Origin of the sequence: Flavobacterium notoginsengisoli, from assembly GCF_042686225.1 — a bacterium.
Lineage (GTDB): Bacteria > Bacteroidota > Bacteroidia > Flavobacteriales > Flavobacteriaceae > Flavobacterium > Flavobacterium notoginsengisoli.
On record NZ_JBHUOT010000005.1, the window covers coordinates 57672 to 288357 of the forward strand.

Sequence of the window (230686 nt, forward strand, 5' to 3'; positions counted from 1 at the left end):
GAGAAGGATTATTAAACCTCATCGGTATTGACGTACATTCATTTGCAGTTGCAGGTTCGTTTGTTTTATTCTTTCTTGCTCTGGAAATGATTTTAGGAATTAGAATCTATCGTGACGAAGAACCCGGTTCTGCTTCAATTGTACCATTGGCATTTCCATTGATTGCCGGAGCAGGAACTATGACCACTCTATTGTCGCTTAGATCTCAATTTCATACCATTAATATTATAATTGCAATTCTGCTCAATATTATCTTGGTTTATATTGTTTTGAAATCTTCAAAAAAGATTGAAAATTTGTTAGGAGAAAACGGACTTGGCGTTGTTCGTAAGACATTTGGTGTGATACTTTTAGCAATTGCTGTTAAATTATTCGCTGCTAATGTTAAAGGTTTGTTTGTCTAAAATTTATTTTTATAAATTTACCCCGTAAAATATTCTAAAATATAACTCTTAGTCATTTTTCAGGAGTTCTACTTTATTATTTTAGACCAAACAGAAACAATCTTATGAAAATTTTTACTTCAATCTTAGTGCTTTTAGCATTAGCTTTAATTGTTTTTAATATTACGTTATTAGACTTTAAAAATCCTTTCCAGGGTGATAGTATGGTAGCTTTTATTGGAATCGCCGCTTCATTTTGCGCCGTTTTAATTCTTTTGATCTTTAGAATTTCAAAAAGAATTGAGGAAAAAATGAATGAAAACAGATAATATGTTTGATGTTTTAATTATTGGTGGCGGAGTATCAGGAATGTCTTGCGCTCTTGTCTTAGGTTCCGCAAAAAACAAAGCTTTTGTAACCGATAAAAAAATCGGAATTTTTACACATCAAAAAACTTCTTCTTTACAAGAAGCAATCTTTTACAATGCTTACGGAATTACGCCGGGCAAACTAGGTTCTGAATTACTTACAGAAAGCACGCAAGATTTAGCCTCGACTTATCCTCATATTGAACAGATTCCAAATGAAAAGGTAATTAAAGTAGAAGGAACTTATCCTGAATTTACTGTTACTACTAATAAAAACTCCTACCAAACAAAAAATATCGTTGTGGGAATTGGCTCTGCCAATACTTTTGACATTGAAGGTTTAATACAATACATTGAACCTCATAAAAAAGCACTTCCGGAAAAACAACGTATTCAGCTTAAAAACGAAGATCATAAAGTTGCAGACGGAATTTACGTTATTGGAACTTTAGCCGGATGGAGAAGCCAATTAGCCATTGCTGCAGGAAGCGGTGCTGCCGTAGCGACAGATATTCTTACTTTATGGAACAATGGTGTACAAACTCACGCACACGATAGTATTCGATAAATTATATTTAAAAACCATATAAGTGATATAAGTTCATTTAATCTATGCACGAAGCATATATGAACTTATATCACTTATATGGTTTATTTTTTAATCTTTGACTATTTTACCGAAACGATTTCTGTTACTTTAATATGGTTTTCGTCATCGGTTTTCCATTTTTCTCCTTTTACAGCAACTATATCTCCAATTTTTAATTGTTTATAGTTTTGAGGCCCGCCAACATTTACAATACTGATTGTGGCGAAATATACTTCTTTTGCATCTGTAGTGATTTTTGCAGTGTAACCGTCTTTTCCTCCTTCGATAGATTCTACTTTTCCTGAAACTGGGGCATTAGAATCGTTTTTCATAGAGGTACAAGAGATTACAAAAGTCATTATAAGTAAAAGGAAACTTATTTTTTTTAGATTTTTCATATTTTGAATGTTAAACCGCGAAGTTCGCAAAGGTTTACGCTAGGTTCGCTAAGTTTTATTTTAAGTTTATATTATTTATTCTTTCCCAAAATTTATGCCAGCTGAATACAGCTTCCCGCGATCACTTTTAGATTATTTTCAAATTGCTTCCAAACCCTGATATATTTGAAAACACCATTTATTGGATTTTTTTCGTAAGTTCCTTTTAATGAAATGGTAACAGCAACCACAGCAGCATCATCAATGATATTAATAATTTGATCGAAGCTTCCAAAGAATCTATTTTCATTTTCCCTGAGCGATAAGAATTCAAATCAAATTCTTTAGTTATCGTTTGTCCATCCGGAAGGTTGAATAATAAATCGTCATGGAGCATTTTTTCCAAAACCAAAACATCCGAACTCTTAACTGCAGTCAGAAGTCCTATTTCTGCATTAATAACGGCTTCTATTTTCATGATATAAAAATTGAAATTATTTCTTCGGATTGAGAATTGTCTTAATCATGGCGTCGTCTTTTAAGATTACGTCATAATAATACAATTCCCCAAACAATTGTCTGGCAAACTCAGCAGTAATATGTCGGTTTACCAATGCTTTTGTTTTGTCTAGTTTTAAGTCTAAACCAGTCATTAAAATGTAGTTTTTAAACTTTTTGAAGTATACATCTGAATTCTTCATTTTTGCTAAAAACGTATTGAAATTATCTCCTTCAAAAGCATTTCTATTTTTATCCAATTCCTCGAAAACAAAATGACCAACAATTCCTGTCTGCAACAAATAGCCAACATTTTCATTTCCGTGCTCCGCTTCCATTGGGACAAAAACATCAGGAACGATTCCGCCGCCGCCATAAACGATTTTACCTTTTGGGGTTTTGAATTTTAGCGAATCGGCTACTTTTATACTGTCTTTTGCATACAATTCACCTGTCGCAATTCTGGATTCTGACTCTTTAAAATAATCTTCGTTTCCTTTTTTATAAGGCTTCTGAATTGATCTTCCTGTTGGCGTATAATAACGCGCTACAGTCAAACGAACAGCTGATCCGTCGTTAAAATCCATTTCTCTTTGAACTAAACCTTTTCCAAAAGAACGTCTTCCCACGATTGTTCCTCTATCATTATCCTGAATTGCTCCGGCCAGAATTTCACTTGCAGAAGCACTATTTTCATTAATTAAAACATATACTTTCCCGGTTTCAAAACTTCCGGCTTTTGTAGCAAATGTTTTATCAATCGAGCCATTTTTACTTTTTGTAAAAACGATAAGCTGTTTATCTTCTAAAAATTCGTCGGCAATTGCAATTGCTTCTTCCATATAACCTCCACCATTATCACGAAGGTCAATTACAAGTGACTGAATACCTTTTTGTTTTAATCTCGTTAAGCCTGTTTTGAACTCATTAAAAGTAGTTTCTGCAAAACGATTTATCTTGATGTAACCAACATTATTTCCAATCAGTAACGAAGCATCGACGCTTTTGATTGGAATAACATCTCTTTTTACTTTAAATTTCAGTTTCTTCTGTTCCGATTTTCTAAAAACCGTCAATTCAATTTCGGATCCCTGCAAACCTTTTAGTTTCGAAAACAAACTATCCGAAGGCAGTTTTCTTCCGTACAATTTAGTTTTTCCGGCAAATAAAATTCGGTCTCCCGATTTTAATCCCGCTTTCGCTGAAGGTCCATTTTCAATTGGTTTTATAATCGCAACCGAATCTTTATACATATAAAAATTGATTCCGATTCCGACGAAATCTCCTTTCATGCTTTCCGCAACCTCAGCCTGTTCGCTTGGCGGAATATAAACAGAATGCGGATCTAATTTGGAAAGAATATTATCTACCGTAAGATTTACAATAGAATCTGTATTGATACTGTCAACGTATTCGTTATTGATAAAATCAATCAGTTTGTTGAGTTTGGTTTTAGAGTAATTTTTAGCCAAAAGCTGATCATCGGCGGGAGCATTCATAAGGCTTCCGACAACCGTTCCCAGAGCAAAGGTCGCTCCGATTATTATGGGTAAATATTTCGAATTAAATTTCATTTACTCTTCTAAGTCAGGAATATGATGTACCTCAACTCCTGCTTTTATTAAAAATTGAATTCCGGAATCGTCACGATATCCATCTTTATAGACCACTCTTTTTATTCCAGACTGATGTATCAATTTACTACATTCTTTACAAGGCGAAAGTGTAATATACAATGTTGCACCTTCACAAGATTGTGTTGATCTTGCTACTTTCAGGATGGCATTTGCTTCGGCATGTAAAACATCCCAGCGCGTTAATCCGTCTTCGTCTTCACAGCAATTTTCAAATCCGGATGGTGTTCCGTTGTAGCCGTCAGAAATAATCATTCTGTCTTTTACAATAATAGCTCCAACTTGTTTTCGTTTACAATACGAGAGCTGACTCCATTCTTTTGCAATTCGCAGATAAGCTTTATCGTATTTATTCCCTTTTTTTACTTCCATTTATTTTATCTGTTCCAAATCGGACTTTCGATAATCATCGGAATTACAACTCCAATAACAAAAGCCGACATTACCAGTGCCCAATCGCGTTTTGAAAAACGAAAAACGGTCTGCACTATATATGATATTACCAAGACCACAAAAACCACTACTAACTGAGCCGCTTCAATTCCTAAAGCAAACTCTCCCAAAGGTAACAATTTTGAAGTTGCAGATCCTCCTAAAATTGTTTTGAAATAATTAGAGAATCCTAAACCGTGAATAATACCAAAGAATAAAGTTATAAAAAATACCAAATTTACACTATCGTTTTTTGAAGTCTTTCCTGCCGTAAACAAATGATACAAAGCCGTTACCAAAATTGTAATAGGTATTAAGAATTCTACAAGGTTTACTTTTATTGTAATTATTCCATAAACAGACAGAATTAAAGCCAATGTATGTCCAATTGTAAACAACGAAACCAGTAGAAAAATTCTTTTCCAGTCTTTAAATAAATACGGAACAGTTAAGGCGATTAAAAAAAGAACGTGATCGTATGCATTGATATCTAAAACGTGTTTTAATCCTATTTGAAAATAAATCCAAAATTGCGACATAGGTAATCTATAATTTAAATAATTAGGGGCTGTAAACTTACGATTAATTTTCAGAATTAAAGATTTCAATTATTAAATCCTACAATAAAAATAAGTTAAATTTTATGAGAAATTTAAAATTAATAATTTAAAAATAGGACTATATTTGTTCAATAAAAACTTATTAATTATGCCATTTTCAGAATTATTTGATAACGAATTCAAACAAAGAAACAGAGGTCATTTCTCTGCAATTGTGCGTGTAGCTTTTGCTGACGGAAAAGTAAGCCCGGAAGAGCAGGAGTTTTTGGACAAACTTGCATCAAGATTAGAAATTTCAGAAGACGAATACAAAGAGATCCTTAAAGATCCGTGGAAACACCCTATAAACCCACCTTATTTATATACACAGCGTTTAGAGCGTTTGTATGATTTAGCCAGAATGGTTCACGTGGATCATCATTTAGGAGATCAGCAGGAAGTTATGTTAACCCGTATGGGATTAGCTCTTGGATTTACTCCAGGAAACGTAAACTATATTATTTCAAAAGCATTATCTCTAATTGATAAAAAAGTAGATTTAGATACTTTCCTTTTCGAAATGGAGAATATGAATAAATAGTATTTCAGTATACACTTTTCAGTTTTTAGTGTTCAGTTTATAGCTGATAAAAAATTGAAACGAATTTTAATTATAAACCCGACAGGTTTTGAAAACCTGTCGGGTTTGTTGTTTTTAATCCTAATGATATCTTGAAACCAAAAAACCTGTTAGGTTTGCGCAGTGACTGAACACTAAAAACTGACTACTGAATACTGTTATTCAGCTGCCATAAATTCCTCTGCTTTTTCTACCATATTATAGCTTCCGCAGAAAAATGGAACCCTTTGGTGCAGTTCTGTTGGCTGGATTTCCATAATTCTGTTAAATCCGTCTGTTGCTTTTCCTCCTGCTTGTTCTGCAAGAAACGCCATTGGATTACCTTCATACAATAAACGCAACTTTCCTTTTGGCGCTTTAGAACTTGTTGGATAAATATAGATACCGCCCTTAATCATATTTCTATGAAAATCTGAAACCAAACTTCCAATATATCTTGAAGTATAAGGTCTGTCATCTTCTTCACGCTGACAATATTTAATGTAATTTTTTACTCCCTGCGGAAAATGAACATAATTCCCTTCGTTGACCGAATAGATATGTCCATCTTTTGGAAATTGCATATTCGGATGTGAAAGATAAAAAGTCCCTATTGCGGGGTTTAAAGTAAATCCGTTTACTCCATGTCCTGTAGTGTAAACCAGCATGGTTGAAGTTCCATAAATTACATAGCCTGCTGCCACCTGATTGATTCCCGGTTGTAAAAAATCCTCGCTAGTTACCGGAGTTCCAATTGGCGTTACTCTTCTAAAAACAGAAAAGATAGTTCCTACTGAAACATTTACATCAATGTTTGAAGATCCGTCAAGCGGATCCATTAAGATCACGTACTTATTATTATGACAGTTGTCGCTCCCCTGAACTGTAATATAATCGTCGTTTTCTTCAGAAGCAATACCACAGACAATCTCACGGTTTATTAACGTCTGGATAAATACTTCGTTGGCATAGACATCTAATTTTTGCTGGTCTTCTCCCTGGATATTCTGCTCGCCCGCGGCGCCAATAATATCCACCAAACCCGCTTGGTTTACCTTATGATTGACCACTTTTGCCGCCAATCTAATAGAGTTGATGATTCGCGAGAGCTCTCCCGACGAATACTGAAATGCTTTTTGGTTCTCAATAATAAACTCTCCCAGTGTTTTATTGCGTTCTTCCATTGCTAAATCGTTATAGTTTTAATTTTAAGTCACAAATATCGCTTATTTTGTGAGAATGATTTAAAAATTATTTTGTTAGTTTGCCCTTATTGTATATTTGCTAATATTTAGCGAAAAGCAACTTTTAAAATGATTTTTATTTGATAATAATTACTTAAAAATACGAATACATAAAATTGCTACTTTAAATGTTTGTGAAAACAAATTCTATATTAGGAAAAAGCAATACTATAAAGGACAAAAAAATAAAGTTTACCAATTATGAATATTAGAAAAGGAAATCCTGAGGACATGAAATCGGTTTTAGGGTTAATTCAGGAGCTGGCAATATTCGAAAAAGAACCTGAAGCTGTTGTCATTACAGAAGAGGATTTAGTACGTGACGGATTTGGAGAAAAACCGCTTTTTCAGGTTTTTGTAGCAGAGATTGAAAACGAAGAAAAACAAAAAGAGATTGTTGGAATTGCTTTATACTACTACCGTTATTCTACCTGGAAAGGAAAAACAATCCATCTTGAAGATCTGATTGTAAAAGAGAAAATGCGTGGTACCGGTTTAGGATCTGCGCTTTATGCCGAAATCATGAAACAAGGAAAAAGAGACGGCGTACGAAGAGTAGAATGGAATGTTTTAGCATGGAACACACCAGCTGTTAATTTTTACAAAAACTCTGGCGCAAAAATCCTTGACGATTGGCAGGTCGTTCAAATGGATGAAGTTGGAGTGAATGCGTTCTTAGAAAAATTATAAAAATTTATTTTGGCACGAATTCCACAAATTTCCACTAATTAATATTCGTACTAATTCGTGAAATTCATGGCAAACCGACACAGATTATAAAATCATTTTAATCCTTATAATCTGTGGCAAAAAATCAAAAAATACTAGATTTCCTCAAATCTAAAATCTAAAATCTAAAAAATCTAAAATTAAAAATGAGAGTATTTAAATTTGGTGGAGCATCGGTAAAAGATGCTGATGGAATTAAAAACGTATACGACGTTTTACAAAAAGTAGGTTACGAAGATGTGATTCTTGTAGTTTCGGCTATGGGAAAAACAACAAATGCTCTTGAAGTTGTAATTAAGAATTACTTCGAAAAATCGACAGAGTTAAATTCTTCTGTACAAGAAATAAAAAAATATCACAATCAAATCTTATTGGATTTGTTTGAAGATGAAAACAATGACGTTTTTGCTGCTGTAAATACACAGTTTGCTGAATTAGAATATTTTTTAGCGCACAATAAATCTCCAAATTACAACTTCGTTTACGATCAGGTGGTGAGTTTTGGAGAATTGATTTCTACCAATATTTTAAGTCATTATATGAATTTCAGAGGAATTCAGACACAATGGCTTGATGTTCGTAATTTCATTAAAACCAATGCCAATTACAGAGATGCAGAAGTAGATTGGGAAACTACACAGCAAAATATCAGTAAAAATGTTCCAAGAAAACAGCTGAATATCACACAAGGATTTTTAGGTGCTGACGAAAACAACTTTACCACAACTTTAGGTCGCGAAGGTTCTGACTATACTGCCGGAATTTTTGCATACTGCTTAAATGCAGAAAGCGTAACGATCTGGAAAGACGTTCCCGGAGTTATGAATGCCGATCCTCGTTATTTTGAAAATGCAAGTTTATTAAACCAGATTTCGTATCGTGAAGCTATCGAATTAGCATTTTACGGAGCAACGGTTATTCACCCAAAAACGTTACAGCCTTTACAGAAAAAAGAAATTCCTTTGTATGTAAAATCGTTTGTGAATCCTTTATTAAAAGGAACCTGCGTTTCTAAAGGTGTTGATTTGGAACCGCAATATCCATGTTTTATTGTAAAAAGAGAACAGCTTTTAATCTCTCTTTCTTCTATTGATTTCTCTTTCATTATGGAAGAAAACATTAGTGAAATTTTTGGTTTGTTTCACGAGTTTAAAATCAAAGTAAACTTGATTCAGAACTCTGCCATTAGTTTCTCTGTTTGTGTAGAAGATAAATTTGGAAATTTCCCTGAATTAAATGCTATTCTTTCTAAAAAATTCAAAGTTGAATATAGTGAGAATGTAACATTATATACGATTCGTCATTTTACAGAAGAAGCTGCAGAAACTGTTGAAGCTAATAAAGAAGTTTTATTGAAACAAGTTAGCCGTGAAACCATGCAGATTGTGACTAAAGAACTTAATTAATATTGCTTTATAAAAGGTAATTATTTCAATTCAACTATATTTTAGAAAGGCTCTACTTGATTGTAGAGCCTTTTTAGTTTTTCCCCTTATTTAACTCACTAATAATCATTTTCAAATCTTCTATTTGCAGCTCGTATTGTCTTATTATTTTTCTATAAAAATGAAGCGCTTCACTTTCCGTTTGGAGTTCTGTACCTATTAAATTTTCATATACAGAATCTCCCACTCCCCTTCTTACTAATTCTTCAAGAGTTATATCAAACATTTGACAGATTTTATTAAAATGAATAGTCCAAGAAGTACTTTCGCCTCGCTCCATTCTAGCATAGGCAGACTGCGAAATTTTTAACCGATCTGCAACCTCTTCCTGCGACATATTTTTTGATTTTCGCAGCATTTTCAAATTATCTCCTACAATTTTATTCATAATTAACCTTTTAAAAACAAATATAAACATAAGAATTAATTTACAATTAGTCGAATTTAGGTTTTTAATAACCGATTTTAGGGTAAGAGTTTTTTTACAACTCTTATAAATTTGTAACACAATTAACTCAAATATTGACTGATTTAATCTGAAGAATTATGAAAAAAACATTCTGGATTTTTTTATTAGTAAGTACTAATATCCTTCTTTGTGATATCTTTTTTAACATCTTTTCACAAAATGTAAAGAAGCTAAATTTTTGGATTTTCATAACAATCTGTTTATGCTTTCACTTTAAGTTAAAATCGAAACAGAAAATAATATAACTTTTTTTGCCTGTTATATTCTATTTAAAAATCACAACAAAAGTTTTTTAATCCTTTTTTATTTATGAAATATTGGATTTATCATTTTACACTTCTGATTTGCAAATAAAAACTACATCATAAACACTTAAAGATTAATACTTTATTAATTCCTTATAAATTCATAAGTATAATAATTCACTTATATGCATAAAAATAATTAAAATGAAAAAGACTATCTACATTCTTATTCTGTTGAATTCTATTTTTTTATTGTCCCTCATTTTTACAAAATCAGAAATAAAACTAATTCTTTCAAGTATATTAACAAATGTGGTGTTTTATTTAATGTACAAAAAGAATAATTCTAAATCTCTTAAATAAATATACTTATAATAAAAAAATCGTCTAATTCTTTTTAAATAACTGAAGAATATTATGTTAAAACTAAACTTTAAAATAAAAAACAACCGATTTTTGGTTGAGGCTTTTTTTAAACTTCTTATCAATTTATAAGTGAAATAAATCAAAATATTAACCAATAAATTTAAATCATTATGAAAAAACTAAAATTAAACAAAATGGAAAACTTAAATGGGGGAAGAATTAGTGGTAGAAACTGCATGCTAATGGGAGCTGCTATTACAGTTTTAGCCGTAGGATCTGGAGGAGCCGCATTTGGCTCTATTTTTGCCGCTGGCGCAATTGGAGGTTTTTTTACAGCCGCCGCCTCTGACTGTTTTTAATTTTCAAATGAAACTAATTATGAAAGTCCCAGCTTCAATTATCATAGTTCTATTTAATGTAATTGGGTGTTTTATGTTGTTCCTATTTAATTTAAAGCTCATTTCATTCGATCAAATTTGGGTCGATTTATTACATAATATTCTATTCATCGAAAATGTATTACTATTAAATATTTTATGGAAAAAAAAAGAAAAATTATAATCCAAAAGACAACAATAGTTATCATTAAAAAATGTCTTCAAAGTAAATTAAAAGGCAATAAAAACTTTTAATTGGTTTCAACTGAAAAAACAATCATTAACTAATAAATTTAAATCATTATCAAAAACTAGAATTAAAACAGATGGAGAGTTTAAGTGAAAGGATAAGAATAGAGGTTGCATGCTAATTGGAGCAACAGCACTAATGAAATGCTACATTTCTGGAGGCTTTTTCGCCAGTATCGCGTTTTTGCACTTGGTACTGCACAAGATTACTTCTAAGGCCATCTGTGTAATCTTTTAGATTTAAAAATCATCTATAAAAGTCTCAAAATTCTTATCTGGTCAGTTTTATTCATACTTGCCCTAAACTTAAACAAGCATTTTCTTTCAGATAAAATATCTGAATATCTAACAATGACAATGTTTATAGCTGTATGTGTAAACTTAATAGGGATTATAACAACAAACAAAGAGAAGCATAATGAAAAAAGTAAGCAAAAATAAATTAGAAAAAATAAAAGGCGGTGCAGTCCCTTGTGGTTGGATTGGAATGTTTGCGGTTGTAACATATGGTTATCCTGGAGGAGCCTTAATATCAAGTGTCAGTGGACTAAATAGTGAAATTGGCAGATGTTGGAATAGCTAAAAAAATTAACCCAGAGTAAAATGCTTTATTCTGGGTTAATTCATAAATCTTATTTTCATGAAATTTGCCATCTTAAAGTTTCTAATTGCTATTATAGCTAATATCTATCTAATTTATTACTATTATACAAATCAAAATTCATATTCAGACATGCTAAAAACAGCAGGAGCACTGTGTTTAGCAATTGTTATCACAATGTCTCTTATTGATAAAATAAAAAAATCATAATTAAAATCAACAATTCTTGATATGAATAGTGCTGTTTTAAAGTACTTATTACTTTGTAGTTTATCCATTATACTAAACCATTTTTTCAAAGAAATAGTTGATTTAGATAAGTTATTATATAATTCACTCTCTGAACAATTTACTTCTAATCAAATTGATAAATTTTTCAAATTTCAAAAAAAATGGGAATGGATAGGTTATATTTTTATTCCAATACTATTATTAATTAAAACCTCAATAATAGCTTCAATACTTTATATAGGTTTGTTTTTTTCAAACAGAGATTTAAAGTTTAGCATCATCCTAAATTTCGTCTTGAAAGCAGAATTTATCTTTTTATTAGTGCCAATTTCTAAATTGATTTGGTTTTATTTTTTTGAAACCAATTTTATTTTAGAAGATATTCAAAACTTCTACCCGCTTTCTGCCCTAAATATTGTGCGTTATAAAGAATTAGAAATTTGGTTTATTTACCCTTTTCAGGTTCTTAATTTATTTGAATTTTTTTACATCATTTATTTAGGATATGAAATTGGCAAACACACTCAGACCAATACAGATTATGGATTAAAAGTTGTTGGTTTAAGCTATGTCCCCAGCTTATTCTTATGGGTTGCAACAATTATGTTTTTTACACTAAATTACAACTAAATTAATACAATGAAAAAAAACATAAAGACAATCCTCACCCTATTATTTATTAGTAGTGTAATCTTTTTAACATATCAAATAGTCTCAAAAATAAACCACAAAATAGAGATACAACAAAATATAAAAACCATTCCTCAATTCAATTATCAGGATATAAACGGAAAAAGATTCACCAATAAAAACCTAAAAAAAGTAACACCTGTTATCTTTATTTACTTTAATACTGAATGTGAATATTGTAATGAAGAAGCCATTATGATTCAGGAAAACATACAAAAATTCAAAGATTGTCAAATCATTTTTATTTCATTTGAAAAGCAAGAACAAATCGAAAAGTTTTCTAAACATTATAAACTCGATCTTTATAATAATGTTCATTTTCTCCATGACAGCAAAGTTACTTTCGCAACTACTTTTGATGTACATTCTTTACCCTGTATCGTATTATATGATAAAAACCAAAACTTAATAGAGAAAATAAAAGGACAGATAAAACCTGTAATTCTGTTTAAAAAATTGAATATTCAATAAAATTGGTAAGTCTAAAACATATCTCAAAAACTCATACTTTGCAACTTGATCAATCAGATTGCGGTGTAGCTTGTTTGCTGTCTATCATAAAACTACACAATGGTAATAACTCTTTGGAAAAAATTAGAGAGTTAAGCGGGACCACAAAGCAGGGAACAACAATGTTGGGTTTGTATCAGGCTGCTAATCAACTAGGTTTTGTTGCTGATGGCTGTGAAGCCGACATCCAGGCATTAATAGATCACAAACAACCTGTTATCTTACATGTATTAATAGAAAATGAGTTGCAGCATTACATTGTTTGTTATCAATATAGTGAAAAAGAAGGTTTCTTAATTGGCGATCCGGCAAAAGGAATTTATACTTTAAGTATTTCTGAATTAGAAAAAATATGGATTTCTAAAACCTGTTTGGCACTCGAACCAAATGCCAATTTTGCCACTCAAAAAATGCAACTAAACAGTCAAAAAAAATGGTTCTTAAATCTCTTAAAAGAAGATTACAAATTAATCTGGATTTCTGTTTTACTTGGATTTTTTGTGGCTGGGTTAGGATTGGCAATGGCATTATTTTCTCAAAAATTGATTGATGATATATTACCATCAAACAACATCAACAAACTCATTTCTGGAATTATATTGTTAACCTTATTGCTTTCTTCCCGTGTAGGCATAACTTTTTTAAGACAATACTTTGTGTTGCAGCAATCAAAAAATTTCAACAACCGGATAAATAATACCTTTTTCTCTTCATTAATACAGTTGCCAAAATCATTTTTTGACACTCGAAAAACAGGAGAGCTTGTGGCTAGGCTAAATGATACACAGCGTATACAAAATGTTATCAGGATGCTTACGAGCTCATTAACAATAGATATACTCGTCGCTCTTATTTCGTCTGTTTTCTTATTTTCTTATTCTTGGAAACTAGGACTAATCTGTATTTTAAGTTTACCTATTTATTTCTTCATCATCTATCGCAGTAATCGAAAAATTGTTTTATCTCAAAAAGAGGTAATGCAAAATTCTGCTTCAGTCGAAAGTAATTTTATCAATACAATTCAAGGAATTTCTACGATTAAAAATGACAACAAACAAGATATTTTTAATCGACTCAACCAGTATATTTTTTTTAAATATCAGGAAAAAATATTCAATCTTGGGAAAATCAACATGACTTTATCCTGGCAATCCGGTATAGCCAGTGTTGTATTTGTCATTGGTATTTTAATTTACACTTCAATACAGGTTTTCAATAAAGAAATTAAAATTGGAGAATTAATGGCAATTTTAGGAATTGTTGGTTCATTACTTCCTTCTATTGCAAATTTGGCTTTAATTTCTATCCCGATAAACGAAGCTAAAATAGCTTTCAACAGAATGTATGAATTTGCTTCTGTCGAAAAAGAAAAAACTGAGGGAATTGAAATTTCTGAACTGAAAAATATTAAGATTCAAAATCTCTCTTTTAGGTTTGCAGGAAGAAGCGAGCTTTTCCATCATCTAAATCTTCAAATCGAAAAAGGAAAAATTATTGCCTTTGTTGGAGAAAGCGGTACCGGAAAAAGTACTTTAGGACAGATTTTACAACGTTTTTATACTTATGAAAATGGAAATATTATGGTAAACAATCAATATCAGCTTCAGGAAATTAAACTCGAAAATTATCGCGATTTCATAGGTGTAATCCCACAAGAAATTACTATTTTTAACGGAAATATCATAGACAACATTCTTCTGGGAACTAAAGATTCTTCAGAAAATGTTTTGAGTTTTATTGTCGAATATGGCTTCGAATTCTACTTTGATCAATTGCCACAAGGCTTAATGACCGTAGTTGGAGAAGAAGGAATTAATTTGAGTGGCGGACAAAAACAGCTTATTGCATTGGCAAGAGCTTTATATAAAAAACCACAATTTTTAATTTTGGATGAAGCTACTTCAGCGATGGATCGGAAAACTGAGAATTTCACTATTCAGCTACTCCAAAAAATAAAACGAGATTGCGCTGTTTTATTCATTTCGCATCGCCTACATAAATTAAAAAATATTGCTGATACGATTTATATATTGGAAAATAAAACTATAACAGAATTTGGAAATCATGAAGAATTAATGAAAACAGATAATTTTTATAGTGAATATTGGAAAGAAAACAATTAAAATCAAACTATGAAACCAAATCATACTAATGCATACATAGCAATCAATTACATTTTGCTCCCCTTGTATGCATTATTAATGTTTCGAATTCTGTTTTTTGAAGACAGTGATTCTTTCGTTGAAAAAATAATAGCTAACAAAACCAATCCTATGATGTATTTAGCACTTTTGTTATCAATCCTTACTTCGTTATGCCTTCGATGGGGTACAAAATTTCCAAAACAAACCAATTAAAAATATGGAAGTAATAAATCTTTTATCTAAAAATCCAACCGTTATCATTGTATTGTTTGTTATGCTTATAACCAAATTATTTCCTCCAAAGAATATAAATTCTTTATATGGATATAGAACCACTCGCTCAATGAAAAATAAATCCAACTGGGACTTTGCTCAAAAATACAGTACCAATCTTTTTTTAATTCTATTAACTCTTTTGCTTCTTATTCAAATTACATTATACATAATTTATAGCAGTACCCGATTCACCGAATTGTCTGTCCTTATAGGTTTAGTATTATGTGTTGTAATTGTTTTGTTTAAGACGGAAAGGAATTTAAAATTAAATCAATCCAAAAATCATGAATAACACAGCCTTAATAACATCTTTACTTGTAATTATAATTGCATTAGGATATCGCTACAATAGTAAAAAGAATAATTCTTCTAAAAAATGAAACACGATCAAGAGCCTTCTGAACAAGAACAAAACAATTGGAGCCAGGATCCAGACAATTGGGTTTGGGGACTTTTCTATTATAATCCGAAGGATAAAAGAATATTTCCTCCAAAAAAAATAAAAGAAATGGGATGGACAATAAATTTTGCCAATCCTAATTCGGTTTTTCTTTGTGTTATTATGATTCTCATTTTAATGATTTTATGTGAAAGTGTAAAAAGATAAATTATTCTATTAATTACAATTATATGGTAGCTCGAAAAAAATTCTTAATTATTTTTTTAATTCTTGTTCTATTATTCATTGGCTTTGATTTAGCTCCTTTACTTCAAAAGGAAAGTTTAAAAGAAATTTCGTTTTCGGATTTTAGATTATCCATTGGACCATTTTTATCCGGTATTGCTGTTTTTATGAGTTACAGAGCAGGAATTAAGAAAGAAAAAAGCGCTATGAAACAGCATAATCTATAGCATTAAAAAAACGCCTTATACTATTCTACTGATAAACAGATTAATTTTATTCTCAATTGTATTCTTGTCATGTATAAAAATATGGTAATTCGAAATAAAAAAAATTAAATAAAACAATTATGACTGAAATCTTTAAAGGCTCTTATATAGAAGTAATGAATGTTAAAAATCTATTAGAAAATGCCGGAATTCAAACTTTCATTGCCAATGAGAATATGTCAATCATTCAACCATGGTCAATTTCTTCCGGAGGTTATAATCCTGCCATTTTAAAAGTTCAAAAAGAGGACTATGAAATTGCCGGAAAAATAATAAAGAATTATCATAATGGAGAATATAGTCTGGAAGAATAATTCTAATTCGTCTTATCTGAGAACCAAAGCGAAACTACTGCCACCTTGTATTATCGAAAAAACACTTAAGATTTATGAGTAATTGAAAGACTTATATATCAATTTAGACATCTAAAATATCCTCCTCAAGATTTCCCAATTATAAATACTACTTTTGGCTTTTTAGAGTTAAGGTATTATGTTGAAAAAATTACTGTTTTTGACGGTTTTCATTTGGTTTTCTGCCCTTCAGGCTCAGGAAACTGAATCGTTATACAAAACCAAAAAAATAGTACCGACAAAAGACACTATTCGGATTGAAAATGTCAGTATTAATTCTGGTTTCTTTCAGCTCTTAAACACTAAAAAAGAACCTATAGATTCATCTTTTTATAAAATAGATTTCCAAAAAGGCTTTTTACTTTTAAAGGAAAATTTTCCATCTGCTTCTGATACTTTAATTGTCAATTACCTCAAATATCCAGATTTCTTAACTAAAGAATATAGTCTTTATAATTCGGATCAAATCGTAAACAGCGATGTTGGAACCGAAAAACTGTATCGAATAGACAATAACTCCAACGCAAAAAAAGTAACTCCTTTTGACGGATTAAATACTTCCGGAAGCATTACGCGAGGCATTACAATTGGGAACAATCAGAGTACGGTTTTAAATTCTAATTTGGACTTACAGATTACCGGTAAAATTTCAGATAAAGTCAGTTTACGAGCTTCTCTTCAGGACAATAATATTCCGTTGCAGGATGGCGGCTATTCGCAAAAACTGGATCAGTTTGATAATATTTTCATGGAACTTTTCAGTGAGGACTGGAGTATTCGCGCAGGCGATGTCTTTTTAGAAAACAGGAAAACCCAGTTCATGAATTTTAATAAAAAAGTACAGGGACTTTCGGCAAGTTTTGATTTTGACACCGAAAAAAGCAAGACCAATGTCTTTGCTTCTGTAGCTTTTGTAAAAGGACAATATGCCAAAAGTACTTTTACAGGTCAGGAAGGAAATCAGGGTCCATACAAATTGAAAGGACAAAACGGCGAATTGTATGTTCTCGTAATTTCAGGTTCTGAGCGAGTGTATGTAAATGGCGTTTTATTGAAACGCGGTGAAAACAACGATTATGTAATAGATTATAATGCAGGAGAAATTGTATTTACTTCGCTTTTTACCATAACTTCAGAAATGAGAATTAATGTCGAATACCAATATTCTGAACGAAATTACAATCGTCTGGTAACGTATGCCGGCGCGACGCATGAAAACAATAAATGGAGTTTTGGCGGTTATTTGTATTCTGAAAACGATATGAAAAATCAGCCGTTACAGCAAAATCTTTCTCCAGAACAAGTTCAGATTTTAAGTCAGGCAGGAGATGATATTAATTTAATGAAAGCACCATCTGCTTACGAAGATAAATATGCCGACAACAAAATTCTATATAAAAAGATTCTTGTAAATTCGGTTGAAGCTTATGAATATTCGAACAATCCGCAAGATGTTTTATACAATGTGAGATTTAGCCTGGTTGGCGCCAATGCAGGAAATTATATCATTCAAAACAACAATTCGGTAGAACGTATTTATCAATATGTAGAACCTATAAATGGTATTTTACAAGGAAATTATGAACCCATTGTGCAACTTGTTGCTCCAATGAAACTTCAGGTTGCTACTTTTTTAGGAAAGTATAATCCGAACGAGAAAACTTTGGTTGATTTTGAATTGGCTGTCAGCAATAACGATCAAAATTTATTTTCCGGAATTGACGATTCGAATAACGAAGGAATTGCTTTTAAAACCAATCTGAAAAAACGTCTTTTTTCCCGAAGCTGGAGTTTAGATGCTTTTGCTAATTACCAATATGTACAGCAAGATTTCAAGTCAATTGAACGCTTATACAATATAGAATTTAATCGTGACTGGAATTTAACGGGAACACTTTTGGGCAATCAGAGTCTTTTGGTTACGGGTTTCAATTTTAATTTATTTTCTGAAAAGAAAACTTCAAATATCGGCTTGGTCACTTATCAATTTGAGAAGCTTGATTTTAGTGAAAGTTATGCAGGATCCAGACATACGACTTCGGCTTTATTCAAAATAAAAAAATGGACAATCGAAAATAATGGAAGCTTTCTAAATTCGGATGCTACGGCTTCGACTTCAAAATTCATTCGAAACCAAACCAGAGCGAAATATCATTTTGGCAAAAACTGGGTTGGTGGAAGTATGCAGCTAGAAGACAATCAGGAAAAAGATAAAATTACCAATCAGTTTTCTGCTTTAAGCCAAAGATTCTCAGAATATGGTGTGTTTACAGGAAGAGGCGACAGCACCAAAGTTTTTGTAGAAATTGGTTATCTGCAAAGACGAAATGATAGTTTACAAAATGGATTGTTACAACACGTTAACAATTCGCAGACCTATTATTTGAAGTCGAAATTAATTCAAAACAAAACAACCGATTTGGCGGTTTATGCGAGTTATCGAAATTTGGATTTTACCGATAATACAAGAAGTAATGAGCCTTCCTTAAATTCGAGAGTTTTATATAATGATCGTTTCTTTAACCAATTAATGCAGATTGGAACTACTTATGAAACCAGTTCCGGAACTATTGCACAGCAGGAATTTACGTATGTCGAAGTGCCAACGGGACAAGGAGTTTATACATGGAATGATTACAACGGCAACGGAATTCAGGAATTGCAGGAATTTGAAATCGCCATTTTTCAGGATCAGGCCAAATATGTGAGGATTTTTCTTCCGAATCAAATTTACATCAAAACCAATCAGAATAAGTTTTCTCAATCTTTGACTTTGAATCCATTGCAATGGCAGAATGAAAAAGGATTTAAAAAATTATTATCTTATTTCTATAATCAGACTTCGTTTATAATGGATAGAAAAGTAAAAAGCGAAGGAGAAAAACTAGAATTGAATCCGTTTAATTCTTCAGAAGAAAATATTTTAGGGTTGAATTCTAGTTTCAGAAACAGCTTATTTTACAACCGAGGCCGTCAAAAACATTCGGTTACCTATTCTTATCTTGTTAATAAAGGAAAAAGTCTTCTTTCTATTGGATCACAAAATGTCCGTAATTATTCTCACCAAATTCAATATACGCATTTGTATCAAAAAAGCTGGTTATTTAATCTCTTTACTAAAACCATTAAAACTGATTTAGTTTCAGAAGATTTTGATGAAAAAAATTATGATATCGACGGCTGGCAATTGGCGCCAAAAATCAGTTATTTGTTTTCTAAAAACACCAAACTGGATTTCTTTTATGAACTGCAGAACAAGAAAAATCAAATAGGAAATTTTGAAACTTTAAAACAAAACCGAATCGGAACTTCATTTTCATATGCCGGCGAAAAGAAAGTTACGGTAAATGGCGAATTTTCTTTTTATGAAAATAAATTTAATGGAAATGAATTTTCATCTGTTGGTTTCCAAATGCTGGAAGGACTTCAGGCAGGATCCAATTTAGTTTGGAAACTGCTTTTGCAAAAGAACATTACAACTTTTTTAGATGTTAATTTAAACTATCTGGGACGCAAAAGCGAAACGGGAAATACGATTCATACGGGCAATATTCAGCTTCGTGCATATTTTTAATGCACTGCGAAAAAGGAGAGAAAAAATTGTTTAATTTTAATTGAAATTTAAACGTATAACCTTATGAAAAAATTAGTATTATTCTGTTTATTAGTTGTTTTCTCTTCCAATTTCTACGCCCAGGAAACAACTACGAAAGCGGCGAAAAGCAAAACAGAAGCTTCAGCAAAAAAAGCAAAAGCAAGTGCAGATAAAGCTTCGGCTGATGCAAAAAAAGAAGCAACGAAATCTAAAAAAGCAGCAGATGATGCCAAAGCAGCTTCATCTAAAGCAAAGAAAGAATCTGCTGATGCAGCCAAAAAAACTGCCGATAAAGAAGCAGCCAAAGCAAAAGCTGATGCTAAAAAAGCAACAGCTGCATCTGACAAAGCTAAAAGTACAGCAGACAAAGCTAAAGCCGATGCTAAAAAAACAACGGCAAAAGCTGATAACGCAAAGAAAGATGCCACAGCTGCTAAAAAATCTGCAACAAAAACTTTAAAAGAAACAAACGAAAAAGCACCGTCTGTTCCAGATAAAGTGACTGGTGAATACAATGGTAAGAAAGTATATACAGGTCCAAGAGGCGGAAAATACTATATCAACAAAAATGGTAATAAAACGTATATTCAGGATTAATTTTAAGATGCTGAGATACTAAGATACTAAGATGCTAAGGTTCTGAGATAACTTAGATTCTAAGCATTGCTAAGAATAAATTCAAAAGGAGCTGCTCGAAAAAGACAGTTCCTTTTTTTGTAAGCTTCGGAGAAGCGTAATATTTATAGAAACAATATATGTTTACAATATAAAGCTCCAGCGGAGCGACATATTTTTTTCACAATTCAAATATATCGCTCCGCTGGAGCTTTTTTATTTGTCTTATTGTAATTCTATAAATATTTTCCCCCGCTAGGGTATTACTGGTTAGAAGACTTTTATAAATACCTCACTTGATAGAAGAAATTATCCTTTTCCAGACAACCTGTTTTTTTTTTATATTATAACTAAACTTACAAAGTTCCTTATTAAGGTCATTTCTAAAAATCGAAAATTACTTAACATAGAGATAATCTTATTTAGTGAAATAAAATTATTTTTGAAACACCCCTGTAAATCCCTAGTGTTTGTGAGAATATAGAGTTAATAATTTAGTAATACCCTCGAAATAGCATGGAAAACATATTTCTTTATCTTCGTTTTTAAAAAGCATTAAAAATGAGCATTGATTATTCTGCGAATAAAACTATTTTAGTTGCTCCATTAAATTGGGGACTTGGCCATGCAACTCGTTGTATTCCTATCATAAAAGCGCTTCAGGAGAATAATTACATTCCGATTATTGCCTCAGATGGTGTTGCGCTTGCTTTATTAAGAAAAGAATTTCCTTACATACAAACTTTAGAACTTCCTTCTTATCATATTGAGTATGCAAAGAATGGAAAAAATTTTAAATGGAAGATGATTAAAAATCTTCCAAAGATGATTACTGCCATTTTGGATGAGAAAAAAATCGTTAATACCTGGATTAAAAAACATGGTATTGATGGTATCATTTCAGACAACAGACTAGGCGTTTTCAGTAAAAAAGTGCCATCAGTTTTTATGACACATCAATTGAATGTAATGACAGGAAATACAACTTGGTTTACCAGTAAATGTCATCAGAAAATCATAAAAAAGTATACCGAATGCTGGGTTCCGGATACTAACGAAGAAGTGAATCTTACAGGAGATTTAGGTCATGTTAAATCAGAAGAACTAAATTTAAAATATATCGGTCCGCTAAGTCGCATGCGAAAAAAAGATACTCCTAAAATATATGATCTTATGATTATATTATCCGGACCGGAACCGCAGCGTACTTTCCTGGACGAAAAACTGCAGAAAGAAGCGGCAAAATATCCGGGAAAAGTGGTTTTTGTGCAAGGAATTGTAGATAAATCTCAGGAAAAGTGGCAAGCAGGAAATGTGACTTATTATAACTTTATGAATTCGAAACAACTGGAACAAACTTTTAACGAAAGTGAATTTGTTCTTTGCCGCTCGGGTTACACCACTGTAATGGATTTAGCGAAATTGGGTAAAAAAGCTTTTTTTATTCCAACTCCGGGGCAATATGAGCAGGAATATCTGGCCATAAAACTTCAGGAAGAAAATCTTGTGCCTTATGCCATGCAAGACGATTTTACTATTGAAGATTTATCAAAAGTAAAGTCTTTTAAAGGATTATCCCAATTTAAAAATGATATCGACTGGGATTCGTTATTTGCTGTTTTCGAAAATAATTCTCAACAATAAAAAATCTGTATTTATCCGTGCTTTTGTAAAAGCTTAGATAAATACAGATTTTATTTTTTCCTTTTTTAGAAGTTAAACTGCGCTTGCAATCTTAAAACATTTCCTTGTTGTCTGTTTATTGGAAGTGCACTGTCTTCAAAAGTTCTGTCAGCAATTACATATTGTGCTGTTAACTCAAAAGCTTTAATGGGTTGCCATTCAACACCAATCTCATAATCTCTTACAACATAGCTTCTGGCATCTTTCTCATATTTTTTTCCTCCGTCATAATATTGAAATTTAACGAAAGGATAAATATGCTGTTTTTTAATATCCCATTTATAATTTAACAAAACATAACCTCCATTTAGATCTGTTTCATCTACTGTATTTGTAGCTGTATTGTATCTCGGTCCTTTCCCGATATTGTATTCTGTCTGAATTCCGAAAGGTCTTGGATATAAAACAAATGTTGCTCCTACTCTTTGATCTTTTACATACTGCGGATCGTTTACAATAACCCCTGAGGAAATTTCTCCGGTAAAAGCCCATTTTCCTGTATAAGCCTGGATTCCCGGTTCGATAATCTGGCTTCCAATTACAAATGGATAAGTTACTCTCGTAACCACATTTAGATCTCTGTTTCCATCCATTTTATTGGCGATCTGTCCGTTGTAAACTCCAAAAGCAAATACACCAAAATCGCCTGAACCTTTATATCCGTCTCTAACCAGCATTTCAAAACGTTTTCTTATTTCGGCCGGAGCCCAATAAAAGAAGATTCCTAAATCACGCTCATTTGCTATAGAACTGTTAATTGCATCGGCACGATCTAAACTTAAACGCTGTGAACTGGACTGCATATTTTCAAATCCGTATGGAATTTTACTCTGTCCTACACGAACACGATATTCTTTTTTCTTATCGAAAGAAAGATCAAAATACAAGTCTCTGATTTGAACGAAATTCTGAATTCCGGTACTTGGCGAACTGGCAAAGTCCGGCTGGAAATAGAAAAACACATTTGGATGAACCTGTCCTGAAAACACTAAACGGGCACGGCGAATAAAAAGTCCGTTATTTGCTTTTGCATCCGCAGCGGTAGAAGTTGTTCCCCAGGATTTATCGCACTGATCACAGGAAACTTTATCATTTGTAGAAAACAGACCATTGTATCGAATTTGCGCATAACCTCTTAAAGAGATCCTGTCATACCAATGTTCTTCAATTCCTCCCCCAGATTTAGTATCCGGAAGTTTTGCTTTGTTGATAGAATCTAAAATACGCATTACTTCGTTTTTTACATCCTTTTTATTTAATTCTTGTTTATTTGGCTCCTGCGCATTGGCAGCAAAGGTTAACAGCAATAAAACGGCTAACAGGTTTCTTTTTATCATTAGTTCTCTAAATCCCTTAATTTCAGGATGCAAAGATGGAGCACCTATGTTAAGAAATCATTAACCAGATGTTACTATAATAAAAATTTAATGTTATCGACCAAATCGATATGTTTATTTATTGTTAAAACCCTTTGTTTTAGGGCTCCCAGCAAAAATGACGTTACTATTTTTTAACATCCGCTTTTTGATTTTTGAATGCTTTTTCGAGTGTAAAAGAGAATTCTGAACCAATTCCGAACTCACTTTCTACATAAACTTTCTCTTTATGTGCTTCAATAATATGCTTTACAATCGCCAAACCTAAACCAGAACCGCCTTCAGAACGGGTTCCGCTTTTGTCAACGCGATAGAAACGTTCAAAAAGTCTTGGAATGTTTTGTTTTTCAACTCCTTCTCCATTATCACTAATACGAATTAAGACTTTTTTCTTCGTCAAATTGACAACGCCAACCTCAGTTAATCCACCTTCTTTTCCATATTTAATAGAATTGACAATCAGGTTTTCTAAAACCTGCTGAATTCTGTCCTGATCTCCGCGAATTATGACTGACTGAACATTTTTGCTTTCAAAAGCCAGTTTAATCTTCTTTTTATCGGCTTTCATTTCCAATAAATCAAAAACATTCTGAATCAGCTCAACGATATCAAAATCAGTCATATTTAAATCTAAATCACCTGATTCCAGTTTGGTAATCATATCCAGATCTTCTACTATATAAATCAAACGCTCCACTCCTTTTTCGGCACGTTTTAAATATTTTTTTCTGATATTTTTATCGTCCATTGCTCCATCCAACAAAGTGGAGACATAACCCTGAACAGTAAATAATGGTGTTTTTAATTCGTGCGAAACGTTTCCTAAAAACTCTCTTCTGTATTGTTCACGAATTTCTAACATTTCGATTTCCAGCTTTTTATCAGTTGCAAACTTTTTCACTTCACGTGAAAGCGTTTCCATATCCGTATTAATCGGCTGATTGATTAAAGTTGTGGATTCTAACAACGAAACCTCATCGTATATTTTCTTTACTCTTCGATAAATAAAACGTTCTACACGATATTGCAAAACAAGGAACGAAAAAATATAAATGACAATAATGAAAATTATCCCAAACGCAACCTGATGTTTTAATTGATTTTTATAAAATAATGACATTAACATCAGTACAAATGCCGTTGTAAAGAGACTAATATACAATGCCGATTTTATGGCGAATTTGTATGTTTTTTTAAAATTAATTTTCATTGATAATTTTAACCATTAAGAGATTAAGAGAAATTAAGTGTAACTCAAAAACCATATAAAAAACTGAAGTCACGTAAACTTCAGCTCCTTATATGGTTTAAATGTATTGAATATTATTAAAAGAATTTGGATGGTTTTAAATCTTTACAAAAATTCTAAAATCACTTAACAACTTAGTATCTCAGAATCTCAGTATCTTAAAATCTAAACTTCAAATTTATAACCAACTCCTTTTATGGTTTTAAAAAGATCTTCTCCTATTTTTTCGCGTAGTTTTCTAATGTGAACATCAATTGTTCTTCCTCCAACTACCACTTCATTACCCCAAACTTTATCCAGGATTTCGTCTCTTTTGAAAACTTTTCCCGGTTTTGAAGCCAACAAATAAAATAATTCGAATTCTTTTCTTGGCAAAGCAATTTCTACATTGCCTTTTATAATTTTGTATTCTTCACGGTTAATCTCGATTCCTCCTACATTTAATGTATCAGTAACCACTTCTTGTTCTTTTAACCTTCTTAACAGCGCCTTTACTTTAGATACCAATAATTTTGGTTTAATAGGCTTTGTAATATAGTCATCAGCACCAGCATCAAAACCAGCCACTTGAGAATAATCTTCACTTCTTGCCGTAAGGAATGTTATGATAACATTATTTAGTTCAGGAATTTTTCTAATATGCTCGCAAGCTTCCATTCCGTCCATTTCCGCCATCATCACGTCCATAATAATTAATTCCGGCAATTCTTTCTGAGCTTTAGCTATAGCATCTTTTCCATTAGAAGCAGTAACAATTTGATAGCCTTCCTGAGCTAGGTTATAGCCAACGATTTCTAAGATATCTGGTTCGTCGTCAACTAATAAAATCTTAGTTTGTGTTTTTTTCATAAATAGCAAAAATTGAGATTTTTACATCAAATCTTTTTAATTATTTATCCGATGTTTTTTATTTCACGGGGTAAATATACTAACAAAAGAACCTTTAAAAATTGGTGTTAACGGTAATTTAATCTGGTAACAATTTGATAATCTTAAGTACACAAAATCATAACAAGTTGGTAACATCGACTTCACGGTGCGGTTCTTTCTTTGCACCAAAATAAATTAACACAACACTGAACAATGAAATTCAATTTAAGATTTCTATTTATCGCATTATTTATCTGCACGGTTTCAATCGCGCAAAACAAAGGTACGATTTCTGGAGTTCTAACCGACAAGGATATGAACAATGATCCGTTACCATTTGCTAATGTTTTAATTAAAGGTACAAATATTAGCGTAAACACCGACGTTGACGGAAAATATTCTTTGAGCGTAAATCCAGGAAACTATACTCTTGTTTTTAGCTTTTTAGGATATGAATCTGTAGAAGCTCCAGTTGCTATTAAAGGAAGCGAAACTGTAGTGGTAAATCAGGCTCTTTCTTCTGGAAGTTATACTCTAAAAGATGTCGTAGTTCAAGCGGCAGCTGTAAGTAAACAAAAAGAAACTGCTTTACTTTTAGAACAAAAAAACGCTGTAGATATTAAGCAAACTATCGGCGCGCAGGAACTTTCCAGAAAAGGAGTTGGAGATGTCGCTGCTGCTGTTGTAAAAACAGCCGGTGTTTCTAAACAAGAAGGCAACAGCAACATTTTTGTTCGAGGACTAGGTGACCGTTACAACTCAACTTCTATGAATGGATTACCAATTCCTTCTAGCGATCCTGAGCGAAAAAATATTGCTTTAGATATTTTCTCAACAGATATTGTTGAATATATTTCAATAGACAAAGTTTACAGCCCAAGAATTTATGGCGATTTTGCTGGAGGAAATGTAGATATCATTTCTAAAGACTATCGTGGAGATGGTATGCTTGAAATTTCACTAGGATCAAAAACAAATACAAATACTTTAGGACAAGCCAACAACTTTATGTTACAGCAGGGACCAAATAAGTCAGGCTATGTTTCTTACGGTGTTCCTAATGATCCACTATCAGGATATAATTTCGAAAACAGTTTAAATCCAACAAAAGAAGCACCTTTTGGCGGAGAATTTGGAATTAAAGCAGGTAAAACATTTCGTATTGGTGAAGAAGGAAAGATTTCACTTTTTGGTACAGCAAGTTTCAACAGTGGATATGAATTTAGAGAAGGTTCAACGAAAGCAGTTAGTGCTCAGGCAGCTGAACAAAAATCATTCTTTCAACAAAAATACAGCTATAATACCAATACAACAGGTATGTTTAATGCTAACTATCGTATAAACAGAAATCATAAAATTGGCTACAATCTATTATATGTAAATTCTTCTGAACAAACCAGAGATACTTATTTAGGAAGCGATCGTGATTATGATAATGCCGCTGCTGACTTATCCATTCAAAGAGGGACATTTACTCAAAATACAGTTTTTATCAATCAGTTGCTGGGGAATCATAAATTAACTGATAAAATTGATTTCAACTGGGGAGCTTCTTATAACACTGTTGAAGGAAGCATGCCTGACAGAATTCAAAATATGTTATTCCATTACAGAGACGATAATTATTATTCTCTTGCCCAGGCAACTATCACAGACAATCAAAGATATTTTCAAAACCTAAAAGAAGATGAAATTGCCGCTAATTTGGCTTTCACCTATAAATTAGGAGACTCAGAAAATGGAAATTCAAAAGGTAAAATTGTTGCTGGTTATAATGGTAAATTCAAAAAACGTGATTTTGAAGCCATACAATTCAACTTCCGCATAACAGAAGCAGGTTTGACAGAAAGAGTTGATCCCAATAATTTAGATGCCTTTTTCAATCAGCAAAATTATGATAATGGTACATTCTCAATAACTTCATTTGCCGGAATGACTCCACAAACTTATAGCGGAAATCAGGATATTCATGCGGGATTTGCAAACTTAGAATATAAATTAACAGATAAATTAAGTTCGGTTTTCGGAATCAGATATGAAAATATTGCACAGACTGTTGAATGGAGAACACAATTTGATGCAGGTGGAGGAATCAATACCTTTGAAAGAAATGAGTTTTTACCAAGTTTAGTTTTAAAATATGAATTGAACGAGAAACAAAATCTTCGTTTAGCTGCAAGTAAAACGTATACTTTGCCACAATTTAAAGAACGTGCATTATTTGTTTACGAAGATGTTATGGAATCAAAAATTGGTAACCCTTATTTATATCCTTCTCAAAATTACAATTTGGATATAAAATGGGAAATGTTCCCAAAAAGCGAAGAGTTACTTTCTGTTACTGCTTTTGGTAAATATATCTTAGACCCAATCAATGAAGTTATAATCGCATCAGCCTCAAACGACATTTCATGGGTAAATATTGGAGATACAGGATATGCTTACGGAATTGAACTGGAAGCAAGAAAAAACATCTTTGACCTGGATGAAGAACTGACAAACAAACTTTCTTTTGGATTCAATGCTTCTTTTATGAAAACTCATCAGGATATTGACAGACAGAAAGTAATTGATGAGACTGACTTAAACATCAATCTTACAGATAGTAGTTCAGGATTTACCGGCGCTTCAGATTTGATTTTAAATACAGACTTATCATATGCTAAAAACTGGAAAAATGATGCTGGTATTATAGCAACATTATCATACAATCACTATTCTGACAAACTTTATGCAATTGGAAGTCAGGAAAAAGGAAACCTAGTTGATAAAGCTATGGGATCATTAGATTTTGTTTTTAAAACAAAACTAAACAAAAAACTGGGTATTGATTTTGGTGCCAGAAACATCTTAAATCCTGAATTTAAAAGAGTACAGGAAAATGCTGGTGGAGACGTTCTAGTATTTAACTATAAAAAAGGAGTTACTTTCGGATTGGGCATGAATTACCAATTCTAGGAAACATTAAAGAAACATTGCGTTATCATTTGCGTAATGTTTCTTTAAAATACAAATAACAAACGCGTAATAACGGCTTAACGTTTATTGCGTCTTAAGTTCTAATCTTTGCATAAACACAAACTAATTAAAAAAGTAATGAAAAAAACAATTTCAACAATTTTCGGTTTAGCGGCATTATCGCTTGCAACTTTGACAACATCTTGTTCTAGTGACGACAACAAAACAGAGGGACCAAAATCAGATTTCGTAGTGGTTAGAGAAAATCTTCAAGGAGAAATTAAAAGTGGAGAAGTTATTTTAGAATCAGGAACTTATAAACTTACAGGTAAATTAATCGTTAATAGTACTGCTAAGTTAACTATCAAGCCAGGGGTTACCATTTTGGCTACAGCAGTAGCAAAAGATAAATTAGAAGAAGTACGTTATATTGCAGTCGCTCAGGGAGGACAAATTGATGTTCAGGGAACTGCTGCAACTCCGGTAATTATGACTTCTGAATTGCAGGAGCCTGGTGCTTGGGGAGGATTGGTATTATGCGGAAAGGCTCGTATCAACAAAGGAACAACTGCTCAGGCTGAAGTTTCTAATTTAACTTACGGTGGTACAGAAGACAATGACAACTCTGGATCAATCAAATATTTAAGAATTGAATATCCTGGTTTTTCTTATAGCTCTTCTAAAGAATTTAATGGTCTTTCATTTTTCGGAGTAGGAAAAGGAACAACTATTGATTATGTTCAGGTTTATGAAAGTTCAGATGACGGATTCGAGTGGTTTGGTGGAACTGTAGATGCTAAGCACTTAGTAGTTTCTAACAAAGCAGCTCAATTAGGTGATGATTTATTCGATTGGACTGAAGGATGGATTGGTAATGGAGAAAACTGGTACGGAATCAGAACAAATGCTGGAAACAGAGGTATCGAAGCAGATAACAATTCTGACAACCACAAAGCTACTCCAGTTTCTTTCCCAAATCTTAAAAACATTACTTTAATTGGTACAACAGCTTCAACAAATGGAGAAGCTCAAGCTATAAAATTAAGAGTTGGTACTAAAGGTAAATTGGACAATGTTGTTTTAAAAGGATGGGCAACTGGTTTTGATGTTCAACACGACGAAAGTATCTCATTCGCTGGAACTGACTTATTAGCTACTAACGTTAAATTCGAAGATGTAGCTGTTAAATCAAAAGCTACTGCTACAACTGCTGGTGGATCTGTTGATATTTCTAAATTATTCACAGAATCTGCAACTGCAACTGGAGCAGGAAACGGATCAGGAATTCCTACTTGGACTGCTGGATGGACAAAAGGTCTATAATCTTGTAAGACAAACAATATTCAAAAAACACTCTAATTTTATTAGGGTGTTTTTTTGTTTGTAATAGTCATTAACAAACTTTGGACTTCTAATAACTTCAAAAACATAATGTTAAAAACATCATAAATTTCAGGATATTTATTTTTGGCGTACTTTTTGTATTTTTTTTTGTATATTTACGATATCCAAATACACGCGATGGCAAAAAACTACTTTTATATTACTTTCTTATTGGCTTTTTTCTTTACTGTAAGCGTCTCAGCGCAAGACAGCAGGCAATTACCAAAACCTCAGGAATCTACTTCTATTGAGGGACTAAGTTTGTACCCTAACCCTGTTACAAATGGAAAAGTATATATCTCTTCTAAAAACGATTTAGAGAAGGAAATTATTGTGTTTGACATCTTAGGTAAAAAAGTACTTCAGGCTCATTTAGTCACAAAAGAATTAAATGTTTCAGAATTACCTCCAGGCGTTTATATCATCAAAATAAGTGAACAAAACGCATCAACAACACGAAAACTCATTATACGATAAAAGCTCCTTTGGAGCTTTTTTTAGTTTGCAGTCTCAGTGACGGTTTCAGTTTATATACTTTGCCGAAAACTGCGACTGAAAACTGTGACTGAACACTAAATATAATATCTTTGCAAAAAAAAAGTTTTGATTACAGCCAGCGATATATTTACCATTTCGAGTCAGAAACAATTTGAAAAAACAGCACTAAAGGTGTTTCGTTTTCAGCACGAGAATAATAAAGTATATCGTGATTTTTGTGATTATCTAAAAGTGAATCCGCAGCAGGTAAAATCATTACAGCAAATTCCTTTTTTACCCATTCAGTTTTTCAAAAGTCATGACGTAGTTTCAAATACAGATCCTGCACAAGTGACTTTTACAAGCAGCGGTACAACCGGAATGATTACCAGCCGACATTTAGTTACTGATGTTTCCCTATATGAGGAAAGTTACCGCAAAGGATTTTCTCAGTTTTACGGCAATATTGAAGATTACGTTGTTTTAGCCCTTTTGCCGTCTTATTTAGAGCGCGAAGGCTCTTCGTTAATTTACATGGTAGAAGATTTAATAAAACTCTCCAATCAGCCTGAAAGCGGGTTTTATTTACATAATCATGATGACCTAATCAAAAAGCTTATTGAATTAGATGAAGCAGGTCAAAATGTAATCTTAATTGGGGTTACTTATGCTTTATTAGATTTAATTGAAAAACACCAATTCAACCTTCAAAATACCATTATTATGGAAACCGGAGGAATGAAAGGAAAACGCAAAGAAATGATTCGTGAAGAATTGCACGAAATCCTATGTAAAGGTTTTGGCGTTTCATCCATTCATTCAGAATATGGAATGACTGAACTTTTAGCGCAGGCGTATTCGTTAGGCGAAGGTGTTTTCGAATGTCCATCCTGGATGAATATTTTGGTTCGTGATCCGGAAGATGCACTCAGTTATGTGAATGATGGAAAAACCGGCGGTATAAACGTTATTGATTTAGCCAATATAAATTCTTGCTCTTTTATCGCAACGCAGGATTTAGGCAAAAAAAATCCCAACAACTCTTTCGAGGTATTAGGACGTTTTGATAATTCTGATATTCGCGGTTGTAATTTGATGGTGCTTTAGAGTGGGTTAATCGTTAATTCAATGCTTTAATCAAACATTCCTACGGAATGATTTTTCTTCAATAAAAAATCCCAATATTCTTTTCGAACATTGGGATTTATATATTTAACTTAAAAGATTCTGATGGATCGATTTAACAATTAACCGATTAAACAGTTAAACTATTTACACCACTCTTATCACAAAATAATTTTTCTTTCCACTTTGTAATAACACAAACTGATTATTGATTAGATCGTTTGTTGTTAATGTAAAATCCTCTTTTATTTTTTCTCTGTTAACCGAAATAGAATTTGCTGTTAAAGCTCTTCTTGCTTCTCCGTTAGACTTAAAGAAACCTGTTTTTTCGTTTAAGACAGAAATAATATCCAATCCGTTTTCTAAATCAGCTTTTGTGATTTCCGCTTGTGGCACTCCGTCAAAAACTTCCAAGAAAGTTGCTTCGTCCAGTTTCTTCAAATCTTCAGCAGTTGAATTTCCGAATAAGATATTCGAAGCCTGAATTGCTTTTTCTAATTCTTCTCTGTTATGAACAAAAACAGTAATTTCTTCAGCCAGTTTCTTTTGTAAAACTCTTAAATGTGGAGCAGTTTTATGTTCTTCTATTAAAGCATCAATAGCATCTTTATCTAAGAAAGTAAAGATTTTAATGTATTTCTCTGCATCAACATCTGTTGTATTTACCCAAAATTGGTAAAATTTGTAAACCGAAGTCTTGTCAGCATCTAACCAAACATTTCCTCCTTCAGATTTTCCGAATTTAGATCCGTCCGCTTTTGTAATCAAAGGAGTTGTCAAGGCGTAAGCTTTAGCATTCTCTCCTCCCATTCTGCGCACTAATTCTGTTCCTGTGGTAATATTACCCCATTGATCAGAACCTCCCATTTGAAGAACGCAGTTATTATTTTTGTATAAATGATAAAAATCGTAACCCTGAATTAATTGGTAGGTAAACTCTGTAAAAGACATTCCCTCTCCTTCTCCACTAAATCTCTTTTTTACAGAATCTTTAGCCATCATATAATTTACAGTGATACGTTTTCCAACTTCACGTGCAAAATCGATAAAAGAGAATTCTTTCATCCAATCGTAGTTATTTACCATTACTGGTGCATTTGCTTCGTTTGAATTAAAATCTAAGAAACGAGACAGAACGCTTTTGATTCCGGCAACGTTTTTAGCCAAAGCTTCTTCATCAAGCAAGTTTCTTTCATCAGATTTACCAGAAGGATCTCCAATCATTCCAGTTGCCCCACCTACTAAGGCAATTGGTTTGTGACCAAAATTCTTTAAGTGAACCAATAAAATAATCTGAACCATACTTCCGATATGCAGTGAATCTGCCGTTGGATCAAAACCGATATACGCAGAGGTAGCTTCTTTTAGTAATTGTTCTTCCGTTCCAGGCATACTATCATGATATAACCCGCGCCATTTTAATTCTTCAACTAGATTCTTCATTTTTTTAAAATAATTTGCGCAAATGTAATCAATGTCAATCGCAATGGCAAAAAAGTCTGCCACGAAGACACTAAGGCGCAAAATTTATTGAAATAAAAAACTTTGCGCCTTAGCGCCTTTGTGGCAAAACCCAAAAAAGCTATCTTTACAAAATGGTATTAGTAACTGGAGGAACTGGTTTAGTCGGCGCACATTTGCTACTTCATTTAATTGAAAATGGAGAAAATGTTCGGGCTATTTACAGAAGTCAAAGCAACATTGCGAAAACCAAATCGGTTTTTGATTTTTACAAAAAAACTGATTTGTTTGAAAAGATTAATTGGCTTGAAGCCGATATTATTGACGTCCCTTCATTAGAAAACGCTTTTATAGATATTACACAAGTTTATCATTGTGCCGCTTTGATTTCATTTGATCCAAAAGACGAAGAAAAACTTAGAAAAACCAATATCGAAGGAACTGCAAACATGGTTAATTTTTCGATTGCCAAAGAAATTGAAAAATTTTGCTTCATTAGTTCTATTGCTGCTTTAGGTGACATTGCACCACACGAAACATACATTACTGAAGAAACCGACTGGAATCCTGAAAAACCACACAGCGATTATGCGATTTCTAAATATGGTGCAGAAATGGAAGTCTGGCGCGGACAACAAGAAGGTCTAAAAGTTATCATTGTTAATCCGGGAGTCATTTTAGGCCCACCTAAAATGATGGCTACTTTTGAACAGGGAAGTAGTGAAATTTATCAAAAAGTCTCCAAAGGTCTTTCGTTTTACACACTTGGAAGTACTGGTTTTATTACTGTTGATGATGTTGCCAGAATTACTTTTGAATTAATGAAAAGTCATATTACAAACGAGCGTTTCACACTCATAGCAGACAATATTGTATTCAAAGATATTCTAAATACTGTTGCAGATCATTTAAAAGTCAAAAGACCACACATCCATGCTACCCCTTTTTTCATGAATATATTATGGATTTGTGATGGAATATTCTCGACTTTATTTTTCAGAAAAAGAAGTATTACCAAGGCAACCGCAAAAGCATCTTATTCTAAAAATTTATATTCTAATGAAAAAATAAAAACCGCTCTAAAAACGGTTTTTACTGATGTTCATCATTATATTAAAAAAGAGATTTAACGAATCTGTTTTCTATGTTTCATTTGCTCCATTTTAATCGAATCTATATTGATCTTTGGAATGTTTTTACGAACTGAATCTTTTGAAACTTCTTTCAATTCTTTTGGTTTATTCTTATTCGCTTTAGCTGCTTTTTTTTCATCGATTTTAGCCAGAGAATCTGCTGCCCTTTGATCTACAGCTATTCTTTTATTAACTTCATCAAACATGTCTTTATACGTTTCATAATCTGAAGCATAATACATATTATTCTGAGCAAACTGAAGACTGTCTACTTTGTATTTTCTCAAAATAAACTTTCTTGGATCACTTTCTATAGAATCTAAAGACAATGGTTTTTGATAACGCATGGCTTCCAAAAGCGACAAATCATACATAATATCAATCATTTTCTCTTTTTCAATAAGCTTCGCCGGCTCTTTTACGAGCTCTTTTTTACAGCTTATAGAAAGAAATAAAACCAACACTATTACTACAAAATTCTTCATAGTTGTTTTTTATCTGTCAAACAATAATCTTTTTCCGGCTCTGGTATCTTTCACTTTGAAATTATTATAAACCAATTCTCCGTTTACAAAAGTATGTGTAATTCTGGATTTAAAAGTAAAGTTCTCAAACGGAGACCATCCGCATTTGTATAAAATATTATCTGGTTTTACACTCCACGGAAGACTTGGATTAACGATAACTAAATCGGCATAATAACCTTCTTTTATAAATCCTCTTTTTTCAATTTTGAAAATTTTTGCCGGATTGTGGCACATTTTTTCCACGATTTTCTCCACACTAATTTTTCCCTGATGATGTGCTTCAAACATAGCCACAACCGCATGCTGTACCAATGGACCGCCAGAAGGCGCATTCAAATAAGACTGTTGTTTTTCTTCTTTAGTATGAGGCGCATGATCTGTTGCAATAACATCAATTCTTCCATCATTCAAAGCTTTCCAAAGTTCTGCACGATCTTCAGCAGTTTTAACGGCCGGATTCCACTTGATGAAATTCCCTTTAGTCTTATAATCTTCATCAGTAAACCAAAGATGGTGTACACAAACCTCTGCAGTAATCTTTTTATCTTCTAACGGAATTTTATTAGTAAACAATTCCATTTCTTTCGCAGTTGAAAGATGGAAAATATGCAATCTCGCTCCGGTTCTTTTTGCTAAAGCCACTGCTTTTGAAGAAGAAATATAACAAGCCTCTGCGCTTCTTATTAAATTATGCGCTGTTACCGGTACATCGTCACCGTATTTTTCTTTAAATTCAGCTAAGTTATTTTTAATAGTAGTTTCATCTTCACAATGCACAGCGATTAACATTGGTGTGCTTGAGAAAATTTTTTCCAAAGTTTCTTCTCTGTCAACCAACATATTCCCTGTAGAAGAACCTAAGAAAATCTTAATTCCCGCAACATTTTTTGGATTGGTTTTTAAAACTTCTTCCAGATTATCGTTTGTTGCTCCCATCATAAACGAATAATTCGCAAATGATTTTTGAGAAGCGATTTGATATTTATCTTCTAATATTTCCTGAGTAACCGCATTTGGAACGGTATTGGGCTGTTCGATAAAAGAAGTAATTCCTCCGGCAACCGCAGCTCTAGATTCCGATTCTATATCTCCTTTATGCGTTAATCCCGGCTCTCTAAAATGAACCTGATCGTCTATTGCGCCAGGCATTAAATAACTCCCTTCAGCATCAATTACAATACAATCTGAAGTTTTTAATGAAATGCTGTCTGCAATTTCAACAATCAGATCATTTTCAATTAAAACATCACCTTCAAAAATTGTCCCTTCGTTTACAATTTTGGCATTTTTTATTAAAATCCTGTTCATTCTGGTTGGTTTATAATGAATTGACTAATTTTCTTAATCTTAGCGAAATTACTCCAAGTATAGCTTCTTTAATGATAGCATTACTCATTTTAGAAACGCCTTTTGTTCTATCTGTAAAGATAATAGGAACTTCTGTAATTTGGAATTTGGCGCAGTATGTTCTGTACTTCATTTCGATTTGAAACGCATACCCGACAAATTTTATTTTATTTAAATTGATTTTTTCCAATACTTCTCGTTTGTAACACACAAAACCTGCCGTGGCATCATGAATTTTCATTCCAGTAATAAATTTTACGTAAACAGATGCAAAGTAAGACATCAAAACGCGGCTTAAAGGCCAATTTACAACATTTACACCAGTTACGTAACGAGACCCAATTGCTAAATCTGCTCCACCAAAATGGCAGGCATCATATAACTTTTCCAGATCATTTGGATTATGCGAAAAATCGGCATCCATCTCAAAAATAAATTGATAATCACGTTCCAAAGCCCATTTAAAACCATGAACATACGCAGTTCCTAAACCTGATTTTTTAGTTCTTTGTTCTAAGAAAAGTTTATCCGGAAATTCTTCTTGCAAAGCAATTACTTTCTTTGCTGTATGATCAGGAGAATTATCATCGATAATCAGCAAATGAAAAGATTTATGCTGTGAAAGTACGGCTCTTATGATACTCTCTATGTTCTCGATTTCGTTATATGTGGGAATTATGACAATACTATCATTCATTTTTTCTGGGTAATTTCACGGCAAAAGTAAACTTTTTATAGCATTTGATTCATAATAAATATATAATAAAAGTATTGCATCAAAAAATTACTAATTTTGTAACGCTATGATTGAACAACTTCATCCTCGAATTCTGGAAAACAAAGACTGGGCAACACTTTTATTTGTGCTGACCTTTGCTGTTGTTGCCATGACAAAATCTGCTTACGAAACCAGATTCAGTGAATTTAGTAAGCTTATTTTTTCTGACAAATATGCTAAGATTTACCGCGACAACAGTCACATGAAAAGCAGCTTTACTGTGGGCTTATTTTTTGTACAGATTATCTCGTATGCTTTTTTTATCCTGCTTACGATGAATATCTTTGGACACGCTTCTAAAACCGACTGGATTTTGTTTATTCAGATTGCTACTTTCTTACTTTATTTCATTTTAGGAAAGTATTTGATTGAGAAAATTGTAGCGACTTCCTTCAATATTGACGATTTTGTAGAACTATTTAACCTACAAAAGGTAACTTACAGGACTTATATAGGCGTTTTGATCCTTCCAATCAACGCTATTTTGTTCTATTACAACAATATTCCGCAAATAATACCGCTTGGAATCATTGGTATTTCGCTGTGTATTAGTGTATACTCCTACTTTATTTCAATTAAAACGTATCAAAACGTAATAATCGGCAAGTTATTTTATTTTATTTTATATCTTTGCGCTCTCGAAATAGCCCCTTATTATTTTCTTTATTACTGGATAACAAAAGGGAGTGCTTAGAAAATGTTTATAATATGAAAGTGAAAACAATTTTGGTGTCACAGCCTGAACCTAAAGTGGAGAATTCTCCTTACTTTGAGCTCCAACACAAACACAAAATAAAAATTGATTTCAGACCATTTATTCATGTGGAAGGGGTTAGCGCAAAAGAGATTCGATTACAAAAAATCGATCTTAATCATTACACTGCGATCATTTTAACAAGTCGAAATGCTGTAGATCATTTTTTTAGAGTTGCTGATGAAATGCGTTACAAAGTTCCAGAAGGATTGAAATATTTCTGTCAATCTGAAGCCGTTGCATTTTACCTTCAAAAGTATGTTGTGTACAGAAAACGTAAAATTTACGTTGGAGCAAAAGATTTTGCAGATTTATCTCCGCTAATTAAGAAGTACAAAGACGAGAAGTTCTTACTTCCTGCATCTGACCAATTAAATGCTGATGCTCCTGTAACATTAAACAATCTAAAAGTAGATTGGGCGCAGGCTATTTTTTACAGAACTGTAATGAGTGATTTATCTGATTTAGCAGACGTTTATTATGACGTTTTAGCTTTCTTCAGTCCAACCGGAATCAAATCATTGTTTAAAAATTTCCCGGATTTTAAACAAAATGATACTCGTATTGCTGTATTTGGAAGCACAACTCAGAAAGAAGCTTTAGACCACGGATTAAGAATTGATATTCTTGCTCCAACTCCTGAAACTCCTTCTATGACAATGGCTTTAGAAAAATACGTTGCCGAAGCAAACAAAGGAAAATAAACCTAACCAAGAGAAAAATATTTAAATTCCAAATTCCAACTTAATCAATTGGGGTTTGGAATTTTTCTTTTTCACCACCTTTCGTTTCCCGTGGTTGAAACCATGGGCTATGTTTTTGAAATTTGAAATATAAAAAATTACAATCTCTCTTTTCAAGTAAAAACTTAGTGTTATATTTTTTTGAGAATTTGGAGTTTATAATATTGAAATTTTATTTCAGCTTCATTTTAACTACATTTGATTTCTATTCTAAACCCAAATCACAAAAAACACTTTCAAATTGTAAGTTATGAAAATCAACTCCCTCTTAATTGAAATTGACGGAATCGACAAAGAGATCCTCCGCTATCTAATGGATGACGCCCGAAAACCGATTTTACAAATTGCCAATAAAATAGGAATTTCAGGAGCAGCTATTCATCAAAGATTAAAAAAACTGGAACAATCCGGTGTTATCTCCGGATCTAAATTCACAGTAAACCCAAAAGTTTTAGGCTACAACACTATGGCTTTTATTGGAGTTTATCTGGATAAAGCTTCCAGAAACTCTGAAGCCGTAAAAGAATTGAGAAAAATCCCTGAAGTTTTAGAATGTCATTATACTACCGGAAACTGGTCTGTTTTAATTAAAATTATCTGTCGTGATAACGAACATTTAATGCAGCTTTTAAACACCAAAATACAGGCTATTGAAGGGGTTTCAAGAACTGAAACATTTATCTCACTAGATCAGCAGATTGATAGGCAAATTCAGCTTTAGAAAAAAAGAAATTCCAATTTTCTAAAACCCAAATTCCAAAAACATAGCCCATGGTTTCAACCACGGGAAACGAAAGGTGGTAAAAAAGAAAAATTCCAAACCCAACAAAATTGGAATTTGGAATTTTATGATATTGAAAATTAAATTTATTTAGTTCCTTCTATTCCCTGCGTAAATCGAGATATAGTACAACAACGTTGCTATAGATCCAATTGCCGCCACTACATAAGTTCTCGCTGCCCATTTCAATGCATCTTTTGCTCCAGCTTGTTCCTCTTGCGTAAGCATATGTTTATTTTCCAGCCAGGCTAATGCTCTGTTACTTGCATCATATTCAACTGGAAGTGTAATGATTGAAAACAAGGTTGTTGCTGCAAAAATGACAATTCCAACCAACAACAAACCTGGAAAAACTTTGATCATTAAAATTCCAGCAATTAAAATCCATTGTACGTAGTTTGAAGCTACACTTACAATCGGCACCAATTTAGAGCGCATGGTCAGCCACTCATACCCAATTGCATGCTGGACAGCATGTCCGCATTCGTGTGCTGCAACTGCCGCCGCCGCCGCGTTTCGATGATTGTAAACCGCTTCACTTAAATTTACTGTTTTATCTGAAGGATTATAATGATCTGTTAACTGCCCCGGAGTCGAAATAACACGTACATCTGTAATTCCGTTATCTGCAAGCATTTTTTCAGCGATTTCTCTTCCGCTCATTCCGTTTCTTAATTGTAATTTCGAGTATAATTCAAATTTACTCTTTAGCTGAGAGCTTACCAGCCAGCTGAATAACATGATAGCTCCAGCAATAATTAGGTATCCTGATCCCATTTTTTTTGTGTTTTTAGATTGATTTTTAAATTTACAAAACAAACATCAAATTACGAACCATTTTAACATAATGCCATTTTGACATTTTTGCACCAATTTTGTCTCAATTCAGCATATTGTTCTTCAATAAAAAAGCAATTAATTCTGCTACATTTTTCATTTTGTATTTCTGAAGAATATTTCTGCGATGTGTCTGAACCGTTAAAAAACTCAAAAATAAATCGTCTGCAATTTCCTGAGTCGATTTTCCTTGCGAAAGCAGCAATGCAATATCACGTTCTCTTCGGCTTAAAGCCGGAATACGTTCTAAATCTTCAGACAATGGCTGACTGATTATCGTTTTCACTTCTTCACTAAAAACAATCTCGCCATCTATCGCTTTATAAATACAATTTTTGAATTCATCAAAAGAAGCATTCTTCAAAATATAACCATTCCCGCCATTTTGAATAAACTGCATCACCAAACTTCTTTCAGACTGACTACTCATACCGATAATTACAATTTTAGGATGCTTTTGCTTGATTGTTTTACACAAATCAACTCCATTAATTACAGGAAGAAAAATATCCATTAAAATCAAATCGACTGTATTGTCTTCGATATAATCCAAAAGTGCGATTCCCGACTCGAATTTTTCTACAATCCTGATATTCTCTAAATCGGACAACAAACCTGCAATACCCGAAATCACTATCGGATGATCGTCTACAATTACTGTTTTATATACCATAATTTATTAGCTGTAATTAATTTTTCAACTCAATATAAGTCGAAGTTCCTTTACCAATAACTGAATCCATTTCCAGTTTTCCATTCAAAAATGCTACACGGTTTTTTATATTTCGCAAGCCCATTCCCTCTCGTTTTTCAGCATGTCTGACATTAAATCCTACACCATTATCTTCTACAGTAATATAGTACACATCTTTATTCTGCGAGCAGGAAACCAGAATCTCCGAAGCTTTAGCATATTTCAATGCATTATTCAGAAGTTCCTGAATGATTCTAAAAATCGTTACTTTAAAATGTTCCGGCACACTGGATTTTTTAATCAGGTATTGCAATTCAATTGTAGTTTCAGGATTAGAATGCGAAACACATAAATCTTTTAATGCATGTTCCAATCCTAATTTCATTAAACTTTCCGGCATTAAATTTTGAGAAATATTACGGAGCTCTTTTATGGAATCGTTTAGCATTTCGTTAATATTCGGATTATTTTCTTTCTCCCGATCCGCAATATTCAAATGCATTTTCAACCCCGAAAGCATACTGCCAAGTCCATCATGCAGATCTCTGGCGATTCTTTTTCTCTCGATTTCTTCCCCTTGAATCAACGCATTTGAAATAGATAATTTTTTTTCATTTTCCAGCACATCCAGTTCTTGCTTATGATTGACTTCTTTCTGGAAACTTAGCTTTTTCTGATAATTATTCCAGCTCCACAAAAACAAGACAGTCAAAAACAACAAAAATGAAAGCACAGCAAAAAGCATCGAATTCAGCCTGTTGTTATTGACCTGTAATACTGCTTTCTCATTTTCTGACTGAAGCAAAGAAATTTTTTTCTCGCTTTCGGCTTTCTTGTATTTTGCCTCTAATTCAACAATTTCATTTTTTAGCTTTGCATCATTCAGACTATCGTTAATTACATTGTATTTATTAGAATAATAATAGGCTTTTGAATATTCTTTTGTCGCATTGTAAACTTTGGAAAGTTCTTTATAGTAATTTTTTTTATCAACTATAAAAGGTGTGTTTTCAATTAAATATTCGACATTACTTTTTGCCTTATCATAATTTTTAAGCTTAAAAAGCACTTCATATTCAGCAAATTTTAAACGGTTTAAAGCAACCAGATTTTTATGCTTTGCAGATGATTGTATTCCTTTGTCAAAACTTATCAAAGCTTCGTTATGTTTATTTTGTTTGGCATAATAAATTCCTTCTGAATAAAAATAAGAATCGTTCAGATTGGATTCCGGATACTCTTTTAAAATTTCAAATGCTTTATCCAAAATACTTTTGGCATCATAAAAATGCTTGAGCTCTACCAAATTCTCAGCATTTATAATATAAGTCTCCATTTTGGATTCTGCCAGAGTTGCCGATTTTTTAGTCGTACTTTCAATGTATTTTTGCGCCTGATCAAGGTATTCTGAAGCTTTTTCTCTTTCATTATTATTCATAAAAATAATAGCAACCGCCTTACTCAAACCACTGATTAATTCATAATCACCGCTTTTTTTTGCAATTGGAATGGCCTCATTTACCAAAAGTCGCATATAAGCATTTTCGTTATTCTTATGTTGCTGAATAATTCCATAATTCTGCAATACAATAGCCCGAAGCCTGTAAGCTTCTTTGTATCGGTATTTTTTTAGTTTTTCATTAGCTTCCAGCAAAGCTTTTTCGTAACCGTTTAAATCTCCTTTTTCAATAAAATTGTAAGCATTATAATAAAGGGCAGCATCTTTTACAAAGGGAAATTTCGTTTTCAGTCTGTTTCCCTGTTTCAGATATTCTTTATAATTTCTGGTATCCTGAACCATCAAAAACAATTTGGCCAGTCTAAAACTATTTAAACTCTTTAGACTGTCTGATTTTACATTTTTAGTATAATTTACGATACTGTCAATATATGCCGTATCATCATCTAAAGAAAGAATTACCTGAGAATAGGAAATAGCAGAGAAACTTAAAAAAAGTAGTAAGGCGTGGATTTTCTTCATAAATGGGGCATTTACTCAAAGTTATTAAAGCTTAATGACTTTCAAAAAGAAAACACTCACTTTTACCTGATATCAGGTAATAAAAAATACATTTTATCAGGTATTGTTGTCCGGCAAATAAGGATCTAACTTTGTTCTGTTATGAATTTTAATTAAAGAATTTTACTATGAAATCAATTTTGAAAACCTTAGCAATTGTATTGACTCTTGCTTTTACAGCAGTTTCTTGCAGCAGCGATAACGACGATAAAGGCTCCGGAAAAAACTCAAGAGATGTGAGATATGAAATTACAGGAAATTATACAGGAACAGCTTCTGTTACATATTTTGAAAAAGGCGGAAATGCTTTAAATGAAGATCTTACTAAACTTCCGTGGACTAAAGAATTCACTGCAGAAGCAAAATCTGTAGGAGCATCATTAAGCGCTAGCGGATACGGTGGTGTTGCCGGGCAAACATTAACCGGAAAAATTTACATTGGAGGGAAATTAGAGAATGAATTAACTGCGACAGCAAATAGCGACGGAATAATTGTATTACCGCTTACACCGTACGTTTTTCCTCTTTAAAGGTTAGTTTTAGAATTTAGATTTATGTTTTTGGTAAAAAGAAAGCTTCGTAGGGGAAATTACGAAGCTTCTTTTTTTTATAATTCGAATTGATCTTTTACTTCTTCAAACTTTTCAATTAAACCATTTATTTTGTTTTGCTGTTTTTTAATTTGTTTCGGGCGAATGTAAAACCAGTTAAACAACATCCAGAGTAAAGTAATTCCATACGTCAAGCCTGCACCTAACGTACTCATTCTGCTAGCGTATTCATACATGTACAAACAAATTCCAACTGTAAGCGCTATAAAGTAGAAACTCATCATTTTGGTTTGTAAAAACTGCTGTTTCTTTTTAATCAAAATCAGCTTTTGTAAATACTCCTGATTGCTTTGTGTAGAATCAATATCTTTATAATTAGCCAATAATTTATTATACACAAACATATAAATTGCCATCGCCAAAATGGTAAATATGATTCCTATCTTGGTCGAAATTAACTGCGGCTGATAATACATCCATACAAAAATTATAAAAGCGCTTGTTGCAAAAAGCAATACATTCATAATCCACAAACTCCTTAAAGCTGCTTTTTTAAATTTACTAACCCTCAAAAGTAAATCTTTCATATCGGGCTGACTTATGGATTGTTTTTTCCATAAATCTCTAAAATCTATATTATTATCGTTGTTCATTTTCTTTAAATTTTTGGGTCAGTTTTTCTTTAATTCTGTGAATTTTCACTCTAATATTGGCTTCAGAAAGTCCGACGATTTTGGCAATTTCTGCTTGCTTTATATCTTCTAATTCCAGAGAAATAATGATACGTTCTGTTTCGGGCAGTTCTGTAATACATTGATATAAAAACTGAATTTGAGGTTCTAATGAAGTTTGTTTTTCTTCTGAAAGATGAATCGGCAATTCTGATTTTAGAAAACGCTTTTGTTTCTCTATCTGCTTCAGACAATTATTAGAAGCAATTCTGAAAATCCAGGTTCCAACAGAAGACTCATTTCTAAAAGTTTCGAGTTTCTGCCAGACAATTATAAAAGTTTCCTGAGCTAAATCCTGCGCCGCATCATAATCATTTACAAATCCCATGCAAAGTCTGAAAATTCTATCCCAATAAGTTTTGTAGATTTCTTCGAATTCCATTTTAAGATTTTAAAAAATTGTTTAGCTGCCCCATGTACCAAGCGGTATCATCGTACATAATAAAGTGCAGACCAGTTGTGGCATACTGAAAATTAGCAGTCTTTAAATTTTTATACTGACCTTCAATTGCTGGTTTTAAATTTATAAAATAAGATTCTAATAGAATTAATGCCGGACATTTAATCTGTGCTATTTTTTCTCTTAAATCGATATTGAAAAAGTCACAATACATTTGTCCAAAAGTTGTTCTATCTGATTTTACACTCCAATCTACCACCATATCCAGCTTAGACGCATCAGCTAAAAGTCTTGGCATTGTCTTCTTTTGCATATCGTAAAACTGATCATTGGTCATTCCTGTCATTTGATTTACAGTTGCTGAGCAATCATTATTTTCTTTTGATATAAATGCGGAATCATTCAAAGCTGCCAAACAAGGAATCGCATCCACCACCACAATTTTACTTATCAAATCTGGATAATCGGCGGCAATTGCAAGCGCAAGTCCTCCACCCATGCTATGACCTACTAAGATTGGCTTTTCAATATTATTTTCTTTGATATAATTGGCAATTCCGTTTTTCCAGTTTTCAAATGAAGCATTTGGTTGTGCTTTTCTTCCTGCAAAACCAGCCATTGTGAGTGTATAACAAGTAAAATCACTTTCGAAAGTAGCTTTGGTTTCATTCCAAACATCTCCGGAAGAAGCAAAGCCAGGAATAAATATAATAGATTGATCTCCATTTCCAGTTTTTAAAACCTCAAAAGGAAATTCTTTTGTTTGTCCAAAAACATTCAAACATAATGCAGAGAATAAGAATGCGATAATTAAGATGATATACTTTTTCATTTTTAATAGTTTTAAGTTGTTAATTAAATCGGATCCATGCTTTTGATACGACAACTATTAAAATGTTACAAAAGTTTTTAAAATTTTTAATGATAAAATTTAAAATTCCAATATTGGTGCGGATTTTTAACCGCAAAGGGCGCAAAGGTTTACACAAAGAACGCGAGTTTTTTTGCTCACAAAGATGCGAAGTCGCAAAGTTTTTTCCCCAATCTTGTCATCCTGAGGAACGAAGGATCACACAAGATATTCCGCAAACTGAATCACCAATCTTTGTCGAGTTTCGCGTGTGATCCTTCGTTCCTCAGGACGACAAACTAAGCGTTTTTAAAAATAAAAATTCGTGTAAATTAGTACAATTTGTGGCGGAAAAAAATAAGCACAAAAAAAATCCCAAACCCCAATCGTAAAATTGGAATTTGGGATTTTTAATCTTTAAAATCAAATCGGTTTATCCAACCAAATTAATGATTTTCCCAGGAACAATAATCACTTTATTTGGTGTTCTACCGTCTAATTGTTTTTGCGTTCTTTCGTCTTTCATAACGATCTCTTCGATTTGTTCTTTGGTTAAATCCAAAGGCAATTCGATGGTGAAACGCATTTTTCCATTGAAAGAAACCGGATATTCTTTATTCGTTTCAATTAAATGTTTCTCATCAAAAGCTGGGAACGCCACTTCAGAAATTGAAGTTGTATGTCCTAACTGTGCCCATAATTCTTCTGCGATATGCGGTGCATACGGCGAAACCAAAATAGCTAATGGTTCTAAAATCGCTCTTGAATGACAGTTTTGAGAAGACAATTCATTCACACAAATCATAAACTGAGAAACCGAAGTATTGAAAGAGAAATTCTCGATATCTTCCGCTACTTTTTTGATGGTTTTATGCAATGATTTCAAGTTGTCTTTTGTTGGTTCGTCATTGTTTACAATTAAACCGTTATCATCAAAATACAATCTCCATAATTTTTTCAGGAAACCAAATACACCAGAAATTCCGGCAGTATTCCAAGGTTTTGCCTGCTCTAATGGCCCTAAGAACATTTCGTATAAACGTAATGTATCTGCACCGTATTCTGCACAAATATCATCCGGTGTTACCACATTGTAGTATGATTTCGACATTTTTTCTACTTCACGACCTACAATGTATTTTCCGTTTTCATCCAAAATGAATTCTGCTGTATTGAAATCTTCTCTCCAAGCTTTGAACTTTTCGATATTTAACTCATCTGAAGAATTAACAAAATTTACATCAACACGAATTGGCTGTACATTTTGACCTTCAATCTTATTTTTAGATACAAAAGTATTTGTTCCTTCCAATCTGTAAACATAAGCCGTTGTACCCAAAATCATTCCCTGATTAATCAGTTTTTTGAATGGCTCTTCGGTTGGAGCAAAACCTTTATCTTTTAAGAATTTGTTCCAGAAACGAGAATATAATAAGTGACCTGTTGCGTGCTCGCTTCCTCCAATGTATAAATCTACATTTTCCCAGTAAGCTAAAGCTTCTTTGCTTGCAAATTCATTCTCATTGTGAGCGTCCATGTAACGCATCCAATACCATGAACTTCCCGCCCAACCTGGCATTGTATTCAATTCTAAAGGAAAAATCGAAACATTGTCAACTAAATCTGTATCGACAACTTTATTTTGTTTTGTATCCCAAGCCCAAATCGCTGCGTTTCCTAATGGAGGTAAACCGTCTTCTGTTGGCAAATATTTCTCTACTTCTGGCAAAATAATTGGCAAATGCTGTGTGTCGATCATTTTTGGAAGACCATTCACATAGTAAACTGGGAATGGTTCGCCCCAATAACGCTGACGAGAGAAAACAGCATCACGCAAACGGTAATTTGTTTTACCTTTTCCTTGTCCAATTTCTTCTAATTTATAAATCGCTTTTGCTGTTGCGTCTTTGTAATTTAATCCGTTTAAGAAATCAGAACCAGCAATTTCAACGTTATCTTTTGATCCGTAAGCTGCTTCAGAAATATCAACATTTGCGAAGATATTTTTGATTTCCTGCATTCCGTTTTGACCTTTAAAGAAATTAGCAAAAGCGTAATCTCTTTCATCGCCGCAAGGAACCGCCATTACAGCTCCCGTTCCGTAACCTGCCAAAACATAATCTCCAATCCAAACCGGAATAGCTTCTTTTGTAAATGGATGCTCAGCATAAGCTCCTGTAAATACTCCTGAAATGGTTTTTACATCGGCCATACGCTCACGCTCAGAACGTTTTGCTGTTTTTTCGATATAAGCCTCAACTGCTTCTTTTTGTTCCGGAGTTGTAATTTTAGCTACCAAATCATGTTCTGGTGCCAAAGTCATAAAAGTTACTCCAAAGATTGTATCAGGACGAGTGGTAAAAACTTCGATTACTTTATCATGATTTTTCACATTAAAAGTTACCAAAGCACCAACCGATTTTCCGATCCAGTTTCTTTGCGATTCTTTGATGGACTCGCTCCAATCAATATCATTTAAACCTTGAAGCAAGCGTTCGGCATAAGCAGAAATTCGCATACTCCATTGTGTCATTTTTTTTCTGATAACAGGAAAGCCTCCACGTTCGGAAACTCCGTTAACAATTTCGTCATTTGCCAAAACCGTCCCTAAGCCCGGACACCAGTTTACTTCTGTTTCTGCCAAATACGTCATTCTGTATTGCAACAAGATTTTTTCCTTTTGATCTTCAGAATACGAATTCCATTCGTCTGCAGTAAAAATCGCAACGTTGTCATCGCAAACTGCTTCAACCAATGCATTTCCGCTTTCTTCAAAAACAATTACAAGCTCTGAAATATCAAATGCTTTTCCTTGTTTTCTGCAATACCAGGAATTGAACAATTGGATAAAAATCCATTGTGTATGTTTGTAATAATCAGGATTTGATGTACGCACTTCACGCGCCCAGTCAAATGAGAAACCAATTTTATCTAACTGTTTTCTATATCCCGCAATTTGTTTTCCTTCTTTATCTACACCACCGTCAATATTTACACGCGTTGTATCTTCCGGACGCTGTCCTGTCTGAATCGCATATTGTTCTGCCGGCAATCCGAAACTATCGTAACCCATTGGATGCAAAACATTGAAACCCTGATGTCTTTTGAAACGAGAATACACATCTGAAGCTATATAACCCAGTGGGTGCCCAACGTGCAGTCCTGCTCCAGATGGATAAGGAAACATATCGAGAACATAATGTTTCGGTTTTTCAGAATTATTCTTTGCTGCAAAAGTTTGATTTTCTGCCCAATATTTTTGCCATTTGGCTTCAATTTCGTTTGGATTGTACTTCATTTCTAAGTGACTAAGATTCTAAGTTACTAAGGTTCTAAGCTTTTCACTAAATTAATTAAGCCGCAAATTTACATTTATTGTCGTTTGTTCCAAAGCTATTTCACTGACAAACAAATAAATTTGCGTTTTACTTATTTTCAATTAAGTAAAAACACGTATTATTGTAATTATTAATACTTATTTACATTGAAAACTGATGTCAGAAAATAAGAAATACAAGGTTGAAGTTCGTATTTGGATTGAAGAAACTGAAGGCGCTTTTCTTGGAATCGGCAAAATCTGGCTTTTAGAAAACATTAGAAAAACGGGTTCGATTACGAATGCTGCCAAAGAAATGAAAATGGCATATCGTCAGGCGTGGCAATTGGTTCAGGAAATGAACCAGCGTGCCGAAACTCCGCTTGTCGAAAAATTACTTGGCGGAAAAGGCGGCGGCGGTGCACGATTGACTGAAGCAGGCGAAAAAGCCATTATAGTTTTTTATGAAGTCGAAAAGCGTATTAAAGAGTTTGCTCAGAAAGAAACTCAAAAACTAAAATTTTAATATTTGACTATAAAAAATTAACCGCAAAGTTCAAAACGTTTTCTTTTACAAAACTGGATATTGCCAAACACACTACACAAAACTTTATCTATACTAAGCTTTGCATACTTTGCGTTAATAACATAAAGCATTAAAAAATCTTTCCGTACTTTGTGGTTAAATCAACTTTTTATTTGATATGTAATTGTACATTTATAGGATAAAAGTTCGTTAATAACTTTAAATAAAGAAATTCTTTATTATTTTTACCACATAATTTAAGCAGACTATGAGTTCTAACTTTGATAAATTTCAAAAGCGCAGGTTAATTTCCTCTTATTTTTCGGTAGTTTTAAGTGTATTTCTGGTATTATTCCTTTTGGGAGTACTGGGGTTATTCATCATTAATTCCAAAAAACTGGCAGATGATTTTAAAGAAAAAATTGCGATGACAGTTTTCTTTAAAAACGAAGCAAATGACAGTGTTGTCAAAGCTTTTAATACGGAATTAAAAAGAGCACCTTTTGCACTTTCGTATGTTTATGTTTCTAAAGAAAAAGCGGCAAAAGAACACACTGATATTATCGGAGAAGATTTCTTAACCTTTTTAGGAGAAAATCCTTTATTAAACTCATACGACATTCATTTAAAGGCAGATTATGTTGAAAGAGACAGTATCGTAAAAATCGAAAATCGTTTTCGCAAAAACGCTATGATTTCAGACATTGTTTACGACAAACAACTGGTAAATCTGGTAAATGACAACATCAGAAAAGTAAGTATGTGGATTTTGATTATTAGTGGTTTCTTAACTATAATTGCTGTTTTATTAATCAATAGTTCACTTCGTTTATCGATACATTCCAATCGTTTTATCATTAAAACCATGCAGATGGTGGGTGCCACAAAAGCTTTTATTCGTAAGCCTTTTGTGATGCGAAGCGTAAAACTAGGAATGCTGGGTGCCGGTTTGGCGATAATCGCTTTAATTGCACTTTTACTATATGTTGAAACGAATTTCCCTGGTTTAGGAATTTTAGAAGACAAAATCTTAATCGTTATGGTTTTGGCTGCCGTTTTTGGATTAGGAGTCCTAATTACCTGGGTAAGCACGCATTTTGCCACACAACGTTTCCTAAATTTAAGAACTGATGATCTTTATTAATTTTAGACTGCAGACCATCGATTTACATTTCTCAAAAACAAAACCCGTCAGTTTGACTTAGGTTTATAAAAAACAAAAGATGAAAAACAACAATAAAACAACAGAACAACAACCAAAACAGGAATTCCTTTTTGACAATATCAATTATAAAATTTTATTAATTGGTATTGCTGTAATTGCGATTGGCTTTGTTTTAATGTCTGGCGGAGGAAGTAAAGATCCTAATGTTTTTAACGAAGATATTTTTAACTTTAGACGTATCCGTTTAGCACCGACCACTGTTTTAATCGGTTTTGGAATCACGATTTATTCTATCTTCAAAAAATCAAAATAAATAGATTAAAAGATTTTAAATTATCTGAGCAAAGCGAAAGAACAATCTAAAATCTGAAATCTGAAATCTAAAATTTTAAATGAACACATTTCAAGCTATTGTTCTTGCCATTATTGAAGGAATTACAGAATTCTTACCAGTATCTTCAACTGGCCATATGATTATTGCGTCTTCTTTTTTCGGAATCGCTCATGATGATTTCACTAAACTTTTTACCATTGTAATTCAGCTTGGTGCAATACTTTCGGTTGTGATTTTATATTTCAAACGTTTCTTTCAAACTTTTGATTTTTACTTTAAACTTTTAGTCGCTTTTATTCCTGCAGTCGTTTTAGGATTACTTTTGAGTGATTTTATTGATGGTTTATTGGAGAACCCGGTAACCGTTGCGGTTTCTCTTTTAATTGGAGGAATCATTTTATTGAAAGTTGACGAATGGTTCAACAAACCAAACGATCCGGAAGTTTCTACTGAAATCACTTATGCCAAAGCTTTAAAAATTGGATTATTTCAGTGTTTGGCGATGATTCCCGGAGTTTCTCGAAGCGGTGCCAGTATTGTGGGAGGTATGACTCAAAAATTAACCAGAACTTCTGCTGCTGAATTCTCTTTTTTCTTAGCGGTTCCAACCATGTTGGGAGCAACAGCAAAAAAATGTTACGATTATTACAAAGCTGGTTTCGAATTATCTCAAGACCAAACTAACATGTTGATTATCGGAAACATTGTCGCTTTTGTTGTAGCCTTATTAGCTATTAAAACTTTTATCGGATTTCTTACTAAAAACGGATTTAAAGTTTTTGGTTATTACAGAATCATTGCCGGAATCATTTTATTATTGATCCACTTTTTCATTCACCCGCTTACCATTATCTAATGACACCTGAAGAATATTTAAACGGACAAGTTTTATTGATTGACAAACCATTAAAATGGAGTTCGTTTCAAGCTGTCAATAAATTAAAATACCTTTTGATCAATAAAGTCGGACTTCCAAAAAAGTTCAAAATTGGTCATGCCGGAACTTTAGATCCTTTGGCAACTGGACTTTTATTAATCTGTACCGGAAAATTCACCAAAAGAATTTCTGAACTTCAGGGTCAGGCCAAAGAATATACGGGAACTTTTTATATTGGAGCCACTACTCCCTCTTATGATCTAGAAACCGAAATTGATCAGACTTTCCCAACAGATCATATTGATGAAGCACTGATTCATGAAACCGTAAAACAGTTTTTAGGCGAGATTGACCAAAAACCACCTATTTTTTCTGCCATCAAAAAAGATGGAGTTCGTTTATATGAACATGCACGTGCTGGCGAATCGATAGAAATCGAAAGTAGAAAAACAACTATTCACGAATTTGAAATTACAAGAATTGCATTACCTGAAGTCGACTTTAGAGTAGTTTGTTCTAAAGGAACTTATATTCGTTCGCTTGCATACGATTTTGGAAAAGCGATGAATTCAGGCTCTCATTTAACCGTTTTGCGACGTACTAAAATTGGCGATTACGATGTCAAAAATGCAATTGACATTACTTTGTTTGAAGAAGAACTTTTAAAAAAATAAATTTTGTATGAAAAGAATTTTACTGACTATTGCATTTACCACTTTATTTAATTCATTTATACATAGTCAGACAACTAAATTCACATACTTACAATTTGACTTTGCGGTATCTATAACCGGAAATCCTAACAGAGATAATTACTATTACGAACCCGAATCCACTTCCACAAATGCTTTTTTTGTACCTAATGGTTTAGGCTCACAAGTTGGCTATGGAGTTCATTATAAAAAATGGCTGACATTGGGAGTTCATAGCGGTATGGACTGGAAATGGGACAACAAACTTGTTGCTGTGCCTGTTTTTCTAAATCTTGGTTTTAGTCCAAAAGTTGGTCCTGAAACCCGAATTATGCTTCAGGCCGGTTACGGAAAAGGTTTTGCTTTAGGTCGTGGTAATCTGAACGGGGAGTACAAAAAATTAAAACTTGGAATTGGCTCAGATGATTTTATCATTTTTGCAGAAATAAGCGATTATGCCTTTCCCCTTCACGATGAAAAAAGCATTGGCGCCATTTCTTTTGGGATAACATTACAAGATTTCTTTTATTACAAATCAGAATCCTCAGAATAGCTGTCTGCTAAAAAAAAAGCACATTACATAAAAACATAATGTGCCAGGCTCTTAAAATAAGTAATGTTACTTCATACTTATTCTGAATTAATAGTGAGGCACATTTTTTCCTCCGAATAAAAATTGAGAGAAGAAATCATAAAACCTTTCGAATAACTTTTTCATAATAGCATTTTTTAATGTTAGACAATAAATAATACCAATAAAAAGAGTAAATCAGAAAGTTATAATAGAAGTGGGATTAGTTTTACTAAGATACAAAATCCAATTTAAAACAAAAACACTTTAAGACAAATTTATCAACCAAATCATTTGTTTATCAACACATTAAACAAAATCACAATCGATTATACTTAATATTCTCCATAATTTCCAGTAATTCCTCCTGTGTAGAAATTCCTTTATCTGCCAAATACCACAACTGTAAATCGGTTTTTATTTTTTCATCAATTGCTCCAACTTCTCTTTTATGTGTCGCCATCAATTCAGATGCTCCTTTTGGTCTTGGTCCCCAATCTGCGCGAACAATTCCTGCTTCTTTGCAAATTATGATTACTTTCGGAATTGCTCTTCCGCCATTCGTTAAATATTGATTCATCAAATCGTCGTTTTCATCGCGAAGTGCAATTCTTAGATCAACTCTTTTGTTAGAAGCATGAGCCATTTTATCTAAAATTGGTAGAATTTGTGCCGCATCTCCACACCAGCCTTCAGACAAAACCAACCAGATGTAATGGTTATCCAGATTTTGAAGTTTTTCGGCAACAGTTTCAGAAATTTTAATCGTTTTCTCCAGTCTGTTCATTCTGGCTTCATTCAATTTAGAATAATTGGTCAAACTTTCTGATTGTTCATTTCCTGTTGATTTCCCTTCAGTCAATAAATCGGTTACTAATTTTCGGTATTCAGCATAAGAATGACTATTAAACAATGCTTTGGCTACGATGCTTTTCATATTTTTTTGTTTTTTTTTTGATACATAAAAATACAAAATTTAGAAAGATGCAGAAATGACATTTGTCACATTTAATAGTCTCATTAAAATTTTATTGAAGACTAATTTGAAATGAGAATTCAATACAATCCCGATAGCTATCGGGACTAAGATTTTATACTTAATATTGAATTAAGAAGTTTTAAAGTTCGCAAAGCTGTTTAAAGACAAAGCTTTGCGAACTTTATGCATTATAATAAACGTATCTATATAAAATTCTTAGCGCGCTTTGCGATAAAAAACAATCCATTTCATTTGCCTTTTACAGGTTTTTTTTTCCTAAAATCGCACCTTCGATTAATTTTTTGCAAACATTATTTTTAAAAATCAGAATATGTCTATATTTGCACAAATTAACGCGACACACACATGAAATATAAAAGAATTCTTCTAAAACTTAGCGGCGAAGCCCTAATGGGTGATTTACAATACGGTATAGACCCAAAAAGATTAGCCGAATATGCCGACGAAATTAAGCAGATTCACAGTAAAGGAGTAGAGATTGCAATTGTTATTGGAGGAGGAAATATATTTAGAGGAGTTGCCGGAGCAAGCTCTGGAATGGATAGAGTTCAAGGCGATTACATGGGAATGCTTGCTACTGTAATTAACGGAATGGCTTTACAAGGCGCTCTTGAAGACAAAGGAATGAAAACGCGTTTGCAGACTGCTTTGAAAATGGAATCTATTGCAGAACCATACATCAAAAGAAGAGCGGACCGTCACTTAGAAAAAGGTAGAATCGTAATTTTTGGTGCCGGAACAGGAAATCCATACTTTACAACTGATACTGCTGCTGTTTTAAGAGGAATTGAAATCAATGCCGACGTAATCTTAAAAGGAACACGTGTTGATGGAGTTTATGATTCTGATCCGGAGAAAAACGCTTCTGCTGTAAAATTTGATTTTATTTCTTTTGATGACGTTATCAAAAAAGGATTAAATGTAATGGACACTACTGCCTTTACTTTAAGCCAGGAAAACAAATTGCCAATCGTTGTTTTTGACATGAACAAAATTGGAAACTTATTGAAAATTTGTGAAGGTGAAAATATAGGAACTGTAGTAAATATTTAAACCACTTTAGATTGCGATTTATTGAAATTCTGATATTCTTAAAAAACACAATCTTTAAAACATAAAAACAAAACTATATTAGTTGGTTAATTAGATCATAAAGTTTTTAAGTCAAAAACCAAACATCTAAAAATCTAAAAATCTAAAAAAAATGACTGAAGAAATAGACTTTATTTTAGAAAGTACTGAGGAATCAATGAACGGTACAATTGCACACTTAGAGAAAGAATTTCTTAATATTCGTGCGGGAAAAGCTTCTCCAGCTATGCTTGGAGGTGTTTTTGTTGATTATTACGGTTCAGCGACACCGCTTTCACAAGTATCTAAAATCAGCGTTCCGGATGCTAGAACAATTACGTTACAGCCATTTGAAAAAAATATGCTGCAGGCAATTGAGAAAGCCATTTTGATTGCTAACATTGGCTTTAACCCAATGAATAATGGTGATATGGTAATTATCAGCGTACCACCATTAACAGAAGAGCGTCGTCGCGATTTAGCAAAACAGGCAAAATCTGAGGCTGAAGATGCTAAAATTGGTATTCGTAACTCTCGTAAAGATGCAAATACTGATATTAAAAAATTAGAAAAAGAAGGAACTTCAGAAGATATCTGTAAATCTGCAGAAGAAGAAGTTCAGAACTTAACAAACGCTTTCATCAAAAAAATCGATGAATTATTGGCTTTAAAAGAAGCTGAAATCATGAAAGTGTAATTAGTTTTATAATAAAAATATAAAATCCGTCTGAGATATTGTATCAGACGGATTTTTTTATTGCTATTTTTGCATACGAAAATTTAATTCTTTTCGTTTTTGAAACTATATCATTCTGTATGAAGCTATTTTGTTTTTTGACTTTGTTTTTTACGCTTACACTTCAGGCGCAAATTCAAATAAACGGAATCGTTACCGATTCAAACAACAAACCTCTTCCGTTTGCCACCATTACCACTTCAGAAAACAACAACACTATTACAGATGTTGACGGAAAATATATTTTTAAAATCAGTTCATCTGCAAATGCACTGACAGTATCTTATGTTGGTTTTCAATCCAAAACCATTGCATTAATCAAAAACAAGACTTTCTATGCGATCTCACTTTTACAGCAAACAGATGATCTAAAAGAAGTTATTGTTTCTAATGAAAATCCGGCATTAACTATAATTAAAAAAGTTATTGCCAGTAAATCACAGAATGACCCACAGAAAAAACTCAATAATTTCGAATATAAAACCTATAACAAACTTATCGTAACCGCCAATCCGGATTCAATTGACGGTCGAATTGACTCAACAGCCTCTTACAAAGATTTAAATAAAAAGATAATCAATATTGATTCTTCCGATTACAAGTTCAAAGAAATTGTAAGCAAACAGCATTTATTTCAAACCGAAAAAGTTTCCCAATATCAATTTGCCAACAACAAGCTAAAAGAAACAGTGCTTGGGACAAAAATTGCCGGCTTCAAACAACCAATTTACGAAGTCCTGGCATTTAACCTGCAGTCCATTTCAATTTATGATCCAAAATACGAATTGTTTGAGACTAAATATGAAAATCCAATTTCAAACGCTGCAACATCCAGCTACAATTATAAATTATTAGATACGGTAAGCATTAAAGGTCGTGACGCGTACATGATTTATTTCAAAAATAAACTTAAGCGAAGATCGTCCGGATTAGAAGGTGTTTTATATATTGACAAAGAAAATCTTGCTGTTGCTAAAGCGGTAATGCGAATTAAAGGTGTTTTGGACATCAGCGGGATTCATGAATTTGAATATAATCCCAAAGAAAAAATCTGGTTCCAAAGCAATACGACTTTTAAAATCGTGAAAGGAAAAAATGATGATGACATTAGAATTTTAGGAGGAACGATTCAGTTTGACGGAGATGTTGAAGAGAATTTTGAGCCAAGAAAAAAAGTGGCTTCAGACTTTACCTACCTACTTTCTGAAAGTAATAGTTTTGATATTCGGGTCAATACCAAAAACCCCGTAAAAGACCCATCACTTTATATCGAAATTAAAGACGATGCCGCCAAAAAACCGGAAAGTTTCTGGGAAGCCTACCGAAAAGAAAATTTGGACTTAAAAAGCCAAAAAACATATCAATTACTGGATAGTATTTCTGTCAGCAATCGAATTGAAAAACGTTTAGGAATTGGTAGAAAAATCATCAATGGTTTTTACCCAATTGGACCAGTTGATTTGGATTTAAAAAAGATTATCAGCTATAATAATTACGAAGGATTTCGTCTTGGTTTAGGCGGTATCACAAACGATCGTTTATCTAAAAATTTTAGAATTGAAGGTTACGGCGCTTACGGAACAAAAGATGGAGTTTTTAAATATAGTTTAGGAGCCGGCGTTTTATTGGATAAATACACCAATACTTGGTTAAATGGATATTATACAGATGATGTTCGCGAGATTGCAAGTACATTTTTTGCTGTTGACAAACGCGTTTTTAAGATTTATGATCCGCGTCCAATCAACATTAGTACTTTCTACGAATATACAGGATGGCGTGGTAATATTCAAACCAAAATTATCCCAAAAACTGAGGCTATTTTAGAATTTTCAAGAAATTATATCGAGCCAAAATTTGATTATCTTTTCAATCATGACGGAAAATTGTATTCGAGTTATATCATGACGACTGCAATGCTTTCGATTGTGTGGGCTCCTTTTAGTGATTTTATGCAGACCCCAACCGGTAGAAATGAATCGGAAAAAAGATTTCCTAGATTTACTTTTCAATACACACAATCACTGCCGAACGTATTTGACAATGATTTCACTTTTAGCAAAATCGATTTTAAAGCCGAATACGAAAAGAAATACCTAAACCGTCAGAAAACCAGTTTGCTTTTACAGGCAGGTTTAGCAATGGGCGATGTACCAATTACACATTTATACAATACTTCTCCAAACAATTTAACCAAAGAAACAATTATTCAGCGTATTACGTTTTCAGGAAGAAATGCTTTTGAAACGATGTTTTTCAATGAGTTCTTCTCCAGTCAATATTTGATGTTTCAGATTAAACATGGTTTTGACCGCATTACTATTCTCAAAAAAGTAAGACCTTCTTTGGTTTTAGTATCCAGAATGGCTTGGGGAAATATGGAAAAACCGGAACAACACGTTGGCCCTGATTACAAAACACTCGACAAAGGTTATTTTGAATCAGGAATTGAATTGAATAAAATATACAAAGGTTTCGGCTTGGCTGGTTTCTATCGTTACGGACCAAATCAGTTATTGAAATTTGAAGATAATATTGCGGTTAAGATTTCTTATGTTCTTGATTTGGGCCTTTAAATTATTAAATTCCAATTTTTTGAAATTCCAATTTAAATTTCGATTTTAACGCAACGTTTGTGTCATCCTGACGAAGGAAGGATCGCACTAGAAACTCCGTAAAGTAAGTTACCAATCTTTGTCGAATAGCTTGTGTGATCCTTCGTTCCTCAGGATGACAAAAACAAAAAAAATCCCAAATACCAATCTGTAAAATTGGAATTTGGGAATTTATTTTTTGGGAATTTCTAAAAACTATGGTTTCAAAATCAAAACCGATGGCGTATTATTCAGCCAAGTACTTTGAGATTCTATTAGTTTTTTCCAGCTGTCCAGACTTATAATCATTAAATCCTGACCATCTAGAAACTCTTTTTTAATCGTTCTGTCATTCATAATCATAATATGATTTGGGGCAATCTGCTCTATAGACCGGATAGTTTCCTGAATCTCACGAATGCTTTTTACTTCACCGCTGGCATCCAGAACTGTAATCTGAGAACCGTTATTATTGATTAATTTCTTAGCATAATCTATTAAAAAAGCATCTTCCTTACTAAAAACAGGAATAAACACCTGATTGATTTCTTCTAAATCTTTATCGATAAAAATACCAACCGGCATTTTGGTTTTTGCAATTATATGACGTGTTCTTTCATCAAAAGGATTGTTTTCAAACAAACCTTCTTTTCCGGTAAATTTATCAATCAAACGATCCGGATTTACAATTCGGGTAGTAAACCCAAGTATTTTACCCAATAAAGTTCCATCAAAAATAGATTGTCCTAAACCAACCAATAAGAGATCATAATCTCCATGATTTGCAGAGTCAATAATATCAGTATCAATATCATTCGAGACTTTAAAAAGACTAACAATATTTTGGTTCAGACGATTGGATTCTTCAATAATCGGAACCAGCATTTTTTTCTCATGATCTTTTACATCAAAAGAGTGAATTTCGGTACTTAATGACAAATGCATTGCCGTTACAATCGAATTATCTGGCTGTTTTTTAACCAGACTGTTGGCTATTTTAAGCAGTTTTTTTCCTCGTTCCGGAGTTGCAAACGAAAGCAGGATTTTATATTTGCTTTTATTGCCAATTTCCTGCGGTACAGCCGTTTCTTTATCTTTAAAAATAAATCCGATAAAATCTAAAGCCGGACCTGTCATAAAAGTCGTAACCAAAGCCATAATTACCATCATCGTAAAAATCTCTGTAGATAAAACTCCTAGATCGTAACCGATGTTCAGAACAACAAGTTCCATTAAACCGCGTGTGTTCATCAATGCTCCAATTGCCAAACTATCTTTCCAGCTTTGTCCGACAAACTTCGCCGCCAAAGCACTTCCAAAAAATTTACCTGCAACGGCAACGGCAATAATTAAACCTGTAATTTTCCATAATTCGGGATCATTCAGCAAACCAATTTGTGTACGTAAACCAGTAAACACAAAGAATAATGGTAATAAAACGATAATGGCTACATCTTCTACTTTTTCAATAAATATGTTTCTGAATTTATTGTTTTCCGGCATAATTGCCCCTGCCAGGAAAGCTCCAAATAAAGCGTGAATTCCAATCAACTCCGCTGCATAAGCAGAAATTAAAAGTGTAATAAAGAAAATCGCAACAACCGGTTTGTTTAAACTTTCACGAGTCGAATTTAAATCCCCAACACGTTTTAGGAACGGACGAACAATTTTCAACATTATAATTACATACAAAATCGCTAAACCAATTACATAAAGTGAACTTGTAAATGAACCCGCTTTTACAATAGCGATTACGACCGCCAAAATACACCAGGCCGTAATATCATCGGCTGCTGCACAAGTAATTGCAATGGTTCCCAGTTTTGTTTTCTGCATACCACGTTCCTGAACTATCCTCGCCAAAACCGGAAAAGCAGTTATACTCATGGCAATTCCCATAAATAACCCGAAAGAAGAAAACTCAACACCAATAGGGGCAAAAGTGTGGTAGATAAAATAGGCCAAGGTTAATCCTAAAGCAAAAGGAATTACAATACTGGCGTGGCTGATCACAACCGCATCATGTGCTTTGTTTTTTAACACTTTCAAATCCAGCTCCATTCCAATAACAAACATGAAAAGTATTAAACCAATCTGACTTAAAAATTGTAGGTTTCCTAACGATTCTTTTGGAAATAAAGCGGCTGAAAATTCAGGAAAATACATTCCGACCAAAGAGGGCCCAAGAACAATACCTGCAATCATTTCACCAATTACAGATGGCTGACCAATTTTTCTAAAAAACCATCCAAACAAACGGGCTACTAAAATAATAGTTACGATCTGAGCTAATAATATCGCTAATGGATGTTGTAAATTGTGAACCATAGAATCCAGGAAATCGTTCCAATGGTTACTTTCGATTTGTTTTTTTACGATGTTACGCCCCACCTCTAATGCGGCTCCTTTTGAAATTACCCAATAAATCAGCGCCGTAAAACCGCCAATAATTGTTATGTAAAATAAAGAGTTTTTAATGTTATTCATAACTCGTTCTTTTGATTTATTGCCGCAAATATCAGAACTGAGTTTTAAGTGAAAAAGCAAATTACAGGCTAATTTTCAATGTATGTAACAAGATGGAAAAACTTTGTAATAAGTTATAATTTTACCTTTTTCAAAAAATCAGAACGATAGGTTTCGCTTAAGATTAAGGCCGTGTTTTTATTATTTTCTTCTAAATGATGAAGCACAATTTCGTTGTGATTAAAAAATTTTATCGCCTTTACCGCTACAATTTCTTTTTTGTTAATTCTACAGAAATCGGCATCGGGTAATTCATGTAAAAGGGTATCGAATTTTACGTTTTTCAAATTCAGGAAACTTCCATCTGCCAATAAAACTGTTTTGTCCCGGCTGTCACTAACAGCAGTTGTAATGTATTGAATTTTATTAAAATACAATAAAGTCTTTCCTTTATCGGTATTCAGTTGTATAAACTTTTTTGAGTTGTCCGATTTATCGAAACGCTCAAAAGCCTTAGACACTGCTTTCTGAAGACGTTCTAACTTAACAGGTTTTGTGATATAATCTACTGCATCAATATTGAATGCATCAGCAGCATACTCTTTATAAGCTGTACAGAAAATCACTAATTTATTATCCAGCATTTCGGCCAGATGCAAGCCATCGATTCCCGGCATTTCAATATCAGAAATTAAGAGATCAAAATCCAGATCCGGAATATCAGACAAAAGTTTCTGCGGATTATTGAATGTTTTGACGATTTCCAGTTCCGGAATTTGTTCGCAAAGCATTTTCAAATAAGTCAATCCAGGAAGCTCATCGTCCAGAAGCAAGCATTTCAGTTTTGTATTCAAGTAAATCTATTTTAAGATGAGCAATATAAATGTCGTTTTCTATAAACTTATCGAGTTTGAAATTATTCTTGTAAATAATTCGAAGGCGATGTTCCAAAGTCGCATGGCCAAAACCGCTTCGCTCCTTTTTCAATACTTTTTTATCTGAGATTTTGTTTGAAACGGTCATAAAAAAAGCATTGTCTTTAAATTCAAAAACCACCGAAATAAAAGCATCGGCACTTTGAAGATCGGCATGTTTAAAAGCATTTTCGATTAAATCAATTGAAATCAAAGGCGCTAACAAAGGCTGATCGTATAATTTATCGTCTTCGTTGATATTCGTTTTAATCTTCAATTCAAAAAGCGGACTGATTTTGATTTTATTGATTTCGATTAGATTGAGTGCAAAATTGATTTCTTCTTTTGCTGTTACAAATTTCTTTTTGCTTTCATATAAAATATAATCCAAAACATTAGCCAGTTTATCTAAAGCGAAATACGTCTGATAAGCATGTGACTGAATAGAATTTAAAATATTCTTAAACAAATGCGGATTTAGTTTTGACTCTAAATTCTCTAACTGAAGATCATTTACTTTTACTTCAAGTGCATAAAAACTCTTTTCGGCATCTTCTTTTGCTTTTTTGGCCTGCATCAATTGATAAATCATAAAACAAATGATGACAATCAGCAAAAAAAGAATTGCTAAAAAAATAAAAGTGGTTGTATTGTTATCCTGCATTGTGATTGTATTTTCTGTTTTAATGCTTTGAATTCATTTCTTCAAAAATTAAACTTTTGGAACATTTTTTAATCACTCGAAGTTATAAAAATATTTTTTCCTGTTTTTTAATTCATGCAAAGATGAGAAAAGCTATTCATTAAATAGTAAAAACGAATGGGATTATCACAAAGAACAAACTTTCAAATTTGTGTTAACGTTAAGTAAAATACAGTGGTTAATTTATGATTTCGAGCACTTTTCACTACATTTGCATCCATTTTTAAAGAATATATGAAAAACGCTGTCCAAGTCGGATTTTGGGAGAAATTGGCCCGAATTATACTTAAAAACAGAATAACTATTTTAGTTATTCTTTCCCTGTTAACTATTTTCCTTGGTTATCAATGGAAAAACCTGTCTATGACTTATACCGAAGCCAACTTGCTTCCAAAAGATCATATTGCGAATAAAGATTATCAAAAATTTCTTGATAAGTTTGGTGAAGAAGGAAACCTGATTGTGATTGGTTTTAAAGATCCGAAGTTTTTTACGCCTAAGAATTACGCTGCCTGGACAGAATTGATGAATGGTCTGAAAAAAGCGAAAGAAGTTGATTTGGTAATTTCTTTGAATGACTTAAAGAAACTGGAAAAAGATACTGTAAATCAAAAATTTGTTTTAGCGCCATTTATTGAAGAAAGCAAAGTACTTGATCCAGCTTATTTAAAAACGGTTCAATATGATTTGTTTCACAATCTTCCTTTTTATGAAGGTTTATTGTTTAACAAAGAAAGCGGGAGTGTACGTTCTGCGATTTACATGAACAAAGCACTGGTAAATACGGCTGAAAGAAAGACTTTTATCTTAAAAGATTTAGTTCCGAAAATCGATAAATTCGAAAAAACAACCGGAATTGACCTTAAAGTTTCGGGAATGCCATACATCCGTACGATCAATGCGGATAATATGAAAGGCGAAATTGGACTTTTTATTGGAGCGTCTTTATTGACCGTTTCTTTGATTTTCTTTTTCTTTTTTCGTTCGTTCAGAGCTACGTTTATTTCGATTTGTATTTTAATTGTCGGCGTAACCTGGTCGTTTGGAACGCTTGGATTATTTGGTTATAAAATCACGATTTTAACGGCTATTATTCCACCGCTGATTATCGTAATCGGAATAACCAACTGTATTTTCCTGATTAATAAATACCAGCAGGAAATCAAACTGCATAACAATCAGGCAAAAGCGTTACAGCGTGTGATTTCAAAAATTGGTTCTTCGACTTTGATGACGAATTTAACAGCAGCGATTGGTTTTGCTACTTTGATGATTACCGGAAACGAATTACTTTTTGAATTTGGATTGGTAACTTCTATCAACGTGCTTTCTGTTTATACTTTGACACTTTTTATCGTGCCGATTATTTACAGTTTTATGCCATTGCCAAAAGCGAAACATTTATATCACTTAGACAAAACGTATATTTCAACACTTTTAAATGTGGTTGCTAATATCGTTAAAGGCAAAAAGTCAATTGTTTATACTATTTATGCAATACTTTTTATAGTAAGTTTAAATGGTGTTAGACAAATGAAAGTATCAGGAAGTTTGATTGGTGAAATGCCGAAAACAGCTTCTTTCTTTAAAGATATTTTATTCTACGAAAAGGAATTCAACGGAGTGATGCCACTGGAAATTATGATTGACACTAAAAAGAAAAAAGGTGTTATGAAGCCGGCTACAATTCGTAAAATGGATGAATTGCAAAATACTATTTCTGAAGTTCCAGAATTAGCAAAACCGGTTTCGGTTGTCAATTTGGTTAAATATGCAAAACAAGCTTTCTACAACGGAAATCCTGAATATTACCAATTGCCAACTTCTCAGGAACAGACTTTTATTTTGGGTTATGCTAAAAATGCAACCAAAAACAGCAAAGAAAATTTGATGAAAGCTTACGTTGATTCGACTGGACAATATGCCAGAATCACGACTTTCATGAAAGATATTGGAACAGATGAAATGGCAAAAGTAGAAGGAAAACTCCGCAAAAAAATTGATGAGATTTTCCCGAAAGATCGTTATGAAGTTACGATTACCGGAAAAGCATTAGTTTTCCAGAAAGGAACAACTTATCTGGCACATAACTTAATCGAATCGTTACTTTTTGCGATTGCAACTATTGCAATTTTGATGCTCTATTTATTCCGTTCGTTCAAAATGGTAGCAGCTTCTTTGATTACGAATATTTTACCGCTTTGTATTACTTCGGGATTAATGGGGTATTTCGGAATTCCGTTAAAACCTTCTACGATTCTGGTATTCAGTATTGCTTTTGGAATCTCGGTAGACAATGCGATTCAGTTTATGGCGAAATACAAACATGACTTGCTTCAAAACCGTGGGAAAGTGAAGAAATCTGTTTTCAGCGCCTTGAGAGAAACTGGAGTAAGTACGTTCTATACTTCTGTAGTTTTGATTTTAGGTTTTGCGACTTTTACTTTATCAAGTTTCAGTGGAACAATCGCCTTAGGAGGATTAATTTCTTGTACTTTGGTTTTTGCCATGTTTGCTAATCTGGTAGTTTTACCTTCGCTTGTTTTGACTTTTGAGAAGAAAAAAACGAAGAAAGAGGAATTGGAGAATTTGGAGAAATAAGCATTTTTTATTTCCAAGAAAATTTAAGATGGAAACATTCCGATTATTTGTCCCTCTGATTATAATAGGCTTTGGGATAATTTTAAAGTCTACAAATAGAGAAGATTTTAAACCTCAAAAAAAATACTGGTTGTTTTTTATAATTGCAGGTGTTTTTCTATTTGTCTTTAGATTATACGACTTTTTGAAATAAAATTTTCTACAAAGTCTGTCATTTCGACGAAGGAGAAATCTCCGCAAGCAGCTCCGCATAGTAATTCCTTACTTTGTCGAGTTTCTTACGGAGATTTCTCCTTCGTCGAAATTACAAAAACAAAAGAAATAGCTTCTTTTGAAATTGAGTGCCCTAGCCCTGATCGAAGCGGCATCCTTTCTATTTTTTCTTTAAAAATAGAAAGATACAGCGAAGAGCAGGAAACAGCTTCAAAAATTAATTATTATCGTTTATATTTGCAATTCGATATAAAAAACACTGGTTTTATTTTGATGTAAAATCAGCAATCTATAAATCTAAAATTAAAATGAGACACACAAAGGTTAAAGACTTATTAAACAGTACGACGACGCTACAGGAAGTGAATGCAAAAGGATGGGTGAGAACTTTTAGAAATAATCAGTTCATCGCGCTTAATGACGGTTCTACAATTAATAATATTCAATGTGTTGTTGATTTTGAAAATACACCGGAAGAAACTTTAAAAAGAATCACGACTGGAGCTTCGGTTTCTGTAATTGGAACTTTGGTTGAAAGCAAAGGTGCGGGTCAGAAATATGAAATTCAGGTGAACAAACTTGAAATCCTTGGAGATTCTGATGCGGAGAAATTCCCAATGCAACCTAAAAAACACTCTTTGGAGTTTTTACGTGAAAACGCTCACTTGCGTGTGCGTACAAATGCTTTTGGTGCGATTATGCGTGTGCGTTCGGTTTTATCTTATGCGGTTCATAAATACTTTCAGGATAAAGGTTTTGTTTACGTAAATACACCGATTATCACTGGAGCTGATGCTGAAGGTGCTGGAGAAATGTTCCAAGTTACTTCATTGCCTTTGGATAATCTTCCAAAAAATGAAGAAGGAAACATTGATTTCAAAAAAGATTTCTTTGGAAAACATACCAACTTAACGGTTTCTGGACAATTAGAAGGTGAAACTTTTGCGATGGCTTTGGGTCAGATTTACACTTTTGGACCAACGTTTAGAGCAGAAAATTCAAACACATCTCGTCACCTGGCAGAATTCTGGATGATCGAACCTGAAGTTGCTTTCAACGATCTTGATGACAACATGGATTTGGCTGAAGATTTTATTCAGTATGTAATTAAATATGCTTTAGACAACTGTAAAGACGATTTAGCTTTCTTAGAAGGAAGACTTTTAGAAGAAGAAAAATCAAAACCACAGGCAGAAAGAAGCGAAATGGCGTTGTTAGAGAAATTGAACTTCGTATTGGAGAACAACTTCAAACGTGTTTCTTATACGGAAGCAATTGATATTTTAAGAGATTCAACTCCAAATAAAAAGAAAAAATTCCAGTATTTAATCAACGAATGGGGAGCTGATTTACAATCAGAACACGAACGTTTCCTGGTTGAAAAACACTTTAAATGTCCGGTAATTTTATACGATTACCCAGCAAACATTAAAGCGTTTTACATGCGTTTGAACGACAACACTGAACCAGGAAGAGAAACAGTTCGTGCAATGGACATCCTTTTCCCTGGAATCGGAGAAATCGTTGGTGGTTCTGAAAGAGAAGAACGTTACGATGTTTTGGTTGAGAAAATGGAAAAACTTGGAATTGACAAAGAAGAATTATACTGGTATTTAGACACCAGAAGATTTGGATCAGCAACTCACGCAGGTTTCGGTTTAGGATTTGAGCGTTTGGTATTGTTTGTAACTGGAATGACAAACATTAGAGACGTAATTCCTTTTCCAAGAACCCCGGGAAGTGCAGAGTTCTAGGAAGTTTTGCCACGAAGGCACAAAGACGCTAAGTTACTTTTAAACTGAATGAATTAAAGACTCAAAAAAATTAAAATAATACCACGAAGACACAAATTCACAAGTATTATTTTAATTTTTTAGTGAAGATTTAAAAACTTAAAAAAACTTTGTGCCTTAACGCCTTCGTGGCAAAACCCAAAAAAAAATATGCTCTCTGAAAGAACGGAAGAAATTGGAAAAATAATAGTAAACTCAGCATTTAAAGTTCATAAACAACTTGGACCAGGATTATTAGAAAGAGTTTATGAAGTTTGTCTAGCTCACGAAATTGCTAAAGCTGGTCTTGATGTAAAACGCCAAGTTGATATTCCAATCATGTATGACGGAATTGAATTTAGTGAAGGACTAAGATTGGATTTACTGATTGAAGATTCTATAATTATAGAAATAAAAGCAGTTGAACAAATGAATCCAGTTTGGGAAGCACAAATTATTAGTCAGTTAAAATTACTGGATAAAGATTTAGGCTTTTTAATTAATTTCAATGTTCCGTTGATAAAGAGCGGTATAAGAAGATTTATAAATACAAAAAGAGTATTTTAAAAAATTCGAATAAAATATATAACGCAAACAATAAATTTGTGTCTTAACGCCTAGTATTAAAATAAAAAACTTTGTGTCTTAGTGCCTTTGTGGCAAGAAACACAATAAAATAAAAAACTTTGTGCCTTCGCGCCTTAGTGGCAAAAAAAATAGCGCCTTAACTATGCTCAAGCAATTTTTAAATTTAAAATTATCCCAAAAATTATCTCCACAGCAAATTCAGCTGATGAAGTTAATTCAATTGCCTACGCAAGCTTTTGAACAGCGTTTATTAGAAGAAATGAACGAAAATCCGGCTCTTGAAGCGGGAAAAGAAGACGAATATGAAGCCGATGAATTTGCCAATGAAGACTACGACGATTATGATGACGCAGAATCAGACAGAATCGAAGCAGACGACATTAATATTGACGAATACTTAAGCGACGACGATACGCCTGATTACAAAACTCAGGTAAACAATTATAGTGATGATGAAGAACGCGAAACGCCTTTTGCAGCTCCAATCAGTTTTCATCAGGATTTAATCAATCAGCTGAATACTTTTATTTTGAACGATGAAGAGCGTGAAATCGCTGAATTCCTTGTCGGAAGTATTGATGATATGGGTTATATCCGCAGAAGCGTCCCTGATATTGTAGACGATATGGCTTTTACTCAGGGAATTTATACTGATGAAGCAATGGTCGAAAAAATGCTGACTGTAATTCATGAACTGGAACCATCAGGAGTTGGTGCACGTGATTTACAAGAATGCTTACTGCTTCAGTTAAAGCATAAAACACCAACTGAATATGTTGATTTAGCCATTGACATTATAGAAAATCAGTTTGATGCTTTTACGAAGAAACATTACGATAAATTATTACAGAAATACAGCGTTTCAAACGAACAGCTTAAAAAAGCCATTCACGAAATTGAAAGATTAAACCCAAAACCAGGCGGCTCTTTTGCAGGAAACAATAAAGTAACTGAGAATATAGTTCCCGATTTCGCTATTAGAATTATTGACGGCGAACTGGAACTGACTTTAAACGGAAGAAACGCTCCTTCTCTACACGTTTCCAAAGATTATCAGGAAATGATGCAGACGTACAAAGAATCCCGTGATAAATCGACTGCGCAGAAAGATGCCGTTCAGTTTATCAAACAGAAATTAGATTCAGCCAAATGGTTTATTGATGCTATCAGACAGCGTCAGGAAACACTTTTTGTAACGATGAATGCCATTATGCATTATCAGGAAGAATATTTCTTAGACGGCGACGAAACCAAGCTAAAACCAATGATCTTAAAAGACATTGCGGATATGGTTGGTTTGGATATTTCGACGATTTCACGTGTTGCCAACAGTAAATATGTTGAAACTCCGTATGGAACAAAATTGATTAAAGAGTTTTTCTCTGAAGCGATGAAAAATGATCAGGGAGAAGATGTTTCGACTTTAGAAATTAAAAAAATTCTTCAAAACACGATTGAAGAAGAAGATAAGAGAAAACCGCTTCCAGACGATCAACTAGCTGAAATTCTAAAAGAAAAAGGATATCCAATTGCCAGAAGAACAATTGCAAAATATCGTGAACAGTTAGATATTCCGGTTGCGAGAATGAGAAAGAAAATTTAAGTTTTTTATAAATCACTTAAGAAATATAAGTTCATTTAAATAGCAAACCCGACAGTTTTTTAAACTGTCGGGTTTTATTTTTATAACTATTTTCTAATCTTAATTGCTTATTTTTCTGGTCAAGCCAAATTGAAATTCCTTTAATATAAATAGTTTTCAACTTCTATTATCCTGGCTATCATTTCAAAAACAACAAACTGATTTTTATTATATTGCAATTAAAAAACAGAAAATGAAAATCTCAAAAAAAGTCAATTCATATCTACTACATTTACTCTACTTGTTCATGTATTTTGCAGTTTGTTTATGCATTAATATTCTTTTTGACATCTATTCATCAGATACAAAAAAAATTGAAATTACTCCCGGTTATTTATTAGGATGCATACCTCTTCCTATTATCTATTGGATTATATATACAGCATCAGGAACATTATCTAAAAAATTCAATTTGATTTACGATAAAAATGAAGAAGAAAAATTACTAAAAAACAATTCAGTACCAAATATAAAATGAAATGCTGCAATAACGCTTCTTCAATTCATAAAAAACCCCGATAGATTTATCAAAATCTATCGGGTTTAAAAACGTCTCTAAAACGTTGATTATTTATACTGATCTGGTAATATTTTTATAGTAAATAAATATACTTTCTTTTTATCACTATAGCTATAATTCAGCGTATAATCATTATCTCTAAAAACCTGAAGTCCGGGATTTGTTTTTGCGGTACTTATTAAGCTTTTTCTAATTTCTTCCTGAATTACATCTGTTTCTGCCGTTTCTTGCGCTACATTCATTAAAGTCAAATTGTACTGAACTGTTCTTTCTTCCGGCAGACTAACACTGTCAAGGCGAATACCTTCCTGAATATTTAAAGGACAACTTTTATTATATTTCGCAACCAGCTCTGTTATTTCAGTATTTGTTTCTTTTGCTTCTTCGGAAAGAAAAAACTGAAAATAAACTGCCATAGCAAGTGCAACTCCAATAACAACCAATAATAAAATATTTGATTTTCTCATGTTCTGTTTACTTAACAAATTTTAAACCCGGAAATTATTTTTCCTGATTTTTTTTCATGGCATTAAAATACGCTGCACGGCTAAGTGGTTCGTATTCTTCTGTTTCACCCAGCATCACCAATTTATCATTAGCGGTTTTTCTGAAACTGTAATTGGCCAGATTTCCTGTTCTCGTACAAACTGCATGAACTTTGGTTACATACTCAGCAGTTGCCATAAGTCCAGGCATTGGCCCGAACGGGTTTCCTTTAAAATCCATATCCAGACCCGCAACAATTACACGAATCCCCTGATTTGCCAAATCGTTACAAACGGTAATAATTTCATCGTCAAAAAATTGGGCTTCATCAATACCAATCACATCACAGCCCTGTGCAAGAATTAAGATATTGGCAGCTGCAGGAACAGGAGTTGAACGAATTTCATTAGCATCGTGAGACACTACCATTTCGTCATGATAACGGGTATCTATCGCGGGTTTAAAAATTTCAACTCGTTGTTTGGCGAACTGAGCGCGCTTTAATCTGCGGATTAACTCTTCGGTTTTACCCGAAAACATTGATCCACAAATAACTTCAATCCACCCAAATTGTTCTTTGTGATTTACTGTATTTTCGAGAAACATTTTGTATTTTTCTGCCTTTTAAAATGAATAGTTTTTATTACTTTGTACTGGTAATAAATCGACGTAAAAATGTGCTGTTTTACATTTTTTCAAAAGTAGAAAAATTTTATCAAATCGGAGATCGACAAACGCTTATTAACAGAAATAAAAAATATCTTTAAAAGATCTTCAGGATTTATTTAAGAATAAAGACATTCAGACATTAAATACACTAAAATACCGTATTCACTATAATTTCAACAGTTATGAAAAAAAAATTGGAAGCCGATTTAATCAGCATTGCACATCGAATTTTAAAGCTTAAAAACAAATCCGATATCAATCAATTGTATCTAGAGACTCAGAAATTATATGAAAAATTAACAGTATTAAAATTTGTAGAAGAAAATTTCGACACTGCAAAACCAACTATTGGACAAGCTGAAATTACTGAGGAACTCGAAACTATTTTCAATAAAGAAGAAGAAATAATTCCAGCCGTAATTGAACTTGAAGCAGAAATTAAAGAAGAAACTCCGGCTGCAGAAGAAGTTATTTTACTTGAAGAAGCTACCGAGCCTGAAATTATTGAAGAAGAAGCACCAGTGATTGTTGAAGCTGAAGAACCAGTAATTGAAGAAGTTGTTGAAGAAACTCCTGAACCAATCATTGCTGAAATTATTGAACCGGAAGCTGAAAAAGAAATAGAAAACGCAGAAGAAGCTAAAAACACTGTTGAAGAACTTTCGTTTACAACTGTTAACGATTTAAAGCCAATTCCGGATTTTAAACCTGCTTTTGAATTGGACACACAGGAAATCAAAGAAGAACCAAAAGCAGAATATTCAGCTATACCCACTATATTATTTGAAGATTTTGGTGTTAATTATGCCGATGCTCAATTTGTAAAAGTGGATAGTTTTGAAGCTGTTCCTCCCGCTAAATCTGCTTCTATTAATGATTTTAAAGAAGAAAAAAAGGAAGAGAAAAAAGTAGAGACAGTTATTTTGGATACTCCTTCTCAACCTAAAGCGGTGAGTCTGAATGAAAAACTGGCAAGAGGTTTTCATATCGATTTAAATGACAGAATTGCTTTCACCAAAAATCTTTTTGGAAACAGTACCGAAGATTACAGCCGTGTTTTAAATCAATTACTGACTTTTGATTCTTACAGCGAAGCAAAAGAATTTATTGAAAACATGGTAAAACCGGATTACAACAATTGGGAAGGGAAAGATGATTACGCAGAACGTTTTCTTGGAATTATCGAGAAGAAATTCGCGTAAAGACATTTTCATATTTCACATTTTACATTTTACGAATAAAAAAATATGTCAAAATTATATATCGTTCCAACGCCAATTGGCAATCTTGAAGACATGACTTTTAGAGCCATTCGGGTTTTAAAAGAAGTCGATTTGATTTTGGCTGAGGATACCCGAACAAGCGGAAAACTCCTGAAGCATTTTGAAATTGGCACGCACATGCACAGCCATCATATGCACAACGAGCATAAAACCACCGAAAATTTAATTGCAAGATTAAAAGCAGGAGAAACTATCGCTTTAATTTCAGACGCAGGAACTCCGGCGATTTCAGATCCGGGATTTTTATTGACAAGAGCCTGTGTTGAAAATAAAATTGAAGTCGAATGTCTTCCGGGTGCAACGGCTTTTGTTCCCGCGCTTGTAAACAGCGGACTTCCAAATGACAAATTTGTTTTTGAAGGCTTTTTACCTGATAAAAAAGGACGTCAGACTCGTTTTTTGGCTTTAGCCGAAGAAACCCGAACTATGATTTTATACGTTTCTCCACATAAACTCGTTAAAACTTTAGCTGAATTTGTGCAATATTTTGGAGAAGACAGACAAGTTTGCGTTTCGAGAGAATTATCAAAATTACACGAAGAAAATGTACGTGGAACAGCAAAAGAGGTTTTAGCACATTTCGAAAAAACGGCACCACGAGGCGAAATCGTCGTTGTTGTTGCTGGGAAAACCATAGAAAAAGAAGCTAAAAAAAGTAAGTATTCTAAGGATGATGAAGAAGAATAGTTGCCACGAATTCACGAATTACTACCATTTAAAATAATGAGAAAAATAATCTTTATAATTATTTGCATAACGCTATTTAGTTGTAATAATTCAAACCAAGAAAAGACTTTATTGGATAAAATTTCACAACTTGAAAATGAGAATAAAAGCTTAAAAGATTCGTTATCAAAAAATGAACGTGATTTTTTGAATTCTCAAATATTAATCGGAGTTCCAGATGTGGAAACTATTAAAGTTGGAAAAAAGAACAATATTGTCATGTTATTTCAAACATTCGACAAGAAATTACCAAAGTATGAAATCTATAAGATCGAAGGCAAAAAAGAAATTAAAATTGGTGAAAACAATAAAACAAGATTTAATTACGAATTTATCCCAAAATCAGTAAACGACAAACAAATGCATCTCTTAGTAAAAATTCCATATGACGGAAAAATTATTGAGATTCAAAATTCAATGTCGTTTAATGTAAAAAACTAATACAGAATATCATGAGCATTCAAGCCTTTTTAGAAAAAGTAAAACAAACACCAACACAAATCACATTTCCTGAAACTATTGCCGTAATCGAAGAAAATTACAACTTCACGCCAACCGCCTTTCAAAACGGAACACAGCACAATGCTGCCGGAGAGAATTCAGGTTCTTGTAAATTATTTTCTTTCGCAAAATTGCAAAACTTAAGCAAAGAAGAAACTTTAGCTTGTTTTGGCGCTTTTTATTTTGAAGAAGTTTTAGGAGATTCAAGCGGAACAAATCACCAGAATATTAGAAATTTCATCAACTTAGGCTGGGACGGAATTCAGTTTGAAGGAAATGCTTTAGAAGCAAAATAATTTTAGATTTTAGAGTGTAGATTTTAGATTGCTGAAATCTACACGCTGAAACTTTGACAAAGTTGAAACAGAATATCTCTACCGTTTCCGACAACCGTTGGGAATGCGTAAAAAAATAAACACATAGAAACATAGATTTCTTTGTTTATGAATAAAAGAAATTAGAAAGAAACTAGTTTCTAACACATAGTCCCGATAACTATCGGGAATGTGAATTTATGCAAGTGAAACGCCTTTTTTAAGTTTCCAATAAACTATGTTTCTATGTGTTTAAAAAAAATTACCAATCAGATTAAACGATTTTAGAAATCTGCAATCTAAAATCAATAATCCAAAATCTAAAATCACCCCATGCGTTGGACCTTAAAACCAAAACCTGCTGAAGATAAAATCAAACATTTGGCGCAGGCCTTGAATGTAGAAGATTTTGTAGCAACGCTTTTGATTCAGCGCGGCATTGAAACTTTTGAAGATGCTAAAAATTTCTTTCGTCCATCTTTAGAACATTTGCACGATCCGTATTTGATGAAAGATATGGAAAAAGCTGTTGCAAGAATTGAACGCGCTTTCGAAAATCAGGAAAACATTATGGTTTTTGGTGATTATGATGTGGACGGAACAACAGCAGTTTCTTTGGTTTCGTCATACTTAAAATCACATTATCCTCATATTGCTACTTATATTCCGGATCGTTACGATGAAGGCTACGGAATCTCCTATAAAGGAATTGATTATGCTGACGATAACGGAATTTCCTTAATTATTGCTCTCGACTGCGGAATCAAATCTATTGATCATATTGCTTACGCGAAAGCAAAAAACATCGACTTTATTGTTTGTGATCACCACCGTCCTGGAGAATTTCTTCCGGATGCTGTGGCAGTTTTAGATCCAAAAAGAGAAGACTGCTCCTATCCTTACGATGAATTATGCGGTTGTGGCGTCGGTTTTAAATTGATTCAGGCTTTAGGTCAAAACCGAAATGAAACGATTGAAGATTTAGTTCCGTATCTGGATTTAGTTGCTACTGCGATTGCTGCAGATATTGTTCCGATTACGGGAGAAAATCGTGTTTTGGCTTACTTTGGTTTAAAGGTAATTAATAGCGAGCCAAGACCCGGAATTAAAGCTTTGGTACATCAGGTAAAAAAGAAAGTTTTAGATATTACGGATGTTGTTTTTATTATTTCTCCAAGAATTAATGCGGCAGGAAGAATCAAACACGGCAATCATGCCGTTGAATTACTAACCGAATTCAATTTTGAACAAGCACAGCAATTCGCCTCAGAAATTGAACAGTACAATGCAGACCGAAAAGATTTAGACAAAAAAATTACCAAAGAAGCCTTTCAGCAGATTTTACAAAATAACGAAGAAGAACGTTTTTCTACCGTTGTTTTTCAGGAAGACTGGCACAAAGGCGTTATCGGAATTGTGGCTTCAAGATTAATTGAAACCTATTATCGTCCGACTTTGGTTTTTACCAAAAGTGGTGACAAATACGCGGCTTCTGCCCGATCTGTCAAAGGCTTTGATGTTTACAATGCGCTCGATGCATGTTCAGAACATTTGGAGCAATTTGGAGGTCATATGTATGCAGCAGGAATGACTTTGAAAGCAGAGAATTATCAGCTCTTTAAAGAAGCTTTTGAGAAATGCGTGCAAGAAACCATTCAACCCGAAATGCGAACTCCGGAAATCGAAATTGATGCTGAAATAAACTTCTCTGATATAACCCCAAAATTGATTCGGATTTTAAAACAATTTGAACCTTTTGGACCACAGAATATGACTCCGGTTTTTATGACCCGGGATTTAAAAGACACCGGTTATGCCAAAACTCTTGGTGCAGAAGAAGAGCATTTAAGACTTTTTGTCAAACAACACAACTCGGACGGAATTGCCGCAATTGGCTTTGGACTCGGGAAAAAATTAAACATAGCACAAAATCAAAATCCGTTTCAGCTGGCTTATACAATCGCCGAAAATGAATGGAACGGTACAATTTCAACTCAGCTTATGCTGAAAGACATTAGAACAAATGGAAGAGATTAAATCCAATAAACCTGATCCGTATCAGGCGCTTCGTTACAGAGAATTCAACGTTTTTTTACTATTGCGTTTTGCAATGGTTTTTGCCTGGTCAATGCAGTTTATCGTAATCGAATGGGAAGTTTACAGTTTAACTAAAAATCCGCTTTCGTTAGGAATTATTGGTTTGATGGAAGTAATTCCTGCCGTCGGAATGGCCTTATTTGCAGGACATATTGTCGACCAAAGAGAAAAGAAAGGATTATTGGTAAAATGTATTTTAGGTTTTTCCGTAATCAGTTTTGGATTATTTTTATTGACTTGGCCGAAAGTTGTTGGCGGCTGGTCTTCAACTGTTATTTTATATTCTATTTATACTTTAGTATTTTTTGGAGGATTGGTTCGTTCTTTTCTTGGACCAACTATTTTCTCGCTTTTATCATTGATTATTCCTAAAAAAGTATATCCAAATGCGGCAACCTGGAGCAGTTCGGTTTGGCAGATTGGAGCTGTTATGGGACCGGCTTTAGCAGGTTTCTCAATCAACTGGATTGGAGTTCACTGGTCCATGTGCTTGGTTTTCGGATTCTCGATTCTTTCCTTAATCGCCTTATCGCAAATCAGTGCAAAACCGATTATAAATCCGAAGATTGGAGAATCAATCAAAGACAGCCTTACTGAAGGTTTAAACTTCGTTTTTAAAAACAAAATTGTTCTAGGTGCCTTATCTCTTGATATGATTGCTGTACTTTTTGGAGGCGCTGTCGCGTTATTACCCGTTTTTGCACAAGATATTTTAAAAGTGGGTTCTGAAGGATTTGGTATTTTAAGGGCCGCTCCGGCAGTTGGAGCTTTTATTACAATGCTTGTTTCTGCTTATGTGCCATTATATAAAGATGCCGGAAAAAAACTTCTAATTGCCATATTTGTATTTGGATTATCCATCATTTTATTTGGACTTTCTACTTATTTCTGGCTTTCGGTTTTCGCTTTATTTTTAAGCGGGTTAGCTGACGGAATTTCGGTAGTAATTCGTCAAACCATTTTACAGCTTAAAACTCCTGATCATATGCGCGGGCGTGTTGGTGCTGTAAACTCGATTTTTGTGGGATCTTCGAATGAATTAGGCGCTTTTGAAAGCGGTGCAACTGCCAAATTGATGGGTGCTGTAACATCGGTTGTTTTTGGAGGAAGTGTGACACTTTTAACCGTTATTGTAACGGCTTTAAAATCGCCAACTTTTAGAAATTTAGATTTGAAAAGAGATATGGAAGATCATAATAAATTGGAATAGATGAGATCGCTTTTTCTTTCTCTATTTTTTATCTTTTCCATTTTTGCAAATGGACAAAACCTCTACATTAAAACTTACGGAAACCAAAAAAGCAAGCCTGTAATTTTCATTCATGGCGGTCCTAGCGGCAATGCCACTTTGTTTGAAGGAACAACAGCTCAAAATTTAGCCAATCAGGGCTTTTATGTTATTGCTTACGATCGAAGAGGCGAAGGAAGATCAACAGATCCTAATGCAACTTTTACTTATGAAGAAGCTTTTAAAGATCTCAATTCGATTTATAAAAAGTATAATTTAAAGAAAGCCATTTTGTTAAGTCATAGTTTTGGTGGATTGGTGGCGACACTTTACACTAATAAATATCCAAAAAATGTGAGCGCTTTGGTTTTGGCCGGAGCTTTATTTTCGCAGCAGGAAACTTACGATCACATCTTAAATTCTATAAAGAAAATACATGACGGAGACTCTAAAACACTAAACAAAATTGCTTACATAGAAAAACTGGATAAAAATTCTGCCGGATATAGAAAACATTGCTTTGATTTGGCTAGTGATGAAAATTATTTTAAAATGCCTAAACCCACTGCAAAATCTAAAAAAACTATATGCTGATTATGAAACTGGAGAATTTTTCAAAACCAATATTCGAAACAAAAATGCGCCTCTGCTTTTTTATCAAAATGAAAAACAAAACAACATTGACAGCAGACCTTTTTTAAAGAAAATCAAAGCTGAGGGAGTTCCTGTTTTTGCTATTTACGGAAAACAGGATGGTATTTTTTCATCGGCACAAATTCAATCTATAAAAAATATCGCAGGTGCAGACCACTTTGCTTTATTAGACAATTGTTCGCATTATTTATTTGTAGATCAGCAAGATGAATTTCTTTCAAACATAAAAAAATGGCTTAAATAATTTTTATAAACCATATAAGAAATATAAGTTCATTTAATATTTGAACTCATTTGATTGGCCTTTAGTTAAAACTGAAGGCCTTTTTCATTATCAAACTACACAAAATAAAAAACCTTTTTAATAGAACTTATATTTCTTATATGGTTCAAAAATATTTTTCAAACTTTTATGATTTTTTTATTTAGAATTAATATAAATAATATTTATATTTGTTGGCATAAAAGGATTTACGATGAGAGAAATTGAACAGATATATCATAATAACTTTGGAATTGCTTTTTACTGGAAAGATCGCAACACGACTATTTCAGACAAGGTACAATTGGTTTTCAAAGAAACCGGCTTTTATTTTACAGTTGCTGAATTAAATCTTTTCTGCGATTTAATTGAAGATAGTATGATTGAAAATGCTTGTTGCGAAGCTTGTGAAATGAAATATTCCTGCCATAAATTCTTACTGAAAACACCTTGCAATTCTATTGATCTGGCTGTAAATATGACCGAATTAAAATCAATTAAAGATTTGGTTGAAGGTTCTTTATTCAAAATCGAATTAGATGAATATATCTATGGAGTCGGACTGAATTAAGAAGCATTCTAAATATTTTAACAACATTTTTTCATTATTGAAATATATTTTGATTCAAATCAAAAAAAAGTATATTTACAGCAATGAAAAAAGCTGTATTTCTACTAACGACCATTCTCTCGACAATTTTCTTTGTCAGCTGCAATACTAAATCAGAAGAATATATCGATCCCCGCGGCACCGATTACGCGGGTTCAGAAAGCTGTGTGCAGTGTCATAAAGTACAAGCTGAAATGGCCTTCCACAGTTCTCATTTTAAAGCTACTGCCCCGGCAATATTAGAAAATGTCTCAGGCGATTTCGATTCTAAAAACCACACTTTTATTTACGATAAAGACACCAAACTGGTCATGGAAAAACATGGAGACAGTTTGTACCAGGTTTTATATAAAAATGGAAAAGAAGTTTCTAAATATAAATTCGAAATTGTTTTTGGAACCAAACATGCTCAGACTTCTGTTTATTGGAAAAACAACAATACCTACGAACTACCCGTTTCTTTTTATCATTCTGTAAACAATTGGGCTACAAGTCCGGGCTTTCCCGCCGATAAGCCTTATTTTGAACGAATGGTGGTTAAAGATTGTTATGCCTGTCATAGTTCCAACATCAGTTCGAGAACGGTTGACCAAAGTTCTGCAGACAAAAACTTCATGTCTATGGATGTTGAAGATGCCATTAATAAAAAAACTATCGTATACGGAATTGACTGCGAGCGCTGTCATGGGCCAGCTAAAAAACATGTTGATTTTCATATAAAAAATCCAAACATTAAAGTGGCTAACAGCATTACAAGTTTCAAATCATTAAACAGACAACAAAGACTCGATGCTTGTGCATTATGCCACGCAGGAAATGACGGCATGAAAATAAAATCCCGTTTCGATTTTAAACCAGGAGATAACTTATCTGAATATTTCCGTGAAACCAGAAGTATAAATGATACTACAAAATTTGATGTTCATGGAAACCAGTTTAGATTAATGGCGCAGAGTAAATGTTTTATGAACAGCAACAAAATGGATTGCATCACGTGTCATAATCCGCATGAAAATGCGTCGAAAAATATGGCGTCTTATTCTAAAATCTGCATGAGCTGCCATCAGGGACTAAAACACAATGAAACGACGCTTAAAATAAAATCTGAGAAACTATTAGCCGATAATTGTATAGAATGCCATATGCCTAAAAAAGCGTCAAATGCGATTAGTTTTCAGCTTTCAAACAGCAAACAACTTTCGAATTATATTTTGAGAACACACAAGATTGGAATTTATCCGGGTGTTAAAAAGTAATTATTTCTTGTATTCTAAAAGTTCAAATTTTTCTCCGTCAAAAACACCGTAAGTAAAATAACCAATCCAATCTCCAAGATTTACATACTCAGCATTTTCGCCAACAGAACGAATCATTGGTAAATGGCGATGTCCAAAAACAAAATAATTGTAATGTTTGGTTTCTAATTTTCGTTTCGCGTACAGAATCAGCCATTCTTTATCTTCACCTAAAAATTTAATGTCTTCGTCTCCCGAAATCAATTTGTTTTTAACAGATAAATATTGTGCTAAACTAACCCCAACATCTGGATGAAGCCAGCGGAAAAGCCATTTTGAAAACGGATTTGTAAATACCTTTTTCATTCTTTTATAGCCTTTATCACCAGGGCCTTTTCCGTCACCATGACCAATCAAAAACGTTTTTCCGTTAAAAGTAAATTCTTTGTTATCGTGATAAACGGGGATATTCAATTCTTTTTCAAAATAATCTTCCATCCATAAATCATGGTTTCCAACAAAGAAAAAAATTGGAATTCCGCTGTCGCGAATTTCAGCCAGTTTACCTAAAACACGTACAAATCCTTTTGGAACAACCGTTTTATATTCAAACCAGAAATCAAATAAATCTCCCAATAAAAAAATAGCTTCAGCATCTTCTTTAACCTCATCCAGCCAGGCCACGAATTTCTTTTCGCGTGGCAAGCTCAATTCCGGAGTTGGCGCACCAAAATGCTGATCTGAAGCAAAATATATTTTTTTCATTGATTTTTTTGTGAAATGTGAAATGTGAAATGTGAAATGTGAGATGTGAGATGAAAAGGCATTTTACAATTTACTTTTCACATTTCACTTTTAACTTTTTTACAAATTATCGGAAGCGTACCACTCGGCAAACGAAGATTCTGTTTCCTGAAGTTTTAAAGAGAAAAGAGCAATTCCTGCCGGAAGACGATTTTTAATTCGCTCAGCAAAATCAACCACCATATTTTCACTTGTTGGCTGATAATCCACTAAAATTACATGATGCCCACGATTTTTCAGTTCATTAGCCAATTCGATATGGGGAGTAGTTTGATTGAAAACAGTTGCATGATCAAACTGATCGACGATTTCTTCTTTTACAATTTTCTTTAGATCCGAAAAATCAATCACCATTCCGAACTTTACATTCGATCGGTCTGTAATTGGCGAACCAATAACGGTTACCGATAATTTGTAACTGTGTCCGTGAACATTCTTGCATTTTCCGTCGTAACCGTACAAAGCATGACCGGTTTCGAAACTAAATTGTTTTGTAATTCTGATATTACTCATCGATTTTTAATTTTAAGCTTGCAAATTTACAAATTAATTGCCGTCTTTGTCTCTTTTTTTAGCTCTGTTATACATCCATAAAGCAATTCCGCCCAAAACCAGAAACGGAATGAAAGATCCGATGACAACACCAATTTGATAACCACTGTCCGGAGCCTCTTTAATTTTCTCTGCAATGTCAACTTTTTGGAATAATGAAATAAGATTCATACTCAATAATTTATATAGTGAAAAACTGATTTTAAAACATTTTTCAAAACTAAGTTCCTATTTATCCAAAATCAATGACTTATATCATGCCTATTTTTTAAACTGCAGCAATGCATTTCTGGTAAAATCAGATAAAACCAATTTACCCGTAATTGCAGCACGCTCAAACAATAGCGATTCCCATTGTTCTGTGCCTTCCCAGATAATCTTTTTCATTTCATAAAGCGCTTCAGGATTATAAGAGCTTAACTTTTGTGCAAAACTTCCTACCTCTATATCCAAAGTTTCTGAATCACTTAAAACCGAATAAAGTCCTTTCTCAAAAGCCCATTCTGCCGTTTTCCATTCATGCGGTGCAAGTGTCATGGCTGTCATGGCTGTTTTTCCTATTTTGCGGGAAACAGCCGGTTCAATCACAAAAGGCCCAATTCCGATTGCCAGTTCTGATAATTTTATATCACTTTCTGGAGTGGCAAAAACATAATCGCAGGCCGAAATAATTCCGACTCCTCCACCAACTGCTTTTCCCTGAACACGACCAATAATTAATTTATTACAATTTCTCATGGCATTCAGTAAATGTGCAAAACCGGAGAAAAACTCAATTCCCTGCTCTTCATTCTCTACTTTTAAAAGTTCATCAAAAGAAGCCCCGGAACAAAATGCTTTGCTTCCTTCACTTTTTAAAATAATAACCGAAACTTCTTCATTTCGGCTTAAGGTATTTATTTCAGTGGTCAATGCATCTAACAAAGTACGCGGAAAAGAATTACTCGCAGGATGACCAAATTGTACTGTTGCAATTGTATTTTGATAAGAAGTTTCCAGACTTCCATTTAGATTTTCTGAACTCATAAAAATAGATTTAAACGTAAAGTTACGCTTTTGAAAAATATTTTGTCTGATTGGTTTCTAAATTTGTTTTTTGAGAATTATTTGACTTTATTTGTAACGCTTTGGGGGATTAGCTCATTTGGCTAGAGCGCTACGCTGGCAGCGTAGAGGCGACCGGTTCGAATCCGGTATTCTCCACAAAATCAAAACCCTTGTAAATTCCGTTTACAAGGGTCTTCTTTTTAGAAAAACAAAATTCTAATTATTTCTCATTTGCTGAATCCTCAGCATCTACTCTATCCTTTTCAGCTTTTTTAAAATCATTATTCAGTAAATTTTCCAATTTCTTTTTCTCTTTTAGATTTTTTCTGATGGTTAATACAACTAAAATGACAATCAGTAAAACTACTACCCCTATTACAACCCAATTAATTTCCATAATTTAAATTTTAATTAAAAGTAAAAATTTAAACTACTTACCATATTATCAAAAGGTTAAGAATGCTTTTCTGGGACAGTCCTTCATAATTACATAATTTGAAAGATATTTCTTTAAAAAAGGTTTCTTATTTTTGTTTATAGCGGCAATCATTTTAAAAATATAATATTCAATGATATTGGCAGCAAAAGTTAAAATCTACTAAACATCAAAAAATGAAAAAAGAAATATTAGACCGAATCCAGCAACTGGGTGGAAATATCGATAAAGTAAAAGGAAATTCGTTACAGGAAGATTTACAATTAATTGAATTCAGCCATCCTTTATACACGGATTATTATGAAGATGAGTTGTACGGAGCTGATGAATTTTATGCCAATAATCGCGAATTATATCTTGAGAATAAAAAGGAATTTTACGACCGTTTACTGGATCATTTTTTTTCTGACCATGAACTTCCATACGGGCAGGATTTTTACAGAAATTTTCTCTTTACCCCTTTTAGAAAAGATTCTGATGATTTTGGCGAATTAGATGGACTTGTAGAAGAAAGTGAAATTAGAGAAGTGGTTAAAGGAGAAGAATTAGACTTTATTTGTATTTGTTATTCCTACGGATTTCCAGATCACTTTTTTATCTGTCTGACAGATGCAAATCCGGAAAATCCGACTGTTTATTCTACGGATCATGAAGTGTTTTTCAGCGAAATTGAAGATGAAGGAACTTTCGAAGAATTTTTAAAACGCTATTTAACCAAAGAGGAATTTCTAAAAATAGTGAAGGACTACATTGAAAATGAAAAAACGGATAAATAGATTTACCTGCACAAAAATTATGAAAAGAATTATCATTATTCTATTTATTACAGTCACAAACTCATTTGCAACTTCCTGCCAAAATTCAGCAATTTCAAATAAAAAATCAGAAAAGATAAAATTGGAAATTAGAAAAACAGATAAAGTTTTCAACGGAAACCTCAACTTAAAAACCCAAAAAGAGGTAGATGCTTTTGGACAAAAAAATTATACGTATTTCAATGGAAATTTAAGTATTGGCGATACCTTATCTACAGAGTTATCAGGAGAAATTCAAAATTTGGATGCCCTTAAAAATATTCAAAAAATTAATGGAGAACTTTTGATTGTGAAGCTTAAAAACTTTCATTCCGTCGAAGGATTAATGAACCTCGAAAATGTCAACGGAAACTTTACTATTTCAGGATGTGATCTTTCAAAAATTGACGGTTTTAATAAACTGATTTCCGTGAACGGCGACATTACTTTTGGGAACAACAGTGGCAAGTATAGTGAGAATCCTTTAATTCAAATTTCTGGTTTCAACAATCTCGTTAAAGTTGAAAATATATTTATCATTGGCAATTCAGGTCTTAAAAAAGTAGATGGATTCAATCAAATCAAAGAAATTAAAACGGTTATGATCATGAATAGTGATATCACAACATTAAATTGTTTTAAAAATCTGCAAACCGTAAATGAAAATTTCAGTGTTGAATATTCTGATTTACTGACCTCGATAACTTTAGAAAAACTAGAAACTGTAAACGGCTTTTTTGCTTTAAATGAAAACAATACAATCAATGGAAATATTACCTTTCCAAATCTAAAATTAATAAAACTGTTGTATTTTTTTCAGAACAAAAGCTTCGAAAATTACTGTTCGTTCAGTCGTCTGCTTAAAGAAAATAAAATTGCAGAAATCGAGTTTCAAGGCAATAAATCGAATCCATCAAAAGAACAGATTATTACCAATTGTAAATAAATGGAAAAAAAATTCTTAACTAAAACAATCCAATTTCTCAAAATTTTTTCTGCAATTGCTTTGACAATTTTTCTCAGCACTTTTGTAGAAATATATTGGGCAATGGGAAGTTTCTCTGAAAGAATATCCAGCGGAAACCCGGACAGTAGTTTTTTTGATGATGCCTATTTAATTTCTTTGTTCACAACCATTATCTTAACGTTTGTTTTTCTGCTATTTGCGTTCATAAAAAACATCTATTTAAAAATCGCAGTTGAAATAATCAGCTTAATTTCAGTTTGGTTCTTTTGGAATTACAGCATTTTTGTAGATCGTGAATCTTCCTGGAGCACTTATGCTTTTAACGAAGAAATTCATTATACAATTTCAGTTTCTATTTTGCCTATTTTGGTTTTATCAATTTTTACGGTATTGGGTTTAAACTATATTTCAAAAAAATTATGAGTTCAACTAAAAGAATATTATTACGATTCTATTTAATTCTAAGTTTACTTTTTGTAATAAATGGTCTCTTGTATTATTACAAAGAAATAAGTTTACGTGGTTATTACAGTGACGCCATTTTATTTTGGTTATGGCTTTTAATGAGTTTTGTAATCATTATTCTTTTTTGGAAAAAACTTTTGGCAAAGCTCTTTTTAGCTGCCATTATAGTCACATTTGCATTGAGTATTATTGCTATGATGCTTCCTTTTTATGCTTTGATAAATTCAACTACATCCTTAGGTTTATACATCAATAAAGATCTTAACGAAAATTACAGAGCACAAATTGTAGGATACGGCCCAATGGTTTATCCGTGGCTTGAAGTAATTGAGAAAAAAGGCCTGTTAGAAAAAAGAATTATCAAGTGCACCGATTCAGATCTGATGAATGATAATCTGGATATAAAGATCAGAACCGCGAAAGATATCATTTTTAAGAGCGAAACTGATAGTACGCTAGTCCTGACACTTTTTTATGGCGGACCAAACAAGACTATTACATTTGATAAACACACAGGAAAAATTATTTCAATACAAAACAATTAAATGAAAAACAGCAAAACAATGACATTTTACTTTATTAAAACCTGGTTACTGATTATGATATTCAGCGTTTTAATTTCAGGTGGTTTATTATATCGTTTGTTCGAGATACAAGATGAAACGAAAAGTTTCTGGCTGATTATACTTTCCAATTTATCGTTTTTTTTCTCTTTAAGATTTGTTTTCTTCCTATCCATCTCATCAGTTATTATTTTTCTCAACAATTATGAATCTGTTAGAAAAAACAGATTTTATTCATTAGCAACTTATTGCCTGATTCCGTTTGCGACATTATTTTATTTTATGGCTGGCGATCTACCAATGGATGAATCTAATTTCGATATACTGAAATCAGGCTGGAAATTTTCAGCAATGCTGCTTTTGCCCCATTTAATAATTAGCTTCATTGCCTATTTACATTTTAGAAAAATGCTGAAGAGCAGAAAACTTCAACAAGACTAATTTTACTTCAATATTAGAAGGAATTCTTGGCCTCTCAAATAAAAATTCATTATTACAGCAAAAAGAAAAGAGTTGGAAAAATCATTCTTAAAAATTACACCTGGATTAAGTTTTAACTTTCAGTTTTAAAAAAATTAAAGTATTTTCGTATATATCGAATACTAAAGTAAAATCCATAATTGTAAAATGACACTGAAATCATTACTACTATCTGCCTCTTTTTTAATTCTGTTATTTGCCTGCAACAAAAAAGAGTCTGGCAAAATACCTCAGCAGGATTCATCAAAAAATGCAAAACTAAAAACCAATACAGTGCAGGAAGCAGGTGAAGGAACTCCAAGAAAAGAAAGTATCAATTTATTTACTGTTATGCCTAAAGACAGTAGTGATATTGCTTTTGTTTCACTTTCGGATATTTATCCTATTAATGACGAAAAAGATACTCTTGCCTTACCCAATCTTAAAAAAATGGTCGAAGCCGACGCTCAATATTTCACGTTTGCTAAAAACTACAGAAAAAGATTTTTATCTAAAACTCATATTTCCGAAAACGATTCACTGTTTGTTTACGATTATGCCAAAAACAAACTCGCTTCTTTTCTAATAAAAAATCTCAAGACCGCCGCCATGTTAAATGTATATTCAATTGGAGAGTCCGAACCTTATAGTAATTTTGATTTTATGATTGGTTTTGAAATCAACAAAAAAAATCTAACCGGATTTAGCGAGTATTACAGAGATGCTTTGGTATATGTTGGCAAAGAAAATCCTTTTTCAAAAGAGCCTTTAAAGCCAATTTTATGGAAGAAAATTGCCAAAAAGGATTATCCTTCAAAAACAATGAAAAATGAAGATCGTACTGTCCTAAAAAACTCATTAACAGGCAATACGTATTTTTACGAAACAAAAAGTCATCAATATTTTTTACAAGACTATCTTGATAGCTATAAGACAATTTATGCCAGACGTCTTTTAGTAGTTGATACTAAAACTAAAGAAATCATAATCGAAAAACTCTACAGTCAAAGCGAAGGCACCTCTCCTGCTCCATTAAATTATGAAAACGGAGACGATGCTATTGAACAATATACCGGGAAACTTTTCAAGAATAAACCTGATGTTGTTTTTGGTTTTTTATATGAGTCTTTTGGCTGTCCATCCATTTCTATTATAGACAAATCAAATGAAGAAATTTATCTTCAATGTGATAATCGTCATTAAAATAATCATTTAAAAAATATTTTTATGAGAATTTCATTTTGGCTTTACAGTTCAAATCTTGAAAAGTCTTTTGATTTTTATCGAAAGGTTTTTGATCTCGATCCGGAAGAAAATTTAAAAAAATCCAAAGGTTTCTCTGTACCTATTGGTATTCATTTTGAATTAAAAATAAGCAGTCTGGAAAAACCGCAAAATGCAGGAAGTATAGAGATAAATGAGGCCAATATAGAAGAGACATACGAAAGATTCATTAAAAACAGACTTCCGGAAACGGCTCAATCAGATCCTAAAAAAATGAAAGGCGGAACATTTTCCGGTCCGTGGGAATATCCCGGTGGAATGGCATTGTTTTTAAAAGACCCCGATAATCATTCTATTTTCTTTATGGAATGGTAATCAAAACAGCGCATAAAACTTTTATGTTTTAGCTAAAAAAGAAAAACATTTAATATCAAGAAAACATGTCTGAATTAAGCTCTTTATATTGCAAAGTCAAAATCACAAAATCACAGCTTGAAAAATTCTTAAGCAGTTCTCCCGAAAAACCAGAATTAAACGATAACTGGTTAAAATGGTGGGACAGCCGACAAATGTATTCTAAAATGGCCCTGACTGCAGAATTGCTTCGCTCTTATGATGATGACACCAATCAAGAAGTTCTTAACAGCTGGATGGAATACAAAAAGGCAATGGCATTTTCAGATTACAATGAAACAACTGAAGAATGGCATTGGGGGATGATGTTTTTTGCCGAAAATTATTTAGATATATTACCAATGGCATCTTTTATAATCAGTCTGGAAAAATATGTAATTGAAAGCTCCGAAAATACAGCAATTGTTTTCCCATTTTTTTGGGGAGACAAAAATGTACTGTTTTTTATTCATTTTGAAAAAGGAAAAGCAATTTTGAGTCCTTCAACACAATCAACAGATGACATTAATCCTGAAATGTTTAATTACACAAAAGAATATCTCAACAAAAAATGGAATGATTTGGCAAATGAAATGGAACTGGATTAAAAAACACAATTATACCTTTTTCAAACTCTAAAAGTATTTTACAAAAACAAAGCTGTTTTTTACTTAAAATGATTTTGTAAATATTTTTTAAATACCTTTGAATTATGAGCACAACAGCAAAATCAAATCATATAGGGCGAAAAATAAGCCGTATTCGTGAACTTCGTGATATGAAGCAGGAAGCTTTGGCGCAAGCCTTGGGAACAAACCAACAAGCTATTTCTGCCATAGAAAATAGTGAAACGATCGATGATGCAAAACTTGCCGAAGTAGCAAAAGCACTTGGTGTATCTGCCGAAGCAATAAAAAATTTTTCTGAAGAAAATGTGATTAATTATTTTAATACGTTTACAGACAGTCACGGAAACTTTGGAAATTTTGCAAGTGGTGCTATTTGCAATTTCAATCCTCTTGATAAAGTAGTAGAACTTTACGAACGTTTGGTTCAGTCCGAAAAAGATAAAGTAGAGTATTTAGAGAAATTACTGAAAGAGAAATAATCTTTCTGTTTTTATACAAGTTACAAAAGCCACTTCTTACACAGAAGTGGCTTTTTTTGTTTTTAGTTAATTACTATTAGCTTATTATAATACAATTATAACTTTTGCTAGCTCTCTTGAAATAATTCGACTTTTAATTTTATTTTCTTAATACCACATTATGGCAAACATATCTTTGAGAATAGGCTTTCGCCCTTTCAGGGCTTGAGTGACTATATTCTTTCCCCCTCAATAGTGCGTTGCACTATCTTAGAGGTTACGCTCTTTCAGAGCTGTTTTGTCTGGTTTTACAAAGGATAAAAAACAATTCAGAAATAAAACGGGCTGAAAGCCCAAGACATTAACATAGTGCGAAGCGCTATGCATAGTGACCAAGAACAGCACCATCCAAAATGGGCTGAAAGCCCCACAGAGATTACAATGATGCGAAGCGCTATGCATAGCAATCAAGAGTACCGCCATCCAAAATGGGCTGAAAGCCCAATAGATATTAACATAGTGCGAAGCGCTATGCATAGCAATCAAGAGTACCACCATCCAAAATGGGCTGAAAGCCCAATAGATATCAACATAGTGCGAAGCGCTATGCATAGCGAACAAGAGTACCGCCATCCAAAATGGGCTGAAAGCCCAATAGATATTAACATAGTGCGAAGCGCTATGTAAAAAAGAAAATCACCAATCCTAAAAAAGAAAAATTATGCCACAATCATTATACAAAGTATATATACATCTCGTATTCAGTACTAAAAGACGTCAACCACTTATTGACGACGATATAAAAGATAAATTATGGGCATATCTTGGTGGAATTTGCAAAGGATTAGAATGTAATCCGATTCAGGTGGGAGGATATAACGATCATGTTCATATTCTATGTCTATTATCCAAAAAAATTACACAAATGAAATTAGTAGAAGAAGTAAAAAAACAATCTTCAAAATGGATAAAAACGGTTGATAGACGTTATGCAAACTTTTACTGGCAAGATGGTTATGGTATTTTTTCTGTTAATCCTTCTCAATTAGAGATCGTAGTTAAATACATTAAAAATCAAGAAGAGCATCATAGAAAAAAGACATTCAAAAAAGAACTCTTAGCATTTTTAAATAAATATAATGTTGAATATGACGAACGGTATCTTTGGGATTAGGCTTTCGCCCTTTCAGGGCTGGATTAACTATATTGATTATTTTTTCCATGGTCCGTTGCACCATTCTAATGCTTGAGCTCTTTCAGAGCTGTTTATACATTTCTGTAAAAGCTAAAAAAAAATAAAATCTAACAACTTTCAAAATCAGGATGAATGATCTAAAGGCACAACTATGGTTTATACTAGTCTAATGATTGTGTTTTGTGTTCTCTAAACCTTTTTTAAAATTTCAATTTAAAAAGAATGCAATGTACGCAACTCTAAAAATTGGGCTGAAAGCCCTAAAGGCATTACCATCGTGCGAAGCGCTATGATAGTAAAGACAAAAGACTACAATATGCCCTGAAAGGGCAATATCAAAAAACTTTGCGCCTTTGCAACAAACCTGCTTAGCTCAATAAAAGAAATAATAAGAAACCCTAAAATTATTGCAACAGTATTTTAAGCCTCCCCGCTTATATATTTTTTATAATAGGTCGAGAAATACAGAGGAAAGAATGCCAGAGCAACTGGTAGATATATACCAGCAAAAGATTCGTGATAATTCACAAATTGTTTTTCTATAATTATGACCAACAAGTAAACAAGTATGGTAAATATGTAGTATGTTCTTCTCTCATTTTCTATATCAAAATATATAAAGATAGATGAAATAAAAACAATTACATATAAAAACAGATTAACCATAAAGATTAAAATCAAGCCTCTATCATTATGATTATAATAAAAGTAGGTCAAGAATAACAATAAAATAAATCCAACAAATAAGTCTGGAATCAAAAACGATCCCCATTTGTATCTTATACAAGCATAAACGACAAAAAAAACAAACAGAAAAAAATAACCCCACATATTTATTTTAAATTTTATCTTTTAAAAAATTTAAATCAATAAATCACAATTCCAATTATTCCAAAATCTTAGATAAACACTTTGAATTAGTGACTTAGTGTCTTTGTAGAAAAACCTTAACGAAGTAAAAACCCCATTCGAATCGAGCCATAAAAATATCCTGCATTGGTATTGATTCCTGGATCATTTAATTCTCTTCCGCGGTAAAGGAATGAATACGAAATATTAAAATTGTTGTATCGGTATTTTAAACCAGCTTCGGCATTAAAACGAAGCGGATTCAAATCGAAAGTAATTGGACTGGTATCATTAAACATACTGCCTTCTATTGTGGCGTCATAAAACTGATAATTGACGCTAGGCATGGCATAAAAGTAAAACTCTCTAATATCTGTTTGGGTCTGTGAATTAACAGAAGCATGATACATATTAGAATCATAAATTGGAAGCAATTTTTTAAATCCAAATCTCGCCATAAAACCAGTTGAAACTCCAGTAAAAATAGTTCCCAAATTGGCTTCTGAATGAAAGTGCAAATCGACAAAATCATTTTGTTTGGAAGGAAACATTTTTTTAGAATACATTACATGCGCCTGAACAGCAAAAGCATTATGCAATTGATTCTCCCAACCATAGACTTTCTTATATCCAATAATTTTATGAAATCCAACCTGAGTTTGTTCGCCTAAAGCATTTGGCCCCATAAAACCTAACTGAAAATCGGTTTTTAGTACGGATTCACTTTGATAAAAAAAACTTTTTCCCGCTTCCGCAAAAAGATAAGCTGTAAAAGGACGGTCATTTATATCAATCGCAGATTCGTTTATAAATCTTGGATTATAGATATATTGCCCAACACGGAATTCTGTCACTTTCTTATTGATCTTTTCATTGTCATTCTTTGACAAAAACCGGTAAAAAAGTTCCAATCCGTTGGTATAATACATATCGTTTTTAGACGAAGTGTATAAGTCATTGTCTGATATAAAACCTATTTCTGAAGTTTTTCCTTGTCCAAAAGTCAACGTTGTGGTTAAGATTAGAAAAGCAAAAAGAGCTTTTTTACTTTTTCTCATCTCCTTTATAATTGATTTTTCCAACGTATCGCATTTCGCGGACAATTCGTTCCTTTCTTCTATTGATATAACTTGAAGAACCTGTAGCTTTAAATTTTCTTGGATTTGGCAAAATTGCTGCAATTCCTGCCGCCTGCATTGGCGTTAAACTAGAAGCATCACGACGGTACCAATGTTCTGTTGCCGCATAAGCTCCGTAAACTCCGTCCCCCATTTCAATGCTATTTAAGTAAACTTCCATGATGCGTTCTTTACCCCAAATTAATTCAATTAAAACAGTAAAATAAGCTTCAAGACCTTTACGAAAATAACTTTTTCCCTGCCATAAAAAGACGTTCTTCGCGGTTTGTTGTGAGATTGTACTTCCGCCTCGAATTCGGCGTCCGCGTTCGTTGCTTTTATAGGCTTTTTGAAGTGCTTTAAAATCGAACCCGTTATGGGTTAAAAAAGTTCCGTCTTCACTGGCTATAACCGCTTTTTGCAAATTCATCGAGATTTTTTCAATCGGTTCCCAGTCATGGTCAAAGTAAACTTCTTTTCCAGCCCATTTATTTTCGATTGCACGAATAATCATTAAAGGCGTAAACGGAACCGGAACATATTTAAAAAATATAACCGATCCGATTGATATTCCGAAAAACCATAAAGCAGCTTTGATAAAAAACCTTTTTATTTTTTCTCCCAAAGTGCGATTGCTTTTCTTTGGAGATGTTTTAGGTTTTGGTTTACTTGTGGTTGTTTTTTTTGGTGCCGGTTTTTTGGATACTGCCATTATATTAAATCTGCTAATTCTTTTGATACTCTATTCTTTAAAAATAGAATTATTTTTTTATTACTTTAAAAGATTCTTTTTTATCATCTTGAGTTAAAACAATCATGTAAACACCTGTTGCATAGTGTCTAAAATCAATAACGACTTTTGAATCTGAATATTTTTCTTTACTTAATAATTGTCCGTTTAAATTATAAACTTCAACATTCGAAATTATAGAATTACCTTCAATATTCAATATATTTTCGATCGGATTTGGATAATATTTAAATTCACCATAGTTATGATCTGTAACCGATAAAGTTGCTGTTTGATTAAAAACCAGATTATCTAAAAAAGCATTATCGCCTAAATCGGATTTCCCAATATGTTGCAACGAAATTCGAATATCTGATTTTACGTAAGCGCTGAGATCAAATACATGTGTCTCATAAGTATCTCCGTTTTTTGTTACAGGCTGAATGATGTCTTGTAAAACATCCCCATTTACTACAACTCTAAACATTGATTCATTTTTCGAATTAACAAAAGTTTGCCTTAAATCAAAACGCATAAACAAACTGTTTACATTTGTAGCATCAACTTTAAAATTTATTTTAGAAATACTGCTTGGATTAGATTCCCAAATACTGGTATCGGCAGCACTCCTTTTTTTTGCAATATCCGAAGAATTCCTCCACTCGCCCAGAACGCTATTTCCTTTTAACGCAACTACTTTGTTGTTTAAATTAACAGGATCAGTATCTACTTTTACAATACTTCCTAAAGTTCCTTCCAAAATTATGGCTTCAGGAATTGCTGCATCAAAATTATACTTGCTAACTGTTGAATTTCCATTAATACTACTTGTGTACCCTTCTCTCAATTCAAAATTATCAACAAGTAAAAGCGGTGATCCGGAATTATAAAAATGCATTAGAAAACTATAATCACCGGAAACAACAGGCGTAAAATAATAAGACAGGTCACTGTAATTGTATTCCGTCAATCTTCCAGAATATGTTAGGGAGGCTTCCATATTATATTCATTCTGCCCTCTTCCAACAGACAACCATACGCCCTGAGAACGATATTCGTAGCTATTTCTGCCTTTCAGACTAAACTTGTATGTAGTTCCGGCTTTAAGATGAAACATCGGAAGCATCATTTTTGCATACCCATTTATGTATAAGTAAGTGTTATCGTCAAAACCTTTTCGCATATAGTCAGGACCAAAATTACTGTATACTTCTTTTACAGCTTTATTCTCCATTGTTATGTCTCCTTGTAAAAATTTAAAACAATCCGGAAGAATATTTTTTCCATATGAACTTAAATTACTGAATTTTTCTGTCCATGGTAATGCTTTAATATTGCAGGTTGTTTCTATTTTTCTTGGACCTACGATAAGTGATTTATCAGAACCACATAGTGTTTTAAAATAAAACTGATAAGAACTTCCTGTTTGTAATCCGGAAACACTAATCTGATTTTCGTTTGTATTTAAAACCGTTCCTGATCCTAATGTAAAACCAGTTATGCCATATTCAATTTGAACATTTTGCGGAGATTCATTTTTGGATGTCCAATGAATATTAAGTGAATTATTGCTGACATTAGAAAAAACAACATCAATTGGTTCGTAACAAGATGATGCCTGATTGTATTGAATATCGTCTATTAAAACTGTATTAGAAACAAAAGTATCAGCCGGATCATCCAGATACTTAAACATGATGTGTTTATTTTCTCCTTTATACTCCGAAAAATCTATATTGAATTCTTTTCCATACTTAGGCAATTCTTTTAATTCCTGAATAGTTATGGTTTTGTAAGGCTCGAACGTAGACAAATCCATAGGATTTTTTATGGTTCCGATAACTAAATCTCCGGCTTTTGATCTGGTATCGCCTATTTGATAATTAAGCCAGAACTTTATTTTCTTATTGCTATCAAAGTCTTCTAAATATGGTGATATTAAAAATGCATCTTTTTCCCGATTTTGCAGATAAAAAACATTTGGTGCACTATTAATATTAGTCATACTATATTCCTGAAGTTGGGCATAAATTGGCTCACTTCGCGTCCAGCAAAAATTTAAAATATCAGGGTACGCATTCTTATATTGATCAAAATTTTCTATAAAAGGTGCTTGTACAGTACATCCAACCTTAAAAGTGTAACGATCTGACCATTCACTTTTTATTGTCGTTTCGCAATAAGAACGTACACGATACTCATATATACCTTGTTCCAAACCTGTTAAATTGAATGGATTTGTAGTTACGTTTACTATAGTTCCTGTTCCATTTGCAAATCCTTTAAGGCCATACTCAATATCCCAACTCTGAGACACTTTATTGGTGTTATTATCTCTCCAGTTCAGCAGTACACTCTTTGCTCCCGATTGTTTTGCTTCTAAAACACCAGGTCTTGGACATTCATTTTTGGTATAAGTAAAATTATCAATAAATATTCGCGTCAGTCTTAGGTTATTGATGCTTTGTTTAAAACCAATAAATTTATCAGTTCCATAATATTGAGAAAAATCTATTTCATAGTTTAACCATTTTGATTTATTCGCAGCAGGAATTGTAATTGTTTGATAGGCTTTAAAAGTTGTATAATCTTCAGGATCAGAAAGTGTCCCTATAATTAATTCTACAGACTTATTTTCAGATTCAGTTGGAACAATCATCCAAAAGTTGATTTTTTTATAGTTGTCCAAATCTTTTATTCTCGGAGAAACTAAAACAACTTTATCCGTCTTTTCTCCAACTCCTGGAGGATAAGCCACATCCAGTTGGTTTCTAATCACCATAGATTTTTTTCCTTCATATATAGAACCAGTGCCCCAATCAGCAGCTGTATTTACCTTAATAAAATTATTTATATGAAAGTATCTCTGATCAAAATAAGGTACGATTCTCGTCCAACAACCGTTTTTCTCAAAAATTGTATTTTCGAAATCTTCTTTAAAATCTGCCGTAATTCCTAAACATTTAGTTCTGAAATATCCCTTATCTGACCAGTCACTATAATTTGCTCCGCATTTAGTACGAACATAAAAATCATATTCTGTGTCATCTAAAATAGCTTCTGTTAACTTAATAGTTGAAGCCGACGCATTTACCAAAGTTCCATTTCCATGACTAAATCCTTTTGGACCGTATTCAACCTGCCATTCCGATGCAGGTTTGTAACTGTCCCATTTTACCTGAGCAAAATCGTAATCAAAATCAATTGTCACCGGATTAAGAGGTTCCAGACAAGAAGGAACTTTTTCATAAATAAAATCATCAATACTGAAAATAGAATTACTCTCATTATTGTACCTAATAGCAATATAATTATGATTATTACTTTTTGAATAGTTATCCAGATAAACCGTATGTTCTTTCCAAAGAGCAGATTTGTTTGGATTATCCAACTCATTCATTTCCGATGGCAGAATTGTTTTTAACGGAATAAAAGTCGTCTGATCTTTTGGATCTGACATTGTACCAATCGTTAACGAACTTTTATTATAGGTATCTGCACTACTATAAGCTAACAAATTAAACCTGACTCTCGTATCAGAATCTAAATCGGCAATATATGGTGTAATTAAGTAAGCTTTGTCCTGATTTATTTTTCCCTGAAATGTATAAATCAGAATACTGGAAGTTCCTGTTTTAGGCAAGGGTTTTAAAGACCAGTCTGTTTCTTCTACACTGGTTCGAATCAAACAATTATTACTAATTATATTCCAGCACGGATCCAGATACGAAGTACCTTCAAAAGAGGTAGTATAGCTTCCTGAAATAGCAGTACATGGGGTTTTAAAACTAATAGTAGGTGTCCAATTAGAGAATAAATCATCAACGCAATTGGCTCTTACTTTTACTTCGTAATTCGTATTCCCGACCAAATTATTTAAGACAAAAGGGCTCTCTTTAATATTTAAAATTTCGGTTGTATGTTTTACTACATTGGTTAAACTAACCTGAAAATTATCCTGATTTGGAGCATCAAAACTTATTTTAGCCGAATGCTGTTGCACATCACTTACAGCAAAATTAGACTGATCAAAACAATTAGCAGCCGTTTCATAGCTAAAATCATCAATCCCTACATTCTCATTAGAAGCACCGTAGTATTTCCTTTTAAATAAGAATACAATATATTGATCGGTTCCTTTATAATTATTAAAATAAATTGTTTGTGGCTGCCAGCCATAGCCTGGTTTTACCTCAACTGGAGCAAGTAAATGAAAAGTACTTAAATCACTGGGATTAGTCATTGTGCCGGCCAATAATTCAGTATCCGAAGTGTAACCATATGTCCAGAATTTAATTTTCCGGTCTGTAGCCAGATCATTAAATTTGGGAGATACTAAAGCTACGTGTGTTCCAGCCTGATAATTGTAATTAGTCATATTCATTGATGAACCCGGTTCATTTGTCGCACTATGATTCTCACCCGTTGACAAATACACTCCCGCATCACTTGACCAGTTTTTATAAATAAAACCTCTCCATTCTGAATCTGTTTCTATTTTATTATTGAAATTCGTTGAATATCCTACAGAAAAGACTTTATCACTTAAAGCAAAAATAGTTTTTATTTGTGACCAGTCTGTCCAGGCAAATCCAGAAAAATCATCCAGCAAATATTGTTGTCTCACTCTAAAATCATAGCCTGATAACGGATTTACTTTAAACTTATAAAAATCAACGCCTGTTACTGTTACAACTGTTCCTCTACCTGGCTGAAAACCAACAGGACCGTATTCAAATTGCCATTGGTTGGTTTTATAAATATTATAATCATGATATTCAATGAAAACTTCACCAAGTAAGGAGACTGTTACATCAAAATTTGCATCTGCGGCATAAGATTCCGGCTTATGATTTGCATGAATAAATAGGAAATTAAACAACGAGAAAAGAACAATCAGAGTAGTTTTCTTCATATTTGGGGCGGGTTTGGTTAGTTGTTTTTGGTGGTATTTTTTCTATATTAAATCTGCTAATTCTGTTCCTATTAAACTGCCTATTGCCACTCCCATTCCGCCCAAACGCACTCCACAAAACACGTTTTCAGACAGTTGAGTTACAACAGGATTTTTACTGTTTCCAATTCCCATTATGCCACTCCAACGATGTGCAATCTGAAAATTCTGACTTTGTAAAATTACATTTTTCAGTAAATCTTCCAATTTATTTTGAATAATTTTCGTCTGACCGAACTCAGTTGTCGTTTCACCTTCAAAATCAAGGTTTCTTCCTCCGCCTAATAAAATTCGATCGTTTATATTTCTAAAATAATAATAGCCTTTATCCAAATGAAATGTTCCTTTTATGTCTAAATTATGAATTGGTTCTGTAATTAAAACTTGTGCCCTGGCCGGTTTAACTGCATTATTAGTAAGAGATCCTGCAAAACCATTGGTAGCAAAAAGTAATTTATTGGTCTTAAAACTAAATTCATCCAGAACAACTTCTACATAATTTCCAGCATCTGCGTAAGAGGTTACAGTTTGCTGATTTAGAATTAAAATATTCTCTGAAACCGCTTGTCTCAGCAATTCCTGCATCATGTTTCCGGTATCGATCTGTGCTTCAAACGGATTAAAAATTAAATAATCCTGAACATTTCCAAATCCGAATCGGTCTGTTTCTTTGGCAAAAACTTCAGATTTAAAAAGTGGTTTTAAAATTTCGTTGACAAAAGACATTCTTGAAATACATTCGTTAAATCCGAATTCATCTTCTTTCAAAAACAATTCATATCCACCGTGGGGTTTAAAATCTATTGCAGCATCACCTAGTCTTTTTCGAAGCAACTGCAAACCTTTCCATCGTTTTTCAATAAGAGCTACAACATCATCCTCAGAATGTGTTTTTAAATCTTCTAAAATTTCAGAAAGACTTCCAAAACAGGCAAAACCGGCATTTTTTGTACTCGCGCCTTGCGGTAACATGCCTCTTTCCAAAACCAAAATTTTAGCTGCCGGAAATCTTTCGCGTAAGCGCAAAGCTGTATGAAGACCAACAATACCACTTCCTACAATAGTGTAATCTACATTCGTGAACCAGTTTTTTAATTCCCAATAACTTAATTCCATCTTCAGAGTTTTTTATAAAAATAATGATTTTTTTCGCCACGAATTCACGAATTATATTTTGATAATCTTTGTGAATAAAAATTTGTGAATTCGTGGCAAAAAAAATATAGCAGGTAAGTTTAGAATTTTAACAATAATTGGAATTTGAAATTTAACTAATTGGATTTTAAATGTTGTATTTTTAGCGCCACAAAAAATAGAATAATTGATTATGAAAAAAGTAGTATTAACAACCTTAATAATGATGAGTTTAAACGCTATCGGACAGAATGTAATGTCGCCGGAATTGTTATGGAAATTAGGAAGAGTAACACCTCTTGGCATTTCTAAAGATGCAAAAAATGTGGTTTTTAAAGTTTCTACACCTTCTGTAGAAGAAAACAAATCGTCTTCAAAATTGTATACGATTCCTGTAACTGGAGGAAATGCAACAGAAATTAAAGACACCAAAGATATTTTAGCCGATAAAAATATTTCTCCTGATGGAAAATATGTTGTGTATAACGAAGAAGTAAAAATCGATAAAGTTTTAGGTAAAGATTTTTATCCAAACCTGACAAAATCTGACGCTCAAATCTACGATGGATTAGATTACCGTCATTGGGATACCTGGAACGAAGGGAAATTCAACCACGTTTTTTATAAAGAAAACAAAGACGGCGCAAAAGGAATCGACATCCTAAAAGGTGAAACTTTTGATTCTCCACAAAAACCTTTCGGTGGTGACGAAGATTATATTTGGTCGCCAGACAGCAAAAGCATTTTGTACGTTTGCAAGAAAAAAGCAGGAACGGCTTACGCAATTTCTACCAATACCGATATTTATGAGTACAATTTAGAAACTCAAAAAACGGTTAATAAAACAAATGGTAATTTAGGTTACGATACAGCGCCACAATTTTCTCCAACAGGAAATTTAACTTGGTTGCAAATGAAACGTGACGGTTATGAGTCTGATAAAAACGATATTATTGTTGAGTTTAAAGGAATGAAACAAAACTTAACAGCAAACTGGGACGGAACTGTAGATAATTTTATCTGGAGTAAAGACGGAAAAACAGTATTTTTTGTAGCTCCAATTGATGGTACAAAACAAATTTTCTCGGTTAATTTTCCTGGTTTAACTAAGATCGCAATTAACGTTCGTCAGTTGACAAACGGAGATTTTGATGTAAATGATTTAGTTGGATTTGCCGGAGATGATATCATCGTTACGAGAACAGATATGAATCATGCTGGCGAAATTTTTTCTTTCAATTTGAAGAAAAATACATGGAAACAACTTTCAAATGTAAATACAGAAACATACAAAACTTTAGCATTGAGTAAAACCGAAAGACGTTATGTTACAACAACCGACGGTAAAAAAATGCTGGTTTGGGTAATCTTACCTCCAAATTTTGATGCATCAAAAAAATATCCAACTTTATTGTACTGTCAGGGCGGACCGCAAAGTGCGCTTACACAATCATACTCTTTCCGTTGGAATTTCTCTTTAATGGCTGCTAAAGGCTATGTAGTTGTTGCACCAAACCGTCGCGGAATGCCGGGGCATGGTGTAGAATGGAATGAGAAAATCAGTAAAGATTGGGGCGGACAAGTTATGGACGATTACCTTTCTGCAATTGATGATGTTGCAAAAGAAAGTTATGTTGACAAAAGCCGTTTAGGATGTGTTGGTGCTAGTTATGGTGGCTATTCTGTATTTTATTTAGCCGGAATTCATAAAAACCGTTTCAAAACTTTCATTGCTCATGATGGAGTTTTCAATACCGTTTCGATGCTAGGAACAACTGAAGAGGTTTTCTTTAACAACTGGGATTTTGGAGGCGCATATTGGGAAAAAGATAATGCTGTTGCTCAAAAAGCCTACACCACTTTCAACCCTGCAACTTTGGTTCAGAACTGGAACCGACCTATTTTGATTTTCCAAGGCGGAAAAGATTTCCGTGTGCCAATCGGACAAGGACAAGAAGCTTTTCAGGCTGCGCAGTTAAGAGGAATCAAAAGCCGATTTGTGTATTTTCCAGAAGAAAATCACTGGGTTCTAAAACCACAAAATGCTCAGGTTTGGCAAAGCGAGTTTTTCAAATGGTTAAGCGAAACATTATAATCATTAAAAAATGATATACAAACAGCCGTAGATTTACATAATCTACGGCTGTTTTGCTTTACATACCTTACAATTATGTAACATTATCGAACCTTTCACTATTCCGAAAACAGATTTTTTTAGATAAATTGCAGGAAATTATATTATTCCCAAATTTCCCAAAACCTTTCAGCAAATATGGAGACCAAAAGAAGTTACACCGCAATTAAAGTTTTATTTAGCTATGTTGCTTTATTGGCTTTGGTTGTCACTGTTGGATGGTTTTTGTATTCGGAAAATGTAGTTTATAATAAACTGGAAGACAAAATTGCTTTCGAAAAAACCAAAATCCTTAGAGTTAGTAAACTTTTCTCGAATGTTTATAAAACGGAAAGTTTAGCGCGACAAACCATTCAAAGCAACTCCGAAAAAGATTTTAAAAATTATCTGATTGAAACCGATTCTCTTCTTCTTCGTCTTGATACTTTAAAACAAATTGTTTCTACAGAATATCAAAAAACACTTTTGGACAGTGTGACTTATCTTTTGTCTGAAAAGACCAAAAACATCAAGCAGTTAAAAGAAATAAAGAATAAAGCAGACGACGAAACTTCGGTTAATAATGCGATTGACGAAATCACGAAAATGGAGTTCAATCTGAGAAAACTAGAACTTCAGGATTTTACTAAAAACCCAAATCAGTTAGGAAGTTATCAGCGTAGTGTTCTGCAACGCTATGTTGATTATTTAAACTCCAATATTCCGGATGACAGCACCAATACGCTGAGTAAAAAAGCTTCGGATTCTATTTTAGCCAATTCTAAAAAGCTTTTGAGTACTGTAAAGTTAAAAGCCGAAAAGAAAAAAGAATCTTTGAATTTTGAAGAAAACAAACTGCTTCAGAACGAAATGGCAGTTTCAGATCAGCTTCGAAAAGTACTTCGAATTATTGAACGAGAAATCATTATCAATTCAATCAAAAACAATTCATTAAAAGAAAAATCACTAAAAAGAGTCAACGAAATTGTTACCGCTTCTGCTGTAATCGGTTTACTGTTGACGGTATTTTTCTCTATTTTGATTGTGAGTGATTATTCTAAATCTCAGGTCTATAAAAAACAGTTAGAAATAGCCAATTTCAAAACCAAAAATCTGCTTAAAAGCCGAGAACAATTAATCTCTACGGTAAGCCACGATTTAAAAACACCTTTGAGCACCATAGTGGGATATTCTGAACTTTTAGGAAATTCAGATGTGAATACCAAGCAGTCTTATTTTATCAAAAACATCAAAAATTCATCTGAGTATATTACACAGCTGGTTCAGGATTTATTAGACTTCTCACAAATTGAGGCCGGAAAAATTTCGATTGAAAAAGTTCCGTTTTTACTTCCTGAAATCATTGAAGATGTTGCGCGAAATATTCAAACCGTTTACAAGCAAAAAGATATTGACCTGATTATTAATGTTGATGAAAAATTTCAGAAACGTATCGTTGGCGATCCATTTCGATTAAAACAAATTCTAACCAACATTATCGGAAATGCTTATAAGTTTACAGAACAAGGTCATATCCGAATTGCTGCTTACGCGGATGAAGAGGACACTTTTACTATTTCTATTCAAGATACTGGAATCGGGATTGAAAAAGCCAATCAGAAACTAGTTTTTGAAGAGTTTGCGCAAGCGAATGAAAACATCGAAAAAACATACGGAGGCACTGGTTTAGGATTATCTATCTGTAAAAAGATTATTTCTATTTTAGGCGGTAGTTTAAGCTTGGATAGTATTTTTGGAAAAGGAAGCACTTTTACAATTCAACTTCCTTTATTGTTTGATAATAGCCAGCCTTTTCAAAATGAACCCCTAAGCAAACCTCTGAAAAATAGCAAAAAACAGACTTTTATTGTAGTTGATGACGACATCAATCTTTTGAACTTAACCAGCGGTGTTTTAAAACAAGAACAACATCAGGTTTATTCTTTCACTAATCCTTTGAAAGCACTAGAAACCATTCAAAATACACATTTTGATTTTGTGATTACTGACATTCAGATGCCGGAAATTGATGGTTTTATGTTTTTAGACAAACTAAAAGAACTTCCGAAAACTACTTTCAAAAACCAGCCTGTTATTGCACTTACAGGACGAACTGATTTAGATCTATCGGTTTATAAAGATGCTGGATTTACAACGGTTGTCAAAAAGCCTTATTCGCCAAAAATTTTACTAGAAACTATCCAGCACATTTTGGATCATGAAGAAATTCCTGTTGCAGAAACAATAGAAAATGATGATCACCATTCTTCTCAGATGTATTCTTTAGAAACATTGAAGGATTTTCTAGGTCAGGATGATTCAGCCTTAAAAGAAGTTTTAAAATCTTTTATAGAAAATACTCATGATAATTTAAATCTTCTGAAAACCGCTGTAAGCGATACTAACCACGATGAAATAAAATCAATTTCGCACCGAATTGCTCCAATGTTCAGACAAATTCAGGCAAAAGAAATTGGAGAAATTTTAAAGACTTTGGAAAAAGAAGATTTAAATACGCTTGACATTAAAAGTATTTATTCTGATTTAGAACAAAAAATTATTGTTCTTTTTGAAGCATTAAAGCAAGAAATATAAATAGGACAAAGAAAGATCATAAAAAATCTACTCTTGAGCAGATAGGAATCTATTTTGGAAAAAAATCTCATAAGCCCCGGAGGGGCAAAATATTTATATAATTTTAATACGAGAATAAAAAAAGCTCCAAAGGAGCTTTCTATCAGTCACAAAACCTCTTTTCTATAAATATTTTGCTTCTCCGAAGCTAATAAAAACTGAACTTCCTTTTGAGATAGTTCCTATTCTAATTCTATATTATATTGTTTCAATTTATTGTAAAGTGTTTTTCTGGTAATTTTTAAAAGCTTAGCAGCTTCCGACTTATTGTTATGTGCTTTTGATAAGGCATGAATAATCGCTTCTTTTTCATTTTCAGATAACGAAAAACTATCGCTTGCTTCTGATTGTTTTTGGATTTGAAAAAACTCAGCAGGAAGAACATCACTTTCTATAAAATCGCCTCTGGATAAAAGAGTCGAACGTTTTACGCAGTTTTGCAATTCACGTAAATTTCCCGGCCAGGTATAATTCTGAAAAATCGAAACCACTTCTGGCGAAAATCCAATAATGTCTTTATTCAATTGTTCGTTGGCTTTTTCAAGGAAATAATCGGCAAAAACCATTAAATCTTCGTCTCGGTCTTTTAGAGATGGAGACTGAATAGAGAATTCATTGATTCTATGGTATAAATCTTCTCTAAAATCGCCGTTTTTCACTGCCTCACGCAAATCTTCATTTGTAGCTGTAATAATGCGGATATCGACGTTTATTTCTTTATTACTTCCAACAGGTTTTATTTTTCTTTCCTGAAGTGCTCTTAATAACTGAATTTGGTTTTCATAAGAGAGGTTCCCAATCTCATCCAAAAATAAAGTTCCCCCGTTTGCCGCTTCAAAATATCCCATTTTATCGCTGATGGCTCCAGTGAAAGATCCTTTTAAGTGACCAAAAAATTCACTTGCTGCTAATTCCTTCGGAATAGCACCGCAATCGACTGCAATAAAATTGTTGTTTTTTCTCTGGCTCTGCTGATGGATACTTTTAGCAATTATTTCTTTCCCAGTTCCGCTTTCCCCGATAATCAAAACAGACATATCGGTTGGACTTACCAATTGAATATGATCCCAAAGTTTTTTGGAAGCAACTGAAATTCCTCTCACGAATTCATTTTCAGGAGAAGAAGCTGTTTTCTTTACCGCTTTTTTCTTTTTGACAGGAGCTTCTGTTTCTTCTTCCTCTTCTTCTTTTGGAGCTTGCAATGCATTAGTAATCACAAGCAAAACCTCATCAGGATTGAAAGGTTTCGAAATATAGTCGGCTGCACCATTTTTTATGGCCTTAACTGCAGTATTAACATCAGAGTAGCCTGTCATTAAAATAACAGGAATATGTGGGTATTCGTTTTTAAATTCAGACATAAGTCCAATCCCGTCAGAATCAGGCAAACGAAGATCAGTCAAAATCAAATCGAAAGATTCGTTTTTAACCGCAGTACGTGCTTCTGCAGCAGAGAAAGCAATCGTTACATCAAACGTTTTTTTAATTAGAAATTTTTCTAATAATTTACAAAACGCGATGTCATCTTCTATCAATAATATCTTGGGCATTTGCTTTTAGGGAGTTTTTTGCTAAAATAAGACTATTAAAATTGGATTTTCACAAAATTATGCAAAAAAAAAGAGATTGCACGACGCAATCTCTTTTTCACCAAAAACATAAATCTAAATTCACCTAATTATATCTTCAACCAGTTACCATTGACATCTGAGTAAACAGTAGCCTTTTGGTCTCCAACTGATATTTCTAGTTTGTACTCTTTTTTATCATTTACAAATGCTTTATCCAGTTTTGCTCCCGGATAAGCTGTCTGCAAAGCTGTTTTTACAGCTGCAGGCACAGCATCTACAGCAACTTCTGTGTATTCTGACTGAATAACTACAGTCGTTTTAGCATCTTCTGAAACAGGCAATACATTGGCATGAATTGACATTGTTCCTAGAAGGATAACTGCTGATAAGATTAACTTTTTCATGATGCTGATTTTTTTAATTATTTTTTGATGATATTACCAGAAGCATCTGTAAAAATAGTGTACTTCTTGTCTCCGCTTGAAATTTCAAGTTTGTACTCGTTTTTCGCGTTTTTATAAGCTTTTTCAAGCTTAGTATTCGGGAAAGATTTTTCAATTGTTGACTTCACTGCTGCCGGAACGGCGTCTGCAGCTACTTCAGTATATTCATCTTGAATTAGTACTGACTGAGTGATCGAAATCGCTGGAAGAACTGCGGCATTCACCGATAAACTTCCTAAAACAATCGCTGCTGATAAAACTAACTTTTTCATAATATTTATGGTTTAAATTATTTTTTAAGAATGTTACCAGAAGCGTCCGTATAAACGATCGATTTTTCGCCACGAACGGTTATCTCAATTTTGTACTCCTTTTTGTCATTTACCCATGCTTTTTCAAGCACTACACCAGGATAAGCTTCGTCTAAGCCTTTCTTTACAGCTGCCGGAACTCCGTCTACTTCTTTATATCCATCCTGATCATTAACTGTCTGCACCATTGGGTTGGCTGCAACAGCGGTTTCTGCGTGCATCGACAAACTGCCTAAAACAATTGCTGCCGATAAGATTAACTTTTTCATAGTAATAGTTTTTTAGGGTTAGATTTAATTATTGTTTAATCCAGGTTCCATCTGCGTTAGCAAAAAGATTTCCTGTTTTGTCTCCAACAGTTACTTCAAGCTTATACTCATTTTTAGTATTTTTAAACGCTTTTGTTAGAACTGCATCCGGATATGCTTTTTTTAGCGCATCTGTAATTGCAGTTGGAACCTCCACTACTTTAATTTCCGTATAATCATCTTGAATAGAGATTGTTTTTACGATAGTATTTGAAATTGGCGAAGTTGAAGCAAATGATGTTAAACCTCCCAAAACGATTGCGGCTGATAGAAATAAATTTTTCATGATAATTATATTTTAATGTTGTTAATTTGATCTTAGTATTCTTGATCCGGATTTTCACAAAACCTATAGTTTAGATTATTTTTTAATCCAGGTTCCGTCTGCATTAGCGAAAAGATTTCCAACTTTGTCACCAACAGTAACATCTAGTTTGTACTCTGATTTTTCGTTTTTATATGCTTTTGTAATTACAGCATCAGGATATGCTTTTTTCAAAGACTCAGAAATTGCTGCTGGTAATTCTTCTAATTTGATTTCAGTGTATTCTTCTTCAACAGAAATCGTTTTTACGATTGTATTGTTTACTTGTGTAGTTGAAGCGAATGAAGCTAAACTTCCTAAGACAATTGCGGCTGATAAAAATAAATTTTTCATAACGTATATATTTAAATTAATAGTTGTTTACGCTTTAGATAATGAAATTATTATGCCGTAATGAAAAAGAACTGTGCCAAACCTCGTAAAGACTTGTTTTTAAAGGCTTTTATGCGATATGCCAGAAAAAAGCAAAAAGTAAAAAGGTGTGTAAAAGAGAAAAAAGGTGTGTAATAAGTAAACACTTAAAGTGTAACCTTATGAAAATTTCTAGTTGAAAGTTTCAGGTTTGAGGTTTCAAGTTGAATTTAAAGAACGTATTCAAAACTTATATAAAGAAAAAAGGCTGTCAAAAAATTGACAGCCTTTTATAATTATTCCGGAGTATTCATTTTAAATGTATCCATAAATGCAGTTGTATAATCTCCTGCAATATATTTTGGATCATCCATTAATTGTCTGTGGAAAGGAATTGTAGTTTTCACACCTTCGATTACAAATTCGTCCAAAGCTCTTCGCATTTTGCTGATCGCTTCTTCACGAGACTGTGCCGTTGTAATTAACTTAGCAATCATTGAATCGTAGTTTGGAGGAATGCTATATCCTGAGTAAACGTGAGTATCTAAACGTACACCATGTCCTCCTGGCATATGAAGTGTAGTAATTTTTCCTGGTGAAGGGCGAAAATCGTTATAAGGATCTTCAGCATTAATACGACATTCGATAGCGTGCAATTCCGGAAGGTAGTTTTTACCTGAAATTGGAATTCCGGCAGCCACCATAATCTGCTCACGGATCAAATCATAATCAATAACTTGTTCTGTGATTGGATGTTCTACCTGGATACGAGTATTCATTTCCATGAAATAGAAGTTTCTGTGTTTGTCAACCAAAAACTCTACAGTTCCGGCTCCTTCATATTTAATGAATTCAGCAGCTTTTACAGCAGCTTCTCCCATTCTAGTACGGAGTTCATCTGTCATAAACGGAGAAGGAGTTTCTTCCGTTAATTTTTGGTGACGACGTTGTACAGAACAATCTCTTTCAGAAAGGTGGCAAGCTTTACCATAAGCATCACCAACAACCTGAATTTCGATATGACGTGGTTCTTCAATAAGTTTCTCCATGTACATTCCGTCATTTCCAAATGCTGCAGCAGCTTCCTGACGTGCACTTTCCCAAGCTTTTAAAAGCTCTTCTTCTTTCCAGATAGCGCGCATTCCTTTTCCACCACCACCGGCAGTAGCTTTCATCATTACCGGATAACCGATTTCTGCTGCTGTTTTTTGTGCATGTTCGTAAGATTCTAATAATCCGTCTGAACCTGGTACACAAGGCACTCCTGCTGCTTTCATTGTCGCTTTTGCAGAAGCTTTATCACCCATTCTGTCAATCATTTCAGGAGCTGCACCAATAAATTTGATTCCGTGCTCCTGACAAATTTTAGAGAATTTAGCATTCTCAGAAAGAAATCCATAACCTGGATGAATTGCATCTGCATTTGTAATTTCAGCAGCTGCAATAATATTTGACATTTTCAAATACGATAAGTTACTCGGAGGAGGACCAATACAAACCGCTTCGTCAGCAAATTTAACGTGTAAACTTTCTGCGTCGGCTGTAGAGTAAACTGCAACAGTTTTGATTCCCATTTCCTTACATGTACGAATTACACGTAGTGCAATTTCTCCTCTATTCGCAATTAATATTTTTTTAAACATCTTATTTTAATTAGATAATTAGACAATTTGAGAATTAGATAATTTTAGATGATCAACAAACTGTAAATCGATCTAAAATCTAAAATCTAAAATCTAAATTTATTTATGATGGATCTACTAAGAATAAAGGTTGATCAAATTCTACCGGAGACATATCGTCAACAAGAATTTTTACAATTTTACCAGAAACTTCAGATTCGATTTCGTTGAATAATTTCATTGCTTCAATTACGCAAAGAACATCACCTTTAGACACAGTGCTTCCTACTTCTGTGAAAACTGGTTTGTCCGGAGATGGTTTTCTATAGAATGTTCCAATGATTGGAGATTTTATAGTGATATATTTAGAATCGTTAGCGGCTGGTGCTTCTGGAGTTACATTTACAACTACTGGAGCTGTAACTTGTGGAGCCACTGCTTGAGGTAAAGCTGCCTGAGCTGGTAATTGCTGTACGTAAGTTGCCTCAGTTACATTTGTTTCTAAAGTTGTTCTGATTGTGATTTTTACATCATCCATTTCTAACTTCACTTCTGCAACGCCCGAATTTGCAACAAATTTGATTAGGTTTTGAATTTCTTTTAAATCCATAATGATTCGTTTTTAGTTTTAATTTAATTCTTATCGTAAGCCCATTTTAAATAGATAGATCCCCAAGTGAATCCACCACCAAAAGCGGCAAAAATAACATTATCTCCTTTTTTAAGCTTATGCTCAAAGTCAGCTAATACTAAAGGTAAAGTTCCTGAAGTAGTATTACCGTATCTTTCGATGTTTACCAGTACTTTAGAATCATCCAATTCTAATCTGCCTGCAGTAGCATCGATAATACGTTTGTTAGCCTGATGTGGCACTAACCAATCTACTTCTTGATTGGTCAAATTATTTCTTTGTAAAATCAATTCGCTTGCATCAGCCATATTGGTAACCGCATATTTGAAAACAGTTTTTCCGTCCTGCATAATATTGTGCTGTCTGTTTTTTACCGTTTCTTCGCTAGGCGGGATCAAAGATCCTCCTGCAGGAATTTTAAGAAAATCGCGTCCTACACCATCACTTCTTAAATATTCATCCTGCAAACCTAAACCTTCATAATTTGGTTCGAAAAGAACTGCACCAGCTCCATCCCCAAAAATAATACAAGTTGCTCTGTCTGTATAATCTACAATTGATGACATTTTATCAGCACCAATTAAAAGTACTTTTTTGTAACGTCCGGATTGCACATAAGCTGCCGCAGTAGACATTCCGTATAAAAAACTTGAACATGCCGCCTGCAAATCATAAGCAAATGCATTAGTAGCACCAATTTCTGTTGCAACATATACTCCTGTAGAAGCTACCATCATATCCGGTGTTGCTGTTGCCATGATAATCATATCAATCTCTAAAGGATCAATATTTGCTTTTGCAATTAAATCTTGTGCTGCTTTTATAGCAAGGTAAGATGTTCCTTTATCAGCATCTTTTAGAATTCTTCTTTCTTTAATTCCTGTTCGGGTGGTAATCCACTCGTCATTGGTATCAACCATAGTTTCTAAAACTTTGTTCGAAAGAACAAAATCAGGAACATAAGCTCCAACAGCGGTAATTGCGGCTGTGATTGTATTCATTATATTCTATTATTTCCTTTCAAATTATGATTAATTTGAAAAATTTTTAAAAGACTTGAAAATTACAAAAAAAAACGTAACGAATTTGTCTATATTTTCCTAAAAAACGAAAATTATAACCAACAAAAAAAACTCTCACTATGTGAGAGTTCTAGTATAATTTACAAAAACGTATTAAGCAACCGCTTCAGATTTATCGATAACAACTTGCCCTCTGTAGTACATTTTACCTTCATGCCAGTAAGCTCTGTGGTATAAATGTGCTTCTCCAGTAATTGGACATGTAGCGATTTGAGCTACAGTAGCTTTATAATGTGTTCTTCTCTTATCTCTTCTTGTTTTCGAGGTCTTTCTCTTAGGATGTGCCATTTTACTATATTATTTATCCGTTAATAGTTTCTTTAATTTTTCCCAACGCGGGTCAATATCTTCTTCTTTGTTACTCTCTTCCTTTTGTTCTTTTACACTTAATTCATTCAGTTTTGTTAAAGCTTCAGTTTGCAGACTTCCATCTTTAACTCCTGGATGAATTCTTTTTTGAGGTACAGAAAGCGCGATCATTTCATAAATATACTGCGCAATATCTATCTCATGTTCACCATGTGGTAAAATCAACAATTCTTCATTATCATTATTGAACTCATCTCCAAAGCGAACAATTAACTTCATTTTTCCCTTGATAGGTAAATCAAAATCTTCGCCTGTCAGATCACAAGGCACATTTACTGTTCCTTTATGTTTGAATTCTAACTCTAACATAGTACTTTTCTTTTCGAAAAGCAACTTGACTTTAATATCTGAACTTTGAAACTCTTCGTATTCAAAATTCTTAAAAAAATCATTATTTATCTGATACTCAAAATGGTGTTTTCCTAGTTTTAATCCTACGAAAGGAATTAAAAATTCTTTTGTTTTGCTCATTTCAACATCAATTTGAACAATTCAGTTCTAAAACTAGATATCTGAATTGGGGTGCAAAGATATAAAATTATTATAAATCTAATAATCTTATTCACCTTTTTTTGTTTATAACTGTTTTTCTTTTATTTTAAGAGGTTTTTGGCTAATCTCCTCATACTGATTACGCGAGCGAAAAATATCGATCGCAAGATAGACCGCCTCTTTAAACGAATTGTAATCCGCCATATCTTTTCCGGCAATATCGTAAGCCGTTCCATGATCCGGGGAAGTTCTCACTTTATCCAAACCTGCTGTATAATTCACCCCTTTACCAAAAGACAATGTTTTAAACGGAATTAATCCCTGATCGTGATACATTGCTACAATGGCATCATATTTCTCATACTGACCACTTCCAAAAAAACCATCCGCCGGGAAGGGACCAAAAACCATTGTTCCGGAATCAAATATTTTTTTTAACGTTGGCTTTAAAACCAAATCATCTTCTTTTCCGATAACACCACCATCACCAGCATGCGGATTTAGTCCTAAAACTGCTATTTTCGGTTTAACAATACTAAAATCCTGAACCAAAGATTTTTTTATGGTTTCTATTTTTTTAGTAATCAGTTCTTCAGTTAAATGTGAAGCCACTTCATTTAAAGGTACGTGATCTGTTATCAATCCTACTCTTAAATTATCCTGAACCATCATCATAAGAGCATTTCCTTCTAACTGCTGATCCAAATAATCTGTATGTCCTGGGAATTTAAATTCTTCAGACTGTATATTGTATTTATTAATTGGAGCTGTCACTAAAACATCGATCTCTCCATCTTTCAGCGCTTTTGTCGCCGCCGTAAATGATTTAATGGCATATTCTCCAATTTTAGAATCATTTGTCCCTAAATTAATATCCACTCCTTCTCTCCAAAGATTCAGAACATTTACTTTACCAGGGATAATCTGTTCTAATTTATCCACTCCGTGAAACTGAACTGTGGAAGCAAAACTTTTTCTTACGAAAGATAAAATTTTAGCATTAGCAAAAATAACCGGCGTACACAATTCCAACATCCGAGAATCTTCGAATGTTTTAAGTATAACCTCGCTTCCAATACCGTTTAAATCTCCTACTGAAATTCCAACAATTATATTTTCTGCTTTTTTATTCATGAGCTCAGTTTATTTATTACTAATTTTGATGTGCAAATTTAGTAAAATAAAACTACAATGTTCACAGGAATTATAGAAACACTCGGCAGGATTCACGAAATTCAGAAAGACCAAAACAATCTTCACATAACAGTTGACTCTTCAATTACACACGAATTAAAAATAGACCAAAGCGTTTCGCATAACGGAATCTGCCTTACAGTAGTAGCTATTAAAGATTCTCTATATACTGTAACCGCAATTGACGAAACAATTTTAAAAACCAATATTGGCGATTGGCAAACAGGCGACATTGTCAATTTAGAAAGAGGAATGAAACTTGGTGATCGTCTTGACGGACATATCGTACAAGGTCACGTAGACCAAACCGGAACCTGCATCAAAATCGAAGAAGCCAACGGAAGCTGGAATTACACTTTTGAGTACGACAAAGACCTAAACAATATTACAATCGAAAAAGGCTCAATTACAGTAAACGGAGTAAGCTTAACAGTTGTGAATTCCAAAACAAATGAGTTCAGCGTTTCAATTATCCCTTATACTTTTGAGCATACTAATTTTAAAGATTTCAAAGTTGGAACAAAAATCAACCTTGAATTTGATGTAGTTGGAAAATATATTTCGAGGCTTTATTCAATAAATAAATAAATTCTGTTACCCATAAAAAAAGCTTCAATTTAGTTTGAAGCTTTTTTTATTTGTTTTCTATATATCACGGTAGCCCCTAAAGCTAAACCTCCAATAAACAATATCATTATATTCTGATCAATTGCCATACGAAGACCCCCACCAGGCCCCTCTTCAAGACCGCCATTACCGGCATCATTAGTCCCCATATCTGGGGGCGGCGGATTATTAGGATTTTCATTTGCAGTCACAATCGATATATTTAACAGTATTAATGCAAATGCTAAAAATGGGGCTTTTAGATTTTTCATAAATTCAGGCTATTAATAAGAGCAGGCTTATAATTATTATACAAATCACTTCAATAGAAATTTCTCACAAACACTATTTTACCTACAAAATCTTGGACAAAAGTATAAGTTTTTTAATCAAAAGCAACTTTTAAAAACAAAAAACATACAACAAATTACAACAGTTATTTTGTAAAATCCTGCAATCCCTTTTCACAAAACGTGCCAACTCATAAAAACCTCATTTTCAACCCCCTTCACAAGCCTCAGGATCCTATAAGAATTTCCTGATTTTCACAAGAATTAAACTATATTCTAAACAAAATCACTATTCTCAAAGCACGAAATAACCCCAAATTTAGATTTTACAAAACCTTCTAAACTAAAAAAGCCTCTACATTGCTGTAAAGGCTTTTTATTTCTAAAGAAGTGGTCCCACCTGGGCTCGAACCAGGGACCACCTGATTATGAGTCAGGTGCTCTAACCAGCTGAGCTATAGGACCGGTTTAGAGGATGCAATATTACTACTATTTTTGATTCACTCCAAATATTTTAAGACATCATTTCAATTTAATTTCAAATCTTTTATTGAATCTCAAAAACGAAATTGATTTTCAACATCTTATTCCAAAACGAATTTGATTTTTTTTTATTTTATTTCCTGACAAAGCTCCACCAAAACACCATTTGTGTTCTTTGGATGCAGAAAAACGACCAGTTTATTATCGGCTCCTTTCTTCGGAACTTCATTTATTAGCACAAAACCTTCGTTTTTTAGACGACTAATTTCCGCTTCGATATCGTCAACATCAAAAGCGATGTGATGAATTCCTTCTCCTTTTTTCTCTAAAAACTTAGCAATGGGACTTTCCGGATTCGTCGCCACCAAAAGTTCTATCTTATTATTTCCGGTTTGAAAGAAAGAAGTCAGAACACCTTCACTTTCCACCGCTTCCATTTTATAAGATGGAACGCCAAGCATTTTTTCGAACAAAACATTAGCATCGTTCATATTTTTTACCGCAATTCCGATATGTTCTATTTTATTTACCATTGTTTCAATTTTATTGGTTCACATAAGTATTAAAATAACCGCATTCTGCAATTACGTCCTGATAATATTTAGTATCTGAATAATCTTTTCTTAAAGCCTTAAAGGAGTTCCAGGCTATAAAATTAACTTTATCATCCTGAATTTCCCAATAACTATTTATACCGCTGTACTTTTTATTGTAATAATCGTTTCTTTCACATTTTGAAATCAAATACAAACATTTTGCTTTTTGTTCTTTGTTTGTTGCCGCCTCAAAAGCTTTCTGGTAATACATTTTCGAAACTGAATTGTTTGTAATCATTTCCTTCATTGGATTCCTAAATGAATAAGGACTAGAGCCATACCCTACAATCGTAATTTCATAAAAAGTTCTTCCGTTCCCGAAATGAGAAATATTGTAAAATGCATTCCCTAACAAAAGACTATTAGTATAAACATCTTCTTTCTGAGCCAGTTTTCCCTGCATTTCTTTTATGGTCGTCAGGAAATCCATATAAGTATATTTCCTTTTTTGATAAGATGCATGATCGCAGTCGTGGCAGTCTTTAATACTTCCGTTAAACGGATTTCCTAAAAACTTATAATACTGAACCGAATCTGCTTGTTTCAGAAATTCTATAGCTTCAGGAATTTTATTTTTGAAAGTTGCCTGAACTGCCTGAAAATTATTAATGTCTTTCAATTTCAAACTGTAAATTCCGGTACCAATTTTTTCAATGTCACTTTTATTGGATTTCTCCAAAAAGCCTTTCATTGCCAACAAATCTTTTTCATTATCATAAAATGAATTTCCATCGTTCCAATAACTGTAGCGGGACTCATTAAATAACTCTGCCATTACCATATTTGACTTCGATTTATACAAAGCAGCCAAATACTTCTTACTCCATTCCGCAGCATTTTGATAACGGAATTCACTTCCTTTATATGTTTTTGGTAATTCAAAATACAACCAGTTTAAATCAGCTAAAACTGTTTTTACGTTGTTATCATCCAGTTTATCAATTTTGCTCATATTATTTACAAAACGCAATAATCGAATTTGATAACGTGCCAATTCTGTTTTAGGAAGTGTTTTTTCTGCTTTATTGTAATTTTTATCTGCATTTGCATAATCTCCTTTTAAAGTCTGAAGATATCCAATAGCAAGATCCCATAAATAAGGTCTCTGCGTATTTCCTGCAGCCGAGATTTTAGCAATTAAATCCAAAGCGCCTTTATCGATTTTAGCCTTATTCTCTGTTTTATTTTCTGCAATTGTTTGTGCTTTTTTCGGCTGATTTTCACTTCCATCCTGCTGAAACGAATTATTGATTTTTTGTTCCAGTGAATTTACCAATCGGGTTGCGAGATAGTTTAAATGCTCACTTTTTGGATCTATTTCGTAAATCTTTTCGATTGCCTGTTTTTCATCTTTGTAATAACCATGAATTGCCCAAAGCGCTGCTTTCTCGTTATTGTTTTTGGCCATTGCCAAAGCTTTAGTCCAATCCACTTCGTTTTTCGGGCGAAAACTATAAGCTGTGACTACACGTAATTCCGGGCATTTATCAAAAACCTGAGCATACAAATAATTAGAAACCGCATATTTTTTCTGCTTAAAATTAATTCCCGCCACATACGCTAAGGCACGATAATACAAAGTATTCTTAGCCACAGAACTTTCTGTTTTATTAAAAAAGTCAATCGCTTTTTGCTTATCGTTACTATAAAAACGAGCTTTCATGGTTAAAAACCAATACCTGTTTTTCAGAAAAGGATCAGACAAAGTGTTGTAAACATTTTCAATAGACTGAATCATTTTTGCATCATTGAAAGTTTTTGCCACAACCGGATCGTAACTCCAATAATCTTCACCAATTGAAACGGTTTCAATTTTTTGAGCCAGATATAAAAATTCTATAAAGTTTTTAATCTTATCCTCTTTTAGATTAATCTTTTTCCCCCATTTTTGAGAGCTTTTGTTTTCCTTTTTTGTTTTATAAAAAACATGCAAATCGGTTATTTCTTCTTTGTTTTTGATTTCATTTTTGTCATCCGAATAATATCTCGGACGCTCGTCTCCAATCAAAAAATAATTTACTGTTGTGGTATCCGCTTTTCCTTTAAGGTAATCTGCCCAATCTGATTTTATATTCTTATTAAAACGCGAATTGTGCTGGGTATCAAAACCAATTCCGTAAAAAATCCCTCCTGAAAGAAAAAGAGGAGAATAGGATTTATCTGCAAAAGTTTCGGGCGTAAAATTAGAATTATAACCAAAGAAATCCCAATCGTCTCCGCCGGCACAGGCATAAATAATTCCGTATATAGAAAGTAAAGCAAGACTAAAACTTAGAAATAACTTGTTCAAAAATATTCTTTTCATAATGGTTTAAATTGAATTCGTCTAAATCGTAAAATATAATTTCTTTTGGTTTTTCAGGCAGATTCTCATCCAACTCTTCTGCCATTTCTTTTAAATTTTCTTTTGTAATTTCTTCTATTTTCAACAGATCGTTTTCTTCATAGAAAATTCCGTTTTTATAATTAGATTTTTTAACTCTAAAAAAAATAGAATGTGTTTTTTCAAAATTTGAATCTTGCAGCAACTCTTTTGTATCCATTTTAGAACGAAGTCCGATTACTTTATTATTCCTGATATGAACTCCCCAGGAATAAATCGGCAAAGCCAAATCGAGATGAAGCGGGTATTTTTTCAAACTTCTCAAATATTTTTCTGCTACTTTTTGATCGTAGATTGAATTTAAAGAATCTGCAGCAATAGATCCCATATTGTAATACATCAAAACTCCCGAATCAACATTTGGAATTTTTGTCTTTTTAAAATATTTAACCTGATGGAGTCGAATTGTAGCCGAAAGTTTTTTCTTTGAAATACTTTTAAAAACTTCTATAAACTTCAAATAGTTCTCTTTGCTTTTCAGAGACCAATCACAGTCTATTTGAATTTCATTTGAAATAATTTTATTTTTGGAGTTGATTTGTTCTATAAAATCAAAGGTTTTCTGAGCCAGTTCTTTTACATCAAGATTCGGCAGTAGCATCACTTTGTTCTGAACAAAAACAACAGGAACGATGGTATATTCTTTTGTGTTTTCTTCAAAACGGACAGGACTAATGGGAATTGGGAAATTAGCTTCCGGATGAAGCCCGATATCAAAATAGCGGACATACAGTTTTTGAACATGATTTTCCTTTAGAACTTCTTTCTCTTTTTCAGAAAACCTGAAGATCGTTTTCCAATAATAAAAGGAGATAACCGGCTTTTCACTTTTACTGCAGGAAAACAGTAAAAAGAGAATTAAAATTGAAAAAAGTCGTTTTAACAAAACTTGGGAAATTACATTTTAACCCAAAAGTAAGAAATTATAGCTTTTTAAAATACTGAAATCGCAAAAAATACAGAAGAAATACAAAAATCTTAAATCCTAATAAATGGATAAAAAATTTCAATTAAAGCAAATATAATCGTTATTTTGTGCAATCAAATTGAAAAACCGTTATGTTGAAAAACACTCTAAAATACATTTTATTTATAATTCTAATCTCAGTGGTAAGCTGTGCGAAAAGAGGCAGTATAACCGGCGGTTTAAAAGATACACTAGCTCCTGTTTTAGTATCGAGTTATCCTGAAAATTACAGCACCAATTTTAAAGGAAACACCATTACCCTGAATTTTGATGAATATATTAAACTGAAAAACACCAATAAACAGTTAATTATTTCACCCCCTTTTAAAAACGAACCAGTTATTACTCCTACCACGGTTAGTAAATTTATAAAGATCGAAATTCGTGATACTTTACAGCCAAATACAACTTACAGTTTAAATTTCGGACAAGCAATCACAGACAATAATGAAGGAAATGCATTAAATCAGTTTAAATATGTTTTTTCGACAGGTTCTTACATTGACTCTCTTAAACTGAATGGAAGAATTAAAGATTCTTACGAAAAATACGTAGACAATTTTGTTTCGGTAATGCTTTATGAGGTAAATGATAAGTTTAAAGACTCTACTATTTACAAAGAATTTCCCCGCTATATTACAAATACTCTGGACAGTATGAGAACTTTTCAGTTTGAAAATTTAAAAGAGGGCAAATACCTTTTGGTTGCATTAAAAGATAAAGGAAGCAACAATAAGTTTAATCCTAAAGACGATAAAATTGGATTTTTAAAACATTATATTACGATTCCAACTGATACAGTTTATGAATTAGAATTGTTTAAAGAAGTATTGCCTTTAAAGACTTTTAAACCAATTCAGGCTTCCGGAAACCGATTATTGCTGCCATACGAAGGAAAACAGAATTTCAAAAAAGATAAACCAAAAATTGTCCTTAAAAACGGAAATGAAGTTCTGGAAACTATTGTCACACAATTTCCTAAAAAAGATTCGCTTCAGGTTTGGTTTAAACCTTTAAAAGCAGATTCTTTATCAATGGAAGTATCAAAAGAAAACTACAATAAAAAGTTTTCTTTCAAAATTAAAGCCTTGAAAAAAGACACTTTAAACATCAAAGCCGTACAAAATGGCCAGATTAATTTTAGGGAACGTTTTACATTGGAAACCGAAACTCCTTTGGTAAAATTCGATAAATCTAAAATTTCACTAGTCAACAAAGACTCAACTGCTGTCGATTTTACAACAGAATATGATGAGTTTGACCAGAAATTATACGTAGATTTCGAGAAAAAGCCTTTAGAGAAATATCATTTTACTTTCCTGCCAGGTGCTTTGACTGATTTTTACGAAAAAGCAAACGATACACTATCATATAAATTATCGACCAAAGAATATGAAGATTATGGAAATTTAATCCTTAATTTAAGAAATGTAAAACGTTTCCCGATTATTGTGGAAATAACCAACAAAAAAGGAGACAACGTACTGGCCAGTGCTTATTCTGAAGGCGAAACCAAAATCTCCTTTAATTTGCTGGTTCCCGAAGAATTTACAATTCGTGTGATTTATGATGATAATAAAAACAAAGTCTACGATACCGGAAGTTTCTTAAAGAAAACCTATTCGGAAGAAGTATATTATTTCCAAAAAGGTATAGATGTCCGGTCTAACTGGGATGTAGATGAAACCCTTGATTTAAGCATACCTTTTAATCCGGAAGTCGAGAAAAAAGAAGATGTTAAAAAGCAAAAACAAGCCGAAAAGAAACGGAAAGCGTTTTAAATCTTAATTTCAAAAGCATCCCGATCACCAAGGAAATTTAGTTTTCTTCTGGTTTCTAACATAATATTCTTATCCAATTCAGCCACAAAAACACTTTCTGTTTCTTGTGGCTTTATTATATAATTACCCCAGAAATCAATTAACTGAGTATGACCATTATGCTCAAAATTATTATCGTCAAAGCCTATTCTGTTCACGCCAGCAACATAACTTAAATTTTCTATAGCACGGGCATTCAGCAAAGTATCCCAGGCATTTGTTCTCACTTTTGGCCAGTTGGCAACATATAAAAGAAGATCATAATTTTCGACATTTCTTGCAAAAACCGGAAATCGTAAATCATAACAAATTTGCAAACAGATTTTCCAGTCTAAATATTCTACAATTACTTTTTGAGTTCCCGGAGTATAAAACTGATCTTCTCCTGCCAGAGAAAACAAATGTCGTTTATCATAATATTGAAAATCTCCTGACGGAAATACAAAAAACATTCGGTTATAATAATTTCCATTTTCAGTAATAACAACACTACCTGTTATGGCCGATTTTTTTTGTTTGGCTTTCCATTTCATCCATTCAACAGTTTCTCCCTGCATGGTTTCAGCAATGTCTGAAGCATTCATGGTAAATCCTGTAGAAAACATTTCCGGAAGTACAATCAAATTGATTTCAGAATCAATCTCATTAATTTTTGAATCGAAATTTTCTCTGTTTGCAGAAGCATTTTCCCAAACAAGGTCAGATTGGATTAAAGCAATTTTCATGTCAAAATATTTTTAGTTAAAGGTAGAAAACATTGACGTAACCTTCATTCATAAGTGATTTTTTTTAACATTATAATTGCAAAAAAAACGCAGTTTTTGCAAAAAAAATGCGAAGTGTAGAAATATTTTATATATTTGGAATTCCAACCACAATTATAACTAACTAAAATACAACCACAAACCATGAGCATTCTCATACTCACTGCGTGCATTATTTTTTTAATTCTACAGATTGCCTGGTTTAAAATTAATCCGTTTATCGCGTTTATTATTACTTCGCTTTTGGCTGCACTTTTTTTGGGATTGCCAATAGAAACGATTTCTCCCGTTTTACAAAAAGGTCTCGGAGAAATGCTTGGTTCCATAACTTTAATCATCGTTTTTGGAACTTGTATAGGTAAACTTGCCGTTTCTTCTGGCGCCGCAAAAGTGATTGCTAAAACTGTTATGAATTGGACAGGCAAAAAATATGTTCGTTTGGGTTTAATGATCACTGGATTTATAATTGGAATTCCGCTTTTTTATAGTGTTGGTTTTGTTCTATTAGTTCCGCTGATTTTTTCAGTTGCGCATCAATTCAAACTGTCAAAAGTATATTTAGGAATTCCAATGCTGGCTTCACTTTCTGTTGCGCACGGATTTCTGCCACCGCATCCTTCGCCAATGGCTTTGAGCAGCATTTTAAAAGCAGATATTGGTTTGGTTCTGATTTACGGAATCATAATCGCGATTCCGACCATACTAATTGCAGGATTATGGTTTTCAACTCGTTTTAAAAACATCAAAACCGAATCGGAACACGAAATTTTAAATGTCGAAGAAATTACAAATGAAGGTAAACTGCCTAGTTTTGGTTTAAGTTTATTCTCTGCTTTATTTCCTGTTTTCGGATTAACAATTACGTCTTTATTACCGCTGATTTCAGATAATGAAAAACTAATTTCTATCTGCAAAATTATCGGAGATCCAAGTATCATAATGTTATTATCTCTTTTGCTTTGTACTTATACTTTAGGAATTAGAATGAACAGAAGTGTTTCATCTGTTATGGACGATTATACACAGGCCATAAAAGATGTTGCACTAATTGTTTTAATTGTCGGAGGTGCCGGCTGTTTAAAAGAAGTTATGATTGTAAGCGGCGTAAACGAAACTATTGTGGCGACTTTAAATCAAGTCAACATTCACCCGTTTTTATTAGCCTGGATAATGGCAGCAATTATTCGTGTTTGCGTTGGTTCTGCAACAGCTGCTGGATTAATGACTGCCAGCGTTTTATTACCTTTACTACAATCCAACGATCTGGATCCTAATCTCTTTGTGCTTTCTGTTGGAGCCGGAAGTTTAATGTGTTCGCATGTTAACGATCCCAGTTTCTGGATGTTCAAAGAATATTTCAATATTAGTCTAAAAGACACTTTTAAATCCTGGACTGTAATGGAATCACTGGTTTCTGTTCTGGGAATTGTATTTATATTTATTTTAAACGCTTTAATACATTAAAATCATGAGTTTAAATCCGCAAGAAAAATTCGAAAGTCTTGGTTTGTCTCTTCCTCCTGCTCCACAACCTTTAGGAATTTACAAACCGTATTTGGTAGACGGAAAATATCTATATCTGTCAGGTCACGGCCCAGTGCAAGATGACAAATCTCTAATTATTGGACGAATTGGAGAAGATATGGATATCGAAGCCGGAAAACTGGCAGCAAGACAAGTTGGATTGACTATGCTTTCTACAATCGTAACCAATTTTGGAAGTTTGAGCAAAGTAAAAAGAGTTATCAAAGTTTTGGGAATGGTAAACTGTACTTCAGATTTCTTAAAACATCCCTATGTTATTAATGGCTGCAGTGAATTATTCGCAGAAGTATGGGGACAAGAAAACGGAATTGGCGTGAGAAGCGCAGTCGGATTTGGGTCACTTCCTGATAATATTCCAGTTGAAGTTGAAGCGCTTTTTGAATTGTATTAATTAGATTTTTTTAAACACATAGAAACATAGTTTCTGATGCTGTTTAAGGCGTTTCACTTTGCATCAATAAACATAGACTATGTGAAAATGACTAGTAGTTTATTTTAATCTTTAAAAATTCAAATAATAAAAATCTATGTTTCTATGTGTTTAAAAAAAATTATGTTCAAAGTAATTACAATTAGCTAAAAAACCAATAACCATGCAAAAGAACTGGTGGAAAATCAATTCTGAAACTCTTATCGACACTCCTTTTTTAGCAGTTTATGAAGATCGCGTAAGGCAGAATATCGAAAAGCTCATTTCTTATGTCAAAGGCGACACACAACGATTGCGTCCACATATTAAAACGCATAAAAATGCCGAGATTTTAGAGCTTTTTAAAATTTATAATATCAAGAAAATAAAATGCGCCACAATTGCTGAAGCTGAATTGGCTGCCAATCAAAATATCGAAGACATTCTTTTAGCTTATCAACCTGTCGGATTAAAAGCCGAAAGATGGATTTCATTAATTAAAAAATTTCCTGAAATTCATTTTTCAACCATTGTCGACAACTTTAAAACAGCTTCCGATTTAAATGAAATTGCGAAAAGAAACGATTTGATTTTGTTTGTTTATTTAGATTTAAATACTGGAATGAACCGAACTGGTTTTTCAATTTCAGAAAATTGGAATGGGTTAATTGATCAAATTTCACAATTAAAAAACATTCAATTTGAAGGAATTCACATTTATGATGGTCATATAAAAGGAAGTGTTGAAGAAAGAAATTCAGAAGCCTCTAAGTCTTTTGAGCAAATTATCAATAAAGAAGAAAACTTTAAAATTGTCGCCGGAGGTTCTAATACTTTTCCGTTTTACGCATCACAGGAAAACGTAGAATGTAGTCCGGGAACTTTTGTTTTTTGGGATTCTAATTATCAAAATAACTTGCCTGAGCAAGATTTTAAACCCGCTTTGGTAATCGTTGGAACGATTATTTCTAAACCCACAAAAAATACAATTTGTGTCGATATTGGTTATAAAGCCGTTTCGTCTGAAAATCCGATTGACAAAAGATTGGTTGTTTTAAATGATGAAAATCTGTTTCCAACCGCACATTCTGAAGAACATTTGATTTTTGAAAATAAAGGTCAGAAAGAATATCAAATCGGCGATATTATTTATGCTGAGCCGTATCACGTGTGTCCGACGGTTGCATTATATGACAATCTTCAAGTGGTCAACAAAAAACAGCAAATTTATACGCAATGGTCCGTTGGTGCGAGAGGCCGAAAAAATACTATTTAATTTTTAATCTTATGTTTATACTAGACGCCCATTTGGATCTCAGCATGAATGCGATGGAATGGAATCGTGATTTGAGAAACGATGTTCCAACTTTACGAAACTTAGAAAAAGGAATGACAGACAAACCTGACCGCGAACATGCGACGGTTTCTTTTCCTGATCTGCGACGCGGAAATATTGGAATTGTTGTTGCCACTCAAATTGCAAGATTCGTAAAACCTGGTAGCATTATTCCAGGATGGAATTCACCAGAACAAGCTTGGGCGCAGACTCAAGGACAGCTGACTTGGTACAAATCCATGGAAGAAGCCGGTGAAATGACGCAGATTACGGATAAAAAATCGCTTCTTAATCATTTTGATTTGTGGAACGATGGAACTCCAAACGACAAAAAACCAATTGGATATATTTTAAGTTTAGAAGGTGCAGATTCAATTGTAAATATTTCCTATTTAGAAAAAGCATACAATTACGGATTACGAGTCATTGGCCCCGCACATTACGGCCCGGGAAGATATGCCAACGGAACCGATGCAACGGGAAAAATGAACCAGAACGGAATTGATTTATTGAAAGAAATGGAACGTTTGAATATTATTCTCGATGCAACCCATTTATGTGATGATGCTTTTTGGCAGGCATTAGATCATTTTAACGGAGCGGTTTGGGCAAGTCACAACAATTGCAGGGCTTTAGTTGATCATAATCGTCAATACAGCGACGAGATGATTAAAGCTTTAATTTCCAGAGGAGCTGTTATTGGCGGTGCTTTAGATGCGTGGATGATGGTGCCAAATTGGGAAAGAGGAATTTCAGATCCGAAGAAAATGAATTGCAATTTAGAAACCGCTTTCAAACACATGGATCATATTTGCCAGCTGGCAGGAAATGCAAATCATATCGGAATTGGTTCTGATTTGGACGGCGCTTTTGGAACAGAACAATGTCCGTACGATTTAGACACAATCGCCGATTTGCAAAAGTTAGTTCTGATCTTTAAAAATCACGGTTATTCTGATGAAGATTTAAAAAAAATCTTTCATCAAAATTGGATTAATTTTCTAGTAAAACATTGGGATTAAATTACAGTTAGATTTGGAAAGTTCTCTTTGTATAATTTTAGTTTTTTATCATTAGGTTCTTCTTCGGTAATCACATAATTTATCTCAGACAAACTAGCGATTTTCATTTTAAGAACCGTATTTAATTTTTCTGTAATAGTTAAAACCGCAGTTTTTTTAGAAGCCTGAATCATTGCTTTTTTAACCTGAACTGTTTCCCAATCAGAATCAGAATAACCGCCGTCAATGTCAAGAGCGTTTGTTCCGAGAACCAAAAGATCTGCTTTTATATTCGCCAATTGATGAAAAGCTTCACCGCTCACACACATCTGACTATACGAAGAAATACTTCCGCCAATCATGATCGTTTTGATATTTGGTTTATCTAAAAGCTGAACAGCAGTCAAAGCCGTAATAGTAAAAACAGTCAGATTTAGGTCGTTTGGAATTAAGCGGATGAACTCACGAATAGTTGTTCCTCCGTCCACAATTAAAACCATACCGTCATGAAGAAGACCAACTGCTTTTTGAGCAATAACTTGTTTGGCTTCGACAGCATAAGTCTGGTTAGACGAAGAATAGTGATATCCTTTGGTCATCGCGCCACCTTTTACTTTAATTAAAAGCAAATCAGCGTCGAGTTCATTAATATCACGACGAACAGTATCTTCGGAAACACCAAGTTTAGCCGAAAGAGTTTCAAAACTTACACGCGTGTGCAGGTTAATCTCTTTTAGAATATGATTTTTACGTTCTTCTTTACTGTAATTTAAAACTTCATTTTCAGTGCTCATGCCGATTGTTTTTTTCTAATTACAAAAATAAACATTTCAGTAAATAATTCATCGAATCTAAAAGTCGTATTGACAATAAATATTCAGAAAAGTCAGCTTTAAAAGCTTTTATCTATCTTTAAAATACCATTTTACAAAATTTAAAGTTTTTCTCTTATGAAAAAATTCCTTTTTCTTTTCTTCTTCTTAGCTTTTTTAAATGGAAATGCTCAAAATTCATCGCAAAACAATTCTATAATTCCTGCTCCAAACTTTTATAAACTGACTGGAGACAGTATTCGAATTAATGGAAAAGTTGAAGTTATTTTTAAAAACAAAAACTTCAGCGAAAAGGAATCGAAATCGGCAAAAATTTTAGAATCGGCATTAAATTCAAAAGCCAATTCAAAAAAATCAAATCTGAAAATTGAGTTTAATTCAGATGTAAATTTCAAATCCAAAGAAGGTTATAAAATTGAAATTTCTTCAAACAAAATTTCAGTTTCAGGAAAAGAAGAAGGTCTTTTTTACGCCGTTCAAACTTTATTACAGCTTCTTCCGAACAAAATTTCAAACGAAATAAAACTGCCTTGTGTAATTATTGAAGATCAACCGCGATATTCTTACCGAGGCTTACATTTAGACGTCTGCCGTCATTTTTTCTCTGTTGCTGTTATAAAAGATTTTATTGCACAAATGGCTAGTTATAAATTAAATAATTTTCATTGGCATTTAACTGACGATCAAGGCTGGAGAATTGAAATAAAAAAATATCCAAAACTGACGGAAGTCGGTTCAAAAAGAGCACAGACTTTAGTGGGAAATAAATTTGAAAGATCGCCCTTCTTTTTCGATGGAAATCCATACGGAGGATTTTACACTCAGGAAGAAATTAAAGAAGTCGTGAAATTTGCCGAAGATAATTATGTGAATGTTATTCCCGAAATCGAAATGCCAGGTCATGCTTCCGCAGCCGTAACAGCCTATCCGAATTTAGCATGTTTTCCAGATCGTAATTATAAAGTTGTAGAATCTTGGGGTGTTTTTGAAGATGTTTTTTGCGCGGGAAAAGACGAAACGTTTACTTTTTTAGAAGATGTTTTAACGGAAGTAATGGCATTATTTCCAAGTAAAAATATTCATATCGGCGGAGATGAATGTCCGAAAACGAGATGGAAAGTTTGTCCGAATTGTCAAAAAAGAATCAAGGATTTAGGCTTAAAAGACGAACATGAATTACAGAGTTATTTCATTAAAAGAATTGAAAAATTCCTAAATGCCAATGGAAGACAGATTTTTGGCTGGGATGAAATTCTCGAAGGCGGACTCGCACCAAATGCTGCCGTTATGTCTTGGCGAGGAGAATCGGGAGGAATTCACGCTGCCAAACTGAAACATCCTGTGGTAATGACTCCGGAAGGAACCGTTTATTTTGATTACAATCAAGGTTATTCACCAACCGAACCGCTAACAGTCGGAAGATTGAGTACTTTAGAAAAAGTATATCATTATAATCCAACGCCAGTTGACAGTTTAAATATTAAAGAACAGAAATATATTATTGGAGTTCAGGCAAATCTTTGGTCGGAATATTTGACAAGTCCAGCAAAATTGAATTATATGCTTTATCCGAGAATTTTCGCTTTAGCAGAAATTGCCTGGACGGAAACTCCGAATAAAAATTACAATCATTTTATTCAAAATCAATTGCCTCATCATTTAGAAAAATTGGAATTAGAAAACAGATTGTATAAAGTTCCAACGCCTTTTGGTTCGGAAGAAACGGCATTAATTGCATCGAAATATGTTTTAAATCTAAAACCAACCATTAAAAATGGAAAGATATTTTATACTATTGACGACTATAATCCTGATGAAACGGCAAACTTGTTCCAAAATCCTGTAACGATAAATATTCCGAAAGGAGAATATAGAATTATCAAAACCATTCAAATCAGCGAAAGTGGCAAAAGAAGTTCTATTAATAAAATTATTGTCCGTAATCCAGATTCAAAACCAGCACTAGCCATTCAGCCAAAGAAAAATGGTTTGAAATATGAGTATTTTACAGGAACATTTAAACAAGTTCAAGATTTAGAACTTGCAAAACCTATTTCTTCTGGCATTTTAGAAGGCAAAATCAGTGCTGAAAAATGGAAAACAAAATTGGAGCGTTATATTGGCTTAAAATTCAACGGATACATCTTTATCCCAGAAACAGGAAACTATACTTTTTCGACCCTTTCAGACGACGGATCAAAGCTTTTTATTGATGATGAATTAATTGTAGATAATGATGGTATTCATTGGATGAATGAAGCTTATGGTGCTGTTAAATTGGAAAAAGGTTTCCACAAAATCAATATCAGTTATTTTGATTTAACTGGCGGAACAACTTTAAACTGTTTTATACAGAAAGTAGGTCAAGAGAAAACAGAAATCAGTGCTTCGCAATTGTATTACGAATAGAAACAAAAAAACGCTTCCGTCGTAACGGAAGCGTTTTTTAAAATATACTAAATTGTGTATTATCCTTTCAAGCTTGCAGCTAAATATTCACGGTTCATACGTGCGATATTTTCAAGCGAAATTCCTTTTGGACATTCGATTTCACAAGCTCCTGTATTTGTACAGTTACCAAAACCTTCTAAATCCATTTGATGAACCATGTGTAAAACACGATCCGTTGCTTCAACTTTACCTTGTGGCAATAATGCATATTGAGAAACTTTTGCAGAAACGAATAACATTGCTGAAGAGTTTTTACAAGTTGCAACACAAGCTCCACAACCAATACAAGCAGCCGCATCAAATGATTTATCTGCATCGTCTTTTGGAACTGGGATAGTATTCGCGTCGATTGTATTTCCTGAAGTATTTACAGAGATAAATCCTCCTGCATGCTGAATTCTGTCAAAAGAACTTCTGTCAACCACTAAATCTTTAATTACCGGGAAAGCTTTTGCTCTAAATGGCTCGATAAAAATCGTATCACCATCTTTAAACATACGCATGTGCAACTGACAAGTTGTAACACCTCTGTCTGGTCCGTGAGCTTCACCATTGATGAATAAAGAACACATTCCGCAGATTCCCTCACGACAATCGTGGTCAAATGCAACTGGCTCTTCTCCTTTGTTGATTAAACCTTCGTTAAGAACGTCTAACATTTCAAGGAAAGACATATCTGGTTCGATTCCATCGATAGGATATTCTACAATCCCTCCTTTATCTTGAGCGTTTTTTTGACGCCATATTTTTAATGTAAGTTTCATTTTGTATAAGTATTAAGTATTAAGAAAAAAGTATTAAGACTTTTCTAAATACTATTTATAGCTTCTTTGAACTAATTTAATGTTTTCGTAATTAAGAGGTTCTTTGTGTAATACTGCATCACTTGGTTTTCCTTTATATTCCCAAGCTGCAACGTATGCAAAGTTTTCATCGTCACGAAGTGCTTCTCCTTCTTCTGTTTGGTATTCCTCACGGAAGTGACCTCCACAAGATTCGTTACGGTGTAAAGCATCTTTCGCGAATAATTCTCCTAATTCTAAGAAATCGGCAACACGAGTCGCTTTTTCTAATTCCTGATTAAATTCGTAAGCGCCTCCTGGAACTTTTACATCTTTATAAAACTCTTCACGTAAAGCGGCAATTTCTTCGATAGCTTCAGTTAAACCTTTAGCGTTACGAGCCATACCTACTTTATTCCACATGATTTTTCCTAATTTTTTATGGAAATAATCTACAGAATGTTTACCGTTGTTATTGATGAATTTATTGATTTGATCTACAACCGCTTTTTCAGCTTCAACGAATTCTGGCAAGTCTGTAGAAATTTCTCCCATTTTAATATCCGGAGCTAAATAATCTCCAATAGTATATGGCAATACGAAATATCCATCAGCTAAACCTTGCATTAAAGCAGAAGCTCCAAGTCTGTTTGCTCCGTGATCAGAGAAGTTAGACTCTCCAATTGAGAAACATCCAGGAATTGTAGTCATTAAGTTATAATCAACCCAAGTTCCACCCATTGTGTAGTGAACCGCCGGGTAAATCATCATTGGTGTTGTATAAGGATCTTCGTCAACGATTTTGTAATACATCTGGAATAAGTTTCCGTATTTACTTTTCACGATTGCCGCTCCTAATTTAGTTACCAGAGCAGTATCTTTATCGTCTAAACCTTTTACATAAGCATCTTCAGTTCCGTAACGTTTAATTGCTGCTGCGAAATCCAAGTAAACTGCTTCTCCCGTTTTGTTAACTCCAAAACCAGCATCACATCTTTCTTTAGCTGCACGAGACGCAACGTCACGAGGAACTAAGTTACCAAACGCAGGATATCTTCTTTCTAAGAAATAATCTCTTTCGTCTTCAGATAAATCTGTTGCTTTTTTCTTTCCTTCACGGATAGCTTTTGCATCTTCCAAGTTTTTAGGAACCCAAATACGACCGTCATTACGTAAAGACTCAGACATCAAAGTCAGTTTTGACTGGTGATCTCCTGAAACCGGAATACATGTTGGGTGAATTTGTGTATAACAAGGATTTGCGAAAAACGCTCCTTTTTTATGAATTTTCCAAGCTGCTGTTGCGTTACTTCCCATAGCATTTGTTGAAAGGAAAAATACGTTTCCGTATCCTCCAGAACCAACTACTACCGCGTGAGCAGAATGTCTTTCTATTTTTCCTGTGATTAAGTCACGAGCAATAATACCTCTCGCTTTTCCGTTCACGATTACAATGTCAAGCATTTCGTGACGGTTGTACATTTTGATTTTTCCACGACCAATCTGACGGTTCATTGCAGAATAAGCTCCTAACAATAATTGCTGTCCAGTTTGTCCTTGTGCGTAGAATGTACGAGAAACCAAAGTTCCTCCAAAAGAACGGTTATCTAAAAGTCCACCGTATTCACGAGCCAATGGCACCCCTTGAGCCACACATTGGTCAATAATATTACCTGAAACTTCAGCCAAACGATAAACGTTTGCCTCACGAGCACGGTAATCACCACCTTTTACAGTATCATAAAACAATCTGTAAATAGAGTCACCGTCACCTTTATAGTTTTTTGCTGCATTGATACCTCCTTGTGCCGCAATAGAGTGCGCACGACGTGGAGAATCCTGAAAGCAAAATGCTTTTACGTTATATCCTAACTCAGCCAAAGTAGCCGCAGCCGAACCTCCAGCCAAACCTGTACCAACTACAATAATATCTAAATTACGTTTGTTAGCAGGGTTTACTAAATTAATATGATCTTTATAATTTGTCCATTTGTCCGCTATAGGACCATTTGGAATTTTTGAATCTAATGCCATTATAATTGATATTAATTATTGAAATGATGAAATAAAGCGATAATTACAAAAAGTGCCGGAACCACAACTGCGAATCCGTAACCTACTTTTGATAAAAATCTAGAGTATTTGTTGTGCATCCCTACAGATTGAAGAGAAGATGCAAACCCGTGCCATAAGTGAAATCCTAAAAGGATAAAAGACACACAGTACAAAGCTGTACGGATTGGGTCATGAAATTTGTGAACTAACTCTCCATAATACCTTGTAGCATTTGGTGTTTCACCTGCTATATATTTATAGCTTACTTCAGGAAACCAAAAATCATAAAAATGCAATCCTAAGAAAGCCAAAATAACCAATCCAGAAATAATCATGTTTCTGGAACTCCAGGAAGCATTAGCCGCCCCGTTGTATTTTGCATACGCAATTGGTCTTGCCGCGCTGTTTTGAGCTGTAAGTACAAATCCCATTACGAAATGGAAAATTACTCCGAATGCCAAAACTGGCTGCATTACATATTGAATCAGCGGATTGTATCCCATAAAGTGAGAAGCTTCGTTGAAAACGTCTTCACTTAAAATAGAAATAAAATTTAAGGAAACATGCAGCGCTAAAAACGTGATTAAGAATATTCCCGAAAGAGCCATAGCTACTTTCTTTAAGATGGAAGCATTCAATAGTGCAGATTGTGCCATAAGTGTTTAAGTAGTTTGTTTTAAAAAATTAGACAAAAATAACTCAATTACAAAAGAACTACAACCATTTCGTTGTTATTTATAATGATTTTAAAATAGCTGTATTCTACGTATTTTTACGTACAAAACAAAAGCTGATAAAAAATAATTCACTATAGAAAACCTCAAATCTCTGCTTTCTAAGCTCTACCGAGAAAATTCAATTCTAAGTAGATTACCAAAAATTTATCATATTGTTATTTTATTCAAAGTTTTGATTTGTTTTCTTTAAAAGTTTGATTGCACATAAATTTTGTTAAAGTAAAAAATTGTCATTCCACAACATAGTTTTACCTTTAGCCGCTCAAAAAAATAAGAATGAAAACAGGAATTGATGCTATATCTTTCGACGTAGCAAACATACATTTACCCATAAAAACTTTGGCAATCGCCAGAAATATCGAACCAGAAAAATTAGAAAAAGGTCTTGGCTTATTAAAAATGACTTTCCCGGATGTTCATCAGGACGCGGTTGTTTTTGGTGCAAATGCTTTAACCAAACTTATCATTGATAATAAAATTGACTTAAAAGAAATCAGCAGAATTTATGTTGGTACCGAAAGCGGTGTGGACAGCTCAAAACCTATCGCTTCTTATTTAATTAGTTTAATGGAGCAAAAATTTGGCGAAGATTCTTTGGCAGAATGCGATGTTGTTGACTTTACTTTTGCTTGTATTGGAGGAGTTGACGCGATGCAAAACTGTTTGGATTTCGTAAAATTAAATCCAACTAAAAAAGCCATCGTCGTTACTTCTGATTTTGCAAAATATGATTTGAATTCTGGCGGAGAATATACTCAGGGAGCGGGAGCTGTTGCGATGTTGATATCTGCGAACCCAAAAATTATTGCTTTTGATGATAATTGGGCAACGAGCACAAAAGGGGTTTTCGATTTCTTTAAACCGTACAGAACTATCGCTAAAGAAGAAATTACAAAAAGCACCAACAACGATTCCTGGTTTGATAATTTAGAAGCCGAAATCGAAATTCATAAAGACCAGCCGGTTTTTGACGGACAATATTCCAACCAATGTTATATGGATCGTACGCGCAATGCCTACTTTTCATTCAAAAAGTTAAAAAATACTACCGAAACTTTATACAACACTTGGCACAGTATCGTAATGCATTTGCCCTATTCTTTCCAAGGAAGAAGAATGTTATCTGAAATTTATGCCTTAGATAGTGCCGAAAAAATTATCGCCGATGATATTGCGCCAGCAGATTATCAAACAAAAATTAAAGAAGTAGCAAAATCAGAAGATTACAGAAGTTTTGTAACCGAGAAATTACAACCTGCTGAATTGGCTTCTTCATTAATTGGAAACCTTTATACAGGTTCTATTTTCATGGGATTATTATCGACTTTGGCTCATTTTTATGACACAGACAAAGAAGTTTCAGGAACTAAATTTGGTTTTCTGGCTTACGGAAGCGGATCGAAATCGAAAGTTTTTGAAGGAACTATTCAACCAGAATGGAAATCGGCTTTGGAGAATGTAAAACTTTTTGAAAATTTAGCGGAAAGCGTAGAAATTAATTTCAACACTTATGAAAGTCTTCATAAAAAAGAGCAAAAACAAAGTGTGAGAACTCCTAAAAACGAATGGGTTTTGGACAGAATTGAAAAAGAGATTCCTGTTTTGATTGGAGCGAGATACTATAAATGGATTGATTAAATTTCAATAAAGAAAATCTAAATTCCTATAGAAACCGAAGCAGAAATGACTTCGGTTTTTTTATGAAAATTATTGAGCATCATCAACTTCATAATGCTGTTTAATTTCTTGAAGAATATCAAATACAACATCAATATTATTTTCCTTGTATCTTCTTGTCCAAAAACTGTAAACCCAAAATGTACTCACTTTTATGCTGTAATCAGGATCTGGATCGCCTTTTGTATTTTGTTTAATTAAACTCAATACTTTTTTCGAAGCAAACTTGCTAAGTTCTTCATAATGAAAATCAGGATACTGTGTGTTTTTTCCTAAAACCATTATTTTATAGATTTTATTTAAAGCCTCTTCCGGATTTTCAGTCCTATAAAGATCGTTATGACTTTCGATCAAAATATCTACAATAACATTTAGATTGGAATCGTAATAAGTTTCATCTGAAATAAAAGCATAAATCAAAGGACTATAACTATCAAATGTTTTTTGAATTGATTCAGAGTTTCGCCCAATCATTTTATCAACCGCCACCAAATCGTCATATCTATAAGAATAAAAACCTGATTCTATTGAGCCTCTCAAATAACAAATCGATTCCTTTTTGTCCAGACTCAAAAAATCAGATAAAAAAAATCCGAAAAGCTCCTGAACCTTTGATTTGGTATAGGATTCATCAAAAAGCTCCATAAAATAATCTCCCGTTTCAAGATCCGGAAAACTCATTTTACTAAATCCGTAGTAATCGTAATCTGATTCGTTTTCATCATTCTTACTTTCTACTTTTACAGGAACTACCACTTTTGTAACTTTTTTTTCATTTGAAGGAGTTTCGGCATCTTCTCCAAATAAATTTTTCAAAATCCCATATAAACTGTCACGATTATAGGATTTTACCATTAATGCGTTAGTCGAAGCGACAAATAATGATCCTGCAAAAACAATTACAGAAATCAAAACCATTAAAAATCCTAACAGCTTTGTTATTTCATTAACCGATTTTTTTATGTGCAGTAAAAGACTAATTACCAAACTGGAAATGATTAAAATTGCTAAAGAAATAAAAAATCGATCACTAGAATCATATCCTGGAACCGCTAAATCCAGATCTGAAACAATTGCCACAATAGAAACCATAAAAGCCAGAATTCCAAAACCGAGATTAATCAAAAAGGAATTTCTCCAAAATTTATTATTTGCTAAATTCTTGCTTCCCTCATCAATGGTCGAATTCGAATAAAAAATACCCGCAATCAACATTTGAATTAGTACTGAAAACACCAATAAAACTAAAACTGATGAACCAATCAATAAAACAATAGTTGTTGGAAGTCGATTAAAATCGTTTGTGTAATGAAAATCATGAAGCACAAAACAGCCAATCAGGATTACTATAATTTGAATGATTAATACTGTTTTATAAGACTTTATCATTATTGTGTTTAATTATATATACTTTTACTTCCTTTAAAATTTCAGCAATCTTTGTTTCAATGATCAATACATCAACCCGACCCTATTTTATATCATAAGAAATTTCTCAAAAATAAAAACTTTTGGAATGCCTTCGTAAGAAATATCAATAATTTATTGCAAAATAAAGCTTCATTCTAGCGTTGTTGTTGTTTTTATGTTTTTTAAAATTTAACCGCAATCCCGATAGCTATCGGGATTGCGGTTAAACAACAAAAAATCAATCCTTCTTATGCTGTTCGGTATAATTTTGATTTCCTTTAATTCGGTGTCTTCGGTGTGCATTCCGTTGGCCATTCCTAGCATAAAAGCCGTTATGATAATTATAAATTTTCTTTTTATCCAATGAAGAAGCGGTCGCTTAGATTGCTCCAAACGTGTTTGTTTGTTTGTTTATACATTTTGAAAATGATAAATGATTAGACATTATTATTTCATCTTATGCTTTGAGATCGCATAAAGCCTCAGAAATAAATTTTCTTAAGCGTTGTATAAACTTTTACTAAAATGTCTTGAAATGATTATTTCATTTATAAAAACAGATTGACTTATAAATGATATTAGTCCCTGATGAAGCAGATTTTGTAATTTGAGCAGTTTCTTGATTTGAAAAGTAAAGACATTTTCAACATTTAGAAAATTTAAAACAATTGAAAATCGTATTTCATTCCAAGAAACAACCTGTCCAAATTTATAGAAACGAGAACTTTTAAGATCCAATTCCCTTCTTGAAACTACAAATGAAGATTCGTAATAATCTGCCGATTTAGATTGAGAATACAAAGTACCATCGCCCGCCATCACGACAAAAGCCATAAAGAGCGCGATTAGATATTTTATGTGTTTTTTCAATCTTTAAGTTTTAATTATGGAACGAAAATACAAATTTTATTTGTTCAGTAATTTTTCGGTTTGATTTTTATAAAGCAACAATCCCAATCCTAAAACAAAAACCACACAACTTAAAACCATCAAAACACCATTTTTCAAAGCAAAAAAAGAAAATCCAACCGCAACTGAACCAACAATTACCATTAAAGATTTTAGAGTTTCTGTTTTTATAAAAGTACAGGCATGAACCGCCAAACCAAGAAAAAGCAAAGAAGGCCCAACAGCTATAAATGGATAAAAAAGCAATGGAGAATTGCTAATATGCTGACTTAGTTCCGCTTTTTCTATTTCATTATTTCCGTAACTTGACATGATAAAATCAATTGTACAGAGTCCGATATGTGCAATAACACCTAAAGCTGTCATAACAGAAGCTACTTTATTCATCTTTGTTTTTGGAAATACATCATTAAACGAAAGCAAAAAACAAGCGCCAATTAAATTAAACCAATGTGCAAAATCTATTGATTCACTTAAACTTGGCAACAGTTTAGAGAAGAATAAATAACTAATTAGAAAAAATACTAATCCAATCAAGCAACGATATTTTGTTTTCATAATTTGTTTTTAAAATTGATGAAGCAAAACTAAAATGAAAACTTTCTGCAAAGCCTAATTTTACTGACTTTGGTACGAAATACATTGTTTTAGGGATGAAATTTACAATGCCAGTAAAACTTCTTTATAGTTCTTAGAAACCGGAAGTTCAATTTGAGTTAAAATAATCGTATTAGCATTTCTCCAAGATTTAAAATGCATTGGATTTATTAAATGCGACCGATGGATTTGAACTAAAAAACCAAAATCATTCTGCACTTTTTTGAGTGAAGACCGAATAAGTTTCGACTGAAGCTTATCATTTTCAAGATAAAAAATCTCAACATAATTCTGCGCATTCGAAATGCAGACTAAATCGGCTTTGTTGATTTTTAGAATGTCTAATCTGTTTTCTCCTTTAAATAGTAAAACATCGTCTTTTATCGGAATTAACTTGATCAAATATCTTCTGGCAAGAACAATTACAGGCGTTAAGACCAAAGCGACTTTTATAAATATTATCGAGAAGAATTGGAAAAAAGTATAACCGCCATTTAAAATTGGGCTTTTGTAAAAAGCGAAAACCCCAATAAAATACATTAAATAAAAGAGAAAAATAGCCCCGATTTCTAAGCTAATATTCCATTTTCCAATTCTCTTATAAAAGATTTTTTGAATAATAGATAAAAAACCATAACATAAAAACGCCATTACACTAAAACCAAAACTTATAAAAAGCCAAGCTCTGAAATTTATAGTTCCATCATCAAAAGGTTTTATAATGAAAGCGAAAATGAAAAGCCACAAACCGATGAGAGCAGCTATTAGTAAATGATATTTTATTGAGGGATTTAGTTTCGACATTTCAATTGTTTTTCTGCCTATTAACCCTCAAACTTGATCTTTTTTCAGTTGTAAAATACATAATTTTGCAGGCTTTCTTAGGACACAATTTAAAACATCTTACAATGTAGATTTATTTTTTTTCAGACGACATGAATTTTCGCCCCATTCGTTCTGACGTTTCTTTAAGATCTTTTAAAGCAGATTTATTAGATTCGTTCATTAAATGAAGCAGTTCGATTCTATAATTCAAATCATCTAATAATTTTACGACATTCAGTTTTGTTTCTTTTGAAGTCACAAAATCATTAGACAAAATATATTCTAATAATTTTACATTAAAAGAATTAACATCTTCCTTTTTATTAATAGTATGTTCACTTTTATACTCTGACCTAATAGTTCCAAGCTCAAAAAGCTCCGCAAAAACAGATGTTATAACAGCTAATACTTCTCTTTCATTTTTAAAATTTGATTTCTCTTTATATTCTTTTACTAAATCCATATCAAACTTCTTCTAATGTTATTGTTATTCTTCCCGCTTTCTCTTCAATCTCCAGCACCCTAAATTTTGAACCAGACATAAACAGGACTTCTTGTTCATTTTGAGCCCAAGTTCCTCCAAATTTACTATTTTTTTCTATGTCTTTACCTCTTTTAGATATTATTATGAAAAGCGGACTCGAACAGAACATCTGCGCTATTAATCTCGATTTACTGCAAGACCAAAAACTTTTTTCGACAATGACAGAACCATCTTCATACGCATCATAATATTTTTGCAAATTTGATCTGTTGTATGGTACCGCTCTGTAACAAAGAAGTTTATAACTTGGTAATTTATTGAGTGAATGGTTTAAATATCTTCCAAATTCCGGCATTTTGTAGTCATTCCTTAATTTTTCATTTAAGGAATCATTACCGTAATCAGTATAATGATAGATGATTGTTTTTTCAAATTCATTTAACTGGGTAATATGATTATGATCACTTGAGTTGATTATTCTATTCAACTCGTCAGCTAATTTTTCTTCAACGTACTTTTGTAATTTATCAGCCATAAATTATATATACAAGTTATTGTTTTGCTCTAAAAACAAATTAAGTTGTGTGATTCATTCTATTATTTTCATTTCCATAATGGGCATAAAACGGTTTTTTATGGAAGTTTCGAACTCTCCAATTTTTACAAATCCCATTTTGGCGTAAAATTCCTCAGCGTTTGGTTCTGAGTTGAGAATTATTCTTTCTATTTTCTCTTCTTTTATTCGGTTTAAAAAATCGAAAACTAAATATTTCCCAAATCCTTTTCCAATATATTCCGGTAATATAAATAAATTATCAAGTTCGATTACTTTTTCATCTTTAAAAACATAAGAGTAGTACCCCATAATTAAATCATTATCAACCAATTTAAAAACGTTATTTTCTCGGATATAATCCTGAGAAATAGTTAAGTTTTTATCCCATTTCTGAATTTGTTCTGCCGAATATCCCCAATAGGCTTTTGACTTTTTGGTTATTGACGTTAGGATTTCGTTATCGGTTATGCTGGCTTTTTCTATTGTCATTTGGTTTGAAAAAAGTGTAAAATTAAAATCAGCTGAATTTTTGTCATCCTGACGTAAGGAAGGATCACACTCGAAGTTCGACAAAGATTGTCAGCTTTACTTTGCGGAGCTACTTGTGTGATCCTTCCTTACGTCAGGATGACAAACTAAACTGATCATTCTTGGTTTACCTATAAATCGTAAACTTATTATGACTCAAAGCAAAACCCAAATTCTCATAAATCACCACATTTTCTACTCGTTTTTTATTTGTGGTTACTTCGATGCTTTTTAAATTATTCTCTTCTGCAAAATTTAAAATCTCATTTATCAGCAACCTTCCAACGCCTTGACCGCGATACTTTTGATGAATAAAAAATTCCTGAATTTCTCCAACCAATCCACAATGATGCAGCAGATTTTGGGTATGAAAGCTAATAAAACCTAAACCTTCATTTTCGTTTTCGGCAATGAGATACAGATTTTTTGGGTTTGCAATGTTTTCTTTGAAAATTTCCTCGAAAACTTTAAGATCTAAAATTTCATTTTCAAGTTCGCAGATTGCTTTGTAAACGAAATCTAAGTCTTGGTTTTTAACTTTTCTTATTTTAGCTCTTAGTTTCATTTTTGATCAACTATTAAGGTATAAAAGTCTAAATCTTTCTTTACAAAAATACTTTTAGAATATCTCCATTTCTTGTTTTCAATTTTAAAAACTTCGATTTCTACTGACTTATTTTTTTTAGAAATGGAATCTCCAACTTTGATATCCTCATCATTTTCAGCAAACAAAGAAACATAATTGTTATTCTTTATTTTAAATTGCTTACCTCCCCGAGCCTGTCTTATATCCATAATTTTTCCTGCAATTTCTGAATCATAAAAACTCTTAAAATTAGTATACCAAAAAAAATCTTTTGAAAACCACAATACAATCATCAAAACAATAACAATTATAATTTTAACTGTTTTCATATTTATAAAATTTTAGGGTTGTCAAGATTACACAATTCTAAAATCAAAACCAATTCGATAGTCAGAAAAATTGTATCTTCTCTAAACAAAAAATAAAGTGACTTTTTTTCTCCTAAGATGCAAAAAACAAAAAAACCAAAGCCTTTTAATTGCTTCGGTTTTCTCATGTATTTGATTATGCTTACTATTGTGGGCACGGATTACAAATCCTCGCGATCGGGTATGAATTTCAAATTAGTAGACTAAATAACTAATCAAGATAAATATTTAATTTACAACTCAGACACTGAAAAATTCACAAATCCATCGTCAGCTGATGACGCAGAAGCAGAAACACGCAAAGTTTGTGTAGCTCCTGTAGTATGATAAATACGCGGATTTACCTGATCTCCAGCCTTTAAATCCAGTACAAACGAAATTGAAGAGCCCGCCATACATCCCCCAGCAGCTGCAAAGGCATTAACACTCTTTCTAGTATCGGCACCAGCATTTATAAAAATCAATGCTTCTACTTGCGAACCTGCTACAATAGTCGACCAAAGAAACCCATAACTAAAGGATACCGAATATTGTCCGTCTCTAGGCGCCGTAAAAACGCCTGTTGTTGGGTTAAATGTATTATTATTATCTACAATCTCATTCCAATTTATCACATTAGCGCCCAATCCACCAGACACAAAAGATTGAGATGTAGCCTTTTTCGCCACAACCGTACTTTTCACTACCGTACTTGAAAGCTGGTTCCACACTATACCGTTACTATATTCCAATACTCCACCCGAACCAGTGTTGTATCTAATTGCACCTGAACCCGCAGTAGGCGCGGTAATAGTCGTTGTCCCAATACCCAAAAAAGCAACTCCCGGATTTGTTGTACTAGTTGGATTTGGCCTTATATCCAATTTTGCATTTGGACTACTAGTCCCAATACCTACATTACCTGTTGTAGTCACACGCATTCTTTCTGCTCCATTGGTTTCAATAGGCAAATCAAAAGCATCATTTGTTCCTATTGCTTTAATTGCGCCATTACTATTACCATCTTGAATCCATGCATCTGTCAAAGAAGCTACACGCACCCATTTTGTACCATCGTTGTAATATTCTCCTGGCGTTACTGCGTTTGTTCCAGTTGTTGTTGCAGTGTTCCAAACATGCATTCCAGAAACATGAGCTGTCATTGGCGCCACGTTATTTGTTCCTGCCAAAGCTACTTTTGGCAACAACAAACCTTTTGCACTAGTACCGTCTGTTCTGTTCAAATCTAAGACCGCATTTTTATTTGGGTTGTTTGTTGGCATACCCACCTGAGAATACATATTACTCATCATCATACAGCTTAACACAAGGCTAAGCTTAAAAAACTTCTTCTTCATTTTAAATATTATAATTAATAATTCAACTTCATCTTCCTCTCCGCATTCTTTGAAAATCTTCTTAGAGTGTCTTTCTAACAAGATTGAAGGCCGCATCTCTATTTGCCTTTTCCATCATTACATAATCCTTTTTAATATTATCAGGTTTTATTCCCTGCACTGTTCCATTTATACATTGACGGATGTAATATTTTGAAACCTTATATTTAAGGAACAAGGCTTCTAAAACAGTAGAATCATAGGATTTGTAATTTTTTGTTTTACTTTTGTCCATTGCTTTTTTTGTTTTAAAATTTGAAACAAATGTATGATAATTTTCAACAGAAGCAAATTATTTTACGATAATTTTCTTACAACTATGAATGGTATTTTGAAAAATTTCAAACAGATAGCCGAAAATGAAGGCATAACAATCTCTAAGCTTGAGCTAATTATAGGCGCAAGTAAAGGCGTTTTGTCAAGAGCTATAGCTAATAATAGTGATATTCAATCAAAATGGATTTCAAAAATTGTTGAAATTTATCCCAATTATAATTGCGAATGGTTGATTAAAAATGAAGGGCCAATGATCAAAAATGAAAATATTCATTGCTCAGAATCTCAAACTATAGAAGAAAAAGCCATTAATTACAAAGAATTAGCCGAATCTAGAAAGGAAACCATTGAAAGCATGAAAAAACAGATCTTATATCTAGAAGAAAAAATTGCTAATAAATAAGAGGGTAAAAAAAACCGAAGCTTTTTAGGGCTTCGGTTTTTTTGTACCTTTTCATATTGCTATTCAATGGATTGAAAATTCACACTCTTTAGGTATATTGAATAAAATAACAAGCAACCTTTGATATTGGCTCAAAAAAAACATAAAGATCTCCTCCGCAAAAATTTAATTCTTCAAAATAATTTTTATTCCAATCGTTTTCAGGGACTATATTAGAACTTTTCATTTTTGAGCCATTGTGCAATTGACATAAAAATTTCATTTTTCTTCCGGATTTTGGACAAGTAGGAATATATTGTCCCTGCATCCAATTTGGCATTCCTGAATCTATATTACCCGAATACTCAACACTTTTTTTGAAATCAAATCTTTGCTCTTCAAAAATTATAACCGAATCTTTTTTAACCTCGTTAAAAGATGTATCACAAGTCTCGACATCTTCTAAATTTAAAATAACCGGAAATGAATGATCCGAATAATCAAGAAAAATTTCTTCAAAATTCAAATATATAGGACAAGTTAAATGTATTTTAAACGGTAACCATTTAAAATTATCATCTTCATTATTAATGAATCCTAAATATTGAAAAGGAATACAGCAATTATTACTTGGACACTTGAACTCATCCGAAAAATCACCTCCTAATTGATGAAGTCCATTTGGGTTTTCCTGAAATTTGAGAATATAATTAATTGTAAAAACTGGTACTTTGTATTGAGTTTCATCAGATTGCAGTTCTCGCTCTTTAGTCCGGGAATAAACAGTCAATCCCTGCATTTCTTCATAATATTGATATGCTTTTGAAGGCTTACCATTTTCAAAAACCAATTCAATACCTCTGCCTAAACCTATTACCGTTTCTTTATTCGTAATTTGTGTCTCAATTATATCTTCATAATATTTCTCTCCATTAAACCGAATTTGTGTTTCTGCAATATAGATTGACTTTCGTTTATTTAAAATTCTATTTATTAGTTTCAGAATCATTAATCTAAAGTTTTATTAGTTTTCCTTAAAGCAACAATATACAAATTACTATAATTGAAAACTCATTTTCTAAACCAAACTTCTTATGGAACCGAGTCTGCGTGAGGAATAGAGCCTTTTATGTAGCGGAGCGGAATAAAAGATATCGCCGAATCCCGATAGCTATCGGGACGACCTGGAGGGGCACATCCAAAACTTTATAATTATCAATTTTCCAATCTTTGTAGAATTTCGAGTGTGATCTTTCCTTCGTCAAGATGACAAAAATTTTGTGTTTATCAATCTTTGTCGAGCTACTTGTGGAGATTTCTCCCTTCGGTCGAAATTGACAAGATTGTGGTTATTTACTACGCTAAAGAGAAAAAATCTGCCAAATCTGCTAAATCTGCGTGAGACAAAATTACCAATCTTTGTAGAGTTTCGAGTGTGATTGCTTCGCCAGTTCGCTATCGCTCGTGTCTTCGTTCCTCACAATGACAATATTGAGGAAATCTTTGCGAACATTGCGTAAAACCTTAGCGCCCTTTGCGGTATAAAAAACTTCGCGTCTTAGCTCCTTCGTGACAAAAACAATAAATAAGAAAACTTTAATAAATCTATTATACGCCACTTCTTCAAAAATCATTAATTTTGAAATTCGAAGTTCAAAAACGAAATAATTATGAAATATCATCAAATAAACAGCGCTCTTTTTGTAAAAAACCGCAGAAAGTTCATGGCTGAAATGAAACCTAATTCTGTTGCAGTATTCAACTCAAACGACATTTATCCAGTTAGTGCCGACAGTACTTTACCATTTGCACAACACAGAGATATTTTCTATCTGAGCGGTGTAGACCAGGAAGAAAGTGTTTTGCTTTTGTTTCCGGATGCGCCTTATGAGCACCAAAGAGAAATTCTTTTCTTAAGAGAAACCAACGATCATATTGCAGTTTGGGAAGGCGAAAAACTGACTAAAGAACGCGCTTTTCAGGTTTCGGGAATTAGAACGGTTTATTGGTTACAGGATTTTCATAAAGTTTTGAACGAAATGATGACATACGCTGATACGATGTACATCAATACCAACGAACATTACCGTGCATCAGTCGAAACTGAAACTCGTGAAGCTCGTTTTGTAAAATGGTGGAAAGAGCGTTATCCAGCGCACAATGTAGCAAAAAGCAACCCAATTTTACAAAGACTTCGTTCTGTAAAAGAAAGCGAAGAAATCGATTTGATTCAGCACGCTTGTGATATTACAGAAAAAGGTTTCCGTAGATTATTAGGATTCGTAAAACCAAATGTTACAGAATATGAAATCGAAGCTGAATTAGCGCACGAATTCATCCGTAACCGTTCTAAAGGTTTTGCTTACACGCCAATTATTGCGTCTGGAAACAATGCAAATGTTTTACATTATATCGAAAACAATCAGCAATGTAAAGACGGAGATTTAATTTTATTAGATGTTGCAGCTGAATATGCCAATTATTCAAGTGATATGACTAGAACAATTCCTGTTTCTGGAAGATTCTCTGAAAGACAAAAAGCAGTTTACAAAGCCGTTTTAAACGTTAAAAATGAAGCTACAAAAATGCTTACACCAGGAACACTTTGGAAACAATATCATATCGAAGTAGGTAAAATCATGACTTCTGAATTACTTGGTTTAGGTTTATTAGACAAAGCTGATGTTCAGAATGAAAATCCGGAATGGCCGGCTTACAAAAAATATTTCATGCACGGAACTTCACACCACATGGGATTGGACACACACGATTACGGATTGCTTCACGAACCAATGAAAGCGAATATGGTTTTTACGGTTGAACCGGGAATTTACATTCCGGCAGAAAAATTCGGAATCCGTTTAGAAGATAACGTTGTGGTTCAGGAAAAAGGAGAACCTTTTAACTTGATGAGAAATATTCCAGTCGAAGTGGACGAGATTGAAACTTTGATGAATGAATAAATAAAAAAAAGAGGCTGTTCATTAATTTGGACAGCCTTTTTTTATATCGATATTTCTTGAAAAACCGTCTAATCAGACGCAGATTAAAACGGATTTTTTAATAATCTAACTAAAAATTCATATCGATAATCCGTTTTAATCCGCGTTTTTACGAAGTAAATCTGCTTTATCCGTGTTACCAATCGACTTATTGTATCCTATTAAGAATATAAAAAACACATGTCGCTCCTTCGGAGCTTTATCGGTTCTAATAAATAAATTTTCTATAAATATCTGGCTTCTCCGAAGCTTAACCTGATTAAAAACTGATGAATGAATAGACATAAAAAAAGCCCTTAATAAAAATATTAAGGGCTTTTTTTATTTTATAAATCGTTATTATCCGATTTTTGAAATCTGCACATCCAATTGGAATTTTCCTGCAGCTTCGTTTTCGTCGATTAAATCAAAAAGCTCTAAAGCTCTTCTTGCGTTTTTCTCTTCTTCTCTTTGCTCAGCTACATACCACATCATAAAATCTTCTGTAGCATAGTCATTTTCAGCTCTACATTTTGCGATTACCTTATTGATTGCCTGAGTAACTGCAATTTCATTTTGTAAAGCAATTTCAAATACTTCTCTCAAAGAAGCAAATTCTTGCTGCACTTCCGGAATAGATGGCGTAACTGCAATCCCTCCCATATCTGTAATATATTTGAAAACTTTTAGAAAGTGCTCTCTTTCTTCTTCGGCTTGTTTGTACAAATAAGATGCTGTATTTGCATAACCATTTCTATCCAACCATGCAGCCATAGCTAAATATTTGTTAGAAGCATCGCTTTCTAATTTTGCCTGTAAGTTCAATATATTTTCTACACCTTCAACTAATGAAGTACGTGTTCTTAGTAAATCTTTCATAACCTTTAATTTTTATAGGTGTAAAATTACGAAAATTAAAGAAGGAAGCGCTAACCCCCTGAAAATTTGGATTTAATCTAAGTAAGAATCTAAATAAGCTCGACGTTTACCATATTACAAAGCATAGAATGCAAATTTAGGGTAAACTTAGTTCCGTTTAATAAATCTCTAAGTTGCACTATTTCGCAGATGGTAAGATTTCTGGAAAAATTTCTTTTGGTAGTTTCGATCAGCTGTGCATCTGACTGATCCGATAAGTCATAAAGCATATTCAAAATGTCAACGCTATTAACCTTTCTTTGAAAAATCAAAAAATCATGAATCTTGTAACTTGACATTGTATCAACAAAATTGATAATTATACTATTGGTCAAATCACATTGATAACTGTATCCTTTTTCGGTCTCAAATAATACTTTGGTGGTCAAATCACTAACTAATGCCATTCTGATAAAATATATAACGGTGCAAAAATATAGAATTTAAAACAATTAAACACATAATTAAGACTAATTTAAAATAACAAATTGGTTTTATATTTTTAAAAATCACTGAAGTACATTAAAATCTGTAACATTCTAAAGCATCATGAGTCTAATTTTGAAAATAAATAACTAAGAAATTATGCAGGCACACGAAATAGATTATCAGATTTTTGGAGAAGAAATGCAGTATGTGGAGATAGAATTAGATCCGCAGGAAATTGTAATTGCCGAGGCTGGCAGTTTCATGATGATGGAAAACAACATTCAGATGGAAACCATATTTGGAGACGGCTCTCAACAACAGGTTTCCGGTTTGTTTGGCAAACTTTTAAGCGCTGGTAAAAGAGTGCTTACAGGCGAAAGCTTGTTTATGACGGCATTTTTAAACCAAGGCAATACTAAAAGCAAAGTTTCATTTGCATCTCCCTATCCTGGAAAAATCCTTCCAATTGACTTAACAGAATTTCAGGGCAAATTTATCTGTCAGAAAAGTTCTTTTTTATGTGCTGCCAAAGGCGTTTCTGTTGGAATAGAATTTTCTCAGAAACTAGGACGAGGTTTATTTGGCGGAGAAGGTTTCATCATGCAGAAAATTGAAGGAGACGGAATGGCATTTGTACATTCAGGAGGAACAATGGCAAAAAAAGTATTAGGTCATGGTGAAGTCCTAAAAGTAGATACAGGATGTATTATTGGTTTTACCAAAGATGTAGATTATGATATTGAGTTTATTGGCGGGATTAAAAATTCCATTTTTGGTGGCGAAGGATTGTTTTATGCGACTTTAAAAGGCCCGGGAACGGTTTACATACAGTCGTTACCTTTCTCCAGATTGGCTGACAGAATTATCGCCTCGGCACCAAGATCTGGTGGAAACAGCCGTGACGAAGGAAGTCTTCTTGGCGGATTAGGAAATCTTTTGGATGGTGATAACCGATTTTAATTCATAAAAAAGGGCAGTTCAAAAGAACTGCCCACTAACACCTAACCAAAAGTGCACTTAATATCCATTATTACCAAATTCTTTGGAATTTGAAATTGCATCCAAAAACGATCTCGGAATTGGTCTAACGATATGTTTACCATCAACAAAATTTGTCCCAGCAATTGGATTCGTTTGATCTAAATAGGTTTTAGTTAACTTTCCTGTACGTTTCAAATCGATCCATCTTGTATGTTCGCCAGATAATTCTCTTGCTCTTTCTTTTAGAATAAAATCAATATTCATCTGCCCGCTTGACACTAACATTTCACTCTCTCTGGAAGTCAAGGCTGCTCTTTTTCTTAAGGTATTTACATAAGTCAACGCTTTTGCCTGATCACTATTTAAAATAGCTGCTTCCGCCGCAATCAAATATACTTCGCCCAAACGAATTATCGGAATATCTCCCAACCAATATTGATTACTTTGACAATATAATGTGGCAGAGAATTTTCGCATAGCCGGAAACATATTAATAAGGTTCGGGTCATTTGGATACATTGCCGGATCCTTATATTTATTAGTTCCAGGCTCGAAGATATCACTGGGATCAGCAACTAAAACAGGCATTTTGCTTTTAACAACAGGATCGATATTCCAGTTTGGAGTAAAAACAGCCAACCCTTCATCATTATTCATATTAATTTGTTCCTCTATTCTTTGAGAATAAAAATTAACCGATGGAAGCGCTTGTGCTAAAGTATTTTTGATCGTATAACCTACTACCGAAGGGTCTTTTTTGTAAGCAGTAGCCATTGTTTGCGTAATCGTTTTATTGGCTGCAGCATAAAATTTAAAAGTAAATGTTTCTGCAAAACGGGTATCTGCCGGCGATGGTACCGGCGAAAAAACCTCTGTCAATAAATATTTACTTGGCCTTAGCATTCTGCTGTTGGCTCTTCCGTAGAGAATACTGGTTGCTCCAGCCCCCCACTCAGCACCTCTTGTTGCCAGATCAGGCAAATAATATTGTCTTGTTCTTCCTCTGTTGAAACCTTCCGGATTTAAACCTCCCGGATCAATTCCTTGGGTAAACAAAAATTCTGTATTTTTCTTATTGTTGTTTCCATCCCACAATTTGCTAAATCCTGATTTCGTATTATCACTTAAATACAAAGCGGTATTGTATTTTGCAGCGTTATTGATTAATTCTTCAGCAGTCTCTAAAGCCAATTTAGCATAGTCCGAAACTTCTCCTAATCTTGTTCGCTGGAGATAAACTTTCGCCAGCAAGCCATAAGCTGCTTTCTTAGCCACTCTTCCCTGCAAAGTTTGCTGTACTGGAAGATGAGTACAGGCAAATTTTAAATCTTCGATAATTAAATCGTAAAACTCTTTTTCGGAACTTCTTACAGGCGAATTATCAGCACCTTCAATAATAGAGGATTTTGTTCTTAAAACTACACCTCCAAATTGCTCTACTAATATGAAATTACTAAAAGCTCTTAAAAAATAAGCTTCGGCTAATTTTGCATTTAATTCCTCTGTCGAAGAATAACCATTAACATCTTTTGAATAATAAATAGCCGTGTTGCAAAGATTTATAGTCGTGTAAGCTGTTCCCCAAATTACTTTAATGTTTCCATCGTCTGGGTTTAACTGACTGGCATATTGTGCATAACCAATTCCGCTGGTCCCTACGTTTTCCCAGGAATCAGTTCCGGCTTCTGTAGGCGCTATATAATCTACTTTCCCGTGCAGGAAATATAAATTCTCGTAACAACTATTAATTAATCCTTCAAATCCTGGTCTTTCACTATAGGATTTATCCAAAGAAACAGTAGTAAGATTTTTTTCGTCTAAACTACATGATTGCAAACCAACCATTAAAGACATTAAGACAATTACTGATTTTAAGTTTATATATTTTTTCATGATACTATAATGATAAATTAAGACCAAAAACAACTTGTTTAAATAATGGGAATGAATCTGATCCTCCACTTTCCGGATCTACATCTTTTAACAAATGACTGCGACTAAAAACAAAAGGATTGTAAGACGTTGCATAAAGTCTCAGCGAGCTTATTCCTGTTCTTTTAAGAAAATCTTCCGGCATCGAATACCCCAAAGTAATATTTTTGATTTTGATGTAAGACGCATCCACCAACTCTAATGAAGATTGAAACTGCGTATTAAAACTACCTCCTGGTCTTGGAAAATCGTTTGTTGGATTATCTTGTGTCCAGTAGCTATAGGTCTCTGGCTGGGCTTCTTTGTTCCAATAACCCAGAACCTGAGCACGCATCATACCGCCGTATCTTCCGTTTACAAATACAGTACAATCAAAATTCTTATACTTGAATGTATTTTGGAAACCAAAGAAATAATCCGGAACATTGTTCCCTACAATCATTCTGTCTTTTGTAGAATAAACGTGCACTCCATTATCTGATACTCCGTTGGCATCAAATTGTGGCACTGTCTGCAGTTTAATGTCTCCAGGTTTGGCACCGTACAAAGCAGCTTCAGTTTCTTGTCCCAACTGCCAGATTCCAATTTTTTTATAATCGTAAAATACACCTCCGGAAGCAGGAGTCTGTCCTATGAAAAGCCCTTCAGAAATTAATTCATTTACTGTTAGATTCCCTAAATCAATATTGGTCAGCTTTTCTGTTGCATGTGTAAAAGTGAATGAAGTATTCCATTTAAAATTTTCTGTTTCAATATTTCTGGTATTTACAGAAAGCTCAAAACCTCTGTTTTCAGAACTAGCAATATTAGAAGTCTTTTTATAAGGCGTTTTTGCATCGTAACCTCCTGAACTGGTTGGCAGACGACGATCCCATAAAATACCATCGGTATTTGTCCAATAATATTCGGCTACAAGGTCTATTCTGTTTTTCAAAACAGATACATCCAAACCTAAGTTCGTATTTGTTGAACGTTCCCAGGTTAAATCCGGATTTGAAATATGTTCTGTCGGGACATACATTGGTAAAGCTGTACCACCGCCAAGAGAAAGACTACTCGTTTTAGTTGAAGTACGTGTCAAACTAGAATACGGATCAATATTTGCCGATCCTGAAACACCATAACCTAATCTTAATTTCAAATTATTCAACCAAGAACTTGTTCCTTGCATAAAACCTTCATCGCTGATACGCCAAGCGACAGATGCAGATGGGAAAGACGACCATTTGTTCCCCTCTGCCAACGGAGAAACTCCATCCCAACGATTGGTTAACTGAAATAAATATCTTCCTTTAAAACTATAATTGAAACGTCCGGCAAAAGACATTCTGTTAAACTGGCTGTAAGCATTCATTCTTGTAGTTAGATTTTTTACTGCCCCCATATTATAAAACGTGAAGTCATCATAATCTATACCATTACCTCCTAAATAAGCTCCTTCCGATCTGCTGTCAGCCCAAGAAGTAATTCCTGTCAAACCAAAATCATGATCTTTACCCAACTTAAAATTATAGTTCAAAATATTTTCCCAGATGTAACTATAAGCCAACTCATTATTATAAGTAGCTTCACTTGCAGTTCTACCTTCCGTCAGCAGATTGTATGAGTTTTTATTTTGAAAAGTACCCGCTCTGCTTCCTGAAAATCGAGTACCTAAATTAGATCTTAACTTCAAATTTTTAGCAAATTCAAACTCCATGTAAGGATTGAACTGTACATTATAACTTAGCGATTCATTAGCGAAAGCCCCAGGATAATTATTTGCCAAAATGCTAATATTGTTAGGATCTCCTTCTATTGGATAAAGATTCACAACACCATTCTCATCAAATGGAACCCCTAAAGGGTAAACACTGTAAGCCTTATTAATTCTACTGTTTGTACTACTGTTTTTACGATAGTTTAAAATTAACTGAAAACCGGTTTTAAATTTATCGCTAAATTTAAGATCTACTCCTCCACTTGAATTGAAACTGTTTACCTTGTCATTTTTATATATTCCTTCCTCACCAACATATCCTAAAGAGAAATACCCCTGCACTTTTTCAGAACCTCCTCTCATAAAAAGATTGTGGTTTTGCTGCGTTCCTACTTGTAAAGTTTCATCTATCCAATTTACATACTGTCCTTTTTCGATAGCAGCAACAGCAGATGCATTCAGCCCTAAATCTGTTAAACTTGTAGCCTCGTATCCATTGTCTAAATAAAATCGGTCGCGTTTGTAACTTAACCATTTGTCTCCTGTAAGTGGCGCAGGAAAAGAAGAGAAACCATTTAATCCGAAATAGCTGTTAAAGTCAATTTGTGTTTTTCCTGCTTTTGCTTTTTTAGTAGTCACAATAATAACTCCATTAGCTCCCGAAGAGCCATATATTGCAGTAGAGGAAGCATCTTTTAAAACATCAATAGATTCAATATCATTAGGATTTAAATTGTTGATACTCGAAGGAATTCCGTCAACAATATACAATGGATCCTGACTTGCTGTTAAAGATCTGTTTCCTCTCAATAAAACTTTTGGAGAAGATCCCGCTTTTCCGGATCCACGCTGAATATCCAAACCAGAAACTCTCCCTTGAAGTGCTTCCATTGGACTCAAAACCGGACTCAAAACAATATCAGATGATTTCACTGTTGCTACAGCTCCTGTCAAATCTTTTTTCTTTACCGCGCCATAACCTACGATTACAACTTCATTTAGTGCCGAATTTTGCTCATTCAGAATCACACTCAAAGATTTACTTTGACCAACAATTACCTCTTTATTCTCAAAGCCTATAAAAGAAAAAACTAAGACACTGTTTGGGCCGCTTACGCGAATGCTAAACTTTCCGTCTAAATCAGTTGACACTCCATTTTTAGTCCCTTTTTCATTAACATTCGCCCCTGGAACAGGCATATTTTTCGAGTCGGTTACTACTCCTGTAATTTCAATACCTTGTTCAACTACCTCTTTTGGAACAGTATTTTTTTCCGGAAGATTACTCTTTTGTTTTTTCTTTACTAACAAAATCTGACGATCATTTACGGTATAAGAAATATCGGTTCCTTTGAATACCTCTTCCAGTATTTCAACTATTCCTTTTTTCTTTACATTGATCGTCACCTTTCTGTCTAAGTCAATTACACTACTTTCAAAAAGAAACCTGTATTCTGAAACGGACTCCACTTTGTTAAATAGTTTCTCTACCGGTGCATTCTTTATATTTAATGTCAACTTAGTATTTTGCGAATAGACACTTGCTTGAATTCTCATCAAAGAAAGCATCAGTAATAATGTGGTTAGTTTCATTCTTAGACTAATTTTAGGCAAATAAGGACTAAGCCAATTCCTCTTAATTATTTTTTTCATAATTTTGGATTGATTTTAAATGATTTAATTTCGATACGTCGTTTGAAACACTTAAATCGGGAAATACTGGTACTATTTTCCGATTTTGCTTCTTTCTTAAAAATTACATCCTCTTCATAAATTATTTTTTTTTTGGTTGGTTAATAAATAGTTAGTTTATTTTTATAAGCTTTCCTTCTTTTTTATAAGTGAAGCCCTGAATTTTACTCATTGTTTCTAACACCTTTTCTATACTTTCAATATTCTTATTGAAACTGGCATTAAATTTTTTATCTAAAATATCCGTTCTGTTATTTTCGATAGTCACATCGTAAGTGCGCTCTAACTTTATTATGATATCTCTAAAAGCCGTTTTTCTGAAAACAATTTCTCCGTTTATCCATTCCGTATAAAAACGAGTATCTACTTTATCTATCTCTATTTCAGCTTTTTCACTACTCCAGGATCCTTTTTCACCCGGTTCAAGTATTGCTTTATTTGTGTTATGAGCATCAGCTAAACTAACAGAACCTTCAATTAATACGGTATTGATATCTTTATCTTCTTTATAAGAGCTGACATTAAACTTTGTTCCCAAAACCTTTACATTTACCCCTCTTGTTTTCACAATAAAGGGATGCGCTTTATCTTTTTCCACATCAAAAAAGGCCTCTCCTTCTAAAATAACTTCCCTATTATGCCCTTTAATAAACTGAACCGGATATTTCAAAGAAGAACCTGCATTCATATTTACTGATGTTCCGTCTGATAATGTTATTTTAAAAGTTTTACCATAAGGAATTTTAATTTCATTGTAAACCAATTTCCCTATTGTTTTATCTGATTGATAATTAATTTCATTCTCTTTTTGTGAAGCAATAACTTCCCCATTCTTCTTAATAATCTGCTTTTTACCATTTGGATTCAAAACTTGAATATCACCATTTTCTAAAACCAACTGAATGGCATCTGATGGAATTTCAATTTTATTCTGTTTATCATTTTTGAATTGAAAAATATAAACTATACCAATCAGACAAATGAAAACTGCGGCATATTGAAAAATCTTTCTCCAATTAATTTCAATTGTCTTTTTATCTACATTTAATTTTTCTTCCAATTCTTCCCAGCTTTTATCAATATCTATTGACTCCGCATACGACAATGCTTCTTCCAGTAAACCATTACTTTGAAGGTCTTCTATCAATTCTTGTTCTTCAGGAGACAAGGATGCTATTTTAGAGACATCAAAGTTCCCTTCAGATGTTATTTTCCGCAGGATATTAATCAATTTTGAATTTAGAGTCATTGTTTTTTATATAGTGGTTTTTATCATGTTAGGAAAAAACATTTTAAGGGTGACAACAAATCAATATTTTTTGATTTTTTTTACACATTACAAAAAAAAACTAACTTTTTATTTTACATTTGACACCATGTAATCCATTACAAACAAATAAATGACATTTGGAGATGCTGAATTATAAAGATTTTAAAGTATTTGAAACCTTATACAAAGAACATTTTGTCTTTTTTTCATTGGTTTCATTTAATATTGTAAAGGATAAAGATGTTGCAAAAGATATTGTTCAGGATTTTTTTACTTATCTGTGGGAAAAAGAAGAAACTCTAAATTTTACTATTTCATTTAAAGCTTATGGTACAAAAGCAATAAAAAACTTAAGCCTCCAATATTTAGAAAAACATAAAACAATTCGCTTACAAAACAAAAAAATAGTGCTTCCAAAATCTGAAGAACAAATCGTGTTTGAAAATACAGAAGAAAATAAAAAACCTAAAATTCAAACCTTAGTCGAAAAAATTCCTCAGTCCAGAAGAGAAATTTTTATATCTCACGTCGTCGAAGGATTAAGCTATGCAGAAATTGCAGAAGACCACAATATTTCCATAAATACCGTAAAAACCCAGATGAAAAGAGCCTATGCCTCTTTAAGGGAATCACAAAATATCTCTCCGTTAAAATTCATCCTGTATTTCATGTGGCTAATAAAATAGCGTATTTTTGCTGTAAAATTTCCGTTTTGAATCACACTTTATACAAAAACACAAAAATATCTTTTTCCAACACCGGAAAAGGAACTACAATTGTCTTACTTCACGGTTTTCTCGAAAACAAAAAGATGTGGAAAGAATACGTTGAACTTTTATCCGAAAAACATCATGTTGTTACGATCGATTTATTAGGTCATGGAGAATCTGATTCTTTGGGTTATGTCCATGAAATGGAAGATAACGCCAATGCAGTAAACAAGGTTTTGGAATATCTAAAAATCGAAAAAGCTATAATTCTGGGCCATTCAATGGGTGGTTACGTTGGTTTGGCTTTCGCCGAATTATATCCGCAGAAAATCCGAAAATTAGTTTTATTAAATTCAACCTCAAAAGAAGACAGCGCAGAGAAAAAACTAAACAGAACCCGTGCTATAAAGGCAGTAAAACAGAACTATGTTAGCTTTGTAAGTTTAGCAATTGCCAATCTATTCAGCGAAAACAACCGAACACGTTTAGCCAACGAAATTGAAAAAGTAAAAGAAGAGGCTTTAAAAACACCTTTGCAAGGAATAGTTGCTTCTCTGGAAGGAATGAAAATCAGAAAGGATCGTGAATGGCTTTTACAAGAAAACCGTTTTCCGGTTTTATTGATTTTAGGAAAAAAAGATCCGGTTTTAAATTATGAAGAAAGTCTCGCACAAATTGAAGACACAACAGCTGAACTCGTTTCTTTTGAAGATGGCCACATGAGCCACATCGAAAACAAAGAAGCATTAAAAACTATTCTGCTAGATTTCTTCGAATAAAAACTAAAAACATCAAAACTCAAAAAAGGCCATTTCAAACCGAAGTTGAAATAGCCTTTTTCTCATTGTTGGGGGCAAAATATCATTATAACTTTGACGTAATATCTTTTTTGTATTTAGACAAAGTCGCTCTTGTTAATCCAAGATTTGCTTTTGTAGAATCTACAGCCAGATAGATAAAATATCTTCCATCTTCAGAAACATCAATAATATGAATTTGATCTGTTAATGTAATTAAAATATCATTAATTTTCTGATTTAAACCTAAAGCTCTAAGCGCATTCAACTTTGCTTTTACAACTTCTAAATTGTAAGCAGAAGCCAATTCCGGATCAAAATCAGGTCTAACTGTTAAGGAACAATAAGACATTCCTGTTTCAACCTCTGTAACTGAAACAGCGATAAATCCGTTTACATTCTCTTTTAAATCGTTTTGGAAATTTTGTAAAAAATCTGACATGTTATTTAATGTTGGTTTTAAAATTAATTGTTAAAAATAGAGTCCATTCTGCGAAGCAACAGCCCCATTTTACTTAAATCTTTAGAAAGTAACGCAATACAGTTATCATCCTGATTTTTGCTTGCTACAACAATTCCGTCGTTATTTTTAATCATAACTTGTTTAAGATCGCCATTGTTAACGTCCTCAGACATCTCCAGGCACATCTTTAAGATCATTCCGATCATTGCTGCAACATTTCCGTCATATTCTAAATTAACAGACTCGTTTAAGATTCCATCAATATTAAAACTCAACCCAGACTCTGCTCCAGTCTCTTGTACTAGTGTTTGTAAATCAATCATATTCTTTATTTGTCATGTTTTGGAAGCGTCAAAGATATTTCAATAATAGCAATTGTTCGATAAACACTTGTTAAAAAAAGTACCGATATAACATCCTGAATCACTTTTATTTATCACATAATTAATCCTATTTTTTTGCAGAAAATCTTTAACAAAATTTAACATAAAAAACATATTATATTAAAATCGCAACAATTCGTTTCATTAAACTCATTTCTAAGATTATCATTTGCAGATTGTTGCATTTACAGAAAGTTTTTATATAGATTTGCAAAAAATTTATCCAAATGAAAACTGTTGACGAATTACGCTTTGACCTAAATGTAAAATTGATGAAGTTTAGAAGATTTCGTATTGAAAACGGAAACATCAATACTACAAATGCCGGAGAAACCACTAAGAAAGGTTTTTTCAAAAAAATATTCAGCTAAAAACGCTAAGAAACGGCCGGACTATTCAGATAACCATTCTGAAAAAGTTCGGCTTTATTATTGATTACCCGCAACTTACCTTCTTTTAATAATCGCAGACCAGTCGAAATTTTCAAAACATTTTCGTAGTCATGATCTGTAAGCAGAATTCCTTTTTCTTCTGAATTCTTTTGAATTAACTCAATTATTTTTTCAATCATTTTAGGCGACAATCCACTAAAAGGCTCATCCAGCAATGCAAATTTTGAAGCACCAAAAAGAACTATTTTAACCTGAAGATATCTTAATTCTCCCACAGAGAGATTCTTTACCTTTTTCCCTAAGAGAGATTTCACAAAAACGTCTTCACAAAAAAAAGACCTTTTTTGTTTATCGACCGCTAACAAAACTGTCCTTTCTACGGACAAATGATTTGGAATAATTTGATCCTGACACAGATAACTAATTTCACTAAATAAATTCGAAGAATTATTTAGTGAAACCCCATCTACAAAAACACTTTTATCTGAAGATGATAAAAGGCCACATATAATTTTTAATAAAGTTGATTTCCCGGAACCATTTCTTCCCAGTATACCAATTATTTCGCCGGTTTGAATTTTCAGATAAACATCAGAAAGTATCCGTTTTTGACCAAATCTCTTTTGAACCCCGCTAATTTCAATTACATGTTTCTTCAAAATATTTTTTGGAATAAAATTAACCCCGATGCAAAAACTAAAATCACGAAAAAATTCAATAGAAAAACACAAAACAGCAATCTCTTTTTTGATATTCCGTTATTAGCATAAAACAAATATTCGTTTTTACGATACATTTCTTTAAAACCTAAACTAAAAAGAAAACCAATTGTCGCAAACATAAATAAAAAGAAACCTAAACTCCCAAAAAACAATGACAGAACAGAAACAGACAAGTTTATAATTAATGTCGTTTTATAAAACTCCAGTATGTTACAGAATTTTCTAATCAAGCAATTTAGATTTTTTCCTCAAAAGGAACATTAACATCAAAGATTTCACTCAGTAAATTTGCAATTTCATCTAAATAAGAGCTTAAAACTGCAGATGTCACCAAAGCATTAAGTTCTTTTTCTTCTTTATAAACAAAAGGCAAAAACCCGGATTTTAAATTTTTAAAGGAAATAATCCCTACTTCAATTGGAAGATTTCCTGCTTCTTTTTCAAACATAAAGGCATATGCCAAAACCTGAATTATTTTATCATTTTTAAGCTCCTGTGTCAATCCGTCCCATGTTTTCAATACCACATTCGACTTCTCTACTTTTCCGGTCTTATAATCGATAATTCTGATTTTTCCGTCACGGCGTTCAATTCTGTCGACATTTCCTTTAATCAAAACAGGAAAAGGCAGTTTTGGATGAACAAATTCGCGCTCAAATGTCTGTTCCAGAGCAATAATCTGAATTGCTTCATTATTCTTCACAGAATCCAGTTCCATCCTCAAAAAATTAGCCACATTTCTTTTTGCAACCTCAAAAGCCAGAAGATTTCTTCCCTTTTTAATTTCACCTTCTTTGTACACCAATTTAAATTGTTTCAAAACTTCGTCATCAAGAAGTTTAAAGCAATTTAACAGGTCATTTTCAGAAATAAACTTTCCAATAAATGGCTCGTACAAAGCTTTTAATGTTTCATGAATAATTGTTCCTAAAGTATTTAACGCAATGTTCTCCTCTACTTCTTCAACTTCCCTAATTCGCAATATCTTTTGAAAATAAAATTCAATTGGATTCCGGATATAGCTTGTCAATGCAGATGGCGAAAAACCATTTACCGCAATTTCCTTTAAGCGATCCATGACCAATTTAGACTTCGGAACTGATATAGGTTGGTAAGCTGTATTAGGTAAAACAGGATTATAAATATCAAAAGTAATATTATGATTCCGTTTTTTTTCTACTTCAAGCTGCGTAATAAAACGGCTTCTTTCACCAGCATCTAAACCGTCATTTTCTGTATTATAAATCAGATAGATGTTTTTTGCTCTCTGTAATAAATGATAAAAATGATAAGTATAAATGGCATCTTTTTCTTTAAAAGTAGGAAGACCCAGTTCTCGTTTTACATCGTACGGAATAAATGAATTCTGGGATTTCCCGGCAGGAAATTTACCCTCATTCATTGAAGTAATAATAACTGTTTCAAAATCCAAAACACGGCTTTCCAAAACCCCCATAATCTGCAAACCTCGCAATGGTTCTCCCTCAAAAGACACTTCTGCCAGATCTATAATTTGCTTATAAATAGCATGAAGCGTATCGATATTATCAATATGATCGTGTTTAGAATAGTAATTTATAAGCTTATTAATTACTTTATAAACTCCATACACAAAAGCTTTTGCTATTTTTTCTTCTTCATTATCATTACTAAAATGTTCTTTAACAAGAATCAGCAAAGCTGAAATATTATTTAAAACAGCAATAGATCCATTTTCCCATTTTTCAAATAAAAGATTAAAAAATCTGGATTGTTCCGGGTGAAGTTCGAAAATTTTCTGATGTGTAATAAACGTATAATTATTTTCCTTGATTATTCTAACCAAAGACTGAGCATAAGCATAAGGCTCAACCAATGGATGCGTCAACACATCGAGAACATCTTTATAATAGAAAACATAACTGCTTCCTTTTCGCGAAAGCGCATTGGTATGCATTTTAAACAATTTAGCAACTAAAATCTGAGATGGATTATTTTTACCTGAATACCCCATTGTTATATTCAACGCCCCAACAGAAGAAGGGAGCGAATACAAAACAGGAACCAACAAATTTTCTTCACCTAACACAACTGCAACTTTATCTAAAGATGCAGCTGGATCTTGTTCAATTAAATGCTCAATAATACTTCCTGTTAATTTTGCTTGCCCAATTGTTTTGGGAGTTCCAATAACCTGAATATTTTTTGACTGAGAAAAATCATCTGCAATCCATTCAAAAACATTGGCTTTATAATGTTTCCAGCTTTCTTTAAAACGCCTTAGAAAAAGCCCCGCATCATGATAAGGATCATTTAAAAAAGCCTGATCTGCATCCCAGTAAATTTTAGCTTGATCTAATGCCAACAAGTGCTGTACTATTTTTTCTTCGGCTGCATTTAAAGCATTGAACCCGGCAAAAATAAAAATACGATTACCAATAGTATTTGAAAAGTGATTTAAATTATTCACTGCTTCCCGATATACCAAACCCTGATAACCAATCGATTTAAACAACAAATGACTATACAGTGATTCGTAGTACAAAGGAAGTAATTTCCAAAAATCAATATAATTTTCCAGAAGCTTTGTTTTTTGATCAACCTCCAAACCCCATCTTTTTATATCTTCAATATCTTTCAAATAAGACAGAACATGCGAGGGATCCAAAAGATATCGATCAATTTCATTAAAATCCTGCAAAAGTGTTTTGGCCCAGTTTGCAAACAATTCAAATGACTGCTGATGCTTTTTTTCTGTAACAGACAAATACACTTCATAAAACTCAAATAAAAGCTCAATAGAATCTACAGAACGAATAGAGGCAACGTCTTGTACAAAATCTTCAATACTGGTAATTTCGGGAGCAATAATTGTTTTATCTGTCTCTTTTTTAAGAGCTTCAATCAAAAAAACTTTTGCCCTTTTATTGGGAAGAATTATGGTTATTTGAGAAAGTTTTTCAGCATAATTCTGAATTACAATACCAGCTAACTTTTGAAGAAAAGAATCATTTATCATAGTATAAAAATAAAAAAAGCCATTCAATTAAGAATGGCTTTTCATATTTATTTAAAAACTAAATTATAGTTTTCCTTGGTATTTAGAACCAATGTGTCTAATTTCAGTTCTTCTGTTTTGAGCTTTACCTGCAGCAGTTTTGTTACTTGCAACTGGTTGAGAAGATCCAAATCCTTTAGCTTCTAAGTTATCTGGGCTAACTCCTCTTTCAACTAAAGCGTTTAATACAGCGTTAGCTCTATCTTGAGAAAGTTTGTCGTTGATTTTAGCAGAACCTGTACTATCTGTGTGTCCTTCGATAGAGAATTTCGCGTTTGGATAGTTTTTAAGGATTTCTTTAATAGCATCTAATCTTGCTGGAGTTTCTTTGTCACCAGTTTTGAAAGTAGCTTTTCCTGAGTTGAAGTAGATTGCTCTAGCCTGAACTTTAAGATCTTCTAATGCAGCAGAAGTAACTTCTGGACATCCTCTGTTACTTGCAGGACCTGGAACTGTAGGACAGTCATCGTCTTTATCAGCAACACCATCTTTATCAGCATCTAAGAATGGACAACCACCATTTTCTTTAGGACCAGCAACTGTAGGACATTTATCATCTTTATCAGCGATTCCGTCACCGTCAGTATCAGGACAACCTTTTAAAGCAGCTAAACCAGCAACATCTGGACAAGCATCATCTTTATCAGCAATTCCGTCTCCGTCTGTATCAGGACATCCGTTTAATGCAGCTAAACCAAATACATCCGGACAAGCGTCAGAAGCATCAACGATTCCGTCACCGTCAGTATCAGGACATCCGTTGAATTGTTTTAAACCAGCAACATCCGGACAAGCATCATCTTTGTCATAGATTCCGTCTCCGTCAGTATCTTTACCTCCGAATTTGAAAACTAAACCAGCAGTGTGTTGGAAGTGAGATGGAGCATCTGGAGTTCCAGAAGCATCAACTCTATCTCCACTTACAGCCCATTTGTATCTTGTAGCCAACTCAAGACCAATAGCATCTGTAAACCAGAAAGTAACACCAGCACCTGGGTTAACAGTTCCGTAACTGCTATCTCCGAAGAAAGTATAACCACCACCAACAGATAACGAAGGATCAATCACTTTAGATTTGATTAATTCCTGGAAGCTGTATTTGATAGTAGCATCAATTCCGTAGTACATCAAATCTCCAGGATTAGTTACTACATTACCTCTACCATCATGCCCTGCAGCACTTGGATCAAAAGTAACGAATTTATCAATTTTATTTACAGACCCCTGCAAACCAACAGAGAAACCGCTACCAACATATCTATTTACACCAATGTAAGATAGAGAAGGAAGGATATTCCAGTTGTCTTTTACAGCGAATGGCTGAGAGAAGTGCTGATCAAAAAATCCACTACCTGCTCCAGAACTAGTCCTTGTATCCACAGCATTAACCCCAAAAGAGATCGCCCATGGATTGTTACTGTCTTGCGCGTGAGCATTTAAACCCATCGCCATCAATACAGCAACTAAAAGTTTGTTAAGATGTTTCATACTTAATTTTTTTAATTACAATTTAGTTAATTACAAGCAAAAGTAACACCAAATTTTTTAAATACAAAATGAAATGTTAAAAAAAACCTACAAAAATTTGACCAAAGTGGTAATTATATAACTTTTAACATTTTACCGACAACCGTAAAGGCATTTATCGCCTTATCCAAGTGTTCTTTTTCATGCGCTGCAGACAGCTGGACGCGTATTCTGGCTTTATCTTTTGGAACAACAGGAAAAAAGAATCCAATAACATAAATTCCCTCCTTTAAAAGTTCATTTGCCATCTCCTGAGACAATTTTGCATCATACAACATTACCGGTACAATAGCAGAATCACCATCTATAATATCAAAACCGGCTTTTTTCATGCCATCTTTAAAATAATTGGTATTCCATTCTAATTTATCACGCAATGTTGTATCTCTTTCCAACAGCTCAAAAACTTTTATCGAAGCACCAACAATAGAAGGAGCCAAAGAATTTGAAAACAAATAAGGTCTTGAACGCTGACGAAGAATTTCTATTATTTCCTTTTTAGCAGTTGTATATCCTCCCATTGCTCCTCCAAGTGCTTTACCCAGAGTTCCGGTAATAATATCAACACGTCCCATAACACCTTTTGCCTCTAGAGTTCCTTTTCCTGTAGCCCCAATAAAACCAGCCGCATGACACTCGTCTACCATAACCATAGCATCATATTTATCAGCCAGATCGCAAATTTCATCAAGAGGTGCAACAAGGCCATCCATAGAGAATACGCCATCAGTTACAATTAATTTAAAACGCGCTCCTGCTTCATTTGCCTTAATTAGTTGCTGTTCCAAATCTTCCATATTGTTATTTTCATAACGATAGCGAGCCGCTTTACACAAACGAACTCCATCAATAATAGAAGCATGATTTAAACTATCTGAAATAATTGCATCATTTTCTCCCAACAAAGGTTCAAACACACCACCATTTGCATCAAATGCCGCAGCGTATAAAATCGTATCTTCAGTACCATAAAAATCAGCAATCTTTTTTTCTAATGTTTTATGAATATCCTGAGTTCCGCAGATAAAACGAACAGATGACATTCCAAAACCATGTGTATCCAATGCGTCTTTAGCAGCCTGTACCACTTCCGGATGCGACGAAAGCCCTAAATAATTGTTGGCACAAAAGTTTAGAACCGTTTCTCCGGTCGAAATTTTAATTTCAGCACCTTGAGGAGATGTTATTATTCTCTCCTTTTTAAAAATTCCATTTTCTTCAATGGTCTGCAGCTCACTTTGCAGATGTTCTTTGATTTTACCGTACATTTTTTTAACTTATTTAAAACGTTAAAAATTAACAACTTAACAAAAATAAAGCTTCGTTATTTCTTTAACATCTGATTAATTTTTTCACAAATTTACCACTTCAACTTGCGACCCAATATACACCAATGCCTTTTTTAACACTTTGTATCCCAAATCTTCAATCGCATCTTGATATTCCTGAATTTGCTGCTGATATTTTACATTAACAGCTCCGGTTTTATAATCCAGCAAAAAAGCTTCTTTGTTTTCTAAAAAAACAACTCTATCCGGTTTTAATACTCTTCCTTGTTTCTGAACAATCGTTTGTTCGTTTAAAACAGTATGACTTCCATCAAAACAAACAGCCAACTCCGGATGATTTACAATTTCTTTTAAAGTCTGCAAGACCTGATCAACCTGATCGTATGTAATCAAACCATTCTCCAGCGATTTTGTCACTGCCAGATCAATATCTGATTTATCTTTTACAAAAGCCAAAATCTCATGCACAATATTTCCATAAGAGATTGCTTCCTGCTGGTGTGTTCCCCACATTAAAGCTTCGCGTTGTGCTATTTTTATACTTTTCGGATTTAAAACTTCTTTTACAATAGGAATTGATTTTACTAAATCAACCGTTTTGAAAGCTTTTGAAAGCCTAACTTTATTTCCGAATTCATAACCCAGTTTTTCTTCATCATAAACTCCTTCATGAATTAAAAACTTAATAAAAAAGGAAGCCATATTATTTGGATATTCGCCATCTTTTCTCGCTTCAAGAGATTGAGAAATAACATATAACTGCTCTTCGGCACGAGTTAGCGCCACATAAAGCACATTTATATTATCCAGCAACTCTTCTTGTTTTTTCAAATTAAAAACTGCCGATGCGCTTTCGCCAAAACTCTCCACAATACTACTGTTATCTACAAGCGCTTTTGGAACCCCCAAATCAACTTCTTCGGTATCAAGCCACAATTTATCTTTTGGTTTTCGATTATAATCTTCATCAGCAAAAGGCATAATAACTACAGGAAACTCCAAACCTTTAGACTTATGTATAGTCATAATTCGTACAGCATTATTCCCTTCCGGAGAAGGAATGCTAAATTTCTCCGAATTTTTATCCCAAAACACTAAAAAGTCCGCTACACCTGATTGATTCCTGATATCTCTTTCCAATACAATATCTAAGAAAAACTGAACATACGCATTCCCTTCTGAAGGCAGAATAAATTTAGAAATTATAATCTCGACAGCCTCATATAAAGATTTCTTTCGAACATCTTTGAAAGAAAAAGAAACATCAAAACTCAAAAGCCAGTCTTCAAATTCTTTTTCTATTTTATGATTCATTCCCACAGCAATGAAATCATGAACAGGCATTTCCAAATCTTTTGTTGAAGCCAAAAAATGAAGAAAGTTTGCTTTTGATTCCAAATCTGCACTGTTGCTCAAATAACGAAGCAAATGAATTATCAAACGAACCTCTGAAGCATTTTGCACCATTAAAGTTTCTGAAGACAAAAGCGGAATTCCTTGTTCTGTTAAATAATTAGCAACAGCAATTCCCTGCCCTCTTTTCCGGGTTAGAATTACAATATCTTTATACTCAAATCCTTGTTTTACAACTTCCTGAATAGTATTTAAAGTCGCCAGAACATACAAATCAGATTTCTCAACAACTTCCTCTTCATCACCAAATTCATTTTTATCTGCTATAGGAAGAAAAGAAATATTGACATAACCGCCTTTTTTCGAATTGGTATTTTGGAAACTATGATTTTCATACAAATCTTTATAATCATCATTTGAAAACTCCGTAGAAATCAACTTAAAAAAAGCGTTATTAAATTCAATCACTTCACTGTAACTGCGATAATTTGTATTTAAATGCCTAATCTGTTTATCTGGATTATTGAACGGATTTACTTCTTTACTTAATTCTATAAATTGCTCTGCTTTTCCTCCGCGCCAGCGATAAATTGATTGCTTAGGATCCCCAACAATCATTAGCGTTCCCTTATTACCAAAATCATCCAGGCCCGAAAGCGAATTATCTATTAGCGGAATTAAATTCTGCCACTGCATTTCTGAAGTATCCTGAAATTCATCAATAAAAAAGTGACGATACCGCTCCCCTAAACGTTCATATATAAAAGGAGCCGGCTGATTCTGAATTTCACGGTGGATAATGGCATTAAATTCAGAAATGGACAAAATATTTTGCTCCGACTGAATTTTCGACAATTCATTACTAACCGTATTCAACAAAGAAAGTGGTATAATATTTTTTAAAAAAGCTTTATAAAAATCTCTTTTTTCAAAGTTTTGATAAACCTCTTTTAATATCTGAAGTAATTCCGGAATAATATTTTCGATTAACGCCCGGTCTTTAGCCGTTTTGTTAATAGCAATATCCTCGAATTCATGAAAAGTCTTGTTTTTAGGATTAAATTTTCCATCCCGAATACTATCTAAATGATTTGGAAAAGTTCCTCTGGAAAACGATTTTGGATCGATTCCGTTTTTATCAATTAATTCAATTGCTTTACCAGCCAAACCGGCATTTACATCTTCCAACTCTTTACAGAGCGTTTGCATTTTCTTTTTGATCTCAACAAACTCTCCAATCGTTTTATCCTGAAAATGCAGAATTTCGTTTCGATTGTTTTCATTTAAAACCAATCTTCCGGTATCCAGAATTTCGCGCGAAATATCCCAACTTTTATCATCATCGGTTTTTTCCATCGTAAAGTCGATGAGCAATTTGGTCAGTGTTTCATCCTCACCCGCTTGCGCAATAATCGCATCAACCGCTTCAACCAATAAATTTTCGGTATCCAAAGTAACCTCAAAAGTCATTGGAAGATTTAGGTCGTGGGCAAAAGCACGAATAACTTTATGAGTAAATTTATCTATTGTAGAAATATCAAAAGCCGCATAATTATGAATTAAGTGCTTTATGATCTGTTGTGATTTGGTTTTAATTTTAATAATTGAAAGACCCGTATCACGTGCAAGGTCTTCCATCAGATCAACTGCCTTTGAAGATGGTTCATCTTTGGCGAATTCAGATAAATTTCCAACAATTCGGCTTTTCATTTCATGAACTGCCTTATTGGTAAAAGTTATAGCAAGGATATTTCGATATGCATCGTTTTTTGGTGAAGAGAGAATAATTTTCAAATATTCTTTTACCAATGTATACGTCTTTCCTGATCCTGCAGAAGCATCATAAATAGAAAAAGACGGACTTTGCATAGTTTGATTTTTTTGTAATGTAAAAATAACACAAAATATTAAACCCTAATAATGAAAAATTCCAAATTCCAATATCTGTTTGTTGCGAATGCCTCAAATATTGGAATCTGGAATTTTTAAAATTTTGGAATTTTTAAAATTTATGCGTGTTTGGGAAATGCTTTTTTATTGAACACTAAAAGAATCCCTACTCCTGTAGAAATTGCCATATCGGCAACATTAAAAATGGCATTAAAAAAAGCAAAGTGCTTTCCACCAAAAATTGGAAGCCAGGTCGGAAGATTACCTTCCCAAATAGGAAAATAAAACATATCAACAACCAAACCATGAAACCAGGTTCCGTATGGAGCCGGAGAAAAAATTGTCGCTAAGTTATGTGTACTGTCATCAAAAATAACTCCATAGAAAACAGAATCAATGATATTTCCGGCCGCACCGGCAAAAATCAAAGCGATAGCAACAATTAAATAAGCAGACTGACGTTTTTTTACCACGTCTGAAAGCCACCAACCTATTCCGAAAACAGCAAAAATCCTAAAAACAGTTAAAATTAATTTACCATATGCTCCTGGAATTTTAGTCCCCCAGGCCATCCCTTCATTTTCTATAAAATGAATTCTGAACCAATCAAAAACTACGACTTCTTCTCCAAGAACAAAATTTGTTTTGACATAGATTTTAGAAAGCTGATCAACAATTAAAACTAGGAATATAAGGAAATACGCTTTTCGTAATGACATTTTATGATTTTTTGATGGGCAAAAATAACAATTAAATCAAAAAAAACGCTCCCAAGGGAGCGTTAATTGTTTTTTAATAAACTAAACTTAGTTTATCCGCTAATGCAAACCTAACAAAGTCTATTTTTGTACAGTTGCTTTTGCAGCCGTTTTTGCCGGACTGTCGGAGAAAAAATCTGAGATAGATTTGAATATCCCTTTACTTTCTTTTCCGGCAGCAAGTTTCTTCGCTTCGCCCTTTTTTACATCAGCTTTAAACTTAATTCGCAGTTTTTCAAAATCTTTCATTCTGCGCTCCACATCAGAGTTTACTTCTTTGAATTTCAATACTTTAGCCATAATGTAAGTTTTTTACAGTAAATAATTTAAATTATTAATGATTTGGTATTACAATGATACATAATTTAATTTATATTTGTTAAACAAAATTAACACTTGTTTAGGATGATTCAAGATTAATTTTGAAAACAAATACCAAAATAAACTGAATTTAACATTCCTCCCTAAATCCTACAAATCATGAATGAAATCACAACTACACTGAATGACTTTCTTGTAAGCACAAAATCGACTGCAGCATTAATCTTAAACGGAAAAGGAAAATTAATCACTTCCTTAAACCTTGACTACGGAGACAGCATTGCCGCAATGAGCGCAGCCATTTTATCAATGAGCGAAAAATTCTTAATCGATCTCGAAAAAGGCTCTTTAAAACAATTGTACTTAAAAAGTGCAGAAGGCGTTATTGTTGGAAACAAAATCAGCGGCTCTAATTTTATTGTTGCCTTTTCCAAAGAAGGAAGCAACCTGGCATTACTCATGCGTTCAACAGAAGAAGTATCTGCTGAATTAAGCAAAAATTCCCTACTGAAATAACATAAATCTATTAACAAACAAACCCAAATGACTATGAGTAATGATTTTTTAAACGTGTTTTTAAATGAAATGAAAACAAACGTAAATGGCTTTATAGCTGTCGCTGTAACCGAGATTGAATCCGGATTAAGTTTTGGAAACCTGACAATCGATCCAAGTTTTGACCCGGAACTTGCCGCTGCTTATAACCTTGAAGTTGTAAAAGCTAAATTGAATGCAGTAAAAGCTTTAAATTTAAATCAGGACATCGAAGATATTTTGATTACTTTATCCAATCAAATTCATATTATCGACATTTCTCCAAACAAAAAATTCATGATCTACCTGGCTGCTGATGCTTCAAAAGCAAATCTGGGAATGACCAGAGCTATTTTAAGAAAGCACAAAGCTGACGTTGAAAAAAATCTGGCATAAACAACTACTCCTTTTAGAACTATCTCTAACCGAGATAGTTCTTTTTTTAATTCGCAGCTCCAAATCGATTGCTTATTTCATTCTTACAAAAAAAATCTCTGTTTTAAAAAAAACAACCACCTGAAGAATAATCCTTTTCTTTCAAATAAAAATCTTTTCAAAACAAACAAAATCACTTTAAGATTAAACAAAAAAAACGCCCCTAAAAGGAGCGTCTATTTTTTATTTATGTAGTGAATTTATCTCTGCAAGTTTTTAGCTTCGATACTCATTGTTGCATGAGGAACGATTTTAAGCCTTTCTTTGCTGATTAATTTACCTGTTACTTTGCAAATACCGTATGTTTTATTTTCAACACGGAATAAAGCATTTTTTAAGTCACGAATGAATTTCTCTTGTCTGATAGCCAACTGAGAGTTCGCTTCTTTTGACATGGTCTCACTTCCTTCTTCAAAAGCTTTAAAAGTTGGAGAAGTATCGTCAGTTCCGTTATTCAAATCGTTCATATAGGCACTTTTAATCAAATCAAGATCTTCTTGTGCTTTTTTAATTTTTGCCTGGATTATTTCTTTGAACTCCGCTAAGTCAGCGTCTGAGTATCTTGTAATTTCATCTATCATGGTATTATACTTATTTTGAAATTAATATCATTGTTCTAATATCATCAAACTCAATTTCTGTGCCGTTTTCTAAAGCGTCCACAAAAACCAGTTTGTCTGTTAATGTTTCTGACTTTATATAGTCTTCATTTTTCGAAACGGCTTCTTCTAAAATACCATCTCTTTTTATTTGTACATTAATTTTATCCGTAACCTCAAATCCTGAATCTTTACGGATGTTTTGTATTCTATTTACTAATTCTCTGGCGATACCTTCGTTTTTCAATTCTTCAGTAAGTGTAATGTCAAGCGCAACTGTTATTCCGTTTGAATTAGCAACTAACCATCCTTCGATATCTTGCGATGTAATTTCCACATCTTCTAGTGATAAAGTTACACTATTTCCTGCAATAACAATATCCAGCGTTCCCTGCTTGTCCAGCTGATTGATCTGTTCTGCAGAAAAACTTTGTATCTCCTTAGAAATCAAGCCCATATCTTTCCCAAAACGTGGCCCAAGAGCTTTAAAATTAGGCTTAATCTGTTTCACTAAAATACCGGAAGCATCATCTAAAAGTTCAATTTCTTTCACGTTTACTTCAGCTTTTACCAGGTCAGAAATAGCTTCTATTTCAGCACGCTGATTCTCGTCAAGTACCGGAATCATTACCTTTTGCAGAGGTTGACGTACTTTAATCATCTCTTTTTTACGCAGTGATAAAACCAAAGAGGAGATCGTTTGCGCCTTCTGCATTTTGCTTTCCAACGTTTTATTAACAAAGTTTTCGACAAATTTCGGGAATTCAGCCAGGTGAACACTAGCAAAATCCTCGGTTCCCGTAGATGTTGTCAAATCTCTATACAATTTATCCATAAAAAATGGAGCTACCGGAGCGCTTAATTTACTGATTGTAAGCAAACATGTATAAAGCGTTTGGTAAGCTGCAATTTTATCTTTTGCATATTCTCCTTTCCAGAAACGACGACGACACAAACGAACATACCAGTTACTTAAGTTTTCCTGAACGAATTCAGAAATAGCTCTTGTCGCTTTTGTTGGCTCATAATCTTCGTAACATTCGTCAACAAACTTTATTAAAGTATTCAATTCAGAAATAATCCACTGATCGATTTCCGGTCTTTCGTTTAACGGAATCTCAGCTTCGGCATATTTAAATCCGTCGATGTTTGCATACAATGAAAAGAAAGAATAAGTGTTGTATAAAGTTCCAAAGAATTTACGTTTAACCTCAGCAATTCCTTCAAGGTCAAACTTCAGGTTATCCCACGGATTTGCATTCATAATCATATACCAGCGTGTAGCATCAGGGCCGTTTTCTGCAATGGTTTTAAATGGGTCTATCGTATTTCCTTTACTCTTAGACATTTTAATTCCATTTTTATCCAAAACCAAACCGTTTGAAACTACGTTTTTATACGCTACTTTATCAAAAACTAAAGTTCCGATAGCATGCAAAGTATAAAACCATCCACGTGTTTGATCTACTCCCTCTGCGATAAAATTCGCAGGAAAATCTTTGTTCCCATCGATTTTATCTTGATTTTCAAAAGGATAATGCCATTGTGCATAAGGCATTGCTCCAGAATCAAACCAAACGTCAATTAAATCACTTTCACGTTTCATTGGTTTCCCGGAAGCAGAAACTAAAGTGATAGCATCAACAACATTTTTGTGTAAGTCAATTAAATCATAATTTGACTCAGCCATGTTTCCGATTTCAAATCCTTTAAATGGATTTTCTTTTTGGAAACCTGCTTCAATAGATTTTTCGATTGCAGTGTACAATTCTTCAACAGAACCAATAATAACTTCTTCTGTTTTATCTTCTGTTCTCCAAATTGGCAACGGAATACCCCAATATCTAGAACGAGATAAGTTCCAATCATTAGCATTTTTAAGCCAATTTCCAAAACGTCCTTCACCAGTAGATTTAGGTTTCCAATTGATAGTTTCGTTCAGGTCGAACATTCTATCTTTTACATCGGTTACTTTGATGAACCATGAATCTAGTGGATAATATAATAACGGCTCGTCAGTTCTCCAGCTGTGTGGATAACTGTGCACGTATTTTTCAACTTTAAATGCTTTATTTTCTTCTTTAAGACGAATAGCGATTTCAACATCAACAGATTTCTCTGGCGCTTGCCCAGCATCGTAGTATTCGTTTTTAACATATTTACCAGCTAAATCACCTACATGAGAAGTGAATTTCCCTTGCAGATCAACTAAAGGAACTGCAGTTCCATTTTCGTCTAAAACCAACATTGGCGGAACTTCTGGCTTAGCTTCTTTAGCAACTTTAGCATCATCTGCACCAAAAGTTGGCGCTGTATGCACGATTCCTGTTCCGTCTTCTGTTGTAACGAAATCCCCAGAAATTACTCTAAACGCATTTTCAGCATTTTGATACGGCAACACATAAGGCAGTAATTGCTCATAACGGATTTCTACTAAATCTGCTCCTTTTGCTTCGGTTAGAATTTTGTATGGAAGTTTTTTGTCGCCATTTTTCACATTGTCAAAATCAGCGTCATCTTCACTTACGAAATATCCTTTTCCGAATTGTTTTCCAACTAAGTTTTTAGCCAAAACAACATTGATTGGCTCAAAAGTATATTGATTGAATGTTTTTACTAAAACATAATCGATTTTTGGTCCAACTGTCAAAGCTGTATTTGATGGAAGCGTCCAAGGAGTTGTCGTCCAAGCTAAAATGTGGATATCTCCAAAACCTTGTAAAAAGCTTGGAAGCGTTTCCGGCAAAGTTTTGAATTGCGCTACAATCGTAGTATCCGTAACATCTCTGTAAGCTCCAGGCTGATTTACTTCATGAGAAGATAATCCAGTTCCTGCTTTTGGAGAATATGGCTGAATTGTGTACCCTTTGTACAACAAACCTTTATCGTAGATTTGTTTCAAAAGCCACCAAACAGACTCCATGTATTTTGGTTTATAGGTCACGTATGGATCTTCCATATCAACCCAATATCCCATTTTTTCGGTCAAATCGTTCCATACGTCCGTATAACGCATAACGGTTTTTTTACACGCTTCGTTATATTCTTCGATCGAAATCGTTTTGCCGATATCTTCTTTTGTAATTCCTAATTCTTTTTCAGTTCCCAATTCTACAGGTAAACCGTGAGTATCCCATCCGGCTTTTCTTTTAACCTGAAAACCTTTTTGAGTTTTATATCTGCAAAAAATATCTTTAATCGCACGTGCCATTACGTGGTGAATTCCAGGTAATCCGTTTGCTGAAGGCGGACCTTCAAAAAATACGAAAGGCTCAGCACCTTCGCGAGTTGTAACACTCTTTTCAAATATATTTTCTTTCTTCCAAAAATCAAGAACTTCTGACGCTACTGTTGGCAAGTCAAGTCCTTTGTATTCAGTAAATTTTGTACTCATTTTATCCTTTTCTTAAACGAGGTGCGAAAGTAAGGAATTTTGAGTAAAATAGAGAAAATATGACGGAAAAAAGACCGTATTCAGGAAATTTTGAGTAGATTCCGCAACAAATCTTAGGCTTTTTATTGATTTAAGAGAAAACTTCCTTTAAAATCTCTAAAGATTTAGGTTTTTTGAATCCTTCTAAATGCAGACTGTAATAATCGATTACGATTTTTAGAAGAATTTGTCTCTCTAAAACATGAAAGACTTTTTGATCGTTGTCGAATTTTAAATCAATTAATTTTTTGAATAGAATTGTTTCATGTTCTGTCAATACATTTCCTTTTTGAAAATGAATAAAAACACCCTCATTCATTTCAAAAAATGGCAGATTATTTTCTGACAAATCAGGATAAAAACCGAGATATTTTGTAATTTCTAAAAGCATAATTAGATGAAAATTAGAAATTTCATCATGATGATCCAGCCAGGTCAGCGCCGTTTCTAAAAACAAAAAAAGCTGTTCATTTTTTTCTTCTTCCTGAATCGAATAATGAAGCATTTCGGAAAGAAACATTACCATCGTACTTTTCACAATATCTGTATGAATACTCTGAAAAGGAACAGCAGTTTTTATTTCTTTGAAATTTTCAAGCGTGCCTTTATTTTTATGGACAGCTTCAATTTCTAAAATCGAAAACGGCTGAAAATAAGCAATCTTCTGACCTGCTTTTCGACTTGAAAAAGCATCACGCACGAAATATGATTTCAGTCCATTTGAAAGTGTAAAGCATTTTACAATCAAACTTTTTTCCTGAAATTTTAAAGAAGAAATTACTATGGCTTTGGTTTTGACTAACAATTTTAGATTTTAGATTTTAGATTTTAGATTTTAGATTTTGAAACTAAAATCTGATGTCATTTTTCAACTGAATACCGAAAACTGAGACTGCGACTGAGTAATTATCGAATAATCATCACTTTTTTAACTTTAGTTTCACCGCCGTCTTGCGCCGATATAAAAACCATATAAACACCAGAAGCTACTTTATATTTTCCAAAAGCAGTTGTATCCCATTCTATTGTCCCTCCGGAAGATGTGGTTTCGAAAACCAGATTTCCTTCTATGTCTGTGATTTTAATATTTGCTTTATCAATCAATCCTGCAACTTTTACCGTTCCTGAATAAGTAGGCCGAACCGGATTTGGATACACATAAACATTATTAAGATTATCATTTGCTCCCGTTGCAATTCCGTTAAACGAAACCATTCCCTTATTAGTAACAATAAAAACTTCGCCCGTTTTATTGTTTATTTTAATATCGTTTACATAATTACTTGGCAGCGGAGAATTGTTTATTGTAAAATGATATTTGGTTTCCTGACCATTTGGCGACACCATAAACACGCCTGAATCTGCTGTCCCGATCCATTTATTATTAGAACCATCAACCGCAATAGAAGTAATAAACTGCTCATAAAGTAATTCCTGCGCCAGATCGTCTTCCATAATAATAATTGGATTTGCCTTTAACTGGCTTTCCGATTGGAAATTTCCAACATTAGGCAAAACCCTTAATCCTTTTGTTGTTCCAATCCAAAGCTGACTTCTTGTATCCAAAGCTATCGCCCTGACATCTGCAATTGGAAGATTTCCTAAATCTGTTCCAACAGTTATTTTTTTAAATGTATTCGTAACTTCGTTAAAACCTACAACCCCATCTCTGTTAGTTCCAAGCCATTTTACATTATTTCTATCAATAACTATACTGGAGTAACTAATATTCTCTGCTATATCAAAAATTGGAGTCATTGAATAACTTCCCCATTGTCCATTTGTTTTTAAAACTTTTAATCCATTATTAATACGACTGTTGGTAACCCAAAGGTTTCCAGTTTTATCAAAAACATTTGCATTGATACGTACATCAATATAGCCCGCTCCCGCATTTGTAATAGATTCTAATCCACTATTTTTTTCGTTATACAAGAAATTTGGGACATCATCTTCAATTTTCAACAATCCTGAAAAGAAAGAACTCGCATAAACCTGTTTTTCATTATTTGGATTAATCAGAACTCTTGTAATAGATTTTGCATCATAAACTTCAGAATACGGAAGATTCAGCCATCCGGAAACATTATATCTACTTATTCCATAACTATCTAATGGATATGGATCGTACGAAGTATCATAATCCCCATAAACCGCCCAAATGGTATTTGGACTAACATCTATTGAAAAAATATTATTCTTTACAGGACCTGTTGGTGTATTATTTTCAAAAGCAGTTACATTATTCAGTGTAGAAAAAAACATTCCTTTTTCTTTGGTACCAATAAAAATTCGATCGCCAACCGCAGTAGCACAACTAAAATTCAAAGTATTATCCAGAACCTGAGAATTTGCAATCTGACGATTTAAAACCATTTGATTGTTATACACATAAACTATACTTGGTGTAGTGATAAACAAATTATGATTTTTTGCTCTCATATCAACCGAAGCCTGGGGTAATTGAGAAAAACTCAGAAATGTGTTCAAATTGTAACGATGAATATTTCCCGAATCATTTATTGCAATAAGCTCTGTATCCAAAGCTCCTACACTAGACCAGTTTCCGCCATTAACAACAGCCCACTGATTATAATCGATCAGATTTGCATTTGCTATATCTGCTCTTCTAATTCCACTTGATGTTGCAGCAAAAACAAATCCATTAAACAAAGTCGTTTGCTTAACGCTGATTTCTGCTCCATTATCGCCTATAAAATAAGTATCACCAAATTTAGAAGTAGTCAAATTAAACTGAACAATTCCAAAATCACAAGAAACATAAACCAATCCATTATATTCCATAAAATGATTGATCTTTTTAGCATTTGCCGGAAGCTGTTTATTAATTATATCTACGATTTTTAACATGCTTCCGTCACTTTCGTTGATCAATATCATTAAACCATTTTCATAACCAACCAATGTTTTTTTAAATACCTCACTGTAATACACTGCAGAAATCGTCTGCCCCGACAATCCATCAACTGTAGTTATCGTTTTCAGCATATTTGTTGTTGTGTTTTTTGAAAACAAAGCATTTTCTGAAGCGACAAAAACACTTGTTGAAGATTCCGAAACATCTTTAATTTCATTAAATGAAAAATACCCCTGCCAGGACAACTTATTTTGTGCCTGACAAAACTGAATTAGTATTAAAAAGAAAACGCAGAAAAGTATTTTTTTCATCACAACATATATTCGATTAGACAAATATACTACAAACAAGATTATTTAATTTTTGGCATCAATAAAAAATGCCTTCGATTTTAATTAACCGAAGGCATTTCTAATATATTGCAATTTTCTTTTAAACTACACCTTGCGCAAGCATAGCGTCGGCAACTTTTACAAATCCGGCAATGTTTGCTCCTTTTACGTAGTTTACATATCCGTCTTCTTCGGCACCGTATTTTTTACATTGATTATGAATCCCGACCATAATTTCTTTTAATCTCAAATCAACTTCTTCACTTGTCCAGTTTAAACGAATAGAGTTTTGAGTCATTTCTAATCCGGAAGCCGCAACCCCACCAGCATTTGCCGCTTTTCCTGGAGCAAATAAAACTTTATTATCTAAGAAAAGCTTAATAGCGTCTAGTGTAGAAGGCATATTTGCAGCCTCTGTTACACATAAAACACCATTGTCAATTAACTTTTGAGCATCTTCTCCATTTAATTCATTTTGAGTAGCACATGGAATAGCAATATCCACTTTTACTTCCCAAGGACTTTTTCCTTTATGAAAAACAGCATTTGGATATTTCTCTAAATACCTTTCGGCTCTGTTGTCACCCGTTGCTCTCATTTCAAGCATATGGTCGATTTTTTCTCCGGAAATTCCTTCTTCATCATAAATATATCCGTCAGGACCAGAAATGGTAACTACTTTACCTCCTAATTCATTTACTTTCAACGCCACACCCCAAGCTACATTTCCGAATCCCGAAATAGCTACTCTTTTACCTTTTACTTCATGACCAATTGTACGCAGCATTTGATCTGTAAAATAAACTACTCCATATCCTGTAGCTTCAGGTCTAATTAATGAACCTCCATAAGCCAAACCTTTTCCAGTTAAAACTCCTGTAAATTCATTTCTTATTCGCTTGTATTGTCCGAATAGATATCCAATTTCTCTTGCACCAACACCAATATCTCCGGCAGGAACATCTAAGTCAGGTCCAATATGGCGACATAATTCAGTCATAAATGACTGGCAGAAACGCATGATTTCACCGTCAGATTTTCCTTCGGGATCAAAATCAGAACCTCCTTTTCCACCACCCATTGGAAGAGTCGTCAAACTATTTTTAAAAACTTGCTCGAAAGCCAGGAATTTCAAAACAGATAAGTTTACAGAATGATGAAATCTGATTCCTCCTTTATAGGGTCCAATTGCAGAGTTCATTTGAATTCTAAAACCTCTGTTTACGATAATTTCTCCTTTATCGTCTACCCATGGAACCCTGAAAATAATTGATCTCTCTGGTTCTGCAATTCTTAAAAGTATATTTTTACCATCATATTTTTTGCGCTCAGATATAAAAGGAATAACTGTTTCTGCAAATTCTCTAACCGCTTGAAGAAATTCTGGCTCGTTTGGATTTTTTGACTCAATAAGAGCCATAAACTCATTTATTTTTTGTTCCATATTTGAAATAAATTTTCAGATAATTTGATTTAATTTTTCTCCTTATTATACCTAAAAAAGTTTTTAAGAAAACGTTTTCGTTTTAACACACAAAGATATATCAAATAATGATTCGATGTTATATTTTTCACTTTTTTGAATCGATTTGTGTTTTTTTCAAGCATTGCAAAAAAATACATTTTACATGTAGGTCTTTACATGCAAATCACAAAGTAAAAGTTAGTAAATTAAGTATTTTAGTAGTTATTTTTCAATACAATGATTTAATATTTTGAATCGACTATGTTTTTTATATATTTGCCGAGATTTGTAAGCCCTAGAAAATGTCTAAACACCTATTTATCACATTATTTGCCTTGTTCGGCATATCAAGTGCTGTATCAGCGCAAGGACTAGCTCAAGAGATCGGAATCTATGCCGGACCAGTAACTTTACAGTCTGATTTTGGTGAAAGAAACAACTTCGACACCAATGCCGGAAACTCCGGTTTTGGAATTGGAATTATGCATTTCATTAACTTTTCTGCAAACAACAATAGAGAGAGTTATTTTACAGAACACTTTAAAGTAAGAACTGATTTAAATTTCAATAGAACTACCCTAAAACATTTTGGACAATGGGTTGAGAGAAAACCTAACGGATTATTTGCTCAGCAGTTAAAGAATATGCATGCAAGTTCTACCATTATTGGGTTGGGAGCTCAATTAGAATTTTCTCCTTTTATGAAAATTCATGACTTTGAAAACACAGTTGGTAGTTTTAGTCCGTACGGAAGTTTAGGTTTTCAGGTAAGTTATTATTCAGCAAAAGTAGGATCACATCTGGGAGACATAACCCTTCCGTCTGTAACTCCGGGCAAATACTTAACTCCCTCTGATGGACGTCCTCACGGATTTTCTACAGAAAGCGGTGTTGTTTTATCTGCAACTGCTGGAGTGGGTGTACATTATAAATTAACGACAATGAGTGACTTAATGTTCGAAACTCGTTTTCAGATGTACAATTCAGACTGGATCGACGGATTAAATCCTAACAAAAATATTTACAAAGAAAACAAATCTAACGACTGGCAGGTTTGGTTCAACTTTGGATACATTTACTATTTAGAGTTCTAAAAATTCTCTAAATTTCAAAACATAAAAAATCCCAAACTCCAAAAAGTAAAATTGGAATTTGGGATTTTTTATTTTGTTTATTTTTAAGATAAAGCTTGTTCTAAATCTGCAATTAAATCTTCTGCATCTTCAATACCAACGCTTAATCGAACTAAGTCATCAGTAATACCAACCTCTGCTCTTTTATCAGCAGGAATCGATGCATGAGTCATTAAAGCCGGATGATTTGCCAATGATTCTACACCTCCCAAAGATTCTGCCAAAGTAAATACTTTCAGTTTCTCTAAAAATGCAATAGAATCTTCTTTCTTTCCTGATTTAAAATCAAAAGATACCATTCCGCCAAAAGCTTTCATTTGCTTTTTAGCAATTTCATGAAATGGATGATTTTTCAAACCTGGATAATAAACTGTTTTAATCTTTGGATGATTACTTAAATATTCAACTACTTTTTCTCCATTTTCACAATGTCTCTGCACTCTTAAAGCCAAAGTTTTGATTCCTCTTAAAACCAAAAAACTATCCATTGGCCCAAGCGTTGCACCTGTAGCAAATTGTTGAAAATGCAATTGATCTCCTAATGCTGCGTCTTTTACAATTAAAGCTCCAGCAATAACATCTGAATGCCCTCCTAAATATTTCGTTGCAGAATGCATTACAATATCAGCACCTAAATCAAGCGGTTTTTGTAAATACGGAGTTGCAAAAGTATTATCAACTGCAAGCAGGATTTTTTTCTCCTGTGTAATTTTTGCTATTTCCTGAATATCTGCCAATTTCATTAACGGATTTGTTGGTGTTTCAACCCAGATTAATTTGGTGTTTTCGTTGATTAAACTTTTGAATTTTTCAATATCTGTCATATCAACAAAATGAAACTTAATTCCTGAATCTTTGTAAACTCTTGAAAACATTCTGTAGGTTCCACCATACAAATCATCCATTGCAATGATTTCGTCTCCTGCTTTAAAAGATCTTAAAACACAATCAGTCGCAGCCAGACCAGATGAAAATGCTAAGCCGCGGGTTCCGTTTTCAATACTTGCCAGCGCCTCTTCTAAAGCAGTACGGGTAGGGTTTGAAGCTCGGCTGTATTCGTAATCTGCCAAAGGTTTTCCCGGACTTGTCTGTACAAATGTTGAAGTTTGATACACCGGTGGCATTACCGCACCTGTACTTGGATCATGATGCTGACCACCATGTATTACTTTTGTATTGAATTTCATATGTAGATATTTATTGTTTTTTTATTGGTCATATGTAATTCGCATATCTCCATTGATATTTGCGACCAATTTATGGTCATGCTCATTTCATATAGTTATAAATTTTGAATCCTTAATTCTTTTACAAATTTACCGCTTAATTTATTTTATCGCGTCACAAGTTCTTACCTTTGTAGATAATTAACACTTTTTGATATGAAAAATTACATATTTATAATCTTTTTGTGTTTGATTTTTACAAGTTGCAAAAAAGACCTTTCATTTGAAAATGAAACCTTTGAAGAAAAATCTACTAAGCCGTGCAAAAACGATTGCCCGAGCATCACAATAGAAGTTCCAGTTGCCAAAAATAAAAAAGTAATATCAGACAGCATTAATAAGAGAGTTTTTGGTGTCATTAAAGAGATTGTATTTTTTGAAGAAGATTCGGTAAAAGTCGACGATTATAAATCATTGGCAAAATCTTTTATTGCCTCTTATGAAGAAATGCATCAGAAATTCCCTCAAGACACTTTTGGCTGGGAAGCTAAAATAATTGGGAATATAGAATTTCAATCGGAACAGATTTTAAACCTAAAAATTGATCATTATACCTTTACCGGAGGTGCTCACGGTTATCAGGGTTACCGCTCTTTGTTATTTAATCCGAAAACAGGAAAAACGATTTTCAATAATCAATTATTCAAAAACGAAAAAGAGTTTAAGGCTTTCGCCGAAAAGGCATTCCGTTCAAAATATAAAATTCCTGAAAAAGCCAATATCAATGCTACGGGATTAATGTTTGAAAATGATAAATTCCAACTACCACAGAATATCTTTTACACTTCTCAAGGTCTACTTTTATATTACAACTCCTACGAAGCAGCTTCTTATGCAGACGGGCCAAAAGAGCTTATATTTTCTTATTATGAAGTAAGGCAATATTTGAATTTTCAATAATTATAATTCACTAGCTTATTTTTACCAAAAAACACAATAAATTTACTACAAATTTATTGTGTTTTTTAGTAAACTAATGTTTTTTCAAATATGCTAACATTTAACCATTCAGGGCTTTTGGTTCCTGACAATAAAATTATATCCACAGTTCAAGAACTAGAAAATGAATTTGTAACCAAAATTCCATCATTAAAAAGAAAAGAAATTTTTGAAGCTTATGTTAAATATAATCAAGATTTCAAAAAAGTATGTAATTTAGACGAACTGCATCAATGGATAAATGGATCTTACGTTACAAAAAAGACAAATCCTGGAGACATTGATTTAGTAACATTTATTGACTACAATATTGTTTCACAATTAGGCTCAAAATTAGATGCTTTTACATACCCGAATTCTGAAATAATTTATGGCGTTGATGCTTACATAATTGAAGTTTATCCAGAAAGTCATCCTAATAACTTTAGAACCATAAGTGATAAGGCATACTGGCTTGATCGATTTACAAAAACCAGAAGAATTAGAAGAAATAGGTTATCAAAAGGTTTTCTAGAGATAAAATCATAATTCATATTAAAATGAAAGACAATAAATTATATCACATTCTAGACTTAATTGAAGAAATTGACAAAGTTGATAAAATGATTTTTCTACATAAAGACTCCACTTCAAATCTAATGTCTGATCAATACAAAAATCAAAAATTGAAACTAAGCAACTATTTAGTAAAAGAACTTTTGAGCAATAGTGATAACAGAACTGAAGTTATGTATATCATAAAACTTTTTATTGAGAAATTCTATACTAACGAAATTAGTCATTTAAAGTTTGATGAAAATGATAGCTTAAAAAAAATTGAAAATGTCTTTATCGAAAATTACAATTAATACGAAAATGTACTGAACTAATTTTATAAGTACAAAGACACAACACAATTCTTGTTATATGTTGTATTTAGCTGCACTGCGATGCGTCTCTACAGAAAAACCTTTGCCACTTTGTCTCTCTGAATCTTAGAACCTTTCTCACTGCACATCATATTTCATCTTTCGTAAAACCCTCAAAGCCTCTTTAAACGAAGAATAAACCTGTTTATAAGGTTTCAGCAATAATTTAGCATCAATTAATTTTTGTCTCGCATCTTCAAAACCATTCAAATAACAAATCATAAAAGTAGAAGGCAGATTTTCTAAATCTTTCATTTCACGATCAGATAATGTAATTTCCTTTTGAAGTTTTGCCAGCAATGCCATATTCGAATTGTAAATATGATAGAGCATTTTTCTATTGAATTCCGGTGGCTGAAAAAGCATCTGACGATCGATTTTATAATAACCATTATCAAAGAAATGAATAGTTTGTTCTTCCAGCGGATAATAACTGGTTTTATCATTTAAACCTAGTGGCACATATTCTGTAATGGTAAAAGTGTCATCATTATATTCTATCGTAACGACATCTTGTGCAGAATAAAAAAGCTTAATTTGTTCGTTGATTAATTCAATATCAACACGCGAAAGAAACGTTTTTTCCCGCATTGTTTTCGGAACTCCAGCCCAGCAAATCACAAATAATTCTTTAAAAACATGATATTTGGGCGACATATCTTTATGCCTGAAATTCATAAAATCGATAACGCCGTCAAGAGTATATTGAATACTGTTTCGAGAACTATTTTCGATTCCAATAACCGTTTCTGTATTCTGATTGCTTTTTTCGATTTCCTCATGTTCTTCCAGCGGAATCGAGTTACTGCCACGTCTTATAAAAACGCTATTGGCCAAAATAGTATGAATTCCTTTTTTAAAATAAGAAATTTTGCTTTTGGGTTTAATCGTAACCAGACCGATTACTTTGTCTTTTGGAAGGTTTGGAAAAGGGACATTTTCGTATTGAATTTTTGGAGGATTTTCTAAAAAAGCGTTGACTAGATTCTGGATTCTGCTGTCATCGAAGAAATCGTCACCGACAATTTCATTATCCTGATCTTCTACACCAACCACGATATAAGAATTATTGTTCGGATTAGAGTTTGATAAAGCGCAAATGTGTTTTAAAAACTTCCCTTTTCCTTCTCTGGAATGTAGATTCAGTTGCCTTTTCTTATCATAAAAACTGCTTTCGTCATTATGAGCGAGTAAATTCTTTATCAAAAGGCGTTTATTGATCATAATCTAGTTTTTTTCTGTCACTAATTTACACTAATTAAAAACTCGGAATCATTTTAATTGCATTCAATAACCTTAAAACGAAAAAAAGACGCACTGCTGTGCGTCTTTACAATAAAATTTTATTAAATATTTTTCTTGACAATCGTCGAAGAAGCCTGTGCCGTACTCATCACAACCAAATCGGCTATATTTACATGATAAGGTCTTGAAACTACAAAATGAATAATATCAGCAATATCTTCTGCCTGCAACGGATCAAATCCTTTATAAACATTTGCGGCTCTGTCTGCATCTCCTTTAAAACGAACTTCGCTAAACTCGGTCGCAACCATTCCTGGATGGATTCCACCAACTCTAATTCCGAACGGATTTAAATCGATTCGCATTCCGGCTGTAATTGCATCAACTGCATGTTTAGAACCACAATATACATTTCCGTTTGGATAAACTTCTTTTGCTGCAGTTGAACCAATATTAATAATGTGTCCAGATTGTCTCTCCACCATCTGCGGAATTATCGCTTTTGAAACATACAAAAGTCCTTTTACATTAATATCGATCATCGCATCCCAATCGTCTAAATCTCCATTCTGAATCGGATCTAAACCATGGGCATTTCCTGCGTTATTAATTAAAACGTCAATTGTAGAAAAATCATTTGGTAAAGAACCAATCTTCTCTAAAACATCTTCTTTATCACGAACATCAAAAGCAAGGGAATAAACTTCTGTGAAAGCCGAAAGTTCATTTTGAAGTTCTTCCAATCGATCTTTACGTCTTCCGCAAAGAATCACTTTATAATTGTTTTTTGCCAAAATCTGCGCAGTTGCTTTTCCAATTCCGCTTGTGGCACCAGTAATTAAAACTGTTTTTTTCATTTTAAATATTTTGTTTTTAACACATAGAAACATAGATATACTTTGCTTAAAAAAGGCATTTCATTTGCATAAATTCACATAGCTATGTGTAAGTGAAACGCTAAATTCATCTTTTTTAAAAACATAAAAAATCTATGTTTCTATGTGTTTATTTTTTTGCACTCTAACTGAATACTAAAAACTGTAAACTGAACACTAAAAATTAAGGCACATCGTCGCCCATGCTTTCTGTCCAGATAGCGAACCAGTCTTCTGTATCCATATCCAATTCAATTGCTTTTGACAAAGATTGAATTCTGGCAATATTTACAGTTCCAGCGATCGGAATTACTTTTGCCGGATGTTTTAAAATCCATGATAATAAAAGTGTATCTGCACCTAAATGATATTTCTCTAATAAAGTAGAAAACAGTTTTTTCAAACGGCGAGTTTGTTTTGTGTCTTCTCTAAAAACAGTTCCAAGCGGATTCCATGATAAAGGACGAATTCCGTTAGTCTGCATATAATCTAAGCTTCCGTCAGTCATAGCTTCGTAATGTGTCGCTGAAAACTGTACTTGATTATAACTCACTTCTGTTTTTTGGCGAATTAATTCAGTTTGTGAACTTGTAAAATTTGAAAGTCCAAAATCAATAATTTTTCCTTCTCTTTTTAATTTCTCAACAGCTTCAGCGATTTCGTCAGCCTGCATTAACGGACTTGGTCTGTGCAGTAAAAAAACATCTACATAATCAGTCTTTAAATTTTTCAAAGATCCTTCAACCGACTTAATAATATAGTCTTTAGAATAATCATAATGTTTGATTTTGTTTTCAGGGCGTTTATCCGCAATCATCTGAATACCGCACTTTGTAATTAATTGTAATTTTTCACGGGCAATTTTACTTGCGTGAAAGGCTTTTCCAAAATCGGCTTCGGTCGTATACGAACCGTAAATATCCGCGTGATCAAAAGTCGTAATTTTGTTTTCGATACTTACCTGTATCATGTTTTCCATTTCTTTGGTTGTAAGGTTTTTATCCCAAACTCCCCAATTCATAGTGCCTGAAATTATAGGCGATAAGACTGTTTTGCTCATAATAGTTATGCGTTATTTTTGGTAATAATTATGCTTTAATAAAACATAATCATCAAAGTTCTTAAAAATATAAAAATAGATTCACAATTAGTCCTTAAAATTAGGTCATTGGTCGAAGTTTTAACCATTCTTTAACATCTTACTTATTAAAAAATATTCAATTTGCACTCTCAAAAATTAGGCGTTAAAATCAAGGTTTTAAAAATATTTATATGGAAGAAAATACAACGACTTTAGACATTAGAGCGATAAATGAAAAAATTGAAAGAGAAAGTGCTTTTATAGACCTTCTTACAATGGAAATGAACAAAGTTATTGTGGGTCAGAAACATATGGTCGAGCGTCTATTAATCGGATTACTTGGACAGGGACATATTTTATTGGAAGGAGTTCCGGGTCTTGCAAAAACTTTGGCAATTAATACGCTTTCACAAGCAGTTCAAGGTTCTTTCAGCCGTATCCAGTTTACGCCGGATTTATTACCTGCCGATGTTATCGGAACCATGATTTACAACATTAAAGCAAACGAGTTCTCAATTAAAAAAGGACCAATTTTTGCCAATTTCGTACTTGCCGATGAGATTAACCGTGCTCCTGCAAAGGTTCAGTCAGCACTTTTAGAGGCGATGCAGGAAAAACAAGTTACAATTGGTGACACTACTTTTAAATTAGATCGTCCATTTTTAGTATTAGCAACTCAAAACCCGGTTGAACAAGAAGGAACATACCAGTTACCTGAAGCACAAGTTGACCGTTTTATGCTAAAAACTGTAATTGATTATCCAAAAATTGACGAAGAGCGTTTTGTAATTCGTCAAAACTTAAAAGGATCTTACGAAAAAGTAAATCCGGTAGTTTCTGTAGATCAAATTTTACGTGCTCAAGAAGCAGTTCGTGAAGTTTACATGGACGAAAAAATTGAAAAATACATCCTAGATATTATTTTCGCTACGCGTTACCCGGAAAAATACAAATTAGCCGATTTAAAACCTCTTATCAGTTTTGGAGCTTCTCCTCGTGGAAGTATCAACCTGGCTAATGCTGCTAAATGTTATGCTTTCATCAAACGTCGTGGTTACGTAATTCCAGAAGACGTTCGTGCCGTTGTTCACGATGTATTACGTCACAGAGTTGGAATCACTTACGAAGCAGAAGCAGAAAACATTACTTCTGTAGACATTATCAACAAAATCGTTAACGAGATTGAGGTACCTTAAAAATTTGTTTCAAGTTTCAGGTTTCAAGTTGTTATTAAGACAAACTTGAAACTTTTAAACTTTAAACTTTAAACAAATCAAATGGATACAAAAGAGCTTTTAAAAAAAGTACGGAAAATAGAAATCAAAACGAAAAGACTGAGTAATCATATCTTTTCGGGAGAATACCACTCTTCATTTAAAGGACGAGGAATGACGTTTAGCGAGGTGCGTCAATACCAATACGGAGATGATATTCGTAACATCGATTGGAATGTAACCGCACGCTACAACGAAGCTCACGTTAAGGTATTTGAAGAAGAACGCGAATTGACCATGGTTTTAATGGTTGATATTTCGGGTTCTGAATCCTTTGGTTCTAAAAATCAATTCAAGAAAGACATCGTAACCGAAATTGCGGCAACGATGGCTTTTTCGGCTACACAAAACAATGATAAAATTGGTTTAATCTTATTTTCTGATACTGTAGAATTATATATTCCGCCTAAAAAAGGACGTTCGCACGTACTTAGAATCATTCGTGAATTGATCGAATTTGAACCAAAGAGTCATAAAACCGACATTGCTCAGGCTTTGAAATTTTTATCCGGAACACAAAAAAAGAAAGCGATCATTTTTATGATTTCCGATTTTATGTCTGATTCTTACGAGCATACTTTAAAAATAGCTTCTAAAAAACACGACATCACAGGTGTTCGAGTATACGATATCCGCGAAGAAAAAATTCCGAATTTAGGAATGGTAACGATGTTGGATGCCGAGACTGGAAAATTACAATTGGTTGATACAGGTTCAAAAGCAGTTCGCATGAATTATGAGAAACATTATCAGGAAAAATTGAATTATTTTAAAGATACCTTCCGTAAATCCGGAGCAGGAATTGTCAACACCAGAGTTGACGAAAATTACGTAACTAAACTATTAGGCTATTTCAAATCACGATAAAAATCTGGCAATTTTGATTAACAAATCAAAAATCGTTAATCTAAAATCAACAATCGTTACTCAAATGAAATTTAAACTTTATATATATTTATTGTTCTTTTCTACTATGATTTTTGCGCAGCAGAAACCAGTAGAAACCAGCATTGATACTACAAAAAACAAAATTGGTGCAGAGTTTAAACTGACACTTAAAACTGTCGTAAGCTCAAAATCAAAAGTTGAATTTCCAAAACTTAAAAATATTGGGCCACTAGAAGTTATTCAATCTTATCCTGTTGATACGGTTAAGAAAGATGACACTTATGAGCTAGTTAAAAAATATGGTTTAACACAGTTTGATTCTGGTCGTTATACTATTCCAAGCGTTAAGATTTTAATTGATAAAAAACCTTTTTATTCTGATTCTCTTAAAGTTGAAGTGGCTAATGTAAAAGTGGACACTTTACAGCAAAAAATGTATGATATCAAAGATATTTCTTCTGTAGATGAAGGAATGGGAACTTGGTGGATTTACGTTTTAATTGTTTTAGTTATTATCGGAATTGGGGCTTTTGTTTATTGGTATGTTAAAAAACGTCAGCTGAAAAAGATTGAAGAAGAAGTTTATAAAACTCCTATTGAAAAAGCGACAAGTTTATTAAACAACCTTGAGAAAAAAGAATTAGTTCAAAAAGGAGAAATCAAAGAATATTATAGTGAATTAACCGATATCGCCAGAAATTATATCGAAGAAGCAATTCATATTCCAGCAATGGAAAGTACCACTTCTGAGTTAATTCAAGCCATCAGAACGGCATCGACTCAAAAGAAAATGACTTTGACGCCTGAAACGGTTGAGAATTTAGAACGCGTTTTACGTCAGGCCGATTTGGTAAAATTTGCTAAATCAAAACCTCTTGATTTTGAAATTACTGATGATAGAAATAAAATTCAAAAAGTAATTTTAACGTTGGATAATGCTATTCCAACAGAAGTCCCTGAAGATATTGAAGATCAATTATTGAACGAAGCACAAAGACAAAAACAAATTCAGGCGCAGCTTCGCAAAAAGCGTAATGCACGAATTGGTTATTCGGTTGCAGCTGTAATCTTATTGTTGTTTGTAACTACAACTTATTTTATCGTTACTAAAGGTTTCAATTATGTAAAAGACAATTTAATTGGCCATCCTTCTAAAGAATTATTAGAAGGAGAATGGGTAAAAAGTGCCTACGGAAGCCCAGCTGTTTTGATTGAAACTCCGAAAGTTTTAAAAAGAATGGATACTGAAAAAGTACTTCCAAAAGAAACCATGGCGTTGATTAAAGAAATGCAGTTATTTGTTTACGGAAGCATGATTGACAATTTCTATGTAACCGTTTCTACTGCCAAATTTAAACAGCCAACTGATATCGATTTGGCAAAAGCCCTTGAAGGATCTTTAAAAGTAATGGAAGCTCAGGGTGCTCAAAATATTATTGTAAAACAAGAAGATTTCCAAACAAACGAAGGCATTCAGGGAGTTAAAGGTTATGGAACAATGTCTATTCTAAATCCGGCAACTAAAACAAGTACTAAAGCATATTACGAATTGCTACTTTTCAAACAAGATCAAGGTTTACAGCAAATCCTGATTTTACATGAAGAAGGTGATACTTATGCAAACGAGATTACCACTCGAATCTTAAATTCTGTTGAACTTCAAAGAGCAAACAACTAATGGGCAATTTCAGTTTTTTAAATCCAGAGTTTCTTTGGTTGTTTATATTAATTCCGATTGCGATAATCTGGTTTTTATTGAAACGCAACCAGCAGTCGGCTACCTTAAAAATGAGTTCGACGGCAGGATTCCAAAACAGCGAATCTTTATTGGTTAAATTAAGACCTTGTTTGTATGTTTTCAGAATTTTAGCTTTAAGTTCGCTGATTATTGCGTTGGCAAGACCAAGAACTGTAGACATCAGCAATCAGACTAAAACAACAAAGGGAATTGATATTGTTATGGCAATTGACGTTTCCGGATCTATGCTGGCAAAAGATTTAAAGCCTAATCGTATGGAAGCTTTAAAAAGAGTGGCTGGCGATTTCGTTGAAGAAAGACCAAATGACAGAATTGGATTGGTTTTATACGCTTCTGAAGCTTACACCAAAACTCCGGTTACCAGTGACAAAGCAATCATTTTAGAAGCTATAAAAGGAATTAAATACGACACCGTTCTTCAAGACGGAACGGGAATCGGAATGGGATTGGCAACTGCCGTAAACCGTTTGAAAGACAGTAAAGCAAAAAGCCGAGTAATTATTTTAATGACTGATGGAGTTAACAATGCCGGTTTTATAGAACCGGAAACGGCAGCAGATATCGCAAAACAATACGGTATAAAAGTTTATACAATTGGTATTGGAACAAACGGAATGGCAGAATCTCCATATCAATATGCTCCAAATGGAAGCTTAATGTTTAAAATGCAGAAAGTGGAAATCGACGAAAAACTGATGAAAAATATTGCTCGTAAAACAGATGGAACCTATTTTAGAGCAACCAGCAACGATAAACTAGCAGAAATATACAACGCAATCAACAAATTAGAAACCACTGAAATTCAGGAATTGAAGTTCTATGATTATGATGAAAAATACAGAGCTTTTGTTTTATTTGCAGGCTTTTTATTATTGCTTGAAGTGGGTTTAAGAAATACAGTTTACAGAAGCTTCATTTAATTTTAGATTAAAAAAAATCTAAAATCTAAATTCAGAAATCTAAAATTTAAAATGGAATTAGACGAAAAAAAATATTTATATCTCTTACTACTTATCCCAATTGTGGTGTGTATTTTCTTTTTCAATATGTATTGGAAAAGAAGAAAACAGCTGGAGTTTGGCGACTTGGAAATGGTAAAAAGATTGAGTCCGGAGAAATCAGTTTTTAAACCTGTTTTAAAAATTGTCGTGATTCTTTTAGCTCTTACCTGCTTAATTATTGGTTTAGTAAATCCGAAAATCGGAACTAAAATGGAAACCGTAAAACGAGAAGGTATTGATATTGTTTTTGCTGTCGATGTTTCTAAAAGTATGCTTGCCGAAGATGTTGTACCAAGTCGTTTAGATAAAAGTAAACAATTGGTTTCACAGATTATCAACAACTTAGGAAGCGACCGAATCGGAATTGTGGCTTACGCAGGAAGTGCTTTCCCTGTTTTACCGATTACATCCGATTACAGTGTTGCCAAAATGTTTCTGCAAAGTATGAGTCCGGATATGGTTTCATCGCAAGGAACATCTTTGGATGAAGCTATTCGATTATCTGCCACTTATTTTGATGAAAAAAGCAAAACCAGCAAGTTATTAATCCTAATTTCTGATGGAGAAGATCATTCTGAAGGCGCCACTGCTGCGGCAGAAGAAGCCAATAAAATAGGAATGAAGATTATTACAATTGGTGTTGGAACAGAAAAAGGAGGAACTATTCCGTTAAAAGAAAACGGCGTTGTAAGAGGATATCAAAAAGATCAAAACGGACAAACTGTAACTACCAAATTAAATCAGGAAGGTTTAAAAACAATTGCCAAAGCAACTAAAGGTGGTTATGTTTATGGCGGAAGCACCAAAGAAGTTTTAGAATACATCAAAAATGCTTTGAACAATATTCAGAAAACTGAATTTGAAGCCACGCAAATGGCAGAATTTCAATCCCAGTTTCAATGGTTTATCGGGTTTGCATTTTTACTGCTTTTCCTTGATATTTTCTTATTGGAAAGAAAAACAAACTGGATCAAAGAGTTGGATTTATTTAACGAAAAGAAATAAATGTTCAGAGTGAAATTCAGAACAGAAAAAAAAATTAGAATGAAAAATTTACTTCTTTATATTTTACTAACGGTTTCTTTTGCGGTTTCTGCACAAGAGAAAGACAAATCATTGCCTGCAGCCAATGAAGAATATAAACAGAATAAATTTGTTGATGCTGAGGCAAACTATAGAATTTCGGAATCCAAATTTCCTAAAAGAGCAACAGCGCCATATAATTTAGGAAACACCATTTACAGACAAAATCAGATTTCGGAGGCGAAATACGCTTACGCGAAAGCAATAAAAAATGCCAAAACAAGACCTGAAAAACATAAAGCTTTTCACAACCTTGGAAATACTTTCATGAAAGAGAAAGATTATACGCAGGCCGTTGAAGCTTACAAACAAGCCTTACGTAATGATCCAACAGATGAAGAAACGCGTTACAATTATGCTTACGCCAAACAAAAACTAAAAGAAAATCCGCCGAAAAACGATAACAAAGACAAAAATAAGGATAAGGACAAAGACAAGGATAAAAACAAAGATAAAGACAAGGACAAAAATAAAGATCAGAACAAAGACAAGGATAAAAAAGACGACAAAGGCGATAAGGACAAAGACAAAAAAGATGGTAAAAATGATCCTAAGAAAGACGACAAGTCTGACAACCAGGAACAGCCAAAACCACAGCCAGGCGGAATATCTAAAGAACGTGTTCAGAATTTATTAGATGCGGTAAACAACGAAGAAAAGAAAATTCAGGATAAAGTTAACGCTCAAAAAGTAAAAGGAAACCCTAAGAAAACAGAAAAAGACTGGTAAAATAAGTTGAATCGTTTAATCGTTTTATGTGTATTACAAAACGGTTAAACGATTAAACAGTTAAACAAACAACGACTAAAACAAGTAATGAAAAGATATTTAATTCTATTCCTACTCACTTTTCAAGGACTTATGGCTCAGGTGCAATTTGAAGCCAGAGTCAGCAAAAACACGCTTGGAGTAAACGAAAGACTTCGTATAGACTTCATTATGAATGTTGACGGAGACAACTTTGAACAGCCTGCTTTTGAAGGTTTCAGACTTGTTGCAGGGCCAAGTCAGCAAATCAGTCAGTCTTGGATAAACGGACGAAGCTCTTTTCAAAAAATATACTCTTATATTTTACAGCCGGAACGAAAAGGAGCGCTTCTTATCAAACAAGCTGCGATAGAATATAACGGACAAGTTTATAAAACTTCGCCAATAAAAGTTACCGTTACTAATGCCGTTGCTCAGGAAAGAGATCCAAACGACAGACCTCCAGGATCTGGAAACGAGTTATTGAATTTGGTTGCCGAAATTTCAAAAACAAACCCGTATTTAAATGAACCGATTACAGTTGTTTACAAACTGTATTTCAATAACATTGGCGTTACTGGTTTTAAAGAATTGGCTAAACCAAAATACAATGATTTCTGGAATCAAAACATCGACATTAAACAACTGGCCATTGAAGAGGGTTCTTTTCAAGGACAAAGATGCTATTATGTTATTTTAAAGAAAACTATTCTATATCCTCAAAAATCAGGAAAACTCACAATTGAACCTCTTTCTCTAGACATAGGAGTGCAATTACCAACGAATCGTCGCGATATGTTTGGCCAGATGATTATTACTGAAGACAATAAGGTAGTTTCAGCCGGAGCTAAAACCATAAACGTGAGACCGCTTCCTGAAAGCACTAAACCAGAAGGATTTACAGGTGCAGTTGGTAAACTGAACTTTACCGTTACGCCATCCAAAACAACACTTAAAAATGGTGAAGGTCTTGATTTAATTGTAAGCGCCCAGGGAACTGGTAATATGAAATTATTTACTCTTCCTAAACCAGTTGTCCCAAATGCACTGGAAATGTACGACCCTGTTCACGATGAAAAAGTAACTACTTCGTTGTCGGGAATGTCTGGAAGAATATCAGATAAATATACTATTGTTCCTCAATACCGAGGAAAATATACGATTAAACCGATGCAGTTCTCTTATTTTGATTTGAGTTCCGGTACTTACAAAACGATCACTTCAAAAGAAATTATGGTTGATGTTTTGGACGGGCCTACACCAGCTGAAGCAAATACAGGATCGGCTTCTAAAAATGCAACTGCTCAAACGGATCATTTTAAAAACATCAAATCTAAAACAGTTTTAACTGCTATTGCTAAAAATGAGTTTTATGGTTCTAATTTATATTTAGGTTTATTATTTGCGCCTTTTATCATCATTCCACTTATTATTTTAGCGAAGAAGAAAAAAGAGGCTATCGATAGTGATGTTACCGGAAACAGAATTAGAATGAACAATAAACTGGCGAAAAAGTATTTGTCGCAAGCGAAAAAACATCTTAATAATAAAGAACCTTTCTATATCGCATTAGAAAAAGCAATGCATAATTTCTTAAAAGCGAAATTGCATATAGAAACTTCAGAAATGAGTAAAGACAATATCAGAGAATTATTATTGTCTAGAAATGCTAATGCAGAAACCGTTCAGAATTTTATTGATCTGACTGAAAACTGTGAATTTGCACGTTATGCACCAGCATCAAGCGCTTCAATTCAGCAGGATTATAACAAAGCGGTATTGATTATTTCTGAACTAGAAAAACAGATTGTTTAAACGTAATAAAGCAAACCTGACAGGTTTTAAAAACCTGTCAGGTTTAAATAAAATTAAGATGAAAAACATACTATATCTCTTTTTATTCATCTCGCAGGTTTTCTTTGCGCAAGGACGCTTTGAAGCAGGAAATGCATTGTACCAAAAAGGACAATACAAAGAAGCTGTACAGGTTTATGAAAACATAGTAAAAGAAGATAAATTACAATCTGCTGAATTGTATTTTAATCTTGGAAACTGTTATTATAAACTGAATCAAGTGGCACCTTCGATTTACAATTATGAAAAAGCTTTGGTTTTAAAACCAAATGATCCTGAAACTTTAAACAATTTAAAGTTCGCAAAAAAGCTGACAATTGATGAAATTAAAGAAGTTCCAAAAGTTGGTTTTGCCAAACTGATTCAGAACTTTACTTCTATTTTTGATTACAATATGTGGGCAAAAATTGCTGTCGCAATTGGATTTGTCTTTTTACTTAGCTTTATTGGTTATTACTTTTCAAAAGCGACCATTGCAAAAAGAATCTATTTTGTGGGAATGTTTATTTTTTTAGTTGCTTTTGCGTTAAGCATTTCAGCTGCTGTATCAGAAAAACGTCATTTTGATAACGATCGTGTTGCCATTGTTTTTTCCGAAATGAGCCAGGTTCGTGCAAAACCTCAAAAGTCTGCAAATGGTATTATACTATTGCACGAAGGAGCAAAAGTTTATGTTCTGGAAACTACAGCTGAGTGGAAAAAAGTAGAATTAACAGATGGAACACAAGGCTGGATTGAATCTTCTACAATTAAAGAAGTTAAATAAAGTTTTATAAATATTTAAATAAAGAAATCCCAAATTCCAAAACAACAATCGGAATTTGGGATTTCTTATTTTTTGGAATTTTGTTCTTAATTTACTGCGTCTACTAGTCTAACAAATTCTGATCTATAACCATCTTCATCATTTTGTAAACCAGATTTTGCCAATTTTTTAATTTCTGAACTTGAAGTGTTCGCAATGTATTTTGACTCACGAAGTTTTAATCCGAACCAGGAAACAGCAGTTGTAAATTTGAAATCAGGAGAACTGTTTTCCAGATTTGTTTTCTTATCTGCTATTACATTTTCTATTTCAATACTTCTATCGTCATCAGGTTTTTTATACCTGAATTTCACAGTTGCCAGTTCATCACTGTAGATTCCGTCTGCTTTTTGTGTTTTAGTATATTTCAAATCTGACGGAACATAATCGCTTTCTACACCAACAGGAATAATTTCATATAAAGCTGTAACCGAATGCCCGCTTCCTAATTCGCCCGCATCAATTTTATCATTTTTAAAATCTTCTGCATTTAGTTTTCGGTTTTCATAACCAATCAATCGATACGCCTGAACATGTTTTGGATTAAACTCAATCTGAATTTTTACATCTTTCGCGATAGCGAACATTGAACCTTTAAATTCTTTTCCAAGAAAACGATTTGCTTCCTGAATATTATCGATATAAGCGTAATTTCCGTTTCCTTTATCGGCAAGAATTTCCATTTTAGAATCTTTATAATTTCCCATTCCAAAACCTAAAACGGTTAAGAAAACACCTGATTCTCTCTTTTGTTCAATCAATTTCAGCATATCATCATCACTTGACGCACCAACATTAAAATCACCATCAGTAGCTATCACTACTCTATTGTTTCCGCCTTTTATAAAATTTTCCTGTGCCAGTTTGTAAGCCAACTCGATTCCTTCTCCGCCCGCTGTGCTTCCACCCGCGTGTAAATCATCAAAAGCGTCCATAATTTCCTCTTTATCTTCTCCTGAAGTTGGTTCCAAAACTACTCCAGCCGAACCTGCATAAACTACAATCGAAACCCGATCTGTACTACGAAGTTCTTTAACTAAGATTTTCATAGATTCTTTCAACAATGGAAGTTTATTTGGTTCATCCATCGAACCCGAAACATCCAATAAAAAAACCAGATTAGTAGCCGGCAAATTTTCCATTGGAACGTCCTTTCCCTGTAAACCAATTTTCAGTAATCGGCTGTTTTTGTTCCAAGGACAGTCGCTGTATTCTGTATTAATTGCAAATGGATGCTGTCCGTTTGGCTGTGGATATTTGTACTTGAAAAAGTTGATCATTTCTTCGACACGAACAGCGTCTTTTGGAACTTTTTGCCCTTCGTTGATAAATCGGCGAATATTGGTATAAGATGCGTTATCAACATCTATAGAAAATGTAGAAAGAGGAGTTTTAAGTGGCGATTCAAACGGATTTTCTTCTAATCCTGCGTAACTTTCTGTGTTTGGCTCGGGAATATATTCTTCGTCTGAAACTGAATCAGTTGTTGTTACTGCAATTTCACTTGCATCTGCAGTCTCGTCTGGCGCATACGCTTTCTTACAGCTGAAAATAGTAAGTACGAGGAATGCCATCATAAAGAAATTAAGATTTCTCATAAAGTAAATTTTTAAAAAATTAGTAAATAGATTTTGGTTCAAATAAGGGCTAGCATTCCGGATGTACTAGAAGTGATTATTTGCAATTTTCGAGTATGCAAAATCGTGCCAAAAATTTTACAAATATTTTTCTGACTTAAAAATAAAATGAGAAACCTTGATTTTAGAGGAAATTATGCTCGATTTTTTTTCCAAAGAGTAAAAGAAAGTGGTTAAACTTTGGCAAAACGTTGCTAAGAAAAAGGGCGAGATGGAATTATTACAAAATTTCAATTTTAGTTTTTCTCAAAATGCTAAAAATATAGCCCGTGGTTTCAACCACGGGAAACGTTACAAATAATCTTAATCATACATTGTGTTCCCGTGGTTGAAACCACGGGCTATATTTTGAATATTAGGATTTTTATTAGACTTTGAAAAGAGTTAGATAGAATTAAAATGGATTAATCTTTGAAATCCTTTTAATCTGTGGCAACTATATTTTGTAAAATTTAAAACTGGTAAACTTTCTCTGGCGTAACACAATAATCCAATTTAATATCAGATTCAAAAACATCATCGATCTGGTTTACGGCTTCAAAGAATGAAAGTCCTATTTTGATGGTTTCGGGTTTGCATTCAGCGAGAAATTTATCGTAGAAACCTTTTCCGTAACCAATTCGGTTTCCAAAAATATCAAAAGCCAAAAGCGGTACAAAAACTACTTCCACTTTAGAAGAAGGCACTTCGATTCCGTCAACGGGTTCAGGGATATTGTATTCGTTCTTTTTGATTCTGGTATTATCTGTTAAAAGAAAATGAGTCATTTTTCTCGTTTCGAAATCGCTTTTTGAAATCAGGATTTCTTTGTCTTTTCCGGAAAGTAAATGCAGGATAAATTCGGTATTGACTTCTTTATGTTCTTCAATCGCAAGAAAAACATGGTAATAAATTTTGTCCCAAATGGGCATTTGGATTAATTGATTGGCAATCGCAAGACTTCTTTCTTCTATTTCATCAAAAGAAAGTGCTCTACGGAAATTTTTATATTCTATTCGGAGTTCTTTTTTACTCGTCGGCATTGTCTGGAGTTTTAGATAAATGGTAAATGGCATCGCCTTCATAAACAATTGGCGAATGATTGGCATTGATCACATAACCATCGTGCGGTGCTTTAATTTTCTGTTCAAATTTCCCAAACGGATCTGTAATAATCGCTAAGATAGTGCCTTTGGTTACAAACTTTCCAATCAAATTAAAATCATGCAATAAACCAGAACATTTCGCACGTAGCCAAACCGATTGTTTAATATAAATCGAAGGTGTTAAAGCGGGCTCCGCAATTTGCTTCGAATCCAACATCTGTAAATAATGAAGCAAACGTTTGGTTCCTAAAACACCTTGATTCGAAATTTCGTTATTAATGTCTAATGACTTTCCTCCTTCAAAAAGAAGCATTTTGACATTGGCATTTTCAGAAGTTTTTCTAAAAGAGCCATTTATATTTTTAGAATACAAAGTAAACGGCGCATTAAAAACATCGGCCAAAACTTTTAACTCGGGATTATTTTCAGTAATTCTAATTTGAGGTGCGTTGAAACGACTTGCTCCACCAGCATGAAAATCGACTGCATAATCTAAAATCGGTAAAATTTCTTCGACAATATGATAAGCAAATCGGCTGGCAAGAGAACCTTTTTTACTTCCCGGGAAAACTCGGTTTAAGTCACGGCCATCCGGAAACTCTCGCGATTTATTGACAAAACCGTACATGTTAATCACAGGAATGCAGATAATCGTCCCGCGTGAAGGTCTGTTAATTTTTTTACTGATAAGCTGGCGCACAATTTCAACACCATTTATTTCGTCGCCGTGAATTCCTGCCGAAAATAAAACAGTCGGCCCTTCATGTTTGGAACGACGGACAATAACAGGAATATTTAGTTTTGTTGTAGTATGAAGCCGAGCAATTTCGACGTTTATCGTTCTGTGTTCTCCCGGCAAAATCGATTCGCCAAAAATAACCAATGGAGTACTATTTTTCATTTGGAATTATAAAATCTAAATATAGAAATTATTCTTTTGATTTCGTAAATTTGAAACTAATTCAATGTTAAGCTTCATTTTTAAATCGGAATGGTTTTTGAAAAAAGCTTTTCAAATATCTTCAGAAATAAAATAGAATGCAAAAACCAGCCTTAGATCTTCAAATTTTAACTTTGCCAGACAATCCGGGCGTTTATCAATATTATGATAAGGACGGGAAAATTTTATATGTCGGCAAAGCCAAAAATTTAAAAAAAAGGGTTTCTTCCTATTTCAATAAAATTCACGATACAGCGAAAACCAATGTATTGGTAAAGAAAATCGTGACCATAAAACACATCGTGGTTCCAACCGAAACCGATGCGCTTTTATTGGAAAATAATTTAATTAAAACACTTCAGCCAAGATATAATGTACTGCTTCGTGATGACAAAAGTTATCCGTGGATTTGTATCAAAAAAGAACCTTTTTCGAGAATATTTTTGACAAGAAGAATGGTCAAAGACGGCTCAGAATATTTTGGCCCGTACACGAATTTCAAAATGGTTTATACGATTCTGGACTTGATTAAAGAATTGTATCCGCTTCGAACTTGTAATTATGATTTGAGTGAATCCAATATTAATTCCGGTAAATTCAAAGTTTGTCTGGAGTATCATATTGGCAATTGCAAAGGTCCGTGCGAAGGTTTGGAACCTTTGGAAGAATACCAAAGACAAGTCAATGCGATTCGCGAAATCCTAAAAGGAAACTTTAAAGAAAGTTTAAAAGATTTCAAGAAATTGATGAACACTTATGCGCAGAATCTTCAGTTTGAAGAAGCACAGAAAATCAAGGAAAAGATCGAGGTTTTAGAAAATTATCAATCCAGATCGACCATCATCAATCCAAAAATTACCAATATTGATGTTTTCTCAATTGTGTCTGACGAAAGTGCTGCTTATGTCAATTTCCTTCAGATTTCTCACGGTTCGATTATTCGTTCTCATACTTTAGACATCAAGAAAAAATTGGATGAAAGCGATGAAGAATTATTAGAATTAGCGATTGTAGAATTGCGTGAACGCTTTCAGTTATTATCCAAAGAAATCATTGTTCCTTTCGAATTGGATTTAGGCGAAAACATAAAAGTAACCGTTCCACAGCTTGGAGACAAAAAACAGATTCTGGATTTATCGATTCGAAATGCCAAATTCTATCGAATCGAGCAATTGAAACAATTGCAAATCGTAGATCCGGATCGTCACGTAAATAGAATTATGGCACAAATGCAGAAAGATTTACGTCTTCCTGTTGAGCCCCGACATATTGAATGTTTTGATAACTCGAATATTCAGGGAACAAATCCAGTTGCGGCCTGTGTCGTATTTAAAGACGGAAAACCAAGCAAAAAAGATTATCGCCATTTTAACGTCAAAACCGTTGAAGGCCCAGACGATTTTGCTTCGATGACCGAAATTGTGTACCGCCGTTACAAAAGATTATTAGACGAAAACGAACCGTTGCCGCAATTAATTATTATTGACGGTGGAAAAGGACAACTTTCTTCGGCTTTAAAAAGTATTGACGAATTAGGATTACGAGGAAAAATTGCCATTATTGGAATTGCAAAACGACTGGAAGAACTTTTTTATCCGGGCGATTCTATTCCGCTTTATTTGGATAAAAAATCGGAAACTTTAAAAGTTATTCAACAGTTGCGAAATGAAGCACACCGATTCGGAATCACTTTTCACAGAGACAAAAGAAGTAAAGCCGCATTGAATTCTTCTGTAGAAAGCATTCCGGGAATTGGAGAAAAAACCATGACAACCTTAATACAGCATTTTAAAAGTGTTAAAAGATTAAAACTGGCTACAGAACAAGAAATTGCAAGCGTTATAGGTGTTTCTAAAGCCAAAAAAATTGTCGATTTTTATCATCCAAAAGAAAACTAATTCACTTTGAAAAAAAACTTTTTACATATCATCCTGTGTTTGTTTTTTTCTATTTCGTATAGTCAAAGCGATATTTCATTTGTACAAAAAGACAAAAGTAAAATCGAAATAAGCTTTAAAAATAAAATTGGCACTAGCGACGAAGAATATGAGCAAGCAGTAGAAATAAAAAATATTCGAACCGGAAAAACTCAAATTATCAATAACATTGAAGTTTCGATCACAGGAAAACCATCGCATTTAGAAATAAACGATTATAATTTTGATGGTTTTACCGATTTCGCTTCTTATCATACTGATGACGGAATGGGAGTTTATACCATTTATCAGATTTTTGTCTTTAATCCGATAACAAAACAATTCGACAGTTTACAATTTCCGTCGAACTTTAGTCCAAAATGTGAAATGTTTTGCGATGTAAAAGTTGATAAAATCAAAAAGACATTAACCTCTAGTTGCAGAGGCGGTGCAAGAACTCATTCTGATGTCTGGAAGTACGATAAAAACAAAAAGTTAATACTTTCAAAAACAGAATCATTTTAAGAATAAACCAAAAAAAATTGCCGACTTTTACAAAACTAACTTGCAAATTTTTATGCGCCAAAATCAGCTGTCCGTTTTAAATATCCCATTAAAAGAACTTCTTTCAAATATCATTTGGAAAGCGGTTTCTATGCTGTTTGCTTTGTTAGTGCTTTTTTCACAAAACTCCTTTTCGCAGGAAGTAAAAAAAGACAGTGTAAAAAGACCTAAAATTGGATTGGTTTTAAGTGGCGGCGGCGCCAAAGGTTTTGCTCATATCGGAGTTCTTAAAGTTTTGGAAGAAGCTGGAATAAAAATCGATTACATCGGCGGAACAAGTATGGGATCTGTAATTGGCGGATTATATGCTTCTGGCTACAATGCCTCACAAATTGATTCTATTTTCAAAAAAACGAATTTCGACGAGTTGATAAACGATTATATTCCGCGTTCATCAAAAAATTTCTACGGTAAAAAGAATGACGAATTATATGCGATTGTTTTACCATTCAGCAATTTCAGGGTCGGTATTCCGGAAGCACTTTCTAAGGGAATGTACAATTACAATTTATTGAGCAGTCTAACTCGAAATGTTCGTCATGTTCGTGATTTCAATCAATTGCCAACTCCTTTTTTATGTATTGGAACAAACATCGAAACGGGCGAAGAAGTTTTATTGAATAAAGGAAATCTAGTTCAGGCTATGATGGCGAGTGCGGCTTTTCCTTCCCTGTTTACTCCCGTAGAAATTGATGGAAATTTATTAGTCGACGGTGGTGTTGTAAACAATTATCCGATTAATGAAGTTCGTAAAATGGGTGCCGATATTATTATTGGTGTCGATGTTCAGGATGATTTAATGAAGAGGAAAAACCTAAAAAATGCCACTCGTATTTTGGTTCAGATTACCAATCTGCAGTCTATTGACAAAATGAAAAACAAAATAAAAGACACTGATGTTTACATTAAACCAGACATTCGTGATTATGGCGTAATTTCATTTGATAAAGGAGAAGAAATTATCCGAAAAGGAGAAGAAGCTGCTTTTGCCGTTTATGAAAAGATAAAATCATTGTCGAATGAAACTACTTTTTATAAAAAGCCAAAACTAAAAGTGGCGACAGATACTATTCAAATCCAAAAAATCAATACAGATCAATTAGACAATTATACTAAAGAATACATTCGCGGTAAACTTCGTTTTAAACCAGGAAGTACCATTACGTACGACAATCTTAAAACAGGAATTAACAACTTAAATGCAACGCAGAACTTTAGTACAATTTCTTATTGTCTTCAGCCAGACGGCGAAAAAGACGATTTGGATTTGGTTCTAAAAGAAAATCCAACACAGACGTATTTAAAGCTTGGACTTCATTATGACGGACTTTATAAAAGCGGTATTTTATTGAATCTTACTCATAAAAAAACATTTCTAAAGAATGATGTTACTTCGCTTGATATTATTTTAGGAGACAATTTCAGATATGATTTAAATTATTATGTCGAAAATGGTTTTAATATTAGTTTTGGTTTCCGTTCAAGACTGAATCAATTTAATCGAAATGTAACTACAAGTTTGAGTAATCTTGTTTCTCAAAATCCAAATGTTAATTTAATTAATGTTGATTTTATGGATTTAAGTAATCAGGCTTATTTTCAAACTATTTTTGTACAGAAGTTCTTGATGGGCGGTGGTTTAGAATATAAATACCTAAAAATAAATTCTCCAACTCTTTCCAATGTAGAAAACATAATAGATAAGAGTAGTTACTTTAGTGCTTTTGCTTATTTAAAATACGATTCATTTGATGATAAATATTATCCAAGTTCAGGATTGTATTTTTCTACAGATTTGCAAACCTATCTGGCATCTTCAGATTATACCAATACTTTTAAGCCATTTTCAATGGCAAAAGCGGAAATCGCTTTTGTAGACAAATTATTTAACAGAGCAACTTTTAGAATTGATGCCGATGCTGGTTTTACTTTCGGAAACACAAGCGTCCCTTTCTTTAATTATATTTTAGGAGGTTACGGCTACAGCAAAATCAACAACTTCAATTATTTTTATGGATATGATTTCCTAAGTATTGCCGGAAACAGTTTTATCAAAACCGGGATTACGTTGGACTACGAAATCATCAGAAAAAATCACATTAACCTTTCTGCCAATTTTGCCAATTTAGGAAATGATATTTTCAGCGGTGTCGATTGGATTTCGATGCCAAAATACACCGGTTATGCTGTAGGCTACGGATTAGAAACGATTATCGGTCCAATTGAGATCAAACAATCCTGGTCTCCGGAAATGTCGAGAAGCTTTACTTGGTTCAGCATCGGATTTTTGTTTTAGGATTTTATTGAGGAATAGTTCAATAAAATCATGCTATTTTTTTACTATGTAAAAATTATATCAAAAAAAATTACAATATCTTATAGTTATAAATAATATAATTTCTATTTTTACTCGCGAAAATTTACGACATTTGTTATAATGAAAACAAAATGGACAGGTTTATTAGAGTATCTTCAATTCCTCATCAAGAGAAATCCTGAATGAAGCTATCGAATTGAGATAATTAGTCAATACTAAAATTGACTTGATTATCTGTTCACACAATTCAAATTTTTCGAATTATCTAATTAATTTAAAAATTATCTAATTGAAAAGCCATGCCATTATATCATAAACTTGGAGATTTTCCTCAAAAGAGACACACCCAATTTGAAAAACCAAACGGAGGTTTTTACTACGAACAATTGTTTGGAACCGAAGGTTTTCACGGACATTCGTCATTGTCTTATCATGTTCATAGACCTACACAGGTTAAAGAAATTTTAAATTCTTATTCGGTTGAACCAAAAATTGCAATCGGAAAAAACATAAAATCCTTACTTTTTAAAGGTTTTGAATTAAAACCAGAAAACGACTTTTTAGACAGCCGAAAAGCCATGTTAGTCAATAAAGACTGCATTATTGGTTTGGCCGCGCCGAAAGAATCGCTTCGAAATTATTTCTACAAAAATGCCGATGCCGATGAAATGCTTTTCATCCATAAAGGAAAAGGAAAATTAAGAACCATGTTAGGAAATATTCCGTTTGAATATGGCGATTATTTGATTATTCCACGCGGTATTATTTATCAAATCGAATTTGAAACAGAAGACAATCGACTATTTTATGTAGAATCGTATGCTCCATTTTATACTCCAAAACGATACAAAAATCAATCAGGTCAGCATTTAGAACATTCTCCATTTTGTGAGCGTGATTTTATTTTGCCAAGCGAATTGGAAACGCACGACGAGAAAGGTGATTTTTTAATTAAAATCAAAAAAGAAGGCATGATGCATGAAGTGGTTTATGCAACACATCCTTTTGACGTTGTGGGTTGGGATGGTTACAATTTCCCATACGGATTTTCAATTCACAACTTCGAACCTATAACTGGACGCGTACACCAACCGCCACCAGTACACCAAACTTTTGAAACGGCCACTTTTGTCGTTTGCTCATTCTGCCCAAGACTTTACGATTATCATCCGAAAGCCATTCCGGCGCCGTACAATCATAGTAATATAGATTCTGACGAAGTTCTATATTATGTAGATGGCGATTTTATGAGTCGTAATAATATTGAGCAAGGTCATATCACTTTACATCCAAAAGGAATTCCGCACGGACCAGCGCCAGGCGCAATGGAACGTAGTATTGGTCACAAAGAAACTTTAGAATTAGCCGTTATGGTGGATACGTTCCGCCCATTAATGGTTACTGAGGAAGCTATGGGACTTGACGATGGTCAATACTACAAATCCTGGTGTGAATAAATTTCACTTTCGATCTAACCGCAAAGTTCGCAAGGATTTTACGCAAAGATCGCTATAACAAACTTTGCGAACTTTGCGATTTTCTTATCGCCTTTGCGGTTAAAAAAAACTCAAACACAACACTTCGGTTGTATCAAATAACCGATTAAACAAATAAACATCATGTCAAAAGAAGTAAAATCAGTAGAATACGGATTAGAGAAAATATTTGAAGGAGCACAAGATTTCCTTCCATTATTAGGAACAGATTATGTAGAGTTTTATGTCGGCAATGCCAAACAATCTGCACATTATTATAAAACAGCTTTCGGATATCAGTCATTGGCTTATGCCGGATTGGAAACTGGAGTAAAAGACAAAGCTTCTTATGTTTTGAAGCAAGATAAAATTAGAATTGTTTTGACAACGCCATTAACAGCTGACTCTCCAATCAATGAACATTTGAAAAAACACGGCGACGGTGTAAAAGTTGCAGCTCTTTGGGTTGAAGATGCTACAAAATCTTACGAAGAAACCATAAAACGCGGTGCACGTTCTTTCATGGAACCAACAGTTGAAGAAGATGAATTCGGTCAAGTGATCCGTTCTGGAATTTACACTTACGGAGAGACGGTTCACATTTTCGTAGAAAGAAAAAACTATAACGGAGTTTTCTTGCCAGGTTATAAAGAATGGAAATCAGATTACAATCCGGAACCAACGGGATTAAAATACATCGATCACATGGTTGGAAATGTGGGTTGGAATGAAATGAATACTTGGGTAAAATTTTACGAAGACGTTATGGGATTTGTGAATTTCTTATCTTTTGACGACAAACAAATTACTACAGAATATTCTGCTTTGATGAGTAAAGTAATGTCAAACGGAAATGGAAGAATTAAATTCCCAATCAACGAACCGGCTGAAGGAAAGAAAAAATCACAAATCGAAGAATATTTAGATTTCTATGGCGGACCTGGAATTCAGCACATCGCCATTGCTACAGATGATATTATTAAAACGGTATCACAGTTAAGAGCTCGTGGCGTTGAATTTTTATCAGCTCCTCCTCATACTTATTATGAAGCCATTCCTGAAAGATTGGGTGTTCACATGGACATGATGAAAGAAGACATTAATGAAATTGAAAAGTTAGCTATTATGGTTGATGCTGATGAAGATGGTTACCTTTTACAAATATTTACAAAACCTGTTCAGGACAGACCGACGCTTTTCTTCGAAATTATTCAAAGAATGGGCGCAAAAGGGTTTGGCGCAGGTAACTTTAAAGCGTTGTTTGAGTCAATTGAAAGAGAACAGGAATTAAGAGGAACTTTGTAAAAACGCATTTTTTTTGCATTTAAACGAGGATTTCACCAAAAAACGATGCTTTTTTTGCAAATGTTATGTTAAACTTGACTTTGGCTATTTGAAATCTGAACTTTCTATCTATCTTTGCACTCGCAAATAAGGAAGGGGTGGTTTCCTTCCGAATTGATATAAATTTCATAATTTATAGTTTTTTGGTTAGTTAATAGCATAAAAACTCAGTCATCCTTGACTGAGTTTTTTTGTTTTGGTACATTTGGAATAAAATTTGCATTTATTTATCTTTATAATAGAATGTAAAAAATGTACTATGAAAAAACTCATATTCACTATATTAGCCCTCAACTGCTTAGCTTTCGATTCTCAAAAAGAGGATTCTTTTGACACTGGAGAATTCTTCAAATTTAGAATTCATTACGGAATTGTAAATGCCGGATATGCCACTCTCGAACTAAAAGATGCCACCATCAGCAATAAAAAAGTATATCATGCTGTGGGTAAAGGCTATACAACCGGAATGTCTAAATTCTTTTTTAAAGTGGAAGATTTATACGAAAGTTATTTTGACAAAGAATCTGGAAATCCCTATCGATATGTTCGTAAAATTGACGAAGGCGGCTACACCAAAAATCAAGAAGGATTTTTCAATCAAAATGAAAATAAGGTTTTAGTAAAAGATTATAAAAGAAAATCAGAAAAAACGATTGTAATTACTGATAATGTGCAGGATATTGTTTCGTCTTTTTATTTTTTGAGAAACCATCCGAACATTGACAAATTAAAATCAGGCGAATCCATTACAATTGACATGTTTTTTGATGATGAAATCACAAAATTTAAGTTAAAATTTGTAGGCCGTCAAGATATTACAACTAAATTTGGCACCGTTTCTACGATGATGTTTAAGCCTCTTGTACAAACAGGAAGAGTCTTTAAAGAAAAAGAAAGTTTAACGCTCTGGATCACAGACGACGACAACAAAGTTCCAATTAGAATTAAAGCAGATCTGGCTGTTGGTTCGCTGAAAGCCGATCTCGATGAATATAAAGGATTGAAAAGTCCGCTTAAAGTAAAAAAGAAATGAATTTAACTGATAATTCAGAAGCAATTTTAAAAGAAATTGATCTTAAATTTCAAGCCATAAATCAAAAAACTGATGTCCAATTGGAGGGATTGCTTTGGGCTAAACCAATCACCTATTGGGATTACATTCAAACCGATGCTTTATTAAATTTACAAATTCAACGCACCACACTTCCTGACGAAATGGTTTTTATCATGTACCATCAGGTAAACGAATTGATCTTCAAAATGATTTTGTGGGAAATTGACCAGATCGCCGAAAAAGAAAATATTCAGGTTGATTTTTTCAGCGAAAGACTTTCAAGAATTACCCGTTATTTTGACATGCTTACCAATTCGTTCAGCATTATGGAAAACGGAATGGAAGTAGATCAATATATGAAGTTCAGAAATACGCTTACACCTGCAAGTGGTTTTCAAAGTGCACAATATAGAATGATTGAATTTGCTTCTACAGATGTGATCAATTTAACAGACCGCAGATACAAAGCTAACTTTGACGAAAATACTGATCTTGAAACCAGTTTCGAACATTTATACTGGCAAGCCGCAGGAAAAGACTATCATACTGGCGAAAAATCATATCTTCTTCAAGAATTCGAAAACAAATACAAAGTTCAATTCTTGAGACAAATGTCTACTTTTAAGACAAAAAATATCTGGCAAAAATTTTCCCAACTTCCAGAAGCTGACCAGCAAAATCCGGAGTTAATTGCCGCCATGCGCCACTACGATAAAACGGTGAATATCACTTGGGTTATGCAACATCTTAATACTGCCAGAAAATACATTTTGGAAAGCGGAAAAGGCAATGGAGAAGCTACAGGAGGAAGTGACTGGCAAAAATATATGCATCCAAAATACCAAAGACGCATCTTTTTTCCTAAATTGTGGACCGAAGAAGAATTGTCCAATTGGGGAAATGAAACTGAGGTCTAATTTCGCCGTAAAAATCCCAAAAGTTTGAAAAAAGCAGTCGTAATTTTAATTGTCTTGTTTTCTATTTTTTCATGTAAAAAAGCAGAAGAAAAAGTAGAAACCAAAATTACTAAACCAGCAACCAAAAAAATAGAATTCGGTTTTAATTACGCAGATTTCAATGTTGTTAACGATACAATTTCAAAAGGCGATTCTTTTGGTTCTATTTTACAAAGTCAAAATATTGGAAACAAAAAAGTACATGACATTGTAGAACAAGTTAAAGATTCTTTCAATGTAAGATCCATTCGTTATAACAAACCTTTTACTTTACTTCGATCAAAAAACAAAACCAATAATTTACAGGTTTTTATTTATCAACCTGACGCATTAAGTTATTATGTTATTGACTTAAGAGACAGTATTGCAAAAGCTTATAAAAAAGTAAAACCCGTTACTTTAAAAAGAAAAATCATTGGCGGTGTTTTAAAAACTTCATTATCCGAAACTTTGGGAGGTGAAGATGTTGAAACAGCATTGGCTGGAAGAATTACAAAAGTATTTTCTTGGTCTATTGACTTCTTCAAACTTAAAAAAGGAGATCGTTACGGATTAATTTTCACGGAACGTTTCATCAACGGAAAAACGTATGACGGTGTAGAAGATCTTGAAGCCGCTTTTTTTGAATATAAAGGAAAAATCGTTTATGCTTTTCCTTTTGAAAAAGACACTACTTCTGGAAAAATCGAATATTATGACGATGAAGGAAAAACACTTAAAAACTTCTTCTTAAAAACACCAATCAAATTCAGCCGAATCACTTCAAGATTCACCATGAATAGATTTCACCCCGTACAGCACACTTGGAAAGCACATAAAGGAACTGATTATGCAGCTCCAACTGGAACTCCAATTTCTACTACAGCATCCGGAGTTGTTGAAACTACAGGATACACAGCAGGAAACGGAAACTTTGTAAAAGTAAAACACAACGGAACCTACTCTACTCAATATTTACATATGTCTAAAATCCTGGTTCGTCGCGGACAGCGTGTAACACAAGGACAGACTATTGGTTTAGTTGGAAGTACAGGTTTAGCTTCCGGACCTCATGTTTGTTACCGTTTCTGGAAAAATGGCGTTCAGGTAGATGCACTTCGACTGAATTTACCAACAGGAGAATCTTTAACCGGAAATGACAAAACTCGTTTCATGCAACAGATTGAGCCTTTGAAAAGAGAACTGGATAGTATTGGTAATCTATAATTAATTTCTTTTTTTTGAAATCTTTTTAAACCAAAAAGTCATGAAAAATGAACGTCTTAGAACTATTTACCATGAGACTTTTTCTGGTTTAAAATTGTTTTACAGAGACACCAATATTCCTGAAAATCTAATTTTAAATTATAAAATCGGACAAATTATTCAGGAAAAAGGTTTTACTGATATGAGCTCGATTGGCGGAGGACTTTCTGGAAATTTGAGATATTTAATCGCGAGTTCCCATCCAAAAGATCTATCAAAATTCAATCCTGATTCGGCAAAAATTGGACATTTTCTTTTAGATTCAATTGCTTATTTTAAAGTATTAGATATTTATAAAATCGGCGATAAAACGCAGGTTTTTCTATTGAATATTCCTGATATTTCTATTTCACTTTTCAAAAATTCCTCTTCCAACTTAGAAGAAGAAATTATAGAAAAAGCACAAAAACGCTTTCGCGAAAAAATCGATTTGCCTTTAATTTCAGAATTACAAACCGAAAACTGGAAAGAAAGAACTAGACTTCCTCTTGGAATGGACGAAAATGGATTATTGTTTTTTGATGACTCTAAAATTAAAGCAGAATCTCCAAAAAGAATTGATGTTGATATTACTAAGAAAGTTATAGAAATTAATAAAAAACCTTGGTGGAAGTTTTGGTAATTATATGAAAAACGAGATTTTATATTTTACATTTCTAATTTTATTTTCCTGTGGAAATCAACCATATGAATTGCGTTTTGACAAGTATGAAGATTTAAAAGAAACAACAAATCCAAGAATTAAAGGATGGTTTCCCAATATTATCAATTCTGATTCTTATGATTTGAGAAGCGATTCACATCTTAATATTTGTGATTTTGTCAAATTCAGTTATTCTGAAAACCAGAGTTATGATTCTATTTTCTTAAAAAATCCAAAAATTACAGTCGCTTCATTTCAACAAAAAATAAAAGAAAACGAAAATCTCAAACCAAAATGGTTTCCCAATTCTGAAGAAATAAATCTAAATGATTTTGAAATTGTTTTAGCAGATGGATTTGATGTTGCAAGAAAAAAATCAACAAAAGAAATATTTTGTATTTGTAATCCTTATCGTTTTCCAATTCGATAATTTATCATAAAACGTTTTCGTAACTAATTGTTATATAATCGCGAACCTCTCCTCTTTTAAAAGTTATTTCAGTATTTTTGTGTTTCATAGAACAAACTCAATTATAGATAAAAATGGCTTTAAACACAACAAACCCAACTGGGACTGAAGCGTGGAAAAATCTGCAAAACCACTATAACGCAATTCACGAAACCACCATACAAGAATTGTTTCAACAAGATAGTGCACGTGCCGAAAAATTCAATTTACAATGGAATGACTTTTTAGTAGATTATTCTAAAAATAACATCAGTCAGGAAACTGTCTCTCTTTTATTAGAATTGGCAAATTCAATCGGACTAAAAGATGCAATCTCTCAATATTTTGGAGGAGAATTAATTAACCAAACTGAAAATCGCGCAGTTCTTCATACCGCTTTACGTGCTCCGGAATCTGCAGTTATTAAGGTTGACGGAGAAAATGTAATTCCGGAAGTTTACGAAGTAAAAAATAAAATCAAACAATTTACGGAAGAAGTTATTTCTGGACAAAGAAAAGGATTTACAGAAAAAGCTTTTACAGATGTTGTAAATATCGGAATCGGTGGTTCTGACCTTGGTCCTGTTATGGCTGTAGAAGCTTTACAGTTTTACAAAAACCATTTAAATACTCATTTCGTTTCAAATGTTGATGGTGATCACGTAAACGAAATCATCAAAAAACTAAATCCTGAAACTACTCTTTTTGTAATTGTATCTAAGACTTTTACGACTCAGGAAACACTTTCGAATTCAGTAACTATTAAAGAATGGTTCTTAAAGTCGGCAAAGCAGGAAGATATTGCAAGACATTTCGTAGCAGTTTCGACAAATATTCAGAAAGTAACAGAATTCGGAATTAATCCAGACAATGTTTTCCCAATGTGGGACTGGGTTGGAGGAAGATTTTCTTTATGGAGTGCAGTTGGTTTAAGCATTGCTTTGGCGGTTGGTTTTGACAATTACAATGACCTATTGAAAGGAGCTAATGAAATGGATGAACATTTCAAATCAGCAGAATTTGATGAAAACATTCCAACAATTTTGGCTCTTTTAAGCATTTGGTATAATAATTTCTTTGGAGCAGAAAGCGAAGCTTTGATTCCGTACACACAATATTTATCAAAATTAGCTCCGTATTTACAGCAAGCCTTTATGGAAAGCAACGGAAAAAGTGTTGGTCGTGATGGAAAACCTGTTAACTACCAAACCGGAACTATTATCTGGGGAGAACCGGGAACAAACTCTCAGCATGCTTTCTTTCAGTTAATTCACCAGGGAACAAAAAGAATCCCAACAGATTTTATTGGATTCGTCAAACCACTTTATGGAAATGAAGATCATCACGATAAATTGATGTCAAACTTCTTCGCTCAGACTGAAGCCTTAATGAACGGAAAAACAGAAGCACAAGTACAAGCAGAATTTGACAAACAAGGACTTTCTGCTGATAAAGCTTCTTACCTATTACCATTTAAAGTTTTTACAGGAAACAAACCAACAAATACAATTTTGATCCAAAAGCTAACTCCAAAAAGTTTAGGTTCTTTAATTGCATTGTACGAACATAAGATTTTTGTTCAGGGAGTTATTTGGAACATTTTTAGTTTTGACCAATGGGGAGTTGAATTAGGTAAGCAATTAGCCAATTCTATCTTAGATGAAATCAATTCTAAGACTGTTAAAACTCACGATAGTTCGACTTCATTTTTGCTAAATCACTTCTTAAAAAATAAGTAAAAAGCAAAATTTAAAAATTTCATAACACTTTGGAACGCCTTAATTTAACCTAAATTAAGGCGTTTTTTCGCATAAAACACCGACAAAAAGCCTGAAAAAGCCGTCAATTTACATATTGTAAGCCACTACACAATTAGAATAATTGCATTTTTAACAAAAAACCAATATAAAAATTCAACAAAACAGTATTTTTTTTATCGAAAAGAGAAAAATTCATTTTAATGCGCAACACAAAAGACAAAAGTTATTTTTCTTAACATTTCGATAACATTATCTGAGTTAATTGTTATAATTTTGCCAAAAACAAATAACAAAACAGATGAAAAAATTGTCAAAGTTTCTCTTACTGCTTTTAGCGTTTATTTATGCAGGAGATATTTATGCACAAGGTAACACAACTTCTTCTATCAATGGAGTTGTTTACGATTCGCAAAACAAGTCCCTGCCAGGAGCAACGATTCTTGCAGTTCACGAGGCTTCAGGTAGCCGTTACTCAACCACAACGGATTTTGATGGTCACTTTAGAATCTCTAACATGCGTGTTGGTGGTCCTTACAAAATTGAAGTGACTTTCATAGGTTACACAACCTACACAGAGTCAGGAGTTTATTTACAACTTGGTGATTCTAAAAGTTTAAAAGTTGTCTTAAAAGACGAGACAAACCAGCTTAGTGAAGTTGTTGTTGTTGGTAAAAAAGACCCAACATTCAACTCTAAAAAAACTGGAGCTCAAACGGTTATCGATCACGACAAGATCAATGAATTACCATCTTTATCAAGAAACATTGCCGACTTTGCAAGACTTACACCACAAGCTCAAATGCGTGGAGATGATGTAATCTCAATCGGCGGACAAAATAACAGATTCAACGCAATTTATATTGATGGAGCTGTAAACAATGACGTTTTCGGATTAGCTGCAAACGGTACAAACGGTGGACAAACAGGAGTTTCCCCAATTTCATTAGATGCAATTGAGCAATTCCAGGTGAGTGTTTCTCCTTATGATGTTAAATTATCAGGATTTGCCGGAGGTGCAATTAGTGCTATTACACGTTCTGGAACAAATAACTTTGACGGTTCTGCTTATTTCTTATACAGAGACCAATCTTTAGCTGGAAAAACTCCACAAAAAGCAAGCGCTACTGCTGAAAGAAAAAGATTATCTGATTTTACTGCTCAAACTTACGGTGTAAGAGCTGGAGGAGCAATCTTAAAAGATAAATTATTCTACTTCATCAACTACGAAAGACAAGATAACGAAACACCAGCCCCATTTGACATCAACAATTATACTGGTGCTATTGGTATTGCTAATGGAAATCCTTACAGCGGGGCTTTAGCTCAACAAAGAATTGACGCTTTAACGAATCGTTTACAAACACTTTATGGTTACAATCCAGGTGTTTACAACAACAACACTCAAACTTTAGTATCTGATAAATTAATTGCTAAAGTAGACTGGAACATTAATGACAACAACAAACTTTCTGTAAAGAACAGTTATGTTAAAGCAACAAACTTCTCACCATTCCGTTCAACGGCTTCTTCTTTGAACTTTGTTAATGGTGCTCAAGATTTCGAATCTATCACAAACTCTGCATCGTTAGAGTTAAATACTAGATTTAACAACAAATTCTCAAACAACCTTGTTGTTGGTTTTACAACTGTAAATGATGACAGAAATGCAGCAGGAAATCCATTCCCTACAGTTGAAATTAGAGATGGTGCAGGAACAATTTATTTTGGTGCAGAAGCTAGCTCAACAGCTAACTTACTAAAACAAAGAACCTTAACAATTACTGACAACTTTGAGATTAACGTTGGAAAACACAATATTTTAATTGGTACACACAACGAATTAACTTACGCTAAAAACTTATTCATCAGCAGTAACTTTGGTAGATACCAATTCGCGAGCTATGACAGCTTCATGAACAATGCTGCACCTTCAAGATACCGTTTAGGATATTCTTTAATTGGAGGTTCAGGCGATAATTCTCTTGGAGCAGCTGAATTCAACATGAATCAATTTGGATTATACCTTCAAGATAACATTAGAGTTTCAGACAACTTCAGAGTTTCTGTTGGTGTGCGTGCTGATATGCCGGTATGGGAAAGCGGAGTTACAAATACAGATTTCAACACTAGAACTGTTAAATTATTAGAAGATGCAGGAAAAGATCTTAAAGGTGCAAGAGTTGGTCAGCCAATTAAAAGCACTGTACATTTCTCTCCTAGAGTTGGATTCAACTATGATGTAAACGGAGACAAAGAAACTCAGGTACGTGGAGGTATTGGTGTATTTACATCAAGAGTACCTTTAGTATGGCCAGGTGGAGCTTATAACAACTATGGTATGGGACAATATTTTTATGATACAAGTATTGTTACAACAGGCCCTAAACCTCTTTTCAATCCTAATACAGAAATTCCTAGCCAAATGTATTCTAATGGTACTCCTGTAGGACCAATTCCTGGTCAAGGTGCAGTAGGTGGAAATGTTGATTTATTTGCTAAAGATTTCAAATTACCGCAAGTATTAAAAACAAGTATTGGATTTGACCGTAAATTACCAGGTGGATTAGTTTTATCTGCTGAAGCGATCTTCAACGAAAACCTGAACTCAATTCAGTATCAAAACTTAAACCTTGTTGGACCACAAACTTACACTACTGGTGGAGATGTTAGACCAATCTACAACAACGTTCTTGTTGACAAAACATATTCAGGAATCTACTTAGGATCTAACAAAAAAGCAGGAAGTGCTTGGAACACTAACTTTACGTTAACTAAATACTTCACATCTGATTTTATTGATGCTAACATTTCTGCAACATACTCTTATGGAGAATCTAATGTTTGGATGGATGCTACAAGTTCTCAAAACAGCTCTCAATGGCAATATATTGAAACTGTAAACGGTTCAAATGCTATCTCTGGAGTATCTAGATCAGATTTTGATCAAGGATCAAGAGTAATGGCAAACTCATCTATCAAATTCAAATGGAACAATAATATCAAAACTACTATTGGTCTTTACTACGAAGGTGCTCAGGGAACTCCAATCAGTTATATCTACAATGATTCAAACGGAAGAATCATGAGAGATACGAATCAAAACTCAGCGTTAGCTTATATCCCAACTAACAAAAGTGAAGTTGTTTTAGTTTCTACTACTGCTAACCCAATGACACCAGATCAACAATGGGAAGCTTATGACGCTTACATTTCAAGCAACAAATACTTGAACAGCAGAAGAGGTAAATATGCTGAGCGTAACGGTGATCGTTTAGACTGGAGCCATGTTATAGATTTAAAACTAGCTCAGGAATTTAAAGTTAACGTAGGTAAGAAAAGCCATAAGTTAGAGTTTACAGCTGACGTTTTCAACTTCACAAACTTGTTAAACAAAAACTGGGGAAGAAGATACTTCGCTACAAATGATCAGGTATTATTACTTCAACAAGTTGGTTTCTTAGCAAACGGAACTACTCCAACATTCAACTTCAACCCGAATGTTAAAAATACTGTTAACCAAATTGATGACGTAGGTTTACAATCATCAAGATGGCAAATGCAAGTTGGAGCCAGATATTCTTTCAACTAATAAAGAACCATCCTAAATAATAAAAAACGGCATTGACTTTTAAGTTTAATGCCGTTTTTTTATAGGCTTTTTTGTTATATTTGTTTCAAACAAAAAACAAGGTTTATGTATAATTTTCTACAAAAATTTCACTCTGGCTGGGCATACTTAGCATTGCTTCTTTTGCTGGTTGCAGTGGTAAATGCCATCATCGGAGTTACTTCAAAAAAAGAGTTTACAGCTAAAGATCGTAAAATTGCTTTATTTGCTTTAATTGGAACTCACACTCAATTATTAATCGGTTTAATATTGTATTTTGTTTCTCCACTTGGAAAAGCAGCTTTCGGACAAATGTCTAATGCAGAACTTAGATTAACATCATTAGAGCACCCATTAATTAACCTTATTGCTATCGTCTTAATTACAATTGGATGGTCTAAACATAAAAAGCTAATCAACAGCGAAGCTAAATTTAAAACCTTTGCTATTTTTTACGGATTAGGATTATTGCTTATTTTAAGCAGAATTCCATGGAACCTTTGGTTCTAGAAAATACCAATTTAAAAGCCCTTTAATCAGGGCTTTTTTTATCTCGGCATATTATTTGTACAAACTCCCCCCAAGTCTGAAAAACAATAACCCATGAGAAATAAAAAAAATATTTTATTCGCCACAATCGCTCTGACTTTAATTAGCGGCTTTACTTATGTCATAAGCCAAACCAAACCTACAACAGAACCCAAAATTATTCAAGACACGGTTAAAAATGCAAGACCAAACATTATTGCATTACCTGTAGATTCTGTCTTTATAGACAAAGGCCTAAAACTGAAACCATACAAAAAAAATGCTCATGCCTCTTACTACGCAGATCGTTTCAATGGAAAAAGAACCGCAAGCGGAGCCCGATTCAACAACAATCAATATACCGCTGCTCATAAAAAACTTCCGTTTGGAACAAGAGTAAAAGTAACAAACGAAGCCAACGGAAAATTCGTTATTGTAAAAATTACAGACCGCGGTCCTTTTGTAAAAACTCGTGAAATAGATTTATCTAAAAGAGCTTTTATGGACATCACTAAACAGAAAGGTGCTGGTGCAATGAAAGTCACAATTGAGACTATAATAGAATAAAAAAAATCCCGCTTTAGCGGGATTTTTCATTTAAACTAGTTTTCTTAAAGTCATTGCCATTCCGGTATGAATTCCTTCATGATAATTATTAAAATCTAATGCATCCTGAACATTTCGTAGCGTAAATCCCATACTGGTTGTATATTCATTATAATCCACAAAAAGGCCGCTTTCGAAATCATTTTTTGTTTTTTCTAAGGTCGAAGAAAGAAGAGCTTTAATCTCATCAACTTCAGTTTGTGAAACGTCTCCTTCAGGTTTAGTTCCTTTTTTGTATTTCTGAATAAGCTCCTCTGAAACCATTGTTGGAAGACCTGATAATTTATAAACCAAAACCTGTTGCGAAGAAACACAATGTCCGATGTTCCAAATAATATTATTATTAAAACCCTGCGGAATTTTGTTTAGTTGTTCTAATGAATGATTTTCTAAAATTTTCAAAAGAATTTCTCTTATTGTTTTTTGCACCTCAAAAACTGAACTCATAATTTTATTTTTTTTCTAAAATTAGTCATTTTTAAGTTTCAAATGAATTTTCTTTGTAGTCTAATAAAATTCAAAAATCATGAACAAAATATATTATTTAGCGTCTTGCGATACCTGCAGAAAAATTATTAAAAGTTTACCTGAAAACGATTTGGTTTTCCAGGATATCAGACAAGATCCAATTACAGAAGAACAACTGGAAGAAATGTATAAACTTTCTGGCAGTTATGAAGCTTTGTTCAGCAAAAAAGCACAATTGTATAAGTCTATGGATTTGAAGAACAAATCTTTAACCGAAGCTGATTTTAAAAAATACATTTTAGAGCATTACACTTTTCTAAGTCGTCCGGTTTTTATAATTGATGGTCAAATTTACATTGGCAACAGCCAAAAAAATGTTGCCGAAGTAATAAAAGCATTATCGTAAGAATAATAAAAACTTTATGTACGAAACTGATTAACAATTTACAACACAAACCAGCAAACTTTTAATTATCTTTGCGCCTTTATACTCAATTATATGATACAATCTATGACAGGGTTTGGCAAAGCTTCTTTGCAATTGCCTACAAAAAAAATTACGGTTGAAGTAAAATCCTTAAACAGCAAAGGTTTAGATTTAAATGTAAGAATGCCATCGCTTTACCGCGAAATGGAATTGGGTTTACGAACTCAGATTTCAACAAAACTGGAAAGAGGAAAAATCGATTTTGCTATTTACATCGAAAACACTGCTGAACAAACTTCTACTAAAGTAAATGTCCCTGTTGTAAAATATTATATAGCGCAGCTAAAAGAAGTAAATCCTCATGCAGACGAAACTGAATTGATGAAAATGGCGGTTCGTATGCCAGATACGTTAAAAACAGAACGTGAAGAAATTGATGAAGATGACTGGGATCAAATTCAGGTAATTATTGACGAAGCTTTACAAAACATATTAAGTTTTAGAAAAGACGAAGGCGAATCTCTTGAAAAAGAATTCAATCTTCGAATTGGAAATATTCGCCAATATATGAATGATGCTTTGGCACTTGATCCGGAACGTGTTCAGGCCATCAAAGATCGTTTACAAACTGCAATATCAGAATTACAAGTTAATGTTGATGAAAACCGTTTTGAGCAGGAATTGATCTATTATCTTGAAAAATTAGATATTACCGAAGAAAAAGTTCGCTTAACGAATCATTTGGATTATTTCATTGAAACTTTGGGTGGAAATGAAGCCAATGGTAGAAAACTTGGTTTTATCACTCAGGAAATGGGTCGTGAAATCAACACTATGGGTTCAAAATCCAATCATGCTCAAATGCAGAAATTGGTTGTGATGATGAAAGATGAATTGGAAAAGATAAAGGAGCAGGTACTAAACGTATTGTAAATACTATACAAAAATAAAGCTTAAAGCGTACTGCTAAAGCCTAAAGCATACATAATGAACAAAGGAAAATTAATTGTTTTTTCAGCACCATCAGGATCAGGAAAAACAACTATCGTAAAACATTTACTAGGACAGGAAGATTTAAATCTGGAATTTTCAATCTCAGCAGCTTCTCGCGAACCTCGCGGAGAAGAACAACACGGAAAAGATTATTATTTTATTTCTTTAGAAGAATTCAAAAAACACATTAAAGCAGAAGATTTCCTGGAATGGGAAGAAGTTTATCGTGATAACTTTTACGGTACTTTAAAATCTGAAATCGAACGAATTTGGGCTTTAGGAAAAAACGTGATTTTTGACATTGATGTTGCTGGTGGATTACGAATTAAACATAAATTCCCAGAACAGACTTTAGCTGTTTTCGTAAAACCGCCGAGTGTCGACGAACTTAAAAGAAGACTAAAAGAACGTTCTACAGAGAGTGAAGATAAAATCAATATGCGTATTGCAAAAGCATCTGTAGAATTGGCAACTGCTCCACAATTTGATGTAATTATCAAAAACTATGACTTACCAGTAGCTTTGGAAGAAGCACATCAATTGGTTAAGGACTTTGTTTCTAAATAGTTATTAGTCCTTAGTTGTTAGTCCTTAGTTGTTAGTCCTTAGCCTCTAGTTAATAGTCTATAAAACATCAAACTGTAAAATCTACATGAGCGGTATTAAATCCTATAAAGAATTATTCATTTGGCAAAAAGGAATAAAACTGGTCGTTCTTGTTTACAAACTTACTAACAGCTTTCCTAAAGAAGAAATATATGCTTTAACAAGTCAGTTAAAAAGAGCCAGCGTATCTGTTCCGTCAAATATTGCTGAAGGTTTTGGACGTCAAACGGACAAGTCATTTAATCATTTTCTGAATATTTCCAGAGGTTCTTTGAATGAGATAGAAACACAATTAATTATTGCAAAAGAATTAGAATTTATTTCTGATGATAATTTGTTTAATGAAATTATGTTGTTAATTGAAGAAGAAAGCAAAATGATAAGCGCTTTCGCCAAAAATCTAAAAGACTAATAACTATAAGCTTGAGACTAAGGACTCAAAACTAAGGACTAACCAACTATAAAAATGAAAATAGGTCTTTACTTCGGAACATATAATCCCATTCATGTTGGGCATTTGATCATTGCCAATCATATGGCCGAGTTTGCCGATTTAGATCAGATTTGGATGGTGGTTACGCCTCATAATCCGCTGAAGAAAAAGGCGACTTTATTAGACGACCAACAGCGCCTTCAAATGGTTTTTCTGGCTACAGAAGATTACCCAAAGATAAAACCGTCGGATATTGAATTTAAATTACCTCAGCCGAGTTACACCGTAATTACTCTGGAACATTTAAAGGAAAAATATCCCAATCATGAGTTTTCTTTAATTATGGGAGAAGACAATCTGAAAACGCTTCATAAATGGAGAAACTATGATGTGATTCTCGAAAATCATGATATTTATGTGTATCCGAGAATTTCGGACGAACCCGAAAATGTGGAATTAAAATCGCATCCAAAAATTCATGTTATCGATGCGCCAATTGTAGAGATTTCTTCTACTTTTATTCGAAACAGCATTAAAGAGGGTAAAAATATTCAGCCTTTGCTTCCTCCAAAAGTTTGGGAATATATTGATCATAATAACTTCTATAAGAAGTAAATGCTTTTTTCTGCTTCAATTTTTATTCCTGAAAAACCTAAATTTTTCAATTTAACCAGATCCGAAAAATTATCTTATTTTTCTTTTGGAGCAATCATACTATACTTTTTAATATCGTTACTAATTGAACGCTTAATAGCTCATAAATTACCACAATATTTTTACTATCCTATAACAATTCCTTTAATATTACAGATAGTAAGTTCTATTATTAGGTTAACTGAATTTGAAAACCTTAATGGATATTTTGAAGGAAAAATTTCATTTGAAGAAAACTTTTTAATGATAAATGAAATTGAATACAAATATTCAGAATTAGAAAATATAGTAGTTTATGGAAACTCATTTTCTGGAGAAAAAACAAAAAATTATAGATATGGTCCAATGTATGAGAATGGTGTCGAAAATTTAATCTCATTTACTTATAATGAAATTAAAATAGAAAAACACTTTCAGTTAAATTCAGAACGTCATCTTGATGAATTACAAAACACTTTGATTCACATTATTAATGAGGAAAAAATTCCGTTCAAAAAAGAACATTTAGATTTTATCAACGAAGAACACCGATCGTATATTCTTTTCGAATATTTAATTGGAAAATTGATTAGAGAGAAAAAAATTGACTTTAAGGAAGGTTTTAGTCTAGTAAAATTCAACTCTAATAAAGATGCTCAGGAATTTAAAACAAAATATTGTAAATAATCTGAATTGCATTCAGTTGAAACTGGAGGTAATTGATTTGTCTCGAAAAGAAAAAAAAACAACTTTTTGTCATTTCGACGAAGGAGAAATCTTCGTAAGAAACTCTACAAAGATTGGAGATTTCCGTTGCGGAGCTACTTGTGGAGATTTCTCCTTCGTCGAAATGACAAATAGAACGCAAAAAAAAAGCAGTCAAAAAAAGCCTGAACTTACATTCAGGCTTTCGTTTTATAATTAAGCTTCGATACTCACGTCGCTTTTTACTCTGGTTCTAATCTCACTCAGCGATTGATCCACTAAAAGTTTTCCATCTCTGAAAACTTCTTTCAATTCGCCTTGTTTTTCTTCTTCCCAAGACACATTATCACTTAAATGATACTTCCCGTCGATTAAATCAATTTTTATCAATCCTTTTGCTGATTTTTTAGTTCCGTCATCTGTGATTGGATCTTTGAAAATGGCTCTTCCTTCTCCGTTTACTTCTCCGTAAGTTGCTTTCATTGCAAAACCGAAAGTATCTCTTGTGTTATATTGGTATGTAAAAGATCCTATTCCGAGAACAACATTGGTAGATGCAAAACCTTTTTCTTTTAATCTTTCGCAAATTTGAGTCGCTCTTGCTACCGTAATACTATCTCCGTAAATAGCTCCAATCTGAGGCACTAGTTCTTTGAATCCTTTAGCATTTGTTGTACCGCCAAAAACATCCCAAAGTAATTCGATCACCCCTTTTCTTTCTTGTTCTGTTTTTCCGTCAGGATTTCCACAGATAATTAGAATCGGATCCCCACTGTCAGGACGAATTACGACTTTACCTTCTCTTGAAACGATATCTTCTCTCAACCTTGGAAGATAATCCGTTAAAACTTTCCATAAATCCCAAGTATCAGAAACGATAGAAACAATTCCTTTTGGATATACTTCTGTAATTAATCTTTTGAACGTTTCGTACTCACCTTCTGTGGTTCCCATACACATTACAGAATGCTCTGTAGCCGCAACTGAACCTGCAACCAATTCCTGATCTGAATTGGCTTTGTAATATTCTTCTAAGAAATCGATAGCCGGAATGGTATCTGATCCTGTAAAGCTTAATAAATGTCCCGCCGCAGAGGTTAAAGAAGCTTCGATTCCGCCCATTCCTCTCATAGAGAAATCATGCGCCTGCCAGTCAACAAATTCTGGCACAGAAGAAGTTTCGCCTGCATATTTATCCAATACTTTTCTATATTCTTTTGCAATGGTTGCTGAGTTACATGGAAGCCAGATTACGGCTGAAAGCAAAGTTTCAAAATAATTAGTTAGCCAGAAAAATTCCGGAATAGTATTATACATCGTAAACATTGGCACTCTCAAAGGAACGCTTGCTCCTTCTGGCAAAGCTTTAAAAACCATCGGAATATATCCTAAATCGTGTAAATCTTCGATATGTTTTGTACCGACTTGGTTTTCGCCCAAATAATTATTGATTCTTCTAGAGTACTTTTTAATTACTTCTTCTTTTGGTTGTTTAAAGAAATACTCCTCAAAATCATGAATTATATATTTTTTGATGAAGTACTGCAATCCGAAAAAGATTACTTCATCAACTTCTTCAAGTCTTGATTTTCTTGGTGTCCAGTTAGAATAAACTAAACTTGTTCCATCTGGATATTGTCTTCTGTGGTCAACTTTATAACCGTCGGTTAATAATAGTGGGTTCATATATTTTTCTATTTATATTTTTTGTGATAATCGGTATGCTAAATCTTCAATATCATTGGATCTTGCCAAATTGTCAATCCACTTTTCCGGGATATTTTCAATTCCGTAATAAATTCCTGCCAATCCTCCGGCAATTGCGCCTGTTGTATCGGTATCTTCTCCTAAGTTAACTGCTTTTAAAACCGTTTCTTCATACGAGTCCGAATTTAAAAAACACCAAAAGCTGGCTTCTAAACTATGAAGCACATAACCCGATGCCCGAATTTCGTTTTCTGGATATGTCCAAATATCATTTTTCAGAAGCTTATCAAACAACTGAATTTCGACAGGATTATATTTTTTATCTTCTAAAAACTTTGAAAGAACGTTTTGCATTTCTTTACAAGCCTCGAATTTATCTTTATCTTTTAAAATCTCCAAACAATATACAACATAAATAAAACAAGCAAATCCTGAACGAAAATGAGCATGTGTAATTGATGAAACTTCTTTTACCTTTTTATAGATAACTTCAATATCATTCTCTTTCTGAAGATAAAAAACTAATGGTAAAATACGCATTAAAGAGCCATTGCCATTATCTTCTTCAAAAAAATTGCCCGAATTCCTAGCCGATTCTCCTTTTACAACTCTAGCCAAAGAATGTTTTGTAGTGCCACCAATATCAAATACTTTGTTATGCGCTCCCCAATATCCTTCCTGCATCCATTTTACAAAAGTCAGAGCCATATCTTCTATATCGTAACCTTTGCACAGACTTTCGGCAGTACAAAAAGCTAATGAACTATCGTCGCTAAATGTTCCTGGAGGCTGATTCCACGACATGAAACCCATCATGTCTACAACCGGATTTTGTTTTAGTTTTTCTCTGGATTTAAATTCAACCGGAACACCTAAAGCATCACCAATTGCAACTCCAAATAAACCTGATTCTATTTTACTTTTCATCATTTCTTCCCTTTCTATTAGTCAAGCAGATTTTGCATTAACTCGTCTAAAGTTTTAAACTGCTCCACTCCATATCTTTCGCAAACAATATCAATGTTTCCTTTACGCCAAAAATCTTCTTCCACAACCACTTTCATTTTTTTGGATTGCGCATATAGTCCAAACTCCAGTAAAGAAATAGGTGACATTGTGTTTTCTGCAAAATACATGATAATAAGATCTGCTTTTTCTAATGCAGAAAGTTCCCAAGTAACCTGCTCTTTAAAATTAGGATTTTCTATGGTTTGTGACCAGCTACTATCCCATTCCTCTCTTCTGGGATTGAAAAGAATGTATTTTTGTTTTAACTGCTCTTCGCAATATAATTGCCAGTTAACTGCTTTATCCATTTCTATAGAACCAGCTAAAAAAATGGTTTTGACATCATTCTTCAATGGTATTTCTTCAGGTGCTCTAAAAATTCTTTTCATGATTATTTATTTCTTCCTTTTTCATTTGGATAAAATGTCTGCACAGCATCACTTTGCCAAAATTGCTTCGTTTCGACATCTATACAACTCAACTTTCCATAAAAACCTGCTCCGGTATCTATGTTCCAGACATTACATCCCTGCATCGGAATTTCAACATTATAATGAAGTGTCGGCGTGTGACCAATGTAAATTTCATTAAAAAGCAATAATCTTTTTGGGTAGGAAAGTGAATCTTTTTGGATTCTTTTATCCATTGTCAGAGCCATTTCCCACAAAGTTCTATCCCAGGAATAATTGGTTTTGTAATGTTCTTTTTCTGGCCCGTGCATAGATGAAAAACCCGCATGAATAAACAAATTGTTGTTTTCGTCTACAAAATAATCTTCCATTGTATTGAAAAAATTACGATGCTTTTCTTTTTCTGAAAGTTCAATAGCATCATAACTTTCTATTGTTGATTTTCCTCCGTGCAAAAACCAAATATCGTTTATAACATCATTCTCTAACCATTCCTGACACCAGGCATCATGATTTCCTTTGATAAAAATGCATTCCTGTTTTTGAGATAATTCAATAAGAAAATCAATCAGTTGTTTGGATTCGCTCCAGCCGTCGACATAATCTCCCAGAAAAACAAACCGGTCATTTTCTGAATAATCGATTCTTTCCAGTAACTGAATTAATGCTTTTAATCCGCCGTGAATATCTCCAAAAACTAAAGTTCTTTTCATCAATTATATACTTTCTTTAAGCTTATACATCACATCACTTCTTAAAACATATTTGATTCCCGAAATCAAAGCCGCGCCTTCATGACGCTGGCTATGTTCAAAAATAAGCGCTGTGCCTGTTTTGGGATTTATAATTTCACCCGAAGCAAATTTGGTTTCTCCGCCTTCATATCCCTCATTCAAATAAATAAGAAAGGTATAATAACTAGATTCCAATTCATTTCGTTTAAAACTGCCGTCTTTATGCATTTTAAATCGCTGACTAGGATTGTATTTGTAAAATCGAAACATTTCATTTAAGCCCGAAGCTATACTGTTTTCTATTTCAGGTTTGACAAAAGATTCTAATTTTTGCCACAGTAAAGAAGCATAATCAGGATCCTCATACATGATACGTTCGTTATTTCGTACCATTTTCATCATTTTTTGTGCGCCATCCACATTTACTCCCGCTTCTTCAAAGCCTATTTGTTCACTTTGTTCTATCAGTTGATTACATTCTTCTACTGTGAGAAAATGATCAATCGTATAAATTTCCAATCCTTCATTAATAATATTTAGCATAACAAATACATTTATGATTACTAAAAAGTCCTTTTTATGACTAACTAAACTTGTTGCTTAATGCAATATCCAATTGAATTAGAAAATCTTTCCCAAATTTATCATTCTCTAATTCATCATATAAAAACAATGGCAATGTCTTTTCACAATTTTGCTTCTGACTTAAAATCGCCATGGACAACGCAGCAACGGTATCGGTATCTCCGCCATAACCTATTCCGATTTTCAGACAATCTTTCATAGAAGTGGCTTCTGAAACCATTTTAATAACCGCTTGTGTCGTTGGATATCCATGCATATCGATTGGAGAAGTGATTCTATAATTTTCATCCTCTTTCAAAGTCTCATTTAGAAAAGGAATCAGAGTCGATCCATCACCTAGATTATTTTTAAAATAATGAACCGCTAGCGCAATACGTTTAGCACAGCTTATTCCTTCAACAGTATGATGTGAGGTTTTTGCCTGAATCTCGCAGAACTCCAATATCTGCTTAATATCTTTTAAATATCCAATTGAATACGCTCGCATCGCAGAACCATTTCCACTGCTTCCGTTGTCAATTATTTTAAGAAAATCCGAACCGTTTTTACTCGCATCTAAAGCATTGTAAACTCTGTCTGAATAACCGCGTCTTTTATCTCTGTGAAAAACCTCAACAAACTTATCTACCACTTTAATTTCATTCCAGTTATCTTCTTCAAGCAGCAATTCTGAAATTGCAATTGCCATTTGGGTATCATCTGTATATCTTTTATAAATCTCAGTGTACATTCCATGTTTGTGATACTGGGTCAGATTATTATTTTGAGAAATAAAATCCAGATCCCTAAACTCAAAACCTGCACCGTATGCATCGCCTATTGCTGCTTCTAAAATCATAACTTTTTATTTGATTGTTTTAAGATTTAAACTCGATGTATTTTGCCGGAACTTCATCTGTCAGCCAGACATTGTTTTCGGACAAATAAAATTTAAATCCGTCTCTAAACATGGCACCGCTTCTAACAGTTAAAATCTGAGGAATTCCTCTTCTGCTTCCTACTTTCGTCGCTGTTTCTTTGTCTTTGGAAAGATGAACATGCTGACGGCTCATTTTTTTCAAACCTTCTTTCTGAATACTTTCCATAAACTTCCCAACGGTTCCGTGATACAGATATTCTGAAGGTTCTGTTTCTGCTAAATTCAATTCAACCGAAATAGAATGTCCCTGGCTTGCACGGATTTTGGTTTTATCTTCGTTATAAGCGAAACGCTTTTTATCGTTATTTTCTACAACGTAATCCAAAAGTTCAGCCGTCATCTGATTCTGACTTCCTTTTTTGTTACATTTTGCTATTAATTCCTCTACATCTGCCCAGCCATTTTCGTCTAATTTTAATCCGATTTTTTCTGGCGAATGTCTGAGCACCAGACTCAAAAACTTGCTGACACTTTTTGCTATTTTTTCATTCATTTTAATATTTTTTTTTAGAAGTCATACACAACGACCTCAACATTCTTATCACTAAGCGTTTTAAGAATGATTGGCTCAATCATTTCCCATTTTCCGCCCGCTAATCCACATCCAATTCTTGGCATATGAACTGATGCTTTGTTTGTTATTGCAAAATCAGAAACCGTTTTTAATCCTTCTTCAATCGCATTGTATCGAATTGGCATCTCTCTGTTCTTATTCTTGACAATTATATCATGTTGACCTACTAGATTTGCTACCCATAAATCTTCTTCAACCTGAACAAACTGAACTTTTCCTAATTCAAAATTATCTTTAGATCTAAACCATTCACGGTATTGTTTTTCCAGATCTTTCCATCTTTTTGAGATTGCCACAACAAATCCTTTACCCCATCCACCAATGTCATTACAAACATGAACAATTATTTTGCTTCCTGATGCCTGAGGCGATGTTGCATCTCCTTTTGTATATTGAATATCTTTCATTTGTTAATCGTTTTTATTCAAACGTTCCTATGGAACTTAAATACAATCTGGTAACATTTTTTTCTACCGATGAAATGTTCCTATGGAACATCTTGCAGAATGTTTTTGTAAATCTTGTAATTTTCATCATCGAAGCAGACAAATATTACCTTTTCTATTCTTTCTGATTTGTCGAAATCTTTTATCGTGTTTACTGCAATTTCTGCTGCCTTATCTTTAGGAAAATGATAAATTCCAGTACTAATATTCGGAAAAGCAATAGATTTTATTCCATTTTGAATAGCCAGGTTCAAACTATTTTTGTAACAGTCCGCTAACAATTTAGATTTTTCTTCTTTATCGCCATTCCAGACTGGGCCAACTGTATGAATAACATATTTTGATGGTAAATTTCCTGCCGTTGTAATAACTGCTTCGCTTGTTTTACATCCGCCTTGCTTATTTCGAATTTGAACACATTCCTCTAAAATAGCTTTTCCCCCCTTTCTGTGAATCGCTCCATCAACACCTCCGCCACCTAATAAAGATGTGTTTGCCGCGTTGACAATGGCGTCAACCTCTATTTCTGTTATATCCGCTTTTAGAAGTTCAATTTTCATCTTTTACACAATTATCTCAATTCATCCCTAACTTCCATCAAAGCAAAACCCAACAAATTCAAACCTTTCCATTTTTCAGGATTTAGCGCCTCAGTATGATCACTTGCCATTCCAATTCCCCAGATTGGATCAACTGGACTTGCTTCGACAATAACTCTTTCGTTAGTGTTTAACAGAAACGTTTTCAAATCAAGGTTTTGACTGAATTTGTGGTAGTTTCCTTGTTTTACGATTTGAAATCGGTTTTCTAACCAGATTTTGTCATCGTAATTTCTCACTTTGCGGCCTAATTTTTTGGCTTCGGCTGGAGAATTGCAGTTTATGATTTTTTCTAAAATTTCTTGGTCTTTGAATAATTCGGCTTTTTTTGCCATCATCCAGTGTTCAGCAGTTTTATAAGTTACATCATTGACTTTAAACGAACTTAACCACCATTGGCTGAAACAAGTTTTGGTAATCGTTCCGTCTTTACTTGACTGATGTCCCCAAAAAAATAAAAACTTACTTTCTGGAGCTATATTTTCTATATTGTATTTCATTTTTTCTGTTATTAATACAAAGAAGTTATCACTTTAAAATCTTTAGAATCGGGTGAAAATGATCCATAAATGGTATTAAAATCTGTCGTGAGCTTTTCAAATTCATATTCTTTTTCTAACTGATCCATACAGGTTACCACCAAATTTCTTTTCGCATTCGGACTGTAAGCAGCATCTAATTTTAAAGCGTAATTCAACAAATCGTAATCCAGATCCCCAAATCTGAGCTGTTTTTGATATTCATTGAAAACACAGGTTTCTTCTTCATTGTTTTTTAATTCTATTTCTCTTTCATTTGGCATCCAGCCGTGACCGTGTCTTGTGGTATAACTTCTGGTTACGTAATAAACTTCTACCTCATCAATCTTCAGTTTATTACAGATTTCAACTGCATTTTTTGAGGTTGTATTGGCATAGGTCACATTCGGAAAAACACCATGATCCATATCCAAAAGAATTCCCTGACTGCCTTCAAAAATCAGATTATTGTATTTTGATAGGAAAGTATAATCGGCAATATTCCATTTTAGGTTATCAATTGCATCAAGATAGGCCTGAATTTCCTCGTCGATTTCACTGTCATTCAAAAAACCGTAGTAATAAGCAATCTGATTTAGTTTTTCTAAAAGCATTACCCGAGGCGCAATCAAATCTATGGCAAACAATTTATACGGGCCTTCATTTCTTTTCATGGTGGAACCAATGCCTTTTCCACAGGTTCCGTGATCAATGTTTCTTACGTTTCCTCTGTTATGCCAAACATCAAAAGGAGTCGTCACTTTTGCTAAGGGATGAATATATAAATCCAGATTAGCATTTTTTTCTTTCAATTCTTCTCTTTCATTAAATAAAAAAAGCGGATGAATTGTACAGTGTTCACTGTAATAAGAGGGAAGTCCGCGTAACGCACCACTGGCAAAACTAGAATGAACGTGTTTTTGATTGCCAATCATAACCGTATGCGCCGCCTGTTGTCCTCCCGAAAACCGAATAACTATAGATTCAGGATTTTGTTTTGCCAGAAAATCTGTTGTTATTCCTTTTCCTTCATCACCAAATCCTAAACCTATAACTATTTGTGCTGTTTTCATTTTCACTTAATTGTTGCGTAATTATTTTTAAACACATAGAATCATAGACTTTCGAAACTTAAAAAAGGCGTTTCACTTGCATTAATTCACATAGTTGCTATGTGTTAGAAACTAGTTTCTTTCTTTAATCTTTCAAATTCAAAATAAAAATCTATGTCTCTATGTGTTTAAAAAATTTAAAGCATTTCTATACTATCTAAACCTGTGTCGTTTGTATCAGAAACTGGTATAGTCCCTAAACCTGAACCTGAATTTTTATGTTTATCGCAAATGATTTTCTTGATTACATTCGGAATTTCTCTGTGATCTTCGATAGATAAGCAATTTTGTCCTAATAATTCTTTCCATTCCACATCGGCATTAATCGCTTGTCCTGAATGCAAGACACTGATGTGATATACATCGTATCTTTTTTGGGCTTCTGCCAATAATTCAAGATGTGTATACGTCTGCTGTCCCTGCCCCATAATTTCTTTTATTGCTGATGCCGGAAGTGTTTTTAAACCAGGTTCATCTCCTACAGTAAATAACAATCCTTTTTGCCCTCTTTTTTCGAAAGCATCTGTTTTGGTATGAAATGCTGCGAAATACCATGCTAAAAGATAACTTTCGCCGGCATTTCCTCCACCTCCACCTTCGATATAAGTTCTCGTTAACCACATGTCCAGTTCTTCATCTCCAGATTCAAATTGTCCTACTTGCAAAGGATATCTGTCGCACTCATGATCTCCGATTCCTAAGAATAAAAGTGCCGGATCAGGAACTCCGCCTTGAATAATTCCTCCCATTAATTTTGGAAGTCCTTCTTTAATCAGTTCGTGCGGAATATGTCCCATACTTCCTGTTACGTCCAGTCCTAAAATAATTGGAACTGTATTTGGGTGAACTTCCGAATCTCTCGCTTCTCTAAAAATCACTCCATTCGGATTCATAGATTCATGCGCCATTCTGAGTGCATTCTGTGTAAATATCTCGCTAGCTGATTTGCTGGCATATCCTACTTTTTTTGCTCTGTCTTCACGAGCTCCGAAATCATATCTTGTACCTCCCATGACTAAAATGTTTTACCAAATAAATACTCAAATCTCTTTTTTGTTACTTCAAACTGGATATTCAAATTTCTGATGGTCAGCGCAAGTTCCATATCTTTTTGTACAAAAGCTTCCGGCTGAAAATCGGCAAAGGTTAAACTGTTTTTATCCAGCGGACTTATATCGATCAATCCTTCTTGTTCTCTTTCGAGTCTTTTTATTTTTAATTCGATGTCTTCGACTCTTCGTCTGTATATTAATTCTGAATCCTCGCCAATTGTTTTGGCTCTGTCTTCTCTAATCTGATCATTGTTTCTTCTTAAAGATTCAATAAATCTTGGTTTTAAATCGCTCATTGTTTTGTGGTTTTTGTTTCAGGTTTTTCTTGTTTCAAGTTGTGCACTGAACTTAAAATTTGGGTTTTAAACCGGAAATGGTTAATAGTAATTTTTTTGTTTGAGATTTCAGGTTTTACGTTCCTAAAAGCAACTTGAAACGTTAAACATGAAACTTTTTAAACTAATTCAGCACCTCTTCAAACTGCTGGAAATTTGCATTTTTATCAGAGTATATGGCAAAAACAATCTTTTTAAAAGCGCCTGAATATTTTTCTTCAATAATTTCTTTGAACAGATGGGCTACATCTTTGGCTTCATTTCTAAAAACACCGCAACCCCAAGCTCCTAAAATTAAGGTGTCACATTTTTGATTTGCAGCAATGGCTAATACTTTATCCATTCTTTTTTTGAAAACCTCTTTTGTTGCCGCAATTTCTTCTTTTCTATTATGCTGTATCATCGCACCTTTATTTGGTGCTGGTGCCGTAATCACATCTACAACGAATGGTTTTTCAAAATAATCTCCATTATCATCATTCCAAAACAAAACATTCGGACTGTAAATCATGTAATCTGAATATAAAAACGAGGACTGATTTCTATTAAAGTCATACATCGTTTTGTCTTTAATCTGTGTTTCATAAAGACTGGAAGATCTTGCCAGACTTTCTTCCTGAGCCGAAGCTCCTCCCAAGAATCCACCGCCAGGATTTTTTGCCGAAGCAAAATTTAAAACACAAATTCTGTCCTTTTCCTCCTGAACAATTGCCTCAATTGTCGAACAGACTTTAACAACAATTTCTGTTTCAAAATTATTCTCAATTGGTGTTTCTAAGATTGCATCCCAATCATTTGGTGCAATGGTAAACGCATTTTTTATTGACTCTTCGAGTTCTTTTTTTATGTCAATCTTATTTCCTTTGTAATCATAGAAACCTTTTTTTATGATTTCCAAAGTTTTATTTGCTATTTCTACTCTATAATTTTTATTCATAATTTTAATTTTACAACCTCAACCGTTTCACCGTCAAAGTCTTTAAAAGAGTTCGTTGTAAAAATGCCATCAAAGCAATTTAAAACTTCGAAACCTTTATTGAAAATTCCGTGGCTTACGGCCAAGTACAGTTTTCCTGCATTTTTCTTTTTCAATTCTTCGGCCAAACCAACAAAGGTTCCGCCACCGTCGCAGATATCATCTACAATTAAACAATCCATTCCCTGCAAATCCTCTTCGTAAACTTTAAATCCAGACAGTTTTCCTGTTTTTACATCTCGGCTTTTACTGCATTCTACAACCTCAACACCGCCTAAATATTCAGAAACTTTATAGATTTTCTTCAAAGCGCCTCCGTCTGGAGAAATCAATTTTACGTTCTGACCAATTTTGTTTAGCACTTCTTTGATAAAAGTATAGTTCGGAATTACAGTACTATTATTCAATAAAGCTGGAGTCACTTCAGAGTGTGCATCAAAAACAAACACTTTATTCAATTGCATGGCATTG

Annotated in this window: 223 protein-coding genes and 2 tRNA genes (2 of these 225 only partly in view); 112 read left to right on the forward strand and 113 right to left on the reverse strand. The window is 33.4% G+C overall.

What is annotated here, in order from left to right:
* The 3 genes from ACFS3A_RS12615 to ACFS3A_RS12625 all read left to right on the forward strand — a co-directional run.
* On the forward strand, positions 1-404 hold the 3' portion of the coding sequence (locus tag ACFS3A_RS12615; RefSeq protein WP_091494800.1) for a MarC family protein. 175 nt of this gene lie to the left of the window's left edge; 404 of the gene's 579 nt are visible here — the last part of the coding sequence; its start codon lies off the left edge, out of view; the stop codon is at positions 402-404.
* Positions 405-508: 104 nt separating this feature from the next.
* The gene (locus ACFS3A_RS12620) at positions 509-712 is read left to right on the forward strand and encodes a hypothetical protein (protein WP_132987565.1); all 204 of its coding nucleotides are present in this window, start codon (positions 509-511) and stop codon (positions 710-712) included.
* Position 713: 1 nt separating this feature from the next.
* Entirely contained in the window at positions 714-1319 is a 606-nt protein-coding gene (locus tag ACFS3A_RS12625; protein ID WP_379826268.1) for an FAD-dependent oxidoreductase, read from the forward strand.
* Positions 1320-1420: 101 nt separating this feature from the next.
* Here the strand turns inward: ACFS3A_RS12625 and ACFS3A_RS12630 are convergent, their stop codons facing one another.
* The 5 genes from ACFS3A_RS12630 to ACFS3A_RS12650 all read right to left on the reverse strand — a co-directional run bounded on the left by ACFS3A_RS12630 (position 1421) and on the right by ACFS3A_RS12650 (position 4820).
* Positions 1421-1738: a hypothetical protein gene (locus tag ACFS3A_RS12630; protein ID WP_379825908.1), complete on the reverse strand. Its 318-nt coding sequence runs from the start codon at positions 1736-1738 to the stop codon at positions 1421-1423.
* A 205-nt stretch (positions 1739-1943) separates the two neighbouring features.
* Positions 1944-2195 carry a nuclear transport factor 2 family protein gene (locus ACFS3A_RS12635; protein WP_379825909.1) on the reverse strand — a complete coding sequence of 84 codons (252 nt, stop codon included), beginning with the start codon at positions 2193-2195 and terminating at the stop codon, positions 1944-1946.
* Between the two features lie 16 nt (positions 2196-2211).
* Positions 2212-3789, reverse strand: a complete 1578-nt coding sequence (locus ACFS3A_RS12640; RefSeq protein ID WP_379825910.1) for a S41 family peptidase — start codon at positions 3787-3789, stop codon at positions 2212-2214.
* The gene (locus ACFS3A_RS12645; RefSeq protein ID WP_379825911.1) at positions 3790-4221 is read right to left on the reverse strand and encodes a deoxycytidylate deaminase; all 432 of its coding nucleotides are present in this window, start codon (positions 4219-4221) and stop codon (positions 3790-3792) included.
* 5 nt (positions 4222-4226) lie between these two features.
* Positions 4227-4820 carry a HupE/UreJ family protein gene (locus ACFS3A_RS12650; RefSeq protein WP_379825913.1) on the reverse strand — a complete coding sequence of 198 codons (594 nt, stop codon included), beginning with the start codon at positions 4818-4820 and terminating at the stop codon, positions 4227-4229.
* Positions 4821-4989: 169 nt separating this feature from the next.
* Between ACFS3A_RS12650 and ACFS3A_RS12655 the strand changes: the two genes are divergently transcribed.
* The gene (locus ACFS3A_RS12655; protein WP_379825914.1) at positions 4990-5421 is read left to right on the forward strand and encodes a tellurite resistance TerB family protein; all 432 of its coding nucleotides are present in this window, start codon (positions 4990-4992) and stop codon (positions 5419-5421) included.
* A gap of 197 nt (positions 5422-5618) precedes the next feature.
* On the opposite strand, the gene fbp is transcribed toward ACFS3A_RS12655, so the two are convergent.
* Positions 5619-6623: a class 1 fructose-bisphosphatase gene (gene fbp, locus ACFS3A_RS12660; RefSeq protein ID WP_379825915.1), complete on the reverse strand. Its 1005-nt coding sequence runs from the start codon at positions 6621-6623 to the stop codon at positions 5619-5621.
* Positions 6624-6884: 261 nt separating this feature from the next.
* Here fbp and ACFS3A_RS12665 point away from each other — a divergent pair, with 261 nt between their 5' ends.
* Together ACFS3A_RS12665 and ACFS3A_RS12670 are read left to right on the forward strand one after the other, a co-directional pair.
* Positions 6885-7373, forward strand: a complete 489-nt coding sequence (locus ACFS3A_RS12665) for a GNAT family N-acetyltransferase (RefSeq protein WP_379825917.1) — start codon at positions 6885-6887, stop codon at positions 7371-7373.
* A 185-nt stretch (positions 7374-7558) separates the two neighbouring features.
* Positions 7559-8818 carry an aspartate kinase gene (locus tag ACFS3A_RS12670; protein WP_379825918.1) on the forward strand — a complete coding sequence of 420 codons (1260 nt, stop codon included), beginning with the start codon at positions 7559-7561 and terminating at the stop codon, positions 8816-8818.
* 73 nt (positions 8819-8891) lie between these two features.
* Here ACFS3A_RS12670 and ACFS3A_RS12675 read toward each other — a convergent pair whose 3' ends face one another.
* Complete coding sequence (locus ACFS3A_RS12675; protein ID WP_379825919.1) at positions 8892-9245, reverse strand: helix-turn-helix transcriptional regulator; 354 nt, start codon at positions 9243-9245, stop codon at positions 8892-8894.
* An 886-nt stretch (positions 9246-10131) separates the two neighbouring features.
* Between ACFS3A_RS12675 and ACFS3A_RS12680 the strand changes: the two genes are divergently transcribed.
* The 13 genes from ACFS3A_RS12680 to ACFS3A_RS12740 all read left to right on the forward strand — a co-directional run bounded on the left by ACFS3A_RS12680 (position 10132) and on the right by ACFS3A_RS12740 (position 22113).
* A complete protein-coding gene (locus ACFS3A_RS12680; protein WP_379825921.1) occupies positions 10132-10296 on the forward strand; it encodes a hypothetical protein in 165 nt (54 codons plus the stop codon).
* A gap of 685 nt (positions 10297-10981) precedes the next feature.
* Positions 10982-11146, forward strand: coding sequence for a hypothetical protein (locus ACFS3A_RS12685; RefSeq protein WP_379825922.1), 165 nt, complete (start codon positions 10982-10984; stop codon positions 11144-11146).
* A 249-nt stretch (positions 11147-11395) separates the two neighbouring features.
* On the forward strand, positions 11396-12025 hold the full coding sequence (locus tag ACFS3A_RS12690) for a hypothetical protein (protein ID WP_379825923.1): 630 nt from the start codon (positions 11396-11398) through the stop codon (positions 12023-12025).
* 9 nt (positions 12026-12034) lie between these two features.
* A complete protein-coding gene (locus ACFS3A_RS12695; RefSeq protein WP_379825925.1) occupies positions 12035-12556 on the forward strand; it encodes a peroxiredoxin family protein in 522 nt (173 codons plus the stop codon).
* Positions 12557-12594: 38 nt separating this feature from the next.
* Positions 12595-14718, forward strand: a complete 2124-nt coding sequence (locus tag ACFS3A_RS12700) for a peptidase domain-containing ABC transporter (protein WP_379825926.1) — start codon at positions 12595-12597, stop codon at positions 14716-14718.
* A gap of 9 nt (positions 14719-14727) precedes the next feature.
* Positions 14728-14952, forward strand: coding sequence for a hypothetical protein (locus tag ACFS3A_RS12705; protein ID WP_379825927.1), 225 nt, complete (start codon positions 14728-14730; stop codon positions 14950-14952).
* Positions 14953-15013: 61 nt separating this feature from the next.
* Positions 15014-15307, forward strand: coding sequence for an SdpI family protein (locus tag ACFS3A_RS12710; RefSeq protein ID WP_379826269.1), 294 nt, complete (start codon positions 15014-15016; stop codon positions 15305-15307).
* A gap of 84 nt (positions 15308-15391) precedes the next feature.
* Entirely contained in the window at positions 15392-15622 is a 231-nt protein-coding gene (locus ACFS3A_RS12715; protein ID WP_379825928.1) for a DUF5808 domain-containing protein, read from the forward strand.
* Positions 15623-15645: 23 nt separating this feature from the next.
* Positions 15646-15867, forward strand: coding sequence for a hypothetical protein (locus tag ACFS3A_RS12720; protein ID WP_379825929.1), 222 nt, complete (start codon positions 15646-15648; stop codon positions 15865-15867).
* Positions 15868-15986: 119 nt separating this feature from the next.
* The gene (locus ACFS3A_RS12725; protein ID WP_379825930.1) at positions 15987-16220 is read left to right on the forward strand and encodes a putative signal transducing protein; all 234 of its coding nucleotides are present in this window, start codon (positions 15987-15989) and stop codon (positions 16218-16220) included.
* A gap of 178 nt (positions 16221-16398) precedes the next feature.
* A complete protein-coding gene (locus ACFS3A_RS12730) occupies positions 16399-19833 on the forward strand; it encodes a hypothetical protein (RefSeq protein ID WP_379825931.1) in 3435 nt (1144 codons plus the stop codon).
* A 63-nt stretch (positions 19834-19896) separates the two neighbouring features.
* Complete coding sequence (locus ACFS3A_RS12735) at positions 19897-20451, forward strand: hypothetical protein (RefSeq protein ID WP_379825933.1); 555 nt, start codon at positions 19897-19899, stop codon at positions 20449-20451.
* Positions 20452-21030: 579 nt separating this feature from the next.
* A complete protein-coding gene (locus ACFS3A_RS12740; RefSeq protein WP_379825934.1) occupies positions 21031-22113 on the forward strand; it encodes a glycosyltransferase in 1083 nt (360 codons plus the stop codon).
* 65 nt (positions 22114-22178) lie between these two features.
* On the opposite strand, the gene ACFS3A_RS12745 is transcribed toward ACFS3A_RS12740, so the two are convergent.
* The 3 genes from ACFS3A_RS12745 to ACFS3A_RS12755 form a co-directional block, all read right to left on the reverse strand.
* Entirely contained in the window at positions 22179-23489 is a 1311-nt protein-coding gene (locus ACFS3A_RS12745) for a porin (RefSeq protein ID WP_379825935.1), read from the reverse strand.
* Positions 23490-23655: 166 nt separating this feature from the next.
* A complete protein-coding gene (locus tag ACFS3A_RS12750) occupies positions 23656-24738 on the reverse strand; it encodes a sensor histidine kinase (RefSeq protein ID WP_379825936.1) in 1083 nt (360 codons plus the stop codon).
* A gap of 204 nt (positions 24739-24942) precedes the next feature.
* Positions 24943-25626: a response regulator transcription factor gene (locus tag ACFS3A_RS12755; RefSeq protein WP_008465097.1), complete on the reverse strand. Its 684-nt coding sequence runs from the start codon at positions 25624-25626 to the stop codon at positions 24943-24945.
* A 234-nt stretch (positions 25627-25860) separates the two neighbouring features.
* Between ACFS3A_RS12755 and ACFS3A_RS12760 the strand changes: the two genes are divergently transcribed.
* The 4 genes from ACFS3A_RS12760 to ACFS3A_RS12775 all read left to right on the forward strand — a co-directional run bounded on the left by ACFS3A_RS12760 (position 25861) and on the right by ACFS3A_RS12775 (position 31572).
* Complete coding sequence (locus tag ACFS3A_RS12760) at positions 25861-28605, forward strand: TonB-dependent receptor (RefSeq protein ID WP_379825937.1); 2745 nt, start codon at positions 25861-25863, stop codon at positions 28603-28605.
* 138 nt (positions 28606-28743) lie between these two features.
* A complete protein-coding gene (locus ACFS3A_RS12765) occupies positions 28744-29928 on the forward strand; it encodes a hypothetical protein (RefSeq protein WP_379825938.1) in 1185 nt (394 codons plus the stop codon).
* Between the two features lie 198 nt (positions 29929-30126).
* Positions 30127-30465 (forward strand): T9SS type A sorting domain-containing protein, encoded by a 339-nt coding sequence (locus ACFS3A_RS12770; RefSeq protein ID WP_379825939.1) that lies wholly within the window; start codon positions 30127-30129, stop codon positions 30463-30465.
* A gap of 126 nt (positions 30466-30591) precedes the next feature.
* Entirely contained in the window at positions 30592-31572 is a 981-nt protein-coding gene (locus ACFS3A_RS12775) for a LuxE/PaaK family acyltransferase (protein ID WP_379825940.1), read from the forward strand.
* Positions 31573-31737: 165 nt separating this feature from the next.
* Here ACFS3A_RS12775 and tyrS read toward each other — a convergent pair whose 3' ends face one another.
* A complete protein-coding gene (gene tyrS / locus ACFS3A_RS12780; RefSeq protein ID WP_379825941.1) occupies positions 31738-33033 on the reverse strand; it encodes a tyrosine--tRNA ligase in 1296 nt (431 codons plus the stop codon).
* 152 nt (positions 33034-33185) lie between these two features.
* On the opposite strand from tyrS, the gene ACFS3A_RS12785 reads away from it, so the two are divergent.
* Positions 33186-34181 (forward strand): NAD-dependent epimerase/dehydratase family protein, encoded by a 996-nt coding sequence (locus tag ACFS3A_RS12785; protein WP_379825942.1) that lies wholly within the window; start codon positions 33186-33188, stop codon positions 34179-34181.
* Here the strand turns inward: ACFS3A_RS12785 and ACFS3A_RS12790 are convergent.
* From ACFS3A_RS12790 to ACFS3A_RS12800, 3 genes are read right to left on the reverse strand one after another with little or no spacing between them, the layout of a single operon-like run.
* On the reverse strand, positions 34178-34669 hold the full coding sequence (locus ACFS3A_RS12790; RefSeq protein WP_379825943.1) for a DUF4296 domain-containing protein: 492 nt from the start codon (positions 34667-34669) through the stop codon (positions 34178-34180). The genes ACFS3A_RS12785 and ACFS3A_RS12790 overlap by 4 nt on opposite strands.
* A 9-nt stretch (positions 34670-34678) precedes the next feature.
* Positions 34679-36019 carry a dihydroorotase gene (locus ACFS3A_RS12795; RefSeq protein WP_379825944.1) on the reverse strand — a complete coding sequence of 447 codons (1341 nt, stop codon included), beginning with the start codon at positions 36017-36019 and terminating at the stop codon, positions 34679-34681.
* Between the two features lie 10 nt (positions 36020-36029).
* Positions 36030-36755: a polyprenol monophosphomannose synthase gene (locus tag ACFS3A_RS12800; protein ID WP_379825945.1), complete on the reverse strand. Its 726-nt coding sequence runs from the start codon at positions 36753-36755 to the stop codon at positions 36030-36032.
* A 106-nt stretch (positions 36756-36861) separates the two neighbouring features.
* Here ACFS3A_RS12800 and ACFS3A_RS12805 point away from each other — a divergent pair, with 106 nt between their 5' ends.
* The 3 genes from ACFS3A_RS12805 (at position 36862) to ACFS3A_RS12815 (ending at position 39054) form a co-directional block, all read left to right on the forward strand.
* A complete protein-coding gene (locus ACFS3A_RS12805; protein WP_379825946.1) occupies positions 36862-37530 on the forward strand; it encodes a DUF4271 domain-containing protein in 669 nt (222 codons plus the stop codon).
* A 14-nt stretch (positions 37531-37544) separates the two neighbouring features.
* Positions 37545-38294, forward strand: a complete 750-nt coding sequence (locus ACFS3A_RS12810) for a uroporphyrinogen-III synthase (protein WP_289663445.1) — start codon at positions 37545-37547, stop codon at positions 38292-38294.
* A gap of 289 nt (positions 38295-38583) precedes the next feature.
* Positions 38584-39054 (forward strand): Lrp/AsnC family transcriptional regulator, encoded by a 471-nt coding sequence (locus ACFS3A_RS12815; protein WP_012022648.1) that lies wholly within the window; start codon positions 38584-38586, stop codon positions 39052-39054.
* 150 nt (positions 39055-39204) lie between these two features.
* Here ACFS3A_RS12815 and ACFS3A_RS12820 read toward each other — a convergent pair whose 3' ends face one another.
* The 3 genes from ACFS3A_RS12820 to ACFS3A_RS12830 form a co-directional block, all read right to left on the reverse strand.
* Positions 39205-39891, reverse strand: a complete 687-nt coding sequence (locus tag ACFS3A_RS12820; protein ID WP_379825948.1) for a zinc metallopeptidase — start codon at positions 39889-39891, stop codon at positions 39205-39207.
* A 103-nt stretch (positions 39892-39994) separates the two neighbouring features.
* The gene (locus tag ACFS3A_RS12825) at positions 39995-40624 is read right to left on the reverse strand and encodes a response regulator (protein ID WP_379825950.1); all 630 of its coding nucleotides are present in this window, start codon (positions 40622-40624) and stop codon (positions 39995-39997) included.
* Positions 40625-40640: 16 nt separating this feature from the next.
* Complete coding sequence (locus ACFS3A_RS12830) at positions 40641-42626, reverse strand: tetratricopeptide repeat-containing sensor histidine kinase (protein WP_379825951.1); 1986 nt, start codon at positions 42624-42626, stop codon at positions 40641-40643.
* Positions 42627-42793: 167 nt separating this feature from the next.
* Here ACFS3A_RS12830 and ACFS3A_RS12835 point away from each other — a divergent pair, with 167 nt between their 5' ends.
* On the forward strand, positions 42794-43195 hold the full coding sequence (locus tag ACFS3A_RS12835) for an MmpS family transport accessory protein (protein WP_379825952.1): 402 nt from the start codon (positions 42794-42796) through the stop codon (positions 43193-43195).
* A gap of 77 nt (positions 43196-43272) precedes the next feature.
* On the opposite strand, the gene ACFS3A_RS12840 is transcribed toward ACFS3A_RS12835, so the two are convergent.
* From ACFS3A_RS12840 to leuS, 4 genes are all read right to left on the reverse strand, one after another.
* On the reverse strand, positions 43273-43869 hold the full coding sequence (locus ACFS3A_RS12840; RefSeq protein WP_379825953.1) for a hypothetical protein: 597 nt from the start codon (positions 43867-43869) through the stop codon (positions 43273-43275).
* Entirely contained in the window at positions 43856-44329 is a 474-nt protein-coding gene (locus ACFS3A_RS12845; protein ID WP_379825954.1) for an RNA polymerase sigma factor, read from the reverse strand. Before ACFS3A_RS12845 ends, ACFS3A_RS12840 begins: the two co-directional genes overlap by 14 nt.
* Position 44330: 1 nt before the next feature.
* Entirely contained in the window at positions 44331-45179 is an 849-nt protein-coding gene (locus ACFS3A_RS12850; protein WP_379825955.1) for an alpha/beta fold hydrolase, read from the reverse strand.
* Positions 45180-45630: 451 nt separating this feature from the next.
* Complete coding sequence (gene leuS, locus ACFS3A_RS12855) at positions 45631-48495, reverse strand: leucine--tRNA ligase (RefSeq protein ID WP_379825957.1); 2865 nt, start codon at positions 48493-48495, stop codon at positions 45631-45633.
* A gap of 196 nt (positions 48496-48691) precedes the next feature.
* Between leuS and ACFS3A_RS12860 the strand changes: the two genes are divergently transcribed.
* The 6 genes from ACFS3A_RS12860 (at position 48692) to ACFS3A_RS12885 (ending at position 52660) form a co-directional block, all read left to right on the forward strand.
* On the forward strand, positions 48692-49039 hold the full coding sequence (locus ACFS3A_RS12860) for a winged helix-turn-helix domain-containing protein (RefSeq protein ID WP_379825958.1): 348 nt from the start codon (positions 48692-48694) through the stop codon (positions 49037-49039).
* A gap of 268 nt (positions 49040-49307) precedes the next feature.
* Positions 49308-50183: a cell division protein FtsX gene (locus ACFS3A_RS12865; protein ID WP_379825959.1), complete on the forward strand. Its 876-nt coding sequence runs from the start codon at positions 49308-49310 to the stop codon at positions 50181-50183.
* A 79-nt stretch (positions 50184-50262) separates the two neighbouring features.
* On the forward strand, positions 50263-50517 hold the full coding sequence (locus tag ACFS3A_RS12870; RefSeq protein WP_379825960.1) for a DUF3098 domain-containing protein: 255 nt from the start codon (positions 50263-50265) through the stop codon (positions 50515-50517).
* Between the two features lie 79 nt (positions 50518-50596).
* Positions 50597-51394, forward strand: a complete 798-nt coding sequence (locus ACFS3A_RS12875) for an undecaprenyl-diphosphate phosphatase (RefSeq protein WP_379825961.1) — start codon at positions 50597-50599, stop codon at positions 51392-51394.
* Positions 51394-52089 carry a tRNA pseudouridine(55) synthase TruB gene (gene truB, locus ACFS3A_RS12880; RefSeq protein WP_179001838.1) on the forward strand — a complete coding sequence of 232 codons (696 nt, stop codon included), beginning with the start codon at positions 51394-51396 and terminating at the stop codon, positions 52087-52089. The genes ACFS3A_RS12875 and truB overlap by 1 nt, the downstream gene beginning before the upstream one ends.
* A 7-nt stretch (positions 52090-52096) precedes the next feature.
* Positions 52097-52660 (forward strand): hypothetical protein, encoded by a 564-nt coding sequence (locus ACFS3A_RS12885; protein ID WP_379825962.1) that lies wholly within the window; start codon positions 52097-52099, stop codon positions 52658-52660.
* A 337-nt stretch (positions 52661-52997) separates the two neighbouring features.
* Here the strand turns inward: ACFS3A_RS12885 and ACFS3A_RS12890 are convergent, their stop codons facing one another.
* Positions 52998-53615: a thioredoxin family protein gene (locus ACFS3A_RS12890; protein WP_379825963.1), complete on the reverse strand. Its 618-nt coding sequence runs from the start codon at positions 53613-53615 to the stop codon at positions 52998-53000.
* 408 nt (positions 53616-54023) lie between these two features.
* Between ACFS3A_RS12890 and pyrH the strand changes: the two genes are divergently transcribed.
* From pyrH to ACFS3A_RS12905, 3 genes are all read left to right on the forward strand, one after another.
* A complete protein-coding gene (gene pyrH / locus ACFS3A_RS12895; RefSeq protein ID WP_057115131.1) occupies positions 54024-54731 on the forward strand; it encodes a UMP kinase in 708 nt (235 codons plus the stop codon).
* Between the two features lie 151 nt (positions 54732-54882).
* Positions 54883-55446: a ribosome recycling factor gene (frr, locus tag ACFS3A_RS12900; protein ID WP_179001844.1), complete on the forward strand. Its 564-nt coding sequence runs from the start codon at positions 54883-54885 to the stop codon at positions 55444-55446.
* Positions 55447-55565: 119 nt separating this feature from the next.
* Positions 55566-58061 (forward strand): DUF5686 family protein, encoded by a 2496-nt coding sequence (locus ACFS3A_RS12905; protein WP_379825965.1) that lies wholly within the window; start codon positions 55566-55568, stop codon positions 58059-58061.
* 234 nt (positions 58062-58295) lie between these two features.
* Here the strand turns inward: ACFS3A_RS12905 and ACFS3A_RS12910 are convergent, their stop codons facing one another.
* The 3 genes from ACFS3A_RS12910 to ACFS3A_RS12920 form a co-directional block, all read right to left on the reverse strand.
* Positions 58296-60566 (reverse strand): cation:proton antiporter, encoded by a 2271-nt coding sequence (locus ACFS3A_RS12910; RefSeq protein ID WP_379825966.1) that lies wholly within the window; start codon positions 60564-60566, stop codon positions 58296-58298.
* Positions 60567-60679: 113 nt separating this feature from the next.
* Positions 60680-61399, reverse strand: a complete 720-nt coding sequence (locus tag ACFS3A_RS12915; RefSeq protein ID WP_379825967.1) for a LytR/AlgR family response regulator transcription factor — start codon at positions 61397-61399, stop codon at positions 60680-60682.
* Entirely contained in the window at positions 61362-62123 is a 762-nt protein-coding gene (locus tag ACFS3A_RS12920; protein ID WP_109190818.1) for a sensor histidine kinase, read from the reverse strand. The genes ACFS3A_RS12915 and ACFS3A_RS12920 overlap by 38 nt, the downstream gene beginning before the upstream one ends.
* A 273-nt stretch (positions 62124-62396) precedes the next feature.
* Here ACFS3A_RS12920 and ACFS3A_RS12925 point away from each other — a divergent pair, with 273 nt between their 5' ends.
* From ACFS3A_RS12925 to rpoN, 4 genes are all read left to right on the forward strand, one after another.
* Positions 62397-64763 carry an efflux RND transporter permease subunit gene (locus tag ACFS3A_RS12925; protein ID WP_379825968.1) on the forward strand — a complete coding sequence of 789 codons (2367 nt, stop codon included), beginning with the start codon at positions 62397-62399 and terminating at the stop codon, positions 64761-64763.
* Positions 64764-65284: 521 nt separating this feature from the next.
* On the forward strand, positions 65285-66730 hold the full coding sequence (gene asnS, locus ACFS3A_RS12930) for an asparagine--tRNA ligase (protein WP_379825969.1): 1446 nt from the start codon (positions 65285-65287) through the stop codon (positions 66728-66730).
* A 189-nt stretch (positions 66731-66919) separates the two neighbouring features.
* Entirely contained in the window at positions 66920-67315 is a 396-nt protein-coding gene (locus tag ACFS3A_RS12935; RefSeq protein WP_379825970.1) for a GxxExxY protein, read from the forward strand.
* 163 nt (positions 67316-67478) lie between these two features.
* Positions 67479-68939 (forward strand): RNA polymerase factor sigma-54, encoded by a 1461-nt coding sequence (gene rpoN / locus ACFS3A_RS12940; protein WP_379825971.1) that lies wholly within the window; start codon positions 67479-67481, stop codon positions 68937-68939.
* Positions 68940-69545: 606 nt separating this feature from the next.
* On the opposite strand, the gene ACFS3A_RS12945 is transcribed toward rpoN, so the two are convergent.
* Together ACFS3A_RS12945 and ACFS3A_RS12950 are read right to left on the reverse strand one after the other, a co-directional pair.
* Positions 69546-69965: a hypothetical protein gene (locus ACFS3A_RS12945; RefSeq protein ID WP_379825972.1), complete on the reverse strand. Its 420-nt coding sequence runs from the start codon at positions 69963-69965 to the stop codon at positions 69546-69548.
* 34 nt (positions 69966-69999) lie between these two features.
* A complete protein-coding gene (locus tag ACFS3A_RS12950) occupies positions 70000-70590 on the reverse strand; it encodes a thymidine kinase (RefSeq protein WP_095928508.1) in 591 nt (196 codons plus the stop codon).
* A 245-nt stretch (positions 70591-70835) separates the two neighbouring features.
* Here ACFS3A_RS12950 and ACFS3A_RS12955 point away from each other — a divergent pair, with 245 nt between their 5' ends.
* The 10 genes from ACFS3A_RS12955 (at position 70836) to ACFS3A_RS13000 (ending at position 79584) form a co-directional block, all read left to right on the forward strand.
* A complete protein-coding gene (locus tag ACFS3A_RS12955) occupies positions 70836-71855 on the forward strand; it encodes a hypothetical protein (protein WP_379825973.1) in 1020 nt (339 codons plus the stop codon).
* 45 nt (positions 71856-71900) lie between these two features.
* On the forward strand, positions 71901-72623 hold the full coding sequence (gene rsmI / locus ACFS3A_RS12960) for a 16S rRNA (cytidine(1402)-2'-O)-methyltransferase (protein WP_379825974.1): 723 nt from the start codon (positions 71901-71903) through the stop codon (positions 72621-72623).
* 186 nt (positions 72624-72809) lie between these two features.
* Positions 72810-73103, forward strand: a complete 294-nt coding sequence (locus ACFS3A_RS12965; RefSeq protein ID WP_379825975.1) for a hypothetical protein — start codon at positions 72810-72812, stop codon at positions 73101-73103.
* 11 nt (positions 73104-73114) lie between these two features.
* Complete coding sequence (locus tag ACFS3A_RS12970) at positions 73115-73459, forward strand: HopJ type III effector protein (protein WP_379825977.1); 345 nt, start codon at positions 73115-73117, stop codon at positions 73457-73459.
* A gap of 351 nt (positions 73460-73810) precedes the next feature.
* Complete coding sequence (gene recJ, locus ACFS3A_RS12975; protein ID WP_379825978.1) at positions 73811-75514, forward strand: single-stranded-DNA-specific exonuclease RecJ; 1704 nt, start codon at positions 73811-73813, stop codon at positions 75512-75514.
* Positions 75501-76784 (forward strand): MFS transporter, encoded by a 1284-nt coding sequence (locus ACFS3A_RS12980; RefSeq protein WP_379825979.1) that lies wholly within the window; start codon positions 75501-75503, stop codon positions 76782-76784. The genes recJ and ACFS3A_RS12980 overlap by 14 nt, the downstream gene beginning before the upstream one ends.
* Positions 76785-77396: an alpha/beta fold hydrolase gene (locus ACFS3A_RS12985; RefSeq protein WP_379825980.1), complete on the forward strand. Its 612-nt coding sequence runs from the start codon at positions 76785-76787 to the stop codon at positions 77394-77396.
* Entirely contained in the window at positions 77338-77700 is a 363-nt protein-coding gene (locus ACFS3A_RS12990) for an alpha/beta fold hydrolase (protein WP_379825981.1), read from the forward strand. The genes ACFS3A_RS12985 and ACFS3A_RS12990 overlap by 59 nt, the downstream gene beginning before the upstream one ends.
* A gap of 232 nt (positions 77701-77932) precedes the next feature.
* Complete coding sequence (locus tag ACFS3A_RS12995) at positions 77933-78289, forward strand: hypothetical protein (protein ID WP_379825982.1); 357 nt, start codon at positions 77933-77935, stop codon at positions 78287-78289.
* A gap of 83 nt (positions 78290-78372) precedes the next feature.
* Positions 78373-79584, forward strand: coding sequence for a cytochrome c3 family protein (locus ACFS3A_RS13000; RefSeq protein WP_379825983.1), 1212 nt, complete (start codon positions 78373-78375; stop codon positions 79582-79584).
* Here the strand turns inward: ACFS3A_RS13000 and ACFS3A_RS13005 are convergent, their stop codons facing one another.
* From ACFS3A_RS13005 to ACFS3A_RS13020, 4 genes are all read right to left on the reverse strand, one after another.
* Entirely contained in the window at positions 79585-80328 is a 744-nt protein-coding gene (locus ACFS3A_RS13005; RefSeq protein ID WP_379825985.1) for a UDP-2,3-diacylglucosamine diphosphatase, read from the reverse strand.
* Positions 80329-80427: 99 nt separating this feature from the next.
* Positions 80428-80880, reverse strand: a complete 453-nt coding sequence (locus ACFS3A_RS13010; RefSeq protein ID WP_179001872.1) for a 6-pyruvoyl trahydropterin synthase family protein — start codon at positions 80878-80880, stop codon at positions 80428-80430.
* Between the two features lie 33 nt (positions 80881-80913).
* On the reverse strand, positions 80914-81090 hold the full coding sequence (locus ACFS3A_RS13015; protein WP_379825986.1) for a hypothetical protein: 177 nt from the start codon (positions 81088-81090) through the stop codon (positions 80914-80916).
* A gap of 90 nt (positions 81091-81180) precedes the next feature.
* Entirely contained in the window at positions 81181-81945 is a 765-nt protein-coding gene (locus ACFS3A_RS13020; RefSeq protein WP_379825987.1) for an enoyl-CoA hydratase/isomerase family protein, read from the reverse strand.
* Positions 81946-82048: 103 nt separating this feature from the next.
* On the opposite strand from ACFS3A_RS13020, the gene ACFS3A_RS13025 reads away from it, so the two are divergent.
* Positions 82049-82122: transfer RNA gene (locus tag ACFS3A_RS13025), tRNA-Ala, on the forward strand.
* 64 nt (positions 82123-82186) lie between these two features.
* On the opposite strand, the gene ACFS3A_RS13030 is transcribed toward ACFS3A_RS13025, so the two are convergent.
* On the reverse strand, positions 82187-82363 hold the full coding sequence (locus ACFS3A_RS13030) for a hypothetical protein (protein WP_379825988.1): 177 nt from the start codon (positions 82361-82363) through the stop codon (positions 82187-82189).
* Between the two features lie 215 nt (positions 82364-82578).
* Between ACFS3A_RS13030 and ACFS3A_RS13035 the strand changes: the two genes are divergently transcribed.
* From ACFS3A_RS13035 to tnpA, 10 genes are all read left to right on the forward strand, one after another.
* Positions 82579-83178, forward strand: a complete 600-nt coding sequence (locus ACFS3A_RS13035) for a hypothetical protein (RefSeq protein WP_379825989.1) — start codon at positions 82579-82581, stop codon at positions 83176-83178.
* A 19-nt stretch (positions 83179-83197) separates the two neighbouring features.
* Positions 83198-84142: a hypothetical protein gene (locus ACFS3A_RS13040; RefSeq protein ID WP_379825991.1), complete on the forward strand. Its 945-nt coding sequence runs from the start codon at positions 83198-83200 to the stop codon at positions 84140-84142.
* Positions 84143-84586 (forward strand): hypothetical protein, encoded by a 444-nt coding sequence (locus ACFS3A_RS13045; protein ID WP_379825992.1) that lies wholly within the window; start codon positions 84143-84145, stop codon positions 84584-84586.
* Positions 84583-85173, forward strand: a complete 591-nt coding sequence (locus ACFS3A_RS13050) for a hypothetical protein (protein WP_379825993.1) — start codon at positions 84583-84585, stop codon at positions 85171-85173. Before ACFS3A_RS13045 ends, ACFS3A_RS13050 begins: the two co-directional genes overlap by 4 nt.
* Positions 85174-85632, forward strand: a complete 459-nt coding sequence (locus ACFS3A_RS13055) for a hypothetical protein (RefSeq protein ID WP_379825994.1) — start codon at positions 85174-85176, stop codon at positions 85630-85632.
* 186 nt (positions 85633-85818) lie between these two features.
* A complete protein-coding gene (locus ACFS3A_RS13060) occupies positions 85819-86853 on the forward strand; it encodes an oxidoreductase (RefSeq protein WP_379825995.1) in 1035 nt (344 codons plus the stop codon).
* 24 nt (positions 86854-86877) lie between these two features.
* Positions 86878-87249 (forward strand): VOC family protein, encoded by a 372-nt coding sequence (locus ACFS3A_RS13065; protein WP_379825996.1) that lies wholly within the window; start codon positions 86878-86880, stop codon positions 87247-87249.
* 65 nt (positions 87250-87314) lie between these two features.
* Positions 87315-87875 (forward strand): hypothetical protein, encoded by a 561-nt coding sequence (locus tag ACFS3A_RS13070; RefSeq protein WP_379825997.1) that lies wholly within the window; start codon positions 87315-87317, stop codon positions 87873-87875.
* 104 nt (positions 87876-87979) lie between these two features.
* Positions 87980-88375, forward strand: coding sequence for a helix-turn-helix domain-containing protein (locus tag ACFS3A_RS13075; RefSeq protein WP_379825999.1), 396 nt, complete (start codon positions 87980-87982; stop codon positions 88373-88375).
* 700 nt (positions 88376-89075) lie between these two features.
* The gene (tnpA, locus tag ACFS3A_RS13080) at positions 89076-89528 is read left to right on the forward strand and encodes an IS200/IS605 family transposase (RefSeq protein WP_379826000.1); all 453 of its coding nucleotides are present in this window, start codon (positions 89076-89078) and stop codon (positions 89526-89528) included.
* A gap of 968 nt (positions 89529-90496) precedes the next feature.
* On the opposite strand, the gene ACFS3A_RS13085 is transcribed toward tnpA, so the two are convergent.
* The 4 genes from ACFS3A_RS13085 to ACFS3A_RS13100 are packed head-to-tail and all read right to left on the reverse strand — an operon-like array spanning position 90497 to position 98316.
* Positions 90497-91456: a lipid A deacylase LpxR family protein gene (locus ACFS3A_RS13085; protein ID WP_379826001.1), complete on the reverse strand. Its 960-nt coding sequence runs from the start codon at positions 91454-91456 to the stop codon at positions 90497-90499.
* On the reverse strand, positions 91443-92228 hold the full coding sequence (gene mtgA / locus ACFS3A_RS13090) for a monofunctional biosynthetic peptidoglycan transglycosylase (protein ID WP_379826003.1): 786 nt from the start codon (positions 92226-92228) through the stop codon (positions 91443-91445). Before mtgA ends, ACFS3A_RS13085 begins: the two co-directional genes overlap by 14 nt.
* A gap of 49 nt (positions 92229-92277) precedes the next feature.
* Positions 92278-97161, reverse strand: coding sequence for a choice-of-anchor J domain-containing protein (locus ACFS3A_RS13095; protein WP_379826005.1), 4884 nt, complete (start codon positions 97159-97161; stop codon positions 92278-92280).
* Between the two features lie 42 nt (positions 97162-97203).
* Entirely contained in the window at positions 97204-98316 is a 1113-nt protein-coding gene (locus ACFS3A_RS13100) for an NAD(P)/FAD-dependent oxidoreductase (protein WP_379826006.1), read from the reverse strand.
* Positions 98317-98527: 211 nt separating this feature from the next.
* Here ACFS3A_RS13100 and ACFS3A_RS13105 point away from each other — a divergent pair, with 211 nt between their 5' ends.
* Both ACFS3A_RS13105 and ACFS3A_RS13110 read left to right on the forward strand, forming a co-directional pair.
* Positions 98528-100429, forward strand: a complete 1902-nt coding sequence (locus ACFS3A_RS13105; RefSeq protein ID WP_379826007.1) for a S9 family peptidase — start codon at positions 98528-98530, stop codon at positions 100427-100429.
* 177 nt (positions 100430-100606) lie between these two features.
* Positions 100607-103042, forward strand: a complete 2436-nt coding sequence (locus ACFS3A_RS13110) for a hybrid sensor histidine kinase/response regulator (RefSeq protein ID WP_379826008.1) — start codon at positions 100607-100609, stop codon at positions 103040-103042.
* A 221-nt stretch (positions 103043-103263) separates the two neighbouring features.
* On the opposite strand, the gene ACFS3A_RS13115 is transcribed toward ACFS3A_RS13110, so the two are convergent.
* From ACFS3A_RS13115 to pdxA, 12 genes are all read right to left on the reverse strand, one after another.
* On the reverse strand, positions 103264-104631 hold the full coding sequence (locus tag ACFS3A_RS13115; protein ID WP_379826009.1) for a sigma-54-dependent transcriptional regulator: 1368 nt from the start codon (positions 104629-104631) through the stop codon (positions 103264-103266).
* A gap of 128 nt (positions 104632-104759) precedes the next feature.
* Entirely contained in the window at positions 104760-105056 is a 297-nt protein-coding gene (locus ACFS3A_RS13120) for a hypothetical protein (RefSeq protein WP_289663525.1), read from the reverse strand.
* 17 nt (positions 105057-105073) lie between these two features.
* Positions 105074-105367: a PepSY-like domain-containing protein gene (locus tag ACFS3A_RS13125; RefSeq protein WP_379826011.1), complete on the reverse strand. Its 294-nt coding sequence runs from the start codon at positions 105365-105367 to the stop codon at positions 105074-105076.
* 17 nt (positions 105368-105384) lie between these two features.
* Positions 105385-105675, reverse strand: a complete 291-nt coding sequence (locus tag ACFS3A_RS13130) for a hypothetical protein (protein WP_379826012.1) — start codon at positions 105673-105675, stop codon at positions 105385-105387.
* Between the two features lie 28 nt (positions 105676-105703).
* Positions 105704-106000 carry a hypothetical protein gene (locus tag ACFS3A_RS13135; protein WP_179001920.1) on the reverse strand — a complete coding sequence of 99 codons (297 nt, stop codon included), beginning with the start codon at positions 105998-106000 and terminating at the stop codon, positions 105704-105706.
* Positions 106001-106075: 75 nt separating this feature from the next.
* Positions 106076-106372, reverse strand: coding sequence for a hypothetical protein (locus ACFS3A_RS13140; RefSeq protein ID WP_379826013.1), 297 nt, complete (start codon positions 106370-106372; stop codon positions 106076-106078).
* 314 nt (positions 106373-106686) lie between these two features.
* Positions 106687-108033 (reverse strand): acetyl-CoA carboxylase biotin carboxylase subunit, encoded by a 1347-nt coding sequence (accC, locus tag ACFS3A_RS13145; protein ID WP_379826014.1) that lies wholly within the window; start codon positions 108031-108033, stop codon positions 106687-106689.
* 103 nt (positions 108034-108136) lie between these two features.
* On the reverse strand, positions 108137-108622 hold the full coding sequence (gene accB, locus ACFS3A_RS13150; protein ID WP_379826015.1) for an acetyl-CoA carboxylase biotin carboxyl carrier protein: 486 nt from the start codon (positions 108620-108622) through the stop codon (positions 108137-108139).
* A gap of 23 nt (positions 108623-108645) precedes the next feature.
* On the reverse strand, positions 108646-109644 hold the full coding sequence (locus ACFS3A_RS13155; protein WP_379826016.1) for a beta-ketoacyl-ACP synthase III: 999 nt from the start codon (positions 109642-109644) through the stop codon (positions 108646-108648).
* A gap of 174 nt (positions 109645-109818) precedes the next feature.
* Entirely contained in the window at positions 109819-110013 is a 195-nt protein-coding gene (gene rpmF / locus ACFS3A_RS13160; protein ID WP_008465217.1) for a 50S ribosomal protein L32, read from the reverse strand.
* Between the two features lie 9 nt (positions 110014-110022).
* Positions 110023-110565: a YceD family protein gene (locus ACFS3A_RS13165; protein WP_379826018.1), complete on the reverse strand. Its 543-nt coding sequence runs from the start codon at positions 110563-110565 to the stop codon at positions 110023-110025.
* Positions 110566-110670: 105 nt separating this feature from the next.
* On the reverse strand, positions 110671-111720 hold the full coding sequence (gene pdxA, locus ACFS3A_RS13170; RefSeq protein WP_379826020.1) for a 4-hydroxythreonine-4-phosphate dehydrogenase PdxA: 1050 nt from the start codon (positions 111718-111720) through the stop codon (positions 110671-110673).
* 57 nt (positions 111721-111777) lie between these two features.
* Here pdxA and ACFS3A_RS13175 point away from each other — a divergent pair, with 57 nt between their 5' ends.
* Positions 111778-112368 carry a riboflavin synthase gene (locus ACFS3A_RS13175; protein WP_379826021.1) on the forward strand — a complete coding sequence of 197 codons (591 nt, stop codon included), beginning with the start codon at positions 111778-111780 and terminating at the stop codon, positions 112366-112368.
* A 29-nt stretch (positions 112369-112397) separates the two neighbouring features.
* On the opposite strand, the gene ACFS3A_RS13180 is transcribed toward ACFS3A_RS13175, so the two are convergent.
* The 5 genes from ACFS3A_RS13180 to ACFS3A_RS13200 all read right to left on the reverse strand — a co-directional run bounded on the left by ACFS3A_RS13180 (position 112398) and on the right by ACFS3A_RS13200 (position 117024).
* On the reverse strand, positions 112398-112658 hold the full coding sequence (locus ACFS3A_RS13180; protein ID WP_379826022.1) for a hypothetical protein: 261 nt from the start codon (positions 112656-112658) through the stop codon (positions 112398-112400).
* Between the two features lie 409 nt (positions 112659-113067).
* Positions 113068-113141, reverse strand: a tRNA-Ile gene (locus tag ACFS3A_RS13185).
* A gap of 146 nt (positions 113142-113287) precedes the next feature.
* On the reverse strand, positions 113288-113692 hold the full coding sequence (gene mce, locus ACFS3A_RS13190; RefSeq protein WP_379826023.1) for a methylmalonyl-CoA epimerase: 405 nt from the start codon (positions 113690-113692) through the stop codon (positions 113288-113290).
* A 10-nt stretch (positions 113693-113702) separates the two neighbouring features.
* Complete coding sequence (locus tag ACFS3A_RS13195) at positions 113703-116060, reverse strand: hypothetical protein (RefSeq protein ID WP_379826025.1); 2358 nt, start codon at positions 116058-116060, stop codon at positions 113703-113705.
* The gene (locus tag ACFS3A_RS13200) at positions 116020-117024 is read right to left on the reverse strand and encodes a hypothetical protein (protein ID WP_379826026.1); all 1005 of its coding nucleotides are present in this window, start codon (positions 117022-117024) and stop codon (positions 116020-116022) included. The genes ACFS3A_RS13195 and ACFS3A_RS13200 overlap by 41 nt, the downstream gene beginning before the upstream one ends.
* Before the next feature lie 173 nt (positions 117025-117197).
* Here ACFS3A_RS13200 and ACFS3A_RS13205 point away from each other — a divergent pair, with 173 nt between their 5' ends.
* Complete coding sequence (locus ACFS3A_RS13205) at positions 117198-118886, forward strand: Ig-like domain-containing protein (RefSeq protein WP_379826027.1); 1689 nt, start codon at positions 117198-117200, stop codon at positions 118884-118886.
* Here the strand turns inward: ACFS3A_RS13205 and ACFS3A_RS13210 are convergent.
* A complete protein-coding gene (locus ACFS3A_RS13210; protein ID WP_379826028.1) occupies positions 118883-119650 on the reverse strand; it encodes an amidohydrolase in 768 nt (255 codons plus the stop codon). The two genes, ACFS3A_RS13205 and ACFS3A_RS13210, sit on opposite strands and share 4 nt — an antisense overlap.
* A gap of 183 nt (positions 119651-119833) precedes the next feature.
* Between ACFS3A_RS13210 and ACFS3A_RS13215 the strand changes: the two genes are divergently transcribed.
* The 4 genes from ACFS3A_RS13215 (at position 119834) to ACFS3A_RS13230 (ending at position 124001) form a co-directional block, all read left to right on the forward strand.
* Positions 119834-121153, forward strand: a complete 1320-nt coding sequence (locus tag ACFS3A_RS13215) for a GntP family permease (protein WP_379826030.1) — start codon at positions 119834-119836, stop codon at positions 121151-121153.
* A gap of 4 nt (positions 121154-121157) precedes the next feature.
* Complete coding sequence (locus ACFS3A_RS13220; RefSeq protein ID WP_091135337.1) at positions 121158-121625, forward strand: RidA family protein; 468 nt, start codon at positions 121158-121160, stop codon at positions 121623-121625.
* Between the two features lie 202 nt (positions 121626-121827).
* On the forward strand, positions 121828-122919 hold the full coding sequence (locus tag ACFS3A_RS13225; protein WP_379826031.1) for a D-TA family PLP-dependent enzyme: 1092 nt from the start codon (positions 121828-121830) through the stop codon (positions 122917-122919).
* Positions 122920-122930: 11 nt separating this feature from the next.
* Positions 122931-124001: a dipeptidase gene (locus ACFS3A_RS13230; protein WP_379826033.1), complete on the forward strand. Its 1071-nt coding sequence runs from the start codon at positions 122931-122933 to the stop codon at positions 123999-124001.
* Here the strand turns inward: ACFS3A_RS13230 and ACFS3A_RS13235 are convergent.
* Complete coding sequence (locus ACFS3A_RS13235) at positions 123998-124774, reverse strand: DeoR/GlpR family DNA-binding transcription regulator (RefSeq protein WP_379826034.1); 777 nt, start codon at positions 124772-124774, stop codon at positions 123998-124000. The two genes, ACFS3A_RS13230 and ACFS3A_RS13235, sit on opposite strands and share 4 nt — an antisense overlap.
* Positions 124775-124930: 156 nt before the next feature.
* On the opposite strand from ACFS3A_RS13235, the gene ACFS3A_RS13240 reads away from it, so the two are divergent.
* Entirely contained in the window at positions 124931-127222 is a 2292-nt protein-coding gene (locus ACFS3A_RS13240) for a family 20 glycosylhydrolase (protein ID WP_379826035.1), read from the forward strand.
* Between the two features lie 59 nt (positions 127223-127281).
* Here ACFS3A_RS13240 and ACFS3A_RS13245 read toward each other — a convergent pair whose 3' ends face one another.
* Genes ACFS3A_RS13245 through ACFS3A_RS13255 form a run of 3 tightly spaced genes read right to left on the reverse strand, consistent with a single transcriptional unit; the run spans position 127282 to position 130757 of the window.
* Positions 127282-128028 carry a succinate dehydrogenase/fumarate reductase iron-sulfur subunit gene (locus ACFS3A_RS13245; RefSeq protein WP_177211807.1) on the reverse strand — a complete coding sequence of 249 codons (747 nt, stop codon included), beginning with the start codon at positions 128026-128028 and terminating at the stop codon, positions 127282-127284.
* A gap of 51 nt (positions 128029-128079) precedes the next feature.
* Positions 128080-130080 (reverse strand): fumarate reductase/succinate dehydrogenase flavoprotein subunit, encoded by a 2001-nt coding sequence (locus ACFS3A_RS13250; protein WP_379826036.1) that lies wholly within the window; start codon positions 130078-130080, stop codon positions 128080-128082.
* Positions 130081-130091: 11 nt separating this feature from the next.
* Positions 130092-130757: a succinate dehydrogenase cytochrome b subunit gene (locus ACFS3A_RS13255; protein ID WP_379826037.1), complete on the reverse strand. Its 666-nt coding sequence runs from the start codon at positions 130755-130757 to the stop codon at positions 130092-130094.
* 357 nt (positions 130758-131114) lie between these two features.
* Between ACFS3A_RS13255 and ACFS3A_RS13260 the strand changes: the two genes are divergently transcribed.
* The gene (locus ACFS3A_RS13260; RefSeq protein WP_379826038.1) at positions 131115-132476 is read left to right on the forward strand and encodes a hydroxymethylglutaryl-CoA synthase family protein; all 1362 of its coding nucleotides are present in this window, start codon (positions 131115-131117) and stop codon (positions 132474-132476) included.
* 69 nt (positions 132477-132545) lie between these two features.
* Here ACFS3A_RS13260 and ACFS3A_RS13265 read toward each other — a convergent pair whose 3' ends face one another.
* The 11 genes from ACFS3A_RS13265 to ACFS3A_RS13315 form a co-directional block, all read right to left on the reverse strand.
* The gene (locus tag ACFS3A_RS13265; protein WP_379826039.1) at positions 132546-133904 is read right to left on the reverse strand and encodes a hypothetical protein; all 1359 of its coding nucleotides are present in this window, start codon (positions 133902-133904) and stop codon (positions 132546-132548) included.
* A gap of 519 nt (positions 133905-134423) precedes the next feature.
* Complete coding sequence (locus tag ACFS3A_RS13270; RefSeq protein ID WP_379826040.1) at positions 134424-134795, reverse strand: hypothetical protein; 372 nt, start codon at positions 134793-134795, stop codon at positions 134424-134426.
* Between the two features lie 36 nt (positions 134796-134831).
* On the reverse strand, positions 134832-135392 hold the full coding sequence (locus ACFS3A_RS13275; protein WP_379826041.1) for a hypothetical protein: 561 nt from the start codon (positions 135390-135392) through the stop codon (positions 134832-134834).
* Between the two features lie 102 nt (positions 135393-135494).
* Positions 135495-136235, reverse strand: a complete 741-nt coding sequence (locus ACFS3A_RS13280) for a LytTR family transcriptional regulator DNA-binding domain-containing protein (RefSeq protein WP_379826042.1) — start codon at positions 136233-136235, stop codon at positions 135495-135497.
* Positions 136236-136347: 112 nt separating this feature from the next.
* Positions 136348-136719 (reverse strand): hypothetical protein, encoded by a 372-nt coding sequence (locus ACFS3A_RS13285; RefSeq protein ID WP_379826043.1) that lies wholly within the window; start codon positions 136717-136719, stop codon positions 136348-136350.
* 1 nt (position 136720) lies between these two features.
* Positions 136721-137275 (reverse strand): ADP-ribosyltransferase domain-containing protein, encoded by a 555-nt coding sequence (locus tag ACFS3A_RS13290; RefSeq protein WP_379826045.1) that lies wholly within the window; start codon positions 137273-137275, stop codon positions 136721-136723.
* Between the two features lie 54 nt (positions 137276-137329).
* Positions 137330-137785: a GNAT family N-acetyltransferase gene (locus ACFS3A_RS13295; protein ID WP_379826046.1), complete on the reverse strand. Its 456-nt coding sequence runs from the start codon at positions 137783-137785 to the stop codon at positions 137330-137332.
* Positions 137786-137951: 166 nt separating this feature from the next.
* Positions 137952-138389: a GNAT family N-acetyltransferase gene (locus tag ACFS3A_RS13300; RefSeq protein WP_379826048.1), complete on the reverse strand. Its 438-nt coding sequence runs from the start codon at positions 138387-138389 to the stop codon at positions 137952-137954.
* Positions 138386-138739 carry a hypothetical protein gene (locus tag ACFS3A_RS13305; RefSeq protein WP_379826049.1) on the reverse strand — a complete coding sequence of 118 codons (354 nt, stop codon included), beginning with the start codon at positions 138737-138739 and terminating at the stop codon, positions 138386-138388. Before ACFS3A_RS13305 ends, ACFS3A_RS13300 begins: the two co-directional genes overlap by 4 nt.
* A 272-nt stretch (positions 138740-139011) precedes the next feature.
* Positions 139012-140115, reverse strand: coding sequence for a C1q-like domain-containing protein (locus ACFS3A_RS13310; RefSeq protein ID WP_379826051.1), 1104 nt, complete (start codon positions 140113-140115; stop codon positions 139012-139014).
* Between the two features lie 61 nt (positions 140116-140176).
* On the reverse strand, positions 140177-140389 hold the full coding sequence (locus ACFS3A_RS13315; RefSeq protein WP_379826053.1) for a hypothetical protein: 213 nt from the start codon (positions 140387-140389) through the stop codon (positions 140177-140179).
* A 33-nt stretch (positions 140390-140422) separates the two neighbouring features.
* Here ACFS3A_RS13315 and ACFS3A_RS13320 point away from each other — a divergent pair, with 33 nt between their 5' ends.
* Complete coding sequence (locus ACFS3A_RS13320) at positions 140423-140833, forward strand: hypothetical protein (RefSeq protein WP_379826055.1); 411 nt, start codon at positions 140423-140425, stop codon at positions 140831-140833.
* Between the two features lie 88 nt (positions 140834-140921).
* Here ACFS3A_RS13320 and ACFS3A_RS13325 read toward each other — a convergent pair whose 3' ends face one another.
* Positions 140922-141821 (reverse strand): hypothetical protein, encoded by a 900-nt coding sequence (locus ACFS3A_RS13325; RefSeq protein WP_379826056.1) that lies wholly within the window; start codon positions 141819-141821, stop codon positions 140922-140924.
* A 400-nt stretch (positions 141822-142221) separates the two neighbouring features.
* Positions 142222-142446, reverse strand: coding sequence for a hypothetical protein (locus tag ACFS3A_RS13330; protein WP_379826057.1), 225 nt, complete (start codon positions 142444-142446; stop codon positions 142222-142224).
* Positions 142447-142482: 36 nt separating this feature from the next.
* Here ACFS3A_RS13330 and ACFS3A_RS13335 point away from each other — a divergent pair, with 36 nt between their 5' ends.
* Complete coding sequence (locus ACFS3A_RS13335) at positions 142483-143775, forward strand: aminopeptidase P family protein (RefSeq protein WP_379826058.1); 1293 nt, start codon at positions 142483-142485, stop codon at positions 143773-143775.
* Positions 143776-144153: 378 nt separating this feature from the next.
* On the opposite strand, the gene ACFS3A_RS13340 is transcribed toward ACFS3A_RS13335, so the two are convergent.
* Complete coding sequence (locus tag ACFS3A_RS13340) at positions 144154-144672, reverse strand: ferritin (RefSeq protein WP_179004260.1); 519 nt, start codon at positions 144670-144672, stop codon at positions 144154-144156.
* 89 nt (positions 144673-144761) lie between these two features.
* Positions 144762-145118 carry a hypothetical protein gene (locus tag ACFS3A_RS13345; protein WP_379826059.1) on the reverse strand — a complete coding sequence of 119 codons (357 nt, stop codon included), beginning with the start codon at positions 145116-145118 and terminating at the stop codon, positions 144762-144764.
* Positions 145119-145296: 178 nt separating this feature from the next.
* Here ACFS3A_RS13345 and ACFS3A_RS13350 point away from each other — a divergent pair, with 178 nt between their 5' ends.
* On the forward strand, positions 145297-146100 hold the full coding sequence (locus ACFS3A_RS13350; RefSeq protein ID WP_379826060.1) for a TIGR00266 family protein: 804 nt from the start codon (positions 145297-145299) through the stop codon (positions 146098-146100).
* Positions 146101-146157: 57 nt separating this feature from the next.
* On the opposite strand, the gene ACFS3A_RS13355 is transcribed toward ACFS3A_RS13350, so the two are convergent.
* From ACFS3A_RS13355 to ACFS3A_RS13365, 3 genes are all read right to left on the reverse strand, one after another.
* Positions 146158-148014: a RagB/SusD family nutrient uptake outer membrane protein gene (locus ACFS3A_RS13355; RefSeq protein WP_379826061.1), complete on the reverse strand. Its 1857-nt coding sequence runs from the start codon at positions 148012-148014 to the stop codon at positions 146158-146160.
* A gap of 4 nt (positions 148015-148018) precedes the next feature.
* Positions 148019-151345, reverse strand: coding sequence for a TonB-dependent receptor (locus ACFS3A_RS13360; RefSeq protein WP_379826062.1), 3327 nt, complete (start codon positions 151343-151345; stop codon positions 148019-148021).
* Between the two features lie 211 nt (positions 151346-151556).
* Complete coding sequence (locus tag ACFS3A_RS13365) at positions 151557-152693, reverse strand: FecR family protein (RefSeq protein WP_379826063.1); 1137 nt, start codon at positions 152691-152693, stop codon at positions 151557-151559.
* A 164-nt stretch (positions 152694-152857) separates the two neighbouring features.
* Between ACFS3A_RS13365 and ACFS3A_RS13370 the strand changes: the two genes are divergently transcribed.
* Together ACFS3A_RS13370 and ACFS3A_RS13375 are read left to right on the forward strand one after the other, a co-directional pair.
* Entirely contained in the window at positions 152858-153400 is a 543-nt protein-coding gene (locus ACFS3A_RS13370; RefSeq protein WP_379826064.1) for a sigma-70 family RNA polymerase sigma factor, read from the forward strand.
* A 26-nt stretch (positions 153401-153426) separates the two neighbouring features.
* Positions 153427-154203 (forward strand): alpha/beta fold hydrolase, encoded by a 777-nt coding sequence (locus ACFS3A_RS13375; protein ID WP_379826065.1) that lies wholly within the window; start codon positions 153427-153429, stop codon positions 154201-154203.
* A gap of 85 nt (positions 154204-154288) precedes the next feature.
* On the opposite strand, the gene ACFS3A_RS13380 is transcribed toward ACFS3A_RS13375, so the two are convergent.
* Both ACFS3A_RS13380 and ACFS3A_RS13385 read right to left on the reverse strand, forming a co-directional pair.
* The gene (locus ACFS3A_RS13380) at positions 154289-154663 is read right to left on the reverse strand and encodes a hypothetical protein (RefSeq protein WP_144217032.1); all 375 of its coding nucleotides are present in this window, start codon (positions 154661-154663) and stop codon (positions 154289-154291) included.
* Between the two features lie 23 nt (positions 154664-154686).
* Complete coding sequence (locus tag ACFS3A_RS13385; protein ID WP_379826066.1) at positions 154687-155007, reverse strand: hypothetical protein; 321 nt, start codon at positions 155005-155007, stop codon at positions 154687-154689.
* Positions 155008-155294: 287 nt separating this feature from the next.
* Between ACFS3A_RS13385 and ACFS3A_RS13390 the strand changes: the two genes are divergently transcribed.
* Positions 155295-155438, forward strand: a complete 144-nt coding sequence (locus ACFS3A_RS13390) for a hypothetical protein (protein WP_379826068.1) — start codon at positions 155295-155297, stop codon at positions 155436-155438.
* Between the two features lie 5 nt (positions 155439-155443).
* On the opposite strand, the gene ACFS3A_RS13395 is transcribed toward ACFS3A_RS13390, so the two are convergent.
* From ACFS3A_RS13395 to ACFS3A_RS13425, 7 genes are all read right to left on the reverse strand, one after another.
* Positions 155444-156118 (reverse strand): ATP-binding cassette domain-containing protein, encoded by a 675-nt coding sequence (locus ACFS3A_RS13395; protein WP_379826070.1) that lies wholly within the window; start codon positions 156116-156118, stop codon positions 155444-155446.
* Positions 156119-156416: 298 nt separating this feature from the next.
* Positions 156417-159179 carry a PD-(D/E)XK nuclease family protein gene (locus ACFS3A_RS13400; protein ID WP_379826072.1) on the reverse strand — a complete coding sequence of 921 codons (2763 nt, stop codon included), beginning with the start codon at positions 159177-159179 and terminating at the stop codon, positions 156417-156419.
* Between the two features lie 63 nt (positions 159180-159242).
* Positions 159243-160706: an OmpA family protein gene (locus ACFS3A_RS13405; protein WP_379826073.1), complete on the reverse strand. Its 1464-nt coding sequence runs from the start codon at positions 160704-160706 to the stop codon at positions 159243-159245.
* Between the two features lie 113 nt (positions 160707-160819).
* Positions 160820-162013, reverse strand: coding sequence for a glycine C-acetyltransferase (gene kbl / locus ACFS3A_RS13410; protein ID WP_379826075.1), 1194 nt, complete (start codon positions 162011-162013; stop codon positions 160820-160822).
* Positions 162014-162097: 84 nt separating this feature from the next.
* A complete protein-coding gene (locus ACFS3A_RS13415; RefSeq protein ID WP_379826076.1) occupies positions 162098-165256 on the reverse strand; it encodes a UvrD-helicase domain-containing protein in 3159 nt (1052 codons plus the stop codon).
* A gap of 140 nt (positions 165257-165396) precedes the next feature.
* On the reverse strand, positions 165397-165996 hold the full coding sequence (locus ACFS3A_RS13420; RefSeq protein WP_379826077.1) for a lipoprotein signal peptidase: 600 nt from the start codon (positions 165994-165996) through the stop codon (positions 165397-165399).
* Between the two features lie 120 nt (positions 165997-166116).
* Complete coding sequence (locus ACFS3A_RS13425; protein WP_379826078.1) at positions 166117-166335, reverse strand: hypothetical protein; 219 nt, start codon at positions 166333-166335, stop codon at positions 166117-166119.
* 180 nt (positions 166336-166515) lie between these two features.
* Here ACFS3A_RS13425 and ACFS3A_RS13430 point away from each other — a divergent pair, with 180 nt between their 5' ends.
* Both ACFS3A_RS13430 and ACFS3A_RS13435 read left to right on the forward strand, forming a co-directional pair.
* Positions 166516-166872 (forward strand): roadblock/LC7 domain-containing protein, encoded by a 357-nt coding sequence (locus ACFS3A_RS13430; RefSeq protein ID WP_091494460.1) that lies wholly within the window; start codon positions 166516-166518, stop codon positions 166870-166872.
* A gap of 33 nt (positions 166873-166905) precedes the next feature.
* A complete protein-coding gene (locus ACFS3A_RS13435; protein ID WP_379826079.1) occupies positions 166906-167286 on the forward strand; it encodes a hypothetical protein in 381 nt (126 codons plus the stop codon).
* A 239-nt stretch (positions 167287-167525) separates the two neighbouring features.
* Here the strand turns inward: ACFS3A_RS13435 and ACFS3A_RS13440 are convergent, their stop codons facing one another.
* The 5 genes from ACFS3A_RS13440 to gdhA form a co-directional block, all read right to left on the reverse strand.
* The gene (locus ACFS3A_RS13440) at positions 167526-167906 is read right to left on the reverse strand and encodes a TraR/DksA family transcriptional regulator (protein WP_012022792.1); all 381 of its coding nucleotides are present in this window, start codon (positions 167904-167906) and stop codon (positions 167526-167528) included.
* Between the two features lie 10 nt (positions 167907-167916).
* Positions 167917-171318 carry an isoleucine--tRNA ligase gene (ileS, locus tag ACFS3A_RS13445; protein WP_379826080.1) on the reverse strand — a complete coding sequence of 1134 codons (3402 nt, stop codon included), beginning with the start codon at positions 171316-171318 and terminating at the stop codon, positions 167917-167919.
* Positions 171319-171448: 130 nt separating this feature from the next.
* On the reverse strand, positions 171449-172162 hold the full coding sequence (gene recO / locus ACFS3A_RS13450; RefSeq protein WP_379826081.1) for a DNA repair protein RecO: 714 nt from the start codon (positions 172160-172162) through the stop codon (positions 171449-171451).
* A 101-nt stretch (positions 172163-172263) separates the two neighbouring features.
* Positions 172264-174546, reverse strand: a complete 2283-nt coding sequence (gene porZ / locus ACFS3A_RS13455) for a type IX secretion system anionic LPS delivery protein PorZ (protein WP_379826082.1) — start codon at positions 174544-174546, stop codon at positions 172264-172266.
* A gap of 121 nt (positions 174547-174667) precedes the next feature.
* A complete protein-coding gene (gene gdhA / locus ACFS3A_RS13460) occupies positions 174668-176011 on the reverse strand; it encodes an NADP-specific glutamate dehydrogenase (RefSeq protein WP_379826083.1) in 1344 nt (447 codons plus the stop codon).
* Positions 176012-176334: 323 nt separating this feature from the next.
* On the opposite strand from gdhA, the gene ACFS3A_RS13465 reads away from it, so the two are divergent.
* Positions 176335-177126 carry a THC0290_0291 family protein gene (locus ACFS3A_RS13465; protein WP_379826084.1) on the forward strand — a complete coding sequence of 264 codons (792 nt, stop codon included), beginning with the start codon at positions 176335-176337 and terminating at the stop codon, positions 177124-177126.
* A gap of 83 nt (positions 177127-177209) precedes the next feature.
* On the opposite strand, the gene ACFS3A_RS13470 is transcribed toward ACFS3A_RS13465, so the two are convergent.
* The gene (locus ACFS3A_RS13470; RefSeq protein WP_379826085.1) at positions 177210-178352 is read right to left on the reverse strand and encodes a cystathionine gamma-synthase; all 1143 of its coding nucleotides are present in this window, start codon (positions 178350-178352) and stop codon (positions 177210-177212) included.
* Between the two features lie 195 nt (positions 178353-178547).
* On the opposite strand from ACFS3A_RS13470, the gene ACFS3A_RS13475 reads away from it, so the two are divergent.
* The 3 genes from ACFS3A_RS13475 (at position 178548) to ACFS3A_RS13485 (ending at position 180178) form a co-directional block, all read left to right on the forward strand.
* Positions 178548-179291: a DUF3298 and DUF4163 domain-containing protein gene (locus ACFS3A_RS13475; RefSeq protein ID WP_379826086.1), complete on the forward strand. Its 744-nt coding sequence runs from the start codon at positions 178548-178550 to the stop codon at positions 179289-179291.
* Between the two features lie 90 nt (positions 179292-179381).
* Complete coding sequence (locus ACFS3A_RS13480; RefSeq protein ID WP_379826087.1) at positions 179382-179858, forward strand: DUF6932 family protein; 477 nt, start codon at positions 179382-179384, stop codon at positions 179856-179858.
* A gap of 11 nt (positions 179859-179869) precedes the next feature.
* Entirely contained in the window at positions 179870-180178 is a 309-nt protein-coding gene (locus tag ACFS3A_RS13485; protein ID WP_379826088.1) for a hypothetical protein, read from the forward strand.
* 138 nt (positions 180179-180316) lie between these two features.
* Here ACFS3A_RS13485 and ACFS3A_RS13490 read toward each other — a convergent pair whose 3' ends face one another.
* The 3 genes from ACFS3A_RS13490 to ACFS3A_RS13500 all read right to left on the reverse strand — a co-directional run bounded on the left by ACFS3A_RS13490 (position 180317) and on the right by ACFS3A_RS13500 (position 183418).
* Positions 180317-181462 (reverse strand): ATP-binding protein, encoded by a 1146-nt coding sequence (locus tag ACFS3A_RS13490; RefSeq protein WP_379826089.1) that lies wholly within the window; start codon positions 181460-181462, stop codon positions 180317-180319.
* Between the two features lie 122 nt (positions 181463-181584).
* Complete coding sequence (locus ACFS3A_RS13495; RefSeq protein WP_379826090.1) at positions 181585-182340, reverse strand: SDR family NAD(P)-dependent oxidoreductase; 756 nt, start codon at positions 182338-182340, stop codon at positions 181585-181587.
* 202 nt (positions 182341-182542) lie between these two features.
* Entirely contained in the window at positions 182543-183418 is an 876-nt protein-coding gene (locus ACFS3A_RS13500; RefSeq protein ID WP_379826091.1) for an aldo/keto reductase, read from the reverse strand.
* 212 nt (positions 183419-183630) lie between these two features.
* Here ACFS3A_RS13500 and ACFS3A_RS13505 point away from each other — a divergent pair, with 212 nt between their 5' ends.
* The 8 genes from ACFS3A_RS13505 to ACFS3A_RS13540 all read left to right on the forward strand — a co-directional run bounded on the left by ACFS3A_RS13505 (position 183631) and on the right by ACFS3A_RS13540 (position 192811).
* Complete coding sequence (locus ACFS3A_RS13505; protein ID WP_142451507.1) at positions 183631-184635, forward strand: AAA family ATPase; 1005 nt, start codon at positions 183631-183633, stop codon at positions 184633-184635.
* Between the two features lie 81 nt (positions 184636-184716).
* Positions 184717-185580, forward strand: coding sequence for a DUF58 domain-containing protein (locus tag ACFS3A_RS13510; RefSeq protein ID WP_289663601.1), 864 nt, complete (start codon positions 184717-184719; stop codon positions 185578-185580).
* Between the two features lie 64 nt (positions 185581-185644).
* Positions 185645-187279: a hypothetical protein gene (locus ACFS3A_RS13515; protein WP_289663602.1), complete on the forward strand. Its 1635-nt coding sequence runs from the start codon at positions 185645-185647 to the stop codon at positions 187277-187279.
* On the forward strand, positions 187279-188280 hold the full coding sequence (locus ACFS3A_RS13520; protein ID WP_379826092.1) for a vWA domain-containing protein: 1002 nt from the start codon (positions 187279-187281) through the stop codon (positions 188278-188280). The genes ACFS3A_RS13515 and ACFS3A_RS13520 overlap by 1 nt, the downstream gene beginning before the upstream one ends.
* 51 nt (positions 188281-188331) lie before the next feature.
* Positions 188332-189366, forward strand: coding sequence for a vWA domain-containing protein (locus ACFS3A_RS13525; RefSeq protein WP_379826093.1), 1035 nt, complete (start codon positions 188332-188334; stop codon positions 189364-189366).
* 39 nt (positions 189367-189405) lie between these two features.
* Positions 189406-190173 (forward strand): tetratricopeptide repeat protein, encoded by a 768-nt coding sequence (locus tag ACFS3A_RS13530; protein WP_379826094.1) that lies wholly within the window; start codon positions 189406-189408, stop codon positions 190171-190173.
* Between the two features lie 87 nt (positions 190174-190260).
* Entirely contained in the window at positions 190261-192006 is a 1746-nt protein-coding gene (locus tag ACFS3A_RS13535) for a BatD family protein (protein ID WP_379826095.1), read from the forward strand.
* A gap of 58 nt (positions 192007-192064) precedes the next feature.
* Positions 192065-192811 carry a tetratricopeptide repeat protein gene (locus ACFS3A_RS13540; RefSeq protein WP_379826096.1) on the forward strand — a complete coding sequence of 249 codons (747 nt, stop codon included), beginning with the start codon at positions 192065-192067 and terminating at the stop codon, positions 192809-192811.
* Between the two features lie 86 nt (positions 192812-192897).
* Here ACFS3A_RS13540 and ACFS3A_RS13545 read toward each other — a convergent pair whose 3' ends face one another.
* The 3 genes from ACFS3A_RS13545 to ACFS3A_RS13555 form a co-directional block, all read right to left on the reverse strand.
* On the reverse strand, positions 192898-194448 hold the full coding sequence (locus ACFS3A_RS13545) for a vWA domain-containing protein (RefSeq protein ID WP_379826097.1): 1551 nt from the start codon (positions 194446-194448) through the stop codon (positions 192898-192900).
* 491 nt (positions 194449-194939) lie between these two features.
* Positions 194940-195509, reverse strand: a complete 570-nt coding sequence (locus ACFS3A_RS13550; RefSeq protein ID WP_379826098.1) for a 5-formyltetrahydrofolate cyclo-ligase — start codon at positions 195507-195509, stop codon at positions 194940-194942.
* Entirely contained in the window at positions 195496-196473 is a 978-nt protein-coding gene (locus ACFS3A_RS13555) for a succinylglutamate desuccinylase/aspartoacylase family protein (protein WP_379826099.1), read from the reverse strand. The genes ACFS3A_RS13550 and ACFS3A_RS13555 overlap by 14 nt, the downstream gene beginning before the upstream one ends.
* A 137-nt stretch (positions 196474-196610) precedes the next feature.
* Between ACFS3A_RS13555 and uvrC the strand changes: the two genes are divergently transcribed.
* From uvrC to ACFS3A_RS13625, 14 genes are all read left to right on the forward strand, one after another.
* The gene (gene uvrC, locus ACFS3A_RS13560; protein WP_379826100.1) at positions 196611-198410 is read left to right on the forward strand and encodes an excinuclease ABC subunit UvrC; all 1800 of its coding nucleotides are present in this window, start codon (positions 196611-196613) and stop codon (positions 198408-198410) included.
* Positions 198411-198416: 6 nt separating this feature from the next.
* Positions 198417-198953, forward strand: coding sequence for an XAC2610-related protein (locus ACFS3A_RS13565; protein WP_379826102.1), 537 nt, complete (start codon positions 198417-198419; stop codon positions 198951-198953).
* Positions 198954-199005: 52 nt separating this feature from the next.
* On the forward strand, positions 199006-201288 hold the full coding sequence (locus ACFS3A_RS13570; RefSeq protein WP_379826103.1) for a patatin-like phospholipase family protein: 2283 nt from the start codon (positions 199006-199008) through the stop codon (positions 201286-201288).
* A gap of 320 nt (positions 201289-201608) precedes the next feature.
* Positions 201609-202766, forward strand: a complete 1158-nt coding sequence (locus ACFS3A_RS13575; protein WP_379826105.1) for a homogentisate 1,2-dioxygenase — start codon at positions 201609-201611, stop codon at positions 202764-202766.
* Between the two features lie 162 nt (positions 202767-202928).
* The gene (gene hppD, locus ACFS3A_RS13580) at positions 202929-204089 is read left to right on the forward strand and encodes a 4-hydroxyphenylpyruvate dioxygenase (RefSeq protein WP_379826107.1); all 1161 of its coding nucleotides are present in this window, start codon (positions 202929-202931) and stop codon (positions 204087-204089) included.
* 298 nt (positions 204090-204387) lie between these two features.
* Complete coding sequence (locus ACFS3A_RS13585; RefSeq protein WP_379826109.1) at positions 204388-205161, forward strand: DUF3108 domain-containing protein; 774 nt, start codon at positions 204388-204390, stop codon at positions 205159-205161.
* Complete coding sequence (locus ACFS3A_RS13590; RefSeq protein ID WP_379826110.1) at positions 205158-206099, forward strand: tryptophan 2,3-dioxygenase family protein; 942 nt, start codon at positions 205158-205160, stop codon at positions 206097-206099. Before ACFS3A_RS13585 ends, ACFS3A_RS13590 begins: the two co-directional genes overlap by 4 nt.
* 24 nt (positions 206100-206123) lie before the next feature.
* The gene (locus ACFS3A_RS13595; protein WP_379826112.1) at positions 206124-207344 is read left to right on the forward strand and encodes a M23 family metallopeptidase; all 1221 of its coding nucleotides are present in this window, start codon (positions 206124-206126) and stop codon (positions 207342-207344) included.
* A 40-nt stretch (positions 207345-207384) separates the two neighbouring features.
* Entirely contained in the window at positions 207385-208005 is a 621-nt protein-coding gene (locus ACFS3A_RS13600; protein WP_379826114.1) for a hypothetical protein, read from the forward strand.
* 4 nt (positions 208006-208009) lie between these two features.
* Positions 208010-208456 carry a hypothetical protein gene (locus ACFS3A_RS13605; protein WP_379826116.1) on the forward strand — a complete coding sequence of 149 codons (447 nt, stop codon included), beginning with the start codon at positions 208010-208012 and terminating at the stop codon, positions 208454-208456.
* Between the two features lie 113 nt (positions 208457-208569).
* Entirely contained in the window at positions 208570-210213 is a 1644-nt protein-coding gene (pgi, locus tag ACFS3A_RS13610) for a glucose-6-phosphate isomerase (RefSeq protein WP_379826118.1), read from the forward strand.
* Between the two features lie 319 nt (positions 210214-210532).
* The gene (locus ACFS3A_RS13615) at positions 210533-213823 is read left to right on the forward strand and encodes a TonB-dependent receptor (RefSeq protein ID WP_379826120.1); all 3291 of its coding nucleotides are present in this window, start codon (positions 210533-210535) and stop codon (positions 213821-213823) included.
* Between the two features lie 105 nt (positions 213824-213928).
* A complete protein-coding gene (locus ACFS3A_RS13620; protein ID WP_095953867.1) occupies positions 213929-214351 on the forward strand; it encodes a hypothetical protein in 423 nt (140 codons plus the stop codon).
* Positions 214352-214444: 93 nt separating this feature from the next.
* On the forward strand, positions 214445-214936 hold the full coding sequence (locus ACFS3A_RS13625) for a septal ring lytic transglycosylase RlpA family protein (protein WP_379826122.1): 492 nt from the start codon (positions 214445-214447) through the stop codon (positions 214934-214936).
* Between the two features lie 30 nt (positions 214937-214966).
* Here the strand turns inward: ACFS3A_RS13625 and ACFS3A_RS13630 are convergent, their stop codons facing one another.
* Complete coding sequence (locus ACFS3A_RS13630) at positions 214967-215422, reverse strand: DinB family protein (protein WP_379826124.1); 456 nt, start codon at positions 215420-215422, stop codon at positions 214967-214969.
* 79 nt (positions 215423-215501) lie between these two features.
* Here ACFS3A_RS13630 and ACFS3A_RS13635 point away from each other — a divergent pair, with 79 nt between their 5' ends.
* The 6 genes from ACFS3A_RS13635 to ACFS3A_RS13660 all read left to right on the forward strand — a co-directional run bounded on the left by ACFS3A_RS13635 (position 215502) and on the right by ACFS3A_RS13660 (position 219222).
* A complete protein-coding gene (locus ACFS3A_RS13635) occupies positions 215502-215849 on the forward strand; it encodes an arsenate reductase family protein (protein WP_379826126.1) in 348 nt (115 codons plus the stop codon).
* Between the two features lie 93 nt (positions 215850-215942).
* Complete coding sequence (locus ACFS3A_RS13640; RefSeq protein ID WP_379826128.1) at positions 215943-216803, forward strand: YicC/YloC family endoribonuclease; 861 nt, start codon at positions 215943-215945, stop codon at positions 216801-216803.
* 54 nt (positions 216804-216857) lie between these two features.
* Positions 216858-217430 (forward strand): guanylate kinase, encoded by a 573-nt coding sequence (gene gmk, locus ACFS3A_RS13645; RefSeq protein WP_253789563.1) that lies wholly within the window; start codon positions 216858-216860, stop codon positions 217428-217430.
* A gap of 85 nt (positions 217431-217515) precedes the next feature.
* Complete coding sequence (locus ACFS3A_RS13650) at positions 217516-217881, forward strand: four helix bundle protein (protein WP_379826131.1); 366 nt, start codon at positions 217516-217518, stop codon at positions 217879-217881.
* A 54-nt stretch (positions 217882-217935) separates the two neighbouring features.
* A complete protein-coding gene (gene nadD / locus ACFS3A_RS13655; RefSeq protein WP_379826133.1) occupies positions 217936-218517 on the forward strand; it encodes a nicotinate (nicotinamide) nucleotide adenylyltransferase in 582 nt (193 codons plus the stop codon).
* 282 nt (positions 218518-218799) lie between these two features.
* Positions 218800-219222: a hypothetical protein gene (locus tag ACFS3A_RS13660; protein WP_379826135.1), complete on the forward strand. Its 423-nt coding sequence runs from the start codon at positions 218800-218802 to the stop codon at positions 219220-219222.
* 234 nt (positions 219223-219456) lie between these two features.
* On the opposite strand, the gene ACFS3A_RS13665 is transcribed toward ACFS3A_RS13660, so the two are convergent.
* From ACFS3A_RS13665 to prs, 15 genes are all read right to left on the reverse strand, one after another.
* Positions 219457-220926 (reverse strand): nicotinate phosphoribosyltransferase, encoded by a 1470-nt coding sequence (locus tag ACFS3A_RS13665; RefSeq protein ID WP_379826137.1) that lies wholly within the window; start codon positions 220924-220926, stop codon positions 219457-219459.
* A 12-nt stretch (positions 220927-220938) separates the two neighbouring features.
* Positions 220939-221874, reverse strand: a complete 936-nt coding sequence (locus ACFS3A_RS13670) for an ADP-ribosylglycohydrolase family protein (protein ID WP_379826270.1) — start codon at positions 221872-221874, stop codon at positions 220939-220941.
* Between the two features lie 17 nt (positions 221875-221891).
* Positions 221892-222344, reverse strand: a complete 453-nt coding sequence (locus tag ACFS3A_RS13675) for a nucleoside 2-deoxyribosyltransferase domain-containing protein (RefSeq protein ID WP_379826139.1) — start codon at positions 222342-222344, stop codon at positions 221892-221894.
* Positions 222345-222346: 2 nt separating this feature from the next.
* Complete coding sequence (locus ACFS3A_RS13680) at positions 222347-223078, reverse strand: metallophosphoesterase family protein (protein ID WP_379826141.1); 732 nt, start codon at positions 223076-223078, stop codon at positions 222347-222349.
* Between the two features lie 3 nt (positions 223079-223081).
* Positions 223082-223642, reverse strand: a complete 561-nt coding sequence (locus tag ACFS3A_RS13685; RefSeq protein WP_379826143.1) for a 2OG-Fe(II) oxygenase — start codon at positions 223640-223642, stop codon at positions 223082-223084.
* A 40-nt stretch (positions 223643-223682) separates the two neighbouring features.
* Positions 223683-224522 (reverse strand): ADP-ribosylglycohydrolase family protein, encoded by an 840-nt coding sequence (locus ACFS3A_RS13690; protein ID WP_379826145.1) that lies wholly within the window; start codon positions 224520-224522, stop codon positions 223683-223685.
* A gap of 19 nt (positions 224523-224541) precedes the next feature.
* Complete coding sequence (locus ACFS3A_RS13695; RefSeq protein WP_379826147.1) at positions 224542-225096, reverse strand: RNA 2'-phosphotransferase; 555 nt, start codon at positions 225094-225096, stop codon at positions 224542-224544.
* Between the two features lie 14 nt (positions 225097-225110).
* The gene (locus tag ACFS3A_RS13700; RefSeq protein ID WP_379826149.1) at positions 225111-225584 is read right to left on the reverse strand and encodes a macro domain-containing protein; all 474 of its coding nucleotides are present in this window, start codon (positions 225582-225584) and stop codon (positions 225111-225113) included.
* A gap of 80 nt (positions 225585-225664) precedes the next feature.
* Positions 225665-226183, reverse strand: coding sequence for an O-acetyl-ADP-ribose deacetylase (locus tag ACFS3A_RS13705; RefSeq protein ID WP_379826151.1), 519 nt, complete (start codon positions 226181-226183; stop codon positions 225665-225667).
* A gap of 11 nt (positions 226184-226194) precedes the next feature.
* Positions 226195-226722, reverse strand: coding sequence for an NADAR family protein (locus tag ACFS3A_RS13710; protein WP_379826153.1), 528 nt, complete (start codon positions 226720-226722; stop codon positions 226195-226197).
* A gap of 11 nt (positions 226723-226733) precedes the next feature.
* Positions 226734-227813 (reverse strand): adenylosuccinate synthetase, encoded by a 1080-nt coding sequence (locus ACFS3A_RS13715; protein WP_379826155.1) that lies wholly within the window; start codon positions 227811-227813, stop codon positions 226734-226736.
* A 176-nt stretch (positions 227814-227989) separates the two neighbouring features.
* Positions 227990-228865, reverse strand: a complete 876-nt coding sequence (locus ACFS3A_RS13720; RefSeq protein ID WP_379826157.1) for a hypothetical protein — start codon at positions 228863-228865, stop codon at positions 227990-227992.
* A gap of 2 nt (positions 228866-228867) precedes the next feature.
* Positions 228868-229200, reverse strand: a complete 333-nt coding sequence (locus tag ACFS3A_RS13725) for a hypothetical protein (RefSeq protein ID WP_068842008.1) — start codon at positions 229198-229200, stop codon at positions 228868-228870.
* 163 nt (positions 229201-229363) lie between these two features.
* The gene (locus ACFS3A_RS13730; RefSeq protein ID WP_379826159.1) at positions 229364-230176 is read right to left on the reverse strand and encodes a TIGR02452 family protein; all 813 of its coding nucleotides are present in this window, start codon (positions 230174-230176) and stop codon (positions 229364-229366) included.
* Positions 230173-230686, reverse strand: the 3' portion of a protein-coding gene (gene prs / locus ACFS3A_RS13735; RefSeq protein WP_379683883.1) for a ribose-phosphate diphosphokinase. The gene runs 314 nt beyond the window's last position; 514 of the gene's 828 nt are visible here — the last part of the coding sequence; the start codon falls outside the window, past its right edge — the gene reads right to left on this strand; it ends in the stop codon at positions 230173-230175. Before prs ends, ACFS3A_RS13730 begins: the two co-directional genes overlap by 4 nt.

Excerpts from the sequence above, each read along its gene's own strand:
- ACFS3A_RS12725 (WP_379825930.1), top strand. The coding sequence starts at position 15,987 with ATGACTGAAATCTTTAAAGGCTCTTATATAGAAGTAATGAATGTTAAA.
- ACFS3A_RS12765 (WP_379825938.1), top strand. The coding sequence starts at position 28,744 with ATGAAAAAAACAATTTCAACAATTTTCGGTTTAGCGGCATTATCGCTT.
- ACFS3A_RS13235 (WP_379826034.1), bottom strand. The coding sequence starts at position 124,774 with ATGAGCACTGAAAATGAAGTTTTAAATTACAGTAAAGAAGAACGTAAA.
- ACFS3A_RS13425 (WP_379826078.1), bottom strand. The coding sequence starts at position 166,335 with ATGGCTAAAGTATTGAAATTCAAAGAAGTAAACTCTGATGTGGAGCGC.
- kbl (WP_379826075.1), bottom strand. The coding sequence starts at position 162,013 with ATGTACGGTAAAATCAAAGAACATCTGCAAAGTGAGCTGCAGACCATT.
- ACFS3A_RS13465 (WP_379826084.1), top strand. The coding sequence starts at position 176,335 with ATGTCTAAACACCTATTTATCACATTATTTGCCTTGTTCGGCATATCA.
- ACFS3A_RS13660 (WP_379826135.1), top strand. The coding sequence starts at position 218,800 with ATGATAAATGAAATTGAATACAAATATTCAGAATTAGAAAATATAGTA.
- ACFS3A_RS13075 (WP_379825999.1), top strand. The coding sequence starts at position 87,980 with ATGAGCACAACAGCAAAATCAAATCATATAGGGCGAAAAATAAGCCGT.
- ACFS3A_RS13010 (WP_179001872.1), bottom strand. The coding sequence starts at position 80,880 with ATGAGTAATATCAGAATTACAAAACAATTTAGTTTCGAAACCGGTCAT.
- ACFS3A_RS13550 (WP_379826098.1), bottom strand. The coding sequence starts at position 195,509 with ATGCCGACGAGTAAAAAAGAACTCCGAATAGAATATAAAAATTTCCGT.
- ACFS3A_RS12850 (WP_379825955.1), bottom strand. The coding sequence starts at position 45,179 with ATGAAAAAGTATATCATCTTAATTATCGCATTCTTATTCTCTGCATTA.
- ACFS3A_RS13715 (WP_379826155.1), bottom strand. The coding sequence starts at position 227,813 with ATGAAAACAGCACAAATAGTTATAGGTTTAGGATTTGGTGATGAAGGA.
- ACFS3A_RS12690 (WP_379825923.1), top strand. The coding sequence starts at position 11,396 with ATGAATAGTGCTGTTTTAAAGTACTTATTACTTTGTAGTTTATCCATT.
- ACFS3A_RS12955 (WP_379825973.1), top strand. The coding sequence starts at position 70,836 with ATGAAAAAAAAATTGGAAGCCGATTTAATCAGCATTGCACATCGAATT.
- ACFS3A_RS13350 (WP_379826060.1), top strand. The coding sequence starts at position 145,297 with ATGCAGGCACACGAAATAGATTATCAGATTTTTGGAGAAGAAATGCAG.
- ACFS3A_RS13570 (WP_379826103.1), top strand. The coding sequence starts at position 199,006 with ATGCGCCAAAATCAGCTGTCCGTTTTAAATATCCCATTAAAAGAACTT.
- ACFS3A_RS12625 (WP_379826268.1), top strand. The coding sequence starts at position 714 with ATGTTTGATGTTTTAATTATTGGTGGCGGAGTATCAGGAATGTCTTGC.
- ACFS3A_RS13360 (WP_379826062.1), bottom strand. The coding sequence starts at position 151,345 with ATGAAACTAACCACATTATTACTGATGCTTTCTTTGATGAGAATTCAA.
- ACFS3A_RS13030 (WP_379825988.1), bottom strand. The coding sequence starts at position 82,363 with ATGGAAATTAATTGGGTTGTAATAGGGGTAGTAGTTTTACTGATTGTC.
- ACFS3A_RS13695 (WP_379826147.1), bottom strand. The coding sequence starts at position 225,096 with ATGAATGAAAAAATAGCAAAAAGTGTCAGCAAGTTTTTGAGTCTGGTG.
- ACFS3A_RS12680 (WP_379825921.1), top strand. The coding sequence starts at position 10,132 with ATGGAAAACTTAAATGGGGGAAGAATTAGTGGTAGAAACTGCATGCTA.
- ACFS3A_RS13430 (WP_091494460.1), top strand. The coding sequence starts at position 166,516 with ATGAATGAAATCACAACTACACTGAATGACTTTCTTGTAAGCACAAAA.
- ACFS3A_RS13680 (WP_379826141.1), bottom strand. The coding sequence starts at position 223,078 with ATGAAAAGAACTTTAGTTTTTGGAGATATTCACGGCGGATTAAAAGCA.
- ACFS3A_RS12675 (WP_379825919.1), bottom strand. The coding sequence starts at position 9,245 with ATGAATAAAATTGTAGGAGATAATTTGAAAATGCTGCGAAAATCAAAA.
- ACFS3A_RS13355 (WP_379826061.1), bottom strand. The coding sequence starts at position 148,014 with ATGAAAAAATATATAAACTTAAAATCAGTAATTGTCTTAATGTCTTTA.
- ACFS3A_RS13730 (WP_379826159.1), bottom strand. The coding sequence starts at position 230,176 with ATGAATAAAAATTATAGAGTAGAAATAGCAAATAAAACTTTGGAAATC.
- mce (WP_379826023.1), bottom strand. The coding sequence starts at position 113,692 with ATGGTAAATAAAATAGAACATATCGGAATTGCGGTAAAAAATATGAAC.
- ACFS3A_RS13215 (WP_379826030.1), top strand. The coding sequence starts at position 119,834 with ATGAGCATTCTCATACTCACTGCGTGCATTATTTTTTTAATTCTACAG.
- ACFS3A_RS13520 (WP_379826092.1), top strand. The coding sequence starts at position 187,279 with ATGGGCAATTTCAGTTTTTTAAATCCAGAGTTTCTTTGGTTGTTTATA.
- ACFS3A_RS13100 (WP_379826006.1), bottom strand. The coding sequence starts at position 98,316 with ATGGAATTAAGTTATTGGGAATTAAAAAACTGGTTCACGAATGTAGAT.
- ACFS3A_RS13230 (WP_379826033.1), top strand. The coding sequence starts at position 122,931 with ATGTTTATACTAGACGCCCATTTGGATCTCAGCATGAATGCGATGGAA.
- recJ (WP_379825978.1), top strand. The coding sequence starts at position 73,811 with ATGCGTTGGACCTTAAAACCAAAACCTGCTGAAGATAAAATCAAACAT.
- uvrC (WP_379826100.1), top strand. The coding sequence starts at position 196,611 with ATGCAAAAACCAGCCTTAGATCTTCAAATTTTAACTTTGCCAGACAAT.
- ACFS3A_RS13670 (WP_379826270.1), bottom strand. The coding sequence starts at position 221,874 with ATGAAAAGTAAAATAGAATCAGGTTTATTTGGAGTTGCAATTGGTGAT.
- ACFS3A_RS13020 (WP_379825987.1), bottom strand. The coding sequence starts at position 81,945 with ATGAGTTCAGAAAATCTAAATGGAAGTCTGGAAACTTCTTATCAAAAT.
- ACFS3A_RS12920 (WP_109190818.1), bottom strand. The coding sequence starts at position 62,123 with ATGCAGGATAACAATACAACCACTTTTATTTTTTTAGCAATTCTTTTT.
- ACFS3A_RS12830 (WP_379825951.1), bottom strand. The coding sequence starts at position 42,626 with ATGAAGAAAATCCACGCCTTACTACTTTTTTTAAGTTTCTCTGCTATT.
- ACFS3A_RS13260 (WP_379826038.1), top strand. The coding sequence starts at position 131,115 with ATGAAAACAGGAATTGATGCTATATCTTTCGACGTAGCAAACATACAT.
- ACFS3A_RS13435 (WP_379826079.1), top strand. The coding sequence starts at position 166,906 with ATGAGTAATGATTTTTTAAACGTGTTTTTAAATGAAATGAAAACAAAC.
- tnpA (WP_379826000.1), top strand. The coding sequence starts at position 89,076 with ATGCCACAATCATTATACAAAGTATATATACATCTCGTATTCAGTACT.
- ACFS3A_RS12755 (WP_008465097.1), bottom strand. The coding sequence starts at position 25,626 with ATGAAAAAAACACAAACTAAGATTTTATTAGTTGACGACGAACCAGAT.
- fbp (WP_379825915.1), bottom strand. The coding sequence starts at position 6,623 with ATGGAAGAACGCAATAAAACACTGGGAGAGTTTATTATTGAGAACCAA.
- ACFS3A_RS12935 (WP_379825970.1), top strand. The coding sequence starts at position 66,920 with ATGCTCTCTGAAAGAACGGAAGAAATTGGAAAAATAATAGTAAACTCA.
- ACFS3A_RS12655 (WP_379825914.1), top strand. The coding sequence starts at position 4,990 with ATGCCATTTTCAGAATTATTTGATAACGAATTCAAACAAAGAAACAGA.
- ACFS3A_RS13240 (WP_379826035.1), top strand. The coding sequence starts at position 124,931 with ATGAAAAAATTCCTTTTTCTTTTCTTCTTCTTAGCTTTTTTAAATGGA.
- ACFS3A_RS12840 (WP_379825953.1), bottom strand. The coding sequence starts at position 43,869 with ATGAACAACGATAATAATATAGATTTTAGAGATTTATGGAAAAAACAA.
- ACFS3A_RS13345 (WP_379826059.1), bottom strand. The coding sequence starts at position 145,118 with ATGGCATTAGTTAGTGATTTGACCACCAAAGTATTATTTGAGACCGAA.
- ACFS3A_RS13675 (WP_379826139.1), bottom strand. The coding sequence starts at position 222,344 with ATGAAAAGAATTTTTAGAGCACCTGAAGAAATACCATTGAAGAATGAT.
- ACFS3A_RS12875 (WP_379825961.1), top strand. The coding sequence starts at position 50,597 with ATGAACACATTTCAAGCTATTGTTCTTGCCATTATTGAAGGAATTACA.
- ACFS3A_RS13295 (WP_379826046.1), bottom strand. The coding sequence starts at position 137,785 with ATGACAATAGAAAAAGCCAGCATAACCGATAACGAAATCCTAACGTCA.
- ACFS3A_RS13640 (WP_379826128.1), top strand. The coding sequence starts at position 215,943 with ATGATACAATCTATGACAGGGTTTGGCAAAGCTTCTTTGCAATTGCCT.
- mtgA (WP_379826003.1), bottom strand. The coding sequence starts at position 92,228 with ATGGCAGTATCCAAAAAACCGGCACCAAAAAAAACAACCACAAGTAAA.
- ACFS3A_RS13500 (WP_379826091.1), bottom strand. The coding sequence starts at position 183,418 with ATGAGCAAAACAGTCTTATCGCCTATAATTTCAGGCACTATGAATTGG.
- ACFS3A_RS13575 (WP_379826105.1), top strand. The coding sequence starts at position 201,609 with ATGCCATTATATCATAAACTTGGAGATTTTCCTCAAAAGAGACACACC.
- ACFS3A_RS13065 (WP_379825996.1), top strand. The coding sequence starts at position 86,878 with ATGAGAATTTCATTTTGGCTTTACAGTTCAAATCTTGAAAAGTCTTTT.
- leuS (WP_379825957.1), bottom strand. The coding sequence starts at position 48,495 with ATGAAGTACAATCCAAACGAAATTGAAGCCAAATGGCAAAAATATTGG.
- ACFS3A_RS12845 (WP_379825954.1), bottom strand. The coding sequence starts at position 44,329 with ATGGAATTCGAAGAAATCTACAAAACTTATTGGGATAGAATTTTCAGA.
- ACFS3A_RS13725 (WP_068842008.1), bottom strand. The coding sequence starts at position 229,200 with ATGAGCGATTTAAAACCAAGATTTATTGAATCTTTAAGAAGAAACAAT.
- ACFS3A_RS12645 (WP_379825911.1), bottom strand. The coding sequence starts at position 4,221 with ATGGAAGTAAAAAAAGGGAATAAATACGATAAAGCTTATCTGCGAATT.
- pyrH (WP_057115131.1), top strand. The coding sequence starts at position 54,024 with ATGAAATATAAAAGAATTCTTCTAAAACTTAGCGGCGAAGCCCTAATG.
- ACFS3A_RS12695 (WP_379825925.1), top strand. The coding sequence starts at position 12,035 with ATGAAAAAAAACATAAAGACAATCCTCACCCTATTATTTATTAGTAGT.
- ACFS3A_RS13280 (WP_379826042.1), bottom strand. The coding sequence starts at position 136,235 with ATGTCGAAACTAAATCCCTCAATAAAATATCATTTACTAATAGCTGCT.
- ACFS3A_RS13625 (WP_379826122.1), top strand. The coding sequence starts at position 214,445 with ATGAGAAATAAAAAAAATATTTTATTCGCCACAATCGCTCTGACTTTA.
- ACFS3A_RS13700 (WP_379826149.1), bottom strand. The coding sequence starts at position 225,584 with ATGAAAGATATTCAATATACAAAAGGAGATGCAACATCGCCTCAGGCA.
- rsmI (WP_379825974.1), top strand. The coding sequence starts at position 71,901 with ATGTCAAAATTATATATCGTTCCAACGCCAATTGGCAATCTTGAAGAC.
- ACFS3A_RS12825 (WP_379825950.1), bottom strand. The coding sequence starts at position 40,624 with ATGGTATATAAAACAGTAATTGTAGACGATCATCCGATAGTGATTTCG.
- ACFS3A_RS13135 (WP_179001920.1), bottom strand. The coding sequence starts at position 106,000 with ATGAAAAATTTATTTCTATCAGCCGCAATCGTTTTGGGAGGTTTAACA.
- ACFS3A_RS13650 (WP_379826131.1), top strand. The coding sequence starts at position 217,516 with ATGAGCGGTATTAAATCCTATAAAGAATTATTCATTTGGCAAAAAGGA.
- ACFS3A_RS13540 (WP_379826096.1), top strand. The coding sequence starts at position 192,065 with ATGAAAAACATACTATATCTCTTTTTATTCATCTCGCAGGTTTTCTTT.
- gmk (WP_253789563.1), top strand. The coding sequence starts at position 216,858 with ATGAACAAAGGAAAATTAATTGTTTTTTCAGCACCATCAGGATCAGGA.
- ACFS3A_RS12705 (WP_379825927.1), top strand. The coding sequence starts at position 14,728 with ATGAAACCAAATCATACTAATGCATACATAGCAATCAATTACATTTTG.
- ACFS3A_RS13220 (WP_091135337.1), top strand. The coding sequence starts at position 121,158 with ATGAGTTTAAATCCGCAAGAAAAATTCGAAAGTCTTGGTTTGTCTCTT.
- ACFS3A_RS13325 (WP_379826056.1), bottom strand. The coding sequence starts at position 141,821 with ATGATTCTGAAACTAATAAATAGAATTTTAAATAAACGAAAGTCAATC.
- ACFS3A_RS13285 (WP_379826043.1), bottom strand. The coding sequence starts at position 136,719 with ATGGATTTAGTAAAAGAATATAAAGAGAAATCAAATTTTAAAAATGAA.
- ACFS3A_RS13470 (WP_379826085.1), bottom strand. The coding sequence starts at position 178,352 with ATGAAATTCAATACAAAAGTAATACATGGTGGTCAGCATCATGATCCA.
- ACFS3A_RS13315 (WP_379826053.1), bottom strand. The coding sequence starts at position 140,389 with ATGGACAAAAGTAAAACAAAAAATTACAAATCCTATGATTCTACTGTT.
- ACFS3A_RS13265 (WP_379826039.1), bottom strand. The coding sequence starts at position 133,904 with ATGATAAAGTCTTATAAAACAGTATTAATCATTCAAATTATAGTAATC.
- ACFS3A_RS13665 (WP_379826137.1), bottom strand. The coding sequence starts at position 220,926 with ATGAACCCACTATTATTAACCGACGGTTATAAAGTTGACCACAGAAGA.
- ACFS3A_RS13005 (WP_379825985.1), bottom strand. The coding sequence starts at position 80,328 with ATGAAAAAAATATATTTTGCTTCAGATCAGCATTTTGGTGCGCCAACT.
- ACFS3A_RS12730 (WP_379825931.1), top strand. The coding sequence starts at position 16,399 with ATGTTGAAAAAATTACTGTTTTTGACGGTTTTCATTTGGTTTTCTGCC.
- ACFS3A_RS12800 (WP_379825945.1), bottom strand. The coding sequence starts at position 36,755 with ATGAATGATAGTATTGTCATAATTCCCACATATAACGAAATCGAGAAC.
- ACFS3A_RS13630 (WP_379826124.1), bottom strand. The coding sequence starts at position 215,422 with ATGAGTTCAGTTTTTGAGGTGCAAAAAACAATAAGAGAAATTCTTTTG.
- ACFS3A_RS12770 (WP_379825939.1), top strand. The coding sequence starts at position 30,127 with ATGGCAAAAAACTACTTTTATATTACTTTCTTATTGGCTTTTTTCTTT.
- ACFS3A_RS13710 (WP_379826153.1), bottom strand. The coding sequence starts at position 226,722 with ATGAAATACAATATAGAAAATATAGCTCCAGAAAGTAAGTTTTTATTT.
- ACFS3A_RS13055 (WP_379825994.1), top strand. The coding sequence starts at position 85,174 with ATGAAAAACAGCAAAACAATGACATTTTACTTTATTAAAACCTGGTTA.
- asnS (WP_379825969.1), top strand. The coding sequence starts at position 65,285 with ATGAGACACACAAAGGTTAAAGACTTATTAAACAGTACGACGACGCTA.
- ACFS3A_RS12750 (WP_379825936.1), bottom strand. The coding sequence starts at position 24,738 with ATGAAAATTAATTTTAAAAAAACATACAAATTCGCCATAAAATCGGCA.
- ACFS3A_RS13045 (WP_379825992.1), top strand. The coding sequence starts at position 84,143 with ATGGAAAAAAAATTCTTAACTAAAACAATCCAATTTCTCAAAATTTTT.
- ACFS3A_RS12650 (WP_379825913.1), bottom strand. The coding sequence starts at position 4,820 with ATGTCGCAATTTTGGATTTATTTTCAAATAGGATTAAAACACGTTTTA.
- ACFS3A_RS13250 (WP_379826036.1), bottom strand. The coding sequence starts at position 130,080 with ATGGCATTAGATTCAAAAATTCCAAATGGTCCTATAGCGGACAAATGG.
- ACFS3A_RS12985 (WP_379825980.1), top strand. The coding sequence starts at position 76,785 with ATGAGATCGCTTTTTCTTTCTCTATTTTTTATCTTTTCCATTTTTGCA.
- ACFS3A_RS13440 (WP_012022792.1), bottom strand. The coding sequence starts at position 167,906 with ATGATAGATGAAATTACAAGATACTCAGACGCTGACTTAGCGGAGTTC.
- ACFS3A_RS13210 (WP_379826028.1), bottom strand. The coding sequence starts at position 119,650 with ATGAAAATTGCTTTAATCCAATCTGACCTTGTTTGGGAAAATGCTTCT.
- ACFS3A_RS13120 (WP_289663525.1), bottom strand. The coding sequence starts at position 105,056 with ATGAAAAAGTTAATCTTATCAGCAGTTATCCTTCTAGGAACAATGTCA.
- frr (WP_179001844.1), top strand. The coding sequence starts at position 54,883 with ATGACTGAAGAAATAGACTTTATTTTAGAAAGTACTGAGGAATCAATG.
- ACFS3A_RS12970 (WP_379825977.1), top strand. The coding sequence starts at position 73,115 with ATGAGCATTCAAGCCTTTTTAGAAAAAGTAAAACAAACACCAACACAA.
- ACFS3A_RS13140 (WP_379826013.1), bottom strand. The coding sequence starts at position 106,372 with ATGAAAAATTTATTTTTATCAGCCGCAATTGTCTTAGGAAGTTTAGCT.
- ACFS3A_RS13310 (WP_379826051.1), bottom strand. The coding sequence starts at position 140,115 with ATGAAGAAGAAGTTTTTTAAGCTTAGCCTTGTGTTAAGCTGTATGATG.
- ACFS3A_RS13335 (WP_379826058.1), top strand. The coding sequence starts at position 142,483 with ATGAAATATCATCAAATAAACAGCGCTCTTTTTGTAAAAAACCGCAGA.
- ACFS3A_RS13490 (WP_379826089.1), bottom strand. The coding sequence starts at position 181,462 with ATGATCAATAAACGCCTTTTGATAAAGAATTTACTCGCTCATAATGAC.
- ACFS3A_RS13340 (WP_179004260.1), bottom strand. The coding sequence starts at position 144,672 with ATGAAAGATTTACTAAGAACACGTACTTCATTAGTTGAAGGTGTAGAA.
- ACFS3A_RS13175 (WP_379826021.1), top strand. The coding sequence starts at position 111,778 with ATGTTCACAGGAATTATAGAAACACTCGGCAGGATTCACGAAATTCAG.
- ACFS3A_RS13635 (WP_379826126.1), top strand. The coding sequence starts at position 215,502 with ATGAACAAAATATATTATTTAGCGTCTTGCGATACCTGCAGAAAAATT.
- ACFS3A_RS12815 (WP_012022648.1), top strand. The coding sequence starts at position 38,584 with ATGAAAATCAACTCCCTCTTAATTGAAATTGACGGAATCGACAAAGAG.
- pdxA (WP_379826020.1), bottom strand. The coding sequence starts at position 111,720 with ATGAATAAAAAAGCAGAAAATATAATTGTTGGAATTTCAGTAGGAGAT.
- ACFS3A_RS13130 (WP_379826012.1), bottom strand. The coding sequence starts at position 105,675 with ATGAAAAAGTTAATCTTATCGGCAGCAATTGTTTTAGGCAGTTTGTCG.
- ACFS3A_RS12865 (WP_379825959.1), top strand. The coding sequence starts at position 49,308 with ATGAGTTCTAACTTTGATAAATTTCAAAAGCGCAGGTTAATTTCCTCT.
- ACFS3A_RS13415 (WP_379826076.1), bottom strand. The coding sequence starts at position 165,256 with ATGCAAAGTCCGTCTTTTTCTATTTATGATGCTTCTGCAGGATCAGGA.
- gdhA (WP_379826083.1), bottom strand. The coding sequence starts at position 176,011 with ATGGAACAAAAAATAAATGAGTTTATGGCTCTTATTGAGTCAAAAAAT.
- ACFS3A_RS13485 (WP_379826088.1), top strand. The coding sequence starts at position 179,870 with ATGAAAGACAATAAATTATATCACATTCTAGACTTAATTGAAGAAATT.
- ACFS3A_RS12905 (WP_379825965.1), top strand. The coding sequence starts at position 55,566 with ATGAAGCTATTTTGTTTTTTGACTTTGTTTTTTACGCTTACACTTCAG.
- ACFS3A_RS13255 (WP_379826037.1), bottom strand. The coding sequence starts at position 130,757 with ATGGCACAATCTGCACTATTGAATGCTTCCATCTTAAAGAAAGTAGCT.
- ACFS3A_RS12950 (WP_095928508.1), bottom strand. The coding sequence starts at position 70,590 with ATGTTTCTCGAAAATACAGTAAATCACAAAGAACAATTTGGGTGGATT.
- ACFS3A_RS13290 (WP_379826045.1), bottom strand. The coding sequence starts at position 137,275 with ATGGCTGATAAATTACAAAAGTACGTTGAAGAAAAATTAGCTGACGAG.
- hppD (WP_379826107.1), top strand. The coding sequence starts at position 202,929 with ATGTCAAAAGAAGTAAAATCAGTAGAATACGGATTAGAGAAAATATTT.
- ACFS3A_RS12980 (WP_379825979.1), top strand. The coding sequence starts at position 75,501 with ATGGAAGAGATTAAATCCAATAAACCTGATCCGTATCAGGCGCTTCGT.
- ACFS3A_RS12630 (WP_379825908.1), bottom strand. The coding sequence starts at position 1,738 with ATGAAAAATCTAAAAAAAATAAGTTTCCTTTTACTTATAATGACTTTT.
- ACFS3A_RS13300 (WP_379826048.1), bottom strand. The coding sequence starts at position 138,389 with ATGAAACTAAGAGCTAAAATAAGAAAAGTTAAAAACCAAGACTTAGAT.
- ACFS3A_RS13615 (WP_379826120.1), top strand. The coding sequence starts at position 210,533 with ATGAAAAAATTGTCAAAGTTTCTCTTACTGCTTTTAGCGTTTATTTAT.
- ACFS3A_RS12795 (WP_379825944.1), bottom strand. The coding sequence starts at position 36,019 with ATGAACAGGATTTTAATAAAAAATGCCAAAATTGTAAACGAAGGGACA.
- ACFS3A_RS13475 (WP_379826086.1), top strand. The coding sequence starts at position 178,548 with ATGAAAAATTACATATTTATAATCTTTTTGTGTTTGATTTTTACAAGT.
- ACFS3A_RS12620 (WP_132987565.1), top strand. The coding sequence starts at position 509 with ATGAAAATTTTTACTTCAATCTTAGTGCTTTTAGCATTAGCTTTAATT.
- ileS (WP_379826080.1), bottom strand. The coding sequence starts at position 171,318 with ATGAGTACAAAATTTACTGAATACAAAGGACTTGACTTGCCAACAGTA.
- accC (WP_379826014.1), bottom strand. The coding sequence starts at position 108,033 with ATGTTTAAAAAAATATTAATTGCGAATAGAGGAGAAATTGCACTACGT.
- ACFS3A_RS13720 (WP_379826157.1), bottom strand. The coding sequence starts at position 228,865 with ATGGGAGGTACAAGATATGATTTCGGAGCTCGTGAAGACAGAGCAAAA.
- ACFS3A_RS12890 (WP_379825963.1), bottom strand. The coding sequence starts at position 53,615 with ATGAAAAGCATCGTAGCCAAAGCATTGTTTAATAGTCATTCTTATGCT.
- ACFS3A_RS12740 (WP_379825934.1), top strand. The coding sequence starts at position 21,031 with ATGAGCATTGATTATTCTGCGAATAAAACTATTTTAGTTGCTCCATTA.
- ACFS3A_RS13705 (WP_379826151.1), bottom strand. The coding sequence starts at position 226,183 with ATGAAAATTGAACTTCTAAAAGCGGATATAACAGAAATAGAGGTTGAC.
- nadD (WP_379826133.1), top strand. The coding sequence starts at position 217,936 with ATGAAAATAGGTCTTTACTTCGGAACATATAATCCCATTCATGTTGGG.
- ACFS3A_RS13685 (WP_379826143.1), bottom strand. The coding sequence starts at position 223,642 with ATGCTAAATATTATTAATGAAGGATTGGAAATTTATACGATTGATCAT.
- ACFS3A_RS12870 (WP_379825960.1), top strand. The coding sequence starts at position 50,263 with ATGAAAAACAACAATAAAACAACAGAACAACAACCAAAACAGGAATTC.
- ACFS3A_RS13600 (WP_379826114.1), top strand. The coding sequence starts at position 207,385 with ATGAAAAATGAACGTCTTAGAACTATTTACCATGAGACTTTTTCTGGT.
- ACFS3A_RS12805 (WP_379825946.1), top strand. The coding sequence starts at position 36,862 with ATGATTGAACAACTTCATCCTCGAATTCTGGAAAACAAAGACTGGGCA.
- porZ (WP_379826082.1), bottom strand. The coding sequence starts at position 174,546 with ATGAAAAAAATACTTTTCTGCGTTTTCTTTTTAATACTAATTCAGTTT.
- ACFS3A_RS12810 (WP_289663445.1), top strand. The coding sequence starts at position 37,545 with ATGAAAGTGAAAACAATTTTGGTGTCACAGCCTGAACCTAAAGTGGAG.
- ACFS3A_RS12735 (WP_379825933.1), top strand. The coding sequence starts at position 19,897 with ATGAAAAAATTAGTATTATTCTGTTTATTAGTTGTTTTCTCTTCCAAT.
- ACFS3A_RS13515 (WP_289663602.1), top strand. The coding sequence starts at position 185,645 with ATGAAATTTAAACTTTATATATATTTATTGTTCTTTTCTACTATGATT.
- ACFS3A_RS13105 (WP_379826007.1), top strand. The coding sequence starts at position 98,528 with ATGAAAAAAGTAGTATTAACAACCTTAATAATGATGAGTTTAAACGCT.
- ACFS3A_RS13275 (WP_379826041.1), bottom strand. The coding sequence starts at position 135,392 with ATGAAAACAAAATATCGTTGCTTGATTGGATTAGTATTTTTTCTAATT.
- ACFS3A_RS13115 (WP_379826009.1), bottom strand. The coding sequence starts at position 104,631 with ATGCCCAAGATATTATTGATAGAAGATGACATCGCGTTTTGTAAATTA.
- ACFS3A_RS13405 (WP_379826073.1), bottom strand. The coding sequence starts at position 160,706 with ATGAAACATCTTAACAAACTTTTAGTTGCTGTATTGATGGCGATGGGT.
- ACFS3A_RS13060 (WP_379825995.1), top strand. The coding sequence starts at position 85,819 with ATGACACTGAAATCATTACTACTATCTGCCTCTTTTTTAATTCTGTTA.
- ACFS3A_RS13495 (WP_379826090.1), bottom strand. The coding sequence starts at position 182,340 with ATGAAAAAAACAGTTTTAATTACTGGTGCCACAAGCGGAATTGGAAAA.
- ACFS3A_RS13530 (WP_379826094.1), top strand. The coding sequence starts at position 189,406 with ATGAAAAATTTACTTCTTTATATTTTACTAACGGTTTCTTTTGCGGTT.
- ACFS3A_RS12635 (WP_379825909.1), bottom strand. The coding sequence starts at position 2,195 with ATGAAAATAGAAGCCGTTATTAATGCAGAAATAGGACTTCTGACTGCA.
- ACFS3A_RS12990 (WP_379825981.1), top strand. The coding sequence starts at position 77,338 with ATGAAAATTATTTTAAAATGCCTAAACCCACTGCAAAATCTAAAAAAA.
- ACFS3A_RS12685 (WP_379825922.1), top strand. The coding sequence starts at position 10,982 with ATGAAAAAAGTAAGCAAAAATAAATTAGAAAAAATAAAAGGCGGTGCA.
- ACFS3A_RS12885 (WP_379825962.1), top strand. The coding sequence starts at position 52,097 with ATGAAAAGAATTTTACTGACTATTGCATTTACCACTTTATTTAATTCA.
- ACFS3A_RS12790 (WP_379825943.1), bottom strand. The coding sequence starts at position 34,669 with ATGAAGAATTTTGTAGTAATAGTGTTGGTTTTATTTCTTTCTATAAGC.
- ACFS3A_RS13205 (WP_379826027.1), top strand. The coding sequence starts at position 117,198 with ATGTTGAAAAACACTCTAAAATACATTTTATTTATAATTCTAATCTCA.
- ACFS3A_RS12995 (WP_379825982.1), top strand. The coding sequence starts at position 77,933 with ATGAGAGAAATTGAACAGATATATCATAATAACTTTGGAATTGCTTTT.
- rpoN (WP_379825971.1), top strand. The coding sequence starts at position 67,479 with ATGCTCAAGCAATTTTTAAATTTAAAATTATCCCAAAAATTATCTCCA.
- ACFS3A_RS13385 (WP_379826066.1), bottom strand. The coding sequence starts at position 155,007 with ATGATTGATTTACAAACACTAGTACAAGAGACTGGAGCAGAGTCTGGG.
- ACFS3A_RS13110 (WP_379826008.1), top strand. The coding sequence starts at position 100,607 with ATGGAGACCAAAAGAAGTTACACCGCAATTAAAGTTTTATTTAGCTAT.
- ACFS3A_RS12860 (WP_379825958.1), top strand. The coding sequence starts at position 48,692 with ATGTCAGAAAATAAGAAATACAAGGTTGAAGTTCGTATTTGGATTGAA.
- ACFS3A_RS12745 (WP_379825935.1), bottom strand. The coding sequence starts at position 23,489 with ATGATAAAAAGAAACCTGTTAGCCGTTTTATTGCTGTTAACCTTTGCT.
- ACFS3A_RS13390 (WP_379826068.1), top strand. The coding sequence starts at position 155,295 with ATGAAAACTGTTGACGAATTACGCTTTGACCTAAATGTAAAATTGATG.
- ACFS3A_RS12910 (WP_379825966.1), bottom strand. The coding sequence starts at position 60,566 with ATGAATAACATTAAAAACTCTTTATTTTACATAACAATTATTGGCGGT.
- ACFS3A_RS13225 (WP_379826031.1), top strand. The coding sequence starts at position 121,828 with ATGCAAAAGAACTGGTGGAAAATCAATTCTGAAACTCTTATCGACACT.
- ACFS3A_RS12710 (WP_379826269.1), top strand. The coding sequence starts at position 15,014 with ATGCTTATAACCAAATTATTTCCTCCAAAGAATATAAATTCTTTATAT.
- ACFS3A_RS13180 (WP_379826022.1), bottom strand. The coding sequence starts at position 112,658 with ATGAAAAATCTAAAAGCCCCATTTTTAGCATTTGCATTAATACTGTTA.
- pgi (WP_379826118.1), top strand. The coding sequence starts at position 208,570 with ATGGCTTTAAACACAACAAACCCAACTGGGACTGAAGCGTGGAAAAAT.
- ACFS3A_RS12925 (WP_379825968.1), top strand. The coding sequence starts at position 62,397 with ATGAAAAACGCTGTCCAAGTCGGATTTTGGGAGAAATTGGCCCGAATT.
- ACFS3A_RS13165 (WP_379826018.1), bottom strand. The coding sequence starts at position 110,565 with ATGAGCAAAACAAAAGAATTTTTAATTCCTTTCGTAGGATTAAAACTA.
- ACFS3A_RS12760 (WP_379825937.1), top strand. The coding sequence starts at position 25,861 with ATGAAATTCAATTTAAGATTTCTATTTATCGCATTATTTATCTGCACG.
- ACFS3A_RS13535 (WP_379826095.1), top strand. The coding sequence starts at position 190,261 with ATGAAAAGATATTTAATTCTATTCCTACTCACTTTTCAAGGACTTATG.
- ACFS3A_RS13545 (WP_379826097.1), bottom strand. The coding sequence starts at position 194,448 with ATGAGAAATCTTAATTTCTTTATGATGGCATTCCTCGTACTTACTATT.
- ACFS3A_RS13330 (WP_379826057.1), bottom strand. The coding sequence starts at position 142,446 with ATGATTTTTGAAGAAGTGGCGTATAATAGATTTATTAAAGTTTTCTTA.
- ACFS3A_RS13525 (WP_379826093.1), top strand. The coding sequence starts at position 188,332 with ATGGAATTAGACGAAAAAAAATATTTATATCTCTTACTACTTATCCCA.
- ACFS3A_RS13070 (WP_379825997.1), top strand. The coding sequence starts at position 87,315 with ATGTCTGAATTAAGCTCTTTATATTGCAAAGTCAAAATCACAAAATCA.
- ACFS3A_RS13085 (WP_379826001.1), bottom strand. The coding sequence starts at position 91,456 with ATGAGAAAAAGTAAAAAAGCTCTTTTTGCTTTTCTAATCTTAACCACA.
- ACFS3A_RS13365 (WP_379826063.1), bottom strand. The coding sequence starts at position 152,693 with ATGACTCTAAATTCAAAATTGATTAATATCCTGCGGAAAATAACATCT.
- ACFS3A_RS13195 (WP_379826025.1), bottom strand. The coding sequence starts at position 116,060 with ATGAAAAGAATATTTTTGAACAAGTTATTTCTAAGTTTTAGTCTTGCT.
- ACFS3A_RS12835 (WP_379825952.1), top strand. The coding sequence starts at position 42,794 with ATGAAATCAATTTTGAAAACCTTAGCAATTGTATTGACTCTTGCTTTT.
- ACFS3A_RS12670 (WP_379825918.1), top strand. The coding sequence starts at position 7,559 with ATGAGAGTATTTAAATTTGGTGGAGCATCGGTAAAAGATGCTGATGGA.
- ACFS3A_RS12945 (WP_379825972.1), bottom strand. The coding sequence starts at position 69,965 with ATGAGAAAATCAAATATTTTATTATTGGTTGTTATTGGAGTTGCACTT.
- ACFS3A_RS13590 (WP_379826110.1), top strand. The coding sequence starts at position 205,158 with ATGAATTTAACTGATAATTCAGAAGCAATTTTAAAAGAAATTGATCTT.
- rpmF (WP_008465217.1), bottom strand. The coding sequence starts at position 110,013 with ATGGCACATCCTAAGAGAAAGACCTCGAAAACAAGAAGAGATAAGAGA.
- ACFS3A_RS12785 (WP_379825942.1), top strand. The coding sequence starts at position 33,186 with ATGGTATTAGTAACTGGAGGAACTGGTTTAGTCGGCGCACATTTGCTA.
- ACFS3A_RS12715 (WP_379825928.1), top strand. The coding sequence starts at position 15,392 with ATGAAACACGATCAAGAGCCTTCTGAACAAGAACAAAACAATTGGAGC.
- ACFS3A_RS13050 (WP_379825993.1), top strand. The coding sequence starts at position 84,583 with ATGAGTTCAACTAAAAGAATATTATTACGATTCTATTTAATTCTAAGT.
- ACFS3A_RS12640 (WP_379825910.1), bottom strand. The coding sequence starts at position 3,789 with ATGAAATTTAATTCGAAATATTTACCCATAATAATCGGAGCGACCTTT.
- ACFS3A_RS13555 (WP_379826099.1), bottom strand. The coding sequence starts at position 196,473 with ATGAAAAATAGTACTCCATTGGTTATTTTTGGCGAATCGATTTTGCCG.
- ACFS3A_RS12720 (WP_379825929.1), top strand. The coding sequence starts at position 15,646 with ATGGTAGCTCGAAAAAAATTCTTAATTATTTTTTTAATTCTTGTTCTA.
- ACFS3A_RS13245 (WP_177211807.1), bottom strand. The coding sequence starts at position 128,028 with ATGAAACTTACATTAAAAATATGGCGTCAAAAAAACGCTCAAGATAAA.
- ACFS3A_RS13125 (WP_379826011.1), bottom strand. The coding sequence starts at position 105,367 with ATGAAAAAGTTAGTTTTATCAGCAGCGATTGTTTTAGGAAGTTTATCG.
- ACFS3A_RS13095 (WP_379826005.1), bottom strand. The coding sequence starts at position 97,161 with ATGAAGAAAACTACTCTGATTGTTCTTTTCTCGTTGTTTAATTTCCTA.
- ACFS3A_RS13035 (WP_379825989.1), top strand. The coding sequence starts at position 82,579 with ATGAAAAAAGAAATATTAGACCGAATCCAGCAACTGGGTGGAAATATC.
- ACFS3A_RS13155 (WP_379826016.1), bottom strand. The coding sequence starts at position 109,644 with ATGAATACAATCACAGCCGCAATTACCGCTGTTGGAGCTTATGTTCCT.
- ACFS3A_RS13420 (WP_379826077.1), bottom strand. The coding sequence starts at position 165,996 with ATGTCATTACGAAAAGCGTATTTCCTTATATTCCTAGTTTTAATTGTT.
- ACFS3A_RS13305 (WP_379826049.1), bottom strand. The coding sequence starts at position 138,739 with ATGAAAACAGTTAAAATTATAATTGTTATTGTTTTGATGATTGTATTG.
- ACFS3A_RS13015 (WP_379825986.1), bottom strand. The coding sequence starts at position 81,090 with ATGAATCTTATTTCATTATTCCAAAAAGTTGACATTGCAGAGAAAATT.
- ACFS3A_RS13400 (WP_379826072.1), bottom strand. The coding sequence starts at position 159,179 with ATGATAAATGATTCTTTTCTTCAAAAGTTAGCTGGTATTGTAATTCAG.
- truB (WP_179001838.1), top strand. The coding sequence starts at position 51,394 with ATGACACCTGAAGAATATTTAAACGGACAAGTTTTATTGATTGACAAA.
- ACFS3A_RS13000 (WP_379825983.1), top strand. The coding sequence starts at position 78,373 with ATGAAAAAAGCTGTATTTCTACTAACGACCATTCTCTCGACAATTTTC.
- ACFS3A_RS13585 (WP_379826109.1), top strand. The coding sequence starts at position 204,388 with ATGAAAAAACTCATATTCACTATATTAGCCCTCAACTGCTTAGCTTTC.
- ACFS3A_RS13480 (WP_379826087.1), top strand. The coding sequence starts at position 179,382 with ATGCTAACATTTAACCATTCAGGGCTTTTGGTTCCTGACAATAAAATT.
- ACFS3A_RS13605 (WP_379826116.1), top strand. The coding sequence starts at position 208,010 with ATGAAAAACGAGATTTTATATTTTACATTTCTAATTTTATTTTCCTGT.
- ACFS3A_RS13040 (WP_379825991.1), top strand. The coding sequence starts at position 83,198 with ATGAAAAGAATTATCATTATTCTATTTATTACAGTCACAAACTCATTT.
- ACFS3A_RS13320 (WP_379826055.1), top strand. The coding sequence starts at position 140,423 with ATGATAATTTTCAACAGAAGCAAATTATTTTACGATAATTTTCTTACA.
- ACFS3A_RS13620 (WP_095953867.1), top strand. The coding sequence starts at position 213,929 with ATGTATAATTTTCTACAAAAATTTCACTCTGGCTGGGCATACTTAGCA.
- tyrS (WP_379825941.1), bottom strand. The coding sequence starts at position 33,033 with ATGAAGAATCTAGTTGAAGAATTAAAATGGCGCGGGTTATATCATGAT.
- ACFS3A_RS13690 (WP_379826145.1), bottom strand. The coding sequence starts at position 224,522 with ATGATTTTAGAAGCAGCAATAGGCGATGCATACGGTGCAGGTTTTGAG.
- ACFS3A_RS13380 (WP_144217032.1), bottom strand. The coding sequence starts at position 154,663 with ATGTCAGATTTTTTACAAAATTTCCAAAACGATTTAAAAGAGAATGTA.
- accB (WP_379826015.1), bottom strand. The coding sequence starts at position 108,622 with ATGGATTTAAAAGAAATTCAAAACCTAATCAAATTTGTTGCAAATTCG.
- ACFS3A_RS13370 (WP_379826064.1), top strand. The coding sequence starts at position 152,858 with ATGCTGAATTATAAAGATTTTAAAGTATTTGAAACCTTATACAAAGAA.
- ACFS3A_RS12665 (WP_379825917.1), top strand. The coding sequence starts at position 6,885 with ATGAATATTAGAAAAGGAAATCCTGAGGACATGAAATCGGTTTTAGGG.
- ACFS3A_RS12820 (WP_379825948.1), bottom strand. The coding sequence starts at position 39,891 with ATGGGATCAGGATACCTAATTATTGCTGGAGCTATCATGTTATTCAGC.
- ACFS3A_RS13510 (WP_289663601.1), top strand. The coding sequence starts at position 184,717 with ATGGATACAAAAGAGCTTTTAAAAAAAGTACGGAAAATAGAAATCAAA.
- ACFS3A_RS13505 (WP_142451507.1), top strand. The coding sequence starts at position 183,631 with ATGGAAGAAAATACAACGACTTTAGACATTAGAGCGATAAATGAAAAA.